The 230,686-nt window shown below is 54.2% G+C and carries 171 protein-coding genes, 6 tRNA genes and 2 pseudogenes (1 of these 179 running past the window's edge); 135 read left to right on the top strand and 44 right to left on the bottom strand.

Going from position 1 to position 230,686, the window contains the following annotated elements:
• A protein-coding gene (locus tag QN215_RS03565) for a citrate synthase (protein ID WP_369344739.1) crosses the window boundary here: on the top strand, positions 1–977 show its 3' portion. The gene continues 313 nt to the left of window position 1, outside the view; only the last 977 of its 1,290 coding nucleotides appear in the window; its start codon lies off the left edge, out of view; its stop codon occupies positions 975–977.
• Between the two features lie 24 nt (positions 978–1,001).
• Here QN215_RS03565 and dapD read toward each other — a convergent pair whose 3' ends face one another.
• Positions 1,002–1,991, bottom strand: a complete 990-nt coding sequence (gene dapD / locus QN215_RS03570) for a 2,3,4,5-tetrahydropyridine-2,6-dicarboxylate N-succinyltransferase (RefSeq protein ID WP_369344740.1) — start codon at positions 1,989–1,991, stop codon at positions 1,002–1,004.
• Positions 1,992–2,289: 298 nt separating this feature from the next.
• On the opposite strand from dapD, the gene QN215_RS03575 reads away from it, so the two are divergent.
• The 10 genes and pseudogenes from QN215_RS03575 (at position 2,290) to QN215_RS03620 (ending at position 13,156) form a co-directional block, all read left to right on the top strand.
• Entirely contained in the window at positions 2,290–4,170 is a 1,881-nt protein-coding gene (locus QN215_RS03575) for a DUF6020 family protein (RefSeq protein ID WP_369344741.1), read from the top strand.
• A 123-nt stretch (positions 4,171–4,293) separates the two neighbouring features.
• On the top strand, positions 4,294–4,425 hold the full coding sequence (locus tag QN215_RS03580) for a hypothetical protein (protein ID WP_369344742.1): 132 nt from the start codon (positions 4,294–4,296) through the stop codon (positions 4,423–4,425).
• Positions 4,426–4,524: 99 nt separating this feature from the next.
• Positions 4,525–5,667, top strand: a complete 1,143-nt coding sequence (gene prfB / locus QN215_RS03585; RefSeq protein ID WP_369344743.1) for a peptide chain release factor 2 — start codon at positions 4,525–4,527, stop codon at positions 5,665–5,667.
• Between the two features lie 5 nt (positions 5,668–5,672).
• A complete protein-coding gene (gene ftsE / locus QN215_RS03590; RefSeq protein ID WP_369344744.1) occupies positions 5,673–7,160 on the top strand; it encodes a cell division ATP-binding protein FtsE in 1,488 nt (495 codons plus the stop codon).
• Positions 7,157–8,080 carry a permease-like cell division protein FtsX gene (gene ftsX, locus QN215_RS03595; protein WP_369344745.1) on the top strand — a complete coding sequence of 308 codons (924 nt, stop codon included), beginning with the start codon at positions 7,157–7,159 and terminating at the stop codon, positions 8,078–8,080. The genes ftsE and ftsX overlap by 4 nt, the downstream gene beginning before the upstream one ends.
• A 107-nt stretch (positions 8,081–8,187) precedes the next feature.
• On the top strand, positions 8,188–9,645 hold the full coding sequence (locus tag QN215_RS03600; RefSeq protein WP_369344746.1) for a CHAP domain-containing protein: 1,458 nt from the start codon (positions 8,188–8,190) through the stop codon (positions 9,643–9,645).
• A gap of 54 nt (positions 9,646–9,699) precedes the next feature.
• Positions 9,700–10,176 (top strand): SsrA-binding protein SmpB, encoded by a 477-nt coding sequence (smpB, locus tag QN215_RS03605; protein WP_369344747.1) that lies wholly within the window; start codon positions 9,700–9,702, stop codon positions 10,174–10,176.
• 155 nt (positions 10,177–10,331) lie between these two features.
• Positions 10,332–11,292: pseudogene (locus QN215_RS03610) on the top strand (ABC transporter substrate-binding protein).
• A 116-nt stretch (positions 11,293–11,408) separates the two neighbouring features.
• A complete protein-coding gene (locus tag QN215_RS03615; RefSeq protein ID WP_369344748.1) occupies positions 11,409–12,380 on the top strand; it encodes an amino acid ABC transporter permease in 972 nt (323 codons plus the stop codon).
• Positions 12,377–13,156, top strand: coding sequence for an amino acid ABC transporter ATP-binding protein (locus QN215_RS03620; RefSeq protein WP_369344749.1), 780 nt, complete (start codon positions 12,377–12,379; stop codon positions 13,154–13,156). Before QN215_RS03615 ends, QN215_RS03620 begins: the two co-directional genes overlap by 4 nt.
• Here the strand turns inward: QN215_RS03620 and QN215_RS03625 are convergent.
• The 5 genes from QN215_RS03625 to QN215_RS03645 all read right to left on the bottom strand — a co-directional run bounded on the left by QN215_RS03625 (position 13,101) and on the right by QN215_RS03645 (position 19,028).
• Positions 13,101–13,733, bottom strand: a complete 633-nt coding sequence (locus QN215_RS03625; RefSeq protein WP_369344750.1) for a uracil-DNA glycosylase family protein — start codon at positions 13,731–13,733, stop codon at positions 13,101–13,103. The two genes, QN215_RS03620 and QN215_RS03625, sit on opposite strands and share 56 nt — an antisense overlap.
• 73 nt (positions 13,734–13,806) lie before the next feature.
• Positions 13,807–15,444 (bottom strand): ATP-binding protein, encoded by a 1,638-nt coding sequence (locus tag QN215_RS03630; protein ID WP_369345049.1) that lies wholly within the window; start codon positions 15,442–15,444, stop codon positions 13,807–13,809.
• Positions 15,445–15,581: 137 nt separating this feature from the next.
• The gene (locus QN215_RS03635; RefSeq protein ID WP_369344751.1) at positions 15,582–17,567 is read right to left on the bottom strand and encodes a hypothetical protein; all 1,986 of its coding nucleotides are present in this window, start codon (positions 17,565–17,567) and stop codon (positions 15,582–15,584) included.
• Positions 17,545–18,450 carry an ABC transporter ATP-binding protein gene (locus QN215_RS03640; RefSeq protein WP_369344752.1) on the bottom strand — a complete coding sequence of 302 codons (906 nt, stop codon included), beginning with the start codon at positions 18,448–18,450 and terminating at the stop codon, positions 17,545–17,547. The genes QN215_RS03635 and QN215_RS03640 overlap by 23 nt, the downstream gene beginning before the upstream one ends.
• Positions 18,447–19,028 (bottom strand): GntR family transcriptional regulator, encoded by a 582-nt coding sequence (locus tag QN215_RS03645; protein WP_369344753.1) that lies wholly within the window; start codon positions 19,026–19,028, stop codon positions 18,447–18,449. The genes QN215_RS03640 and QN215_RS03645 overlap by 4 nt, the downstream gene beginning before the upstream one ends.
• A gap of 379 nt (positions 19,029–19,407) precedes the next feature.
• Between QN215_RS03645 and QN215_RS03650 the strand changes: the two genes are divergently transcribed.
• From QN215_RS03650 to nagA, 8 genes are all read left to right on the top strand, one after another.
• Positions 19,408–20,721, top strand: coding sequence for an extracellular solute-binding protein (locus tag QN215_RS03650; protein ID WP_369344754.1), 1,314 nt, complete (start codon positions 19,408–19,410; stop codon positions 20,719–20,721).
• A gap of 167 nt (positions 20,722–20,888) precedes the next feature.
• Positions 20,889–21,887, top strand: coding sequence for a carbohydrate ABC transporter permease (locus QN215_RS03655; RefSeq protein ID WP_369344755.1), 999 nt, complete (start codon positions 20,889–20,891; stop codon positions 21,885–21,887).
• A gap of 47 nt (positions 21,888–21,934) precedes the next feature.
• Positions 21,935–22,801 (top strand): carbohydrate ABC transporter permease, encoded by an 867-nt coding sequence (locus QN215_RS03660; RefSeq protein ID WP_369344756.1) that lies wholly within the window; start codon positions 21,935–21,937, stop codon positions 22,799–22,801.
• 99 nt (positions 22,802–22,900) lie between these two features.
• Complete coding sequence (locus tag QN215_RS03665) at positions 22,901–24,055, top strand: ROK family protein (protein ID WP_369344757.1); 1,155 nt, start codon at positions 22,901–22,903, stop codon at positions 24,053–24,055.
• A 27-nt stretch (positions 24,056–24,082) separates the two neighbouring features.
• On the top strand, positions 24,083–26,407 hold the full coding sequence (locus QN215_RS03670) for a family 20 glycosylhydrolase (protein ID WP_369344758.1): 2,325 nt from the start codon (positions 24,083–24,085) through the stop codon (positions 26,405–26,407).
• Positions 26,404–27,486 (top strand): ROK family protein, encoded by a 1,083-nt coding sequence (locus tag QN215_RS03675; protein WP_369344759.1) that lies wholly within the window; start codon positions 26,404–26,406, stop codon positions 27,484–27,486. The genes QN215_RS03670 and QN215_RS03675 overlap by 4 nt, the downstream gene beginning before the upstream one ends.
• 2 nt (positions 27,487–27,488) lie before the next feature.
• Positions 27,489–28,277, top strand: coding sequence for a glucosamine-6-phosphate deaminase (gene nagB / locus QN215_RS03680; RefSeq protein WP_369344760.1), 789 nt, complete (start codon positions 27,489–27,491; stop codon positions 28,275–28,277).
• A 96-nt stretch (positions 28,278–28,373) separates the two neighbouring features.
• A complete protein-coding gene (nagA, locus tag QN215_RS03685) occupies positions 28,374–29,636 on the top strand; it encodes an N-acetylglucosamine-6-phosphate deacetylase (protein WP_404978505.1) in 1,263 nt (420 codons plus the stop codon).
• A 137-nt stretch (positions 29,637–29,773) separates the two neighbouring features.
• On the opposite strand, the gene QN215_RS03690 is transcribed toward nagA, so the two are convergent.
• From QN215_RS03690 to QN215_RS03700, 3 genes are read right to left on the bottom strand one after another with little or no spacing between them, the layout of a single operon-like run.
• Positions 29,774–31,150 carry an ABC transporter permease gene (locus QN215_RS03690; RefSeq protein ID WP_369344761.1) on the bottom strand — a complete coding sequence of 459 codons (1,377 nt, stop codon included), beginning with the start codon at positions 31,148–31,150 and terminating at the stop codon, positions 29,774–29,776.
• The gene (locus tag QN215_RS03695) at positions 31,137–32,387 is read right to left on the bottom strand and encodes an ABC transporter permease (RefSeq protein WP_369344763.1); all 1,251 of its coding nucleotides are present in this window, start codon (positions 32,385–32,387) and stop codon (positions 31,137–31,139) included. Before QN215_RS03695 ends, QN215_RS03690 begins: the two co-directional genes overlap by 14 nt.
• 31 nt (positions 32,388–32,418) lie before the next feature.
• Complete coding sequence (locus QN215_RS03700; protein ID WP_369344764.1) at positions 32,419–33,396, bottom strand: ATP-binding cassette domain-containing protein; 978 nt, start codon at positions 33,394–33,396, stop codon at positions 32,419–32,421.
• Positions 33,397–33,504: 108 nt separating this feature from the next.
• Here QN215_RS03700 and QN215_RS03705 point away from each other — a divergent pair, with 108 nt between their 5' ends.
• From QN215_RS03705 to QN215_RS03720, 4 genes are all read left to right on the top strand, one after another.
• Positions 33,505–34,830 (top strand): sensor histidine kinase, encoded by a 1,326-nt coding sequence (locus QN215_RS03705; protein WP_369344765.1) that lies wholly within the window; start codon positions 33,505–33,507, stop codon positions 34,828–34,830.
• 59 nt (positions 34,831–34,889) lie between these two features.
• Positions 34,890–35,558: a response regulator gene (locus tag QN215_RS03710; RefSeq protein ID WP_369344766.1), complete on the top strand. Its 669-nt coding sequence runs from the start codon at positions 34,890–34,892 to the stop codon at positions 35,556–35,558.
• Between the two features lie 249 nt (positions 35,559–35,807).
• Positions 35,808–37,697 (top strand): glutamine--fructose-6-phosphate transaminase (isomerizing), encoded by a 1,890-nt coding sequence (gene glmS, locus QN215_RS03715; RefSeq protein WP_369345051.1) that lies wholly within the window; start codon positions 35,808–35,810, stop codon positions 37,695–37,697.
• 130 nt (positions 37,698–37,827) lie between these two features.
• Positions 37,828–38,655 carry a pseudouridine synthase gene (locus QN215_RS03720; RefSeq protein ID WP_369345052.1) on the top strand — a complete coding sequence of 276 codons (828 nt, stop codon included), beginning with the start codon at positions 37,828–37,830 and terminating at the stop codon, positions 38,653–38,655.
• Between the two features lie 112 nt (positions 38,656–38,767).
• Here the strand turns inward: QN215_RS03720 and QN215_RS03725 are convergent, their stop codons facing one another.
• Positions 38,768–39,538: a type III pantothenate kinase gene (locus tag QN215_RS03725; RefSeq protein ID WP_369344767.1), complete on the bottom strand. Its 771-nt coding sequence runs from the start codon at positions 39,536–39,538 to the stop codon at positions 38,768–38,770.
• Between the two features lie 280 nt (positions 39,539–39,818).
• On the opposite strand from QN215_RS03725, the gene QN215_RS03730 reads away from it, so the two are divergent.
• The 18 genes from QN215_RS03730 to QN215_RS03815 all read left to right on the top strand — a co-directional run bounded on the left by QN215_RS03730 (position 39,819) and on the right by QN215_RS03815 (position 59,353).
• The gene (locus tag QN215_RS03730; RefSeq protein WP_369344768.1) at positions 39,819–41,483 is read left to right on the top strand and encodes an ABC transporter substrate-binding protein; all 1,665 of its coding nucleotides are present in this window, start codon (positions 39,819–39,821) and stop codon (positions 41,481–41,483) included.
• A 15-nt stretch (positions 41,484–41,498) separates the two neighbouring features.
• Positions 41,499–42,482 (top strand): ABC transporter permease, encoded by a 984-nt coding sequence (locus QN215_RS03735; protein ID WP_369344769.1) that lies wholly within the window; start codon positions 41,499–41,501, stop codon positions 42,480–42,482.
• Between the two features lie 29 nt (positions 42,483–42,511).
• Complete coding sequence (locus tag QN215_RS03740) at positions 42,512–43,495, top strand: ABC transporter permease (protein ID WP_369344770.1); 984 nt, start codon at positions 42,512–42,514, stop codon at positions 43,493–43,495.
• The gene (locus QN215_RS03745) at positions 43,492–44,388 is read left to right on the top strand and encodes an ABC transporter ATP-binding protein (protein ID WP_369344771.1); all 897 of its coding nucleotides are present in this window, start codon (positions 43,492–43,494) and stop codon (positions 44,386–44,388) included. The genes QN215_RS03740 and QN215_RS03745 overlap by 4 nt, the downstream gene beginning before the upstream one ends.
• Positions 44,385–45,284: an ABC transporter ATP-binding protein gene (locus QN215_RS03750; protein WP_369344772.1), complete on the top strand. Its 900-nt coding sequence runs from the start codon at positions 44,385–44,387 to the stop codon at positions 45,282–45,284. The genes QN215_RS03745 and QN215_RS03750 overlap by 4 nt, the downstream gene beginning before the upstream one ends.
• A gap of 486 nt (positions 45,285–45,770) precedes the next feature.
• Positions 45,771–46,775 carry a pyridoxal-phosphate dependent enzyme gene (locus QN215_RS03755; RefSeq protein ID WP_369344773.1) on the top strand — a complete coding sequence of 335 codons (1,005 nt, stop codon included), beginning with the start codon at positions 45,771–45,773 and terminating at the stop codon, positions 46,773–46,775.
• Positions 46,776–46,907: 132 nt separating this feature from the next.
• Positions 46,908–48,080, top strand: coding sequence for a cystathionine gamma-synthase (locus tag QN215_RS03760; RefSeq protein ID WP_369344774.1), 1,173 nt, complete (start codon positions 46,908–46,910; stop codon positions 48,078–48,080).
• A gap of 60 nt (positions 48,081–48,140) precedes the next feature.
• Positions 48,141–50,048: a DNA helicase RecQ gene (gene recQ / locus QN215_RS03765; protein WP_369344775.1), complete on the top strand. Its 1,908-nt coding sequence runs from the start codon at positions 48,141–48,143 to the stop codon at positions 50,046–50,048.
• A gap of 141 nt (positions 50,049–50,189) precedes the next feature.
• Positions 50,190–50,672, top strand: a complete 483-nt coding sequence (locus QN215_RS03770; RefSeq protein WP_369344776.1) for an S-ribosylhomocysteine lyase — start codon at positions 50,190–50,192, stop codon at positions 50,670–50,672.
• 51 nt (positions 50,673–50,723) lie between these two features.
• On the top strand, positions 50,724–51,260 hold the full coding sequence (locus QN215_RS03775; protein WP_369344777.1) for an N-acetyltransferase: 537 nt from the start codon (positions 50,724–50,726) through the stop codon (positions 51,258–51,260).
• Between the two features lie 39 nt (positions 51,261–51,299).
• Positions 51,300–52,658 (top strand): alanine racemase, encoded by a 1,359-nt coding sequence (gene alr / locus QN215_RS03780; RefSeq protein ID WP_369344778.1) that lies wholly within the window; start codon positions 51,300–51,302, stop codon positions 52,656–52,658.
• An 82-nt stretch (positions 52,659–52,740) separates the two neighbouring features.
• Positions 52,741–53,199: an Ohr family peroxiredoxin gene (locus tag QN215_RS03785; RefSeq protein ID WP_369344779.1), complete on the top strand. Its 459-nt coding sequence runs from the start codon at positions 52,741–52,743 to the stop codon at positions 53,197–53,199.
• 146 nt (positions 53,200–53,345) lie between these two features.
• Complete coding sequence (locus QN215_RS03790; protein WP_369344780.1) at positions 53,346–54,653, top strand: deoxyguanosinetriphosphate triphosphohydrolase; 1,308 nt, start codon at positions 53,346–53,348, stop codon at positions 54,651–54,653.
• A 124-nt stretch (positions 54,654–54,777) separates the two neighbouring features.
• A complete protein-coding gene (dnaG, locus tag QN215_RS03795) occupies positions 54,778–56,841 on the top strand; it encodes a DNA primase (RefSeq protein WP_369344781.1) in 2,064 nt (687 codons plus the stop codon).
• 130 nt (positions 56,842–56,971) lie between these two features.
• Positions 56,972–57,048, top strand: a tRNA-Arg gene (locus QN215_RS03800).
• A gap of 83 nt (positions 57,049–57,131) precedes the next feature.
• Entirely contained in the window at positions 57,132–57,665 is a 534-nt protein-coding gene (gene purE / locus QN215_RS03805) for a 5-(carboxyamino)imidazole ribonucleotide mutase (RefSeq protein WP_369344782.1), read from the top strand.
• On the top strand, positions 57,649–58,821 hold the full coding sequence (gene purK, locus QN215_RS03810) for a 5-(carboxyamino)imidazole ribonucleotide synthase (protein WP_369344783.1): 1,173 nt from the start codon (positions 57,649–57,651) through the stop codon (positions 58,819–58,821). The genes purE and purK overlap by 17 nt, the downstream gene beginning before the upstream one ends.
• A 136-nt stretch (positions 58,822–58,957) precedes the next feature.
• Positions 58,958–59,353 (top strand): Fur family transcriptional regulator, encoded by a 396-nt coding sequence (locus QN215_RS03815; RefSeq protein WP_369344784.1) that lies wholly within the window; start codon positions 58,958–58,960, stop codon positions 59,351–59,353.
• Positions 59,354–59,551: 198 nt separating this feature from the next.
• On the opposite strand, the gene QN215_RS03820 is transcribed toward QN215_RS03815, so the two are convergent.
• A complete protein-coding gene (locus tag QN215_RS03820) occupies positions 59,552–62,158 on the bottom strand; it encodes a bifunctional lysylphosphatidylglycerol flippase/synthetase MprF (RefSeq protein ID WP_369344785.1) in 2,607 nt (868 codons plus the stop codon).
• Between the two features lie 103 nt (positions 62,159–62,261).
• The gene (locus tag QN215_RS03825; protein ID WP_369344786.1) at positions 62,262–63,647 is read right to left on the bottom strand and encodes an alpha/beta hydrolase; all 1,386 of its coding nucleotides are present in this window, start codon (positions 63,645–63,647) and stop codon (positions 62,262–62,264) included.
• A gap of 275 nt (positions 63,648–63,922) precedes the next feature.
• Between QN215_RS03825 and QN215_RS03830 the strand changes: the two genes are divergently transcribed.
• Positions 63,923–66,064 carry an LTA synthase family protein gene (locus QN215_RS03830; protein WP_369345053.1) on the top strand — a complete coding sequence of 714 codons (2,142 nt, stop codon included), beginning with the start codon at positions 63,923–63,925 and terminating at the stop codon, positions 66,062–66,064.
• A 44-nt stretch (positions 66,065–66,108) separates the two neighbouring features.
• Here the strand turns inward: QN215_RS03830 and QN215_RS03835 are convergent, their stop codons facing one another.
• The 8 genes from QN215_RS03835 to purT all read right to left on the bottom strand — a co-directional run bounded on the left by QN215_RS03835 (position 66,109) and on the right by purT (position 78,619).
• Positions 66,109–66,885 carry a TIGR03943 family putative permease subunit gene (locus QN215_RS03835; protein WP_369344787.1) on the bottom strand — a complete coding sequence of 259 codons (777 nt, stop codon included), beginning with the start codon at positions 66,883–66,885 and terminating at the stop codon, positions 66,109–66,111.
• A gap of 2 nt (positions 66,886–66,887) precedes the next feature.
• Positions 66,888–68,006 carry a permease gene (locus QN215_RS03840; RefSeq protein ID WP_369344788.1) on the bottom strand — a complete coding sequence of 373 codons (1,119 nt, stop codon included), beginning with the start codon at positions 68,004–68,006 and terminating at the stop codon, positions 66,888–66,890.
• A gap of 150 nt (positions 68,007–68,156) precedes the next feature.
• Positions 68,157–69,434 carry a phosphoribosylamine--glycine ligase gene (gene purD, locus QN215_RS03845; protein WP_369344789.1) on the bottom strand — a complete coding sequence of 426 codons (1,278 nt, stop codon included), beginning with the start codon at positions 69,432–69,434 and terminating at the stop codon, positions 68,157–68,159.
• Between the two features lie 146 nt (positions 69,435–69,580).
• On the bottom strand, positions 69,581–70,621 hold the full coding sequence (gene purM, locus QN215_RS03850; RefSeq protein WP_369344790.1) for a phosphoribosylformylglycinamidine cyclo-ligase: 1,041 nt from the start codon (positions 70,619–70,621) through the stop codon (positions 69,581–69,583).
• Positions 70,622–70,763: 142 nt separating this feature from the next.
• Complete coding sequence (gene purF / locus QN215_RS03855; protein WP_369344791.1) at positions 70,764–72,272, bottom strand: amidophosphoribosyltransferase; 1,509 nt, start codon at positions 72,270–72,272, stop codon at positions 70,764–70,766.
• A gap of 215 nt (positions 72,273–72,487) precedes the next feature.
• Entirely contained in the window at positions 72,488–76,249 is a 3,762-nt protein-coding gene (locus QN215_RS03860; RefSeq protein ID WP_369344792.1) for a phosphoribosylformylglycinamidine synthase, read from the bottom strand.
• Between the two features lie 215 nt (positions 76,250–76,464).
• A complete protein-coding gene (gene purC, locus QN215_RS03865; protein WP_369344793.1) occupies positions 76,465–77,247 on the bottom strand; it encodes a phosphoribosylaminoimidazolesuccinocarboxamide synthase in 783 nt (260 codons plus the stop codon).
• A gap of 94 nt (positions 77,248–77,341) precedes the next feature.
• Complete coding sequence (gene purT / locus QN215_RS03870; protein WP_369345054.1) at positions 77,342–78,619, bottom strand: formate-dependent phosphoribosylglycinamide formyltransferase; 1,278 nt, start codon at positions 78,617–78,619, stop codon at positions 77,342–77,344.
• 122 nt (positions 78,620–78,741) lie between these two features.
• Between purT and QN215_RS03875 the strand changes: the two genes are divergently transcribed.
• The 3 genes from QN215_RS03875 to QN215_RS03885 all read left to right on the top strand — a co-directional run bounded on the left by QN215_RS03875 (position 78,742) and on the right by QN215_RS03885 (position 89,210).
• On the top strand, positions 78,742–79,704 hold the full coding sequence (locus QN215_RS03875) for an SDR family NAD(P)-dependent oxidoreductase (protein WP_369344794.1): 963 nt from the start codon (positions 78,742–78,744) through the stop codon (positions 79,702–79,704).
• A 211-nt stretch (positions 79,705–79,915) separates the two neighbouring features.
• Positions 79,916–81,202: a pyridoxal phosphate-dependent aminotransferase gene (locus tag QN215_RS03880; RefSeq protein ID WP_369344795.1), complete on the top strand. Its 1,287-nt coding sequence runs from the start codon at positions 79,916–79,918 to the stop codon at positions 81,200–81,202.
• 247 nt (positions 81,203–81,449) lie between these two features.
• Positions 81,450–89,210: a SpaA isopeptide-forming pilin-related protein gene (locus QN215_RS03885; protein WP_369344796.1), complete on the top strand. Its 7,761-nt coding sequence runs from the start codon at positions 81,450–81,452 to the stop codon at positions 89,208–89,210.
• Between the two features lie 118 nt (positions 89,211–89,328).
• Here QN215_RS03885 and QN215_RS03890 read toward each other — a convergent pair whose 3' ends face one another.
• Positions 89,329–89,985: an SOS response-associated peptidase gene (locus tag QN215_RS03890; protein ID WP_369344797.1), complete on the bottom strand. Its 657-nt coding sequence runs from the start codon at positions 89,983–89,985 to the stop codon at positions 89,329–89,331.
• A 176-nt stretch (positions 89,986–90,161) separates the two neighbouring features.
• On the opposite strand from QN215_RS03890, the gene QN215_RS03895 reads away from it, so the two are divergent.
• Genes QN215_RS03895 through QN215_RS03915 form a run of 5 tightly spaced genes read left to right on the top strand, consistent with a single transcriptional unit; the run spans position 90,162 to position 94,594 of the window.
• Positions 90,162–91,865 carry a transcription antiterminator gene (locus QN215_RS03895; RefSeq protein WP_369344798.1) on the top strand — a complete coding sequence of 568 codons (1,704 nt, stop codon included), beginning with the start codon at positions 90,162–90,164 and terminating at the stop codon, positions 91,863–91,865.
• Positions 91,858–92,301 carry a PTS sugar transporter subunit IIA gene (locus tag QN215_RS03900; RefSeq protein ID WP_369344799.1) on the top strand — a complete coding sequence of 148 codons (444 nt, stop codon included), beginning with the start codon at positions 91,858–91,860 and terminating at the stop codon, positions 92,299–92,301. The genes QN215_RS03895 and QN215_RS03900 overlap by 8 nt, the downstream gene beginning before the upstream one ends.
• Positions 92,298–92,588: a PTS sugar transporter subunit IIB gene (locus QN215_RS03905; protein WP_369344800.1), complete on the top strand. Its 291-nt coding sequence runs from the start codon at positions 92,298–92,300 to the stop codon at positions 92,586–92,588. Before QN215_RS03900 ends, QN215_RS03905 begins: the two co-directional genes overlap by 4 nt.
• Positions 92,585–93,856 carry a PTS ascorbate transporter subunit IIC gene (locus tag QN215_RS03910; RefSeq protein ID WP_369344801.1) on the top strand — a complete coding sequence of 424 codons (1,272 nt, stop codon included), beginning with the start codon at positions 92,585–92,587 and terminating at the stop codon, positions 93,854–93,856. Before QN215_RS03905 ends, QN215_RS03910 begins: the two co-directional genes overlap by 4 nt.
• Positions 93,857–94,594, top strand: a complete 738-nt coding sequence (locus tag QN215_RS03915) for an SIS domain-containing protein (protein ID WP_369344802.1) — start codon at positions 93,857–93,859, stop codon at positions 94,592–94,594.
• Positions 94,595–94,849: 255 nt separating this feature from the next.
• Here the strand turns inward: QN215_RS03915 and QN215_RS03920 are convergent.
• Positions 94,850–94,925: transfer RNA gene (locus QN215_RS03920), tRNA-His, on the bottom strand.
• A 295-nt stretch (positions 94,926–95,220) separates the two neighbouring features.
• Between QN215_RS03920 and QN215_RS03925 the strand changes: the two genes are divergently transcribed.
• The 5 genes from QN215_RS03925 (at position 95,221) to QN215_RS03945 (ending at position 100,178) form a co-directional block, all read left to right on the top strand.
• Positions 95,221–96,192, top strand: coding sequence for a ketopantoate reductase family protein (locus tag QN215_RS03925; protein ID WP_369345055.1), 972 nt, complete (start codon positions 95,221–95,223; stop codon positions 96,190–96,192).
• A 103-nt stretch (positions 96,193–96,295) separates the two neighbouring features.
• Positions 96,296–97,330, top strand: a complete 1,035-nt coding sequence (locus QN215_RS03930; RefSeq protein ID WP_369344803.1) for a lactate/malate family dehydrogenase — start codon at positions 96,296–96,298, stop codon at positions 97,328–97,330.
• 205 nt (positions 97,331–97,535) lie between these two features.
• Positions 97,536–98,348 carry a MetQ/NlpA family ABC transporter substrate-binding protein gene (locus QN215_RS03935; protein WP_369344804.1) on the top strand — a complete coding sequence of 271 codons (813 nt, stop codon included), beginning with the start codon at positions 97,536–97,538 and terminating at the stop codon, positions 98,346–98,348.
• Positions 98,349–98,472: 124 nt separating this feature from the next.
• Positions 98,473–99,483: a methionine ABC transporter ATP-binding protein gene (locus tag QN215_RS03940; protein ID WP_369344805.1), complete on the top strand. Its 1,011-nt coding sequence runs from the start codon at positions 98,473–98,475 to the stop codon at positions 99,481–99,483.
• A 17-nt stretch (positions 99,484–99,500) separates the two neighbouring features.
• On the top strand, positions 99,501–100,178 hold the full coding sequence (locus QN215_RS03945; protein ID WP_369344806.1) for a methionine ABC transporter permease: 678 nt from the start codon (positions 99,501–99,503) through the stop codon (positions 100,176–100,178).
• 163 nt (positions 100,179–100,341) lie between these two features.
• Here the strand turns inward: QN215_RS03945 and QN215_RS03950 are convergent, their stop codons facing one another.
• Positions 100,342–101,508 carry an ATP-binding protein gene (locus QN215_RS03950; protein ID WP_369344807.1) on the bottom strand — a complete coding sequence of 389 codons (1,167 nt, stop codon included), beginning with the start codon at positions 101,506–101,508 and terminating at the stop codon, positions 100,342–100,344.
• Positions 101,509–101,745: 237 nt separating this feature from the next.
• Between QN215_RS03950 and QN215_RS03955 the strand changes: the two genes are divergently transcribed.
• The 11 genes from QN215_RS03955 to gmk all read left to right on the top strand — a co-directional run bounded on the left by QN215_RS03955 (position 101,746) and on the right by gmk (position 115,480).
• Positions 101,746–102,774: a YihY/virulence factor BrkB family protein gene (locus QN215_RS03955; protein ID WP_369344808.1), complete on the top strand. Its 1,029-nt coding sequence runs from the start codon at positions 101,746–101,748 to the stop codon at positions 102,772–102,774.
• A 307-nt stretch (positions 102,775–103,081) separates the two neighbouring features.
• A complete protein-coding gene (rpsL, locus tag QN215_RS03960; protein ID WP_094694044.1) occupies positions 103,082–103,453 on the top strand; it encodes a 30S ribosomal protein S12 in 372 nt (123 codons plus the stop codon).
• Between the two features lie 4 nt (positions 103,454–103,457).
• Positions 103,458–103,928: a 30S ribosomal protein S7 gene (rpsG, locus tag QN215_RS03965; protein WP_094693548.1), complete on the top strand. Its 471-nt coding sequence runs from the start codon at positions 103,458–103,460 to the stop codon at positions 103,926–103,928.
• A gap of 27 nt (positions 103,929–103,955) precedes the next feature.
• Entirely contained in the window at positions 103,956–106,082 is a 2,127-nt protein-coding gene (gene fusA / locus QN215_RS03970) for an elongation factor G (RefSeq protein WP_369344809.1), read from the top strand.
• A gap of 192 nt (positions 106,083–106,274) precedes the next feature.
• Positions 106,275–107,474, top strand: a complete 1,200-nt coding sequence (gene tuf / locus QN215_RS03975; protein ID WP_369344810.1) for an elongation factor Tu — start codon at positions 106,275–106,277, stop codon at positions 107,472–107,474.
• A 190-nt stretch (positions 107,475–107,664) separates the two neighbouring features.
• A complete protein-coding gene (gene efp, locus QN215_RS03980; RefSeq protein ID WP_369344811.1) occupies positions 107,665–108,231 on the top strand; it encodes an elongation factor P in 567 nt (188 codons plus the stop codon).
• A gap of 14 nt (positions 108,232–108,245) precedes the next feature.
• On the top strand, positions 108,246–108,905 hold the full coding sequence (gene nusB, locus QN215_RS03985) for a transcription antitermination factor NusB (RefSeq protein WP_369344812.1): 660 nt from the start codon (positions 108,246–108,248) through the stop codon (positions 108,903–108,905).
• 201 nt (positions 108,906–109,106) lie between these two features.
• On the top strand, positions 109,107–110,369 hold the full coding sequence (gene carA / locus QN215_RS03990; RefSeq protein WP_369344813.1) for a glutamine-hydrolyzing carbamoyl-phosphate synthase small subunit: 1,263 nt from the start codon (positions 109,107–109,109) through the stop codon (positions 110,367–110,369).
• Positions 110,362–113,748, top strand: a complete 3,387-nt coding sequence (gene carB, locus QN215_RS03995) for a carbamoyl-phosphate synthase large subunit (protein ID WP_369344814.1) — start codon at positions 110,362–110,364, stop codon at positions 113,746–113,748. Before carA ends, carB begins: the two co-directional genes overlap by 8 nt.
• Before the next feature lie 9 nt (positions 113,749–113,757).
• Positions 113,758–114,798: an orotidine-5'-phosphate decarboxylase gene (pyrF, locus tag QN215_RS04000; RefSeq protein ID WP_369344815.1), complete on the top strand. Its 1,041-nt coding sequence runs from the start codon at positions 113,758–113,760 to the stop codon at positions 114,796–114,798.
• A gap of 118 nt (positions 114,799–114,916) precedes the next feature.
• A complete protein-coding gene (gene gmk / locus QN215_RS04005) occupies positions 114,917–115,480 on the top strand; it encodes a guanylate kinase (protein ID WP_369345056.1) in 564 nt (187 codons plus the stop codon).
• Between the two features lie 298 nt (positions 115,481–115,778).
• Here the strand turns inward: gmk and ilvD are convergent, their stop codons facing one another.
• Entirely contained in the window at positions 115,779–117,638 is a 1,860-nt protein-coding gene (ilvD, locus tag QN215_RS04010) for a dihydroxy-acid dehydratase (RefSeq protein ID WP_369344816.1), read from the bottom strand.
• Positions 117,639–117,806: 168 nt separating this feature from the next.
• On the opposite strand from ilvD, the gene rpoZ reads away from it, so the two are divergent.
• The 9 genes from rpoZ (at position 117,807) to glnA (ending at position 126,890) form a co-directional block, all read left to right on the top strand.
• Positions 117,807–118,091, top strand: a complete 285-nt coding sequence (gene rpoZ / locus QN215_RS04015; RefSeq protein WP_369344817.1) for a DNA-directed RNA polymerase subunit omega — start codon at positions 117,807–117,809, stop codon at positions 118,089–118,091.
• Between the two features lie 209 nt (positions 118,092–118,300).
• Positions 118,301–119,512, top strand: coding sequence for a methionine adenosyltransferase (metK, locus tag QN215_RS04020; RefSeq protein ID WP_369344818.1), 1,212 nt, complete (start codon positions 118,301–118,303; stop codon positions 119,510–119,512).
• Between the two features lie 156 nt (positions 119,513–119,668).
• Entirely contained in the window at positions 119,669–121,066 is a 1,398-nt protein-coding gene (hisD, locus tag QN215_RS04025; protein ID WP_369344819.1) for a histidinol dehydrogenase, read from the top strand.
• The gene (locus QN215_RS04030) at positions 121,063–122,223 is read left to right on the top strand and encodes a histidinol-phosphate transaminase (RefSeq protein WP_369344820.1); all 1,161 of its coding nucleotides are present in this window, start codon (positions 121,063–121,065) and stop codon (positions 122,221–122,223) included. Before hisD ends, QN215_RS04030 begins: the two co-directional genes overlap by 4 nt.
• A gap of 137 nt (positions 122,224–122,360) precedes the next feature.
• Entirely contained in the window at positions 122,361–122,960 is a 600-nt protein-coding gene (hisB, locus tag QN215_RS04035) for an imidazoleglycerol-phosphate dehydratase HisB (RefSeq protein ID WP_369344821.1), read from the top strand.
• A complete protein-coding gene (locus QN215_RS04040) occupies positions 122,957–123,946 on the top strand; it encodes a hypothetical protein (protein WP_369344822.1) in 990 nt (329 codons plus the stop codon). Before hisB ends, QN215_RS04040 begins: the two co-directional genes overlap by 4 nt.
• Positions 123,947–124,018: 72 nt before the next feature.
• Positions 124,019–124,666: an imidazole glycerol phosphate synthase subunit HisH gene (hisH, locus tag QN215_RS04045; protein ID WP_369344823.1), complete on the top strand. Its 648-nt coding sequence runs from the start codon at positions 124,019–124,021 to the stop codon at positions 124,664–124,666.
• 45 nt (positions 124,667–124,711) lie between these two features.
• Positions 124,712–125,434 (top strand): bifunctional 1-(5-phosphoribosyl)-5-((5-phosphoribosylamino)methylideneamino)imidazole-4-carboxamide isomerase/phosphoribosylanthranilate isomerase PriA, encoded by a 723-nt coding sequence (gene priA / locus QN215_RS04050; protein WP_369344824.1) that lies wholly within the window; start codon positions 124,712–124,714, stop codon positions 125,432–125,434.
• A 118-nt stretch (positions 125,435–125,552) separates the two neighbouring features.
• Entirely contained in the window at positions 125,553–126,890 is a 1,338-nt protein-coding gene (gene glnA / locus QN215_RS04055) for a type I glutamate--ammonia ligase (protein WP_369344825.1), read from the top strand.
• A 209-nt stretch (positions 126,891–127,099) separates the two neighbouring features.
• Here the strand turns inward: glnA and QN215_RS04060 are convergent, their stop codons facing one another.
• From QN215_RS04060 to QN215_RS04070, 3 genes and pseudogenes are all read right to left on the bottom strand, one after another.
• Positions 127,100–128,020 (bottom strand): hemagglutinin, encoded by a 921-nt coding sequence (locus QN215_RS04060; protein WP_369344826.1) that lies wholly within the window; start codon positions 128,018–128,020, stop codon positions 127,100–127,102.
• A gap of 48 nt (positions 128,021–128,068) precedes the next feature.
• Positions 128,069–132,178, bottom strand: a complete 4,110-nt coding sequence (hrpA, locus tag QN215_RS04065) for an ATP-dependent RNA helicase HrpA (RefSeq protein ID WP_369344827.1) — start codon at positions 132,176–132,178, stop codon at positions 128,069–128,071.
• Between the two features lie 137 nt (positions 132,179–132,315).
• Positions 132,316–132,966: pseudogene (locus QN215_RS04070) on the bottom strand (class I SAM-dependent methyltransferase); the annotation flags it as partial.
• A 279-nt stretch (positions 132,967–133,245) separates the two neighbouring features.
• Here QN215_RS04070 and hflX point away from each other — a divergent pair.
• The 3 genes from hflX to QN215_RS04085 all read left to right on the top strand — a co-directional run bounded on the left by hflX (position 133,246) and on the right by QN215_RS04085 (position 136,905).
• The gene (hflX, locus tag QN215_RS04075; protein WP_404978513.1) at positions 133,246–134,721 is read left to right on the top strand and encodes a GTPase HflX; all 1,476 of its coding nucleotides are present in this window, start codon (positions 133,246–133,248) and stop codon (positions 134,719–134,721) included.
• A gap of 81 nt (positions 134,722–134,802) precedes the next feature.
• On the top strand, positions 134,803–135,765 hold the full coding sequence (locus tag QN215_RS04080; RefSeq protein ID WP_369344829.1) for an L-lactate dehydrogenase: 963 nt from the start codon (positions 134,803–134,805) through the stop codon (positions 135,763–135,765).
• Positions 135,766–135,966: 201 nt separating this feature from the next.
• Positions 135,967–136,905, top strand: a complete 939-nt coding sequence (locus tag QN215_RS04085) for a cation diffusion facilitator family transporter (RefSeq protein ID WP_369344830.1) — start codon at positions 135,967–135,969, stop codon at positions 136,903–136,905.
• Between the two features lie 149 nt (positions 136,906–137,054).
• Here the strand turns inward: QN215_RS04085 and lexA are convergent, their stop codons facing one another.
• Positions 137,055–137,804 (bottom strand): transcriptional repressor LexA, encoded by a 750-nt coding sequence (gene lexA, locus QN215_RS04090; RefSeq protein ID WP_404978514.1) that lies wholly within the window; start codon positions 137,802–137,804, stop codon positions 137,055–137,057.
• A gap of 320 nt (positions 137,805–138,124) precedes the next feature.
• Between lexA and QN215_RS04095 the strand changes: the two genes are divergently transcribed.
• Both QN215_RS04095 and nrdR read left to right on the top strand, forming a co-directional pair.
• Positions 138,125–138,487: a LysM peptidoglycan-binding domain-containing protein gene (locus QN215_RS04095; protein ID WP_369344831.1), complete on the top strand. Its 363-nt coding sequence runs from the start codon at positions 138,125–138,127 to the stop codon at positions 138,485–138,487.
• Positions 138,488–138,570: 83 nt separating this feature from the next.
• Positions 138,571–139,032, top strand: coding sequence for a transcriptional regulator NrdR (gene nrdR / locus QN215_RS04100; protein WP_369344832.1), 462 nt, complete (start codon positions 138,571–138,573; stop codon positions 139,030–139,032).
• A 149-nt stretch (positions 139,033–139,181) separates the two neighbouring features.
• Here nrdR and serA read toward each other — a convergent pair whose 3' ends face one another.
• Positions 139,182–140,381: a phosphoglycerate dehydrogenase gene (gene serA, locus QN215_RS04105; protein ID WP_369344833.1), complete on the bottom strand. Its 1,200-nt coding sequence runs from the start codon at positions 140,379–140,381 to the stop codon at positions 139,182–139,184.
• 10 nt (positions 140,382–140,391) lie between these two features.
• Positions 140,392–142,671: an ATP-dependent DNA helicase gene (locus tag QN215_RS04110; protein WP_369344834.1), complete on the bottom strand. Its 2,280-nt coding sequence runs from the start codon at positions 142,669–142,671 to the stop codon at positions 140,392–140,394.
• 359 nt (positions 142,672–143,030) lie between these two features.
• On the opposite strand from QN215_RS04110, the gene mraZ reads away from it, so the two are divergent.
• The 12 genes from mraZ to QN215_RS04170 all read left to right on the top strand — a co-directional run bounded on the left by mraZ (position 143,031) and on the right by QN215_RS04170 (position 157,857).
• A complete protein-coding gene (mraZ, locus tag QN215_RS04115) occupies positions 143,031–143,474 on the top strand; it encodes a division/cell wall cluster transcriptional repressor MraZ (RefSeq protein ID WP_369345058.1) in 444 nt (147 codons plus the stop codon).
• Complete coding sequence (gene rsmH / locus QN215_RS04120; protein WP_369344835.1) at positions 143,474–144,481, top strand: 16S rRNA (cytosine(1402)-N(4))-methyltransferase RsmH; 1,008 nt, start codon at positions 143,474–143,476, stop codon at positions 144,479–144,481. Before mraZ ends, rsmH begins: the two co-directional genes overlap by 1 nt.
• A complete protein-coding gene (locus tag QN215_RS04125; protein WP_369344836.1) occupies positions 144,482–144,943 on the top strand; it encodes a hypothetical protein in 462 nt (153 codons plus the stop codon).
• The gene (locus tag QN215_RS04130) at positions 144,940–146,739 is read left to right on the top strand and encodes a peptidoglycan D,D-transpeptidase FtsI family protein (RefSeq protein WP_369344837.1); all 1,800 of its coding nucleotides are present in this window, start codon (positions 144,940–144,942) and stop codon (positions 146,737–146,739) included. Before QN215_RS04125 ends, QN215_RS04130 begins: the two co-directional genes overlap by 4 nt.
• 108 nt (positions 146,740–146,847) lie before the next feature.
• Positions 146,848–147,921 (top strand): hypothetical protein, encoded by a 1,074-nt coding sequence (locus QN215_RS04135; protein WP_369344838.1) that lies wholly within the window; start codon positions 146,848–146,850, stop codon positions 147,919–147,921.
• Between the two features lie 134 nt (positions 147,922–148,055).
• On the top strand, positions 148,056–149,621 hold the full coding sequence (gene murF, locus QN215_RS04140; protein WP_369345059.1) for a UDP-N-acetylmuramoyl-tripeptide--D-alanyl-D-alanine ligase: 1,566 nt from the start codon (positions 148,056–148,058) through the stop codon (positions 149,619–149,621).
• A gap of 115 nt (positions 149,622–149,736) precedes the next feature.
• The gene (mraY, locus tag QN215_RS04145) at positions 149,737–150,840 is read left to right on the top strand and encodes a phospho-N-acetylmuramoyl-pentapeptide-transferase (protein ID WP_369344839.1); all 1,104 of its coding nucleotides are present in this window, start codon (positions 149,737–149,739) and stop codon (positions 150,838–150,840) included.
• A 59-nt stretch (positions 150,841–150,899) separates the two neighbouring features.
• The gene (murD, locus tag QN215_RS04150) at positions 150,900–152,342 is read left to right on the top strand and encodes a UDP-N-acetylmuramoyl-L-alanine--D-glutamate ligase (protein WP_369344840.1); all 1,443 of its coding nucleotides are present in this window, start codon (positions 150,900–150,902) and stop codon (positions 152,340–152,342) included.
• On the top strand, positions 152,326–153,627 hold the full coding sequence (locus tag QN215_RS04155) for a putative peptidoglycan glycosyltransferase FtsW (RefSeq protein WP_369344841.1): 1,302 nt from the start codon (positions 152,326–152,328) through the stop codon (positions 153,625–153,627). Before murD ends, QN215_RS04155 begins: the two co-directional genes overlap by 17 nt.
• A 31-nt stretch (positions 153,628–153,658) precedes the next feature.
• On the top strand, positions 153,659–154,834 hold the full coding sequence (locus tag QN215_RS04160) for a glycosyltransferase (RefSeq protein ID WP_369344842.1): 1,176 nt from the start codon (positions 153,659–153,661) through the stop codon (positions 154,832–154,834).
• 169 nt (positions 154,835–155,003) lie between these two features.
• Positions 155,004–156,791, top strand: a complete 1,788-nt coding sequence (murC, locus tag QN215_RS04165; RefSeq protein WP_369344843.1) for a UDP-N-acetylmuramate--L-alanine ligase — start codon at positions 155,004–155,006, stop codon at positions 156,789–156,791.
• 19 nt (positions 156,792–156,810) lie between these two features.
• The gene (locus tag QN215_RS04170) at positions 156,811–157,857 is read left to right on the top strand and encodes a cell division protein FtsQ/DivIB (protein ID WP_369344844.1); all 1,047 of its coding nucleotides are present in this window, start codon (positions 156,811–156,813) and stop codon (positions 157,855–157,857) included.
• A 93-nt stretch (positions 157,858–157,950) separates the two neighbouring features.
• On the opposite strand, the gene QN215_RS04175 is transcribed toward QN215_RS04170, so the two are convergent.
• From QN215_RS04175 to rpsT, 3 genes are all read right to left on the bottom strand, one after another.
• The gene (locus QN215_RS04175; RefSeq protein ID WP_369344845.1) at positions 157,951–158,526 is read right to left on the bottom strand and encodes a hypothetical protein; all 576 of its coding nucleotides are present in this window, start codon (positions 158,524–158,526) and stop codon (positions 157,951–157,953) included.
• A gap of 466 nt (positions 158,527–158,992) precedes the next feature.
• Positions 158,993–159,466, bottom strand: coding sequence for a D-aminoacyl-tRNA deacylase (gene dtd, locus QN215_RS04180; protein WP_369344846.1), 474 nt, complete (start codon positions 159,464–159,466; stop codon positions 158,993–158,995).
• Positions 159,467–159,688: 222 nt separating this feature from the next.
• On the bottom strand, positions 159,689–159,949 hold the full coding sequence (gene rpsT, locus QN215_RS04185) for a 30S ribosomal protein S20 (protein WP_369344847.1): 261 nt from the start codon (positions 159,947–159,949) through the stop codon (positions 159,689–159,691).
• Between the two features lie 204 nt (positions 159,950–160,153).
• Here rpsT and lepA point away from each other — a divergent pair, with 204 nt between their 5' ends.
• The 21 genes from lepA (at position 160,154) to QN215_RS04290 (ending at position 190,607) form a co-directional block, all read left to right on the top strand.
• The gene (gene lepA / locus QN215_RS04190; protein WP_369344848.1) at positions 160,154–162,031 is read left to right on the top strand and encodes a translation elongation factor 4; all 1,878 of its coding nucleotides are present in this window, start codon (positions 160,154–160,156) and stop codon (positions 162,029–162,031) included.
• A gap of 17 nt (positions 162,032–162,048) precedes the next feature.
• The gene (gene hemW, locus QN215_RS04195; RefSeq protein ID WP_369344849.1) at positions 162,049–163,323 is read left to right on the top strand and encodes a radical SAM family heme chaperone HemW; all 1,275 of its coding nucleotides are present in this window, start codon (positions 162,049–162,051) and stop codon (positions 163,321–163,323) included.
• Between the two features lie 134 nt (positions 163,324–163,457).
• Positions 163,458–168,029, top strand: a complete 4,572-nt coding sequence (gltB, locus tag QN215_RS04200) for a glutamate synthase large subunit (RefSeq protein ID WP_369344850.1) — start codon at positions 163,458–163,460, stop codon at positions 168,027–168,029.
• 1 nt (position 168,030) lies between these two features.
• Entirely contained in the window at positions 168,031–169,563 is a 1,533-nt protein-coding gene (locus tag QN215_RS04205; RefSeq protein WP_369344851.1) for a glutamate synthase subunit beta, read from the top strand.
• A gap of 201 nt (positions 169,564–169,764) precedes the next feature.
• Positions 169,765–170,214 (top strand): tripartite tricarboxylate transporter TctB family protein, encoded by a 450-nt coding sequence (locus QN215_RS04210; protein ID WP_369344852.1) that lies wholly within the window; start codon positions 169,765–169,767, stop codon positions 170,212–170,214.
• Between the two features lie 214 nt (positions 170,215–170,428).
• The gene (glgA, locus tag QN215_RS04215; RefSeq protein ID WP_369344853.1) at positions 170,429–171,664 is read left to right on the top strand and encodes a glycogen synthase; all 1,236 of its coding nucleotides are present in this window, start codon (positions 170,429–170,431) and stop codon (positions 171,662–171,664) included.
• Position 171,665: 1 nt separating this feature from the next.
• Complete coding sequence (locus QN215_RS04220; protein ID WP_369344854.1) at positions 171,666–172,505, top strand: ABC transporter ATP-binding protein; 840 nt, start codon at positions 171,666–171,668, stop codon at positions 172,503–172,505.
• A 71-nt stretch (positions 172,506–172,576) separates the two neighbouring features.
• On the top strand, positions 172,577–173,689 hold the full coding sequence (locus QN215_RS04225) for a tRNA (adenine-N1)-methyltransferase (RefSeq protein ID WP_369344855.1): 1,113 nt from the start codon (positions 172,577–172,579) through the stop codon (positions 173,687–173,689).
• Positions 173,690–173,746: 57 nt separating this feature from the next.
• Complete coding sequence (locus QN215_RS04230; protein WP_369344856.1) at positions 173,747–174,307, top strand: histidine phosphatase family protein; 561 nt, start codon at positions 173,747–173,749, stop codon at positions 174,305–174,307.
• 138 nt (positions 174,308–174,445) lie between these two features.
• Complete coding sequence (metE, locus tag QN215_RS04235; RefSeq protein ID WP_369344857.1) at positions 174,446–176,758, top strand: 5-methyltetrahydropteroyltriglutamate--homocysteine S-methyltransferase; 2,313 nt, start codon at positions 174,446–174,448, stop codon at positions 176,756–176,758.
• A 2-nt stretch (positions 176,759–176,760) separates the two neighbouring features.
• Entirely contained in the window at positions 176,761–177,606 is an 846-nt protein-coding gene (metF, locus tag QN215_RS04240; RefSeq protein ID WP_369344858.1) for a methylenetetrahydrofolate reductase [NAD(P)H], read from the top strand.
• 132 nt (positions 177,607–177,738) lie between these two features.
• Positions 177,739–180,804, top strand: a complete 3,066-nt coding sequence (locus QN215_RS04245; protein WP_369344859.1) for a bifunctional [glutamine synthetase] adenylyltransferase/[glutamine synthetase]-adenylyl-L-tyrosine phosphorylase — start codon at positions 177,739–177,741, stop codon at positions 180,802–180,804.
• Positions 180,805–181,006: 202 nt separating this feature from the next.
• Positions 181,007–181,990, top strand: a complete 984-nt coding sequence (gene pyrB / locus QN215_RS04250) for an aspartate carbamoyltransferase (RefSeq protein WP_369345060.1) — start codon at positions 181,007–181,009, stop codon at positions 181,988–181,990.
• The gene (locus tag QN215_RS04255) at positions 181,990–182,409 is read left to right on the top strand and encodes an aspartate carbamoyltransferase regulatory subunit (protein ID WP_369344860.1); all 420 of its coding nucleotides are present in this window, start codon (positions 181,990–181,992) and stop codon (positions 182,407–182,409) included. Before pyrB ends, QN215_RS04255 begins: the two co-directional genes overlap by 1 nt.
• A gap of 14 nt (positions 182,410–182,423) precedes the next feature.
• The gene (locus tag QN215_RS04260) at positions 182,424–184,001 is read left to right on the top strand and encodes a dihydroorotase (RefSeq protein ID WP_369345061.1); all 1,578 of its coding nucleotides are present in this window, start codon (positions 182,424–182,426) and stop codon (positions 183,999–184,001) included.
• 65 nt (positions 184,002–184,066) lie between these two features.
• A complete protein-coding gene (gene pyrF, locus QN215_RS04265; protein WP_369344861.1) occupies positions 184,067–185,074 on the top strand; it encodes an orotidine-5'-phosphate decarboxylase in 1,008 nt (335 codons plus the stop codon).
• Positions 185,071–185,979 carry a dihydroorotate dehydrogenase electron transfer subunit gene (locus QN215_RS04270; protein WP_404978506.1) on the top strand — a complete coding sequence of 303 codons (909 nt, stop codon included), beginning with the start codon at positions 185,071–185,073 and terminating at the stop codon, positions 185,977–185,979. Before pyrF (QN215_RS04265) ends, QN215_RS04270 begins: the two co-directional genes overlap by 4 nt.
• 113 nt (positions 185,980–186,092) lie before the next feature.
• Positions 186,093–187,010 (top strand): dihydroorotate dehydrogenase, encoded by a 918-nt coding sequence (locus QN215_RS04275; protein WP_369345063.1) that lies wholly within the window; start codon positions 186,093–186,095, stop codon positions 187,008–187,010.
• On the top strand, positions 187,004–187,720 hold the full coding sequence (gene pyrE / locus QN215_RS04280; RefSeq protein WP_369344862.1) for an orotate phosphoribosyltransferase: 717 nt from the start codon (positions 187,004–187,006) through the stop codon (positions 187,718–187,720). Before QN215_RS04275 ends, pyrE begins: the two co-directional genes overlap by 7 nt.
• Before the next feature lie 255 nt (positions 187,721–187,975).
• Entirely contained in the window at positions 187,976–189,709 is a 1,734-nt protein-coding gene (locus tag QN215_RS04285) for a pyruvate oxidase (protein WP_369344863.1), read from the top strand.
• Between the two features lie 223 nt (positions 189,710–189,932).
• The gene (locus QN215_RS04290) at positions 189,933–190,607 is read left to right on the top strand and encodes a Fic family protein (protein ID WP_369344864.1); all 675 of its coding nucleotides are present in this window, start codon (positions 189,933–189,935) and stop codon (positions 190,605–190,607) included.
• Positions 190,608–191,092: 485 nt separating this feature from the next.
• On the opposite strand, the gene QN215_RS04295 is transcribed toward QN215_RS04290, so the two are convergent.
• From QN215_RS04295 to QN215_RS04315, 5 genes are all read right to left on the bottom strand, one after another.
• On the bottom strand, positions 191,093–192,016 hold the full coding sequence (locus QN215_RS04295; protein ID WP_369344865.1) for a LysR family transcriptional regulator: 924 nt from the start codon (positions 192,014–192,016) through the stop codon (positions 191,093–191,095).
• 132 nt (positions 192,017–192,148) lie between these two features.
• A complete protein-coding gene (locus tag QN215_RS04300) occupies positions 192,149–192,946 on the bottom strand; it encodes a 2,3-diphosphoglycerate-dependent phosphoglycerate mutase (RefSeq protein WP_369344866.1) in 798 nt (265 codons plus the stop codon).
• A 72-nt stretch (positions 192,947–193,018) separates the two neighbouring features.
• Positions 193,019–195,199 (bottom strand): bifunctional ADP-dependent NAD(P)H-hydrate dehydratase/NAD(P)H-hydrate epimerase, encoded by a 2,181-nt coding sequence (locus QN215_RS04305; protein WP_369344867.1) that lies wholly within the window; start codon positions 195,197–195,199, stop codon positions 193,019–193,021.
• Between the two features lie 70 nt (positions 195,200–195,269).
• Positions 195,270–196,871: a ribosomal protection-like ABC-F family protein gene (gene abc-f, locus QN215_RS04310; RefSeq protein WP_369344868.1), complete on the bottom strand. Its 1,602-nt coding sequence runs from the start codon at positions 196,869–196,871 to the stop codon at positions 195,270–195,272.
• A 246-nt stretch (positions 196,872–197,117) separates the two neighbouring features.
• Positions 197,118–197,954: a TspO/MBR family protein gene (locus QN215_RS04315; protein ID WP_369344869.1), complete on the bottom strand. Its 837-nt coding sequence runs from the start codon at positions 197,952–197,954 to the stop codon at positions 197,118–197,120.
• 326 nt (positions 197,955–198,280) lie between these two features.
• Between QN215_RS04315 and uvrA the strand changes: the two genes are divergently transcribed.
• From uvrA to secG, 8 genes are all read left to right on the top strand, one after another.
• Positions 198,281–201,178, top strand: coding sequence for an excinuclease ABC subunit UvrA (uvrA, locus tag QN215_RS04320; RefSeq protein WP_369345064.1), 2,898 nt, complete (start codon positions 198,281–198,283; stop codon positions 201,176–201,178).
• Positions 201,179–201,190: 12 nt separating this feature from the next.
• Positions 201,191–203,611 carry an excinuclease ABC subunit UvrC gene (uvrC, locus tag QN215_RS04325; RefSeq protein WP_369344870.1) on the top strand — a complete coding sequence of 807 codons (2,421 nt, stop codon included), beginning with the start codon at positions 201,191–201,193 and terminating at the stop codon, positions 203,609–203,611.
• Positions 203,612–203,710: 99 nt separating this feature from the next.
• Positions 203,711–204,658, top strand: coding sequence for a shikimate dehydrogenase (locus QN215_RS04330; protein ID WP_369344871.1), 948 nt, complete (start codon positions 203,711–203,713; stop codon positions 204,656–204,658).
• Entirely contained in the window at positions 204,655–205,584 is a 930-nt protein-coding gene (rapZ, locus tag QN215_RS04335) for an RNase adapter RapZ (protein WP_369344872.1), read from the top strand. Before QN215_RS04330 ends, rapZ begins: the two co-directional genes overlap by 4 nt.
• Positions 205,585–205,760: 176 nt before the next feature.
• Positions 205,761–206,720 carry a DNA-binding protein WhiA gene (whiA, locus tag QN215_RS04340; protein WP_369344873.1) on the top strand — a complete coding sequence of 320 codons (960 nt, stop codon included), beginning with the start codon at positions 205,761–205,763 and terminating at the stop codon, positions 206,718–206,720.
• A 239-nt stretch (positions 206,721–206,959) separates the two neighbouring features.
• Positions 206,960–208,156: a phosphoglycerate kinase gene (locus QN215_RS04345; RefSeq protein WP_369344874.1), complete on the top strand. Its 1,197-nt coding sequence runs from the start codon at positions 206,960–206,962 to the stop codon at positions 208,154–208,156.
• A gap of 186 nt (positions 208,157–208,342) precedes the next feature.
• A complete protein-coding gene (gene tpiA / locus QN215_RS04350; protein ID WP_369344875.1) occupies positions 208,343–209,137 on the top strand; it encodes a triose-phosphate isomerase in 795 nt (264 codons plus the stop codon).
• Positions 209,138–209,201: 64 nt separating this feature from the next.
• Entirely contained in the window at positions 209,202–209,450 is a 249-nt protein-coding gene (gene secG, locus QN215_RS04355) for a preprotein translocase subunit SecG (RefSeq protein ID WP_094694005.1), read from the top strand.
• 157 nt (positions 209,451–209,607) lie between these two features.
• Here secG and tal read toward each other — a convergent pair whose 3' ends face one another.
• The gene (gene tal / locus QN215_RS04360) at positions 209,608–210,717 is read right to left on the bottom strand and encodes a transaldolase (RefSeq protein ID WP_369344876.1); all 1,110 of its coding nucleotides are present in this window, start codon (positions 210,715–210,717) and stop codon (positions 209,608–209,610) included.
• A gap of 100 nt (positions 210,718–210,817) precedes the next feature.
• Complete coding sequence (tkt, locus tag QN215_RS04365; RefSeq protein WP_369344877.1) at positions 210,818–212,920, bottom strand: transketolase; 2,103 nt, start codon at positions 212,918–212,920, stop codon at positions 210,818–210,820.
• Between the two features lie 366 nt (positions 212,921–213,286).
• Here tkt and hrcA point away from each other — a divergent pair, with 366 nt between their 5' ends.
• Positions 213,287–214,507, top strand: a complete 1,221-nt coding sequence (gene hrcA / locus QN215_RS04370) for a heat-inducible transcriptional repressor HrcA (RefSeq protein ID WP_369344878.1) — start codon at positions 213,287–213,289, stop codon at positions 214,505–214,507.
• Positions 214,508–214,568: 61 nt separating this feature from the next.
• A complete protein-coding gene (gene dnaJ, locus QN215_RS04375; RefSeq protein WP_369344879.1) occupies positions 214,569–215,717 on the top strand; it encodes a molecular chaperone DnaJ in 1,149 nt (382 codons plus the stop codon).
• Between the two features lie 178 nt (positions 215,718–215,895).
• On the opposite strand, the gene QN215_RS04380 is transcribed toward dnaJ, so the two are convergent.
• Positions 215,896–216,687, bottom strand: coding sequence for a fructosamine kinase family protein (locus QN215_RS04380; protein ID WP_369344880.1), 792 nt, complete (start codon positions 216,685–216,687; stop codon positions 215,896–215,898).
• A gap of 139 nt (positions 216,688–216,826) precedes the next feature.
• Here QN215_RS04380 and uppP point away from each other — a divergent pair, with 139 nt between their 5' ends.
• Positions 216,827–217,699, top strand: a complete 873-nt coding sequence (gene uppP / locus QN215_RS04385; RefSeq protein WP_369344881.1) for an undecaprenyl-diphosphatase UppP — start codon at positions 216,827–216,829, stop codon at positions 217,697–217,699.
• Between the two features lie 48 nt (positions 217,700–217,747).
• On the opposite strand, the gene QN215_RS04390 is transcribed toward uppP, so the two are convergent.
• Positions 217,748–218,656, bottom strand: coding sequence for a PAC2 family protein (locus QN215_RS04390; protein ID WP_369344882.1), 909 nt, complete (start codon positions 218,654–218,656; stop codon positions 217,748–217,750).
• 224 nt (positions 218,657–218,880) lie between these two features.
• Here QN215_RS04390 and QN215_RS04395 point away from each other — a divergent pair.
• The 4 genes from QN215_RS04395 (at position 218,881) to QN215_RS04410 (ending at position 219,287) form a co-directional block, all read left to right on the top strand.
• A tRNA-Gly gene (locus tag QN215_RS04395) sits at positions 218,881–218,953 on the top strand.
• 27 nt (positions 218,954–218,980) lie between these two features.
• Positions 218,981–219,051, top strand: a tRNA-Cys gene (locus tag QN215_RS04400).
• A 19-nt stretch (positions 219,052–219,070) separates the two neighbouring features.
• Positions 219,071–219,142 (top strand) — tRNA-Val (locus QN215_RS04405).
• Positions 219,143–219,214: 72 nt separating this feature from the next.
• A tRNA-Val gene (locus QN215_RS04410) sits at positions 219,215–219,287 on the top strand.
• Positions 219,288–219,777: 490 nt separating this feature from the next.
• On the opposite strand, the gene QN215_RS04415 is transcribed toward QN215_RS04410, so the two are convergent.
• On the bottom strand, positions 219,778–220,551 hold the full coding sequence (locus QN215_RS04415; RefSeq protein ID WP_369344883.1) for a MerR family transcriptional regulator: 774 nt from the start codon (positions 220,549–220,551) through the stop codon (positions 219,778–219,780).
• A gap of 365 nt (positions 220,552–220,916) precedes the next feature.
• Here QN215_RS04415 and QN215_RS04420 point away from each other — a divergent pair, with 365 nt between their 5' ends.
• On the top strand, positions 220,917–221,789 hold the full coding sequence (locus tag QN215_RS04420) for a DUF1684 domain-containing protein (RefSeq protein WP_369344884.1): 873 nt from the start codon (positions 220,917–220,919) through the stop codon (positions 221,787–221,789).
• Between the two features lie 102 nt (positions 221,790–221,891).
• Here QN215_RS04420 and QN215_RS04425 read toward each other — a convergent pair whose 3' ends face one another.
• Positions 221,892–222,680: a M50 family metallopeptidase gene (locus tag QN215_RS04425; RefSeq protein WP_369344885.1), complete on the bottom strand. Its 789-nt coding sequence runs from the start codon at positions 222,678–222,680 to the stop codon at positions 221,892–221,894.
• Positions 222,681–223,130: 450 nt separating this feature from the next.
• Between QN215_RS04425 and QN215_RS04430 the strand changes: the two genes are divergently transcribed.
• The 6 genes from QN215_RS04430 to QN215_RS04455 all read left to right on the top strand — a co-directional run bounded on the left by QN215_RS04430 (position 223,131) and on the right by QN215_RS04455 (position 230,610).
• The gene (locus tag QN215_RS04430; protein WP_369344886.1) at positions 223,131–223,721 is read left to right on the top strand and encodes a TetR/AcrR family transcriptional regulator; all 591 of its coding nucleotides are present in this window, start codon (positions 223,131–223,133) and stop codon (positions 223,719–223,721) included.
• A 1,022-nt stretch (positions 223,722–224,743) separates the two neighbouring features.
• Complete coding sequence (locus QN215_RS04435; RefSeq protein WP_369344887.1) at positions 224,744–226,243, top strand: APC family permease; 1,500 nt, start codon at positions 224,744–224,746, stop codon at positions 226,241–226,243.
• A 182-nt stretch (positions 226,244–226,425) separates the two neighbouring features.
• The gene (locus QN215_RS04440) at positions 226,426–227,757 is read left to right on the top strand and encodes an aspartate aminotransferase family protein (protein WP_369344888.1); all 1,332 of its coding nucleotides are present in this window, start codon (positions 226,426–226,428) and stop codon (positions 227,755–227,757) included.
• 123 nt (positions 227,758–227,880) lie between these two features.
• The gene (locus QN215_RS04445; RefSeq protein ID WP_369344889.1) at positions 227,881–228,684 is read left to right on the top strand and encodes a GntR family transcriptional regulator; all 804 of its coding nucleotides are present in this window, start codon (positions 227,881–227,883) and stop codon (positions 228,682–228,684) included.
• Between the two features lie 274 nt (positions 228,685–228,958).
• A complete protein-coding gene (locus QN215_RS04450; protein WP_369344890.1) occupies positions 228,959–229,759 on the top strand; it encodes a MoaF C-terminal domain-containing protein in 801 nt (266 codons plus the stop codon).
• A 29-nt stretch (positions 229,760–229,788) separates the two neighbouring features.
• The gene (locus QN215_RS04455; protein WP_369344891.1) at positions 229,789–230,610 is read left to right on the top strand and encodes an SDR family NAD(P)-dependent oxidoreductase; all 822 of its coding nucleotides are present in this window, start codon (positions 229,789–229,791) and stop codon (positions 230,608–230,610) included.
• Positions 230,611–230,686: the final 76 nt, after the last annotated feature.

Raw genomic sequence — 230,686 nt, forward strand, 5'->3', positions numbered from 1 at the left:
TCCTGAAGCATACGATGGTTGGCGAGGATTTCCGGACCTTGCTCGGCTCCTTCCCGCGCAATGCGCATCCCATGAGTGTGCTCGCCTCGTCAGTCAACGCATTGGCGACATTCTGCCCAGACACCTGCGACATCAACGATGAGGATCAACTCGACGCTGCTGCGGCAATCATCATGGCCAAAGTGCGAACCATCGTGTCATTGATTCATCGACGCCGCCGTAACGAACCGCTGCTCTATCCAGACATCACCCGCGGATATGTCGATGATTTCCTTCGCATGAGCTTTGCCGTGCCATACCAGCCCTTCGAATCGGATCAGCTGATGGTAGAGGCTTTGGACAAACTGCTGATCATTCACGCAGACCATGAGCAGAACTGCTCCACGTCGGTTGTGCGCATCGCTGCCTCGGCTCATGCCAATCTGTATTCTGCCATTGCGGCGGGAATCAACGCTCTTTCCGGCCCCCTGCATGGCGGGGCGAACGAAGCGGTACTGAAGCAGCTCGAAGAGATTAAGAATTCAGGCATGTGCGTGCGCCAGTTCGTTGAGGATTCGAAGAAGGAAGGACGCCGGATTTCGGGGCTGGGACATCGCGTATATAAGTCCTTCGATCCGCGTGCCAAGATAGCGAAGCAGTGGCTTACCCGAATCATGAGCGAGCGATCATTCAACCCGCAGAGCGAAGACCGTGAGCTCTTCGATGTTGCGAACGAACTCGAAGACATAGCCCTTCACGACGAGTATTTCATATCGCGGCATCTTTATCCGAATGTGGACTTCTATACAGGGTTACTGTACAAGGCCATAGGATTTGATTCGGAAATGTTCACCACACTGTTTGCGCTCGGTCGCATTCCGGGCTGGATTGCCCAGTACCGAGAGCTGCTCAAAGATCCGATGACGAAGATAGGACGTCCGCGCCAGGTGTATACCGGCGAACCCCAGCGCGACTACGTTCCCATCGATAATCGTTAATCGATAATCATTACATGCGATGTCTCAGGCATTCGAGTGCAGCTGAGCGTTCAGCTCGATGCCTGTTGCTCGACTTCTCGCCTCAATCGCTCCGGTCACGGAGTTACGGATGAACAGAATGTGATCCTTGCCGCTCAACTCAGCACCCTTGACCACGTCAAGTGGCTGTCCGGCCGCAAGCTTTGCCTTGTCGTAGATCGTCACCTTGGTTCCAGCCGTCACATAGAGCCCAGCCTCCACGATGCACTCGTCGCCGAGCGAAATGCCGACGCCGGCATTGGCACCCAGCAGCGAATGCTTGCCTATCGTGACGCGATGCTTGCCGCCGCCCGAGAGCGTTCCCATGATGGAAGATCCGCCACCAATGTCGGATCCGTCTCCAACGACCACTCCCTGTGAGATGCGGCCTTCGACCATGGATGTCCCCAGCGTTCCGGCGTTGTAGTTGACAAAACCTTCATGCATGACGGTGGTGCCTTCAGACAGGTAGGCACCGAGGCGAATGCGGTCGGCGTTGCCGATGCGTACCCCCGTCGGGACTACATAATCGACCATGCGGGGGAACTTATCGATGGAAAGCACATTCACGTCAGGAACCGGTCCGAGCCCGTTCTTGGATGCGGCCTGCAAGACATCCATCTTGCGCTGCCCATAGTCCGACACGGCAAACGGCCCATAATTGGTCCATACCACATTCGTGAGCGCTCCAAAGATGTCATCAAGGTTCAAGGTGTTGGGCTTGGCCAAGCGCATGCTCAAGAGATGGAGTCGCAGATAGGCATCCGCCGCATCTTCGATCGGGTCGTCAAGTCTGCTGACGGTAAACACGGGAATTCTCCGTACGCCACGCATGTCGGCTTCATCATGAATCAGACTGCCGAAGCCGTGGTTCTCTCGTTCGGAGAGTTCGGGTGCAGCGCCGATTTCGAGTTTCGGATACCAGACGTCCAAGGTGTCGCCAGCGGCGCTGATGCTCGCCAAACCCCAACCCCATGCAGTACGACTCGATTCCATTGCTTTCTCCTTTTTGTGGCTGGTACATCGCTGTTGTCTATTGCTGTGCAGTAGAGATGCTGCACACTGGTGCTCTCTTGCCACAATAAGGTGTCGCAAGGATAATGAGAACTCAAAAGACGTTTTTTGCACATTGCCCATGCGTGTGAGATAAGGATTGTTAACACAGCTTGAAGGCGTGGCGTAGCTTTGACATTCAGATATCGTTGACCTTGAGAAGCGCTGTGTATAATTACGGCGGATCGAGGCGGCTGCTAGGCTGTTGTGCATGGTGATGAAAGAAACCGCGGGGTGACATATGAATACTGAAGATTCGGTGAGCACTGAGCTGCTCAAATCACATGCGGGAGATCGGAAGAACACATCGTTGAAACCTCAGTTGGAATCACGTTTCAGATCAATCGATGTATATGCTGCTCTGTTTTCTCTATGCATGTCAGCGTTGCTGGTTTTGGGGGTTTTCGTTCTCGACCATGTTTTTTCACCGCAGTTTCAGATCGTCGGAGCGTCAAGCTTTGCGCTGCTTGTCGTGATAGCTGTCGTCGGCTCCATTCCGCTATATTTGCTTACACATTGGTTGTTCCTCCGAATTGACGTACTTGTTGCCCGAACGCACGAGGCAAGCTCTGAGACTGATACCAGTGCTGTTCTCAATTCAACGAAGTCTGAACAGAAACATGTGGGTTTCTCCGCATTGCTTGCGCGTGCGTGGCTGAAATATTCATCGTTGATTCTCCTCGGATGGGTCCCTTATTTCTTGATACGCTTCCCAGGCAACATCGATTCAGACACGTACTGGGAATTAGAACAGGTGTATGGTCTTGTGCCACGGAATGACCAGCATCCATACTTTGATACGCTCGTCTTCGGAGCATTTTGGCGGCTTGGCGACATAATGCACAGCCATTTCATTTCCCTGCTGCTGTATGCACTGATTCAAATGATAGTGACTGCAGCGGTTCTTGGGCTGGCTCTGTGCTATATGCGTTACATCGGCGTACCGCGCTCCATGACCCGTGTCAGCCTGATATTCCTTTCGACGTTTCCCATAATCCCATTTTTTGCTGAGACCATGGCGAAGGACATGCTTTTCGGATGGGTTTGGGTGCTGTTCCTACTAGGTGTCATGGAAGCGGCGCGCAGCAGGGGGAATGCGCTACGCATTCCTTGGTTCCTGATAGGCTTCAGCGTTACGGTGCTGCTTCTGATGCTCACCAAGAAAACTGGCGTATATCTTGCTCTTGGAACGATTGTCATCATGCTCGTGTTCCTTAAAAACAGAGTCAGGCTGCTTTGCTCCTTGCTGATTCCCCTGATGCTGTTTCTTGGTGTGTGGACCTCAGCCTTGCTGCCGAGATGGAATGTGACTCCGGGACCGGAACGTGAAATGTTGGCTGTTCCCTCACAGCAGACTGCCATGTATATCAAACGCAATAGTGCGAACATGACCCGCGCGGACTGGAAGGTGCTGTCGCGGGTGTTTCACGATCCACAAAGCTTGCCGCTCACCTACACGCCAGCTCGCGGTGATAACACCAAGGGCAGGTGGATTGAAGATGCGAGCAGGGCCGACAAGGAAGCTTTCGTACTATGGTGGATGGAGCATTTCTTCAAGGATCCGGGCAGCTACATGCTGGCAACGGCTGCCAACACACTTCCTCTGTATTACCCGGATATTTCCACGGAAGGCAGCGAAAGCACGTTATTCTATGGCGATAAGATCACACCGCAAGGTCAGGATGATAACGGTCTTATCGACACGCTCATCAACTATTCAGGGGGCAAGGCGACACGCGCCGACATCCTTGAACTGATGGGCGGAACCAACAGGTACCCGGCTGTCAGCACACTTTCGACAACCTTCAACACGTGGTATTTGAATATGACTCGCGCTTTCCCAATCGTGTTCAGTAAGGTGCTCTATACAACGTGGATTCCGTTCTTCGCACTCGCATACTGCTTGAGGAGACATCAGTGGCTTGGTGTTCTTTGCATGGTTCCGGCAATGCTGACATTGTGCACGTTGTTCATCAGTCCCATTGCAATACCGAGGTATCTGGTGCCCGTGATTTATACGGCACCGCTTACGCTGGGATGTCTTTTCATCGGTGTGAACGCTCGTCGAATGTCGTTGGAAGGGTTGAACAGCAACAGGATCGACATGGACCAGGCGAAGTGAAGCGAGCTCAGCGAGGACAACTGGATGAAACAGCCGTCTGCAATGCATACGAATGTGCACTGGATGAACGGGAATTACTTCAGGTCATGTCTTCGGGGGAGTGCTTGTGTACCATGTAGTTATATGAGCAATGACCAAAAGGAACGCAGAAACGCGCAGAACAGGCGGAAGATGATAACCCGCATTGTTGTTGTCGTACTCGCTGTGGCTATGTTCGCCTCGCTTGTCATTCCAGCAGTCATTTCGGGGCTTTGACCTCACTGCCTCAACACCAAGAATAGATTCTGAGGTGCTGATGTGAAATCAGTGTGAGCAAAGGGAAGATAGCCGGTTGATGCCGGTAGGGTGGTAATGATGGCGGAATTTGATGTTAACCAAACAATAGAGCAGGCGCGCTCAACCTATGAGTCGATAGCCAAGGCAGTCGATCCTGAGATATTGAACAACAAGATCCATGAGCTTGAGCAGCAGGCGAGTGCCCCTGGACTCTGGGATGATCAGGATCATGCCCAGCAGGTGACCAGCGCACTCTCGGTGGCACAGACACAGCTGCGTCATCTTCAATCTGCAAGGCAGCGCTTGGAAGATGTCGAGACACTGTTGGAAATGGCGCAGGAGGAAGAGGACAAGGACACTCTCGATGAGGCTCAGCGCGATGCCGAACAGCTGTTGCAAGACCTTTCGGACATGGCAATTCAGACTTTGCTCGATGGTGAATACGATGCTCGTGCCGCGGTCGTGACGATTCGGTCTGGCGCTGGTGGCGTCGATGCCGCCGACTGGGCACAGATGCTGATGCGGATGTATCTACGCTGGGCTGAGCGACACGGTTTCAAGACTCAGATCATGGATACCTCGTATGCCGAGGAGGCGGGCATCAAGTCGGCCACATTCCAGGTCAACGCCGCATACGCCTATGGAAGGCTTTCGGTCGAGGGAGGAACGCATCGTCTCGTTCGTATTTCCCCCTTCGACAATCAGGGGCGTCGCCAGACAAGTTTTGCAGCGGTTGAGGTGATTCCGCTCGTTGAGGCAACCGACCATATCGACGTGCCGGATTCCGATATCCGTGTGGACACCTACTGCTCGTCAGGGCCTGGCGGTCAGGGAGTGAATACGACGTACTCTGCGGTTCGCATCACCCACTTGCCTACGAACATCGTCGTGACCATGCAGGATGAACGTAGCCAGATACAGAACCGTGCAGCCGCAATGGCTGTGCTGCAATCGCGTCTGCTTGTGCTTCGCCATGAGGAAGAGGCCAAGAAGAAGAAAGAGCTCGCCGGTGATATCAAGGCCAGCTGGGGCGATCAGATGCGCTCGTATGTGTTGCATCCCTATCAGATGGTGAAGGATCTTCGCACCGGCTATGAGACGTCTGACACACAGGGCGTTTTCGATGGTGACATTGACGCTTTCATCGATGCTGGAATCCGTTGGAGACATCAGCAGCGCCGTGAGGCCGCTGAAGAGAAAGCGGAAGAGAACAAGGAGTAGTTTCCATGGCGCTTATTTCAATGAAGCATGTGACCAAAATCTATCCGAAGGGCACCCGCCCTGCTTTGGACGACGTGAATCTTGACATTGAGCGTGGCAACTTCGTCTTCCTTGTAGGGGCTTCCGGCTCAGGAAAATCGACGCTGCTGAGTCTTCTGCTCCACGAGGAGCTGGCTACCGACGGTGAAATCAGAGTCGCGGGCAACGATCTTCGCAGACTGAACAATCGCAGAGTTCCGCAATATCGGCGCTCCTTGGGATTCGTGTTTCAGGATTACAAGCTGCTGACGAACAAGACCGTATGGCAGAATGTCGCATTTGCGCTCGAAGTGATTGGAACTCGACGTTCGACAATACGTTCCCTCGTGCCGCAGGTGTTGAAAACCGTTGGTCTGACGGGCAAGGAAAATAACTTTCCTCACGAACTTTCCGGCGGTGAGGCTCAACGCGTCGCCATCGCACGAGCATATGTGAATCATCCTCAGATATTGCTTGCTGACGAGCCGACCGGAAACCTTGATCCGACCACGTCTCTGGGCATCATGGAAGTGCTTGATGCCATCAATCGCACGGGAACGACCGTCGTCATGGCAACGCATAACGAGGAGATCGTGAACTCCATGCGCAAACGTGTAGTTGAGCTGCATTCCGGAAAAATCGTGCGTGATGAGCGTAACGGTTCGTACGATTCCGCGAAGTTCTTCCCCGATGCCGATGTCGCAGCCAAGGCGCATCAGGCGTTGAAGCGCGGGGCTGCCGCCAATGTGGCGCAGAGCGCCGAGAGCGGGGCCGTCGCCCAACCTCTGGTCGCGGCCGATTCGACACCGCAGGAATCCTCCACCATCGACACGCATGACATGGATAGATTCAAGAACAAGACCACGGAAAGCACCGCGGTGAACGGCGAGGACCATGAGCACAAGGCATCACGCGAATCTGCGGAGCATGCCACGGGGAGCAAAGATTCCTCGCAGACTCGAAGCGAAAAAGCGGCTGCAGAAAAGGGCTTGAAGCCAGGCTCCTCCGATGCAGCGCCATCGGTGTCATCCCCGGCTGCAGCTCCAGTTTCAGCTCAGGCAACGTCTCCAGCAGCGCCATCTCCAGCAGCGCCAAATCCATCAGCGCCAACTCCACCCAAGCCCCATGCCGAAAGCACAGCCAACGAAAGTACAGCCAACGAAGGCATCGCACGACTGGCCAAGTCGGTGCATTCAGGCAAGACCGGCCGTTATGGCAAGGCTTTCGCACCAGTTGAAAACACGCTGACTTGGGGCAAGGGCATCACCGTCGACGATGTCAAGGGAGAAGCCCACCAGCCTCCCATACCGCCCAAGGATCCCCACGAAGCCACCCGGGCAGCAGCACCGTCGGAACAGATCAAGGAAGACGTCAGGGAGCGGGGCAAGGCATCTGATTCCAAGAGGCATTCGTCACCTTCGACATCAACGCCAGCGTCGCCGTCTGCGGACGGTCATGAGGAGGCCAAACAATGAGGTTGCGTTTCATTCTCTCTGAAACTTGGACGAGTCTCAAGCGAAACGGTTCCATGATTCTTTCAGTCACGCTGGTGACTTTCATATCGTTCCTCTTCATCGGCGCTGCGGTGCTCATGCAGACTCAGATCACCAAGGCAAAAGGGGACTGGTACGACAAGGTTGAGGTCGTCGTGTGGCTGTGCCCTGACGGCACGAGTCAGGCTGCGTCATGTGCATCCGGCAAATCGCCGACTCAGGACGAGATCGTCAGCATCGAAGACACGATCAACAATGAGCTTTCGCATGATGTTGCGAAGATCACCTATGTGAGCAAGCAGCAGTTCTATACCAACACATTCTTGAAGCAGTATCCGAATGGCGTCTACCAAGGTCGGACCCTGACCGCAGCAGACATGCAGGATTCATTACGCCTGAAGCTTACTGATCCACAAAAATATCAGGAAGTGTCCGAAGTCCTCACCGGTAGAACGGGCGTCGAACAGGTCGAGGATCAGCGGCAGATTTTCGATCCTGTGTTCAATGCGCTGAACAAGGCGACTGAAGTTACGGTGGTGCTGGCAGGGGTCATGGTTATCGTTGCGATCATGCTCACAGGGACCACGATTCGCATGTCAGCAGCCTCTCGGCGCAGCGAAACGGAAATCATGCGCTACGTGGGAGCATCCAACTGGACCATTCGATTACCGTTCATTCTTGAGGGTTCCGTTGCTTCGATCATCGGTTCGCTGCTTGCCGTGGGCACGTTGAGTCTCGTCGTCGATACCTTCATCACGAACTGGCTTGCGAAGTCCGTAACGTGGATGCCTTTCATCAGACAGAGCAACGTACTGTTCACGGCACCGTTCCTGATAGTGGGTGCGATAATCCTCTCGGCGCTTGCGTCAGCGGTTTCGCTCCGAAGGTATCTGAAAGCGTAGCTCCTGCACAATATTGGTTGTAGCGTTCATAATTGCGAGGAAGATTCTGCAACGTTGAGCTTGAGACGCTACAATGTCACACACGAAGTAGTTGAAAGGTTGATGCAATGGGTGCAACGCGAGGACGACGCGCTTTCATGTGCGCTGCAATGAGTTTTGCCATGTTCATGACCATCGGTGTAACGAGCGGCGGTATCATGGTGTCCACGGCCGAAGCTGTTCCGAGTTATTCGCAGTATCAGCAGGCAATTGAAACCAACAACCAGCTCAAGGCTCAGCTGGTCGGAGTCAGCGCTGACTTGCAGAACAAGATTCTGCAACTCAACGACCTGACATCCAACCAGATTCCAGCAGCCCAGACAGCCGCGAACGCCGCCCAGAATGCCGCACAGCAGGCGAAGGATCAGGCCAGTGCAGCCCAGGACAGACTCAACGCCGCCAAAAACGACAAGGCGGAGCTAGAAAAGAAAATTGCGCAGACTGGCGCGAATTACGATGATGCCAAAGAGGCGGTGGCTCAGCTGGCCCGTGATAGTTTCCACGGCTCAAACACCTCCCAGGTCATGGATGTCGTGACCAATTCGAAGACCACCCAGCAGTTTGTGGATTCGATGCAGGCCAATGTAGCGGTCACCAGAACGGAAAATCAGGCTGCTGATTCGGCGGCCACTACGTTGAACACCTCGATGAATCGCAAGCAGCGGCTTGAATCGATCGAACAGGAAATAGCGACGTTGAAATCGCAGGCCGATCAGCAGTCAGCCACAGCGCAGCAGGCCGCTTCCGACGCGCAGGCAAAGCAGGCTTCACTACAGAAGCTGCGTGACGAAGGTACGGCTCAGCGCGCAAGTCTGGAAGCGCAGCAAGGTCAGCTGACTTCAGCGTCTGCCAAACAGGCTGCAGACATCGTCACGATCAAGTCACAGATCGATTCCTATAATCAGCAGGTTGCGGCTGCGGCTGCACAGGCATCGGCAAGCGCCGGGGGCGCTCAGCAGGTTGCCGGAGGCGGAGCTTCCTCGGGTTCGGGTTCATCGGCTCCCTCAGGCTCATCAGGTGCCAGCTCAGGTTCATCATCAAACTCTGGTTCATCGTCAAATAGCGGTTCAGCAGCATCTTCCGGTGCAAGCGGCATGAACTATGCCGTTCCGGGCAGTTGCGGTTCGACGGCATCGTTCTGCTATGGACATAGCACAGGAAGATCGGCTGTCGGAGCAGGGGCATATCCGTCCAGACAGTGCACGCTATGGGCATATCTTCGTCGGACCGAACTAGGATTGCCTGTCGGATCTTATATGGGCAATGGCGGGTACTGGGCTGCAACTGCACGAGGTCTGGGCTATCTGGTCAATAACACGCCCCATGTCGGAGCTGTTATGGTGGTGGCACCCGGACAGCGCGTCACCTCCTGGACTGCCGATGCCACCTATGGGCATGTGGCCATTGTGGAACGAGTCAATTCCGATGGTACGATTCTGATTTCAGAAGGTGGAACCGGCTTTTCGACATTCCCTGCCTCCGAGATTGTTTCCAGCCCAAGCAGGTTCCAATACATTCACTACTGAGTTCGTTTCAGACATGTGCTGAGGCGTATCGGTACGCTACTAAAGAAGGGCACTATGTCTAAGGAAGAGGGGACTTCGACAGTCGCCACCAACCGTCGTGCACGGCACGACTATGAGATAGAGGATCATCTCGAAGCGGGTATCGCGCTGACAGGTACCGAGGTTAAATCCTTGCGTGAGGGGCGTGCATCGCTGGTGGAATCGTTCGTCAGCATCGACCGGCGTGGAGAGATGTGGCTCGAAAATGCCAACATTCCAGAATATCTCAACGGCACCTGGAACAATCATGCCCCCAAGCGCAAGCGTAAGCTGCTGCTCCATGCTCGTGAGATTGCCAAGATGTCTCGCCAGATCGAGGCAAAAGGGTACACGATCATTCCTCTGAGCATCTATTTCAAGGATGGCAGAGTCAAGGTCGAGGTAGCCCTTGCCCGAGGCAAGCGCGAATTCGACAAGCGCCAAAGCCTTCGTGAGGCACAGGACAAGCGCGAGGCGCAGCGGGCGATGCGGTACAAAAACATGAAAGGCTGAGTGTCTCGCAGATTTTCACGCGCTTGAGTACCGTTTCAATGCAATGTTCGTCACATTGCCAGGCATGTAACCAAATTGTGACATAAGGCACTGCATTGACGCGGTATGGTTATGCGTACCATACTTTTGGTCTCATCTAGAGAGAGAAGAGAGCATTGAAAATTTCAACGAGCATCAAGGCTGCAATTTCGGCAACCATGAGCGTTGTCCTGCTGGCTGCACTTGCCGCTTGCGGCACTACGGATTCGAGTGAGAGTGCAAGTTCTGGAACTGCTTCGTCGTCAGCGGCGGGTATCCGTCCCTATGATGTGAGCTCAGTGCACAAGGATGAAGCCATTGCGTCGCTGCTTCCCTCGAGCGTCGCGAAGAGCGGAACCTTGAATGTCGGCATGGATACGTCATATGCACCTGCAATATGCACCTGCAGAATTCCTTGACTCGGATGGCAAGACGCCTATCGGGTACGATGTCGATCTGCTGAATGCTCTCTCTCGGGTACTGGGACTCAAGTCCAACCCTGAAACTGCAACCTTCGATTCGATCATTCCCAGCATAGGCAGCAAGTACGATATCGGCTTGTCAAGCTTCACCATCACCAACGAACGCATGAAGGCCGTTGACTTCGTCTCATACTTCAAGGCTGGCATGTCATATGTGGTCAAGAAGGGCAATCCCCAGAAGATCAATGCCAATGATCTCTGTGGCGTGAATGTTGCGGTACAGACTTCCACCACCGAAGAGGATGACATCAATGCAACGAGCAAGAAGTGCGTTGCTGATGGCAAGAAGGCAATCAACGTCCTCTCATACAAGCAGCAGACCGATGTCACCACGGCATTGGTGACCGGCAAGGTTGATGTGTTTTACGCCGACAGTCCTGTAGCCGGATATGCAATCCGTCAGACCGGCGACCAGCTGCAGGCTCTTGGCGACGATGTCGGCATCGCTCCACAGGGTGTTGCAATCAAGAAGGGCGACACGGCAATGGCTGATGCTGTCCAACAAGCGATGCAAAAGCTGATCGATGACGGCATGTATACTAAGATACTTTCACATTGGGGAGCGCAAAACGGAGCCATATCCAAGGCAGAAATCAATCCTGCCACTTCCGATTGATGCTTGGTGCATGCTTCCAAGTCTGATGTGAACACTGGTTCGTGAGATGCGTTTCCCCTACCATGGCTTAGCATGGCTGACCATGGGGAAACACAATCTCGTTAGAGGAGAAGTGAATGAAGCGTCGAGAAGATTCTGAACTGGGCATACCTGGCGAGATCAAGGCCCGTCCGGTGCGAAAGCCTGGACCGATCGTAGCCGCAATCGTTGTTCTGATCTTTGCGCTGATGCTTGTACATGGCATCGTGACCAATCCAAACTTTGACTGGCCGACGGTGTGGATGTATCTCTTCAACGAAAACGTGCTGAGCGGCATTGGCTGGACCTTGAAGCTCACGCTCTATTCAATGGTCATCGCCACGGTTCTGGCAATCATCCTCGCCGTCATGCGCAAATCATCAAATCCTGTGCTGCGCTGGGTGAGCTGGTTCTTCATTTGGTTCTTCCGTGGAACGCCTGTCTATACTCAGCTGATCTTCTGGGGACTGTTCGCCGTGCTGATTCCCCGTCTTGCCGTCGGTGTGCCGTTTGGTCCGGAATTCTGGAGCATTGACACCAAAAGTCTCGTCACTGCCAGTGTCGCGGCCATACTGGGTCTCGGACTCAACGAGGCTGCCTACCTGTCCGAAATCGTGCGTGCAGGCATTGAGGCCGTAGATGACGGTCAGACCGAAGCTGCAGAAGCACTCGGCATGAGACGTCCCCTTATCATGCGAAGAATCATCCTGCCTCAGGCAATGCGCATCATCGTGCCACCCACCGGTAACGAAACCATTGGCATGCTCAAGACCACATCGTTGGTCTCAGCCGTTCCTTTCAATCTCGAACTTCAGTTTGCGACCAATGCGGTTGCCAGCCGCATCTATAAGCCAATCCCACTTCTTTTGGTTGCCAGCATCTGGTATTTGGTCATCACGACCATTCTGATGATCCTGCAGGCCCAGTTGGAGAAGCATTTTGGCAAAGGCTTCGATAAGAGCTCTCCTTCACGCAAAGGCAAAGCCGCGGCAATCGACGCACCCATCGCTGAAAGCGCCACGGATCCAGCAGGAATTAACAAGGTGACCATGGGAGGTCTCAACGCATGAGCGGCGAAACGGCTGAAATCGAGATCAAGGGTGTGCACAAGGCTTTTGGATCGCTGCATGTGCTCAAGGGAATCGACATAAACATTCCTCAGGGTAGCGTGACTGCAATTCTCGGACCCTCCGGCTCAGGAAAGTCAACCCTGCTGCGCATGATCAATCAGCTGGAAACGAGGACAGCCGGAGACATTGTGGTGCATGGCGATTTGATTGGATACCGGCGTATAGGCACCGGAGCGAACGCCACCTTGCAGGAGCTCGATGACAAGGCCATTGCTGAGCAACGCGCCAAGATCGGCATGGTTTTCCAACGCTTTAACCTATTTCCCCACAAAACCGCCATCGAAAACGTGATGGAGGCTCCTGTTCATGTTGCCCATCGTTCCAAGTCCGATGCGCGTGGCGAAGCAGTCAGACAATTGACTCGTGTCGGTCTCGCTGATCGTCTGGACTATTATCCTTCGCAGCTTTCTGGCGGTCAGCAGCAGCGTGTCGCCATCGCACGAGCGCTGGCCATGCATCCCACCATCATGCTGTTCGACGAACCTACCTCTGCACTTGATCCTGAACTCGTCGGAGAGGTTCTGAGCGTGATGCGGCAGGTTGCAGAGGAAGGCATGACGATGGTGGTGGTCACCCACGAAATGGGATTCGCGCGTGAAGTTGCCGATCAGATCATCTTCCTGGACGAGGGTCTTGTGGTCGAACAGGGCGGGCCAGACATCATCGACAATCCACAGACAACGCGTTTCCAGGCGTTTCTAAAGTCGGTTCTGTGACTGCAACGATGCATCGGTAGGCTTCGATGAGTCTGTCCAAGGACATGGCAGCATTGGCTGGACTCGTTGAAGGCAAGGCTGTGATCGGCATCTGGATTCCCGCCACTTCGAGAGCAGGGGAGCAAAACCGGTCGAAGAGTTTTGCAGCTCTTGTACCCGTCGCATAGATCGCGTGGATGCGTGATTGTTGGATGATGCCTGCCAGATCGTTCACAACGGGATTGCGGATGCTGGCATCGCTCGCCCCTCTGATGTCGCAGGATTCGAGAACGTCCCATAGCGCGATGTGATGGTGGTGCAAGAAAGCTTGTCTGACTGCTATCGATTCGCTATGCAGCTGTCCGTCGTTGTGCGCCACAGCTTGTTGGTTCGAAGCGATATCGGTCGTTCTGGCAGCATCGCCGTCGCATGCAGGATAGAGAGCCTCAAGCACTTTCCAGAAACGATTTCGTGGGTGCATGTAATAGAATCCGGCTGCGCGAGATTTGGGGCTTGGCATGGACCCCAGCATCAGAATCTGCGATGCTTCATCCCACACCGGGCCGAAACCATGCTCAACATGTTCGTATGGCTTCATAGGGCGGTGCCATCCGTTCCCTTGGATACAGGGGGCAAGGCATCATCCGCATTGCAAGACTGCAGGGTGGATATCATCGTACCGACTCCCGAAGCAGCCGATATTGTTTCTGCGGATGCGGCTGCGTGGTGATGGATTCGACAAGACCCTTGTTCAACAGTGCGCGCAGTCCTGATGCCACGGAAATCGGAGAAAGATGCAGATCGAACATGATGTCACGAACGCTGGCAGAGGGCCGCTCCTCAAGCAGCTGGACGATGCGCTGGGCAATGTTGCGTTCGGCACTGCTTTCATATGCCCCGCGACGGGTGATCGTGACTTTGAAGCTATCGATGGTGTGATCGATCTCGGCAGGTTCCATGCCCTCGCTGCGCAGCGTCGCTGCAATCTGCTGATAGCCTGAGCCACCATTTTCGATGACATAGCCGCCATCGGGGTATGGAGTCGATTCAAGGATGGCAACAAGGAACTGATTCCTGGTCGAGGGCATGATCGGGTTTTTGAGCGTGCTATGGGTGACGGAACCAAACAATCCTCCAGGATTGGTGATTTCAATGCGGTTGGTAAACACGTCAACGCGAACTTGCGTGCCTTGCGACACAGGGGCATAGTCGCGGTGCATGATCGCATTCGCAATCGCTTCGCGCAGCACTGGTCGCGGATAATCGGGTGTCTGCTCGATGCCGTTGCTTTCGCGTTGCGGCCCGCTCGTCCATGACATCAAGGATTCGACGGCATCGTCGATGATGATGGGAATTGGTCCAGTGATGCTCTCAGCGGTAACGAGGTGTCCACCGCCAGAGAAGACTTCTGCTCTGCTCGTGCCAGGAAACACTGCGATGGTCACGTTCAGACGAGGAAAGTACTGCTGTGGATATCGTCCGAGAGCAAGCAGACCGGCCAAGGTCGGATGGAGCATCGCATAGCCGGCATCGATGGAATGCAAGGCCTGTTGCAGATTCTCGCTCTGATGCTGGGTCAGTTCGCTCACGCGCGTTCCGCCATGATCAGAATCCAGGTCAGCACCGGATACTCCCTGACCGGGGGATGGCGGCTCCGCTTCATCCTGTTTGGGTTCTGACGCAACATCCAGTATGCGCAGCGCTCGCAGTATGTCGATGTCAGTGCTGCCTTGAAAGACCTTCGGGTGAAGCTCGCGCTGTCGCTCGATGCAGCCATGTACCAGTGCAGGATTGAGATCGTCGATGCTCGCTTCGGCAACGATTCGCGCATCATATGTCGGCTGCGCCTGCTCTTCCATCAACCGCTCGACCTCATAGCCGGTCATGCGGCGATCGCCGTCGCCGGTGCGGATGAACGAGCCATTGTATGCACCCAGTGATGTGGTGTAGCAGGGTTTGTCTCGTGGCAGCATCTCGTCAATTCGTGCGAACACGAGATTGCTGCCCTCAAATGGGCACGTCATGATGATCGGGCGCACCACGGGCGTCATCTTTTCACATGCCTGACTCAGGGCCTCCTGCATGGAGCGAGCGTTGAAACCTTCGACAGGCGTAAAGCCAGCCTTCTCTGAAAGTCCAAGAATGATGTAGCCGCCCGAACCGTTGGAAAATGCAGAGAGCGTGTCGGTTATCGATGAGGAGAGCTTTCGTCTGCTCTCCTTCACCTCGCATTGCTGGGTATCATTGCCGATGATGCGCATGAGTTCGATGAGCTCGCTCATCGTTGTGGCGTAATCATCGTCTCGCATGTTCATCACCCGCCTGAATGAAGTCCCGTGTAATCTTTGTCCTTCATTCCAGCGTAGCTCACATGAGTGGGATTGATGGGGGAATAATCGCTGAGTGAGTGACTGCTGAGGGGATAATCACTCAGCGAGTGACCGCCTTATTCGTACAATCCCTTGGCCTTGAGCCATTGTATGGTTCGCGTGTAATGCCCGGTGATGCCGTAATAGAAGCTCGAAGGCTGGTAGCTGTCGTTGTTGTCGGTATGCAGATTGAAGTTTATGCCGAGAAGTAGCTGCTTGTTCTCCACTACGCCATCCGGGGAATGCTGCACGACGAGCGAAGCCGGGTTCATCGTAGGCAACGCTTGGTAGTCTTCGTCCATCAGTTTTGCCAGCGTCCGGGCTTCGGCAGCATTCAGATCGATGTGCCTTTGCCCTTTCGTGTCGCCTGTACCTTCAACATCGCTCGATGATGCCGATTCGATGTTGTCATAGCCGATTTGTGCGATGCTGGTTGCCTTGCGGTACCCGGGGTCATTGATAAGACGCGTGTAGGCGGGACTGTTCAACAGATAGCGTCCATAGAGTGAAAAGCTTCTCGATAGGTGAGTCCCATGGCGCAGACTGTAGTCGAAGTTGGCACTCTCGACTGAGTCGGCATCGCAGTTGATGCAATCCAGCGGTGCATTGCCAGTTACTGATAGACCGTTCCCTGGGGAGTCTGATGGCTTGAACAGTGCCGCATACCGGGGATCTGTCGCGCGCTCAACGATTTCTTGATGCAGGGCGAGAACATCCCGGACCGACTGCTTGTCTCGTACGGTGATTGAACCCCAGTAATAACTGCTGGCGTAGGGCAACAGGTCGATATTGTCATGGGGCACGCTTACCGAGAACACGTCGTGGCTGTTCGGAATGCGGTGCGTATATCCGGTTATGTCCCATGTCGTGAATGAACAATAGAGTGCGATGATGATGACGAACGCTCCGAAAGGCTGAAGACTTTTCCAGGAAAAGATCTTCACGGTTCCGTTCACAATCATGGATGTGATGATGAAGATGACCGGTGAGGCCAGCGCCACGCCAAGGAAAAAGATCGTATGATTGGCCAGCGCATTGATACTGGTGGCTTGCATGGTCTGAAGGAGTGCGCCTGTCAGACACGATCCGACGAAGGTCACCATCACGATGGTGATCGTCCGAGCACCCCTGAACAGTACATTGTCACCTGCACGCTCCGACTTCAAGCGCACATACAGCAGCATGGCGAAAGCGAGCAATGCAGCGCTTGCCGCGAGGAACGCCATGATGTGCGGGAGTGAAATGCGGTCGCCATTCATGGCCAAATCGAGCAAGGGATGCATCCAGGAGAGGCCAGTGAGCGATGCGAAGGTAAAACCATACAGGAACAGGTTCAGCATCAGCAGCGTCAGTGCATAGAGAACGGGGACTATCACATTGATGAACCCGATCATGAGTATGCCAATGCCAAGATTGCCTGTCAGCAGCGAGCCGAGAACCGAGGTGGCAAAGACAAACAGCATGATAATCGAGGAGACAATGAACCATCTGAGCAAGTCTGCATAGTTCGGCTGGAGCAGCATGCCAGCAGCGTTGACACCCTGACCATCAAGATTCAACTGGCCGGAATTCATGAATCCCTTGAAGGAGAAACGCATGAATGGCAGCAATGAGAGGGTGACGACGATATGCGGAATATACAGAAGAATCACACCCGCCATGACGTTCGTTCGGAAGATGGTGCCGCGTGTCAGAGGCAAGGCATGCATGATCGACATCCTCCCAGGCGAATTCAGATAGGCGAATAGCGCCAGGGAGTACACCATGGGAGCGAGAATCTGATATGCGAGGAATCCTGGATTTCCATTCTGTATCGTTATGCGAAGCAGGCTTGGTTGAGCATGGCCCGCAGCAGGCGTGAGCAGTATGGCAACTGGTGCTGCAATGAGCAACACCGCTATGCCGAGCAATGAAAGTGCCCACAGTCGTTTGAGTTCATGCCATAGCAGAGGCGCTGATACGAACTGTCGCGATGCGGTGACAGTGCCTCTTGCTCGTGCGATGCGATGACCGGCTTCCTGCTCGGCTGCAATGGAGACTTCAGTGCGTGCTGGTGTGTTCATTGCTGTCTTCTCCCAATTCATAGATGAAAATCTCTTCCAAGGTGAGTGGAATCTCATCGAAGATGACAGGATGAGCGCGGTTCACGAAGCTACGAAGCTCCTCAGGGGTATTGCGAACGATCAGATAGCTGATCGAACCACGATCATGCTCATGCAGTATGTGCAGGGGTGCGAGCATGGCATCTGACGGCTGGCGTTGCGAGCCGAAACTCAGCTGCAACTTGTGTATGTCGGATTTCAGCTCTTCGATGTCCTGCGCAATGGCGACCTTGCCTGCCTTGATTGCACAGACATGGTCGCAGTAACCTTCGAGCTCGCGCAGATTATGCGACGATATCACTGCGGTCATCGATCTATCGGCTGTGGCATCGACGATAAGCTCCCAAATGCTCTTGCGGACGATGGGATCGAGACCGTCAAGGGGTTCGTCAAGGAGCATGTACTGCGGCTGGCGCGCGAAGACAAGACAGCAGACGCCCTGCTTCCTCATGCCTTTTGACATCTTGGAGAATTGCATATGTGGGTCGAGATTGAATTGATGCACCGCAGTCATGAAAAGTTCCTGGTTCCATGTCTGTGCATAGATGCCAGCGGTCAAGGAACCGGCATCCTGCAACGTGAATCTGTTGAAATATGTCAGATCGTCGGGAACGAAGGCAATCTGGCGCTTGATATCCACATTCTCATATACTGGCTGTCCGTCGTAGGCGATGGTGCCGCTATCCTGCGTCAAGACGCCTGCAAGCATCTTCAACAATGTTGTTTTGCCAGAACCGTTGGTTCCCACAAGACCGTATATGGAACCCGTTGGAATGGAGAGGCTGATATCCGAGAGAGCTGCATGAGCGTCAAAGGTCTTGGTAATCGATCGAAGCTCAATCATTGAGAGTCCTTACTGGTATTGGTGTGGGTCTGAACTGCATGGCGGCTTTCGATGGCCGATGATTCGTCGCTGTGAGATTCGCGCACCTCGGACAGCAGTGAGGTGATGATGCTCTCAAAGCGATGTCTATCGGGGATAATCATGCGCAATTCTCGGATGTCATCGCGAATCTGCGCCGTGACCTGAGCTATCATGCCCTCGTCTGGCTGAATGTCGAGCGGAGAGTGAGCAAAGCTTCCCACCCCAGAAACGCTGTAGATGTAGCCCTGTGATTCGAGATGTCTGAATGCCTTCTGCACGGTATTGGGATTGACCGTCAGTTCCTTCGACAATTCACGAACCGAAGGGAGCCTGCTCTCGGGTGCGATGATTCCTGAGAGAATCTGTTCTTTGATGCCACGAACAACCTGTTCATAAATCGACTTGCGGCTTTTACCATCGATTTCAATCATGTGACGCTCCGATGATGTGACACGATGCCTCCTGGTGGTGAATGTGATGAGGTGCTTCTCAGACTCGGGTGGCACCGGTGAAGTTGCATGAATCACAGTTGCATGAATCATAGTTGCCTGAATCATCGGTGAGCCAGCGGTGAGTCATTGACGCATGCTCACTAACTGTACTAGTACATATAGTACAGCATGATTAGCCATCAAGTCACACCGGAGCAAACTTCGATAAGTAAGTTTTCTGAACATGAAAGGGCTTGCCACTTTACGAACAGGTAAACATTGACGCAAACACGACTTATGTACGAAACCAAATTGACACACAGACTCGGTAAATGTAATAATTAAGGAAAGCAAACTAATCAAGTATCCAGGGTTAGAGACCGTTGCTTTCCGGCAAGTTGTTCAAGGGAGATGTTGCTGGGAGTTGAACAGGGATCTGACTCGGGTTTGCCAATGTCACTATCTGTCGCTTATCGCATCATTGAACGCATACGGAGGGGTCACCATGAAACATAAGAACGCAATGTTTATTGCGGCGGCAACCGCAATCACACTGGCATTAAGTGGATGTTCGATGGGTGGATCGTCGGCATCCTCGAATTCAGGCTCGACTGATGGGAAGGGAAAGACGATAACCATCTGGGCGATGCAGGGCGATTATTCACCAAAGACCTTGGCTGCAATCAACCAGGCATTCACCAAGAAAACGCAGGCGAAAGTCAAGGTTGAAACACAGCAGTGGACTGACATCACCACAAAAATCACCACCGCATTGACTACATCGACACCTCCTGACGTATTGGATATCGGCAATACCCAGGTGGCAGGATTCGCATCCAGCGGTGGTCTTCTCGACATCACCTCGCACAAGAAGGATCTATCCCAAGGCAATACCTGGCTCAGCGGATTGGCTGACCCGGCGACCGTCAATGGCAAGCTCTACGCCGTACCTGCATTCGGAGCCGCGCGAGCTGTCGTATACAACAAGAAGATATGGAGTGAGGCGGGCATCACCTCAGCTCCCAAGACATGGTCGGAATTCACTGCCGATCTTGACAAGGTAGCTGCCAAGAACGCTTCCAACACCAATTTCACGCCATTCTATCTTCCCGGACAATACTGGTATTCCATGCTGCAGTTCGTCTGGGACGCAGGTGGCAATGTCGCACAGGAAAAGGATGGCAAGTGGACTGGCACCATCGCTGGTGCGAAGGCCGTGAAGGGTCTGGAGCAGTGGAAGTCCTTCCAAGACACCTATTCAAGCAAGGCGTCCAAGAGTCTTGACACCACCGAGCCTGATCAGAATCAGCTTCTTGCCGATGGCACTACTTCAGCTATTCTGGCAAACAGCGCCGCAATTACTGCCGTTCAGACATTGAATTCCTCGGTGAAGTCAACCGATCTTGCGACATTCGCGATGCCGGGACAGAGCGGAAAGAACCAGCCGGCAATGACTGCAGGTTCTGATTTCGCCGTTGCCGCCAAGAGCAAGAACTCGGCTCTGGCGCTCGAGTGGATCAAGATAGCGGCCAGCTCAAGCATTCAGCAACAGTGGGTGTTCGGCAACGATGGATGGTTGCCCAATACTGTCCAAGGTCTCGACAAGGCAATGAATTCCAAGGACTTCCCCGCAGTGCAAAGTGGCTTCTTCGAAGCGGCCAAGAACTCCAGGGCAACACCGGGTTCACCTAACTGGGCGACCATCGAGGGTGACAAGTCGGTCAATGCGTTCACACAGTCCATTGCAACCGGATCGGCAACGCCAGAGCAAGCGGCGAAGTCATTCGACGAACATATGGATCAGGTTTTCGCAAAGTAACAGAGGTGTGCAATTCGCCTTGTCCGCCATGATTGCCGACGTCGGCTCAGCCAACGTCACCTATGGCGATCATTGACAGTCATTGACAGTCATTGACGGTCATTGACGGCAAGACGAATTGCACTGCTGCCATGCAGCTCTCCTGCGGACATGAGGAAAGAAGGATCATGACCTCTTCGATGAATGGAACTCCATCGGTCGAGACGATTGAAGGCGATCTGCCTACTCAATCAGATCCACCAATGCGGCGTAGAAGAAAGCAGAAGGCCTTGCACAGCGCCGATGGTCGGACTGCGGCGATACTGTTCGGACCGACCGGACTCATTCTTTTGGCACTGGTTGCGGTTCCCATCGCATTCCTTCTGTTCGCATCGTTTACCGATTTCAACCAGCGTTCCCTGTTTACCGGTGAATTCAACATTGTGGGCATCGAACAATACATGACGGTCCTTGCCGATAGAGACTTCTGGTTCTCCATGCTTCGCACGGGTCTGTTCACCGCAGGTCTGGTTCTTGGCAGCGTGTTCATCGGGATGTATGTGTCGCAGATGATGACGCGTCTGAACAATGGCATGAGATATCTGGTGACCTTCGTAATGATCTTTGCGTGGGCAATGCCTAATGTCGCATCATCCATCGTCTGGAAATGGCTGTTTCAGCCAGGATACGGGGTGTTGAACTGGCTGCTCACCAAGCTTGTCGTCTTTGGCGACATGACCAACACCTCATGGGCCAACAATACTGCCCTCGCCCTGTTCTGCATCTGGCTGTTGGTGGTCTGGCAGGCTGTGCCATATATCGCCATCACCCTCTATGCGGCGACACTGTCAGTCGATCATTCGTGTCTCGAAGCGGCTCAGCTGGATGGAGCTGGGGCATGGCGCACATACTGGCAGATTCTTGTACCCATGATCCGTCCCAATCTGCTGGTGGTCACCTTGCTTTCGGTCATCTGGGATTTCAACGTGTTCAACCAGATATGGCTGGTGTCACAGGGCGGGCCATCCGGTTCGACATCGACGATAGGCGTCTTCACCTATACGAAGGCTTTCGTCAGCTTCGACATCGGTCAGGGTTCAGCGATCTCAGTCATCACGGTGCTTGTCCTGCTGCTGTTGACCGGCGTCTACATTCGCAATCTCTTGAAGTCAGGTGAGGATCTATGAGCGATGCCATGCAGCCCATGCAGCCAAGACACACTACCCGCACAAGCATGCAGAGAGACATGAATGACACGGAGACGGTCAAGGCACAGCGTCATATTCATTGGGATCGAATACGGAGCGCTGCCGCTGCGGTGGTGTTCTGCATCATCTGGTTCTTCCCCGTCTACTGGATGGTGATAACCGCTTTCAAACCGCGTAACGAGGTCATGACCGCAACCCCGGTATTCATTCCGACGCACTGGTCATTGCAGAATTTTAGAACGGCCATATTCCAGACGCAGTTTTTGATCAATCTGATGAATTCGGTGATCGTCACCTTCGTGTCGATTATCGTCTCGGTATTGCTGGCCTTTCTCGCGTGTGCGGCGCTTACGCTCTATCGTTTCAAGGGCAGGCGCTCCATCATGGTCACCATCCTGGCAATCCAGATGCTTCCTGGAACCGCATTGCTGATTCCACAGTTCATCGTCTTCAACCAGTTCGGTCTGCTCAACAACTATGCTGGCCTGATTCTGGCCTACATTGCTGCCGTATTGCCCTTCTCGATCTGGAACATGCGAGGATTCTTCCTTGCGATACCTGTTGAGATCTTCGAATCCGCCCGCGTCGAAGGGGCGAGTGAATGGCAGATTCTGCGCATGATTACCTTCCCGCTCATCGCACCGGGCATCATCTCGACCTCGGTGTTCGCATTCATCGCAGCGTGGAATGACTATCTGACCGCCTTCACCTTCATGAAGGATCAGTCGAAATACACGCTTCCCGTGTGGTTGGCGAGTTTCTCGACTCCTACGGGAACCGACTTCGGTGGGCAGATGGCCGCATCGGTGCTCTTCTCGCTGCCCGTCGTTATCTTCTTCATGATTATTCAGGGCAATATGGTAAAAGGAATCACGGAGGGAGCGATTAAGTGAGTATTATTAACTATATCGCTGGTTGCCCGGAAACATAGCGGGGATTGCTCATGCCGAGAGCATCGATTCACACACCTAACACCATGATGGAGGCGCAACATGACACAGAGGTTTCCCGTACTGATTGATACCAGGGACTCTCATCATGCAGGCAGATCCCGCCGACTCGCGAGTGCGTCTCCATCAGACATCAGACTGCGCAACCGAACGGCAATCATGAGAGCTCTGTACCCGTCTGATTCCTATTCCCGTGCAGAATTGGCCAAGCTGACTGGAATGTCAAAGGTTTCGACCTCGGATGTGGTTGCCGATCTGCTCGAGGATGGCTTGCTGATCGAGGGGGCGTACAAGACTCCCCATGGACCGGGCAAGCCGTCACAGCTGCTCAAGTTCAACGCTTCCTCGGGAAGCATCGTGTCAATCGATCTTTCAGATGCGACTCGTCTGCGGGGCATCGTCCTCGATCTGGCTGGCAAGGTTGTTCACCGTGTCGAGATTGAACTGCCTCACGCCGACGTGCTTGAGGTGAGCGAGGTGACCAAGCTCTGCAAGCGACTGCTGGAAATGTGTGACGCGACAGTGATCGGCATTGCCATAGCAACGCCTGGAACGGTCAATGACGACGGCCTGATTCTCGAAGCGCCCAACCTCGGTTGGATTGACATGAACCTGGCCGAGAAGTTCCGGCAATTCGCGGACTGTCCGATCATCGTGACCAATGATGCCGATGCTGCCGTATTCGCGGAAGGCTATTTCGGCGGCGGCTTCTCTGACATGATTCTCGTACAGATTGCCGATGGGGTGGGTGCGGGTCTGCTCATCGACAACGACATCGTACGAGGCAAGGGGTTTACGGCAGGAGAGATAGGGCACGTGGTGATGTCCGATGGAGTTCGTCCTTGCGTATGCGGCAAAATCGGTTGCTTGGAAACCATGGTCTCGGCACCGGTTCTTGACAAGGCCATAGCGGACAATCCAGACGATGGCGATCAGATTCTGGCTCGAGCAGGACAGGAGTTGGGCAAGGCTCTGGCCATGCCGGTCGCGCTGACGAATATCACGCATGTCGTCGTTTCCGGAGTGCCTCGACTGGTCAATCAGACGATGGTCGAAGCTGCACAATCGACCATCGATCTGCTCACGCGCTCGCGCTTTCTTGAAGCGGTGCATGTGCAGGTTTCGACCGTTGGAGAGGATGCGGCAATGTTGGGAGCCGCTGGATTGGTGCTTCGTACGGTTCTTGCAGTGCTGTAAACGAGTGAACGATAAGGGAATTGAACTATGAGAGACAACGCTATGAGAGACAGCGCTTTGAGAGACAACACAGGTGCCGAACAGCGTGCGGAACCAGAACTTCTGCCACAGCCGCAGTCGTTGAAGCTGACTGGAGGAATGGTTCAACTTCCGATTGCAGGCACCATCTCGCAATGCTCGGCGGCGGCTACTTCGTCTAGACACGACGATAGCTTGCATAGCAGCGGCGAATGCGACCGAAAGAAGGGTGGAGCATCCTGCTTTCTTGCCGAGCAGCTCGCGCAATCTCTCTTCGATGCAACCGGTCTTCAATGGAACGTTGCCCGCGACTACGATGCCGTAACGGGCACCGACGCTGCCAGCGGAAGCGCCACGGTTGCTGACATTCGGCTTGAGATAGCTTCAGAGCTTGATGCAGAGCTTGATGCGCACAGTTACGAGCTTCTGATTTCCGCTGAGCATGTCCGTGATGGCACGGAATCTGTGACGGAATCTGTGACGGAATCTGTGGAAGTATCGAAATCAGCAGAATTGCCCATGACCGCATCTCGACGGACCGTTCCTATTGTTATCCGTGCAAGCGATGGAGCCGCCTTGCGAGACGGAGTCCAGACGCTTCGCCAACTCATTGCGCAATACGGCATTGCCATTCCCTGCATGACCATTCACGACAAGCCCGCGTATGCAGTTCGCAGCTACAGTCTGGATGTGACCCGTGGCCGTGTACCCACGATGGCATGGCTCAAGACATGGATTGACAAGCTGTGCCTCTATAAGTACAACCAGTTGCAGCTGTACATCGAACATTCCGGAAAAGTTGACGGGCTGAGCGAGAGCTGGCGTGGCACGAGTGCGCTGACGACGCGAGACTGCATTGAGCTTGATGGGTATTGCAAGGAGCGGGGCATCGAGCTTGTCGCATCGATTTCCACCTTTGGACACCATTACATGACGCTTCGTACGCGCACCTTCCGCGAGATTGGAGAATTCCCGGAACAGGCGAATAGAGCCTACAGCTTCATCGAGCGTCAGGAGCACCACACGATGAACATCAATCATCCCGGTGCTTTTCCACTATCGACGCATCTGATCGACGCGTATCTTCACCAGTTTTCTTCCCCATACTTCAACATTGGCGGCGACGAGACCTTCGATCTGGGCAAGGGGAGGTCGCGCAGCGGTGCCAACCATCAGGATGTGGCGCATATGTATGCGAGCTACGTTCAGCGCCTGTGCCGGTATGTCGAGGAGCATGGGCATCAGGCGATGCTGTGGGGTGACATCGCGGTCGAGATGCCCGAGATTCTCGATCTGCTGCCCAAGAACGTCATCATATTGAACTGGCTCTATGCTCCTGACATCACCGAGGACAAGGTTGCACTCGTTGCAAGGTCCGGTGCCCGGCAATATGTCTGTGCGGCAGTGCACTGCTGGAACAGCCTCCTGCCCGGCATGGACGATGCATGGAACAATATCAGTCGTCTGGCACGCTACGGCATCACCTACCATGCAGAGGGCTTCATGGTTACCGACTGGGGCGACTACGGACATGTCAATGATTCACGGATGAGCATTCCTGCAATGATCTATGGAGCTCAGGAAGCATGGAATCCGGGGAGTCTTGACGTTGATGCACTGGATGGAATGATTTCAAGGATCGAATACGGTGACCGAAGCGGCTCCTGCGTGGCGGACATGAAAACTGCGTGCAATGGCAGAGCCTTCACCTGGGGCGACATCGTTCATTATCTGGAGCTGGATGACGGCCATGGAGCGGTCAATGCTGACGTATACCAGCAGCTGCGCGAAAGCGGGGTTCCATGGCAAGGCAACTCGCCTGGAGACCTCGCCAGCGTGCGAGTGGAATATCTGCATGCGCTGACATCCTCAGGGGAGAGCTTCACGCAAGGCGATGCTCAACTGGTGCAGGCTCAACGTCGTGTGATGCAGCACCTTTCATCACCTTCGTCATCGCTTTCTCCATCGCCTTCGCATGGCAGAGGCAGCATTGTGCAGCCTTGGCTCATAGCAATCCAGGGTCAACGACTGTTCAACAGATTGGGCGATGCGCTGCTCAATCCTGAATCTCGAGCGTCCCAATACGCTTTGGCCGAGAAGATCGAAATCTGGTTCGAACAGTACGCCGAGGCGTGGCGTTCAATCAGCAGGGAGTCTGAGCTGAGAAGAATAGCCGACGATGTGTGGAAATGCGCCGACATGTTGCGTGCGTCTGCCGACTCCGACTCATGCAGTCTGCATGATGATGCTCATGAGGATGCTCACCATGGTGCTCACAGTGGTGCTCAAGCCGGTATTGCGAAAGGGTCTTCGGAATCCAGGGCTGAGCAATGAGCGAGGACTTTGCAGCTCCCGTCTTGGGAGAAGATGGCACCTCTGTCATCGGTGAGTTCGGTCAGCATGCGCATGACGCGGGCGGGCGGATTCCGTCAGACTCGCAATCTCGCCCGGCATTCATCGGCATAGATATCGGCGGCACGAAAATCGAGGGAGTGGTGATCGATGAGTCCGGCAGACTCATCACATCCATGAGGCATGAAAGCGATCATGGCGATACTGCCGTCACTGAACAGATTGTCACGATGATCGCAACCCTTCATGCTCATATTGCAGCGCTTGGACTGACATTGGCCGGCATTGGCATTGGAATTCCGGGAACCATCGATTCTGAAACTGGCGAGGTATCCAACGCTGTCAATCTGGGGATTGCAGGTTTCAATCTGCAATCGCGAATTGCGCAATCCATCCCCGGTGTGCCGATTCGCATTGAAAATGATGTGAATGCCGCAGCCCTTGGTGCGTGGACCGTCGTGCATATGCATGATGGGGGCAAGGGGTTGCAGATGGCCTTTCTCAATTTTGGAACTGGTCTGGCCTGCGGCATCGTCGATGACGGTCATGTCTATCATGGCGCAACCGGAGTTGCAGGAGAAATCGGCCATATCCCCATTGAAGCTCATGGATACCTCTGCAAATGTGGACAGCGCGGATGTTTGGAAACCGTTGCTTCAGGATCGGGTGTGGCAAGGCTGTGGCCGACGAACGGCGGCTACGCGTTGCCGGAACTGATGGATGCGGCACGACGTGGTGATATGACGGCTCAGGAGAAGCTTTCCACGGTTATTCAGGGTATGACGACGGCAATCATGATCATCGCGTTAAGCATCGATCCACAGAAGATCGTGATTGGGGGAGGCCTTGCAAAGACTGGGCAGCCATTGATCGATGCGATCAAAGCCGACCTGCGCGAGCGTGCACGGGCGAGCTCGTTCATTGAGAGTCTCAAGCTTCCTCAACGTCTGATGCGCGCGCCTATGAACACGCCGATTGGTGCCATCGGCGCGGCAGCGGTTGCAATCAAGCGTGACAAGATTTCGAACATGTCAGTGAATTCATCAACACAGAAGGGGTAATCATGACTGAAGTCATTATCGTCAAGAATCAGGATGATGCGGGGAGCATCTATGCGCAGAGGGTTGCGCAGCTGATTGGCAGCAAGCCGGACTGTGTGCTGGGACTGGCGACAGGGTCAAGTCCGTTGGCTGCCTATCGTCAGCTGGCTGCGCTTGTTGCAAGCGATTCGATTGACGTTTCGAAGGTGCGTGGCTTCGCGCTCGATGAGTATGCCGGACTTGATCCGAACCATCCACAATCGTATAAGAGCACGATCAACCGTACCGTGGTTGAGCCCTTGGGCTTGGATCCTGAGAAGATTCACGTGCCCAATGGCAATCTTTCCACAATCGCAGAAGCTGGGCACGCCTATGACAAGGCCATCGAAGAAGCTCGCGGGGTGGATATTCAGATTCTTGGCATAGGCACTGATGGACATATCGGCTTCAATGAGCCAGGTTCGTCACTTGCATCAGGCACGCGCATCAAGACTCTGACGGAACAGACACGCATCGATAATGCACGATTCTTCGACGATGACATCAATCAGGTTCCCACACACTGCATCACCCAGGGAATCGGTACGATTCTGAAGGCACGGCATCTGATTCTTCTGGCATTCGGCTCTGGAAAGGCAGAGGCCATTGCCGAGACGGTGGAAGGTGGCATCTCGTCGTTCTGCCCTGCATCCGCACTCCAGCTGCATCCACATGCAACGGTGATCGTTGACGAGGCGGCAGCTTCTCGCCTACGCAACAAGGACTATTACAAGTATTCGTTCGAACATAAGCCCGCATGGCAGGGCATCTGATGGGCATACGATGCGAGCTACGGTCTACCTCATCAACAGGAGAGCAGAATGTGAACGCCAGCAGCGGTATCTGGCAGAGGAGAGGATGAACGGTCGATGAGCGGCAAGGAATCGAGAACGGAACAAAGCGCGGAGCTTCGCGAGGCCGTGATGGCTGCGCCACAGACCTTTGCCATCACCAATGCCACGAAAATAGACGCGCGCGGCATTGAACACCATTTCTGGCTGGTTTCAGCAGATGGAAAGATCGTTGCAACCGGTAGCAACGATGATGACTTTGACCGAGCGTGGGCTGCTGTGTCCGCACAGTCTGATGCGGCGCAAGTCGTTGTGGATGCCCACGGTGCCATCCTCACGCCGGGATACATCGACATTCATTCCCATGGTGCCTGGGAGCGTTCCTTCGATGATGGTTTGGAAGGCATCGCGATCGCGCGCGCAGGGCATGCCATACATGGCACCACGCGGCAGGTGCTCAGTCTGATCACGAATCCCTTGGACGTGATGTGCAACAATCTCAATGCCGTTGCCAAGGTCTGCGAAGAGCGCCCTGACTGCATTGGCGCGCATCTTGAGGGGCCGTTCCTTGCGCTGTCGCGCAAAGGTGCGCATGACCCGGCATGTCTGCGAGATCCAGAACCGCAGTACGTCGATCGTTTGCTGGAGGCCAGCAATGGCTGCATACGCCAGATCACGATTGCGCCTGAGCTGCCACATGGCATCGAAGCGATACGTCGATTCAGCCAGGCGGGCGTAATTCCTGCCATCGGTCACTGCGATGCCGACTATGAGACCACGCGGCGAGGAGTCGATGCAGGAGCCAGAATTCTCACCCATGTATTCAACGCCATGAACGGAATCCATCACCGCAAGCCGGGTCCGATTCCTGCCATTCTGGAAGATCCTCGCGTGCAGGTCGAACTGATCAACGACGGATTCCATGTGCAGAACCCTGTGGTGAAGCTTGCATTCGCGCTGTTCGGCAGACGCATAGCGCTTATCACCGATTCCATGGCGGCGACGGGATGCCCCGATGGTGCGTACACGTTGGGCAAGCTTGACGTCACCGTCGAGGGTGGTCATGCTCGACTTGTTTCGAACGGTGCCATAGCAGGTTCCACCCTGACGCTGGAGGAATCCGTGCGCAGAGGAGTGGAAGAGCTGGGCTTGTCTGCGGTGGATGTCGTCGCAGCTGCAACCGAAGGCCCGGCGCATGCGCTGGGAATCGACCGTCCCAATGCGATCACGCAGTATCCACTCGGCTTTCTTGCGCCAGGGTATGCGGCGGACTGCATCATTCACGCTGAACAGTCCTGGAAAGCGCAGTCAGTGTGGTGCGAAGGCCGACAATTGGCCTGAAATCGGAGCCGAATGCGTTCATTGTGAACTTAGCGAAGTATAAACGCTGAAAAAGGGCTATTTTGTCACGTCAGATTGCCAAATATTCGCGTTTATACTTCGCGAAGTTCACAATGAACACTTGCGACGGACGTTCGTTAGTGCTCGGTGAGTTCGGTGACGCGATTGGCCATGCCGAATTCCGCATGAGCGCTGCGATATCTGCCCCCTGCAAGCCCTACACACACGAAGACGCAACCAAACAGCGCAACCAAGCCCATGCTTTGCAACCATCCGAACATGCTTGGATGGGGAGTCTGGAACGTTGCCAGGCCGAGAGCATCGTTAATGGAAGTAGTGAACCACCACCCAGGCAGAAGCTTTCCCAAGGTGACCATGGCCTGGGGCATTACCGCCGGATCAAAGGCGGCACCCGAAGTGAACATCAGAATCAAACCAAAGGATACGGCGATTGCACTGGCAACGGTGGGGGAAGCTCTGAATTGTCCGATCATGAAGCCAAACGCCATCGAAGTCAGTGTGCAGACTAGTTGAGAGATACCTACTTTGGTTATTGCGAGCACACTGATTGCAGAAAAACCGTGGTTAAAAGGCATGATTGCCAACAACGCTATCGAATAATACAGCGCCCAGCAAAGCAGCCCGAAGCTCATGCCGCCAAGCAACTGTTGTGCACTCAGCTCATATGATCGAACGGATGATGCATTGAGGCGACGTCTTGTCTCAGGTGCATTGAACACCCCGATTAAGAGGGAAATGCATGTGGTCATTGCCATGAAAACGGGGTAGATCGATAGCTTGATGGTCAGACCGAAGCTGTTGGCCATTGATTTGCCCGTGTCTGCGGCTTCTTTCACTACCTTGACAGTGGGTGAAAGGCTGGAGACTTTCGACTGCCTGACGACATAGCGTACTGCGCTCGACAGGTCAGGCTGCACCCCTGAAGCCAGAACGGATCTGAGCTCTGAGAAAAAACCATTCACATCGGTTTTTGCCAACACTCCCTCGCTCGAAAGGTAGCTCACCGTGGTGTCAGCAAGCGGCATGGCAGATGGTGAACTCTGCGATGAACCGTTGCTTGCTGAGAGATTGTTTGATTGTCCATTATGCGATGAGATTGCGGCCTTATCGAAACGTTCAGAAAAGCCCTTCGGAATAATCACGATCAGGTCAACATCATTGCGCGCTATGGCATCCTGCAAGCGTTGCGGTGTATCCTGAAGCGTCACCATGGTGGCGCCTGAGCCAAGATACTCGTGCAATCCCTGAGCCAGATTGCCAGAATCACGATTGATGATCGCAATATTGGCTTTGGGCAGTTTGGAAGCGGCATTCTGAGCAGATGGTGCGGTGGTGCCAGAAGACCCAGTCGATGAAGCATTCGCATCATTGCCCGCCGCGATGATGCTGGAAATTCCGAGAGCCAACATCAGCGCGCCGAAAGTCAGCACATAAAGGAGCATATACAGCTTGTGTGCCCAGATGATGCGTAACGCTGTTTTAAAGGTTTGCATAGCTGCGCCTCCTCATGAGACTGATTGCCAACGTCATGCATATGGCTGCGGTTATCAGCAGAATTCCTATAGTGGTCATGAATGGTTGCAGACTGTCGTAATAGAGCAGGTCATAGAACAGGTTCGAAACCTGCTTTACCGGGTTGAACAGATCAAGTTTGGGAAGATTGCGGCTTATGTAATCGCTTAAGTTCATCGCCAAGGATCCATACAATCCTGCAAACAGGGCTCCAAAACATGCAATGGCAGTGCTGATGCCACTTTTCGCACCCCGTGAGAGTCGAGGAATTGTACCGATCAGCAGTCCGAATGTGGTTGCGGTGAAGCTTGCTATCAGCAAGGCGACGATGGCGAGCGGTTCTCGACCTCCTACCGCAATATTGCACACGAATCGGATATAGCAGAATGACAGCACGAGACTTAAGAAAGAAGTCAGCCAACTGGCGAGCAGAATGGCAATGAACTGTCGCCATTTGGGCAGCGGCGCAATCGAGCGGCGTGCCCCCACATATGACAGATTTGCTTGCGCGGTGGTTATGGAGACGATGGCAAAGCTCATCGACATCATGGAAACCATGCCCAGTAACGCGTAATAGTATCGTGCAAACTGATCAGGGGCGAAGTGAGTGAGCGAATGGTTGCGCGTATATTTCAGGGTTGCGCTCGCGGCGCTCGCTGTAACATAGCGTTCAATCTGTGCGCGTGCTTGGTTCTGCGATTCCATGCGTTCCTGCATGCTCGCTGCAGGGTGAGTCGCTGCCAGAGCTTTGAGAGTTGCCTGACTGTGATTGAACTGGGTGATGATGCTCCTCAATGAGCTGATGGTTATGCCTGCCGTTGATGATGACAAGGGGTCCGTGACTTCGGTGTATAAGTCGTCGGAGATGGCGAGGCTGAAGCTTCCTTGGTCATTGACGAATAGATAGCCGTTGTCATGCTTGGTCTGCACGCGTTTTTTCGCGACAGAAACTGATGAAACGGTTGTTGGGTGTATCAGCTTCGTGCCGTTGGTGTTCTTGCCAGCGAGCGCAGTGACCAGCGAATCTGCACCTGCAACGCTTTCCCAGTTCGAGTCATGCACGACGGCGAAATTCTGGGCTTGGATATGGCTGTTCGTCAGTCCGCTGAACATGCCCCAGAACAGGCTTGCCAGGAGAATGGGGAATATGAACAGCCAGAGTAGGTTGCTTTTTTCGCGAAGATTCACCTTGATCGTGGTCAGGAATGTGGTCCACATGATGCTTTTCTCCCTCCTTGTCTCTTCAGGCTCAGTCTCGTAACGCCTTGCCGGTCAATTCCAGGAACACGTCGTTCAACGTCGGCGGCTGCGAACTCAGATGGCCGAAGTTGGTGCCGGACGTGTGGAGGATATCGAGGATGTCGGCAAGATTGCGATTGCCGTGTCTGCAAGCGATCTTGAGTTCCTTGCCGTCGAAGTCGGCCTGTGTCACGAAGGGCAGCGCTTGCATGGTGTTCAGAGTCTGCGCGTCAAGATCGAGTGTTTCAACCGTGATGCGTTCACCCATGTCAATCATGTCTTTGAGCTGGTTTGCTGTTCCCTGGGCAATCTGTCGGCCATGATCCATGATCATGATTCGCGTGCAGATCTGTTCAATCTCTTCCATGTAATGGCTGGTATAGAGAATCGTCGCACCTTCATCGCGCAAGTGCTGAATGCCTTCGAGTATGGCGTTGCGGCTCTGCGGGTCAACGGCAACGGTGGGTTCGTCGAACAGAATCAGTTCTGGCTTATGCACGATGCCGCAGGCGATGTTGAGTCTTCTGAGCAGACCCCCAGATAGTTTGCCTGGGCGATAACTGCTGAATTCCTGCAACCCGACGAATGCGATGGCATCGTCGACGAGTTGCTTCCGATCCTTGTTCTTCGGAATGAAGAGTGAGCAGAAAAAGTTGATGTTCTCTCGTACGGTAAGCTCGTTAAACACGGCGACATTTTGAGGAATCATGCCGATTTTTCGTTTCAAATCGTACGATGTTGGGGTCATTGGTCTGCCAAGCACGCTTACGGTTCCCGATTCATGGCTGAGCAGTGCAAGAATGCAGTTTATTGCCGTGGTTTTCCCGGAACCATTCGGTCCGAGCAGTCCGAATATTTCGCCTTGGTGAACATGAAGGTTGAAATCGTCAAGCGCGAGCATCGTGCCATAGTGCTTGACAAGATTCTCTACGCATATCGCCTCGCTGGTGGCGTGTGCTTGCTCGGTTACGTTCGTATGTATGTCCATGCTCGAATCCTCGCACAGGCTAAGCCGCAGGAACAGTGATAGCTGTCATCACGTGACATGACATTTGTCATTTCTGGCATGAGCGCGGCGTAATCTTGAAGGTACATCATGAATGGAGGGGCCATGGTACGTGGAGCTTTCAAGCTTGTGCTGTGGCTGCTATGCGCGTCGTTTGGATTGCTGTTGCATGGCAGTACTCTCTCGGCTGCCTCAATCTTTGCTCTGGGTGCTTCCCTCGCTTCTGCAGCGCTCTATGAAGGGCTCACTCCAAGCAGATTTGCTGCGGCAGCGTCGGCACTGCTCGCGATGACGGCCTTAGTATTGCCTCAGCTGTATGCATTTGTACCATTATTCGCCTTCGACGTTGCCTCTGCCGTGATGATGCGCATAGGCATCGAGGGATGGGAGGGATGGGTTTCGACGAAGTGGAAGGAACGCGCCTTCACGCTGCAAACGCTATGGTTCGAATGCCTGTTGATTGTCTGCATCATCATACCTAGCTTCATGCTGCTTGGTTTTCATCGTGTGGGCGGCTATGATTCGCTTGCCCTTAGGCTTGGAAGTACTTGTTTGATCGTGTTGAGTGTGGGTTCGGGCATGGCATCAAGCTGTTATGTGAGCCTGAAAAATCGCATCCTCCTTACCGACGATGAACGAAGATATTTGCGAAGGCGTATGCATCATGATGCTCTTCTTGCGGAGGATGAACGCAGAAGTGCAATTCATGAGGCCACGCTTGCCGAGCGGACCAGAATTGCCCGTGAGATTCATGACGGAGTCGGGCACATGCTGACCAGAGGCATCATGCAGGCACACACGTCCAGAGTGGTATCGATGCTCGCAGCAGACACGCAGAACGCCAAAAGCTTCGGAGATGTCGAAAAGACGTTCACCGAAGCCATGAATGCGGTGAGAAGTACCGTGCATGATTTGGACGATGAAGGCAATGATGTGGCATTGCAGATCGAATCTGCATCCAAAGCCTTGCAAGGACTGGCACAAAGTCCCAAGGTCACCTTGGAAAACGAAGTCAAGAAGGCACCAGCCCCCATCACACGCTGTCTGGCGATGACCATCCGCGAATCATTGAACAATGTGGTTCGTCATAGTTCGGCAACTCAGGTTGGCATTGTTCTTCGAGATATGCCGGCGCTGTGGCAGCTTGTGATACAGGATAATGGGGCGCAACACGCAAATAATGCCAGGTATTCGGCTGTGCATACTCCAACACAGTGTGATGATATGCGCGGAATGGGGATTGCCGATATTGAAGCGCGCGCTCAGGAATTTGGCGGCAGTGCGCTATGCGGTCCCAATGCGCAAGGTTGGAGAGTGTTCGTATCGTTGCCGAAAGAAGCTTGGAAGCCGCACGACGCTGATGACAATGCCGAAGGTGTAGAAGAAGCTTATGCAGGGCAAGTTCACGCAGCATAAGAGGCTGCCTAGCAGCAAAGAGACACGGAGTTCGCGGAAAGGCACAGGAGGGTAACGCAATGAAGGTAGCCATAGCCGACGATGATCCAATCGTCTGCTCGTCCATATCAACTATTCTGGTGCAGCTTGCTCATGCTGCAATACTATGGACCGCGAACGATGGCGTTGGAGCAGTCACATGCTATGCGAAGCAGCGTCCCGATGTGCTCCTGATGGATGTCCAGATGCCGCATATGAGCGGCTTGGAAGCCGCAACATCCATACTCAGCAATGATGCGCACGCGAAAATCCTGTTCCTGACTACCTTTGCAGACAAGCAATACATCGAGCAAGCGCTCGCAATCGGTGGACGAGGATACCTGATCAAGCAGGATGTTGCCGCGATCGTCCCCGCTGTGCAAACGGTGCTTTCCAGCGGAATAGTGCTCGGTTCCGAAGCTCTCTCGCATCTCTCGATAGGCACAGACGATGCCACGCAGAACGTTGGGAACCATGTTGCGAGCAGACAAGCCGACCAATCGCGAAGCAATCCATTTGCGAATCTCACCAACCGAGAGCAACGCATCAGTGCCCTTATCGCAGAAGGTCTTGATAACCGCGACATCGCTCAACAGCTCTACTTGAGCGAAGGCACCGTCCGTAACCGAATCAGTGACATCCTCGCCAAGCTCAACCTGAACAACCGCACCCAGCTAGCCATCCGCTGGCTCCACAGCCAGCCACGCTAGAGCCTTTTCGCAAGTAAGTCTGCCAGCTGTAGGAGTCGAATGTGTTCATTGTGAACTTCGCGAAGTATAAACGCTGAAAAAGGGCTATTTTGTCACGTCAGATTGCCAAAAAATCGCGTTTATACTTCGCGAAGTTCACAATGAACACTTGCGAGCTGTGGCGACGGGAATAATGCTGTCTGTAGAGGTTCAGAAGAGGTGTTCGTGGTGGATGAATGTGTGCACCGACGTGGCATAGACTTGTGTGACATGTGTGGAATCGTTGGATTTGCGGGAAATAGGACGGCATGTGGCAAACCCCTTGAGGTTTGCATGCAAGGGTTGAAACGACTCGAATATCGAGGATACGACTCTGCCGGCGTTGCTTTGGCGGCTCCTGGCATGGATAAGGTTGCGTGGCGCAAAAAGGCGGGTCGTTTGGGTCGGCTTGTTGAGGACTTGGAAAAGAAGCCGATGCCCGATGCCACGGTTGCCATCGGCCACACGCGCTGGGCGACCAACGGTGTTCCCAGCGATGTGAACGCGCACCCCCATATGAGCCAGGATGGCAAGATCGCCGTGATTCACAATGGCATCATCGAGAACGCTTCCGAGCTCAAGTTCAATCTTGAAGCAGAAGGCTACACATTCGCCTCAAGCACTGACACTGAAGTGGCGGCCAAGCTGCTAGGCAAAATCGCCAACGACATCGTTGAACATGAGGGCAAGCCGGATCTGTTCAAGGCTCTGCGACGCGTGGCCCGCATGCTGACCGGTGCGTTCACCTTGCTCGCCGTTGACAGCCGTCAGCCAGACATCGTCGTGGGTGCGCGCCATGATTCTCCGCTTGTCGTCGGTCTCGGCGATGGCGAGAATTATCTGGGCTCAGATGTCGCAGCATTCGTCGCTTACACCAAGCATGCGATGGAACTCGGCCAGGATGAGGCTGTCTGCATCAGTGGTGACAAGGTCATCGTGACCGACTTTGAGGGCAACGTCGTTGCGCACCCGAAGCAGTTCACGGTTGACTGGGATGCGTCCGCTGCAGAAAAGGGCGGCTGGGACTCCTACATGGATAAGGAAATCCATGAGGATCCTTCAGCCGTTTCCGAAACCCTGCTGGGTCGTTTCGACGCCAAGGGAACATTGAATCTTGATGAGGTGCATATCGATGAGGATGTCTTCCGTCAGGTTGACAAAATCATCGTCGTGGCCTGTGGCACGGCTTCCTATGCGGGTCTTGTCGCCAAATATGCCATCGAGCATTGGGTCAGGATTCCAGTCGAAGTCGAACTCGCGCATGAATTCCGTTACCGAGACCCAATTCTGACGCCGAGAACCTTAGTTGTCGCGATTTCCCAGTCGGGTGAAACCATGGACACGCTTATGGCTTTGCGCCACGCACGAGAGCAGGGTTCGCGCGTGCTTGCAATCTGCAATACGCAAGGGTCAACGATTCCGCGCGAATCCGACGCGGTGCTGTATACCCATGCGGGTCCTGAGATAGCTGTTGCCTCCACCAAGGCCTTCGTGGCTCAGATTGTCGCCGCCTATCTGCTGGGGCTGTATCTTGCACAGGTGAAGGGCACGATGTTCCGCGATGAAATCAGCCACATCGTCACCGATCTGAAGGCCATGCCAGAGAAAATTCAATGGGTGCTGGACACGCAGTCTGACACCATCAGCAAGACGGCCAAGCAGATGCTGCATGCACATTCCTTCATATTCCTTGGCCGACACGTCGGCTATCCGGTTGCGCTCGAAGGTGCGCTCAAGCTCAAGGAAATTGCCTATACCTTCAGCGAAGGCTTTGCGGCTGGGGAATTGAAGCACGGCCCCATCGCCCTGGTCGATGCCGGAGAGCCGGTGGTATGCATCATTCCGAGTCCTCGCGGTCGTGCCGTGCTCCACAGCAAGATGCTTTCTTCGATTGAAGAGGTCAAGGCACGAGGGGCGTTCACCATTGCAGTTGCAGAGGAGGGCGACGAATCGGTTGCCAACTATGCCGACGTGACTTTCTGGCGTCCACAGTGCCCGACCTTGCTCAGTCCTCTTGTTGACGTTGTTCCCTTGCAGCTCTTTGCCATGGATATGTCGGTGTTGAAGAACAATGACGTGGACAAGCCGCGCAACCTTGCAAAATCCGTGACAGTGGAGTGATGACTGCAAGTGATGGCTGCGAGTGATGACAGTGCAGTAATGGATGACAGTGCAGTGACCATGGGCGCAGACAGCAATGACAATACAGAAATGCAAGCATATGCAGACTCATGAACCGCGACATCGATGGATCGTCAATGAACCCGCGATACCGTTTTCCATGAGGATTCTCTACGCCGACAATGCGATCATCGTCGTGGACAAGCCACATTTTCTACCTACGACGCCACGGGGCATGTGGTACCGTTCCACAGCCTTGATGCGTCTGCGCGAACAGTTCTGCGATGATCGGATCGTTCCTGCGCACCGACTTGACAGGGCAACGGCTGGCGTCGTGCTGTTCGTTCGCGATCCGAGCCTTCGCGGTGCATACCAGATGCTGTTTCAGAACCGTCAGGTCCACAAAAGATATGAATGCATCGCACCAGCCGCCATCGTCAGGCGCCCACAGTACGGGGTGACGAGGTCATTGAATCCTCCTGCCGTTTTCCCCATCCTGCGTGAATCGAGGATAACCAAGCGTCGCGGCAAACTGCAGGCCTTCGAATCGATTGGTGCGGCCAACAGTTCAACGCTTATCTCGGTATCGCACGATCAGGGTCCGGTGCTCGAAACGCATGAATCTGGATGTATCTCTCGGAGGCAGCATCATCCGGGATTGCCAAGATTGCTCTGGCGCGTGTATTCACTTCAGCCTCGCTCAGGCAAGACGCACCAGCTTCGCGTGCATATGAATTCGATAGGATTGCCGATCCTTGGCGACGACTTGTACCCTGAGATTCGCATGAAAGCAACCCCACCAACCGAAGGTGAGAGCGCAGGTGCTAGCCCCGAAGACTTTGCGCACCCTTTGCAGCTTGTGGCTCGAGATCTCGAATTCATGGATCCCGTCACTGCAAGGCCGCGACGATTCGTGTCGCAGATTCCTCTTGAGCTGCCTCGAACTGGACATATGTGATGCAGCTCTGCGCACCATGAATCAAAGATTCTTGGAACATAGTTTGCATACGGTGCCAAGAGCACCAAAAGCACCAAGAGTGCACGTCATGACCTGCACATACCGCAAGCTGTCAATGATTGATGTTTCTGTCGTAGATCATGCGCATGCCTTTGAAAATGAGGTTTGGGTCGTAGATGTCGATGGAGTCAGTTTCCCCCTCGAAGATGCGTCCCAAGCCTCCAGTGGCGATGACGGTGAAGCGTTTGCCGACTTCCGATCGAAATTGCGCTATCGTACGTTCGACTCCGCCGAGGAAGTTATAGAACAACCCAGCCTGCATGGCTGATTTCGTGTCCGTTGCGAACACTGACGTAGGTCTTGTGATTTCGACTTCGGGCAGCTGTGCGGTCTTGTTGGACAGTGCGGCTGCACCGCTTCGAATGCCGACGGTTATCAAGCCTGCCGTAATCGTGCCTGTGGCATCCACATAGTTATATGTCGTCGCAGTGCCGAAATCCAGTACCAGCAGAGGCCCTCCGTGCAGGCCGAAGGCTCCGACGCAGTCACAGAGGCAGTCAGCGCCCAGAGAGCGAGGATCGTCAATCCGAATGTTGATTCCGGTCTTGATGCCAGGGCCGACAACGATGGGATCCACGCCGAAGAACTTGATGATGGCCGCACGGAATGAGTGCATGACGTTCGGAACGACCGAAGAGATGATGACGTCCTCCACGTCTGAATCTGAATAATCGCTCATGTGAAGGAATTCGTTGAGCATGAGGCCATATTCGTCGGATGTGTGGCTTGACGTTGTGGTCATGCGATACGTGGCAATGATCTTGGTGCCTTCAAGAAAGCCAAGCACGATGTTGGTATTTCCTATGTCAACGGCAATGAGCATAACGGTTCCTTCAATGGTACGAAGCGCATGGCCATGTCGCTGGACTGCAACCTGGGAGAGCGCCGAAACTTACCGAGCAGTGTAAATCTTCTGCAATGTATATATAGAGACCAGTGTATATCCCCTGCGGGTATCATGGGATGGTGATGGTCGACCTTATGAGGCGGCCAATCATCGTCACATCGCTGATGTTGACGGCTGCGAGAAACGGCCTTGAGATGAAGTGGTGCGATGTAGAACGAACAGTTCACTATAAGAACAACACAACAGAGAGAACATCATGGCTGAAAACTTACGCAGCGGGGATGCCCAGGGCACCTCGACTGAAACCACAGGAAGTATTCACGACGAACGGCAGACATCCGAACAATCCGCAGACCTTCCCGGATCGACCGATGACTCGTTGAATTCGTACCAGAAGCGTCACCGAAGCACGCCACCATGGGTGTGGATTGTGGCGGTGATTGCCGCAGTGGCGATTGCAGCCGGAGGCGTTTTTGCGTATCGGCACGCGAATTCCTCAAGCAGCGTGGCAGAGACATCTCAATCGATTTCGATTGGTCTCAAGCTCGCTCCCACGAACCTTGACATCAGGAATGAGGCAGGTGCCGCACTCGACCAGGTATTGATCGGAAACGTCTATGAGGGTCTGGTGGCGCGAAATTCCGAGAACGCCGTCGTCCCCGCGCTTGCAAAGTCATGGACGATTTCCAAGGATGCCAAAACCTATACCTTCACGCTTCACGCAGGTGAGCGATTCTCGAATGGCGATGCCCTCGATTCCAAGGATGTCGTATGGTCGTTGAATTCCCTGATCGACAATGACTATGTTAATGCTCAGGCGCTGGCCAACGTGGAGAGCGTGAGCGCTGACGGGACGACCACGGTCGTCTTGAAGCTCAAGGCTCCCGATGCGGCGCTGCTGTGGAACCTTACGGGGCGTGCGGGGCTTGTCCTCGATGAAGAGGCGCATTACGATGCCAAGACACAGGCGATTGGTTCGGGACCGTATCTGGTAGATAGCTTCAAGCAGAACGAATCCCTCACCTTGAAGGCCAATCCTCGCTATTGGGGAAGTCACCAGGCAAAGACGCACACGGTTGTACTGAGATACATCACCGATGACAATGCTGCGATCAACGCCTTGAAGAGCAACAACGTGCAGGTGCTTGCGCCGATCACGGCAAATCTTTCATCATCGGTTTCCAACGATGGCGATGTTGTCGTCAAGGCCGGCAACGATACGGACAAGTTCGTGCTCGCATTCAACAGCACAGGTCCGAAAACTGCGGACAAACGCGTTCGACAGGCGATTCGCTATGCCATCGACAACAAGGCACTGATCTCTTCCAGAGGTGGCGCTGACGAACTGCTCGGAGGGCCTATTCCCAGCCTTGACCCCGGATACGAGGATCTGACGAAGCTCTATCCCTTTAACCAGAACAAGGCCAAGGAGCTGCTCTCTGAGGCTGGTTACAGCACATCGAAGCCGCTGAAGCTCGACTTTGAATATGCGAATATCTACGGCACCGAGATAGGAGACCAGCTCCGCTCGCAGCTCAAGGCGGTTGGCATTGATCTCAACGTCAAGGTCGTAGAATTCTCGGCATGGCTGAACGACGTATACACCAACAAGAACTATGACCTCTCCTTGGTGGATCACAATGAAAGCCATGATTTCAACGCCTGGGCGAATCCTGAATATTACTTCAACTACGACAACAAGCAGGTTCAGGAGCTCTATGCGAAGGCTGTGTCGTCCACAAGCGATGCCGCATACGAGTCCTATCTGAAGCAGGCTGCACGGCTGGTGTCTGAAGATGCTCCCGCTGACTGGCTTTTCAACTATCGGGTAACGACCGCATATCGCAAAAGCGTCACAGGTTTCCCTCTGAATCTGAACCAGTCCCTGCTGCCATTGTGGAACGTTCAGAACAAGGCATAGGGAACGCTTGAGACTATGAGATTTCTGCTTCGGCGTTCGGCTCTGCTGCTGGCAGCCCTGTTTGGCATGTCGGTGCTGATCTTCATTGCCTTGCGGGTTCTGCCGGGCGATGTGGCATCGGTTATGGCAGGGCTGAACGCCACGCCCGCCCGCGTTGCCGCATTGCGACAGGAGCTGGGGCTGAACCGGTCATATCTGCAGCAATATGTCGATTGGTCCGGCAATGTCATCCACGGAAACCTCGGGGTTTCCGTGCTGACCGGGCGTGACGTCGGCGCGCAGATACTGTCGCGCGTGCAGATAACCTTTCCCTTGATTCTGCTTGGGCTGTTTCTGGCATGTCTGTTTGGCATACCGCTTGGCTGCGCTTCCATACTTGCGCCTCACGCAGGAGTTCGGCAGGGCTTGCACATGCTTGCGCTGGTCGGCGGTGCACTGCCGGCCCTGTGGGGTGCGATGCTGTTCATCATGCTGTTTGCGAAGGGTTCGGGACTGATCAAGATCTTTCCCTCCCAGGGTTTCCCAGACGAAGGTTGGAAACAGCCCGTGTCTGCCTGTGCCTCGTTGGTGCTTCCCGCTCTGACGGTCGGCATCATTGTGGGTGCCAGCATCATGCGCTACACGCGTTCCGCGCTGCAGGAGATGCTGGCATCCGAATTCGTCGATATGGGCATGGCCTGTGGCATGACACGCGTTCAGGCGGTGCTGCGAATCGGTCTGCGCATAGTGTCTCCCCAGCTGGTTTCCGTCATTGGCATGACCTTCGCAGAGATGATAACGGGAGTCATGGTGATTGAGAACCTCTTCGCCTTGCCCGGCATCGGTTCGATGCTGGTCACTGACGTTGGCAATCGTGACCTGCTGACGGTGCAGAGTGAACTCTTTGTATTGGCCGCGTTCTTCCTGTGCATAGGTTTCGCCGTCGATGTAGTGCATCGAATTCTGGATCCTCGGCTGAAGGGTGCAGCGCTGTTAGCATCGGCTGAAGGCATGCAATGAAGGCGACGAATCCACGCAGCGCTGAAACGATGACATCAGTCAGATACGCATTCACGGTCATGCGCGTCGTGCTGCGATCCATGTGGCGTCGAGCTGAAGGCAGATTTTCCCTGCTTGTTCTCGGACTGTGGCTTCTCGTATCGCTTGTTTCGATGTTCTGGACGCCGTGGTCGCTCTGGTGGACCGATGGGTATCATGTCTGGCAGAAACCATCGATGCTTCATATACTGGGAACCGATGGCAGCGGTGCCGATATGGTCAGCTGGCTGATGGCAGGTTCTCGGACCAATTTGCTGATCTGCGTGCTTACCATAGTCGTTACGGCAATTTTCGGTCTGCTGCTTCTGGCTGCAATGCTTGTACGGGCTACGATGCTTGCGCAGATGTCGGTGGTGGTCATCGATGCGCTGATTTCCCTGCCGACGGTCTTGCTGGCCTTGATACTTGCCGTGCCGTTCGGCCCGAGCGTCGCGGTGATTGTGGCCGCTTGCGGATTCGGCTACGGCCTCAATCTGGCGCGCATAGCACGGCCTCAAGCGTTGCTTGTTGCACGATCCGGCTATGTTGAAGCTGCCATGTCGAACGGTGCCCGTGCGTCGAGAGTCTTTCTCGGGCATGTTGTGCCCAACATCAGGCCGGTATTGGTCGTGCAGCTTTCCATGTCGGCTGGAACGGTGATACTGGCGGAATCGGGATTGACCTATCTGGGTATCGGCGTACAGAGTGGCGTTCCGTCATGGGGTCATAGTCTGGCGACTTCCGTGTCCTTCATCAACGTGTATCCGCTCACCGTACTGTGGTCTGGGCTGATCATCACCTGCGTAGTGCTCGCATTGAACCTGTTCGGAGATGCCTTGCGCGATTGCGCTGACCCACTGAGCAACGCCGAACTGCGCAGTATACGACAGGACGGCGGTGCGGGGCAGAGCAGTGGTGAACAACAGAGTAGCAGTGAACAACAGAGCAGCAGTGCCGTCCTGGGCCAAGGAGTGACGAGGGGGAGCGGACAATGAGCACTTCGATGAATGCGCGGACTGGTTCACTCGCACAGTCACAAGAACAGTCACAGCCACAGTCACCAACACAGGCATTGGCAATCGGCAATCTTGATGTCACGATTGGCGACCATCCCATACTTACTCAAGTGTCGCTGGACATTGGGGTAGGCGCTCGCGTCGGGCTGATAGGCGCTTCAGGTTCGGGAAAATCGATGCTGTCCCGTTCGATTCTGGGCCTGCTGCCTTCCCACGCTCATGCGTCGGGTTCTATCAGACTCTTCGGCCATGAACTCATAGGTGCTTCTGACCGAGAGCTGGCTGACATGCGTGGACGCACCGTCAGCATGATCTTCCAAAATCCTGCTTCCGCATTGAACCCGGTGATGAAGATAGGCAGACAGATTGCCCTGCCTTTGCAGCTTCATTACCATCTTCCGGCAGACGAACGCCTCCGACGGGTCAAGGCCATGCTCAGCAAGGTAGGAGTGCCTCAGAGCATGCTCAATGCGTATCCTCACCAGCTCTCTGGAGGGCAACAACAGCGTGTGGCGATAGCCTCAGCGCTTATCACCGCTCCGCGTCTGATCATCGCGGATGAGCCGACCACGGCGTTGGACTCCATCACCCAGCTGCACATTCTCGATCTGCTTGTCGATCTGGTTGACCAAGCTGGCGCCTCCCTCCTCTTCATAACCCATGATTTCGGTGTTCTGACACATGTGACGAGTCGTTGCTATGTCATGGATCATGGACACATCATCGAGCATGGTGCGACTTCCCAGATGCTCGAAAACCCTGTCAGTCCGGTTACCAGACAATTGGCACAGTCGGCTGAGGAGCTCAAATTCGCAACGCTTCATGACCGTCCCACCAACGAAGGAGACGACGATGGAAGGGGACGAGAATGACTGAAAGACAGCATAAGGCTGTGCATGAAACTGAGCACGAAATTCACTCACGCGGCGACCTTGCCTCGCGTCAACCCGTTCTCGAAATGAATCATGTCAGTAAAAGCTATCGTGCTCGTGGCATGTCGCTCAGGCTGCTGAACGACGTGTTCCACGCATCCAGCACAGGCCGTCGGACCGATTCGCTCGCTCTTCACGACGTGTCACTGTCGCTGAAAGCCGGCGAATGCCTGGCAATCATTGGTGAGTCCGGCTCAGGGAAAACCACCGCCACACGCATCATGCTCGGGTTGCTCGCCCCGACTGCCGGTTCTGTGCTGTACCAGGGAAAGCCTGCACCGATGCATTCCCCAGCGTGGAACAGACTTCGTCACGAGTCTTCAATGATTTTCCAGAATCCGTATTCTTCACTGGATCCACGTTGGACGGTACGTCAGTCATTGAACGAGGCTGTATCGTTGCGATTCGGTCGGAGTCTGGACCCGGACTCAGTGGAAGCCCGCTCTATCCAGACCCTCGACACGGTTGGCTTGGATGGCCGCATCATGCTTGATCGTTACCCTATCGATCTTTCTGGCGGTCAGGCGCAGCGCGTGGCGATAGCCCGGGCCATCATCGATGAACCGGAGATACTGCTTGCCGATGAGCCCATGAGTGCGGTCGATATGACCGCACGCGTGCAGATCCTTCATACCTTGCAGAAGATACGGGCACTTCAAGGCTCGTCGCTGAGCATGATGTTCGTCTCGCATGACATTGGCATGGTGCAGCATATCGCTGATCGCATAGTGGTACTCAAGCATGGTCGTGTTGTTGAGCAGGCTCCCTGCGACGAATTGCTGAACCATCCGCAGCAGCCATACACGATGGAACTCTTGAAGGCCGCGTCCCTCTGACTCGTATGGTGAGACACGCTGGGCAGAATGTTGTGGTACATTGATGGGCATGATGTTTCTTTCATGTTGTTGTCGCTAACCGACGCCCAGGGCGAACGGTTGACGACGCATAACTTGAGATTGAACACATTCTTGCATGTGAGTGAATTCCTAAAAATTGCATAGCAACGCTTGATTACGAAGTCTGCATTGCAATATTCGAAGTGCCAATAAGGCGTACAGGGTTTCACGAATAACATGAATGAGCACAGATTGATACGGGTGGTTACGGTCTCAGTGCTCAGTGATTGTTTTCCGGTTCGGTGTGAACGAGCTTGCATGATGCATGTATTTCCTTTCAAGAATATGGTGAAACTCGTTATTGTTGATGATTGCTCGCAGGGTGACTGCCGGGGCATTGATGCTCGGCGGATGATGAATGCAATGTAATGACCATTGAACGCAATAAATACAGGTAGTATAAATTTCTGAAGATAACGAGGAATCATGAATATTGCAAACAGTATTACAGAACTTATTGGTGGCACCCCATTGGTGAGACTTCATCGGGTGACCGATGACATTCGTGCCCAGATTGTGGTTAAGGTCGAATATTTCAACCCTGGGGGATCGTCGAAAGACCGCATCGCTGAGCGCATCATCCAGAAGGCTGAGGAGGAGGGCAAGCTCTTGCCGGGAGGCACGATAGTTGAGCCTACCAGCGGCAACACTGGCGTTGGCTTGGCCTTGGTCGCGCAACAGCATGGATATCACATGATTTTTGTGGTGCCAGACAAGGTATCGGAAGACAAGCGGGCCGTGCTTGAGGCATATGGGGCGCAGGTCGTGGTGACTCCCACCGAGGTCGAGCCGAGTGATCCGCGCTCATATTATTCTGTTTCTGACAGGCTGACGGCTGAGATTCCCGGCGCATACAAGCCAAACCAGTATCAGAACATGAACGGTCCTGAGAGCCATTACCTTACGACTGGTCCAGAGATCTGGAAGGACACCGATCGGAAGGTCACACATTTCGTTGCAGGCATAGGCACGGGCGGCACGATATCCGGCACCGGGAAATTCCTCAAGGATGCCTCTCAAGGTTCAGTGCAGGTCATTGGCGCAGATCCTGAAGGTTCGATTTATTCCAATCCTTCGGATGTCCACCAGTATTTCATCGAGGGCGTGGGCGAGGACTTCTATCCGAAAACCTATGATCCATCGGTTGTCGATGAAGTCGTGCAGGTGAGCGACGCCGAGGCCTTCGAAATGACGCGCAGACTGGCGCGCGAAGAGGGACTTCTTGTCGGAGGATCGTCAGGCATGGCGGTTGCGGCAGCCCTGAAGTCCGCAAGGATGCATGATCTTGGTGACGATGCGTTGATTGTCGTGCTTCTGCCCGACTCGGGACGTGGATATCTGTCGAAGATCTTCTCTGACTCATGGATGCAGGAGCATGGATTTGGGGCAGTGGTTGAGAGAACATCCGAGGCTCACATGATTCCGCAGTAGGCAACGGCGGTAAGCGTCGGCAGCAAGCGTCGGCGGTAGCGCGTCGGCAGCAAGCGTCGAAACTCACAGAGAACCGATAGATACACACAGAGAACCATAGACACGTATATATAAGCACTTTCACCATAAGGAATGAATATGACAGAGAATTTTGCAGCAACACGTCTGGCAACACGAGCAATACACGCAGGACAGGAAGCTGATGCGACCACAGGGGCAGTGGTGCCACCAATATACATGACATCCACATTCAAGCAGGACGGCGTTGGGGCACTGCGTGGAGGCTACGATTACAGCCGTTCGGTGAATCCTACACGAGACGTTTTCGACACGCAGCTGGCCGCAGTTGAAGGAGCGCGTTACGCAGTCGCGCTGTCTTCAGGGCTGGCGGCGATCGATGTTCTGCTCCGGTCAACCTTGAAGCCTGGAGACTCGATTCTGCTCGGTGACGACGTCTATGGTGGAACATACCGCCTGCTGAGCAAGGTGTTCGTGCCGTGGGGTGTTCATGTGGACGTCGTCGATGTCACCGATCTTCAGGCCGTGCGCAGCAAACTCTCGCAGCATCATATTGACGTGGTGTGGGTGGAAACCCCTTCGAATCCCTTGCTTCGCATCACTGACATCTGGGCGACCTCCGCGCTTGCCCACGAGTTCGGTGCGACTCTCGTAGTCGATAATACTTTCGCATCGCCGGTGTTGCAGCATCCTCTTCAGGATGGTGCCGACGCCGTGGTGTATTCGACGACCAAATACATCGGCGGTCATTCCGACGTGGTTGGGGGAGCGATAGTGCTGAACGATCCGGAGGTCTACGAGAAGGTGACCTTCCTGCAGAATGCTGCTGGTGCCGTTCCTTCCCCCTTCGATTCGTGGCTGACTACCCGTGGGCTCAAAACCCTCGATATGCGTGTCAGGCGGCACAGTGCGAACGCCTTGTCTCTTGCGCGGCATGTGGAAGGTAATGCCAAGATCGAACGCGTGCTGTACCCCGGTCTCGAATCTCACCCTGGCCATGATGTTGCTGCCCGTCAGATGCAGGGTGGTTTTGGTGGCATGATCTCGATTCAGCTCAAGGATGGGATGGAGGCAGCCAAGACCTTCGTTGGACGCACTGAGATTTTCACGCTTGCCGAATCGCTTGGCGGTGTCGAATCGCTTATCGAGCATCCTGCTGCCATGACCCATGCTTCCGTGTCCGGCACTGCCTTGCAGGTCCCTGACAATCTCGTGCGGCTTTCCGTGGGCATCGAATCGATCGAAGATCTGACCGAGGACATCGATCAGGCTCTCGCCTCGCTATAATTCAGCCTTGTTGGTTCAGCACAGAGAACGATGACTCGGTGTTGCCTTACAGTGGTTGGCATGGTTACTGACGAGGCACAGGCACAGTCAGCCCTCCATCGCTATTTCGGATACGACTCGTTCAGACAAGGCCAGGCGGGAGTGGTTTCTGCCATCATGAATGGCAGGGATTCATTGTCGGTGATGCCGACTGGTGCTGGCAAGTCCGTGTGCTATCAGATTCCATCGGTGCTGCTGCCGGGCTTGACCGTGGTTATTTCGCCGTTGCTTTCACTGATGCGCGATCAGGTCGATGCGTTGGACGATGTTGGGATTTCAGCGGCATTCTTGAATTCAACGCAGACGGTTGACGAGCAGCGTGAAGTCCTGGCCAAAGCGTGCAACCATGCCTATCATCTGCTCTATGTTGCTCCGGAACGTCTCGCGGAGCCGTTCTTCGTCGCAACATTGAGACGTCTGCAAATCTCTGTGGTTGCCGTGGACGAGGCGCATTGCATCTCGCAGTGGGGTCAGGATTTTCGACCGGCATATCTTGATATTGGCACCTTCATCGCTGCTTTGCCGCATCGTCCTACCGTTGCCGCGTTTACTGCAACGGCCACGGCAAAGGTTCAGGAAGACATCGTTCGGATTCTGCATCTGCACGACCCGCAGCTCACCGTCACCGATTGCGATAGGCCAAATCTCTTTCTTGATGTTCGACGCATGGCGAAGTCCGAGAAGGAAGCCTGGATTCTGCGCTATGTTTCCGAACATGCTGATGAGTCAGGCATCATCTACTGCGCCACGCGCAAGGAGACCGATGCGGTTGCCGACGCATTGCAGGCTCATGGGGTGAATGCCGCATGCTATCACGCAGGCCTGAGCCATGAGGAACGGCGAGAATCTCAACGCGCCTTTGTCAACGACGATGTTCAGGTGGTGGTCGCTACCAACGCATTCGGCATGGGAATCGATAAGTCGAACGTTCGATACGTGATCCATCACAATATGCCGGAGAGCATCGAAGCATACTATCAGGAGGCCGGTCGAGCCGGTCGCGATGGCGAGGATTCGAGATGCACGCTGCTCTGGAATGAATCTGACATAGTGCTGCGCAGACGATTTCTTGAATCTGGAGGACTTAACGATCACATGACGCCTGAGGAGGGACAGCAGGTTCAGCAGACCAGGAATCGGCTGCTTCAGTCGATGATCGGATACTGCCGGACCGTGAACTGTCTGCATCGCTACATTCTGCACTATTTCGGGCAGAGCATCGACAAATTCAATGAGCAATCGGTTCAGGCTCAGTCCGCCCACTCCTGCGGGCACTGCTCGAACTGCATGAGCACGATCACTTCTGATGACGTCACCACGATGGCGCTCGCCATTGGCAGATGCGTCAGCGCCATCAACCAGCGATACGGCATGAGCATGGTCGTGCGCATCTTGAGGGGATCGCAATCACGGCAGATTCTTCAGTCCGGCTTGAATGCCGTCCCCCAATTCGGGGCATTGCGCGAATGTTCGGAAGCTGCCGTGCGCGACGTACTGAATCAGATGACGGTCGATGATCTGCTGGCAGTCACACCAGGTCGCATGCCAATCGTCATCTTTGGAAGCAAGGCAGCAAGCTTGGCATCGTCTGATTTTCATTATGAGATCAAGCATCGCGAACGCAGGAAGGCAGCAGGAAACTCGCACAGTCCTCGTGCCGCAAGCCTGCGAGACGAACAGGACGAGATAGACGATAATCCTATGGACGAAGAGCTGTTCCAATGCCTTCGAGGAGTCCGCAAGCGAATCGCAAGCGAGATGGGCAAACCACCATACATCGTGTTCTCTGACAGAAGTCTGCGAGACATGGTCCGTCTTCGTCCCATGGACAAGGAATCCATGATGCAAGTCAACGGCGTTGGCGAGCATAAGTGGCAGAGCTATGGTCAGCAGTTCATCGATGCGATTGCCGAATATGCCAAGCGGTAGATCGAGCCATGATCGGTCTGGACAATAATCAAGCATGCGCGGCATGTTCACGCATAGCGTTCCAGCCCACTTGTTCCGAATCGCTGTCTGCGTCCGCGTTAAGATTTCAAAGAGTATGCCATATTGTAGAAAGGGAGCATCATGAGTGACAAGCCTGTTGTAGAAAGTTTTCAACTCGACCATACCAAGGTCAAGGCACCATATGTTCGTCTTATTGACGAAGAGCAGGGGCCGAATGGCGATGTGATTTCCAATTATGATCTGCGTCTCGTGCAGCCGAATGAAAATGCGATTCCAACCGCAGGCCTGCACACCATCGAACACACGATTGCCGTGCTGCTTCGTGAACGCATTCCTGGATACATCGACTGCTCGCCCTTCGGATGCCGCACCGGTTTCCACCTGCTGACCTGGGGCAGGCACAGCACGGAAGACGTTGCGAAGGCGCTCAAGGAATCCTTGAACTTCATTGCTGACGAGGCCACTTGGGACGATGTTCCCGGAACCGAGATCACGAGCTGTGGCAACTATCGCGATCATAGCCTGTTCTCGGCAAAGCAGTGGTCGAGGGATATCGTGGACGCCGGAATCAGTTCCGATCCATATGTGCGCAAACTCGTCTGATGTGACACGCGAACAGTCGTGATACGACAACAGTTGTAGGAGTCTTGTATCGTGCAGCAGGAATTAGAGCAACACCGTCATGTTCGTCATGCTTCGAAGGCAGATTACCAGGCCATTCTGAGCATATACGCCCATGCAAGAGACGTGATGAAGCGCAATGGCAACCCCACGCAATGGGGAGACATCTATCCGCTCGACACCGAAGTGCTGCACGATATCGAGCTTCATCGGTCGATGCTGCTCGTCGATCAGGATCCGCATGATCGTTCAGAACGAATTCTTGGAGTCTTCGCCGTCTGCCAGGGGCCAGATTCGACCTATGCGCACATAGACGGCTCATGGCTCAACGATGACGACTATGTGGCGATGCATCGGGTGGCATCCTCCGGTCTGGCGAAGCATACCGGCAGAGCCATGCTTCAATGGGTGGTTCGCGAATATCACAATGTCCGCGCTGATACGCATCAGAAGAATGTGGCAATGCAGCATATTCTCACATCGGCAGGATTCACTCGCTGCGGCATCATCACCTTGCCTCCGCGCGAAGTGGGCGGCCGTGAGAGAATCGCCTATCAGCGGCATAGTTAAGATACACGTTCGTCTCAATATGGGGTCACAATGGGGGCCATGACATTGAGTGCTTCCCCACAATGGGATTTTTCTTCCACATCAGGTACAACCAATTATGACAATGCGCGCCGCAACTATCCGGCGCAGGCAATCGTGGATCTGGCCGCATTGCAGAGCAACATGCAGCACATTGTCAGCATATGCGGTGGGGCACATTCGGGAACAGCCGTCATGGGAGTGGTGAAGGCAGATGCCTATGGGCATGGCCTGATTCCAACTGCGCTCGCAGCGCTTGCCGGTGGTGCCACATGGCTTGGAGCAGCCCAGCCAAGAGAAGCGCTCCTGCTGAGAAAAGCTGGCATCGGCCCAGATCGATGCCATGTGCTGACATGGATGTATAGCGGCCTGGAAGCTCCATTCGAAGAGCTGATTGACAACGACATCGATATTTCCGTAGGTTCATTGGCTGGGATTGACGCTTTGGCGAAGGCGGCCAGAGCAGTCGGGCGGCCGGCGCGCGTCCATGTCAAGGTTGACACGGGTTTTGGGCGCAACGGCTTTACCCCACAGATTTTCGATCAGGCCTTGGCGAAGCTCAAGCGGTATGCCAGTGAGGGTGCATTGCAGATCGTTGCCCAATGGAGCCATCTTGCCGTTGCAGACATGCCCAAGGTGCCCGCCTTTGTTCAATCGACAGAACAGCAGATCGCGAGTTTCAATGAATTCACCATGCGCATGAAACGGGCTGGACTTGAACCGCAGATACGTCATCTTGCCAATACTGCAGCAACGTTGAGCCGACCTGACATTCACTTCGAACTGGTTCGTCCAGGCATCGCGCTTTACGGCTATGAGCCTGACCCCTCCATGGGCACTCCGCAGGATTACGGGCTTACCCCCGCAATGACGCTGCAAGCACAGCTTTCAACCGTCAAGGATCTTGAGCAGGGCCATAGCATCTCCTATGGCAAAACCTATGCAACGCAATCCGAAACGAGTTCGGCAATACTGCCTATCGGATATGCAGATGGGATACATCGTTCAGCATCCGGATTCGACAAGGAGGGGGCTCTGCACACGACCCATCTTGGAGGACCCATCCGCATCATGACCGATGATGGTCCACGCGTCGTCCGCATCTCTGGACGCGTGTGCATGGATCAGTGCGTGCTGGACCTTCATGGCAAGGCGGATGCGTTGAATGTTCACGAAGGAGACACGGTTACCGTATTCGGTCCAGGCAGGGGAGTGGCCTTCAATGAACCCACAGCCGAGGACTGGGCGCATGCGGCGGACACGATCAGCTACGAAATCTTCACGTGCCTGAGAAGCAGAATTCCAAGATTGTACCTGCATGCGAATGAAACGCTGTCTGAGGACGACATCGGCAAGCTTGACCCGAACACCCTACTGTAGTCGCAGTTTGATTCATGACGCATGGTGAACTCTCGTAGCTGAATCGCAAGACATTGTGCCTTGGTTGTGATGTGATAGAGCCATGACACAATACAAAGGAACAGAACCAGAGAATATTGCATACACCGCCGTTGCAACCCTCGAAGGTGGGCGTAACGGCCATGGGTCGAGTTCAGAACCAGATATGGATCTGACATTCGATACCCCGGTTGCCCAAGGTGGCAAGGGCAGGGGAACCAATCCTGAGCAGCTGTTCGCCCTTGGTTGGGGAGCCTGCTTCCAGAGTGCGCTGGGACTTGCAGCCAAGGAGCTTCGCGTTGCGGCTACGAAGCTGGCCACGGGCAAGCTTCGCTCAAGCATCTCGGTTGGCGATCAGGGAGAATCGTTCGGTCTCAAGGCAAAGATGGAGGTTCTCTTGCCTGATGTCGATAAGGAGACCGCCGAAAAGCTCGTACAGCGCACCCAAGAACTGTGCCCATATTCAAAGGCTACTGCGGGCAATGTGCCAACGGAAATCCTGGTCGTAGACTCACTCGACTGATCGTCTATGCCAGTTGCTGTGGTTCGTAGCGAGGATCATACAACCCCCATGAACTCTGTCGTGCACGAGTTCATGGGGGTTTCTGTACAATGTGCAGCAAAGCGGCGTGCAAGCATCGACGGTTCATGCAGAGTTCGGGAGAAGCGATGAATGATAAGGTGAGTGTTCAGTCACAACCTTCCAGAGCGGATGCGCTGACTGCCGAAGGGTATACGGCCCATGACGAGGAACGATGGGCACCTGAACCACCGAAATCCCGCAGTCGAACGGCATTCGAACGTGATCGTGCGCGACTCGTGCATTCCTCGGCCTTGCGAAGATTGGGTGCGAAGACGCAGATTCTCGTAGCCGGAACCGACGATTTCGCTCGAACCCGTCTCACGCACACCTTGGAGGTTGCCCAGATAGGGCGGCAGATAGGCGGACTGCTCGGATGCGATCCCGATGTCGTGGACTGCGCATGTCTTGCACATGATCTGGGCCATCCGCCCTTTGGACATAACGGCGAGCATGCTTTGGCGGAGATTGCCGACTCCATAGGCGGGTTTGAAGGCAATGCCCAGACGCTCAGACTGCTGACACGGCTCGAACCGAAGATATTCCATCCCGATGGTCGCAGCGCGGGGGTGAATCTGACCAGGGCCGCACTTGACGCCACCGTCAAATATCCGTGGACGCTGGCGCAGGCGGCCCAGCATCCGAAGGGGGAGCGAAGCAAGAAATTCTGCGTATACCCTGACGATGTCGATGTGTTTCAATGGCTGAAACAGGGAGCACCCAAGGAATCTCGCCCGATGGAATGTCAGGTCATGGATCTGGCCGACGACATCGCATACAGCGTACATGACGTTGAGGATGCGATAGTTTCCGCATACTTCAACCCTGTCAGTCTGGCGGATTCGCGCATCGTCGATGAGATTGTGGCGATGACGCGAGACTGGTATGGGCAGCAGTGGAATCCCGATGAACTCCTCAACGCGCTGCAACGCTTGCGTATGGAACGACTCTTCCCCGCTCATTACAACGGTTCGAGGCAGTCGCTCGCCCAGCTGAAGAACATCACCAGCGCTCTTATCGGGCGTTTCGCCGGATCGGTGGAAAACGCGACTCGAGAACGCTATGGTGACGCGAATCTGACCAGATATTCGGCATCCGTGGTCGTTCCCGAAGACACGGCATACGAAATCGTGGCGTTGAAGGGCATATCGGTCTATTTTGTGATGGCCCCGCGTGAACACGAGCCATTTCATGCAGAACAGCTGCGTATCGTGACCGACCTGGTCGACGTGATGATGCGCGACTCGCCCAAGCCATCGGAAGCACTCGAAGCGGTGTTTCTTGAGGACTGGAACGAGGCGACCAATGATGACGAGCGGCTGAGGGTCGCCATCGATCAGGTGGCAAGCCTCACCGACGGTTCCGCCTTGGCACTCCATTCGATTCTGTGCGACTGAAGCTTCTGCCCGCTCACCGCTGAAGATCGGGCACTGGCAGGAGCACTGGCAAGAGCACAGTCGTGGTCAGGAGCGGGCGGACTCAAGCGAACGCTATCCGAATCATCGGCTAAGGTGAGGTGCTATGGCAGGGATGATTGTTAACGAGGATATCGAAAAGGTGCGCGCCAGCGCAGATCTCTATGACATCGTGTCTGCGGATGTGACGTTGAAAGCGTCCGGTGCAGGCACCTTCATGGGACTGTGCCCCTTCCATGATGAGAAGACACCAAGTTTTTCAGTACGGCCCTCGATGGGCGTATGGCATTGCTTTGGCTGCGGGCGCGGCGGCGATGTCTTTGGATACGTCGAAGAGCATGAAAGCGTCGGCTTTGGCGAGGCAGTTGGCATTCTGGCCGATAAATACCATATTGAACTGCATTACGATTCAGAAGGACCGCAGAAACCGCAAGGTTCTACACGGTCAAGACTTCTGGAAGCGAACGAGGAGGCGCAGCGCTTTTTCGTTTCGAACATCATGAGCGACGATGCGCTTGCAGCGAGAAAGCTGTTGGGAGGTCGCAACTTTTCGCAGGCAGACTCCGAGCGATTCGGATGCGGTTTCGCACCTCGCGGCTGGGATAACCTCGTGCGACATCTGGCTTCCAAGGGGTTCACGCAGAAAGAGATGCTCGATGCGGGGTTGGCACGGCAAGGTCAGCGCGGCATCTATGACTATTTTCGCGGTCGTGCAACCTGGCCGATTCGTGACTCAACGGGGAGAACGTTGGGTTTCGGCGCTCGCATGCTGTTCGACGATGATACGATTCAGGCGAAATACATCAATACGCCCGATACGCAGCTCTACCGAAAGAATCAAGTGCTGTACGGCATCGACCTGGCGAAATCCGCCATCGTCAAGAAACGGCAGGTCGTTATCGTCGAAGGATACACCGATGTGATGGCGTGCCATCTCGCCGGCATCGACACGGCGGTCGCCACCTGCGGCACGGCATTCGGGCTGGAGCATGCAAAGATCGTTCGGCGTCTGATCGCCGATGACTCTCTCGGAGGCATTCAGCTCATCGGTCCTGTGAAGGGGTCGCGGGTTATCTTCACCTTTGACGGCGATGCAGCGGGGCAGAAGGCGGCCCTGCATGCCTTTGGACTGGACGGCTCGTTCCTGACGCAGACCTTCGTGGCAGTGGCCGACGATAATCTGGATCCATGTGACTTGCGCATTCAGCGCGGCGATGCTGCGGTACGAGCTTTGGTGGCAAAGCCTCAACCGCTGTATGACTTCGTCATCGATACGGCCATTGACGCTTTCGACACGGAATATACGACCGGTCAGATGGGAGCGCTGAAGGCTGTAGCACCGATAATCGCGCAGATCCGTGACCGTTCGCTGGTAGACATGTATGCGCGCAAGGCGGCGCGAAGAATCGGAGTGGAAAGCGAGCTGATGTCTCGCGAAACCATGGCGGCGCGCCGAAGGGCCCACGTGCATGACGAAGACGCGTATGCAGTGCGCGAACCTCGCTATCGCCATGAGGCAGACAGGGGGTCGCAGGCTTCTGCCAATGCCGAATTGTCAGAGCGCATGGCGGTGCAGCGTCAGGATGCCGTCAGCCAGGGATACTTCAAAATTGACGACGCCGTGTTCATGTGCGAACAGCAGTTCATGGGCGTGCTGATTCAGATACCTCGTGCCGTACATGCCGACATGGCGGGGCAACTGTCGGAGGCAAGCTTTGTCACACCCGTGTTCCGCTCGCTGTTTCAGGTTTTCGAAGCCGTTGGCGGACTTCCTGCAGACGATATGCCACAAGGGCTATGGATGCATAACCTGATCAAGGCTGCAGGGCCTGCACTCGAGCCGGTTATCAACGAGCTTGCCGTGATGCCTCTGCCCTTGCCACAGCCTGACAATGCGAATGCTTCCAGCCGCAGCGACGATACCCAGCCGGAACACAATGCTGCCGCGGTACAGTTGCGGCCAGCGACCGATACGGAAACCCAATACGCTTCGGAACTTCTGGTGAGGCTCCTCGACCTGGGATTCATGCGACGCATCGCATACGCCAAGGCACGCATGAACCGCTTGCCCGACGGCGAAGAAAAATTCAAGCTGCTGGGAAGCATCACCACGATGGAAACCGCCAGAAAGGATCTGCAAGCCCAGATTTTCGGCAATACTGTCGGCTAGGCAAGCTCAGCCTCTCCTTACGCCGTGGAGTCGGTTTTCCACAAATGCGGCCTTTCGGCGCCTTTCACGACGCGACCTCCTGCCTGAGCGCAGCGAGTATCCGTGGGTGTGGCTACAATAGTTCTGGTTTGGCCCCGTAGCTCAGTTGGATAGAGCGTGTGACTTCTAATCTCAAGGTCGTCGGTTCGAACCCGACCGGGGTCACCATTTCTTGCAGAACGTAGTTCACATGCTTTTCTTTACTCATGCGTAGAGTAGTCATGGTTACATCGTTCGGATTGCGAGGTCAAATGTCGTTATTACACCGGGATGAACATGAAGCACATCCTTCAACTGATCAGCCTGTAGTTGCCGTTGTCATGGGGTCATCAAGCGACTGGGAAACCATGAAGCACTCATGCCAGATCCTTGATGATTTTCATATTCCATACATGAAACAAGTCATTTCAGCTCACCGCACGCCGGATCTGATGGCTGATTTCGCGCACAATGCCCGCGACAACGGACTCAAGGTCATTATCGCCGGTGCAGGCGGTGCCGCCCACTTGCCAGGCATGATCGCAGCGCAGACCACCTTGCCAGTTATCGGGGTTCCTGTGCAGTCACACGCACTAAGCGGTTGGGATTCCTTGCTTTCCATAGTGCAGATGCCGGGTGGCATTCCCGTGGCAACCACAGCCATCGGCAAATCTGGAGCGACGAATGCAGGAATTCTTGCAGTGAGCATCTTATCTACCAGCGATTCGACCTTGGCAGACGCGCTCGCGGCATTCCGTAAAGAGCTCAGGGAGAAGGTAGAGGAGTCAAATGCCGAGCTTAAGTGAAGAAACCAAGGGCAGTGTCACGATGTTGCAGCCAGGTGCCACGATCGGCATTGTCGGAGGAGGGCAGCTGGGCCGCATGATGGCTCTTGCCGCCAAATATCACGGCTTCCGCATTGGCGTTCTCGACCCCACTCCAGACTGCCCGACAGCGCAGGTTGGCGATTTCCAGATCGTCGCCGAATACGACGACAAGCACGCGATTCATGAACTTGCCGAACGCAGCGATGTGCTCACCTACGAGTTTGAGAACGTCGATGCGGATGCCCTCGATGAGGTTCGTGGGAAAACAGCCGTTCCGCAAGGGACAGACTTGCTGCGCGTGACGCAGGACAGAGTCTTCGAGAAGCAGTTCATCAACGATCATGGCACGCAGACCGCACCATGGAAACAGGTCGATGATTTCGATCAATTGGTAGCGGCCATCAAGGATCTTGGCTATCCCGCAGTGCTCAAGACCCGTCGAGGCGGATATGACGGCCATGGTCAACTGGTGCTGCACAGCGACGACGATCTTGATATCGTTCGCAAGCGCGAGCAGGATACGGGCATCTTCCCTCCTTCGATTCTTGAAGGATTCGTAGACTTCGCGTTCGAAGCATCGATCCTGATTTCCGGCAATGGCAAGGATTTCGTTACCTTCCCCATCGTCCGCAACGAGCATCGCCACAATATCCTGCATCTGACCATCGCTCCGGCAGTCGTCGCCGATGAAGTCGCGCAGGAGGCCGAAGCTTTGGCCTTGCGACTCGCCAAGGGATTCGAGCTGGCGGGCACCCTCGCCATCGAGCTGTTCATCACGAAAGACAACAAGGTGATCGTGAACGAGCTTGCCCCACGTCCGCACAATTCCGGTCATTACACGATTGAGGCATGCTCGATCAGCCAGTTCGATGCTCATATTCGCGGAATCGCGGGCTGGCCGCTGCCCAAGCCAGAGCTGCTCAGTCCAGCAGTCATGGCGAATGTCCTTGGTCAGCACGTCGCTCCCACGCGCGCTCTGATAGGTGCCCATCCCGAATGGAATGTGCATGATTACGGCAAGGCCGAAGTCAAGCACAATCGAAAGATGGGGCATATCACCGTGCTCACCTCAGACACGGATGCTGCGGTAGCTGAACTCGAAGCCACAGGCTGCTGGTCGGATCTGCAGGATTGACACTGTCTGAAACCTTCAGAAGTTACGATATTGCAGACGGCGAAGGTGCTGTCTGCAATACGCTTCAGGCATTGTCCGTTGCTTCCTTCCTTGCAAGTGCGCTACATTGGAGCGGAAAGCTTATTAAAGGAGTGTCATGACTGGGCATGTAATTCGACAAACGAGGCAAAAGGATGCAGTGCGCAAGGCTTTGCACGCTTCAGGGGATTTCGTTACGGCTCAGGAATTGCATCGTCAGCTTGAGGATGAGGGTTCCACGATAGGACTGGCTACGGTCTATCGTCAGCTCAACATGCTCGCTGAGGCAGGACACGCAGACACGATACAGCTCAATGGTTCTCAACTGTTCAGAATGTGCGACGATCCGACCCATCATCACCACCTGGTCTGCACCAAGTGTGGCAAGACGGTTGAAATCGAGCCGCCAGACGAAACATGGCTACGCAAGACCGCAGCCGCCCACGGTTTCACCGTCAGCTCTCACACCTTAGAGATGTTTGGCCTCTGCGAAGACTGTCAACAGGACAGATAGGCATAGGTGAATCGGTCGTTGTGCGTCGATTTCACGAGTTTTGCGGCAATTGCGCAGTATATGCTCGTGAAATCGGCTTTTTACCGACGATATTTCAACGATTCAGCACATGTATACTGCGTAATTGCCGCAAAACTCGCAGTCTCAATCTCAAAGGACCAGGAATAGCGGTGAGGTTTGCGATATTTCTGCAATATTTCAGCGATTGAGCATCTTGCTGATCTGGCTAGGCTTCAAATCTGGCAAATATGCTTCCAAAACTGCCAATCCCATAGGCAGAAGTCGTGAAACGTCTGGATAGCAGATGTATACCGGTTCCTCGGTCGGTTGGAACCGCTTCTTGAACTGGAACAATGAGTTGAATCCGTACGAAGGCTCCATGATGTCCGCAACGATCTGCAGCGCATGGTGCAGTGCGGCTGAATCAGCACCATCTTCAACGGGAGAACCAGCCAAGGGAGCGGCAGACAAGCTCATGAATCCTGCAACGCCTTCCTCCTGCAGCCGTTCAGCCATGCGTGCAATCAGAAATTCCATGATCCCATTGGGACTATCAATCCGATGGCGCATGAAGTCAAGCGTCCATCCGACAATCTGGCCATTGCGCCACGTGGGCAACCAGCTCGTCACGCCCTGAATCACATTGTTCGCATCGATGGCATAGAGCAGCATGACGCGGCGATCTCTGAGCTCATCGACACCACCCAAGGTGAACTTCATCTCAGGCAGCGACTTCAGATTTGCCCATTGGTCTGAAATGTCAATGATCTGGGACTGAATGTCGCGCGGACTGTCATTGAAGCTTGCATAGACGTCGCGGATTCCTTCGCGGTTCGCCTTGTTGATGGCCGTTCGTATGGCCTGCCATTTCTTTCCCTTGGTCTGCCAGATGCGGGGATCGACGACCATTTCGCTGCCAACCTGAATCGACGACCATCCTTGGCTCAGCAGCGCCTGACGAGTCGCATCATGAACGCTGTAGAACACGGGAGACAGCGAACGTTCGTAGCAGAAATGCGTGAAGCCTTGCAGGTCGTCAAGATATTCGCTGGCATCTCCAAAAGGTCCTGTCGTGGTCAGCGCAATGCCATGAGCGACACGATACGCAACCGCAGAACGGCCAGTCGGAGAGAACCAATAGTTATTGCCCTCCCAGGTGGTCATGAACGACATCGATTCTCCGCCCAGCTCGACAAGTGCGCTGGCTGCCTTCCGAGCTTCTGAATTCTCGGTAATCGAAGTGCGCATCCAACGTGACATCACGATGATGAGCACGAGCCAGAAAATGATGCCGATGCTCTGACGTACGATCTCAGCCGCGAAGGTTTCCGTGTGCAACACGGCCTGCGAGGTATTCAAGAATCCCATCGGAATAAATGTCTGAGGCAGCTGTGAAAGCAATGACGGCAAGTCGGCAACAGGCTTGAACGCGTATGGATTCAGCAGGCCAAAGCTGATATAGAACACGCTCAGAACAAGCGCAGTCATCACGATTGAAGTGATGCCTCTTCTGCTTGCGCCATGCTCGGTAGGGACGTTGAATAGTCGAATGCTGTAGAGAATCACTATTGCGAAAATCAGTGGCGGAAGCACGCTCGTCAACATCGAAGGCAACAGACCGTGCCGATAAGGTTGCAGCGCGGCAGAGCTGCCATGCATCGCGGAGAGCAAATAATACAGTAGCGTGAACAGAACGATGCCAACGTTGACGACAACCGCCGACCATGCGGCAATGCGACGGCCACGATACAGACCCCAACTGATGATAAGCAGCACTATGGTCGGCAGAATCGCTCGGATGATACTTCCCGAAGTCGAGATGTGATACAGGTTGAACTCCTGATAGCAGCTACTCTGCGAGGATGTTCTCAGGCAATCCACCAGACGAGCGTCATTGATGGTTCCGGGCCCGGTGAGCAGTCCTAGAGCGCTGAGAGCACCGTGATGGGCATGTGAGATCGTCGCCACAATCGGTCCCAGAGCGAGCACGACCGAGATCGACGTCAGCAGACTCCGTCGTTCATGCGCGCTGCTTGAAGCCCAATGTTCACGGCTGTCCTGCGGCCCATGCCACACGTACCCCATGAATTGACCGACAAGTGCCGCTGCCAGCAAGCAGTAGTCGCCAGGATCTCCCGTGTAGAGCAGTGCGATCAGAATGGCCGAATAGCCGACCAGCCGGATTCTGCGCCTCCAGATGAAGCTGCTGAATGCGCTCGCTGCCATCAGCGCCCCAATGCTCATGACCAAAGGGCTCAGCGTCATGCGCGCCTGAGCGGCGCTTTGCCACATGCCTCCAAGCCAATTGATGAAAATACACAGGAACAGACCGATAATCGCGCCTGAAAGACCCGAAAGCAGACAGGTGAGCAGCGTGCGTGCGCGCCCCAGTCGAGGTTCCGCTATCGAGAAGATGCAGAAGATGATGATGATATCAAGTATCATCCGAAACATGCTTGTCGAAAGGAACAGTGTGGCTATCAGACCGATCATCTGCGCCGCAAGGCTCGGAGGATTCTGAGCCACCGCACTATTGGCGATTCGACCACCATGCATCATGAGCTGGTCATAGGTCGTGGACAGATACAGACTGCTCTGCGGGATGCGGAAGAGAATCCTCCACAGCCAGAACAGTATGTTGACCAACGCAACGCAGCTCGTGACCCATACGGCAAGCTGATGGTTGAGCAGCCATTGGCGTGCATCGTTCAGCAGTCCCTGCCATCCCTCAGGCGGTTGTGCTGCAGGCTCTGATCCCGTGCTCCCGGACGTGGTTTGCGGCATGTGTCTTTCCGTTTCTGACATGTGTTATTGCTTCCCCTATATATTCGAATGTGCATGCTGGAGTGAGCCGAAGCTGATGCACATCATCATTCCCTACCCTCTACCATAACCTCAGAGGCGTTCATCAGAGCTGGACGTCGATAAGATTCGAGTATTCTCCGATCGGCTTGCTGTCTGAGTCAAGACCCATCTGCGCACATATCCAGTAGATGCCCGGTACCAAAGTATTCTTGACCGTATGCCAATCGTGGCCTGACCCTTTGGCGATCACCGCCTGCACATCCATTCCCGCATCCTGGGCTGCAGCACCAATGACCTTCATGTTATGCACCGATTCTGGATCCTGCTCTCCAGCCACGGTAAACATCGTCTGCGTCGAAGGAGCATGCTTGGCGATGGCGTTGACGGGGATCTGAGCTTCGTACGCTGCTCTGCTCCCCCCGAAGAACCGTTGAATCATGCTTGACTCGCTGCCATTCGACGGCCGCATCTCACCGTCGACAGGGAACATATGCCCATACACCTTGGGGTTTCGTGGCCCGAGTTGCGTCGTGCAGGTTCCCCCTTGTGAAAATCCGCCAATCGTCCAATACTCTGCGGCCGTTTCGACCGGCAGGTTTTTCTTGATCCACGAGGTGACGTCCTTGGTCACGAATGTTGCCGCGTTCCCATACACTGGCGAATCCACGCAGAGCGTGTTGTGCTCCGCAGAGCCGTTCTGGTCGGGAGAGACGACGATGGGTGCCAAGCCGTCATGTGCGCTCGCATACTCGTTCATGACGCGCGATATGCCGCTGGCGGTGAACATGCGGTCAGGGCTCCCAGGCTGCCCGCCGAGCATGATCATGACCGGCAACCGTGGGGGAGTGTTCGCAAGGGCGGCGGGTGGAAGATAGATGTCAGCATCGCGGGCATGGAAGTGAGAGACGGTTGCGGGAATCGCAAACGAACTGTCACTTCCGGTTTTAGGATGCGTCGGCGTCTTGCCCGCTTCAGCAAGCGCTTGCCACTGCGCCATGCTCATGGTTGCCTTATGCACCTGCGAAAGCTGCAATTGCGGGTACGTCGGCAAACCCAGCACACTGCCGACGATGGTGTACTCTCCATACGCCGCATTGATTCGTATGGCTGTATTCAGCACAGCAATGGGAATCAGCAAGCATGCGAGCGTGCGTCGCCAGTTTCGTGAAAGAACGCAGGTTGCAATGGCAAAGGCAAGAGTCGCGAATCCAACGGCCACATTTCGTATCACATCCCAGCCCAGCCCAACGCCGAATGCAACGAATACATCAGAGATCAGCCATGTGGCGGTCCAGCCAATGCCTGCGCTCACTGCTGAAACTGCGATTTCTATGAGCAGACGCTGCAAACCGGTGAATCTGCCAGGGTTCCGCCGGGAGGAGAGAAGCTGGCTGATGCACAGGATTGCGAATCCGACAATGGTTATCCAGAGTATGGAGCTGGGCAACCAGCCACTCAATAACCGTATCTTCGCTATATCGTGAAGCATTGCATTCCTTCCCTCATCGCGGACCTCGTGGCCCCATTAGCAGAGAGTAGCGGGTTTCGAATGGAAAAGTTCACCCTGGTGAGCGCAACGATGAAACTTCCACCACATCCACCATATTGACTGGACTCTGCACGTATCGTTGTCTTGGACGCTTGAGACAATAATCGATTATGCCTAAGTTTTTTGGATGGGGACATGCTCAGTCAACCGCTCAGTTATCCGCTCAGTCAAGCGGTGAATCAGATGAATCAGAAAAAAGCGATAGCCCAAAGCCAATGATTTCACTGGGAGCATCCCGGTTTTCTCACTGGACGTACGCGACGCTCTTCCTCATCTTCGATATCGTCGGTGTCTCCATCCTGCAGTGGGCAGTCACCATATCGAGCTCACGAGTTGCCCTTTCGAGTCCACTGATCGGATTATGGGGCTTCATCTCAACGATGTGGACTGATTTGCGATTTGTCTTCATACTGAATCTGATTGTTCTTGGACTGATATACGGCATATTGCTGTTTCTGACCAATAGATTCTGGATAGCTTCGCCAATCTTCATCATCATCTGTGTAGTTCTTGGCATCATCGAACATATGAAAGTCATCTCCCGCTACGAGACCGTGCTTCCATCCGACATGGACTTTCTTCATTCAGATGCAGGAACCGTTGCGACCTTCATTCCTGCCGGATCACAATGGATCATTCTCTGGGCGATCATCGCACTGCTCGCGCTCGTCGGTCTGTGCATCTTCGTCAATCATATGGATCTGCGTCGTGGAAGGATCTTCGACGGACAGAACAGGGCGTTGACTGCCACCTTCCGAGTGTGCGGCATTCTGGTGACCGGATTGATCTTTGCGCTGTTCTCCGGCAGCGTCGGAACCGTAGGCACATGGGCGAATACCACGTCGAAGTTCATGGGCGATATTCCCTCGATGTGGGATTCGGTCTATGATGCTCAACGCAATGGAACGCTGATCGCCTTCCTGCGTCAGCTGAACCCCAAAGTCATGGAGGAACCAGACGGCTACAGTCAGGCGACCATGAAGCGCATTGCGAAACGTTATGAGGCAGAGGCGGACAGCATCAATGAAACGCGCAAGAATTATCAGAACGACAGTTCCGTCGTCTACATTCTTTCCGAATCATTCTCCGATCCGACTCGTGTTCCAGGACTGAGCATCGATCAGGATCCCATGCCGAAGATTCGCGCCATCAAGCAGAAAACCACCAGTGGTCTGATGCTGTCCAGCGGATACGGTGGCGGTACTGCAAATCTTGAGTTCCAAGCGTTGACTGGCATGAGCATGGCGAATTTCGACTCATCGCTGACCAGCCCATACCAGCAGCTCATACCATCGCTGTCATGGACGCCTTCAGTCAACCAGAGTTGGAGTTCCAAGAATTCAGTGGCCTTCCACCCGTATGAGTCCTCGATGTATTCTCGTTCGACGGTGTACAAGAAGTTTGGATTCTCGAATTTCTACACCCTTGAAAAGCCTGACATCATCAAATATCAGGACAAGCTGGACAGCAGCCCCTATGTGAGTGACGAATCCGCCTACAAGAGCGCTTTGGAAGAAATGCAGGCAACCACAAGCAACCAGTTCGTGCAGATTGTCACGATGCAGAACCACATGCCGTATAACAATTGGTATGCGAATAATCAGTTCCATGTTGCTGCGACCTCGGGTTCAGAAAGCCTGGGAAGCGATGAAAGCTTGGCGATAGACACTTATGCGAAGGGCATGAGCTATACCGATTCATCGACGCAGGAGCTGCTGGACTCGCTCAACAAGTTGAGCAAGCCGGTAACCGTCGTCTTCTACGGCGACCACCTTCCCGGCATCTACACGACTGCAGGCGCCGATTCCAGCAATGCGATAGCCCTGCATGAGACCGACTATTTCATCTGGTCGAACAAGGCTTCGCAGAGCTACGACAATAAGATTGCCAACAGCACATACACCTCTCCGAATTTCTTCAGTGCCCAGTCCGCCGAACACATGAATGCCAAGGTCTCTCCCTATACCGCATTCCTCACGGACATGCACTCCAAGATCTCTGCGATGGAGCCTCCCGTCGTGAACAAAATTCAGGGATGGGATCGCATTCCTGAGGGTCAGACCATATATCTCGACAGCGCAGGCAATCCTATGGATGCTCGTAGCTTTGATGCCAAGACGAAGCAGCTCGTACGCGATTATCAGCTGATTCAATATGACATCACCGCAGGCAAGCATTATCTCGAGGATACCGACTTCATGACGACGCCAACCGCAAAGTCCGATGCCGCAAAGGCAGCGGCCAAGCAGCTCGCCGAAGAGAAGGCTGCTGCCAAGAAACAGTCCGCTGCTGCTGTCTCGCCTTCTGCATCGCCGTCCGAATCCAAGGCGACGGCCAATACCTCTTCAGGACAGTAGTGGCCCAGGCGGGCTTTGAGATGTGGCCCGCTCAAGGTCAAGCTCTACTGATGATAGAAATATCCAGTTCCTGATTCGCTCGTGCTGACAATCGTCGCATGGTTCAGCAGCAAACCCTGATAGCTATGTGTTGCGGTGCCGATTGATCCCTCCGCCAGGGTGCCGGTGACTTTCACCCATGCGCCTTCTTTCGGCATGGTTGATGATGGGGCATTGACGACAAAACCGAAGGGCGTCATGTCAAGTACGCAGCAGGTCATGAGCATGCGAGAGGCGGTGAACTGGCGCTCTCCAACGGAGGAGTCCTTCGAGACCGAGGCATTGAGGATGATGGTGTATCCGAGATAATCATGGGCATGTCTATCGATGCGGTCATACCATGCGCCAAATTCGTCATCATTGATGGTTATGGTCTTCTGTGCCGTGTTCAGCCCGCTGAGCTGCGCGGACGCACTGTCATCGATGGCGATGGCACGGTTGAGTCCGGCGCTGCTGGCCGAGCTGGATTGAACGGGCAATACCAGCAGCAGTGTCGGGATCACCAGAACAACCACGACTTTTGCCAGAGCCTTCATCGTCGAATGAAAGATGCCCAGGCAGGAAGCGACTCCGAAGGCAGCCAGCACGACGGCAGCGACGACGACATAGGGCACCGTTCTCGGCGTGACATAGTTGATGTAGCGTCCCGTTGCGATGAAGGCGACCATGGCAGTGGCAAGCAGCAGGAAGAGCACCCCCTGGATGATGTCGATGCTGTTGGGCTTATTGGGCTTATTGGGCTTATTGGGCTTGTTGGGCTTGTCAGATTGCTGGGTTTGCATGGCTACAGCCTCATGATTCCTGCAAGAACGACCATGGCGATGAAGCATACGACAATCGTGGTGAGTGCCAGCCGCAGCACGAATCGTTTGCTAAACATTGCTCTGAGCATCAAGATGTTCTTCACATCAAGAATGGGGCCGAATACGAGAAAACCCAGCACGGCAGGAACCGGGAACATCGTGCCGAATCCACGGGCGATCACGGCATCGGATGATGAGCATAATGAACTCACAAACGCGAGTGCCATCATGAAGGCGATGGCGATGATCGACCCACGGTCCTGCAGCCAGCCGGGCACGTTTGAGCCGCCAAGAACCCGTATGCATGAGGCCAGCATGATGCCCATCAGCATGTAGGGGACGATCTGGAACATGTCGTGGTAGGCATGCTGCATGAAGCTTCTCAGACCTTCCCATCCTCGAGTGCGAGTGTGTGTTCGTGTGCGCGTGTCTGATAGGGAATCCTTGTCGAGCTCATGCGATGGCGAAGGCGTATCCATACCTTCCATACCTTCCATGCCATGCATGTCGTGCATCCGAACAGCCGAAGCGTCGGTCAATGGTCGCAGGACGGCTTGCGTATGGGGCAAGACCACGAAGCTCAGTCCGATGATTGTGGAAACGATGATGCCGAAGACGAAGCGCAGGATGGTCATCGAAGGCTTGTCTGGAAATGCGAACCAGGTTGACCAGATGACCACGGGATTGATGATGGGTGCCGCACAGAGAAACACCACTGCCGATGGTAGAGGAATGCCTTTGTGAATCATGCGTGCGAACACTGGAACCGTCGCGCAGTCGCATACCGGCGTGCACAGGCCGGCGAACAGGGCGATGACCATGCCCCCGACCGTTGAGCGTGGGAAATGCCGTTCGATGAAGTCCTTGGTGATGAAGGTTTCTATGCCAGACGACACGAGAATGCCGATAAGCAGAAAAGGGAAAGCCTGCAGCAGCAGACCGATGGCTCCCGAGAGAATTGAAGAAACGGGGATACCAGTAGCGTCCAGCAAAGGGGCGGCAAGAATAAGCATGGCGATGACAAGAACAGTCACCAAAAAGCGCTGAAAATCGAACCCGCGCCTGGTTCGTCGCATGCCTTCCTGAATCACATCGGACATTGTACTACCCCTTGGTGGCAGTACTCATGGGTTTCACTATCCATGGAACGGGCAATGGAACAGCCCGTTGAAAGGCCATTGAATGAACTATTGAATGAACTATGGATAGTGCTGACAGATGTCTCCCAAGCGATTTCGGAAGAGACGTGCCTAGGCGTCAAGCGCCTTGCTGCCGATGTCATGACGATAGAACAGACCGGTTGTATCGATGGCATCAAGCACGGCATAGACCTTTTTCTGCGCATCTGCGATATCTGTGCCCTTCGTTTCGACCAGAAGCACGCGACCGGAAGATGCGATAAGCTCGCCCTTGCCATCTGCGTCACCCGAAACTCCGGCGTAGTATACGTGGCCATTCTCGTCCAGTTCGATATCCGGCACATGCGCGCCGGCAATCACATGCTCTGGGTAGCCTTCTGAAGCCAGTACTACTCCGATGGTCGTGGAGTCATCATCCCAGGTGAAGCTGGGATCGTCGCCATTGAGAATCGCAGACATGCCAGCGCCCAGATCCGAGGTAAGTCTTGGCAGGACGACTTCCGTCTCGGGATCGCCGAAGCGGGCGTTGAATTCAATGACCTTGGGACCCTGCGCCGTATCGATCAATCCAGCGTAGAGAATGCCTTGGAATGGCACGCCTTCATCGACCATGGCCTCGACGGTCGGCCTGATGATCGTGTCGATGGCGGCCTTGACGCTGGCCTCGCTGATTTGAGGTACCGGGCTATAGGCACCCATGCCTCCGGTGTTAGGACCTTCGTCACCATCGTAGGCGCGCTTGTGATCCTGGGAGATGGGCATCGGCCAGAACTCATTGCCACGCACAAAGCTCATCAGTGAGAATTCCTGCCCTTCGAGGAAATCCTCGACAACGACCTTGGCACCTGCGATGCCGAAGCGATGATCCAGGAAGATTTCCTTCAGCGCTTCCTGCGCCTCGGCATCGGTCATGGCAACGGTCACGCCTTTACCGGCGGCCAGGCCATCAGCCTTGATGACGATTGGAGTGCCGTGCTCGGTGACATACATGCTGGCGCGTTCGAAATCTTCGAAGGTTTCATATCGTGCCGTGGGAATGCCGTGGCGTTCCATCAGCTGCTTGGCATAGTCCTTCGAGCCCTCTATCTGTGCAGCTGCCTTGTTCGGTCCGAATGCCTTGATTCCGGCTGATTCGAAATCGTCGACGATGCCTTCGATCAGAGGAACTTCCGGCCCGACGAACACCCAATCGATGTCATTGTCATTGGCGAATTCTATGAGTGCTGCATGGTTGCTGGGGGAGAGCTGTGTGGTGCGAATGCCGTCGCGTTCCATTCCGGGGTTGCCTGGAGCGCACACCACGTCATCCACGCTTTCGCCTCTGAGCAGGGTCTGAGCGACGACGTGCTCGCGTGCGCCCGAACCGATAATCAACACTTTCTGTCCCATGATGTTCCTTCCCGCGGCATCGCCGCGAAGTTATGGCATCGAAACGGCCTGTTCTTCATCGGCCAACGTGCGCTGCATCCGCTGTGTGCTGTTGTGAGAGGCCCGTCCAATCAGATCCATGCACCACTCGTTGCAGCCTGATTCGATCAGATGCCGTGACGCAATTCGACCCGTGCTCCATTGTCCTTGACGATTCGCCCGACGATATAGTGCGGTTCGTTCTCAGCATCAAGCAATCTGACGACTTCAGCCACAGATTCCGGTGCAACCATGAGCACCATGCCGATGCCCATGTTGAAGATGTTATACATCTCAAGAGGGTCGACATGTCCGTATTGCTGAAGAATCTTGAAGATGGGAGGAACATCCCAGCTGTCGATGTCGAACGCCGCCGCAAGACCTTCGGGAATGATGCGCGGCACTTTCTCAACGAACGAACCGCCTGTGATGTGTGCGACCCCGTGCAGCACATCGGTGGCGAACAATGGCTTCAAGGCCTTCGCATAGATCTTTGTGGGTTTGAGCAGTTCCTCGCCCAGCGTCTCGTCGCCCAGCGCTTCAAGCCTTGAATCGACATTGAGGCCACCGTCCTTGAACAGGGCCTTGCGAACCAGCGAGAAACCGTTGGAATGAACGCCCGATGATGGCAGACCGATGATGATGTCGCCCTGCTCGATGGCGCTTCCATCGATGAGCTTGTCCTTTTCGACAACGCCTACCGTGAAGCCTGCGAGATCATACTCGTCTGACTCATACATGTCTGGCATTTCGGCGGTTTCGCCACCGACAAGCGCTGCACCCGCCTGCATGCATCCGTCTGCTACGCCCTTGACCACCTGCTCCAGGAGTTCGGGATCATTCTTGCCGCATGCGATGTAGTCGAGGAAGAACAGCGGTTCGGCTCCCTGCGCGACGATGTCGTTGACACACATGGCCACGCAGTCGATGCCGATGCTGTCATGCTTGTGCGCTGCCTTGGCAACCATGAGTTTGGTGCCGACCCCATCGGTGCCCGAGACGAGCACTGGTTGGCTGTAGCCCAGAGCTGAAAGGTCGAATGTTCCGCCAAAGCCACCGATGCCGCCTGCGCCCTTGCGTGCTGTACGGGCAACATGCTGCTGGATTCGTTCAACGACTTCGTATCCAGCTTCGACGCTGACCCCTGCATTCTCATATGCTGTGGGCATGACGTGTGTCTCCTATCGGTTCTGTGATGATTGTTGGTTGCTGATTGAGTTTGGACGCTTATCGCTTGAGCGGTCGTATCATAACTGCTCCGTCTACTGCCGTTGCCGTGAATGAGTCACGTGGCAACGGCAGTAGCGGTTGCTAGGCAGTGGCATATGACCGTGCGAATTCGTTGTCGGTGTAATGGCTGTTGCTTTTGGCGAAATGCGTGATGCGACGACGATCTTCCGGTGTGAGGGCGGCAAGAAAATCGTCCTCGTAGTCATCGAGTCTGGTTGGATAGTCGCCGTTGAAATAAGCCACGCATAGGCCGCCGTATGGTGCCGGATCATGCATGCCGATGCAGTCGACAAGACCCTTGACGCTGAGGAACTTGAGTGAGTCCGCACCGATGTATTCGCGGATTTCCTCAACCGACTTCTTGGCTGCAATCAGTTCAGAACTGCGCTGGATGTCAATGCCGTAATAGCAGGGGTATTTGAGTGGCGGCGAGGCGATGCGCATATGAACCTCGGTGGCACCTGCTTCCCTGAGCAACCGCACGATTCTGCGTGATGTTGTGCCGCGAACGATGCTGTCATCAATCACGATGACGCGCTTGCCTGCCACGACACCGCGCACGGCGGCGAGCTTCATGCGTACGCCCTGTTCGCGCAGTTCCTGAGTGGGCTGAATGAAGGTGCGGGCAACATACTGATTCTTGATCAGACCCATTTCGTTGGGGATGCCGCTTTTTTCAGCATAGCCGGATGCTGCTGAAAGCGAAGAGTTGGGAACGCCTATGACCATGTCGGCGTCGACAGGATCTTCCTCTGCCAGACGAGCCCCCATGCGCTTGCGTGCCGAATGCACATTGATGCCATAGATGTTGGAATCGGGACGTGCAAAATAGATGAATTCCATCGAACAGATGGCAAGCTGGGTGTTTTCCGTGTATTTCTCGATGCGATAGCCTGAATCGTCAACGATGACGATTTCACCAGGTCGAATGTCACGGACGAGTTCTGCGCCGACGATGTCGAGCGCGCAGGTTTCCGATGCCAGAATGTAGGCACCGTTCTTCATGCGGCCGAGCGAGAGTGGACGGAATCCGTTGGGATCCAGGGCACCAATCATGCTGTCTTCGGTCATGAGCAGGTAGGCGAAACCGCCATGTACCTGATTCAATGCCACCTTCAGCTTCTCGATGAAATTCTTGCCTGGTGCGCGACGGATGAGGTGCATCAGAATTTCAGTGTCGGAGTTGGAGTGGAAGATCGCGCCTTCGCTTTCCAAGCTTTGCTTCAAGGTTGTGCAGTTGGTGAGATTGCCGTTATGACACAGCGCAACGTCGCCATCGTGGAAGCGGAAGATGAATGGCTGAATGTTGTCTATCGAACCAGAACCTGCTGTTGCATAGCGCACGTGACCAATGGTTTTGGAACCGGTAAGCCTTGATATTTCGGCTTCGTCGGAGAAAACCTGGGTGAGCAGTCCAAGACCGCGATGACCGATCAGCTTGCCATCGTCATTCGATACGATGCCGGCACCTTCCTGACCACGGTGTTGCAGAGCGTGTAGACCAAAATATGTAAGTCGAGCAGCATCTGGATGACCCCAGACACCAAATACACCACATTCTTCATGTAGGCCTTCAAGCTCAGCGGACATGACACCAGCTCCTTCCAAAAAATGAGGGAATAGAAGGAATTTGCTTCCTTACCAAGGATACCAACAGCGTGTTACAAGCCGTTGAGCTTTGAGATGCTGACTTTTGTTGCCTTTTTTGGGAAGAACCGCAGTTTAAGGCCGTCTTCCCAACGACATGAAGCCACTTTTGGAGCCGTATTCTGGAAAAAGGCAACAAAACTCGCACTCTCAACCGATCAGGCCCTGAAATAGTCGACGCCACTCTCGATAAGAGGTTCGCGAACGCTTGCGTCGGGAACATTCTGGTACAAACCGTTGCCCGAACGCTCGGTATGAGCCATCTTGCCGAGAATGCGACCGTCGGGACTGGTGATGCCCTCGATGGCCATGACGGATCCGTTCGGATTCACGTCCAGATCCATGGAAGGAACGCCGTTAGCGTCAACGTACTGTGTCGCGATCTGCCCGTTGCCCGCCAGAAGATTCAGCATGTCAGTTCCTGCAACGAAGCGTCCATCGCCATGGGAAATGGCAATGGTATGGGTATCTCCGACCTCGGAGCGACTCAGCCAGGGGGACATCGTTGAGCCGATGCGCGTGCGAACGAGTTTGCTCTGGTGACGGCCGATGGTGTTGTACGTCAGCGTGGGACTTGCCTTCGTCATGGGCACAATGTCACCATATGGCACCAGCCCAAGCTTGACCAACGCCTGGAAACCGTTGCAAATGCCAAGCATCAGGCCATCGCGGTTGTTGAGCAGATCACGAACCGCTTCGGTGATAGCAGGGGAGCGGAAGAAGTCCGCGATGAACTTGGCCGATCCATCAGGTTCGTCGCCGCCTGAGAATCCTCCAGGCAGCATCACGATCTGACTGTTGCGTATGGCTTCCTCAAGTGCCTGAGCGCTCTGCGTGACATCGCTTGGCGTGAGATTGCGAATGACCAGCGTGGACGTTTCTGCTCCGGCTCGTTCGAATGCTCGAATGGTGTCAAACTCGCAGTTGGTTCCGGGGAACACCGGAATGATGACACGGGGATGGGCAGTGTGCTGAACTGTGGAACTTGATGTTTCAGCATGTGCATCATGGCGAGCTTCGGGCTTGGTGAAGCTGATCGTCTTGACCTTCAACTCTTCGGCTGATTCGCTGCTGCGATAGGGGAAGACATCTTCGAGCTGATGTTCCCAGTCTTCCTGAAGCTTGGAAAGGTCAACGCGTTCATCACTCGTCGCGAACTGATATTCCTCGGTGGTGACGCCAATCTCCTGGACGACAGCCATGCCTGTGGATTCAGGAATGTCAGCATCATCGGGAAACTCGACGATGAAGCTGCCGTACGCGGGCAGAAACAGAGAATCCGATTGGATGCCGTCATTCAAGCGCAGGCCTATGTGGTTGCCGAGCGTCATGTCGAAGAGCGCTGCCGCCGTGCAGCCGTAGCCTGGAGTTGACACTGCAAGGGTGTTGCCTTCATCGATCAGTTTCTCGACGATGGCGATGGAATCGGTCAGACCCTTGACCTCCGGAGTCATGTTGTCTGGCAGATAGCGTGGCGTCACCCGAATCAGTCGGCTTCCGGCCTTCTTGAGTTCGGGGGATATGACATGGGAGAGCGTACCCACTGCAACGGCGAAGCTTATCAGCGTTGGAGGAACGTCAAGCTTTTCAAAGCTGCCGCTCATGGAATCCTTGCCGCCGATGGCACCGACACCCAGATCAAGCTGAGCGCTCAACGCTCCCAGCACGCTTGCGAAAGGTTTGCCCCATCGTTCGGGAGAACTCCCGAGTTTTTCGAAATATTCCTGAAGAGAAAGATACATGTCCCGCTTGTGGAAACCTGCCGCAACCAGCTTGGCAACGCTTTCGATCACGGCCAGATATGCACCGGTGTATTGATTTTTCTCGGTGATATAGGGGTTAAAGCCCCACGCCATGCCGCTGACGGTCGTCGTTTCGCCAGGGACCGGGAACTTGGCAACCATGGCCATGCTGGTGGTGAGCTGCCTGCGACCGCCGAATGGCATCAGCACGGTCGATGCGCCGATGGTGCTGTCGAAGCGTTCGGAAAGACCCTTGTTCGAGCACACGTTCAGATCGGTGACGAGAGCATGCAGACGTTCTTCGAGATTTCTGCCATGCCAGGCCGTCTGGTAGTCCAGCGGATGTTCGACATGTACGTCTGCGCGTTTGGGTGCACCATTCGAGGCGAGGAATTCGCGGCTGATATCAACGATGGTATCGCCTCTCCATTCCATGCGCAGGCGCTTTTCTTCGCTCACCTTCCCGACGACGGTTGCCTCAAGATTCTCTTCCTTGGCGTATCGCATGAATTCATCGACATCGTCGGAATCAAGGGCCACGGCCATGCGTTCCTGGCTTTCGGAAATGGCGAGCTCGGTTCCGTTCAACCCTGCATACTTCTTCTTGACCGCATCGAGGTTAATCAACAATCCGTCGGCCAGCTCTCCAGTGGCGACGGAAACGCCACCAGCGCCGAAATCGTTGCAGCGCTTGATCAGCTTCGCTGCATCGCCTCGGCGGAACAGTCGCTGCAGTTTGCGCTCGACTATGGGGTTGCCCTTCTGCACTTCCGCTCCACAGTCCTCAAGGCTTTCCGCATTCTGAGATTTCGAAGCACCCGTAGCCCCGCCAATGCCGTCACGCCCTGTTCGACCGCCGAGCAGAATGATGCTGTCTCCCGGAGCTGGTGTCTCGCGGCGCACATGGTTCGCAGGAGTGGCACCCACCACGGCACCGACTTCCATGCGCTTGGCCACATAGCCTGGATGGTAGATTTCATGAACCTGACCGGTGGCAAGCCCAATCTGGTTGCCATAGGAGGAGTATCCGTCAGCTGCAGTCGTGACGATCTTGCGTTGGGGAAGCTTGCCCTGCAGGGTTTCACTCACCGGCGTTCGCGGATCGGCGGCTCCGGTCACCCGCATCGCCTGATACACGTAGCTTCTTCCGGACAACGGATCACGGATCGCTCCGCCGATGCAGGTTGCCGCACCGCCAAAGGGTTCGATTTCCGTTGGATGATTGTGGGTTTCGTTCTTGAAGAGGAATAGCCAATCCTGCTGTTCACCGTCAACATCGACCTTGGTCTTTACCGTGCAGGCATTGATTTCTTCGGATTCGTCAAGATTCTTCAGTATCCCCTTGGACTTGAGATACTTCGCGCCAATCGTCGCCATGTCCATCAGGCAGCGTGGCTTCTCGTCGCGGCCAAGTTCGTGTCTTATGGACAGGTAGCGTTTGAACGCCGCCTGTACGGTCGCATCGTCGATGGTGATGGACTTGAGCTCAGTGCCAAATGTCGTATGCCTGCAATGGTCGGACCAGTAGGTGTCGATGACCTTGATCTCGGTGATGCTGGGATCGCGCTGTTCACTGCGGAAATAGTCTTGGCAGAATGCAAGATCGTCCACATCCATGGCCAGATCACGCTTCGCGATCATGTCGAGCAGTCCAGCTTCGTCAAGCTCTCTGAAGCCGTCGAGAATCTCCACCTGCGATGGTTGAGCAAGATGCAGGTCGAGAGAGTCGCGTTGCGCCAGCGACGCTTCGCGAGCTTCGACGGGGTTGATGACGTAAGATTTCACCGCTTCCATGTCTGATGCGGTCAGATCGCCGTCAAGAGCATAGATGGTTGCCGAACGAACTGTGGGGCGCTCGCCTTGGCTGATCAGCTGGATGCATTCACTGGCAGACTCTTCGCGCTGATCGAACTGACCGGGAAGGTATTCCACGGCGAAGGTTGTGGAGATCGGCAGCACAGGCAGTTCATAGGTGACGGTGTCACTCTGAGGTTCACTGAATACTGTCGGGATGCAGGCGTCGAAGAGTTCCTTGGAAATTCCCTCAACATCGTAGCGGTTGATGACGCGCAGGCTGCGCAATCCTGAAATTCCAACGATGGATGTCAGCTCATGTGCAAGATGCCGAGCCTGAACATCGAAGCCCGAACTTTTTTCGACATACACGCGAAAGACCAAAGTACTTTCCTCTCATGACCATTCCGGGCAAAGCCACGGAAGTTGTTCCTACGGCTATTGTTCACTAGTTATTGACGAATACTGTAGTTAATGACGAATACTGTGTGATGAAGATGAATACTGTGTGATGAAGAATTGCTTCCAAAACGTAGGAACGGTGAAGCACCGCAACGCAGTTTCACCGCTCCTACAAACACTCAACGCATGATGGTAATTCAGTTCTGTGTAATCTCAGATTGACTGTGCGAATCATCGAGTGACGTGAGCCTGTCAAGAATCTCTTCGTACGCAGGAATGATGCTTCCCAGGTCTCTGCGGAAGATGTCCTTGTCGAGATGCTCGATGGCAACGCCTTCTGACTTCTCGTTCGCAACGCCTGCATGCCGTGTATCCCACAGGCGGCAGGTGTCGGGGGTTATCTCGTCGGCAAGAAGGATCATGCCGTCGCTGGTCGTGCCCATTTCCACCTTGAAATCAACGAGCTTGACGTCAATGGCCGCGAACATCGAACGCAGCGCCTGATTGATCTCTCGCGCCTTGGCGGAGATGATTTCCAACTGCTCCCTGCTTGCAAGCTGAAGGGAGAGGATATCGTCGTTGTTGATGAAGGGATCGTTCAGCGGATCGCTTTTATAGAAGAATTCAAGCACAGGGGAGGAGAGTTCCGTGCCTTCCTTGATGCCGTAACGCTTGGCGAAGGAGCCGGCGGCGACATTGCGCATAACGATTTCAAGGGGGAACATGGTCATCTTGTGCACGAGCTGATCGTTGTTCGAAAGGCGCTTAACAAAATGGCTGGCAATGCCTTTTCGTTGCAGGAGTTTGAAAATCAGGGAGGTGATGGTGTTGTTCAGCTGGCCTTTGCCGGCGATCTGTTCCTTTTTGGCCCCGTTACCAGCCGTTGCCTGATTCATATATTCAACCCACAGAATGTCTGGGTCGTCGGTTGCATATAGTTTCTTGGCTTTACCTTCGTAAAGCAACTCCCTTTTCTCCATTGCTAGCCTTTCTGATGCTGCGTGATCGGATATTCGGAGTAGATGAATGGTGAATGAACAAGGCACAGACTATCAATGACGTGCTACAAGAATGTCACGCGATTGACGTGTTCTGATCTGCTGGGAGAACGTCGATGTGGAGCTTGTCGAGAAGGCTTCGCGTCTTCTCCCTGGCAGCGTCGGTTCCGGCCGCAGTCGAGAGCGCAACGCCCATTCTTCTATGACCATGAACTGCCGGCTTGCCAAAGAGACGAAGTTCTGAATCACTGGTCGAAAGCGCCTGTTCGACGCCGGTGAATACCACCTCTCCATCGCCTTCGACCACGATTGCACGACTTGCGGCCGTCATGCCTTGAGGAATGGAAAGCCGTGTGTCGTTTGAAGACACGGGAATTCCAAGAACCGCACGGGCATGAAGCGCAAATTCGCTCAGGCGCTGTGACATGATCGTGACCATGCCGGTATCGTGTGGACGAGGGGATACCTCGTTGAACAGCAAGGAACCATCCTTGAGCACGAAGAGTTCCACGCCGAACACCCCCCAGCCTGGTTCCTGATGCTGATGTGCGACGTCCACCAAACCATCCACTATCTGGACAGCCAATTCGTGCGCCCTGTCGAGCACCTTCTGGTCAAGGCCCACAGGCTGCCATGATTCACGGTAATCGCCATCCTCCTGACGCTGGCCTATCGCCTGGCATGTCACGACTCCAGCCGAAGAGCTGACGGTGAGTACCGTAAGTTCTGATTCCAATGGAGCGAAGGCTTCAACGATGACACGCGACACTTCGCCATCATCCGCAGCTCGGCGGCCATGCTGAGCCTCGGCCCATGAGGCTTCCAGATCATCTGCAGCCCGGGCAACCGATTGCCCATGTCCCGATGAACTCATAATCGGCTTGATGACGCAGGGGAACCCCACAGCCTTCGCGCCAGCGACAAGTTCTTGGTAGCTGCCAGCGAAACGGTAGGGAGTCGTTGGCAATCCCAACGTTTCATGAGCCAGAACGCGCAGTCGTTCGCGATCCATGCAAATTGCCGCAATCTGCGAGCTTGGCGTGACCTGAATCCCTGCGTCGACGGCCTTGTGCAATTCCTGCGTGGCGATGGCCTCCACCTCTGGAATGATGATGTCGGGTTGAATCTCGTCAATGAGTGCATCGAGCTGGTCGGGATTGGCCATGTCGAGCACGCGCGCTTCATGCGCCACCTGAGCCGCAGGTGCTCCCTCATAGCTGTCCGCGGCGCAGACCCAAGCCCCCAGACGCATGAGTTCGATGACGATCTCCTTGCCCAACTCTCCGGAACCGAGCATCAGTACTTTCGTACGCTGTGTACCTAATGGAGAACCAAGTGCATGATTGTTCACGATCTGAGCTGCTTTCAAAAGTGGAAGATGGTGAGTGATACCGCTTACGCTGCCATTATGCGCGCGAGGGTCTATTTTCTGCCATAATGCGCACGGTCATCGACTGCTTCAACTAGCATGGGGGCATGATCGAAGCACAATCCTTTGTGAACAGCATCACCAGCGCCATCAATGGGATGATTCAAGGGAATAGAGACATGCGTGAGCAACGCTCTGATCGCCGTTTTGCCGGTGCTCGCGTCGTCATCACCGGAGCTGGCTCCGGCATCGGACGGAGCATGGCCGAAGAAATCGTGGCCGAAGGCGGAAGAGTCGCACTATGGGGCTGGCACAAGACCAACATTCAAGAAGTGGCCGATGAACTCAACGAGCGCTATGGCAGCGAGGATCATCCGGTGGCTTTCCCATTCCGAGTCGATGTTTCGCAGGCTCCTGCGGTCAACCGCACAGCATTGAAAACGATCGAAGCCCTGGGGGGAGTCAACGTCGTGATCAACAACGCAGGAATCATCAGCGGCAAGCCTTTCAAGGAGCTGGACGATAGAAGCGTGAGACAGACCTTTGGAGTCAACAGCATGGCGCTGTTCTGGACGACCAAGGCATTCCTGAAGGAACTTGAGAAGCATCGCAGAGCCATCATCGTCAATGTCGCCTCGATCGCGGGCTTCGTCTCCGTGGCGGGTCAAACGGATTACTCGGCAAGTAAATATGCGGCTGTGGGCTTCACCAATGCGCTCAGGGCTGAATTGAAGCATGAGCGCGCTTCAGTCAAGACGCTGCTGGTCTGCCCCTATTACATAGACACTGGCATGTTTTCCGGCGTGGATGCTGGACTGCTTCGTCAGGCGATGCACATGCTCAGCACGGACACGGTGGCTCACACGATTGTCGATGCGATTGCGAAGGGTAAGGAGCGTTTGTTCGTTCCTACGGTTGGCGGACTCGCCACCCTGCTGTCTGCCTTACCTGTCTCGTTGGCGGATCGCATGCTCGAGATCATGCACGCCAATGATGCGATGACGCATTTTGTCGGCAGACGAGATGCGCAGCGTTCCGAAGCGTCAACCGAAGCGTCACCAGAATCATAAGATTCACTCATAGGATTCATTAAAGTCATAGGATTCACTCTTAGGATTCACTCATGGGATTCACTCATCGGACTCACCAGGGGTGCAAGAATCAGCAGATTCACCAGAGTTGCGCAGTTGAAACGTTTCGAACTATGTGTTGAGCTTAGGATGGTCGTTAATGAGTGAGGCAGCATTGAATATGGAGCACACAGAACATATGGAACAATCGATGGATGCAGAACAAACAGCGCAGCGTCAGGTATCGCACAGTCAGTCTTCGCACAGTCAGGCGTCGCACAGTCAGGCGTCGCACTACAGTCAGCCTGATGTCGATTTCAAGCTTGACAGCATGATCGCGACGAGAGCGCGGCATATCCCCGGCAATCCCTTTGCCATGGGTGATGCGCGAGTCGCACGCGCGGTTGCCAACGGCGAGGATGTCATCGATCTGAGCAAGGGCAACCCTGACGGGGAGCCGCCAGAGTTCGTGATCGATGAGGCCGTCCGTGCGACGCACGACCCCGCAGATTTTCGATACACGGCGTTCCATGGCAAGCCCGCATTCCTGCAGGCGGCTGCATCATGGTATCAACGTGAGCATGGCGTCAATCTCGATGCGACAACCCAGCTGCTTGCGGTCAGTGGAGCATCGGTCGGGATAGGGCTTGTTCTGCTCACTCTGATCAATCCCGGTGACCTCGTTGTAGTTCCAGGCCCCTACTATCCGCAATATGAGGGTTCAACAGCCGTTGCGCAAGGCCGTCTGCATGCGATACCGACCGACGAGGAGCATGGTTTTCTTCCAGATCTCGACGCTGTAGATGAAGCCGTATGGAGTCAAGCCAAGCTGCTCATACTCAATTACCCGAATAATCCCACCGGTGCCGTAGCCACCCCGGAATTCTTTGCGAAGGCGGTCGCTCTCGCGAAACGCTACCACTTCATCATCATGCATGATTTTGCGTATGCGGGCATCGGCTTCGATGAAACCGCTCCCATCAGTCTGCTGGAAACGCCGGGTGCAATGGATGTTGCTGTGGAGCTGTGCTCACTATCGAAAATGTATATGGTGGCAGGATGGCGTGGTGGCTTCATCGCTGGCAATCCTGTCCTTATGGATGCCATCAAGGGCTTGAATCTGCAGACGACGCTGCTGGTTACCTCTACGGTGCTTGATGCGGGAACCGTCGCGCTCAACAGCGATCAGGCTTCGGTTGGCGTGCTTGCAGCACGATACAAGAAACGTTTTGAAACCTTGAAAGCAGGACTCGCACAGGCTGGACTGCATCTGTGTGAAGCTCATGGGGGTCTTTTCGCGTGGATGCGCGTGCCGCAGGGTGACAATGACCGTGACTTTACGACATGGTTGCTGCATACGGCAGGAGTTGCCGTCCTTGCAGGTTCGGACTTTGGCCCGACGGGGGCCGGTTTTGTGCGCTTGAGTCTGTTGAAGCCTGAATCGGAACTCGCTGAGGCCACCAGAAGAGTGTGCGTGGCGATACGGCAACGTCGTTAAGCCAGACTTGCCGTTCTGACATATACATGGGTCATCGGCATCGTTCCAGATGACCCAAACCTTTCTGCATGTTGTCGCTTTTGACATAAGCTGACCCACGAGAGCATCCACCGTTGACGCTTTACGATTCTTTTCACGATATGTATGAAAATATACTCCTTGTATATTACTCTCTTACTTAGAGTGCCACGGCTTCTCACCATGCGAAGGCATCGCATGGTGAGCCTGGGAGTTCGAGGGAGAGATCATGCGAGATATCAGAGTTCTGACCGCCATTGCCCATAGTGTCAAGCAACCGCATCTCCATGCCTTCGGAGCTGCCTGTCTCGCTCTGGCGATTGTGGCATCGATGCTTGTATTCCCATATGAAGAATCTTCGGCAGCCGGTAAGCTGGAAAAGATTGAAACGGTGATGATGCCGTCCACCTCGATGCAGCTCTTCGACTACTGGATCGACAAGCAAAGTTCTCCAGACAACGCACCTGCCTCGACCTGTGCCGCCTGGAAAACCTTCCTTACATCGGGAATCAACGGTCCTGCCAGCCTGAACAGTGGAGGAGTGCAAGGCGAAGGGTTGAAGTTCGCCAAGGATTTGAAATGGCCTCCTTCAGGCTGCAATCTGAGCTCCTATGGTTCGAATGCAATGAATCTTTCCGCCGGAAATTCAGTCTATCAGGGCATCGTGCAACCTGCGCTTTCAGACAGTTTCCCCAAGTTGGCGAGTTACGGGCAGGCTTCGCTTGATTACCTGTTCAATCCTGCGGTCGCACATGAGGGTCGAGCGAACTATGAGGTTACCGGTGCCAATCTTTTCAAGACCGATGGCAACTATCTCACCTATAATTCAAAGGAAAACTTCGCATCCTATAATGCTGAAACCAGCCAATTCGACGTGTATAACAAACCTGCAGTGCAGACCGGAAGCAACGTCGGGCAGTTCTTCCCCTTCAACACGGCGGATCAGGTATTTACCAATGGTGAAGCCAATTCGATATCGGTTACCGACCCCTCCATCAACCATTATTTCGGACTTGGCATGCTGTCGACCTTCACGCAGCCGTTGGGCGGGGTCATAGGTTCATCCTCGGGAACAAGCGACGACATGGTGTTCGACTTCTCGGGAGACGATGACATGTGGGTGTTCATCGATGGGGCGCTCGTACTTGATCTGGGCGGTTCGCATGCTCCCGCCAGCGGCTCGGTGAACTTCAAAACGGGTGCTGTTACGGTCAAGGGCGCAACCGGACAGGTCATCACCTCGTCAACCTTGCAGAAGCAATATGCTGCTGCAGGCATTACACCCCCGTCAGGATGGCAGGGCAGCACCTTCGTGGATGGCACACGCCATCATTTCTCGCTGTTCTATCTCGAACGCGGCAACTATCAGTCCAATCTGGAGATCACGACCAACCTGAATTTCATGCCGGCCGCACATCTGCAGAAAACCGACATCGAGGGAACGCCGATTGCTACCAAGGCAGGTCAGGAAGCCAGCTTTGCGCTCTATAACACGCAAGCCGATTACAGCGTCGATGGTCTCACGCCGATTGGTACCTTCACCACAGATAAGGATGGAGCGATTACCTTCGTCGATGATGACACCGGGGCCCAGCTGAATTTCGGCAGCTATGACACCGATTATTTCGTGCTCAGAGAGACCAAGGCTCCACCCGGATACGGTCTGCTGCTCAACGACATTCATCTGCAATTCATCCCGATTAAGCAAAGCGATGGCACCGTCGTTCCAGGCATGGGCACGCTGAACGTGATGAACTATTACGAAACCGGCGTTGAGACAAGCTTCGATTCGTGGGCGAGTCCGGTGAACTCGACGATATATCGCTGGTGTCCGGGATTGAGTGGTTCGCCAGGATATAACGAAAATACTTCTGGCGTGTGCGATGACTCCTCTCAGACATCATTTTCCCTGGACGACATCAGGCACGCCATTGCAGCCGGAGGTGGTCTGAAGGCCATGGTCGTCAGAGCGCCGACCAGCCATAACGTTGATTTTCCTTCAGCGCCTAGCCAAATCACCAACCCTGATGATTCGAACTCCTGGCAGCAAACGGGCTACCATCTGATGAATGGCTCCAGTTCGACCGGATGGCGAGAAATTTCGCCCGTAACCAACGCTGCCGCCAGCCAGTATGCCGCGGTCACCACCGATGCCAACGGCGTGATACTCAATTCGGATCTCCTGAGTGCCAAGGTCTACGATTTTGAACCCTATGGTTCGAGCTATCGAGTGGGAACGACGGATTTGCCAGGACTGATCACCGATTACAACATTCCCAACCGTACCGAACTCAACTTTGACGTACTCTACTATCTTGATCTGGGATCAGGCAACGACAAGATTCTGCTGAATTACAACTCCTTCAGCCGGCAGCGAGTCTCGGACATCATCGTTCCGAATACCCCCGAAATCATCAGCGTCCGCAAGGTTGACGGGCACGGTAACCCCTTGCAGAACGTAGGTTTTACCATCTTCACCGATAAGGCGTGCGCTTCGGAGGCCCAACCGGCCAGCGCATGCGGCGCTGCACAGACACTCACCAATGAGGTCTTCACCGATGGCGATGGCAACGCAAGCTTCACCGTGAACGACGTGCTACACAATACCTATGCGTACGGGAACTATTACCTGCGTGAAACCACATCAGTCGTCGGCTATGAACCCGATCCCTATCCAGTGACGATAAGCTACTCGAAAGGCGGCTATTTCGTCGATGCCGGAACGACCGATGCGGCTGCGAACAACTCTGCCGCAGGTGATGCATATACCCGGCAGACCTATGATCCAGACGATCTGGTCTCGGTCGAGTTGGGTGTGAACAGAATCAAGGCACCAATCGTCGGCCGAGGTCAGAACGATGTGATGACCGACATCGATGGCCTTCCGAACCTGGAAGGCATCACGGGCAAGCTGTATCAGCTTGTGGATGGGCAGATAGCCCCAAACATTCCAGAATTCGAGTACGAACAATGGTCACAGCAGGCTGACGCGACGGGAAAGTCTGCTCAGGGTTTGACCTACGACTATTCAGCTGACACATGTGCCGAGATTGTCGGCGGCGTCAAACAGACCGCTCCTTGCACTGCACCCCAGCATTCTTCGACGAATTGGGTTGAGTCTGCTGCAGGGAAGTATGTGTCCGCCGATGCGAACGCTTCGACCTTCACTGTGGATTCCGGGTATGCACGATTTGGCATATTTCCTGGAGCGGACTCGAATCCGCCGCCAGGATGGAACCCGATGACAGACGGGAAATGGGTAGACAACGAAATCACCTTCGGCTATTCCATCAGGAAGACCATCGTGGTGAAGAATCTGGTACAACCCACAACCCTCACCGTGAAAAAAATGGTGAGACAATTCGACAACACGCTTACGGAGGCTGGTGGATACACCTTCCAGCTGTATCGAAGAGCAGACCTGAACGCGCCTATAGGGGATGCCCCAGATCCAGCCGATGTAGCCATAGGTGCACCATGCGTGACATCAAGCGACGCCAGCGACCTCGGCCAGTGCAGCACAATCGTTCGTGATTTGGGAACGTACTATTGGGCGGAAACCGGTGTGGCAGCGGGAACGCTGCCAGAAAATGTCACGTCTGCGCCGATTCATGTCACCACCACCAACGCGGGAACGACCATCACGCCCATGGTGTTCACGAATCCTCGCAATCCCGGTGAGGTGAACTTCATCAAATACGCCAGCAACCCTGACAATCCCAGCGATGATTCGCTAAGGCTTCAAGGCGCATCCTTCCAACTGTGGACGGACGCCGGGTCATCAACGCCAGGAAGCATACGTGGAAGCTGCACGACGAACGACAACGGCACATGCTCCATCGAAGACTTGATGCCCGGAGATTATCTGTACCGAGAATGCATCGCCCCCGCAGGCTTCCGCTACGACGTCGATGCTGATGGCTGCTCGAAGTTTGCAAAAGTGCATCTGGACGACTTGGGTGATGCAATTACCAGCAAAACTTTGTCAGTGGCGAATGCCGCGAAACCGACGCAGCTCACGATCTCCAAGATATCGCTCGATGATCTGACTAAGGTTGGCGGTGCCGTATACACGCTGTACCGTATCGTCGGAAATCTCGATGATGACATCAACGGAGAGACAAACGACATCGCTGTAGGCAGCTGCACCACAGATGACCTCATAGGGGTCTGCTCAGTGGATGCACCGACTCTTGGCTCATATTATTGGCGAGAAACTAAGGCCCCGTCAGGGTACGAACTCAACACCTGCGTATTTCCCAACGCGAGTATGATTCCCGACGGCTGTGGAGCCGTCACTCCCATCACGATTGATGTAAATTCCGTGAATCAGCCGAATCAATTCACGGTTACCGGCAGTGCGGACTTCCAGAAGTGGAGCACGCTGAGCATTCGTAAGGTATCAAACGACGCCTCTTCCCTGCCTCTGGAAGGCGCGCAGTTCGCATTGTATCGATTGGCGGATGATGATGATCCAGCTCCAGAAACCGCCAATGAGAGCGGCAACGACACACTCCTCGATAGCTGCGTGACCGATAGTTCCGGTACATGCTCCGTAGGTGAGCTGCCCTTCGGACGATACTACTGGGCAGAGCAGGTTTCTCCCGAAGGATACGAGATTCCTAAGCATACGACCTCAGACGTGATCACAATTGGTTCAGAGGAAGCTGGAACCACAACGGAACCCTATATCTTCAAGAATCCGAGAAATCCCGGAACGATCACCGTCACCAAAGTTCGTATGGAAAGCGATGGCACGCTCACCGCCGATGCGCTCGCGGGTGCGGTCTTTGCCATATATGAAGATACTGATAGTTCAAAGACGCTCAATGATGCCGACAAAATGCTCGACACATGCACGACATCCGGGGAGCATACGAACGCACCTGATTCGTACGGCACCTGCTCGTTCAAGGATTTGAACGTTTCGCAAGGTCCTAACAAGATTCGCACGTATTTCGTCGAAGAAACGCAAGCGCCTGCAGGGTATAAGCTTGCTGAACAAGTTGCAGACCGCATCAAAGGACCTATCGAGCTGAGTGATGCCACGCCATCCGTTGCGATTTCGCTTGGAAACAAGCCAAATCCCAGTACTGTCAGCGTCAAGAAAATCGATGCAGACACGGGAGAGAGCTTAGACGGGGCCACCTTCGCCCTCTATGATGCAAGCAAACCCATCAATGACGCGGCAATTCCCGTTGGCACATGCACCACGTCAACGATTGCTGTCGATGATGAACATCGTGGAAGCTGCTCGATCAATGTCACTGACTTTGGCAGCTACCGTTGGAAGGAAATCGCAGCACCGCAAGGATATCAGCTTCCTGCTCCTGAAGACCAGCTAAGCGAGACAGTGACCGTCAATGCGCCTGGTGAAATGAATCATGCCATAACCTTTGCCGATCAGCAGACGCTGACTGCGCTTTCAATACGCAAATCTGCACTCGATTCCTCGCTCAGCCTCCAAGGTGCTGCTTTCAGCCTGTATCGGCTGAATGATGTATCACAGCAGCCAGGCGATGCTCCAAACCCCGCGGACTCCAAGATTGGAGATTGCGTTACCGAGAGTTCTGGAATCTGCACGATATCCAATCTCGGATTTGGCGCGTATTACTGGGTTGAAACACAAGCACCGGACGGGTATGTCATCCCGAAGGACAGCACGTCTTCGGTCATCAGCATCAATGCTTCGAATACTGGAAAGACCTTTGCGACGTATCAATTCTCAGACCCACGGCCAACCGGACGAATCACCGTCGTAAAGCTGGCGCGCACTGTCTCCGGCGCACTCGATACAGGCAAGCCGCTCACTGGGGCGGTCGTTGAGCTATATGAGGACAGCAATGCCAACAACGCCTTTGACAGTGACACGGACAAGAAACTGACGGAATGCACCACATCAGGTTCCGAGGGATCGTGCGTGTTCAAGCAGTTGGCAGCCGGCGTGTATTTTGCCGTGGAAGTAACGGCGCCTGATGGGTACCAGCTACCGGAGAATGCGGTGAGCTCACCGATTGTTCTTGTGAATAATGGCTATGATTCGGCAGGTGTCCCCATCACTTCAGCCGTACGCTATCAACTGGGCGATCTGCCGAAACCGAGCTCCCTGGCGGTCAAGAAGATCAGTGCTGCCACCGCTCAGCCACTGTCAGGTGCCGTGTTTGAGCTGTATCGAAGCAACAGCAATGGCACCAGCTTCGATGCCAATGATGTGACGCTGGCGGGCAGTTGCACCACCTCAAGCCAGCAGCAAGGCACCTGCAGCGTCAACAATCTGCAAGTCGGGCATTACTTCTGGAAGGAGATCACCGCTCCTCTGGGTTACGATCTGCCGAATAATCCAATCAGCGATGTGGTCGTCATTGCAAGTCCAGTCTTCAACGGTCTGAACAATCCGAAAGTCTTCGCAGACACCGAGAAATCAACCACACTGCGATTGCTCAAGCTTGATGCGGTTACCGGTAACGTGCTCCAAGGCGCAGTGTTTGAACTCTATAAGGCTGCTCACCCTGAGCTTCCCGTCGGCGACCAGCATGATGAGGATGATTCCTTGGTCGGTTCCTGCACGACTGATGCCAGCGGCATCTGCGAAGTCGCCAATCTGGGTCTTGGTTCGTATTTCTGGGAAGAGACGGTCGCTCCAGCCGGTCATGATCTTGACAGTGACAGTGATAAAACATCCGCACTGGTTCATATCGTGCCTGAGACGGCTGGTACTCAGATGCAGGCGGTGAAGTTTACGAATCCGCGCAATCCCGGTCGCATCATCGTGAACAAGTTCGTTGCCCAACCGGAGCAACCGGAGCAGCCGGAGCAACCCTTGGGAGGCGCCGTTATTGAGTTGTGGATGGATGATGGCGACAATGAGTTTAACGACAAGTCCGATTCCTTCATTTCCACATGCACCACCAGTCCGGTGATCGGTCCCCAGCAGGGCAGCTGCACGTTCGAGGATTTGAAGGCAGCCTCTACGGGCACCCGATATTTCATTCGTGAACGCTCAGCGCCCATGGGATACGACCTCTCCGGTGAGGAGAAGGACCTGGTGCTGACGGAAAATCAGCCCGTAGGGGATGCAATTCAATTTTTCGATGCGCCTGTGAAATCTCAACTGTTCATACGAAAGACGGATGCGTTCAGAGGCACTGCACTTTCTGGAGCAGTCTTTGCTTTGGTTCGTGACCGAGATGCCAATCAGCTCTACGATCCGGAGGTTGACACAGAAATCGTCGGCAGTTGCACCACATTGATCACTCAGTCAAATCCCACGGGACAATGTGCCGTGACAGTAGCCGCATTCGGCACCTTCTTCTGGTTAGAGACTCAAGCGCCGCAAGGTTATGCAATACGTGACGGCGCGACGGCGACGGTGCATGTCGATGAGGCCAGCGCAGGCGGCGACGAATCCATACTGATTCCCAGTGCAGTGAACGATGTTCCGCTTACAAGCTTCGTGAAGGTGCTCAAACTGGCATCACATACCAAGCAGCCATTGAGCGGAGCAGAGTTTGATCTGATTGCGGATATCAACGCCAACGGTACGTTTGATGATGGCACCGATACGCTTATCAACTCATGCATCAGCGGATCAGATGGCTTCTGCTCCATTCAGGTGAACGATTTCGGCCACTATCTCTTCATGGAGAGGAAAGCGCCGGTCGGCTATACGTTACCTGACAATCCTGTTTCGGATGCGATTATCGTCACGCCGGACAATGCTGGAACCGAGCATATCGGCAATGTTATCTTCCTCGATGATCCAATCCCACCGAAACCTGATAAGCCTGATAAGCCTGACAAGCCTGGGAAACCGACCGAACCAGCTCAACCAGACAATCCACCCGCAGGGAATAATCCGCCATCCGATGCAGATAGTTCCACGAAAGGTGCCCTGGCAAGAACTGGTGCGTCAATCCGGCCGGTGTTGATGCTTGCAACGCTGAGTTTTGCGGCCTTTTCCGTCATACGAGTCAGAATGAAACATCAATAATCGAGTTTTGCGGCCTTTTTCAAGTAATAAGCACCATAATCGTTGATATGGTGTTGAAATAAAGACGAAAATCAGTGGTGATATTCAAGAATTGCCGCAAAACTCGCAACGTCGGCCGTTACAGCTTGCTGATCAGCGCTGAGCCATCGCCTTCGAGCGGTTGAACCTGCCAGAATTGAAGATTCATAGCCAAGATTTCACTGCTTGCTTCGGCAGCGGGAAGAATATCTTGGGCAATACTGTTAGGGTCGAGCCATTCGTCCTGCAAGTCGGGAGTGATGAACACGGGCATGCGATGATGTATCGATGCAACGTTTTCCGTGGCGGCTCTTGTCACGATGGTGCTGGTAAGAGTCCAAGGATCGCTCGGCTTGGCGCGCCACCAGCCATAGAGTCCAGCGATGGACAGGGGAGTGTTGTTATCTAGCGAGAAATAGAACGGATCCTTGTGGTTGCGCCACTCGTAGTAACCGGATGCAGGGATGATGCAGCGTTGAAATTGTGCAGCATGTTGGTATGTGGGTTTCTCCAAGACTGATTCAATACGCGCGTTGAAGGTTGGGAATTTCAGAGTCGAGGTCTTTGACCATGCGGGAATGAAACTCCAACGCGAAGGAGCGAGGTGACGAACTCCATCCTTGCCATCGAGAATCGTGGCAATGTCATTCGTTGGCTTGATGTTCCAAGACTGCTCAGGTACCCTTCCCGTCGGAATTGCACTATAGAATTCAGCAAGTTCATCAATCACATAGTCCATAGCGAATCGTCCACACATACATTAATGGTATGGCAAGAATCCCCGCCATGCCACAGCCATGCGTGCGTGTGCAGATAGTAGCGAACTGTTAAGGCACAAACTCATTAGTATATTCCAAGACCTTGTTAAATACGTGTAACGCTGTTCTCAATTTCGTATGCGATTCCTCATCGCTTTTTGTTCTTCTCAGTCGTGTGATCCTCGAATACAGTAATGGATTACACGTTGGGGGTGATAGTGTGAAAGCAGAGGAAATTCCGAATAGCAAGGATCGAAAATATTACATTCTTGCGCGGCTGGTTGACGGTGAGCACCTCAGTTATCAGCGCCTTTCCAATGATTACTTCATATCGAGGAGCAGCATTGCTCACGATGTTGAATTGATAAAGGCGTTGCTAGCCAAAGACAACGTCTCTTTGGGATTCGATAACTCTGGAACATTCATCAGCGGCGGTGAAATCGTCAAGCAGAAGGTAATCAAGCGTATCGTCACCGATCTGTTGAGAGCGGCCGATGATCGTTCATCAATCCTAAAGCTGTTCATCGATTCTTCATCTATCACACGGGTAGAGGAGATTTTTCAGAAACAAGTCCAGAGCTGGCAGTTGGAAGTACCGGAATATTACATCGATGACATTGTGATTTCTACTGCAATAGTTGTAGATAGAGGCTTGCTGGGACACCACATCGCGGATGCCAAGGGAAACCAGCTGGGCAGCCTGCTCTTCCAGTTTGATAAATATCCTTTGGTATACGAGTTGATCAAAGGCGTTGAAGAAGCTGGGGTATATTCATTCACTCCTGATGAATTGCGGTATCTTTCCTATATCGTGATTGGCAATGGATTCAAGTTCTTCATGAAGGACCTGCAAATCCCCGCTTCATTCAAAAGCAAGGTGAAGCTGCTGATTTCCACGGTCAGTGATGGATTGAACATTGATCTGACTCAAGATACGCGGCTGCACGCTGATCTGACTGTTCACCTATACCAGATGTTTCTACGGCTGCAGGCGGGCACCACGGTGATCAATCCTCTGCTGGACGAGATACAAGAAAACTATCCACAGCTATATGGAACAGTGTGGTATGCATTCAGTGATTTTGGCTCTGACAACCATATTGCCATTTCAGACGATGAGGTTGGCTTCTTGACCATTCATTTTCAGGCAGCGGTCGAGCGAACGAAGAGTGCCAAACGTGTGTTGTTCGTCTGTCCAAACGGAATTGGCACGAGTTCACTCGTTTCAGCGAAAATTCATAGGATACTTCCAGAGGTTTCACTGATCGAGGTTGTATCGCAAGTCGACTTGGTACGTCAGGATTTATCGGATGTTGCTCTCATAATTTCCACCGTGCAACTCCCTGCGCAGACAGTTCCGGTCGCGAACATCTCTCCTATGATCACGACTCACGATATGAAGACAATCATGAACAGATACATTGATGTTTCCATGGATGGTTCTGAGCAGGAAGTTGATTTTTCTCATATTCACAGCATTCCATTTCTTGCAAAAGATCATGTCTTGTTTTGCAATGCAAAAAGTAGAACGGCAATCATTGATTCTTTGATGGCCATGAACGAGTGGCCGAATGCCGAGCAGAGAAATATGTTTCGTCAGACCGTGTTCCAAAGGGACACAGTTCAGTCCACGTATCTTGACAATGGCTTTGTGATCTCTCATGGGGATCCGTCATTGGTTTCACATAGCTGCATAGGAGTTGCCATTCTTGATAAGTCGATTGATTGGATGAGCAATCGCGCCGACGTGGTTGCTCTGCTGATGATCAAAAAAGAAGATAGAAAATCTGTCGAGCCGTTCATGAATGTGATCATGAACGGAATTAATAACAAGGATTGGTTCATTTCAAGGATGATGGAGATTAGTGAACATGACTGATAGGCTTTTCGACTCTTCAAATATCACAGTCATAGACGATGCGGATACGTGGCAGTCTGCGCTGCAGCAGGCCAGCGAACCCTTACTGGCATCGAGAACAATCACGCAGCTCTATGTGAACAAGATGATTGAAAATGTGCAGAGTAACGGCCCATACATGGTTCTCTCCGACTACTTCGCACTGATGCATGCCCGACCTGGTGAGGGTGTGAACAGCATGGGGATGAGTCTTCTTGTTTCGAGAAAGCCCATTGATCTTGAAGGCAAGCAAGTGAAGATTTTCTTGATCATGGCAGCGGTTGACAATTCCAGCCATCTCAAAAGCCTTCAACAGGTGACATCCATTTTCATGGACAGGCAGGCATACGAAACGATTTTGAACGGAAACAAGAACGAAATTGTTGCATTATTCAAACAGAAAGAGGTAGTGCTATGAAATTCCTAGCAGTGTGTGGATTCGGGGTTGGAAGCTCCATGGTGTTGAAAATGACTCTGGATAAGGTCATCAAGGAACTTGGCATTGCCGCAGAGACAGAGAATACCGATATTTCTTCGGCAAAGTCAGAAGATGCGGATGCTTATTTTACGAGTGCGGAATTACAGCCGGATCTTGAATCGTCCACAACGAAACCGGTCATAGCAATCAAGAGATACATGGATGCATCAGAAGTGAAACAGGCGCTGGTGACATTGTTGAATGCACAGGAGGGTAGTGAACGATGAGCGTATTTACCAACATACTGGATTTCATCTCGAACAATATTCTTCAAGATCCTCCCATCCTTCTTGGATTGATTGCAATGGTCGGTCTTATCGTACAGAGAAAGTCAATAGCTGACATAATAAAAGGCAGCATTTCTGCTGCATTTGGAATGGTCATCCTTACTGAAGGCGTCAACATGCTGACTGGCGTGGTCGCTGCTATCAACACAGCCGTTCAGACGAAGATGGGAGTTGGAGTCTCCAAAGGTCTCTCCGACGTCACCTTCACTTCTCACTATGGTGGAACGGTCGGCATGGCAATGTTTCTTGCCTTGATTATCCACGTATTCATTGCTCGATTCACTCCTGTGAAGACGATATTCCTAACAGGACATATGTTGTGGTGGGTGCCGTTTGTAATCGTGGCAGGCGGTGTCGAGGGAGGGCTCAAAGGACCAGTCCTCATTGTGGTGAGTGGCATTCTTTCAGCTTTGTACTTTTCCATCGCACCTTGGATTATGCGCAAGTATGTTTGGGCGGCGACCGAGGACGATTCCTTCCTTATCGGGCATCCGACCACGATTCTTTCACTGATATCGGGTTCTGTCGCCAAGGTAATAGGTAACAAGAGGCATTCGACTGAAGACATCAAGGTCCCGAAGGGTTTGTCATTCTTTAGAGAAATATCGATCAGCGGCGGTATGGTGATGTTTCTTGTAGACATTATCGTAGGTCTCGTCGCTCCTGCCCTTGTGCCCAAGGGTGGCAATCTTCTCATGGTCGCTCTCAATGCCGGCCTCACCTTTGGCGGCGGCCTATTGATTCTGCTCTATGGCGTAAGAATGCTTGTTAATCAGATTGTTCCCGCGTTCCAAGGAATTTCTGAGAAGCTTGTTCCAGGTGCAAAGCCGGCGTTCGACGTGCCAGTGCTTTTCAATTACAAGCCGAATGCGGTGATCATTGGATTTATTTCCGCATTTGTGACTTCGACGATTCTTGTGCTCATTTGCAATGTGACGAATGCGTTCGGAATCATTCTTGTCCCCATGGTCATCACCAGTTTCTTCGAATGTGGCGGTGCTGCAATCGTCGGAGAAGGTCAGGGTGGTATCCGAGGTGCGGTGGTTGGAACAATGGTAGCTTCAGTGGCAATGATCGTTCTTGTTGGTTTTTCTGCACTGATGATGGGCGGAACCATACGAAACTGGATTCTCATCTTTGGTGGCAACGACCTGTCGCTCTGGGGAATGATTGGAAAATGGGTCGGCAATCTGATTGGAGTGTTCTAAATGTTCCAATATTTTGACAAGATACGTGAATTGTTGGATATGGTTGAGCACACAGAGCGGCCCAACATTCTCAAGGCCATAGATGCAATCGTGAAAGCGAACCTGGAGAAATCGTCGATATATATTTTCGGTGCCAGCCATGCAGGAATTTTGTCTGAAGAATTATATTACCGGGCAGGCGGCATGATCACGATCAACGCTATTTTTGCACGAGAACTGATGTTGGATCGTCAGCCAATAACCTTCACCAGCACCATGGAACGGCTTGAAGGATATGGGACAGCAATCGCCTCGACAATTGAATTTCATCGTGGAGACATCCTAATCCTTCATTCGGTTTCTGGGCGAAACCCAGTCATCATTGATATGGCAATGGCAGCTCAGAAGAAAGGAGTATGCATCATTGCATTAACCAATCTCACTTATTCACAATCAGTATCTAGTAGGCACTCATCGGGCAAGAGATTGTTTGAACTTGCAGATATTGTAATTGACAATCATGGAGAAATTGGTGATGCAGCTTGCAATATAGCTGGAACTGAACTCAAAGTTGGACCAACATCAACAGTTATCGGGGCTGCAATACTTGATGATGTCATTGTTGAAGCAAGTAGAGCTATCTCCAAGAAAACCGCATCACAGGTTCCTGTATTCTATTCAGCGAATTTGGAAGGCGGTGACATCGAAAACAAGAGATTGGTCAAAGAATATACCGATATGATTCACTACAATTTTTGATTATGTCTCTCTATTACTGGTATTGCACCACGATTGGGCCAATGAAAATCATTGCTTTGACCGGCACATTAATGCTTTTGCAAACCAATACGAGCATTACACCGCTTAAGCCAGCATGAAGGCTGTGGAGCATGCCTCACACGATCTTCCCTGCCAATACACCGGGTTTCCGCAATTCGGGCATATTTAGATAATGCATGAAACTTTCCCTGTGTTGAAAAGCCTCGCAATCGCTAGAATTGCGAGGCTTTCGCTTGGGGTGGATAACGCGGTTCGAACGCGCGACCTTCTGAACCACAATCAGATGCTCTACCTGCTGAGCTATATCCACCATATGTAGCGCACGGATACCGTAACGCACAACAGATGAATACTATACACTAATTTTGCGATGACCACGCCGGTGTGCCATATGTGCAAAAGTCGAGAGGTGGAAACCGTTCGCATAACTCGCAACCCAGCGGTAGTATCGCGGTATTGCAATGTTGCGCGGCATGGCATGCACAAGGAAGGCAGCTTGCTATTTTCGCAAGACATTCCATAAGACATGCATGAGGGCAGTGTTGTTGAAAGTGGATGTTGAACGTGAATCGTTGCAGTCTGATCATTCGAAAGGCGTTGGAAAGATGCGATACGGAGTTATTGGCACTGGTGGCATGGGAACGCAGTATGGCGTTCTTCTTCAGGAATTCGCAGGCAAAGAGGTCGATTTCATCGATACCTGGGATGACAATGTCGAGCAGATTCGCAAGCAGGGTGGAGTCTATGTGTCACAGGATGAAGAGAATCGTCATCTTGTACCGATTCACGTCTACTATCCGGAGGAATATGACGGGGATCCAGACGTGTGGATCGTCTTCCTCAAGCAGATGCAGCTTGACGACGTTCTCTCGCGCTGCGCCCATCTTTTCAAAGACCATCAGGTGGTATTCTCCGCTATGAATGGCTACGGCCATTTCGAAAAGTTCGCACAATACTTCGATGCCTCTCGTATCTATGGCGGCACGGCACTGATTGGCGCTGAAGTGTACGGTCCTGGCGATGTGAATTTCACCGGGGGAGCCAATGCCAAAGCCATGAACATGTGTGGCTATGAGGAGCAGGTGACCGATGTCGAGCATGAGATTTTCGATGATTTTACTCAGGCGACGCTGAACCCAACGATTGTCAGCAACTTCATGGGCATGTGCATGGCGAAGATCGTGTTCAATTCTGTGCTGAACACGCTATGCACGATGTATCAGATACGGTTCGGAGAATTCATGCGTCATCCAGGCGCGCAATGGATGACGGAGAAGCTGGTAGACGAAGCCTATACTGCTGCTGAGAAGGCGGGACTGAATCTCTTAGGCACGCGTGAATCCGAAGTGGCAATGATATGCCACACCGCTGGTGTAGCGCATCCGCTGCATTATCCTTCGATGTATCAGGATCTGACCAAGGGACGTCCAACCGAGGTTGATTTCATCAACGGATATATTGCAAAAATCGGCCGCGAACATGGCTATGAGTGCACGCTCCATGAGTTCGTCACTCAAGAACTGCATCTCGCTGAACTGGCATTTTCGATACATCACCCAGAATTCAAGCGCGGCTGAACGCTCAGTCGAGGAACTGAAGTGGCAGGCAGACGTGTCGCGTCGTTGACGCCATCAGCTGGGACACAATCACCTAGTCCACAATCACCTAGTCCACAATCACATGGAGGGAGCAGCAATGGGGTATCATCCCGTATCAATCGGCATCATCGGCATGGGGCACGTGGGTCCGCATGCTGCCAACAGTCTGATTCTGCAAGGCATAGCAGATGAAATCCTGGTCTGTGACAGCAATGAAGACAAGCTCAGGGCAGAGGTGCAGGATCTCAATGATTCCACAGTCTTTGCGCCGCATCGTGCCGTGGTCGTCAACTGCCATACCGACTACGAGAAGCTGGCGCACTGCGATGTGATCATCAACGCTTCGGGTCAGGTCACGCTTTCGGCAGTCAGTAGAACCGGTGAGCTCTTCAAGTCGGTTGACGATGCACGATTGTTCACTGGCAGGATCGCGGCTGCCGGATTTACCGGATTCTATGTGAATGTGACGAATCCATGCGACGTGGTTGCCAGAGAAATACATAGGCTCTCAGGGCTTCCATCCTCGCATGTCATTGGTACTGGTACCTGTCTGGATTCCGCACGACTTCGGACGGTTATCGCCCTCAAGACGCGGCTGGCTCCTGAATCAATTCAGGCCTACATGGTGGGAGAGCATGGAAATTCGCAGATTGCCGCATGGTCGAGCGTGAGCATTGCCGGAAAACTGCTGAGTGAGCTTGCAGACAACCCGCGCTTTGCGCTGGACGGTGCCGAAGCTGAATCTCTCGCGCGCAAGGGTGGCTACATCGCCTACCATGGCAAGCAGTGCACCGAATATGCCATTGCCAATGCGGCAACGAGAATCGTACGGGCGATTGTGCATGATGAAAAGGTCGTGCTTGCCGCTTCCGTCGAATTGAACGGTGAATACGGTCAACAAGGGCTGTTTACCTCAGTTCCTTGCATCATCGGCAAAGATGGAGTTGAAGAGGTTCTGGAAATCGACATGAACGACGCTGAACACCAAGGTTTTGCCGATTCGTGCGATGTCATTCGCACTAATTTCGAGAAACTGGCACCCTTCAGCGTGGAAAGCTCGCGGCAGGTCCCGGTTGTGCTCCCGAGACACGAGGGGGACGACCGCAATCTGGACTGATTTGTGCAGTGTGCTATTCGTCACATTTCTCACATCGTTGCGAAATAAGGGCTTGCACCCCCGCTATCAATAGAATTTAGCCTCCCTCATAACTATTTCCGTCAATGAGGGTGGTGTGTTTCCATCTCGTTTCTTTGTACGATAACGGAGTTAACCAATCGTCAAGGGGAGAGAAGGCGGCGAAAGCTGCCAGGAAGCGGGAGACATGAAGAAGAAAATCATTGCGGCCATTGTCGCAATCGCTGCAAGTATTGGACTGGCAGCGTGCGGGTCTACCTCATCATCGAGCGAACGTAAGTATGTCGTCGGCGTTACCAGTGATCAGCAAAAGGACATTTGGGAATATGTTGGCAAGCAGGTCGCCAAAGAGGGCATCACCATCGATGTGAAGCTCTTCTCGGGATACACCGAAGAGAACCCTGCACTCGTTGACGGCAGCTTGGATCTGAACAGCTTCCAGCACGTAGCATTCCTCAATAATTTCAACGCTGAGAACAAGGCAGACCTGACCTATATCGGATACACCATCATTTCCCCGTTTGGCCTGTATTCAGATAAGATCAAGAATTACAAGGATCTGAAGGACGGCGATACCATCGCCATCCCCAACGATGTCACCAATGGTGGCCGCGCCTTGCAGCTGCTCGATGCAATCGGCGTCATCAAGCTCAAAGCCGATGCTCCGGACTCTCCGACCACGAAGGACATCGAGAAATACATCAAGAAGGTCAAGATCGAACAGTTGCAGGCTGACCAGATCGCACCAGCCCTGCAGGATGTGACAGCGGCAACGATCAACACTAACTATGTGACCGATCAGCTGCATACCACTCCTAGAAAGTCCGCCATCTACATCGACACCGACCACATTGCCAAGGTGAGCAGCATCTACAAGAACGTTATTGCGGTACGCAAGGCAGACAAGAACAAGGAAGATTTCAAGAAGATCTTGAAGGCATACCAAACGAATGCCGTTGCGAAGATGATCAAGGAAACCAACGATATTCCAGCTTGGTGAACTGTTTCACGATTGTCGTACACTGCTGATTGAACGGTATTGAGTACGTCGTGCACATAACGAAATCTTTGATTCTAGCGCAGACCATATCTTATGGCCTGCGCTCTTCAACGAATGGGACTCTATGATCGAATTATCTGACATTGTGGTGAAATTTGCGCAGAAAGGGCATGTGGTCACTGCCGTAAACCATGTCTCTCTGGCCGTAGATGACGGCAGCATATATGGCATCGTAGGGTTTTCTGGGGCGGGAAAATCGACCTTGGTCCGCGTCATGAATCTGCTGCAAAGGCCGACTGAAGGATCGGTTATCGTCAATGGCACAGATTTGAAGGCCTTGTCGCAACGTGCGTTGCGCAAGGAACGCAGAAACATTGGAATGATCTTTCAGCATTTCAATCTGATGGAATCGCGAACCATCTTCGACAACGTCGATTTTCCTCTGAAAGGTTCCGGCATCGCCAAGTCGGAACGTAGGCGGCGCATCGAAAAGTTGCTTGATCTCGTTGGCATTCTGGAAAAGAAGGATGCGTACCCGTACCAGCTCTCAGGTGGTCAAAAGCAGCGTGTGGCAATTGCCAGGGCGCTTGCCACCGATCCTAAGATTCTTCTATGCGACGAGGCGACCAGTGCGTTGGACCCGAAGACAACGATTGCGGTGTTGCAGCTGCTGAAGGAAATCAATGAACGGCTGGGTATCACGATTGTGATCATCACTCATGAAATGCAGGTTGTCAAAGAAATCTGCGACCATGTGGCCGTCATGGAGGATGGCAAGATCATCGAACGCGGCGAGGTTGCCGATATCTTCAGCAATCCTGAACAAGCTCTGACTCAGGATTTCATACGCACGGCAAGTCATATCGACCAGGCTGAGACAACGATTCTGGAGCATGCAGCAGGAGAACCTGTCTATGAATTGCGTTTTTCCGGCAATCGTGCTTCGGAACCCATTCTGATCGATATCTACAAGCGATTCGGGCTCACTGCGAACATTCTCTATGCCAATATCGAATATCTACAGAACAAACCATTGGGAACCATGTTGGTGACCTTTGACAGTTCTGAACAGCTGGACGAGGTGGAACGTCACCTTCATAAGGATGGCATTTCTATGAGTAAGGTGGTGCGCTGATCATGTTCGGCTCATTCATGGAACATTATTTCCCCTATGCAAGTCAGATGGTGTCAGACTTTACGCAGGCAACGCAAGAAACCGTGCTGATGACAGTGTCGGCGATGATCATCGCCGGAGCCATAGGACTCGTCATCGGCATTCTTCTGCTGCTGACAGGCTCTCGCGGTCTAAGCCCCAATGCACCGGTCTATTGGGTGCTTGATCAGATCGTAAATATTGGTAGATCCGTACCTTTCATCATCCTGCTGGCGGTCATCATGCCGTTCACTCGTCTGATTGTGGGCACCAGCATCGGAACCACGGCTGTGACGGTTCCCATCGTTGTCGGTACCATCCCGTTCTTCGCCCGTCAGGTACAGAACGCCCTGCTCGAAGTGGATTCCGGTGTCGTCGAGGCTGCGCAGGCCATGGGGCTCGGCAATCTTGCCATCGTCGTGCGCGTGTACCTAAAAGAGGGCCTGATCTCACTCGTTCGCTCGGTTAACTTCACCATCATCAATCTGATTGGTCTGACAGCCATGGCTGGAGTCGTCGGGGGAGGCGGCCTGGGCGCGGTGGCACTTCAGGAAGGCTATCAGCGAGGCAGAACGGACGTGACGGTCATGTCGATGATTCTGATTCTGATCTTCGTGTTCATCACGCAGGTTATTGGCAACGCAGTGCTCAAGCTCATTGCGCATGGTCGTGCGTAGAGCTTCTTTCGATGCTTTCGTCCTGATGGTTGCCATCAATGGCTAATGTGCCACATAGGTAGTATTCGAGAGTTGAACCAATGAGTCGAGCAACCTCGGGGACGGGCATGCTTGCCAGTGGCTCAGGAACAGTGAAGGAGACGGTGAACAATCACAGCAATCCCTATATCACCAGTCTATTCAAGTCAGGCAATCCCAATACCTGACCCTGTTGTGTCTCGTAGGACTGGACGCCGCCATACACCACAATGCGCTGACATCTATCCAATCCCATGATGGGCGCCAGTTTGTTCAGCGTAGAAAATGCACGGGGATTGAAGGTTGCTGTGGATTTGATTTCGATGGCAAACTGAGCTTTGCCGCCCTTTTCGATGACAAGGTCAATTTCGTTCTGATTGCTATCTCGCCAAAAATAGAGTTGTGGTCGTTTGCCCAGCGAATAGTACTGTTTGATAATCTCGACGACCGCCGCGTTTTCGAAGAGATTGCCACGCTTGTGATGAGTGAGCACATCCTTTTTCTGTTCGATGCCTATCAGGTTGCATGCCAAACCTGTGTCATAGAAGTACATTTTCGGTGATTTGGTCAAACGCTTTCCATAATTGTCATGGAATGGTTGCAGAAGAAAGATTATGAAACTCGCATGAAGAATGGAAATCCAATCGCGAGCAGTTTTTACCGAGATGTCGCACTCATTGGCCAGATTCTCTAGATTGAGCACATCTCCTGTTCTTAAGGCGCATGCCGTGATGAAATGAGTGAATGAGTCAATTTTTTTCACGCCCAGCTCCTCGCGCACGTCACGTTCAAGGTATGTTCGCATATAGCTTGGAAAGAAATCAGAAGGTGCAATGTCGTTGACGACCAATCTTGGATACCCGCCCAAAAACATGAAATCGTCAAAATCGTGGGGCACAAACGCTGTATTCGACAATTCGGCATACGATAAAGGCAATAGATGCTGTATCGATACCCTTCCAGCCAAACTTTGTGAGATGCCTTTGAGCAGCAAGAAATTCTGTGAACCCGACAATATATATTGACCGGGTTCATCCTGTTCGTCAACCACGCCTTGAATATAGGAAAAAAGTTCAGGCGTTCGTTGTATTTCATCAAAAATGGCTTTTGAGTTGTATTGCTTGAGAAATGAACGTGGGTCATTTTCAGCAAGCTGCCTCATATCCGGGTCTTCTAAGGAAACGTAGCTGTATTCGGGAAAACTGTTGCGAAGCAAGGTTGATTTTCCGCTTTGCCGTGGGCCGGTGAGGGACACAATGGGGAAGACCTTGAGCATGGAAACGAGTTTATTCTTAAGTGATCTTTCCAGCACATTCCAGCCTTTCCTGATGTATTACCTGATTTGCATAAACTATATTACCTGATTTGCATAACTTCTACTACCCGATTTGCATAAACTATATTACCTGATTTGCATAACTCTCTTTGTTGCACCTCATGATTCCAACAAGCAAAGCTTGAATAACAGGCATTCCAAAATCTCACAAACTTTGCTCCCGAAGCGCGCAATACCGCGTACAAGGGGCATTGTCGGTTAAAATCGTGATTCATGGGGACATTGAAAGCATTGATAGAGAAGTTGACGGGAATCTGGCAACGATCCTTGCCTGGCAGAGTTGTGACGAGGTATGGCAGAAACAATGGTGGTTTGCTTGCTGGCGGTCTCGCATATGGTCTGCTCTTTGCGTTCTTCGCCGGCGTGTGGACCGTCTTCAGCATCGCAGGTCTTGTCTTTTCCCATGATGACGGCGTGAGAACGACGCTGTTGAATACGGTTGCGCGCGTCGTCCCCAGTCTTCAATCAGGTTCAGGCAAGGACATCATTTCAGCACAAGCGCTTTCTTCGATATCCACGACCTTCACCATCACGGGCTTGTTCACGCTGCTTGCCTTCTTCTGGCAGATTATAGGATGGCTTGGCTCCGTCAGATCTGCGGTCAGAACCATGGTCGAGGCTGGGCAGCAGCAGACCAATGCCATCAGTTCCAAACTGACCGATGCGCTGGCAGTGATGCTGATCATGGTGCTCTTCATTCTGTCAAGCGTTGCGGCAGTGGTCTCTGGGGGAACCATTCGCTATGTTCTCAATTTCTTGAAAGTGCCTCAGCATGCATGGGGATTTTCCAGCCTTATCGATGTCGTAGGATTCCTGCTGACCGTGCTGTTCAACTTCTTGCTGCTGATGGTGGTGTTCTGGCTGGTCGCAGGTCTGCATGAATCGAAGACGGTGGTCAGAACCAGCGCGTTCGGTTCTGTCATCCTCTCCATCATCCAGATGCTGGGTACCAGGCTCGTCGGGGGAGCATCATCCAATCCGCTGCTGGCACCCTTCGCCGCTATTCTGGCAGTACTTATCTGGTTTAACCTCATTGCGCAGGTGCTGATGTATTGCGCGTCGCTGCTGGCGGAAACCATGGGTTCAGGGAAGAACACTGTCAATACGCGCATAAATTCCTCGAATGGTTCGGCCAATTCGAGGTTGACGACGGATGAACACGGCGATGGACATGATTCGGCTCATACGTCGATCCAGGAAGCGGCGAAGGCCGCGGCGACGACTGTTGACGAAGCACGATGACCTTCGGCTGTAGCGTTGCTGGAGTTTCGGGAGGATTGATGCTGACGTTAATAATCGAAATGTAGGGCACATAAGTTCCGTTGTTGTGGTATAGTCGATATTTGTGTGTGCCACTGGCATGTCTTATGTAACAGACTTGCAGCAGTGGGATATCCTCGTCTTCGTGATGCGATGAACCATCGCTTATGCAAGGCCGAGGCCATCGGGCCGGTGGACAGTGGCTGACTTTCCGATAACAGGATGGTGCGGTCGCGGTGCTGCGGCTTCACGAAGATTGAATAATCACTATCGAATCGGAGAGAGTCAGTTGCCAACGATTGAACAGCTCGTCCGTAAGGGACGTAAGGCCAAGCCTCGCAAGTCGAAGACCTTGGCATTGAAGGGAAGCCCACTGCGTCGCGGTGTGTGCACCCGTGTGTACACCACAACCCCAAAGAAGCCAAACTCGGCTTTGCGTAAGGTTGCTCGTGTGCGTCTGAGCTCAGGAATTGAAGTCACCGCCTACATTCCAGGCGAAGGACATAACCTTCAGGAACACTCCATCGTGCTCGTGCGCGGTGGTCGTGTGAAGGATCTTCCTGGTGTTCGTTACCACATCGTTCGTGGTGCATTGGATACGCAGGGTGTCAAGGATCGCAAGCAGGGTCGTTCCCTGTACGGAGCAAAGAAGGCGAAGTAAGAGAATGTCACGCAAAGGACCAGCTAAGAAGCACCAGCTCCTGCCAGATCCGATTTACGGTTCTACAGTCGTAGCTCAGCTTATCAACAAGATTCTTCTCGATGGCAAGAAGTCCATCGCAGAAGACATCGTCTACACGGCACTTGAGCAAGTCAAGGAAAAGACGGATCAGGAACCAGTCGCCGTACTCAAGCGCGCTCTGGACAACATTCGTCCAAGCCTCGAGGTTCGTTCACGCCGAGTCGGTGGAGCCACCTACCAGGTTCCTGTGGAGGTCAAGCCTGCTCGCGCCAACACACTGTCACTTCGCTGGCTTACCGATTTCAGCCGTGCCCGCCGTGAGAAGACCATGTCCGAGCGTCTCGCCAACGAGATTCTCGATGCTTCCAACGGTCTTGGTGCTTCAGTCAAGCGCCGCGAAGATACCCACAAGATGGCAGAGGCAAACAAGGCCTTTGCTCACTATCGCTGGTAATAGCAGAGAATAAGAGCTGAGGATAATATGGCACAAGATGTGCTCACCGACCTGACGAAGGTCCGCAACATCGGCATCATGGCTCATATTGATGCCGGAAAGACAACAACTACAGAACGCATTCTGTACTACACCGGTGTGAACTACAAAATCGGTGAAGTTCATGATGGCGCTGCAACCATGGATTGGATGGCTCAGGAGCAGGAGCGAGGCATCACCATTACCTCTGCTGCAACGACATGCTTCTGGAATCGTCAGACCCATGACGAGAAAGACAAATTCCAGATCAACATCATCGACACTCCAGGACACGTTGACTTCACCGCCGAGGTGGAGCGTTCTCTGCGCGTGCTTGATGGTGCGGTTACCGTCTTCGATGGCAAGGAAGGCGTGGAGCCACAGTCTGAGACCGTGTGGCGTCAGGCCGATAAGTATGGCGTTCCTCGCATATGCTTCATCAACAAGATGGACAAGCTCGGAGCCAACTTCTATTACTCCGTGGATACCATCAAGGACAAGCTCGGAGCCAAGCCAATCGTGATGCAGCTCCCCATCGGTGCTGAAAACGATTTCCGCGGCGTTGTCGATCTCGTTCGCATGGTTGCCTACTACTGGGAAGATGGAGCCGATCTCGGTGCTCATTACAACACCATTGAGATTCCAGATGACTTGAAGGACAAGGCAAAGCAGTATCGCGAGCAGTTGCTCGATACCGTTGCCGAAACCGACGAGACGCTGCTCGAAAAGTATCTCGAAACGGGAGACCTGGACGAGGAAGAGATTCGCGGCGCTGTACGTAAGCTCACCGTGACCAAGGAAGCCTACCCCGTATTCTGCGGTTCCGCGTTCAAGGATAAGGGCGTTCAGCCGATGCTGGATGCAGTTATCGATTATCTTCCTTCACCGGAGGATGTTCCAGCAATCAAGGGTTATGAGCCGGGAGACGAGTCCAAGGAAATCGACCGCAAGCCTAGCGTCGATGAACCATTCTCAGCTCTGGCATTCAAGATTGCCACCCACCCCTTCTACGGCAAGCTCATTTATGTGCGCGTATACTCGGGCAAGGTTTCGCAGGGCGATAACGTTCTCGATGCCACCAAGGATCGCAAGGAGCGCATCGGCAAGCTGTTCCAGATGCATTCGAACAAGGAAAACCCTGTTGACGAGGCAATCGCCGGAAACATCTATGCGTTCGTCGGTCTGAAGAACGTCACCACCGGCGACACGCTCTGCGATGAAAAGTCGCCGATCGCCCTTGAATCCATGACCTTCCCAGATCCTGTCATCGAGGTTGCCGTCGAGCCAAAGACGAAGGCAGATCAGGAGAAGATGGGCATCGCTCTTCAGAAGCTCTCTGAAGAGGATCCGACATTCCAGGTCAAGACTGACGAAGAATCCGGACAGACACTCATTTCAGGTATGGGCGAGCTTCAGCTCGACATTCTGATCGACCGCATGCGCCGTGAATTCCATGTCGACTGCAACGTTGGCAAGCCTCAGGTAGCTTACCGCGAGACCATTCGCAAGGCAGTCATGAATCAGGAATACACCCATAAGAAGCAGACCGGTGGTTCAGGTCAGTTCGCAAAGGTTCTCATGAACTTCGAGCCGTTGGTACCAACCGAGGGTGAAACATACCAGTTCGAGAACAAGGTTACTGGCGGCCACATCACCAAGGAATTCATTCCTTCTGTCGATGCAGGTGTTCAGGAGGCCATGCAGTCCGGCATTCTCGCTGGGTTCCCGGTTGTGAATGTCAAGGCAACGTTGACCGATGGTCAGATCCATGATGTCGATTCTTCGGAAATGGCATTCAAGATCGCCGGTTCCATGTGCTTCAAGCAAGCTGCTCCCAAGGCAAAGCCAGTCATTCTTGAACCAATCATGGCCGTCGAGGTGCGTACGCCTGAAGAGTATATGGGCGAAGTCATGGGCGATCTCAACTCCCGTCGTGGAAACATCCAGTCAATGGATGATGCCACAGGTGTCAAGGTCATCGATGCCAAGGTTCCACTGTCGGAGATGTTCGGATACATTGGCGACCTGCGTTCAAAGACCCAGGGCCGTGCCATGTTCACCATGCAGATGGATTCATATGCAGAGGTGCCGCGCGCAGTATCCGAAGAAATCATCAAAGCCCAGCGTGGTGAGTGAAGCAGCTGTTTTTCACTCAACACACCTTTAATACCAAGGTTTTCTCTGTCTTCAGTCAGCGCTAAACTCATTGAGCGCTGACTGGGCGGAGGATACCAAGTGGCAAATAAACCAATTACCCAGTAATATGTAGCGAGTGTCTTGTGCGTGGTTCGCACAGGCAAACTACGAGACGTCCAGGAGGACAAACACATGGCAAAGGAAAAGTACGAACGTACTAAGCCGCACGTTAACATCGGTACCATTGGCCACGTCGATCACGGCAAGACTACCCTGACCGCCGCCATCTCCAAGGTGCTGCACGAGGAATACCCTGATCTCAATCCTGAGTATGATTTCGACCAGATCGATTCTGCTCCAGAAGAGAAGCAGCGCGGTATCACGATCAACATCGCGCATATCGAATATCAGACTGAAAAGCGCCACTACGCACACGTTGATGCTCCAGGCCACGCTGATTATGTCAAGAACATGATCACCGGTGCAGCTCAGATGGATGGTGCAATCCTCGTGGTTGCCGCCACTGATGGTCCTATGGCTCAGACTCGTGAGCACGTTCTGCTTGCCAAGCAGGTTGGCGTTCCGAAGATTCTTGTTGCGCTGAACAAGTGCGACATGGTTGACGATGACGAGCTCATCGAGCTCGTTGAAGAAGAAGTCCGCGATCTTCTTGACGAGAACGGTTTCGACCGCGATTGCCCAGTGATCCGTACTTCCGCTTACGGTGCACTGCATGACGATGCTCCTGACCACGAGAAGTGGGCACAGACCGTCAAGGATCTCATGGACGCAGTCGATGACTACATCCCAACGCCAGTTCACGATCTTGACAAGCCATTCCTGATGCCAATCGAGGATGTCTTCACCATCTCCGGTCGTGGAACCGTCGTTACCGGTCGTGTTGAGCGCGGCAAGCTTGCCGTCAACACCAACGTTGAGATTGTTGGTCTTCGTCCAACCCAGTCCACAACCTGCACGTCAATCGAGACATTCCACAAGCAGATGGACGAGGCAGAGGCTGGCGACAACACCGGTCTGCTGCTCCGTGGCATCAACCGCGATCAGGTCGAGCGTGGCCAGGTCGTTGCTGCTCCAGGAACCGTTACACCTCACCACAAGTTCGAAGGCGAAGTCTACGTTCTGACCAAGGATGAAGGTGGCCGTCATTCGCCATTCTTCTCCAACTACCGTCCTCAGTTCTACTTCCGTACCACTGATGTGACCGGCGTTATTTCCCTGCCAGAAGGCATCGAAATGGTTCAGCCTGGCGATCACGCAACCTTCTCGGTTGAGCTGATCCAGCCAATCGCCATGGAAGAGGGTCTGACCTTCGCAGTTCGTGAAGGTGGCCACACCGTCGGCTCAGGCCGTGTCACCAAGGTCATTGAGTAATACTTCATTACTCGCTAGCATAAGGCTCGGGATTTTCCCGGGCCTTTTGCGTTCTCTTGGGCGTTCTCTCAGTGAATTCGGAGACGAAACCCATGCGAGCAGGGCAGTGTTTAGACGCCGTGGCATAATGGATAAGGCATTTTTGTCGCTGGGCGTGGCGACTAGTATACATACGAATAGGTGAGTGAACGTGGCACAAACTACAAACGACATCAAGAATGGTTCGGTTCTGAATTTGGACGGCAAGCTGTGGACCGTCACGAAGTTCCAGCATGTGAAGCCAGGCAAGGGTCCTGCTTTCGTGCGAACCACGATCAAGGATGTTCTTTCAGGAAAGATTGTCGACAAGACATTCAATGCCGGTATGAAGATGGAATTTGAAACGGTCGATAACCGTACCATGCAGTATTCATATCGCGATGCGGATTCCTTCGTATTCATGGATATGACCAATTATGAGCAGATAAACATTCCTGAGTCCTTGATTGGCGATCACGAGCGTTTCCTCCTTGAAGGTACCGATTGCATCATCAGTTTCCATGATGGCAACCCACTGTCCGTTGAGCTCCCTGCATCGGTCATTCTCAAGGTCGAACATACTGAACCGGGTCTGCAGGGCAACCGCTCCAATGCAGGCACCAAGCCGGCAACGGTAGAGACTGGCGCTGAGATTCAGGTTCCACTGTTCATCAACGAAGGCGAAAAAGTCAAGGTTGATACGCGCGATGGTTCATATCTCGGTCGTGAAAATTCCTGAGGCTATAGTTCACCATGGCACGATCTACTGCCCGTAAAAGGGCTCTGAATACTCTGTATGAAGCCGATGAAAAGGGGCAGGAAATCCTGTCCCTTTTGGCTGAGCGACTACTTCGCCCCGGAGCACAAACCCCACTTCCTGACTATGCGATTGATCTGGTCAGGGGAGTGGCTGAACATCTCCATACGATTGACAATGCTCTGGACGATCATTCCACAGGATGGAAAATCAACAGGATGGCAGTCGTTGATCGCAACATTCTGAGAATCGCTGCATGGGAAATCGTCTTCAACCCCGATGTTCCCGATAGGGTTGCCATCGATGAGGCGCTTTCCCTTGCCAAGACGCTTTCGGATTCAGATGCGCCAGCTTTCATACATGGACTGCTCAGCGCAGTTTCCACCGACAAGGAACAGATCCTGATCGCTGACTCTAAACGTGCGGAATCTGAACAGACCGATTCTGAACAGACCGACTCTGATTCCGCTGAAGGCGTTGAGAGTGAGAGCAATCACACACTTGCACAGGGCCGGGAGACAGAGAAGGAGACGGACATAGATTCACTTCCTTTCCCGACATTGGCACCCGATGTTGCTGCTGACAGTGCTACAAGCGCTCCTCTTCCAAAAGCGTCAGCCGAGAGCAGCGATGATGACACGCCGTGCAATGCTTGACCGCACGACACGTGCATAGTCAGCCGAATATACGATCCGCCCATATCCATGCGATACGGGCGGATCGCGTTTTTCCCTGGTGTTACACGGATGTGAAAGACGGACTCCGATATCCAGATTCTGGGATGGGGCCAGAGGCGACCTCAATTTATCCACGGCGATGGATATTGTAGTTACGACTATCCGCTGTATAAGGGGGGTTTGGTAAACTTGTACGATTCCGACGCCACAACAGTTGAGAGCTTTTCCCCAGATGATGCAATCCTCGTGCTCGAGGATGGACAGGTGTATGTGGGCAAGCCTTTTGGCGCACTAGGGCAGACAACTGCCGAGATTGTTTTTACAACAGGCATGACAGGGTATCAGGAGACAATCACTGATCCAAGTTATGACCGTCAAATATTGATACAAACATTTCCGCATATTGGAAACACCGGTGTCAATGGGGAAGACAACGAGTCTTCCAAAATATGGGTTGCGGGATACGTCGTCCGTGAACCAAGCCCGAATGTGAGCAACTGGCGAGCAACGGGCAGCTTGCAGGATGATCTGATCAGTCAGGGCATCGTCGGAATCAGTGGAATAGACACAAGAAAACTCGTGCGTCACCTTCGCTCTGCAGGTGTGATGCGAGCAGGAATCTTCTCGGGCGATGCCCTGAAACAGGGTAACGGTGAGCTCGCAAGCATCGAGATGCTGCTTACGCTCGTCAAGGAAACGCCGCAGATGGCAGGTGCCCACCTCATGGATGAGGTCAGCACCGATCAGGAAGAGATCATTGATCCTCGTGGAGAGTTTGCGGGCAAGAAACCACTGTTCAAGGTGGCTGCCTTGGATCTCGGGATCAAGAGCATGACACCGCAACGTCTTTCTGAACGTGGATGTGAAGTGCATATCCTTCCTCAACACACCACATTCGAGGAATTGCAAGCCTTGAGTCCCGATGGTGTCTTCTTCTCGAATGGTCCTGGCGATCCTGCCACTGCCGATAAGGAGGTCGAGCTTCTGCGCAAGGTTCTTGACAGGGGTTATCCATTCTTTGGCATCTGTCTCGGCAATCAGTTGCTGGGACGTGCGCTTGGATTCGGAACGTACAAACTCAAATTCGGTCATCGAGGCATCAATCAGCCGGTCAAGGATGTCAACACTGACAAGGTATCGATAACTTCACAGAATCACGGTTTTGCCGTTGACGCTCCACTGGACACCGATATTTCATCACCATTCGACAACGGTCATTTCGGCAAGGTGAGGGTATCTCATGTCGGCCTTAATGATGATGTGGTCGAAGGATTGCAATGCCTGGATATTCCGGCATTCTCAGTGCAGTATCATCCGGAGGCTTCAGCCGGTCCGCACGATGCAACGTACCTGTTCGATAATTTCATCAATCTGATGGCATCGTCTCAGGGTGCTCACCATGCTCAGGAACAGGAAGAGACAGAAGGGAAGATCAATGCCTAAGCGTTCCGATATTCAGTCGGTTATGGTCATTGGCTCAGGACCAATCGTCATTGGTCAGGCAGCGGAGTTTGACTATTCAGGAACGCAGGCATGCCGTGTGTTGCGCGAAGAGGGAATCCGCGTGATTCTGGTTAACTCGAATCCTGCAACGATTATGACTGATCCTGAAATGGCCGATGCCACGTACATCGAACCTATCGATACAACCATTCTCGAGAAAATCATAGCCAAGGAACGACCTGATGCGCTCTTGCCGACGCTGGGTGGACAGACCGCGTTGAACGCCGCGATGACACTCGGAGAGGCTGGAATCCTCAAGAAATACGATGTCGAGCTTATCGGAGCCTCGCTCGATGCAATCGACCGTGGAGAAGACCGCGATCTGTTCAAAAAGGTTGTCGAAAAGGCAGGTGCCGAGTCTGCCAGATCACTGATTGCACACAGCATGGAAGATGCCGAGGCCGCTGCGGACGATCTTGGCTATCCATTGGTGGTGCGCCCAAGCTTCACCATGGGTGGTTTGGGTTCGGGCATCGCGCACAACGTCGAGGAACTCCATCGCATTGCTGGAGCGGGCATGCATTACTCTCCAACGCATGAAATCCTTCTTGAGGAAGGCATCGAAGGTTGGAAGGAATATGAGCTAGAGCTGATGCGCGACAAGAATGACAATGTCGTCGTCATCTGCCCCATTGAAAACGTCGATCCTGTTGGTGTGCACACCGGCGATTCAACGACTGTGGCTCCCATATTGACACTCACGGATCGCGAATATCAGAAGATGCGCGATGTCGGTATCAAAATCATCCGAGGCGTTGGCGTAGACACTGGCGGTTGCAATATCCAGTTCGCCGTTGAACCCAAGACCGGACGCCTGATCGTCATTGAAATGAACCCACGAGTCTCGCGTTCATCCGCTCTGGCATCCAAGGCCACCGGCTTCCCCATCGCCAAGATAGCAACCAAGCTGGCCCTAGGATATACGCTTGATGAAATCCAGAACGACATCACGCAATCGACCCCGGCAAGCTTTGAGCCGACCATCGACTATGTCGTCACGAAGATTCCTCGCTTCACCTTCGAGAAGTTCCCGAATGCCGATACGACGCTCACCACTTCGATGAAGTCGGTGGGCGAGGCGATGGCTCTGGCCGGAAACTTCCGCGAATCCCTGGGCAAGGCTCTTCGATCCATCGACAAGCGTCACATGAATTTCTCATGGGACGGCGAGAAGCCCTCTCAGGCTGAGATTCAGCAGCTGCTGCATGATATGGGCACACCTACCGAACACCGCTACTTGCAATTGCAGCGCGCCATGTGGGGCGGGGCAAGTGTGGAACAGATATATGCAGCCACTAAGATTGACCGTTGGTTCCTGGAACAGATCAAGGAAATGAATGATGTGGCCATGGAGGTCCAGGCAGCTGAACGACTTGGAGCTCAACTGCTCAGGAAAGCCAAGCAGTCTGGCCTGAGCGACCTGCAGATCGCGCATCTGAGAAATCTCGGAGATGAGGGCGAGAATGCCGTCCGCGAACTTCGCTGGAATTATGGGCTGAGGCCGGTATACAAGACGGTTGATACCTGTGCTGCAGAATTCGACGCGGTCACTCCGTATTACTACTCATGCTATGCGGATGAGACCGAAATCAGGCCACGAGACCGTGAAGCGGTAATCATTCTGGGCTCTGGTCCCAATAGAATCGGCCAGGGCATCGAATTCGACTACACCTGCGTGCATGCCGTTCAGGAGCTTGGCAAGAAGTACGACACGATCATGATCAACTGCAATCCCGAGACGGTCTCGACGGATTACGACATGTCGGATCGTCTCTATTTCGAACCCCTGACCTTCGAAGATGTTCTGGAAGTCTATGCGGCCGAGAAGAAGATGGGCCCCATCAAGGGCGTTATCGTGCAACTGGGTGGTCAGACACCTCTGTCGCTTGCAGCAAGGCTCAAGGCTGCCGGAGTGCCGATTCTCGGTACTTCGCCGGAAGCAATCGACTTGGCTGAAAACCGTCAGCTCTTTGGCGAGGTTCTTAAGCGTGAAGGGCTGAACGCCCCACGCTACGGGACGGCATTGTCGTATGAAGAAGCCGAGGAAGCGGCGCATAGCATTGGATATCCGGTGCTGGTGCGCCCATCCTACGTGCTCGGTGGCCGCGGAATGGAAATCGTCTATGACGATGCTCAGCTCAAGACTTACGTCAACAAGGCGCTTGACGAGGCCAAAGCCGATACGGTCGTGTCGGGAAGGCTTCCTTCTCCCTTGCTCATAGACAAGTTCCTGCAGGACGCCATCGAGATTGACGTCGATGCCATCTATGATGGTTCGGATCTCTACATTGGCGGCATCATGGAACATGTCGAAGAGGCGGGCGTCCATTCTGGTGATGCCGCCTGCACGCTGCCACCAAGCACGCTTTCGGACGATCAGATGGAGCGTCTTCGCAAGGCTACGCTTGCCATTGCCCAGGGGTGCGGCGTGCGCGGGCTTATCAACGTTCAGTACGCATACATGGCCAATACCCTGTATGTCATCGAAGCCAACCCTCGCGCTTCCAGAACCGTTCCATTCGCTTCCAAGGCAACGGGAACGGCTCTTGCCAAGGCTGCGGCACGCATCATGACAGGAGAAAGCATCGAAGACCAGCGCAAGAATGGTCTGCTGCTTCCCGTTGGCGACGGAGGCATGATCCGTCGTGGGCAACCGGTTGCAGTCAAGGAATCGGTTCTTCCGTTCAAGCGGTTCAGAACCAAGGTCGGTCGTACGGTTGACATCATTCTTGGACCAGAGATGCGTTCGACCGGCGAGGTCATGGGCTTCGACAGAGACTTCCCGCACGCATTTGCCAAGAGCCAGCTGGCAGCATACGCCGGAGGGCTGGCCACGAGCGGCAACGTGTTCCTTTCCGTAAACGACAGCGACAAGCGGCAGCTGCCATTGATGGCGCAGCGTCTGCGTGAATTTGGCTTCGACCTGTATGCCACTGAGGGAACGGCTTCCGTCTTGCGCAGATACGGTCTGCAGTCCCATGTCGTTGCCAAGCTTGGGACGCGCGTCGATACACCCCAGCCTGCAGTTCCAGACTCTCCACACTCACCGGACACCGCCAGTGAGTCCCATGAGAAGAATGTCGTCGATCTGATAGAAGACGGCACCATCAACATGATTCTCAATACCCCGAATTCCAAGGGCTCACGATCTGATGGCTACTCGATTCGAGCTGCGGCAATAGCCGCTGATCTGCCCCACTTCACGACTATGACGGAGTTTTCTGCTGCACTGATGGCTATCGAGGCCGTACGGAAGAATGATTATCAGATTGAAAGCATTCAGGAACGTGCTGAGCAGATACACGAACTCGAACGATAAGGATATCTGATGGCAGAGGCGACCCGCGAAGAAGAGATTCAGGCACGCAGATCAGATTTTGGTCTGCGATTAAGCACCTCGATGTCAAAGTTCGGGCCGCTGTGCGTCGGCATAGATCCCCACCGAAAGGTTCTGAGTGAGTGGGGATATCAAGTCGATGCCGAAGGTGCCGAAATGTTTTCCATGCGCATGCTCCAGGCTGCCCACGGTCGAGCTACGGCAGTGAAATTCCAGACGCCAATGTTCGAACGATATGGCTCAAAAGGCTATGCTGCGCTTGAGCGAGCGCTCTATGCTGCCCGCCAGATGGGAATCATCACCATCGTCGACTGTCTGCGCGGTGGGCTCTCGACCACGATTTCAGCGATTGCCGATGCATACTTCAAGCCCGGGGCACCGCTGAAGGCCGATGCCATAACCCTGCTGCCGTATTATGGTGCTCGTTCGCTCAACAACCTTACCGAAGAAGCTCTGAGCTACGGCCGAGGCGTGTTCGTAGCATCGCTCACGTCAAACACCGAAGGGACGAGTCTGCAATCTGCCATCCGACAGAGTGGTTCGTACAAGGGCAAGACAGTGGCCTACGGCATAGCTGGAACGGCACAGAAATTCAACCAGGACATTGATGGCATGGGCTCTGTTGGACTGATTATCGGAGCAACTATCGGTCAGTGGATCACAACCGGTGGAATAGATCTGTCACAATTCACCGGACCGATCCTTTCACCGGGATATGGATGGCAGGGAGCCGAAGCCCAGGATCTGAAGACGGTATTCGCCGGTACGCGAGGCAACGTTCTGGTCACGGTGTCCCGTTCGATTGCCACCCAAGGACCTCAGATCGATAAGCTGGCACAGGCGACGGAAAGCATTGCGCTAGATGTGCGCCAGGCATTGTCTGAGGCAACGAAGGAAACTGCAAGCAAGAACTCCGCAGGGGATGGCAGGAAACGCGACATCACTGCGAGGAAGATTCAGACGAATGTGCATGCGCCTTCGTCAGCGTCATCGCATTCAACGAATGGGGGAAGTGGTCGTGACGGTAAGTGAATCCCAGATAGGGCACTGCAAGGATTCTTCTGTGCAAGCTTCTGCAAGTCCTGCTGCATCTGCATCCGCAGACGATGCAGCGACGAAGCGTGAAGAGTCGAAGGAAGGCCGTCAACGACTGATCGTGCTTACCGGCCCGACCGCTGTAGGCAAGGGAACCGTTGAAGCGAAGCTTCGATCAAAGCATCCGGAGGTATGGGTTTCGGTCTCTGCGACCACGCGTGATTCTCGTCCTGGCGAACGCAATGGCATCAACTACTGGTTTGTTTCTGAAGCATCATTTGCTGCCATGGAGCAACGGGGTGAATTCCTTGAAACGGCACTCGTGCATAACATGGCACATTATGGGACTCCGTTGCAACCCGTTCTTGACCATCTCAAGCAGGGAATTCCGACCATACTCGAGATCGACTTGCAGGGTGCGCACCGCGTTCGCGAACGAGCGAAAGAGCTTAACCTCGATGTTGTCTACGTGTTCTTGGCTCCTCCCAGCTTTGACGACCTGATTCGTCGGCTTGCTTCTCGCGGCACTGAAAACGAAGAGCAGCGCAAGAAGCGTCTTGCCACCGCAAGAGTCGAGCTCGCCAGTGAGGGAGAATTCGATGTCGTCATCGTGAACGACACCGTTGAGCACGCCGCCGACGTCATGTGGAACGTGATTGCAAAGGAATATAATCTCTAAAGTTCCGTAACAGGCCCATCTTCGAATGATTTTCAGCGAGAATCATCCAAACATTCGAGTTTTGCGGCAATGCTGAAGTATCAGGGTGAAAAATCGTTACAATCATTACGGGAAAATGCCAATAATCAGGCGTTGTAGTTCAGCATTGCCGCAAAACTCGAAAGGTAGATGTTTTGCGGGCAGAAATCGCACCTTGTTGTGCCCTTATGCTGATGGGGCTTCCGCGAATCTTGCGATTCGCGGAAGCCCCATCAGCATACGAAGCGGTATTGATGACTCGAACGGAGTCAGATCATTCTTATGCCAGTCCTGAGAGCTTGTTGATAAGGTCAGGGTCGCGGGTGGCACCCTTGTCTGCCGAACGTGCAAATGCGGCATACGCCTTGAGCGCCTGAGAAACGTGACGCTTACGATGTGCCACGTAGCCATCTCCAGCCTCAAGCTCTGCCTTGCGCTGTGCCAGTTCCTCGTCATTCAGCTCAACGTTCACCGTTCGATTGGGAATGTCGATGACGATCATGTCGCCATTCTTGATGAGGGCGATTGGTCCTTTGCTTGCAGCTTCAGGTGCGATATGGCCGATTGACAGACCTGAGGAACCACCGGAGTAGCGGCCATCGGTAAGCAGGGCCACTTCCTTGCCGATACCCTTGCCTTTCACGAAGGATGTCGGATAGAGCATTTCCTGCATGCCAGGGCCGCCCTTTGGTCCTTCGTAGCGAATGATCAATGCCTGGCCGGGTTTCAGGGTTCCGTCGAGAATGACCTTGACGGCCTCCTCCTGAGATTCGACGACCAGAGCCGGTCCGCGGAAGTGCCATATTTCCTTAGGAACACCGGCAGTCTTGACGACGCATCCGTCAGGAGCAAGGTTACCGTGGAGAATAGCCAGACCGCCCTCATTCACGGCTGGATGCTGAATGTCATGAATGGCTCCATTGATGCGGTCGGTGTCAAGGTCAGGGAATTCCTCTGACTGGTTCCAAGGCTTTGGCGAACGGATGTGGCCGGGAGCGGCATGGTAGAGTTTCTTCGCCTCGTTCAGGCAGCTAGGCCTCATGATGTCCCAGTCATCGAGCTTCGCTTCGAGACTTGGATAGTCGATGGAATGGGTGTCCTTGTGGAGCACGCCTCCGCGGTCGAGCTCGCCAAGGATGCCGCAGATGCCGCCTGCGCGGTGCACGTCGGAAATCTCCCAGTCGCCGGAAGGTGAAGCCTTGCAGATGCAGGGCACGGTGTGCGATATGCGCTCGATGTCGTCCAGCGTGAAGTCAACGTCAGCGGACTGCGCGGCGGCGAGAATGTGCAGAACGGTGTTGGAAGAGCCTCCCATGGCCACATCCATCGTCATGGCATTTTCAAAGGCATGCTTCGTTGCGATTGCTCGTGGAAGCACCGATTCGTCGTCACCATCGTAGTAGCGCTTGGCGATGTCGATGATGGCCTTGCCTGCCTTGGTGAAGAGCGAACGACGTGCCGTGTGCGAGGCGAGTGTGGTTCCATTGCCGGGAAGGGCAAGACCCAGAGCCTCGGTCAGGCAGTTCATTGAATTCGCCGTAAACATGCCGGCACAGGAGCCGCATGTGGGGCATACGGACTTTTCCAGTGCAAGCACATCGTCGTCGTTCATGCTGTCATCGGCCGAAGCGTACATCACGTCGATAAGGTCGGTGTTCTCCTTGACCTCGCCATCGGGCATGACGGTGGTGCCAGCCTCCATCGGACCTCCAGAGACAAACACTGTCGGAATGTTCAGCCGCAGGGCAGCAAGGAGCATGCCTGGCGTGATCTTGTCGCAGTTCGAAATGCAAATCAGCGCATCGGCGCAATGGGCATTCACTGAATATTCAACGGCGTCGGCAATCAGATCTCGGCTTGGCAGCGAATACAGCATGCCGGTGTGACCCATGGCAATGCCATCGTCGACGGCTATGGTGTTGAACTCTCGAGGAATGCCACCCGCTTCCTTCACTGCCTGAGAAACCAGACGACCGACCTGGTTCAGATGAACATGCCCCGGAACGAATTCGGAGAATGAATTGGCTATCGCGACGATGGGTTTGCCAAAATCGTTGCCTGACACTCCTGCGGCACGATATAGGGCGCGAGCCCCGGCGAACATTCGTCCGTTCATTAATTTTGCTGACCTCATATGCATAGTGACCATTCAAGCGAGATGGCTGGAGCAATGGACGGGTAGGGTCAAATAGTGGGATTATTCAAGTCAGGAATCGGAGCAGTCCATTCACAAAATCGCATCGATGCGATATAATCGCGAAGATTGCAAGGCTGATGCATCATCAGCATTATTCGCATTGGAGACTATATGGCACTCGGTACCGAACCAACACCAACAGGATTTGCAAACCCAACCATCGACGAACTCATGCAGCACGCCGATTCCAAGTACGCACTTTCCATTTTCGCTGCGAAACGCGCACGCCAGATCAACTCGTATTTTACACAGCTCAATGAAGGCCTGCTGCAGAACGTTGGACCACTGGTTGAGTATCAGAATCAGGAAAAGCCATTGTCCATCGCTTTCCGCGAAATCAACGAAGGACTTCTTGAAGAGAAGCTCGGCGATGACGAGGCGAGCGAAGGCAACTGATGCTGCAGGCGCAATCCCAAGCCCGGCCGTTTCAACGGTGCGAGACCCATGTCTCGTAATTGACCTACCTAGGGCATAGGGTTGTGCTCGTATTGTTTGCACGAATGTAGGCAGCAGGTCAGCGAACCCGCTGCCTGCCAAGGGGAGAGGACTCCGAAAGGGGTCCTTTCCTCATAATTATGGTTTGTTATAGGGGGGTATCGCGAATAATGGCAGAGCGAAAACTAATTTCGGCGGAATCGGTTACCGAAGGTCATCCTGACAAGGTGTGTGACCAGATATCGGACGAGATTTTGGACGACCTGCTGGCGCAGGATCCTTATTCGCACGTTGCGGTGGAAACATCCGCAACGACCGGTCAGTTCTTCGTCTTCGGCGAGGTGACCTCAAAGGGCTACACCGATATTCAGCAGGAAGTTCGTTCCGTTCTGCGAAGAATCGGATACACAAGCTCCGATATCGGCTTGGATGCCGATTCCTGTGGCGTGCTGGTTGCTCTGGGAGAGCAGAGTTCAGAAATCAATCAGGGCGTTGACCGTCTCAGCCGCGAGCAGGAGAATGCCGCTACGCGAGAAGAGCGCTACGAGGCGCAGGGTGCCGGCGATCAGGGAGTCATGTTCGGCTACGCAACCGACGAAACCGATGTGCTGATGCCGTTGCCTATCTATCTTGCTCACCGTCTTGCATATCGCTTGGCTGAGGTTCGCAAGCAGGAAATCATTCCACATCTTCGTCCCGATGGCAAGACGCAGGTCACCATCGAATACGATGAAAACGACCAGCCATTGCGGGTGAACACCGTGTTGATTTCCACGCAGCACGATCCAGATGTGAACCGTGACTGGCTGACCGATCAACTCGCAGAACATGTTATCGCACCAGTGCTCGCAGAGGTGTGCGGCGACAAGGTCGAGCATGAAGGGTTCAGACTGCTCGTGAATCCAACAGGCTCCTTCATCCTTGGCGGACCTGCTGCCGATGCCGGTCTGACAGGACGAAAGATCATCGTCGATACCTATGGTGGCGCTGCCCACCACGGCGGCGGTGCCTTCTCAGGCAAGGACCCGAGCAAGGTTGACCGCTCTGCCGCGTATGCAGCTCGCTGGGTTGCAAAGAACATCGTGGCTGCAGGACTGGCCCACCGTGTCGAAGTCCAGATAGCCTATGCGATCGGTGTTGCCGATCCTGTCAGCATCAACGTGGAGACCTATGGCACTGAGATCGGCGTATCGAGAGATCAGATCCAGGACGCTGTGCGCAAGGTATTCGATCTTCGTCCGGCTGCGATCATTGACGAGCTTGACCTGCTTCGCCCGATTTATGCGAAAACCGCTTCATACGGTCACTTTGGCCGCAAGGACCCAGACTTTACATGGGAAAACACCGACAAGGTCGATGCACTCAAGGAAGCGGTCGTCTGAGTTCTGCCCGCATCAAGCTTCTGCGTTGCCTCTGCGTCGCTCTTGTATCGCCTCTGCATTTTCGCAGACTCGTCGTGAAGCACTGAGATTTTCAGCATATGAGACTGTGCATCTCATATGCTGTTCTCGTCATCGGTGGAATCTACCATCGAAGTCATGACAGACAACATAATGCATGTAATCGATCTGCGCGGCAGGAATCTGAGCCGCGCCGACCTTCTCAAAGCCATGCCGCGAGCCTCCATGGGCACCCATGAGGCCACCGAACTCGTTCGTCCGATTCTCGAAGACGTACGCAAGCGTGGTGCTGCCTCATTACGAGATTACGAAGAACGTTTCGACCATGTGCGTCCGGTTCATCTCAGAGTTCCCAAGGAGCGTCTCCACGAGGCCTTGGATGCGCTTGATCCCAAGGTTCGCGAGGCCATCGAGGAGTCCGTGCATCGTTGCCGTGCAGTCAGCACGTCGCAGATTCCCAGTGGTTTCCACACCGATCTGGCAGTAGGTGCACGCGTTTCAGAGCGTTGGATTCCCATCGAGCGCGTTGGCCTCTACGTTCCCGGCGGCAAGGCAGTCTACCCGAGTTCGGTCATCATGAACGTCGTACCCGCACAGGCTGCAGGAGTGGAATCGCTCGCCATCGCTACACCGCCATCCAAATCGTCCGCAGAGGGTTTGCCTGATCCGACAATCATGGCGACCTGCGCCATTCTTGGCGTTGACGAAGTCTATGCCGTTGGAGGTGCGCAGGCCATCGCCATGTTTGCCTATGGCGCTGTGGGCAGCGAGGAGCAGGATGGTGACATCCTCTGCGACCCTGTTGACAAGATCACCGGTCCTGGCAATATCTTCGTCGCAACCGCAAAGAGTCTCGTTTCGGGCATCGTGGGCATCGATGCGGTTGCCGGGCCTACGGAAATCGCGATTCTTGCCGATGCAACCGCCAATCCTGAATATCTTGCAGCCGACCTCATCGGACAGGCCGAGCATGATGAACTGGCAGGATCCGTACTCATCATCGACGATGAGTCTCAGATTCAGAAGGTGCAGGACAGCCTGAACAGAAGAGTTCCACGAACCGAGCATAGCGAAAGAGTCCATACCTCTCTGAGCGGCTCCCAGTCGGGAATCATTCTGACCGACAATCTCGAACAGTCCATTGCCGCCGCCAACGCTTACGCGGCCGAGCATCTTGAAATTCAGACCTCCGACCCGGATACGACGATTTCCCATATCCGCAATGCTGGCGCCATCTTCCGTGGACCATTCTCACCGGTTCCGCTCGGTGACTATATGTCAGGCTCCAACCATGTGCTTCCGACTGGAGGAACCGCTCGTTTCGCAAGCGGCCTCGGCGTGCACACCTTCATGAAACCGGTTGAGGTCATTGAATATGACGAGGATGGTCTGAAGGCTCTTGCCGACAAGATCAACACCTTTGCCGTAAGCGAGGATCTGCCAGGCCATGGCGAATGCGTGCTCACACGCTTCGTCAGCGACCCCTACGACAAGCAGAGTCTAAAGGAACAGGAACGAGAGGCTGGCCTACTATGACAACAATTCCATCATCGCTGCCTCTGCGCAACGACCTCGTTGGTGAAGAACCGTATGGTGCTCCCCAGCTGGATGTGCCTGTATGCCTCAACGTCAACGAGAACCCTTACCCGCTCGATGACGAGGTTGCCGATACCATCGCAAGCCGTGTGAGAGAGGTGGCGCAGACTCTGAACCGCTATCCAGACCGCGAACACGTCAGGCTGCGTCAGGCATTCTGCGACTACCTTGCCTATGAATCCGGCACTCGCCTCACGGTCGAACAGCTGTGGGGTGCGAATGGGTCAAACGAAATCATGCTGCAGCTCTTCCAAGCCTTTGGTGGACCAGGACGAACCGCTCTCGGCTGCGACCCGACATACTCCATGTACCCGGAATATGCGCGCGACACCTTCACCTCGTGGAAGGTGATTCACCGCAAGGATGACTTCACCATCGACCTCGACAAGACCATCGAAGGCATCACGAGCATCAGACCGTCTATGGTACTGCTGACGAGTCCGAACAACCCGACAGGAACCAACCTGCCATTGGACGATGTCAAGACATTGCTCGCCGTATGCGAGCGCACACAGGTTGCAGGCGCTCAGGAAGGCACGCATCCTGTGGTCATCATCGATGAGGCATACGTGGAGTTCCGCAATCCGGGAACGCCCTCTGCCGTATCCCTGATTCCCGAACATCGCAATCTTGCCGTTTCCAGAACCATGTCAAAGGCCTTCGCCTTTGCAGGAGCGCGAGTCGGCTATCTGGCAGCGGATGCAGGCATCATCGATTGCTTGAGAATCGTGCGCATGCCCTACCATTTGAGCGCAATCACCCAGGCGGCGGCTCTGGCTGCATTCGAACATACCGACCTTCAGCTCAAGCGCGTTGCCAAGCTGCGTCGCACCAGAGAAGAGACTGCAGCGTGGCTTAGAAGCCAGCACTATCATGGCAGCAATCTCGAAGTTGCAGATTCCGAATCGAACTTCCTGCTGTTTGGCACATTTGATGACCGCACACTCATCTTCGACAAGCTGCTCGAACGTGGCATACTGATTCGCGTGGTCGGACCTGATGGCTGGCTTCGAGTCTGCATGGGAACAGACGAGGAAATGTCCACCTTCAGAACGGCATTCACCGAAGTGCTGTCAGAGATAGACAATCAACAATAATCAAGCATGTACTATAGCGTGGAAGACCCGCATGGCTGATTTCGGCATCGAAAAAGTCAACCGGCTGAGTCGGAAGCGCTGTTGATAACCATGGACTGCCTACAATTCCATAGGGCATGTCATAAAGGAGCAACGGTATGAATCGCACAGCATCAATAACCCGCAACACCAGCGAGTCCCATGTTTCGCTCAGTGTGAATCTTGACGGTACAGGCGAGACTCATATTGACACGAGTGTGCCGTTCTACAACCATATGATGACTGCGCTTGGCAAGCATTCGCTGATTGATCTGGATATCAAGGCCAGCGGCGATACCGATATTGACGTGCATCACACGGTCGAGGACATCGCCATCGTCTTTGGCGAAGCCCTGAAGAAGGCTCTTGGTGACAAACGAGGCATTCGACGCTTTGCCGACGTGACCGTTCCTCTTGACGAGGCGCTGGCACGAGCGGTCATCGATATTTCCGGCAGACCGTATGTCGTGTGCACAGGCGAGCCCGAGGGCTTCGAATTCGCTCTGATCGGGGGACATTTCACCGGATCTCTGGTGCGTCATGTGATGGAATCCATCGCCTTGCATGCGGGCATCTGTCTGCACATGACATTGCTTGCAGGGCGCGACCCGCACCACATAGCAGAGGCAGAGTTCAAGGCCTTGGCTCGTGCCCTGCGTGTGGCAGTGGAATCCGATCCTCGTGTCACCGGCATTCCAAGCACGAAGGGAGCACTGTGAACGATTCTTCATCTGATGGAAACAGACACGATGGAAACCGGCCCGATGCGAACGGCCCTGTTGGAAACGGCCCTGATGCGAATAACTCGGGTTCCGAAGATCACGATGCTCATGAGAAAGACTCCAACAACCGCAACGCGCAAGAGATGAATGCGGCCAATGAGAAGAAGTCTCACGGCGACGGCGAGCAAGCAGATTCGCACAAGGCTTCTGCAGATTCACTGAGTGATGAAGAAATTGATGCCGCATTTGCCAGTTTCGAGGAGGATTTCAACAAACAGGTAGATGGTGATTTCAATTTCGGAGATGACGATACGATTCATCCGGCTGGAACCCATCGCAACGGTGCTGAGGATGATGCCGATTCCTCTGATCAAAGCGGCTCTGATTCCGAAGCGAATGCCTCTAACGACGTTCACGGGAGTGGAGCTGACGATTCCGGCAACCTCGGCGAAGACGGGACTGACGGGCTTGATATTGACCCTGACTTCACCAACGAACTTGAAGGTCTGATTGGTGACAAGGTCAAGGTTGCGGTGATCATTACACGCATCGCATCCGCCGAATTGTTGGCAGCGTTCTGTCGCATCTCCGATATTTCAGCGCGCTGCATCGAGTCGTCCGAAGGTGCCGTTGCCGTGCTCGATACGCATGAGGCGGACGGTCCTGAACATGCAGCTCAGGATTTGACCGATGTCGTCTCAGGTCTTTCCGTCGTTCTTGCGGTGAATAGAGCCAATAAACTCAACGCGACATTGTGGATGCGTGGCCAGTCAGGTGAGGAATTCGCTCCTCCCATCCTCTTCGCATCGAGTGCGCCGTTCGTTGAAGACATTATGATTGGCACGGTGAGCGTCGATTCCTTGAAGCAGAACGGCATCACTGTGGTCAATACCGATGACGTGGACCACGATCAGGCCATGGGCATCATCGCCCGGCATATGCGTCTTGGTCCTGATTCATCTGCGGGCGAGACAGGCGAATGAGCATGTTTCCAGAACGCGTACAGTATTGCAGTACCGTAGAGATCTTTCATTCCACTGCTGTGAGGAGCACCAATGACTTCCATCGTTGTTTTTGATTATGGCTTCGGCAATGTTCGCTCAATGGTTCGTGCACTCGTCAATGTCGGTGCAGATGTGACTCTGACATCAAATCACCGTGCCGCGATGGAAGCGGATGGTGTCGTCGTTCCTGGTGTCGGAGCGTTGGCGGCCTGTCTGGAAGGCCTGCGTGATGTAGGTGGCGAACAGGTCATCAAAGAGCGCTTGGCAGATGGCAGACCAGTCCTGGGCGTCTGCGTCGGCGAGCAGGTCATGTTCGAGTCTGGAGTCGAAAGGGGAATCCATGCCCAGGGTCTTGGGCTGATCGGCGGCAAGGTTGCACGGCTCGATGCTGACGTGGTTCCTCATACTGGGTGGAATACGGTTCAGGCAGCGGAAGGTACGACGCTGCTTCACGGCGTGGAACATGAACGTTTCTACTTCGTCCACTCATACGCGGCATTGGATGCACACGATGTTGACGTGGATGGCTTGGGCTCTGATCCCGGCATGGTGACACGCTGCAGCTATGGTCGGAGCAGTTTCGTCGCTGCCTATGAGCGTGGCCCACTGTCGGCGACCCAATTTCATCCCGAAAAATCCGCGCAGGCAGGCGCGCGACTGCTGAAGAATTGGATAGCCACTTTTCGCAATTTCTCGTGAGACGCTACCATAGCTATGTATGTGATGCGTTGAAAGGATATATTCATGCTGACTCTTCTTCCAGCAGTCGATGTGAGAAATGGCAAGGCCGTAAGACTTAGACAGGGCGCTTCGGGTTCAGAGACGGATTATGGCAGCCCCTTGGACGCTGCGAGAACATGGGTAGATGCCGGCGCTGAGTGGATTCATCTTGTGGACTTGGACGCCGCGTTTGGAACGGGCAACAACCGGAGCCAGCTGAAGGCCATCGCCAAGGAACTCGGTTCGAAGGTGCATATCGAAATGAGTGGCGGCATTCGAGACGATGAAAGTCTCGACGAGGCGCTCGATGCCGGAGCATCGCGAGTCAACATCGGTACGGCAGCATTGGAAAATCCAGACTGGACAGCGGAAGCGATCAAACGCTATGGCGACTGCGTTGCCGTCGGTCTGGACGTTCGCGGCCACACTCTGGCTGCTCGCGGCTGGACGCGCGAAGGTGGCGATTTGTTCGAGACCATCACCTTCCTTGATTCGGTTGGCTGTGAACGATATGTGGTGACCGATGTATCGCGAGATGGCATGATGAGCGGTCCCAACGTCGAGCTGCTTCGTGAAGTCGCAGAGTGCACGTCCGCGAACGTCACGGCATCAGGCGGCATCTCGTCGCTGAAGGACATCGAACACATAGCTGATCTGGAGGCTTTGGGAGTCGATTCTGCCATTCTTGGAAAATCTTTATATTCCGGCGCGTTCCGTCTTGAGGACGCGCTGAATCTCGCCCGCTAGATCTGTCCGGGGACAGCGTTGTCGGCAGATGTGCAGTGGCACTTAAGAAGCACCGGGTTCTCAGACACGCCGAAGCGTAGTATTAATTAGGAAATAAATGCATGGGAGCATAGCAGACATGGATAAACAGCAGGAGTTTGCGTTACGCACCGTTGAGGAACGCGATGTACGTTTCATTCGTTTGTGGTTCACCGATGTATTGGGAACGCTGAAATCCGTGGCGATAGCGCCGGCGGAGCTCGAAGCGGCATTTGAAGAGGGTCTGGGATTCGATGGATCTGCCATTGAGGGCATGACCAGAGTCTCGGAAGACGATATGATCGTCAAGCCTGATCCCTCGACTTTCCAGATTCTGCCTTGGCGAGGAGGCCCGCAGGGCACGGCGCGCATGTTCTGTGACATTCTGACGCCGGATGGTGAGCCAAGTCTCGGCGATCCGCGTCATGTGTTGAAGAGAGCGCTTTCGAAGGCCAAGGACAAGGGTTTCACTTTCTATGTGCATCCTGAGATTGAGTTCTATCTCTTTGAGCAGCAGGAAGATTGGTCGCAGGTACCCACGCCTATCGATCATGGCGGTTATTTCGATCATGTGCCACGCAGCCCAGGGATGGATTTCCGCCGTGCAACGGTGAACATGCTTGAACAGATGGGCATTTCAGTTGAATATTCCCACCATGAGGCAGGACCGGGGCAGAACGAGATCGATCTGCGATACGCCGATGCCCTCACCACAGCCGACAACATCATGACCTTCAGAACGGTGGTAAAAGAGGTATCGCTTGAACGTGGCATCCATGCCAGCTTCATGCCCAAGCCATTGTCTGATCAGCCGGGTTCGGGCATGCATACGCACCTGAGTCTTTTTGAAGGTGACGGTAATGCCTTCTACGAGGCTGGGCAGGAATTCAACATGTCGTTGACGGCGCGACAGTTCGCAGCTGGCATCCTTTACCATGCTGCAGAAATCACGGCGGTCACCGATCAGTATGTGAACTCGTACAAGCGGCTGTGGGGCGGTAACGAAGCTCCAAGCTATGTGTGCTGGGGTCATAACAACCGTTCCGCACTGTTGAGAATCCCTCAGTACAAGCCGGGCAAGGGCAATTCCGCTCGCATGGAATTCCGTGCGCTCGATCCTGTTACCAATCCGTATCTGGCATACTCCGTGTTGCTTGCTGCCGGGTTGGATGGCATCGAACAGCAGATGACGCTGACTGAGCCGACCAGCGACGATGTGTGGGAACTCACGGATGTGGAACGCCAGTCCATGGGCATCGAGCCACTGCCCGATTCTCTGGATGCGGCCTTGAAGATCATGGAGAAGTCCGAATTCGTTGCCGATGTGCTTGGCGAACACGCTTTTGAGTATTTCCTGCGCAACAAGCGCAAGGAATGGGATGAATACCGCTTGCAAGTCACCCCATACGAGCTTCAAAAATACTTACCGACGCTCTAAAAAATCCGCTTAGCGAGTTTTGTTGCCTTTTCACAGTAGACATGTCGATTTTTGGCCTGTCTCAGCTCAGATTTCAACGAATATGAGCCTGCATACTGTGGAAAGGCAACAAAACTCAATGGCTCGGGGAATTTTCCGTCGAATATGTTGAGATTTCGACTTATCAGTGTTCAATTTCGGCGTTGCTGGGGCTGTTTAATCCGCATCTTCTAGTGTTGCTCGTCAGTGACGGGGAACCAGTGCTTATATATGTACGAAAAGTTACGATTGCCGTAGCTCGAGCATGAGTCGCCTTTGCCGACCACGGCGGCCAGGGCTGCAGCATTGGGCTGATACGGGGTATAGATATAGAGCAGCGCCGTGGCACGGTTCTCAATGAACACCTTTGTGCCGCCACACGATGCTGTGGGACTGAAGGCTATGTAATTCAGTTGGCCTGCATGATAGGAATATTCGGAATCATGGGCGAGATAATATTTGAAGCGTTTGGCTGAGCCATAGACCTGGTTGAAGAATCCCGCATATTTCGGATCGCAACTGGCATCGTCAGGGCAGGAGAGTCCCATGGCGGATTTGTACTGCCACGCGCTGGGGTTGGTCGAGCTGACAAGCTGCTGTTCCTTCTGTAGCAAGGTGAGAAGAACTTTCTGATTGATGCCGCACGAGCGTGCCACGCCATCGATGATGGTTGCGGCAGACTGTGCCTTGCCACCCTTGTATGCCTTGCACAGTGAATCAGCGGCGATATCGGTGGTGTCCTGCTTGTAATTCTTGAGGCAGGAGCTGCCCTGGCAAGCATCGTTCCTTGCATTGAGAAAGCTCTGTACCGATGAGGCGTTCATGGTGGCACTATCGAAAAACTCGTCATCGCTGACGATCTTCCCCGGATTGAAATCATAGCGCGTGCTGAACAGTTCCTGACGTTGCTGCGCCTGCTGCACCGCAGCACGATACTGTTCCGAGCGAATGCCAAGCATGATTAAGGTCATGGCAAGAATGACTGCAATCGTCGAGCCTGAACACCATGCGATTCGCTTGCCGAACGACATCTTGCGCCATGTTCGGACTATGAAGCTGCTGCGCTTCCTGCGACTCGAGGAACGCTTGCGTCGGGATTGGTGTCTAGTCATCTTCATCATGCACCATAGTAGTGGAACACGTCAGGTTGGCAGGAACGATCATCTCTGCACCAATTTTCGTATGCGCTGCATGCTCACCGGCTGCGAGGTGCCGAGTTCCTGAGCCCAGAGCGAGACATAGAATTCCTCAAGCATCCACCGAGCCTGTTCAGCTTGGGCCACGAGCTGATCTCTGCGCTCGCCTGCCGGTTCGGACTGGGCCTTGCGTTGAGCGTCATTCACCATTCGTTGTGCCTGATCGGCCTCCCATGCCCAACGAACGTCGCGGGACTTGTCCTTCTTCGCCTTTTCCAGACGAATCAGGTCAGCATGGAGGAAGCGCTCAACATGGGGCAACTCGCATCCTGGGGTGTCTCTCACAAACCCTTGATGCACCAACGATGCCATATGCTCACGAATCGATTGCAGCACCGCCAGCAGGGGCAGATCGGCAGGACCTGAAATCGCTCTATCGATCTGGGCATAACGCTTCATGATGTGAATCACATCATGTGCCACGGCATAGACCGTATCCTCATAGACTTCATGCACGTCTTCGACTGCCTGCGCCAGTGCCTGATCGGATGTGATCCCATCAACATCGGGCAGCAGCCGCTTCACGGTTGCCCATTGCAAGTCCTGTATCAGTGCCTTCGTGCTCGGATATGGCGTTGCGGCAAGCATCAGCGCCTCTTCTCCCAGCCATCGAGACGAAATGCGATCGGCCGGAAGCTGCAGTGTCTTGACGGCGGCCTTCCACAACATTTGCGAATGCGATGTCGTGGTGGCCCCAGCCTGATGCAGCAGTCTGCTCTGTTCCACGGGTTTGCCCTCGCTCGCGGCTTCCGCAGCTTTCCTTCCCACCTGCTGCTTTGCTGCGGCTTCGGATTGTTCGGCAAAACGATGCTGCAGCTGTGTCAGGGATTTTCCAGATCCAAGAACCTTCACCTGCTGATGCCGCCGATGGCGTCCATGGTGAGGACTGTGCGCTGTCGAATCTTCAATCACGAATGTCATTCTGGTGTAGTCAGGCATGCGCTTGCGCTGTTCTGCATCGAATACGCTCGGATGAATCTGCGCATCCGATATTGCGATGGCAGCTTCGGTAAAGACCTGCGAGAATTCCGGCCATCGTGTGAGTGAATCCTCCGATGATTTTGAATCCGCATTATCCGTGTGATCGTTGCGCGATGTGCCCAGACCTGGAAGATGAGGATAGCGTTCGTCGATCCAGGTGCGAATCGCACGCGAAGTATCCGGCGCCGGAACGAATTGGACGCGCAACGCCTTGGGCAGGGATTTGATGGTCGAAAGAATGACATCATCAAGAAGGCCAGGAACATTCCACGTAAATGCTTCAGGTCTGAGTCTGGCAAGCAGCTTTACGGGAATGTGGACGCTCACACCGTCGTCAGGTGCCTGCGGATTGTATACATAGCTCAATCGCAGGCTGTATGTCGAGCCGTCGCTGGCTGTGCCCTTCCAATGATCTGGATAGTCGTCAAGATTGTGCGAAGTCGACGTTTGCAGACGATCGATCTTCGTTGGATCGAAATCGAGCAGATGGGGATTCTGGTCATGCTCGTGTTTCCACCAATGGGCGAGCGCAGCCACTGAGGTGATGCCATCTGGCAGCACCTGATCGTAGAAGTCGTAGAGATCCTCATCGTTCACTGTTTCGCCGACATTGCGCGTACGACTGCTTTCCTCGTCGGCATCATCAAGAACAGCGCGGTTGGCCTGTACGAATGTGTCATACGAGAATCGCTGCTGAACGTCGCCTTCGACCAAGCCTTGCCGAATCAAAAAATCTCGTGCCTCCACGGGATTGATGGAGCCCCACTGCACCGTTCTGCCCTGCACGATGGGCAAACCATAGAGCAGAACCTTGGAGCTGGCTATGGCAGAGCCATGGGAGGCAGCCCAGTGCGGTTCGGCATAGGTAACGCGCGTCAAAGAACCTGCGAGGGATTCCGCCCATTCGGGATCGATTTTCGCGGCATTGCGAGCCCACAGACGAGAGGTTTCAACCAGATCGGTCACCATCACCCACTCTGGAGTGGTTTTGGCAACTCCAGAGGCGGGGAACAGTGCGAAATGGGTGCCACGAGCACCCTGATACTCATTATGGGATGTTTTCTGCGCTCGTTTCATGGCCCGCGCCCGAGCAGCGCCATGCAAGCCTGCGAAATCCGAGGCCTTGGGCTCTCGAATCACCTGCATGCCCATATTTGAGAGGAGACCGGCCAGCATGGCACGATGAATGCCTTCGCCATCCCACGAGCATGCCAGACTGAACGCCGCCTGCTGATTCATGGGAAGCTGACGTATGGCCAAGTCAGGTCGCGAGCTTGGCAACGGTTCTCCCACCTTGAACTTGAGTTCATGACACATCTGAGCCAGCTGACGATAGAGATCACGCCACTGACGCATGCGCATATAGCTCATCATCTCGGATCTGCTCAAACGTCGCAGCGCTCCGTTGCCTGGATCCCCGTCAGCTTGGAAGAAGCGATCCCACATGTTCAGGGCCGTGAGAAAGTCGCTCGTCTGATCGACATATCTGTTATGAATCCGATCCGCTTCCTCACGCTTTTCCTGAGGGCGCTCGCGTGGATCCTGAAGGCTGAGAAAGGCGACGACAACCAAAACCGCTGCCAGGGTGTTCGGCGTGTTCTTGGCGGCTTCAATAACCATTCTGCCGAGTCGGATGTCAATCGGTATGCGAGCGAGTTGGCGACCTATCGAGGTAAGCCGAACATCGCTGTGCGAGCTCCTGTTCGCCGCTATTGCCTTCAACTCGGTCAGTTCGGTGAATCCGTCGGAGACGGCACGGATGTCAGGTGGGTCGATGAAGCCGAATTCGGTGACATCTCTGGCTGTTTTTGCCACGCCGACCGAAAGCATGTGAAGCACCACAGCGCCGAGGGAAGTTCTGAGAATCTCTGGTTCGGTGAATTTCGGCCTTGTCTCGAAATCCTGTGAGGAATACAGGCGTATGGCGATACCATCGGCGATTCGGCCACACCGTCCGGCGCGCTGGTTGGCACTCGCCTGCGAAATGTCTTCAATGGGCAGCCGCTGAACCTTTGCTGATTTCGAGTATCGGCTGATTCTAGCGGTTCCCGGGTCTACGACATAGCGGATTCCCGGCACGGTCAGCGAGGTTTCTGCAACATTGGTGGCGATCACGATGCGCTGATGAGCATGGTGATCGAATACCCTGTGCTGGTCCTTGGAAGAGAGCCTTGCAAACAGGGGGATGATCTCGATGGCATCGGGGCGGCGCATGTCGGCGGTTCGAGGTCCAAAATGCTTGTTCAGCGCGCTTTCGAACTCATGGATGTCGCGTTCGCCGGATGCAAAGACGAGAATGTCTCGCGCGCCCTGATCGTGGGCCGAAAGCGTCACCAATTCGGTGCACGCCCTGGCGACACCTTCAGAGATGTCCAAAGCGTCATCGTTGTCGTAGCTGTCACCGTTGGAGTGGCTGCCGTGGTGATCTGTGGAAAAGCGTTGATTGCCAGCGAATCCATCGACATGATTCATCAGGGCAGGGGGCTCATCCAAAGGTTCGTAGACGATTTGAACGGGGTAGGTTCGTCCGGACACTTCGATGATGGGCACCTTCGTGTGCAGAGCCCTTGCAAAATGTTTCTGAAACTTTTCAGAGTCGATGGTGGCTGACGTGACGATCAGCTTCAGGTCGCGACGCTGGGGGAGCAGAGCAGTCAGATATCCGAGCAGGAAGTCGATGTTCAGGCTGCGTTCATGCGCCTCATCGATGATGATGGTGTCATATGCGCTGAGTTTCGGATCCCGCTGTATCTGCGCGAGCAGAATGCCATCGGTGACCACTCGCAGGCGTGTCTTTGGCGAGCTTTCATCGGTGAATCGAACCTGGAAACCAACCTCGTCGCCGAGATGTACGCCGAGTTCGAGCGCGATGCGTTCGGCAACCGTTCTGGCTGCTATTCTACGAGGCTGGGTGTGAACGATTTGGTGGCCGTGAGTTCCCCTGCCCATCTGCAATACAATCTTGGGAATCTGGGTGGTCTTTCCTGAACCGGTCTGACCGGAAACGATAACGACCTGAGACTTGCGAACAGCCTGCTCGATTTCAGTTCGGGCGGCGCTGACCGGCAATTCCTGTGGATAATCAAACCTCATATGGCGAGATACTCCGTCTTGTCTTCTGGAAGCTGGCGTTCTGAGCCGGATGGACTGCTACCCGTATCGGATTGACTGATGTCTGCGACAGGGCTGCCATCGTGTGCGGTATCTCCATCTGGGCGCTGCACGCCTACATTGCGGTGAAGATGCAGGATTCTAAAACCCTTCGACGAAGCTGTCTTTTCAACGGTCCACGACTTGGTGCCTTCATCCGGGCCAGAGGACGCATTCAGCGTCGAATCGAGCCAGACCTTCAACGAGTCAGCTCCCAGATTCTTCTGCACGACCAGATACGCATCGCCACCTGCATTCACACGTGCGAGATAGCGCAAGAGCAGCGCGTGCAGATCGGCTTTTCCTATGCGGATTGGAGGATTCGACCATATCAGGTCGAAGCTCATGTCAGCGGGGAGCTGCTCAGGGGTGAATGCCGTCACATTCGAGAGTCCATTCACGCGTGCATTGTGAGCAGTGAGCTCAACGGCCCGTTCATTGACATCTACCGCAACGATCTGTGCATCTGGAGAGCCTTTCGCAAGGGAGAGCGCAATGGGACCCCAGCCGCATCCAAGATCGAGGAATCGGCCGTGCTCTGGAGCTTCCGGCGCATGCTTAAGCAACACCGACGTGCCCAGATCGACTCGATTCATGGAAAACACGCCGTGCGAGGTCTCAACGTTCATGGCGTGTCCGCGCAAGCTCACCGTGAGCGCTCGCCGGACGTCGGGTGTTTCAGGGTGTGCGGCGAAGTATTGCCCGGTAGCTGTGTTCTCTGGTGAAGCCATGACCTATCCCTGCCCTCTGCTTGCTGCATCATGCACTATGCGCCTTGCATCTTCTCCAACAAACATTCCATTGCCAGTGAACATGTCGCAACTCGTGATGATAATACAAGGAATATGGTAGGCGATGCGCGGATTTCCAAGTTCATAATCCTACCCGCATAGCGTAACCAGACCATAATTTCATCGTGAACCAGCAATGAATGCGCAGCAGAGGTGCAATTGAAGCAATTTTCTCAACAGGATGCAACACAGCGCAAGGCTGTGAACGTAACCGTATCGATCGACCCAGACGAGCTTGATTCCCAAGCGAAGGAACACGCTGACGATGTCTTGGCCAGCCATTCAGAGGTGCTTCATGACAGCCAAGGAACCGAGTACCTTCCCGAAGCATGGCAGGAGCGAGAGCAGCGCAATGAATTCCGGCATGTGACGGGCATTGGCGAGCTTGAAGACGTTACGGAAGTCGAATACCGCAAGGTTCGTCTCGAGCGCGTCGTGCTGGCTGGCGTATGGTCCAGCGCAGAAACGAGCTTTGCCAAGGCCGAGGAGTCCATGCGGGAGCTTGCTGCACTGGCACAGACCGCCGGCGCGCAGGTGCTCGACGGAGTGTTGCAGCAACGCGCCAAACTGGATTCGGCAACCTATGTCGGCTCAGGCAAGGCGTATGAATTGGCTGGACTCGTGGCACGGCTCGAAGCCGATACGATTATCGTTGACGATGATCTTCACCCTTCGCAGCGTCGTGCGCTTGAGGATGTGACCAAGGTCAAGGTCGTTGACAGAACGGCAGTCATCCTCGACATCTTCGCACAGCATGCAACCAGTCGAGAGGGCAAGGCTCAGATTGAACTCGCCCAGCTTGAATACATGCTTCCGCGACTTCGCGGCTGGGGAGGTTCTCTCTCCAGACAGGCTGGCGGTCAGGCGGCCGGTCAGGCCGGTGGTATCGGTTCGCGTGGCCCTGGTGAAACCAAGATTGAAATGGATCGGCGTGTGATTCGAACGCGAATCGCAAAATTGCGTCGTCAGATAGCGCGTATGGAACCGGCACGCAATATCAAGCGTGGCTCGCGCAAACGCTCTGACATGCCCACGGTTGCGGTCGTTGGATATACGAACGCCGGAAAGTCGTCACTCACGAATCGTCTTACCGGTTCAGGCGAGTTGGTGGAGAACGCTCTGTTCGCAACTTTGGACACCGCCGTACGCCGGGCCGAGACGCAGGATGGCCGCGTCTATGCGTACGTGGATACCGTCGGTTTTGTCAGACGTCTGCCGACCCAGTTGGTCGAGGCCTTCAAATCGACCTTGGAGGAGGCTGGTGTCGCAGACATCATCATCCATATCGTCGACGGTTCTCACCCCGATCCATTTTCGCAGATCGATGCCGTGAATGCGGTTCTGGAAGATATTCCGGGAGTGGCATCGATACCCCGCATCGTCGTATTCAACAAGATCGATGCGGTGAGCGATGTTGTCGCAGAACGTCTTCACCAACTCATGCCCTCTGCATATCTGGTGTCGGCGAGAACCGGCGAAGGCCTTACGGAGCTGAGAGAGGCCATTGAAAGTCTGCTGCCGGTTCCAGATGTCCATATAGATGCCGTTCTGCCGTATACCAGTGGTTCACTGGTGTCTGAAATACGTGAACGCGGCAGAGTGATGGATGTTGATTATCTTGATCGCGGCATTCATATTCAGGCCGACGTGGACAATAGACTTGCCGCCAGAGTGGTGGATCAGGCAGTCGAATAAACGTCAACTCGTCTCGTTAGAGTGGGACTGAATAACACAGAGAGCCCGGCCAATCTTCGGGTCATTTTAGAGAGGTTCAATATGGCGGATTCACGTTTTAGGACAACCAAATTAGCTATTGTTGGTGCGGGAGCGGTTGGTTCGACCTTGGCGTTTGCTGCCGCGCAGAGGGGCGTTGCGCGACAAATCGTTTTGGAGGATATCAACGCAAAGCGCGTTGAAGCAGAAGTTCTTGATATGCAGCATGGTTCAAGCTTCTATCCAACGGTGTCGATCGATGGTGCCGACGACCCTGAAATCTGCCGTGATGCCGATGTCATCGTCATCACTGCCGGTGCTCGCCAGAAGCCAGGCCAGTCCAGACTTGACTTGGCCGGTGCCACGATCAACATCATGAAGGCGATCATTCCGAACCTGGTCAAGGTCGCTCCCAACGCCATCTTCATGCTCATCACCAACCCCGTTGACATTGTCACTCATGTCTCCATGAAGCTCTCCGGCCTTCCTGCAGGTCAGATGTTCGGTTCGGGCACGAACCTGGATTCAGCCCGTCTTCGTTTCCTCATCGCTCAGCAGACCGGTGTGAACGTTAAGAACGTTCACGCATACATTGCCGGCGAACACGGTGACTCCGAAGTTCCTCTGTGGTCTTCGGCAACCATCGGTGGCGTTCCCATGTGCGAATGGAAGGCCCTTGACGGTCACGCCCAACTTGATGCGCAGACTCGTGAAAACATTCATCAAGAGGTCAAGAATGCCGCATACAAGATCATCGAAGGCAAGGGCGCAACGAACTATGCCATCGCCATGTCAGGTGTGGACATCATCGAATCCATCATGCATGACACCAACCGCGTTCTTCCGGTGAGTTCCTGGTTGAAGGACTTCCACGGCATTTCCGATGTATGCATGTCTGTTCCCAGCATTCTCAACCGTTCTGGCGTTAACACCCAGATCAATACGCCATTGAGTGATGACGAGCTTGCAGCCTTGACTCGGTCAGCTGAAACCTTGAAGGAAACGGCAAGCAAGTTCGGCTTCTGATTCCTTCAGTCTTCAACTTCAGTTGAAGGGGATGCTCTGACGGGCATCCCCTTTTTCATGCCTGCAGGAAAGCATGTCATCGAGTATATGGTCATCCCGTTATATGACCGGCGTTCGTCCTTTGCAATGCTCTCTTCGTGGACAGGGGTGGTGGTTGAGGCACATTGCTTGTATGGTTAACAGTCCAGGGAACGGAGGGGCATGGATTCGGCACGAGAACAGGAAATCGAGCAACAGACCAGAGCGCATCAGAGGACGCTGACACTAACGTTGGGCTTGACCCTCACGGTCTTCATCGCTGAACTCGTCGGAGTCATCCTTACTGGTAGTCTTGCACTGCTGGTTGATGTCGGTCATATGCTCACCGATGTCACGGTGCTCGTAGCCTCTACCATCACGGCAGTCCTGATGAGACGACGTCCAACTGCGAGCAAGACGTGGGGATGGGCGCGTCTGGAAGTGATTACCGCAGCAGCAGGTTCCACCATTCTTCTCTTGGTCGGCGGCTATGCGTGCATTGAATCGGCATTGCGATTGTTCGGTGTCGAAGAGGAGCACGTTCACGATATCGGGCTGATGCTGGTCTTTGGCTTGATTGGTCTTTCAGCCAACCTTGTCTCCCTTGTCATTCTTCGATCCTCGCATAAAGACAATCTGAACATGCATGCAGCCTTCCTGGAAGTCATGAATGATGCGCTTGGTTCGGTGGGTGTCATCGTTGCGGCTCTTATGGTCATGTACTTGGGCTGGACGGATGCCGATGCCCTGATCGGCGGAGCGATAGCGCTGCTGATGATTCCTCGAGCGATTCGATTGATCACCAAAAGTCTGAAGGTGCTGCTTGAGGAGACTCCCCATGGGCTTGATCTGAAGGCTGTGCGCAAGCATCTTGCCCGAGTCCCTGGAGTCGTGGCAGTCCATGATCTCCATGCCAGCACCGTGGCGACAGGCATGACCCAGCTCAGCGCGCACATTGTGGTGAACGGCAATCTTTCTGACGGTCAGCGCGCTGAAATTCTTCGCAGCATGCAGATGTGCCTTCGCACGCATTTTCCAGTCAGCATCGATCACACCACCTTCCAGATTGAGCCTGAAGGTTATGAGCAACGCTATGAAAGCACGATGCATATTCATGCATAGGCGGTTCGTGGCCGCTACTTCATCTATAAACGCCTCTTCATAGCTATCTCGTCATAGGTATTCGGTTATCGGTATTTTGTCTTGGGCATCTTATCTGACCGGCACGGTGTGGAAGTGCTTAGGTGGGGAAGTCACAGGTGTGGAAGTGCTTAGATCTTTCGCAGCACGGTAACGACGATGCCCATGATGGTGGCGTGGGTACCATCGATCGGTGAGTATGCAGGATTGTGGGGCATCAGCCATACGTGGCCGTGGTCCTGACGGAAGGTCTTCACGGTGGCTTCGTCATCCAGAAGCGCTGCCACGATTTCTCCGGTCTGAGCGGTGTTCTGCTCGCGAACTACTACAAAATCACCGTCACATATGGCGGCGTCGATCATCGAATCACCATGCACTTCAAGCATGAAGAGATTGCCAGATCCTGTGAGTCGCTGGGGCAGTCGCATCACATCATCAACGTGCTGTTCGGCTGTGATGGGAGCACCTGCGGCAATGCGGCCCACCAAAGGTACATCCCGCGATTCGGCAATCGATGGATTTTCAGATTCCATCGAAGGGAAGGGCAGAATTGTCGCAATGTGCGGCTGATCGTTCGGGGTTGAAGCTGAGGTGCTGGACTGCTTGGCTTGAAGCCGTTGCTCGAACTCGCTGGCCGCATCTTCTGCCTTGTGCTGCGCCGCTGAAGGGGAATCGTCAATCTCTGTGGCATGCAGATCTTCCACGAGTTCAATGGCACGACCCTTATTGGCGCTGATTCGGATATAACCCTTTTCTTCGAGCGTGCCCAGCTGGTGCTTGACCGATGAAGTGCTTTTGAGACCGGCTGCGTTGCCTATTTCACGAAACGATGGAGCATAGCCGTGTTCGCTGACATGTTTGCGAATGGCCTGAAGCACCAATTGCTGACGTTGAGAAAGAGCGTTCGAGCCCTTGCCGAGCGTGGCTGCATCGTCGCCATGCGCAGACGCATCATCGTTGTGGCCGGGCACAGGCTTGTGGTCGGCGGCAGTGTGATGGATGGACGCCGCTTCGTTGCTCTGGGGGCGGAACGGGATGGTGCTCACGAGTGGGTTCCTTTCAATCGACACTCATGATTCTACCGTGACAATTCTGTGAAATCAAACATATGTTCGAAATTAGGCTTGGAAATATCGTGAGACTATGCCACAATGAGAACATACGTTCGATAGAACAAATGTTCGAAGGAGTCAATATGTCGATGACGATGCAAATTGGAGAATTTCTGCCATCATCTGACGGCGTGCATACCTGTAAGGCTGTCCGTGGCAGTCGCACGCGGATGAGGCTTACTCGTCGTGGAAAGATTGTTACTGGGCTGCTTGCCGCCACACTGTGCTTTGCCGGTTTGACCGTCGGCGTCAAGCAGGCTGAGTCTTCCATACCGCCTCAGCAGGTGACGAGCTACACGGTTCGTCCCGGCGAGACCATGTGGCAGTACGCCTCGGATATCACGCCATCCGGCGGTGACGTCAACGAGACCATCGATAAGCTGATGAAGCTGAACAATCTGCATTCCACCTCATTGCAGGCCGGGGAGCGTCTCATCGTTCCTCAGCAGTAGGATTTCGTCGGTTTCACGGGATTTTCACCATTCCATTCATTCACAGCGATGAAGAGTGAGGGCAGTAGACTACTGTGGTATCTATGCATTGTCCTTTTTGCCAGAATTCAGAAACGAAAGTCGTGGATACCCGTATCAGCGACGATGGCTTCGCCATCCGTAGACGTCGCGAATGCCCGAAATGTGGCAGACGTTTCACCACGGTAGAGACATCGAGTCTCATGGTACTGAAGCGTTCGGGGAATGCAGAGGCATTCAATAGGGACAAAGTCATTTCCGGCGTGCGAAAAGCATGTCAGGGCAGACCCATCAACGAGGATGATCTCCGGGCTCTCGGACAAAAGGTCGAGGAAGATTTGCGTTCGCTTGGTGCCGCGCAGGTTGATTCCGATGAAGTCGGCAGGGCCATACTCAAGCCCTTGCGAAAGCTTGATGAAGTCGCATACCTGCGCTTCGCCAGCGTCTATCAGAATTTCAATGGTCTGACAGATTTTGAGCACGCCATCGAAGATCTCAGAAGCGAAGACAACGCCGACCGGCACTGATCATTGCGGGTGACACCATTACTTGGTGACCACACCGCTCACCATGTGGCTCTAGATAGAAGCCGGATATAAGGCTGGCCGCATTCCTAAGAAAGCGGCCAGCCATTCGTTACGCCTGCGTCGTCATGGTGGACGCGCAACGCACAGAGCTATTGCAGTGTTCTCATGCGAATTCTGCCGTACAGGTCCTGCAATGCCTTGAAGGCGTCTGCGCTGGGCATGCTGGAAACATCAGTGACCACATATCCCAATTCGCCTTCCGTCGCCAGAGATTGTGCGTTCACATTGATGTTCTCTTCACCAAGAATCCGGTTCACCTGAGCGAGTACTCCAGGCAGATTCTTATGAAGATGTGCGATGCGTGTAATGCCAGAAACTGTACCCAAGGTGAGTTCCGGCACATTCACCGAAAGTGTCGTGGATCCCTTTTCCCAGTAGTCCAGCAGTCGTTGAGACACGAAATGCCCTATCGATTCCTGCGCTTCGAGGGTGGAACCGCCAATATGCGGTGTCAGGATGACATTGTCTTCCTTGTTCAACGAGGTGTCGAAGGCATCCCCACTTTTGCGAGGTTCCTTGGGGAACACGTCGATGGCAGCTCCTGCAAGATGACCGGATTCGAGATGGCGTTTCAGCGCATCGAGATCTGCGACGAATCCTCGTGAAATGTTGATGAATATGGAACCCTGCTTCATATGCGAGAACTGATCTTCACCAAAGAAACCTGTATTGGACTTGCGTCCGTCAACGTGCAATGTCACCGCATCGGACTGGAGCAGCAGCTCTTCCAGGCTCCCCGCCCGATGTGCGTTGCCCAGGGCGAGCTTCTCGTCGATGTCGTAGAAGACCACGCGCATGCCCAAGGCTTCCGCCAGAACGGAAAGCTGTGCACCGATATTGCCGTAACCGATGATTCCTAAAGTCTTGCCACGTACTTCATGCGAACCCGAGGCAGACTTATCCCATACACCATCGCGCATGCGATTCGAATGTGCGGGGATTCTCCTCATCAGACTGATGATGTCGCTGATGACCAGTTCCACCACGGATCGCGTGTTCGAATATGGCGCATTGAAGACTGCGATGCCTTGCGTTCCGGCGTAGTTTACATCGACCTGGTTTGTTCCGATGCAGAAGCAACCGATGGCGGTCAGACCGGGACGCGCATCAAGAACGCGTTTCGTGACATTGGTTTTGGAACGAATTCCAAGAATGTCCACGTCGTCAAGAGCCTCGATCAGATCATCCTCGTCGAGTGCCCCTGGCTGCGTATCGACTTCAAACCCATGGTTGCGCAACGATTCGGCCGCAAAAGGATGGATGTTTTCAAGTAGCAGAGCTTTAGGCATATTCCATACCTTATAATGGGAGGTCGTCAGTATCGTGCTGTGTTCGAATGATGACGAGCTTTTGTGTCGGCCGCGTCATCGAAACATAGAGATCGGAAGCCGCGACGATACGAGACGGAGCATTGTTCTCCATGAGTCCTGGTTCGACAAGAATCACCGCATCGAATTCCAGCCCTTTGACTTCCTCCGTGCTGTAGACGCCGATCTGTCTGTCCCACGAATGCTGGGATTGAAGGCGGGAGCGGTCTTCAGCAGGCACATGCGTGTCGATGTAGACATCAAGGTCATGAGAGATGCCGGGTATCATGCTTGGGTCAGCGATGATCGCTATGCGCCCACTGCCATCAGACAAAACAAACTGTGGTCGCAGCGCATCCAGCTCCTTGAATATGCTCGAAGGCAAGTCTGAGGGCTTTTCGACGGTGACGCGCTGCACGGAATCGGGAATGGCTCGAACCGCATTCACGGTTGAAATATAAAGCCCTTCCTGCTTGGCAAAGCGTGAAGACAGGGAGGAAACCTCTTGTGGGTTGCGGTAGTTGATGCTGAGCTCGTTCAGCGTCCAATTGTGTTCCCCGAAGAGGGGGGTCATGGTCTTCTGCCATGATCTGGAACCTCCCAGAGCCGATGTCTGCGCAACGTCACCAACAATCGTGAACGAACGTGTCGGGCATCTGCGAATGAGCATGCGCCAGTCCATGGGGCTCAGCTCCTGAGCCTCGTCAACCACGATATGGCCATAGGTCCACTCTCGATCCGATGCTGCACGTTGGGCCATGGTTTCGTCATCGTCGGTCGTCATCTGGTCGACCAGCATCTGTGAAGTGACAATGCCATTGCCAATGCCAGCCTGCCCGAGTGTTTCTGAGGCAATCTGCTCATTGAGAGCGCGTGTTGATGCCTGAGCGGAGGAATTCACCACGCTCTTGGGATCGGGACCGAGCACATCCATCGCCTCGTCCAGCAGGGGGATGTCGGAAGCCGTGAACGGCGAACCATGCGGACGGCTGAGCATATGGATCTCTTCGTTGCTGAGCCAAGGCGCATAACGTCTCAAATGTTCAGGTTTTGCCCACATGTCTGACAGGAGCCAGGCCGCGTTCATGGGAAGCCATGCAAGGTTCAGCGTCCTGCGTACGTCATCGTTGAGACGGAACACGGATTGAGCGTGCGAGAGTTCAGACTGCTCTGGAGTGTAATCGAGCTGCTCGGCATATCTGCTGGTCAGCGCATGCATCATCGAGCGCACGAATGTCTTTCGCGCCTTGTTATGCGGTTGATGCGTCCGAAGTGCGTCGCCCTGAGCCTGTTCGATGTCTGATTGCACGATGGGTACGAGCAAGCCATTCACATGAATGCTTGGCAACACCGGGGGAATTCTGACACGTGCGGCCACCGCATTGGCGATGGCTTGCCTCATGCGAATATCGCCTTTCAAAGCGGCAGCCCGTGGCAATTCCTTCGCGGTGGCTACGACTCCTGGAATCAGATCGCCGATGGTTCGGCTGATGACGCCCGTTTCTCCCAGAGAGGGCAGCACTTGGTCGATATAGTGCAGAAATGCAGAGCTGGGTCCGATGATCAGCACGCCCGAACGTTGCAGTGTGCGGCGATGGGTATAGAGCAGATATGCAGCACGATGCAGGGCGACTGCGGTCTTGCCGGTGCCAGGGCCACCTTGCACCACCACTGCGTGTGCCATGTCTGATCGGATGATTCGATCCTGTTCAGCCTGGATGGTGGCCACGATGTCGGTCATCTTGCCGGTGCGTCGTGAACTCAGAGAAGCCAGCAATGCGCCCTCGCCGGTGAGGGTGCCCGATTGCGACGCCTGATTGACGGTGGGGGCGTTCATGTCGAGAATTTCATCTTCGATGGCTACGACATCACGAAAGCTCAGCGTGATATGCCGACGCATCACGATATCTCCATGATGTGAAGGAGTGGCCTCGTAGAAGGGGCGAGCGGCATCGGCTCGCCAATCGGTAAGAATGGGCTCGTGATCCTCGCTTGACAATCCAATTCGCCCTACATAGCGATGTTCGCCCTGAGTATTGTCCAATCTGCCGAACACGAGTCGATCCTCTACCGCTCGCAGCTGGGCCAGACGATCCTCGTACAGGGTCGCGAAGGAATCGCGCTCGGTGCGCTGGGTCGGTGAGCCATGCGATCCCGCAGCGCGGACGGTATCGAGTCGTGAACGAATCTGGGTGCGTAATGAATCCAGGCGTGCGTACGCGCGATCGGTTGCGAGTTGTTCATCCTGCAATTGGGAAGAGTATTGCGACATTCGTATCCATTCCTCTTACAAAACTGGACAATCCAATATATCGCACAGCCTCGTCATTGATCTGACATGCATCAGGGCTAGGAAATTGTGAGCTTTCCAACAGAATGGGCAAGTGAGTGCATATTTTGTTAATAAGTGGGGGAAAGTGGAGTGTTATGGGGTAAAGTGGGGAAACAGTGACGACTGGTGAGCGATCCGATGGATGGGGGTGCGACATGACGGACGACTTCGTTCGCAATGAGCAGCCCGATTCCACTCAGGAAAGTCGGACACGCCAGCAAGAACAGGGCTCGAATCTTCACGATGCCCAGTCTTCCTCTCAATCGCCAAGATCCGCCGATCAGGGCAATGGCTTCGACATGCCGGCACTGTTGCTGGGAACATATACGCCAAAAATCGATGACAAGGGCCGCATGGCCCTTCCCGCAAAGCTGCGCTCGCAATTCGGCGATGGACTGGTCATGGCTCGTGGTCAGGAGCGATGCGTCTATCTGCTGCCGCAAAGCGAGTTCCGACGCGTTGCCGTGCAGATTCAACGTACGTCAATGGGCAACAAGGCTGCTCGCGACTATCTTCGCGTATTCCTTTCAGGCGCCGTTGACGAAGTGCCCGACAAGCAGGGCCGAGTGCTGGTTCCACAGATGCTTCGCTCATATGCGCACTTGAACACCGACGTGGTCGTCATCGGAGTCGGCACTCGCGCCGAGCTCTGGGATAGTGCCTCATGGCAGAGCTATCTCGACAGCAAGGAACAGGGATATTCCGACATAGCCGACGACGTGCTTCCGGAGGTGGGATTCTGATGACGGATTTGAATGCCATACATCAGCCGGTGCTGCTGAACGAGTGCGTAGACCTCGTTACTCCCGCGCTCGCCCATAGTGATGCCATCGTAGTGGACTGCACGCTTGGACTGGCTGGGCATGCGATAGCATTCCTGAAATCCTCTCCCGACGCGCAACTCATCGGCATTGACCGCGACGAGGAAGCGCTGCATCTGGCCACCGAACGCATGGAGCAGGAAGGTCTTTCAAACAGATTCATTCCCGTTCATGCCGCCTTCGATGATTTCGACAAGGTGCTCGAAAGCAAGGGCATACGGCAGGTCGACGCGGCCTTCATGGATCTGGGGCTGTCAAGTCTGCAGATTGACGAGACCTCCCGCGGCTTTTCCTATGCGCATGACGCTCCACTCGATATGCGCATGGATACGACGCAGACTCTTACGGCGGCAGAGGTCCTTGCACGCTACTCCGTGCAACAGCTGACTACGATTTTTCGAGAATACGGTGAAGAGCGCTTCAGCAGGCCGATTGCGAGAGCGATTGTTGAACGGCGCGAATCACAGCCGTTGCTGACCTCGAAGGATTTGAACGAGCTTGTGGACAGCACAGTGCCCCATGCACATCGGCCCGCAGGAAACCCGGCGAAACGGGTCTTTCAGGCATTGCGCATCGAGGTCAACGGAGAACTGGAGAAACTGTCGCGAACCCTGCCTCAGATTGCAATGCGACTGAAGATGCACGGTCGGATCGTCGTCGAATCCTATCACTCCCTCGAAGATCGAACCGTCAAGCGTTTCATGACGGCCGGTACGCGAGTGAACGTGCCCCCGGGCTTGCCGGTCATTCCGATGGAGGCACAGCCATATTTCAAGGATCTGACGCACGGTGCAATCAAGGCAGACGAAACGCAGATTGAAGAGAACCCACGGTCGGCATCGGTGAGACTGAGAGCAGTCGAGCTGATACGCCACATTCCCGAGCACGCATTGAAGCACTACGAGGAGCACGGAAAGGAAAGGGAATAAATGCCTGCAGCAGCAAGACGCATACAGTCCGGTGCGAGACGCGAGAAGCGTCGTCCGGATTCACAGCAGCACGAGACGAGACCTGAACTGCAGCTGTTGACGAATCGTCGCGCCAATCAGCACAACCTTTCCGAACGAGCACAGCAACTCATTCATTGGACACGAACCCGTAGAACCCCGATGTTCCACTTCATGATTGCGTTCATAGTGCTGGGTGCGAGCCTTATCGGTTCATTGATGTTGAGAACGCAGATGATGGAGGACTCATTCCAGGCGACACGAGAGCAGCAGTCGATCAGCCGTCTGACCCAAGACATCGAGGATGATCGCAGCACACTCGACGGGCTGCAGGCATCCTTGCCCGACAAGGCGCAGAACATGGGCATGGTACCGCAGCAGAGTTCGATTTCGATTGATTTGCAAGGCTATAAGGCTACTCAGAGTTCGGGAGACAAACAATGAACGTACCCCTTATCGTCTGGTGGAAGAACGCCACACAGTTCATGAAACGCACGGTATGCGTGGCGGCCATCATCGCTCTGGTTGCGTCCGGGGCGGTCATCAAGCTGACGTATATTCAGCTCATTGCCGGAAAGACCACCGCTGAGGCGGCCACGGCAAGCCGGACGCTGAGCACCACGATCAGCGCTCAGCGTGGCAGCATCACCGATACGAACGGCATTGTCCTTGCACAAAGCGTCGAACGATACACGATCATCGGCGATCCGAAGATGGCATCCACCTTCGAGCCGACAACGTGCACCAAGGCAACCAAAGACAACTGCCAAAGCATTGATGGCAAGCCGGTTGGAACGACAGGACCGGCGGCAGTCGCAAAGCTGCTTGCTCCCGTGCTCGGCATGAACGCGATGGAGCTCGGCGCAATGCTGACCGGTGACAACCAGTATGTGGTCATCAAGAAGGATGTCGTTCCGACGGTGAAGCGCGCCATCGATGCGTTGAATCTCAGCGGTATCATCACGGCTCAGCTCACCACCGACCGCGTCTATCCGAACGGCACGCTCATGGGTTCGCTGCTCGGCGGCGTCGATGATGCAGGAACCGGTGTGGCTGGCATAGAGCAGATGGAGAACAAGCTGCTCACCGGAACTGATGGATACACGAAATATCAGCGAGGCAACGATGGACAGCAGATTCCAGGCACCCAGACGGAATCCGTCCCGGCAGTCAATGGCGATAACGTTCAGCTCACCATTGACAGGGACGTGCAATGGTATGTCGAACAGACCTTGGAGCAGGCCGAGGAGAAATACAAGGCAGAATGGGCGGTCGCTACGGTTCAGGAAGTCTCAACCGGAAAGATTCTCGCACTTGCCGATACCGCCACCGAGGAGGCGGGAAGCTCTGCCGCCAAGCTCAATCCATCGCACGCGGTGACCGAAACCTTTGAGCCTGGATCGGTGGGCAAGCTGATTACGCTCTCCGGGTTGCTGCAGGAAAAGCAGCAGACCATGGACAGCAATTTCAGCGTTCCATACAGCATCGATGTGAATGGGCAGACATATCATGATGCCGAGTCTCACCCTACCGAACATTGGACTCTCGCCGGAATTCTGCAGCAGTCTTCCAATGTTGGCGTGATTATGGCTTCCTCCAAATATTCGCCGGCTCAGCGATACTCCTACCTCACCAAATTTGGCATCGGCCAGTCTTCCGGAATGGGACTGCCCGGTGAATCCGATGGATTGCTTTCGAAAGATTCCAGCTGGGATAAGCGCACGCAGAACACGGTGCTCTTCGGTCAGGGATATGCGACGAACGTGCTGCAGCTCAGCAACGTGGCAGCAACGATTGCCAATAAAGGCGTCAAGAATCAGCAGTCGATCATCGCCAATGTCAAGGACGAGAATGGAAAGGCGCTTTCTGTACAGACGCCACAGTCAACACGCGTGATCGACCCTTCCGTCGCTTCACAGATGATGAACGCCATGGAGTCCGTTGGCGAGAACTACAACAGAATAGCAGGGGTATCGGGTTATCGCGTTGCTGCGAAGACCGGCACTGCGGAGGTAGCTGGAGCCAACGGCGCATTGACGGGTATCGTCGCCGATTGGGTCGGTGCGCTGCCCGCCGACAATCCCAGGTTCGTTGTCTCGGTGGTCTTGAAGAATCCGGAAGGCATGTACGGTGGCTTGACTGCAGGTCCGGTTTTTGCCCAAATTGGTGAATTCCTTATGCAGAAATATGAAGTTCCTACATCGTCACCGCGCACAGGTGCTATTCCAGTAACTTGGTGAGCATGTGCGTGGCCGATTCGATGATGAGGAAATCACCACCGAGTTCGACAGTATGGGCTCGTTATCTGTGAGAAGAGAGGCTGGACAGTGAGTTCATTAGGCGAAACCATGTCACAGAGAATGACTTTGGGCTACCTCGGCAATCATTACGGCCTTGCAGTACAGCCCAGATTCTGTGAACCAGTGACGATAACCTCCTTGTCAGACGATGCCCATTCTGTGCGACCAGGGGCACTGTTCGTACCATCTCAGACTCGAGTCTCTGCCGCTGACATTGCCATGGCACAGTCTCGTGGAGCCTATGCCATGGTTCTGCCCCAGGCTCAGGGAACGGCTGCCAGCAACATCCAGATTCCGTTATTGCTAGGCAGTCTGGATGCAAAGCAGATTGGACAGCTCGCTTCGGATGTTGCAGGCAAACCATCCGAATCATTGGCAATCTTTGCGATAGCCGATTCCGAGGGCGGCAAGTATGTCGACAAGCTGGCGGAATTTCTTCATGTTCTCGGCAATCCTGTGGGCGTGGTGAGCTCAGAGGGTTCATACTCCCTAGACCGTCCACTGGAATTGAACTATCCCATCAGCATGTTCGACATGGAACGGCTGATGTCGGTATGCCTTGAAGACGGTGCGGCTGCACTGGTGATAGCAGTCAATCCACAGACTTTGAAGCCTCATGCATTGCAGGCGGTGCAGGTTGATGTCGTGAGCATGGTCTCTCCACATTCCGCTTCGACGAGCGTCTCTGCTGCCCGGGCAAGAGAGGCAGCCGACAGGGCTGTGAAGAAGGGCGATAAACAGGCCGATGCCACGCAGACGGTCGTCATTGCATCTGACGATATGAAGTCTGAAGCCATGAAGTCTGAAGCCATGAAGGGCGACAAAGACAGTCAGCATGACAAGAGGCACGACTCGGCACCTGGCACCAACAGAAGCAAGATACGCCAGGCTGAGCAGCGCAGGCTGGAGCAAATCTGCACCACCTATGGGCTGAGCATCACCAAGAATACCAAGGTCGCTGCAAGAACCGACGAGTCCGACTCACTGTCACTGCAGGCGGGCATCAGCGAAGATAGTGAATCACAGCGTCAGCTGTCACTGAGCATTTCGATGACCATGGCAGCAGGTGTTCGAAGAAATAACATTAAGAGCGCAATACGCGTCGCCAAAGAGCTATCTTGAGGAGAACATTGAACAAGCGGGGTTACGACATGGCAGATGATGCCAAGGATTCTCAGCAACAGTCAGCATCAGACACGAGTCTGCTTCCCCGACAGGGAGCGTCTGACAAATCTGGCATGAACCGAGAGCCTGAGATGATGCCTATGAGCATTGACGAAATAGCACGCTCGGTCTCAGGCATCGCTGACTTCAAGGGTGACCAGATTATCACCAGTGTGACAACCGATTCACGAACTGCGAGCACAGGCTCGTTGTTCGTTGCCATTCCAGGCGCACGAGTCGATGGGCACGACTTCGTGTCCGTGGCCGCTCGCCAAGGCGCGGTCGCAGCTTTGGTCGAACATAAGGTTGACAACACTGACATGGCGCAGATTGTCGTTGACGATACGGTCAAGGCACTCGGATTGCTGGCTCGCCATAATATCGACCGGCGGCGAGAGTTGCCTGATCCCTTTACCATTATCGGCATAACCGGCTCTGTAGGGAAGACCACCACGAAGGATCTGCTCTTTTCGCTGCTCTCTCGTCTTGGAAACACCGTGTCGCCGGTTGGGTCGTTCAACAATGAGATTGGATTGCCCCTGACCGCCCTCAAGGTTCATGCATCCACCCGATTCTTCACTGCTGAAATGGGCGCCTCTCATATCGGCGACATCAATTACCTCACCAGCATCGCTCCTCCTGACATATCGATCGCGCTGATCGTCGGAGTGGCGCATCTTGGCGAATTCGGTTCGGTAGACAACATCGCGACAGCCAAGAGTGAAATCATCCAAAACCTGCTGCCGGGAGGCATCTCGGTGCTCAACGCCGACGATCCGCGAGTCAGCGCCATGAGACGATACTCTCCTGGAAAGATTCTGTGGTTCGGTGAAGAGGGGAGTCACCTTCCTGAAGATTCGCATATGAACATGTATGCCACCGACATTCACACCGATGATCTGGACCGTCCGACATTCCTCATGCATGCGCAGGATGAAGCTGTCACAGCGCAGCCTGCCAACTCGGTGAAGGAAGAGACGCATCAGGTTACCTTGGGCATTCGTGGAACGCATAATGTGATGAATGCCCTCGCCGCTTCTGCGGTCGCCCATGAACTGGGATTGTCGTTGCCTGACATTGCGCAGGTGCTCGGCACGCAGGAACGAATCAGTCCTCATCGCATGGCGGTATCGAAGGTTGAGTCCCAAGGATCGTCCTTCACGCTCATCGATGATTCGTTCAATGCCAATCCCACTTCAGTCACTGCAGGAGTGCTGGGATTGGCCGATTGGGGAGCGAGTCAGCGGATTCGCCCATATCGTGTGGCCGTCCTCGGAGCGATGCTCGAGCTTGGCGCTGACGAAAAGCGGCTGCATGCCGACATGGGTGCACTCTGCGTGAAGCAGCACATCGACCGGCTGATTGCCATTGGTGGCAATGACGAGCTCAATGCCCTTGCGCGCGACATCGTCGATGGTGCCGAGACGGCTGTTGCGGCAGAGCGTGACGCTGCTATGGACGTTCCAGCAGATGGTGCGGATGGCAATGCGGTTACGACCAGTTCGTTCGCGGGGAGCATTGACGAGGCCGAGACAATGGTTGCCCAGGCATCCGCCGAACATCCCCATACCGTCGTTCTGCTCAAAGGTTCGCATGCTTCGGGGCTCAGCGTTCTTGCCGATCGCTGGACTGCACCGGCCAAGGTGTTGCAATCATGAACAATCCTTGCACCATCACGCATGGTCTGCACACAAGAGTTGCCCGTCTGAATCCACGAAGGTATCAGGGGTCATCGTACGATGGAGAACAGGAAGCAATGAACGGGGGACACAAGTGATCTCAATCATTATCGGAATTGTGGTTTCTCTGGCAGTGACGGTGATCGGCACGCCTCTCCTCATCAAGCTTGTGCACCGCCTGCATTATGGTCAGTACATTCGCCAGGATGGTCCCAAATCGCATCTGGTCAAGCGTGGAACACCAACCATGGGCGGCGTGATCATCAACCTCGCGATCATTCTTGGTTGGGTCGCATCCGCCCTGTATCGGTTCTTCTTCTACCACACGGCACCCTCATGGTCGGCAATTCTTGTGCTCTTTGCCATGGTTTCCATGGGATTGCTCGGCTTCATCGATGATTTTGCCAAGGTGAGGAAGAAGCAGAATCTCGGGCTTTCCGTGTCCGCCAAATTCCTGGGGCAGGTTGTCTTCGCAACCATCTATGCCGTGCTTGCCCTCATCATCCCCACCAAGTCAGGCTTCCCCAGCGCTCAGGCAGGAATGGCCTTCATCGAGAAGCCGTTCTTCAATTTTGATTTCGCTGGCCGATTCCTCGCCATTGTCATCTTCGTGATATGGGTCAATTTCCTGATGGCCGCGTGGACCAATGCCGTCAATCTCAACGATGGCTTGGATGGACTCGCATCCGGCAGCTCGATGATTGCCTTCGTCGGCTATGCCATCATCGCCTTCTGGGAAAGCTACCACATCAAAGGTGGCGTGCATCTGGGATTCTCATACGCCGTTTCTGACCCTCTGGATCTCTCGATCATCGCTGTCTGCGCCGCAACGGCCTGCTTCGGGTTTCTCTGGTTTAACACCAAGCCAGCAACGATTTTCATGGGAGACACCGGTTCGCTTGCCTTGGGCGGACTGTTTGCAGCCATCTCCATCGCCACCCATACCGAATTCCTTGCGATTATCATGGGTGGGCTGTTCGTCGTCGAAGCCATGTCTGACGTGATTCAAGTCGGCTATTTCAAGATGACGCACAAGCGCGTGTTCAAGATGGCTCCAATCCACCATCATTTCGAATTGATGGGCTGGCCGGAGTCAAAGGTGGTCGTGAGATTCTGGATGGTCGAATTCATGTTCGTGCTTATCGGCATGGTGATCTTCTATGGCGATTGGGTCACTCGATCCGGCCTGTTGGGTTGATGGCACACGCATACTATAGATCCTCAGCAAATTGAGCAATGAAGGGTGGAGCAGACATCATGGATGTTGGCAATGCAACGGTTCTGGTCGCAGGTCTTGGTATTTCAGGCAGAAGTTCCTGCGCTGCACTCAATAATCGCGCGCGGCGAGTGATAACCGTTGACGAGCACAAGGCCGAAGCGGATGTGCACAGTTTTGCAGACATACCCTGGGCATCGATTGACATGGTCGTGACCTCACCGGTGTTCAATCCCCGTACTCCCTTTATCATTGAGGCGCAGCGCCGCTCCATTCCGGTCATGAGCGAAGTCGAACTCGCATGGCAGCTCAGAGTGAACAGCACGGGGAGCGATGCTCCGGCGCCATGGATTGGGATAACGGGTACCAATGGCAAGACGTCAACGACCGAAATGACATCGGCTATGCTGACTGACTCAGGTCTTACAGCTCCAGCGGTAGGCAATATCGGCAAGGCTGTTTCCCATGCAGCGCTCGATGCATCCAATCAGGCGCTGTGCGTGGAGCTGAGTTCCTTCCAGCTTCATTTCACCGACTCCTTGAGACTCGCATGTGCAGCAATCACCAATCTTGCCGACGATCATCTGGACTGGCATGGTGGTTTTGCGAACTATGCGGCAGACAAGGCGAAGGTGTATCGTGGCGTCACCAAAACACTGGTGTACAACGCGGATGACGAGCGAGTCACGGCCTTGGCGATGAAAGCCCAGCCAGCAGCCGGTTGCAAGAAGGTAGGATTCACCCTCAGCGTGCCGCATGAAGGTCAGATTGGTGTTGAAGATGGGTGGATCGTTGACGCGAGCGGTTTGGCGAGCGGTTCGGCAAAGGATTCCAGCAATCGCGTCACACTGGCGAAAGTCACAGAATTCAAGCATATGAGTGAACCAGACGGGACGATATATCCTCATCTGGTCGCTGATTCGCTGTGCGCCCTGGCACTTGCGCTTGGATTCGGCATTCGCGTTGATGATGCAATCAAGGCGCTGAAGCACTTTGCACCCGGTGGACATCGCATTCAAACCGTAGCGACCGCGTCATTTGCTGACGGAAGCATCCGATTCGTCGATGATTCCAAGGCAACGAATGCCCATGCTGCGGCGGCATCGCTGTCGAGCTTCGCCGATCACAGTGTGGTCTGGATTGCTGGTGGATTGGCGAAAGGCAGCCAATTCGAGCAACTCGTGGCAGACGAGCGCAAGAAAATCAAGGCTGCCGTTATCATCGGCAAGGAGCAGGAGCCGATGCGCAAGGCCTTCGCTGCTTCCGCACCGGACATTGCGACAACGGTGATCGATCCGGCCGACAACGACACCGTCATGCAACGTGCAGTCGATGCTTGCGGTTCATATGCTCGGGCAGGTGATGTTGTGTTGATGGCTCCTGCCTGTGCGTCAATGGACCAATTTGTATCGTATGCCGACCGAGGCGACCAATTTGTGAAGCAGGCATCGAGATGGGTTCAAGATCATGCCCAGAACGACTAGATCCGGTTCCCGGCCGCAGTCAGCATCCGGTGCATCCTCGAAGCGCCTGCAACAGACCCATCTGAATGCAAGTGAGCGATATCGGAAGGCTTCCTCTTCCCGGGATGCTGCAGATATCGCCCAGAAGGTCAACTATGCCGGTTGGCGCAACATCTTCAACCCAGTCTGGTGCTACAACGGTTTCATAACCTGCGTGGTGGCACTCACCGTTTTTGGCTTCATCATGGTGTTCTCCAGCTCCTCCGTGAACATGGTCGCTGCAGGAAAGTCACCGTGGGCGCAGGCGGCAAACCAGACTTTATATGGTATTTTCGGATTGATCGTCGCCGCGGTCACCGCCCATATCGATGCACGATGGTATCGACGCTTTTCGTTCTTCCTCCTCGTTGGAGCAATGTTTCTTCAGCTGCTGACATTGAGCCCGCTCGGTCGCAACATCAATGGCAATACGGGTTGGATTGGTATCGGTCCGCTGACGCTACAGCCAGCCGAAGCATTGAAGCTCGCATTGTGCATCTGGCTACCGCTGGCTTTAAGCGTTGCGAAGGCGCGAAAGGCGAAGGTTAACGTCTGGCAGGCGTACTGGATTCCCATAGCCATGTTTGCAGCGTCGGTGGGTCTTGTTCTGTTAGGCAAGGATTTGGGAACCGCCATGATTCTCATCATCATAGGATTCGTGGCTTTTCTTGTTGGCGGGTTTTCGATGGTATTGCTCTTGCTGTTCAGCGCTGTCGCAGCAGTTGGCATCGTGGTGGTCTTCGTCTTTGGCTCCTCGAATCGCATGGATCGCGTTCTGGCAGCATATCTTCCGTGCAGTGCAGAAAGCGTGCAGGGAGTCTGCTACCAGTCCATCCACAGCATGTATGCCATGGCTTCGGGAGGCTTGACCGGTGTCGGTCTGGGAAATTCGCGTGAAAAATGGAATTATCTGCCCGAGGCTCACAACGATTTCATCTTTGCAGTCATAGGCGAGGAACTTGGATTCATTGGCACATCCTTGGTTATCATGACCTTCATCATTATGGGCTGGTGTCTGATACGAGTCGCACTGCAATCGCATAATGCATTTACGCGCCTCGTGCTGGTATGCATCGCCGCATGGATCGTCAGCCAGGCCTTGATTAACATTTCCGTTGTTCTTGGATTGCTTCCGGTCATGGGTCTGCCACTGCCCTTCGTCTCTGCTGGTGGAACGGCATTAATCATGTGTCTTTGCGCTTCTGGGGTGGCTGTGAGTATGATGAAGACTCTGCCAGAGATTCGCTCCTCGCAGGCAAAGCCATGATATGGATTGAATAAGGGATATGCTCAGGGATATGGGAACACAAGAAGAGAAGATCCGGGTCGTTTTGGCAGGAGGCGGCACGGCGGGGCATGTGAATCCCCTGCTCAGTGTGGCCAGAGCACTCAAGGCACGGAATCCGCACAGCCAAATCACAGTGATCGGGACGAAGGTTGGGCTCGAACGCGATCTGGTTCCGCAGGCCGGCTTTGCATTGGACACCATAGAGAAAGTGCCTTTCCCTCGCGCGTTCAACCTTGCGCTCTTCACATTTCCCTTCCGCTGGATACATGAGGTGCATAAGGTCAAGCGAATCTTGCGCGAGCGCGGGGCTCAGGCGGTGGTGGGCTTCGGCGGATATGCTTCGGCACCGGTGTATAGAGCGGCCCATCTGCTGCACATTCCGATTCTGATTCATGAGCAGAATGCCAAGGCAGGCATGGCGAACAAACTGGGCGCTCGATGGGCTGATTTCATCGGTACGGTGTATGACAACACCGGTCTGGAAGCGCGAAAGGGTGCCAGCATCGAACGGATCGGACTTCCCCTTCGACCGACCATCTCAGAATTGGCGAAGCGCATCGCCGATAATGCGAAGCTGGCTCGTATCGAGGCATCCTCGGCTCTTGGCATCGACACGTCCCGCCCATTGGTGCTGGTCACTGGTGGTTCGCTGGGTGCGGTGAGCTTGAATCAGTCCGTTGCCCGCAGCGCGAGTGAACTTCTCAGCTATGCACAGGTCATTCATCTGACCGGCAAAGGCAAGGGTGATGAGGTCCGCTCGATTGTGGAACAGCAGGTTGGTGCCAATGCGGTCAACAGTCTGGGAATTGGAAAAACCGGTCAGGGCGACTATCACGTCGTTGAATATCTTGAACGCATTGATCTGGCCTTTGCCTGTGCGGATCTGGTAATCTGCCGTTCCGGTGCGGGCACGGTCAGCGAGCTGACCGCCCTCGGCATTCCTGCCGTGTATGTGCCACTTCCGATTGGCAATGGCGAGCAGCGATATAACGCACAGCCAGTCGTGGATGCTCATGGCGGACTATTGGTTGACGATGCAGACTTCACTCCTGCATGGATCAGTGATCATGTCATCTCGTTGTTGCACAATCGCGTGAATCTTCTTGCGATGGGGAAGTCGGCATGGAATTATGGAACTCGTGATGCGGCAGAGACCATGGCTGCCCGCATTGAATCGTGCGCATGATGGCTTAATCCATATGGAGCCAAGTCATGCATGATTCCAGGTTGCTGATCGTCGGTTCATGCGTGTGACGGGTGACTGATGGATGTTGTTATGCCCCAAGGCAATAATGGTTGAAAAGGCAGTTTCGGGGGAGTCGATATTCGTGAAAGATGAATCGATGCATGGAGCAATGAGTAGAGGGATGGATGAATCCACGACCATGAACAGTAGCGAGCAGCGAATGCAACAGTCCTCAATGCGATTGGATCCGACAGAGGATGCCTTCAACATGACATCGAGTGACGCGCCATCGAGTGACGTGCCATCCAGCGGTCTGCAACCAAGACAGGAATTGGATTCCACAAAGCTTGCAGATGCAGCCTTTCACCATCTGGGTTCTACATACTTCATTGGCATCGGTGGCGCTGGTATGAGTGTGCTCGCTGAGATGCTTCACCAGGAGGGCGTTCAAGTCAGCGGTTCGGATTCAAGCGAGAGCAGCAAGACACAACGATTGGAAGCATTGGGGATACCGGTGCACATCGGCCAGTCGGCACAGAATCTGCAGGGAGTCGATACGGTGGTATGGTCGAGCGCCATCAAATCGGACAATCCCGAGATCATGGAGGCGAGACGCCAACATCGTCATCTGGTGCATCGCAGCGATATCCTTGGTCTGCTGATGTCGCGCAAGAGAGCTGTCAGCGTTGCCGGAGCACATGGAAAGACCACAACAAGCGCTTTGCTTTCGCATGTCCTGACTCACGCAGCCGGATCCGTAGACAAGCTCGGCAATCCCAGCTATGCGATTGGCGGTTCGGTGCAAGGCGTTGACGGGCCCATCGACGGCGGTCATGCAGACACTGGATCGGTGTTCGTTGCAGAGGCTGATGAATCCGATGGAAGCTTTCTGAAATATCGCCCAGAGATTGCCATAGTCACGAATGCAGAAGCGGATCATCTCGATCACTACGGCACTGTGGAAGCATACCGTCAAGCGTTCGTAGCTCATGCGAGCCATGCCAAGGCACATGTGGTGATAACCGGTGATGATGCAGGCGCTCGAGACATCATTGCACGACTCGATGCTCACACTGCTCAGCACACCGTCGTCTACACCACAGGGGATGGCTCACGGTTTGCAGCCTTCCCCGGTTGCGTGGTGCGCATCGTTTCCGAGTCGGAACGTCAGGGCAGTGGTGAGGAACGCTTCAGCATCATAATCCCTCCGGCACTCGCGGACGGCGAGGAACGATCAGTTGCCGTAGCCCTGAAGATTCCAGGCATCCATAACGCCCGCAATGCAACCGCTGCCATCATCGCCGCAATGCTGCTCGGCATGGATGTTGATGCGGCAGCAGCTGCCGCCGCATCATTCCTCGGAGCCGTGAGACGGTTCCAGGTGTGGGGGAGCGTCAATCAGGTCACCGTCGTTGATGATTACGCGCACCATCCCACTGAAATCGCGGCACTGCTGGATGCCGCACGCAGAAGATATCCAAGCTCGCGGATTCATATCATCTTCCAGCCACATCTGTTCTCCAGAACCCAGTTCTTCGCCCCAGCATTTGCCGAAGCGTTGCACAAGGCGGATGATGTCATGGTGACGGGTATCTTCCCAGCGAGAGAAAAGCAGTCCGATTTTCCCGATGTTGGTCCCCAAAGCATCGTGAAGGCAGCTCAGACAGTGAGTGATAGCCCTGCACATGCATGGATCAGCGCCGTGGATAACATGAATCAGGCAGCCCAGATGATTGCCATGCGGGCTCAGCCAGGAGATGTCGTGATTACCGCAGGTGCTGGCGACATCAATGCCGTAGTGCCTGTTATTCTGCATGTCCTTGAGGCACGAGAAAGCCCTCTGCATGATGAGAACTCACGATCTGCTGAATCAGGTTCCCATGGGTCTCCTGCTAACCCCCTGGTGTCTCGCTCCCACACCAGGATGTCTCTTTCACCAGAGTCGATGACTCGCTGACTGTCGGAAAGGCTGAACAATGGCTCGAAAAGCAGTCAGTTCCGGACATTCCCCACATCGAGATGACAAGGGAAGATCGGTACGTTCCGCCAAGTCTGGACGCAGGCAGCAGTCGGTGCCCGGTGGTGAGAGTCCTCGAAGCGTGCGCTCCGCCAAGTCCAAGTCCACGAGTTCGTCCGATGGCGATTTCGTCGATGCCAGAGTGCTGGATTCGTTGGAATCGGTGGATGAACGAATTGCCCGCTCACTGCACGGGCAGGGTGCCGATGGCGAAGATTCCGCCCAGAGTCCGGGTATGTTTACCAGACCAAAGATCGTTGACTTCACTGCAAGACTGAAAGAACGTCGTACTGCCGGATTGTACAAATCTTTGACAAGGATTTCCATCATAGTGTCGGCGGCTGCCCTGGCGATACTGCTGGTCTGGATGCTGTTTTTCTCTTCAGTGTTTCGGTTTGAGATTTCAGGCATTCAGGTCACTGGAGCCAACGAATGGGTGTCTTCCAACGAGGTCAGTGCCATAGCTGCAAAGCAGGCGGGAAAGTCACTGCTTCTCGTCTCAACAGAAACGGTCGAAAATCAAGTCGGCGCACTCCCTGGTGTCACCTCAGCGAAAGCCGAGAAGCTCTATCCTCATGGAATCCGCATCAGTTTGAAGTCGGAGAAGCCTGCCGCAGTGTTGAAATCGGCTGATGGCACCCTGACCGCTGTAGACAGTGAAGCGCGCATCCTGAACACTGTTACTGCGGCAACCGTTACGGGCATTCCCGAAATCCAGGTCTCGACGCTCAAGGGTGGGCTTACGGACAATGCCGTAAAGCAGGCGTTGAAGATTCTTGCCTCTCTGCCTGAAAGTCTGCGTCAGAACATCACCAAGGTCACTGCGAATACGCAGGATTCCATCACCACAGAAATCAGTTCTGGGAAATATGTCATCGTGTGGGGCGATGCTTCGCAGCTTGAGATGAAGAAGGCTGTCGTGGATAAGATCATCAATGACCCCAGCAAGATCGGTTCGAAGCACAATGTCGACGTTTCTGCGCCTCTTCGACCAATAATTCAGTGACCGTCCCCACCGATTGTGTTCATTGTGAACTTGACGAAGTATAAACTCTGATTTTTCGCTGTTTTTCGGGCTGATTGCTCTCTTTTTCGACAGTTATACTTCGTCGAGTTCACAATGAACAGAGTATCGGGCTGATTGTGCCACCATAACGCTTTCGAGTGTGTCAATAAATCGATTCCAGCATGTTGGATCGAGAATATCCTCTGCTGTCACTGGAATCACATTCCATTTCATTCCTTGAAGAGCGGAACTCTTGCGGCTATCTCGTTTCAGGCTTTCTTTGGATGTATGAAACTTGACGCCTTGATATTCAATTGCGATCTTGAGCTCCGGGTATGCAAGATCTGCGAACCATATCTCACCTGTGTGTGGATGTTGAATCATGTAGTTCGCCTGTGGGCAGGGAAAATGATGTTGAATGAGCTGTATTCTGAGCCGGGATTCCATGGGAGAGTCAGTTCCTTCCCTGCAATGCTCCAAAGCCCACCGTGCACTTGCCTTTCCTACAAATCGTTGGTTTGTGTTTACGAGGCACTCAAGATCTTGCTTGGTGGCATCCTTGTGTTTCGCTTCTCTTGCGAGAAGCGAATCGAACAAGACAACCCCCTCTTCCTTGCTGATATCGCGCAGACTTTGGAGGCATGCGGTAACCGGATCGACAATATTCATTGATACGTCATCGTGTGTAATTGTTGATGTGTGAAAGGGCAGACTCCAATAGATGGCTCGAACGCCTTGCTGCTTCGATCGTTGCTGTTGCGAGGATGCGCAGACTGTCACGCGCTGCGGGTCCCGGTTCTGATTCCATGGCGGTGGCAGGCCTATAAGCGATATGGCAGTTAAACCGGCAAGTACCAAAGGAGTCCGCGCCTTCCTCGCCACATGAAGGCATCGTTCAAATTCTTGGTTCGTTGAATTCAGCCAAGCTGCATCGTGTGTGATATCCATGGGAACATGCTAATGAGTGCCCACTCTGGGGCAAAGATGACCCATCCATGTGGTCGAATGTGGAGGATATAGCATCTGCTCTGCTCATTGTGAACTTCGTCAAGTACAGTAAGGTCTTTTTGGGCGAAAATCACGGTATATGCTCGAAAAATACCCTGTTGTACTTGATGAAGTTCACAACGAACGCTCAACGCTCCAGAATCAGCGTCACTGGGCCATCATTGACGAGCTTTACGGACATATGGGTGGCGAAGGTGCCTGTTCGCACGATGATGCCCTGGCTGCGCAGCGCTTCGTTGAACTGATTCCATATATGTTCCGCGTGCTCGGGCTTGCCTGCCGCCATGAAGCTGGGTCGATTCCCCTTTCGAGCGTCTCCATAGAGCGTAAACTGCGAAATCGAGAGAATCTCGCCTTGCACTTCCCGAATCGAGCGGTTCATCGCGCCAGCGTCATCTTCGAAGATTCTCAGGTGAGCGATTTTTCGCGACATCCAAGATACCGTGTCGTCATCATCGGCATCGCTTACGGCCACGAGCACGAGCAAGCCCAGCCCGATGCCCTGAGGTTCAGGGAGCGGCAGGGCATCAGGACATGATGCTGTTCGCTGAGATAGCACACGTACCGAAGCGGAGGAGACCCGCTGCAAGACTATTCGCATGACTACAACAGTAGCGCGTGAAGTGCGAGACAGTGACAGGCATGGGCAGATGGTACAGACTGCTTCAAGGTTGCATCAAGTCGGCATGCCATTCGATGCACAAGGGGAACGCAGCACAGCGCAGATGGGAAGAGCGTCCCGAATCGACCATAGAGTTCGTGAGCGCATACAAAAAACCCGCACATTCGTGAGAATGGCGGGTTTCGAAGTGTGAAGGAAAGCTCAGAGAGCGTTCACGGCGGTAGCAAGACCGGACTTGCGGTTCGCAGCCTGGTTCTTGTGAATCACGCCCTTGCCTGCAGCTCTGTCGAGACTGCGGGCGGCGACCTGGTATGCGCTCTGTGCGCTTTCCTTGTCTCCGGCGCTGATTGCCTCGCGTGCCGCACGCACGGCAGTCTTTACTTCACTTTTCACCGATACGTTACGAAGATGAGCGTTCTCATTGGTGATGACGCGCTTCTTCTGCGACTTGATGTTTGCCACTGTTACTCCAAACGACGTTATGCTATATCCTTATAGACAAACATATAGGCTACCATGCCTCATGCCCATTTTCCAAGAATCCCGCCATGAGCGGTATAAATGGCGCATGCAAGGGTTCGCTGCACTGTCAATGTGCCTGAGTTCCGGTCTGGCTGCACTTACGGGTAGAATTCCGTAAGTTCACACTTTATCGGAGGGAGCACGGTGGCGGTTCAGCATAATCAGCCCGGATTCACCGATCAATCGTTGATGCGCAACTTTTGCATCATCGCGCATATTGATCATGGCAAATCAACGGTTGCTGATCGCATTCTGCAACTGAGTGGCATCGTGTCGGATCGTGAAATGCACGACCAGTTCCTCGATCGCATGGATATCGAGCAGGAACGTGGCATCACGATCAAGTCGCAGGCTGTGCGCGTGCCTTGGACCGCTGATGGCAAGGAATACACGCTCGGCATGATCGACACCCCTGGCCATGTCGATTTCACCTATGAAGTTTCCCGAGCGCTCGCCGCATGCGAAGGCGCGGTGCTCCTCGTCGATGCGACGCAGGGGATTGAAGCGCAGACGCTTTCAAATCTGTATATGGCGATTGAGCACGACCTGACCATCATTCCAGTGCTCAACAAGATTGATCTTCCCAGTGCCGAACCAGACAAGCATGCCAAGGAGCTGGCTGGGCTTCTGGGCTGCCCAGAAAGCGACGTATTGCGTGTGTCTGGCAAGACGGGAGAGGGTGTCAGCGAGCTGCTTGACCGCATCGTGCTGGAGGTGCCACCGCCACATGGCAATGCGCAGGCCCCGGCGCGGGCAATGATCTTCGATTCGGTCTACGACTCATACCGTGGCATCGTCACCTATATTCGTATGGTTGACGGTGAAATCAAATCCCGTCAGAAAATCCGCATGATGGGTCTGGGCACTGTTCACGACCCGATTGAGCTTGGCGTGATAAGCCCTGACATGACCCCAACGAAGGCGCTTGGTGCGGGAGAAGTCGGGTATGTGATCACGGGCGTCAAGGACGTTGGCCAATCCAAGGTTGGCGACACGATCACGACTGAGAAAGACCCTGCAAGCACGGCGCTGCCCGGCTATCGCGACCCTCATCCGATGGTCTATGCCGGACTCTTCCCAGTTGATAACGCTGATTTCCCAGACTTGCGAGAGGCGCTCGACAAGCTCAAGCTCAACGATGCAGCCCTGGTCTATGAACCGGAAACCTCAGTTGCCTTGGGCTTCGGATTCCGCTGTGGCTTCCTTGGACTGCTGCATATGGAAATCGTCGCGGAGCGTCTGAGTCGAGAATTCGATCTCGATCTGATTTCGACCGCTCCGAACGTGACCTATGACGTGACGATGGAAGACGGCAAGGTGCATCGCGTCACCAACCCCAGCGAATTCCCGGACGGCAAGGTGAAGAAGATCGTCGAACCTGTGGTTTCAGCCGATATCATCACACCCAAGGAATTCATCGGCTCCGTCATGGAACTATGCCAGGATCATCGCGGTCAGATGGGCACGATGGAATACATCAGCGAGGATCGTGTCGAGATGCATTACACGATGCCGCTTGCCGAGATTGTGTTCGACTTCTTCGACCAGTTGAAAAGCCGCACCAAAGGCTATGCAAGCCTTGACTATCATGAGTCGGGCGAACAGTCGGCAGACTTGGTGAAGGTTGATATTCTGATTCAGGGTGAGAAGGTCGATGCGTTCAGCGCAGTCGTGCATCGTGACAAGGCGTATGCATACGGCGTGATGATGACGAAGAAGCTCAGGGAGCTCATACCGCGTCAGCAGTTCGAGATTCCCATTCAGGCGGCCATCGGCTCGCGCATCATCGCGCGCGAAACGATTCGCGCATTGCGCAAGGACGTGCTCGCCAAATGCTATGGCGGCGACATCACACGAAAGCGCAAGCTGCTTGAAAAGCAGAAGGCAGGCAAGAAGCGCATGAAGATGCTCGGGCGCGTCGAAGTGCCGCAGGAAGCGTTCATCGCGGCGTTGAGCACCGACGATTCTACGGATAGGGATACGCGAGACAAGATTCGCGCGGCTGCCAAGAAGGATAGTTAGACGTTAGCTCAGTTGCAATGGGGGACACCATGACCTTTGGTCTGTACATTCATGTGCCATTTTGCTTGAAGCGCTGCGGTTACTGCGATTTCAACACCTACACGTCGATGGACATGGGCGAAGGCGCAAGCGTTGACCACTATGCGACGATGATCATCGAAGAGATGGCGCTGCTCAAGCGTTGGCAGGAAGAGAACGGCATCGCGCCCGAAGCTCTGTCCACCATATTCTTCGGAGGAGGAACGCCCACCGTGCTCAAGGCGCTCGACCTGGTGCGCATGGTGCAGACCGCCGAGCATGAATGGGGTGTCGTCGACAATCCTGAAATCACCACAGAAGCGAACCCTGACACTGTCGATGCGGCGTATCTGCAGACCTTGAAGGCGGGTGGCTTCACCAGAATCTCGTTCGGTATGCAGTCAGCGGTCCCGCATGTGCTGAAAACGCTCGAACGCACGCATACGCCAGAAAACGTCGTGACCAACGTGAAGGCAGCCCAGGCCTTGGGTCTTGAATGCAGCGTCGACCTTATCTATGGCACTCCGGGAGAGAGCATCGACGACTGGAAGACCAGCGTCCGCAGTGCCTTGGCCATGCAGCCGACGCACATTTCCGCGTATGCGCTCACCTTGGAACCCACGACCCCGATGGGCAGAAAAGTCGATTATGGCATACTTCCCAAACCCAACGACGATGATGAAGCTGAAAAGTATGAAATCGCTGATTCGCTGTTCTCCGAGCAAGGACTCGCATGGTATGAGATTTCGAATTGGGCGGTGCCCGGCCATGAATGCCGGCACAATCTTGGCTATTGGCGAAACATCGATTGGGTGGGGCTGGGGCCTGGAGCACACTCGCATTTCGGACATCTGAGCGCATCGACAACCTTGCCGCAAGGGACGTATGCGGTTGACAGTCATGAGGGCTTCACACGGCAGCATCGCAGCCTTCCATCCGGCTGCTCTTCGATAAGGGCTTGGGACATTCGCCACCCGCGGCGCTGGGCGCATGCGATTCATCAGGGCGATGTTCCCTGGCAGGGAGCGGAAAGCTTGAATCATCAGGCGACGCTCGAGGAAGCCATCATGCTCGGGGTCCGTCTGCATGAGGGCTTGGATGTCGAGAGCATCAATGCCCTCGCGGGAAAGCAGTTGCAGCCCGGCATAGTGCAGGCGTTGCACGAAGAAGGCTTGATCGAAGAGTCGTCATCGACCATAGTGCCTACGCTTCACGGGCGGCTGCTGAACGACCTCATCGTCGAAAGGCTGCTTGATGCCTACACGCTTGATTAACGGGAGTGCGTGTCAATAATGTCAAATACGACACACATTATGGAATCAGACCTTACAATGACACATCCACACGGTATTCTGTTCTATCAAAGCGTTTCATTCGGACTTCTGCCCACCCTAGAGAGGTGATATCAGTGACTTTCAAAGCACCACTTGATCTTACTGTTCATAATGCACAGGGACTATACGATCCTGCCAACGAGCATGACGCATGTGGTGTCGGTATGGTCACTACCTTGAATGGGATTCCTGAACGTTCCATCGTGGATCATGCGATTGAGGTTCTCGTGAACCTGGATCACCGAGGTGCCGTCGGCGCTGAAAAGAACACGGGTGACGGTGCTGGAATGCTCATCACCATGCCCGATGAATTCATGCGGGCAACGATTGACGCAGAACTACCCGAGCAGGGAAGCTATGCGGCGGGCATCGTCTTCCTTGATCGTGACATTGCTCTCGGTGCGCAGCAAGAGCAGGCCATCGCCTCCATCGTCGAAGAGGAGGGGCTTTCGGTTCTTGCATGGCGGGACGTGCCGACCAACCCCAACGGACTGGGCTTGCAGGCCTTGAGCACGATGCCATCGTTCAAAACCCTGGTGATTGCGGATCCGAATGGCGAATTGAAAGGCATGGATCTGGAACGTCGGGCCTTCCGCGTCAGGAAGCGCGTCGAACATGCGGTTGGCGTGTATTTCGTTTCGCTGTCAACCAAGACCATCACCTATAAGGGCATGCTCACGACGATGCAGCTTCAGCCTTTCTTCCCCGATCTGTCAAACCCGCTGATGAAGGCACGCATCGCCATCGTCCATTCACGCTTCTCCACCAACACTTTCCCCAGCTGGCCACTGGCGCAGCCCTTCAGACTGCTTGCCCATAATGGCGAGATCAACACGATTCAGGGCAACCGCAATTGGGTGTCCGCCCGCGAAGGTCGTCTGAGCTCTGAACTTTTGGGCGACGTTTCCCAACTGCTGCCCATCAATACGCCAGGCTATTCGGATTCCGGCACCTTCGACGAAACGTTGGAACTGCTCTATCTTGCAGGACGTTCGCTGCCTCACGCCGTTTCGATGATGCTGCCACCCGCCTGGGAGAAGAATGACACGCTCGACCCCGATGTTCGAGCATTCTATGAATACAACAACACGCTGATCGAGCCTTGGGACGGTCCTGCGAACATCATCTTCACCGATGGCGACCTCGTGGGCGCGCAGCTTGATCGCAATGGTCTGCGCCCTGGACGCTGGCAGCTGATGGATGATGGACATCTTGTGCTGGCTTCGGAAACAGGCGTGCTCGACAAGATCCCTCAGAGCCATATAGCGCGCAAGGGTCGTTTGGAACCAGGAAAGATGTTCCTGGTCGACGTCAACGAGGGGCGCATCGTCCCCGACGATGAAATTCGCAAGAATCTCGCTTCGCAGCATCCATATCGTTCATGGGTCGAGGGCAACTCGGTAGAAATGAGCGAGCTGCCTGCGCGCGAGCATGTCAGCCATTCCGGCATGTCGGTAAGACGACGTCAGAGAGCTTTCGGCTACACCGAAGAAGATCTCAAGATGCTGCTCACACCGATGGCCGAAGGTGGCAAGGAACCTTTGGGAGCCATGGGCAATGACACGCCTATGGCAGTGCTGTCATCACGTTCGAGAATGCTGTTTGACTACTTCACGCAGAAGTTCGCACAGGTCACCAATCCGCCGCTCGACTGGGAACGTGAAGAGATCGTCACCTGCCTTGAGTCTGCCATCGGACCAGAGCCCAATCTGCTCGAAGACACCGAGTTGCATGCGAAGAAGATTCTGATCCCGAACCCCGTTGTCGACTCGGATGAAATGGCGCAGTTGAAGCGTCTGGACAAGGCGCAGATTCTCAACAACTATTACAAGCCCTTCGTGGTCAAAGGACTGTATCAGGTCGCCGGAGGAGGCAAGGCGCTGAAGGCGCGCCTTGACGAGATATTCAAGCAGATTGACGATGCCATCGAAGAGGGCAAGAATTTCATCGTACTTTCCGACCGCGATTCGAACCACACATGGGGTCCCATTCCTTCGCTGCTGATGACAAGCGCAGTCCAGCACCATTTGCTGCGCCGTCATACGAGAACGCAGGTTTCGCTTGCCGTCGAAGCCGGAGACGTGCGCGAAGTGCACCATGTCGCATTGCTGATCGCCTACGGTGCCGCTTGCGTGAACCCTTATCTGGCGTTGGAATCCGTCGAGAATCTTTCCGAGCGAGGATACCTCAAGGTCACCGGGGCGCAGGCCGCCAAGAATCTCACCAAGGCTTTGAGTACCGGCGTTCTGAAAATCATGAGCAAGATGGGCGTGAGTACCATCATGTCGTACCGTGGTTCTCAGCTCTTCGAAGCCGTAGGATTGAGCCAAAAGATCGTTGACGAGTACTTTACCGGCACCACGTCTCGTGTCGGAGGCACCAGTCTGGACGACATTGCCGAAGAGGTCGCCATACGACACCGGGTCGCATATCCAACGCAATGGACTGCCCGTCCGCACAGGAATCTGCGTTCAGGTGGCGACTATAAGTGGCGCAGGACGGGCGAGGAGCATCTGAACGATCCCGAGTCCATATTCCTGCTGCAGCAGTCGACGCAGCGAGCCGACTACCAGATGTTCAAGCAGTATTCACATCACATCAACGACACGTCAAACCGCCTGATGACCTTGCGTGGACTGATGAAGTTCAAGCATAGCCGCAAGCCCATCGACATCAGTGAGGTCGAGCCGGCTTCCGAGATCGTCAAGCGCTTCTCGACCGGTGCCATGAGCTACGGATCAATCTCCCAGGAGGCTCACGAGACGCTGGCCAAGGCGATGAACAAGCTTGGTGCTCGCTCCAACTCGGGAGAGGGCGGCGAATCACAGGACCGCATCGAAGATCCAGCCCGCACGAGCCGCATCAAGCAGATTGCGTCGGCACGATTCGGCGTGACCAGCGATTATCTGGTGTCCGCAACCGATCTGCAGATTAAGCTTGCCCAGGGAGCAAAGCCTGGCGAAGGCGGTCATCTGCCAGGCGCCAAGGTTCCGCCGTGGATTGCGGAGGTGCGCCGCGCAACCCCAGGCGTGGAACTCATATCTCCTCCTCCGCACCATGACATCTATTCGATCGAGGATTTGAAGCAGCTTATCAACGATGCCAAAATGGCCAATCCCAAGGCGCGCATCCATGTCAAGCTGGTGTCTGAGTTCGGTGTCGGCACCATTGCGGCAGGTGTGGCGAAGTGCTTCGCGGATGTCGTGCTGATATCAGGATATGACGGCGGCACCGGGGCGGCACCGCTTAACGCCATCAAGCATGCAGGAACCCCATGGGAGATCGGACTTTCCGAAACCCAGCAGACCTTGATTCTCAACGGCTTGCGCAGCAGAATCGTCGTGCAGTGCGATGGTGAGCTCAAGACCGGTCGAGACGTCGTCATCGCCGCACTGCTGGGAGCTGAGGAGTTTGGCTTTGCAACGGCTGCACTTATCGTAGAGGGCTGCGTCATGATGCGCGCGTGCCAGCTCAATACCTGTCCGCAGGGCATCGCAACGCAGGACCCTGAATTGCGCGCGCGTTTCCGTGGCAAGCCGGAGCATGTCATCAACTTTTTCATGTTCATCGCTGAGGAGGTTCGAGAACTGCTGGCTCAACTGGGCTTCCGCACCTTGGAAGATGCAGTCGGCCATGTCGAGATGCTTGACCAGAACGAGGCCATCAGCCGGTGGAAGTCCGGCGGCATCGATCTTTCCAACGTACTCATGCAGGCCGGTCCTACGCCTGGCACCATTCTTCATCACACGATCAACCAGAACCACGAGCTCGAAAAGGCGCTTGACAACAGGCTTATCAAGCTTGCCGAACCCGCCTTGGAACGCAAGGAACCAGTGCTGATTGACGTACCGATCCGCAACGTGAATCGAACGGTCGGCACGATGCTCGGCTATGAAATTACCAAGCGCTACAAGGCGCAGGGTCTGCCTGATGACACGATTGACATCACGCTGCACGGATCGGGCGGTCAGTCCATCGGTGCTTTCATTCCTCGCGGCGAAACCCTGCGCATCTATGGCGAAGTCAACGATTACGCCGGCAAGGGGCTTTCGGGTGGATGCATCATCGTGCGTCCGGCTGAAGACGTTCATTTCGATCCGCATGAGAACGTCATCTGCGGCAATGTCACGGGCTTTGGCGCAACTTCGGGCCAGATGCTGATTGCAGGCAAGGCAGGGGAGCGTTTCGCCGTGCGAAACGGAGGTGCAAGCTTCGTTGTCGAAGGCGTTGGCGACCACGGTTGCGAATACATGACCGGCGGAACGGTAGCCATATTGGGGCCGACCGGAAGAAACTTCGGAGCAGGATTCTCTGGCGGCAATGCCTATGTTCTCGATCTGGACATGAATCAGGTGAATCCTTCGGCAAGGGTGAACGGTTCCTTGCAGTTCCTGGCCGTCGAGGCAGAATATGCAGAGGAGCTTCATGCGCTTGTCAAGCGTCATGCAGAGGAAACCGGTTCCGAAACAGCCAAAAATCTGCTGAAGGACTGGACGACGAGCCTGGAACGATTCACGCACGTCGTTCCCACCCAATATCTGGCGATGAAGACCGCCATGGACCAGGCTCACAAGGACAAGGTCGATTTCAACCAGCCTGGGGCGTGGGAATCATTGTATGAACGTGTTGTGGAAGGAGTGCACTGAGATGACTGATCCAAGAGGATTTCTGAAGGTTCGTACGCGTCGAGAGCTCAAGGAACGACCAGTTTCAGAGCGCACCAAGGACTGGCAGGACGTCCATGCTGAATTCGGTTTGCAGGATTTCACTAAGAGTCAGGCAGCGCGATGCATGGATTGTGGCACACCTTTCTGCATGACGGGCTGTCCTTTGGGCAATCTGATTCCAGAATTCAACGATCTGGTTCGTCAGGGCAAATGGGAGGATGGATACAACCGCCTTTCCGTCACCAACAACTTCCCTGAAGTCACAGGGCGTGTATGCCCGGCACCATGCGAACAGGCATGCGTTCTCGCGATTCATCAGCCTGCGACGATGATCAAGCTCGACGAGCAGACGATCATCGATCAGGCTTGGAAGCTCGGTTATGTCAAGCCGCAACCTCCGCAGCGTCTGACCGACATGACGGTGGCTGTCGTGGGTTCCGGTCCCGCAGGTCTCGCATGCGCCCAGCAGCTTACGCGAGCTGGACATACGGTTGTCGTCTACGAACGCGATGACGCCATCGGTGGCCTGATGCGCTATGGCATTCCCAACTTCAAGCTTGACAAGACACTGATCGACAAGCGTCAGGAGCAGATGGAGGCAGAAGGCACGCGCTTCCGCACGAATGTCGAAATCGGCAAGGACATCAGCTGGGATGAACTGCGCAGCCGCTACGATGCGGTGGTCGTCGCCATCGGTTCGACGGTGCCGAGAAACATTTCCATTCCTGGACGAGAGCTGAAGGGCATTCATTTCGCCATGGACTTCCTGCCCGATGCAACACGTGCGGTCTGGGGCAAGAAGCCGATCAATGGCATCACTGCCAAAGACAAGCATGTGGTGATCATTGGCGGTGGCGATACCGGTTCTGACTGCCTAGGCACGTCGATTCGTCAGGGTGCACGGTCCGTCACGGTGCTCCAGATCAATCCGAAGGAACCGGCAACGCGTCCCGACAAGGATCCATGGCCCACATATGCGCGCACCTATCAGAAGACCTCCTCGATGGAGGAGGGCGGCGAGTACCTCTACAGCACGGATTCCGTTGAATTCGAAGCAGGCGAGGCGGGCGACACGGCCGTTGACGTCAAGGAAGGTACCACGGCTGAAAGCTTCATCGCCGACGAGCACGGCTCCATCACAGGGCTGAAGATCGTCGATGTCGCTCCCGGAGACAATGGCCCGTTTACGCGTCAGCACGGAACCGAACGCATCATACCCGCAGATCTGGTACTCATTTCCATCGGATTCCTGCACCCTGATACGCAGACTCTGGTCGATCAGCTTCCTGTGGAACTCGACAAGCGCGGCAATGTCGCGCGCAACAACGATTTCGCGACCTCGCAGGATGGCATGTTCGTCTGCGGCGACGCAGGACGTGGCCAGTCCCTTGTGGTGTGGGCAATTTCAGAAGGTCGAAGCTGCGCAGCCGCCGTCGACAAGTTCCTTACCGGAAACACCGAGCTGCCTGCGCCGATCACCGCAACGCAACGCCCGATGATGCTGCCGCGGTAAGCCGTTACACTTAGGAGCTAGTACATAGGAGCTAAGACTAGAAGCTAGAACTTAGGGGCCAGAACTGAGAAACCAGGAGTGATCTGGTCCCTTCATGCAGTGTTTAAGCCGTCAGCAATGTGGCCAGCGCAGTCAAGCGGCTGACTGAAGCCGCATCGACGCGGAACAGGCCACGGCGCTGCAGAGTGCGAGAGGAGCAACATGCCCAACCGTTCCCAACGGAGAGCCAATGCGCGCAATGAGCGTAAAGGCATACCAGCTCAATATGATCAGACGCGCGGACGCGGACGTGGCGGCATGGTCGATGAGCAGTCGCTGCAGGAGAAATCCCGCAGAATGCAAACCCATGAGACTGGTGTCTGGAAGCCCACAGGTCATGCCGACGTTGACATCCAGAGAACCGCTACGAACAAGACCATGCCTGCAATCGCAACGCCCAGCACCTTCAGACAATGGTTGCGGATGCTCAGCTGGATTCTCATTGTCGTCTCTGCCTGCGCCTTCGTCGTTATCATGTGGATTTCGACAACTCCGCTGTGGCTGGTCATCACCGTTTCAGCCTTCTTTGCGATTGGCGTGCTGAGCCTGTTCATCGTTGCCGGATCGCCTCACGAGAACCCGAATCTGGACGACCACGGAACCGCAGTGTGAACGAGCGAGCGCATTGGTGGCATGCTCGCCAAGACTTGAGAGGCACATATGGATGTTCATCGTCGTCGTTGAATCATAACTGGACGCTGCATCGCTCCTGGCCCGGCAGACAATGAGGCTTGCCGAGACTCACTGTGAGGGCAGCAATGGCACGAATCAGGCAACGTTGTGAATCAGAACGCTGTGAATCAGAACGACAAGAAAGAAGAGTGACATGAAGGTTGACATACTCACCCGTGAATACCCTCCCCATATCTATGGTGGTGCCGGTGTGCACGTCGAGGAACTCTCAAAGGTGTTGGCTGAACGCATCGATGTCACGGTTCGCGCATTTGACGGTCCCCGGGCAACTACCGACATCCCGACGATTCAAGGCGAGCATCCCTTGGGCAGTCTGCATCTTGTGGGCTACGATACGCCGCACTATCTTGAACAGAGCAATCAGGCGTTGAAGACATTCGGTGTCGATCTTGACATTGCAGCCGATGTCAAGGCTGACCTTGTCCATGCGCATACGTGGTACACGTGCCTTGCTGGACGCCTTGCCTCGCAGTTGAACGACATACCGCTGGTCATCACCGCGCATAGCCTTGAGCCTTTCCGCCCTTGGAAAGCTGAGCAGCTCGGGGGAGGATATCGTCTGAGCTCGTGGGCAGAACGAGACGCATACGAGTCTGCAGACCGCATCATCGCTGTTTCGGCCGGCATGCGCAAGGATATTCTGAACGCCTATCCCAAGGTCGATCCGGACAGGGTGTGCGTGGTGCATAACGGCATCACTCTGGACGATTTCACCCGTCCTGCCGAAGATGACGATGCATGGCAGGTGTTCGACCGCTATCACATCGACACAGATAAGCCGACACTGCTCTTTGTCGGCAGGATAACACGTCAGAAGGGTCTTCCCTATCTGCTTCAGGCATTGCATCTGATAGACAAGGGCATTCAGGTCGTTCTGTGCGCGGGAGCCCCGGATACGCCTGAAATAGCCGATGAGGTGCGTGCAGCCTTCAAGACGCTCGATGATGAGCGTGGCAATATCATCTGGATAGAGGAGATGCTTCCCCGTCCTGAACTGTGTGCCTTGGAACATGGCTGCGATGCCTTCGTATGCCCCAGCATCTACGAGCCGTTGGGCATCGTGAATCTTGAGGCCATGGCATGCGGGCTTCCTGTTGTGGCAAGTGCGACCGGCGGCATTCCAGAGGTCGTTGTCGATGGTGAAACCGGCTATCTGGTGCCCATCGAGCAGCTGCAGGATGGCACGGGAACGCCGATTCATCCACAGACCTACGTGCATGATCTCGCTGACGCCATCGACAGGATGTTCGCAGACCTGGAAAAAGCTCAAAGAATGGGCGAGTGCGGCTATGAGCGCGCCCGCGCCCGATTCTCGTGGGAGAGCATAGCCGATCAGACCATCGACGTGTACAGACAGGCCTTGAGCTGACATGGATATTCTAGCTCTGAACGATGTTGAATTTCGCCGCCAGCGCCGCGTCATTCTTCGCGATGTCAATCTGACCGTGAAGCAGGGTGAGAAATGGATTCTCTTCGGTCCCAACGGCATCGGCAAGTCAAGTCTCGTCGCGATGATGAGCACGCGCGGCTTTCCGAGCGCTGGTACCGTTGACATTCTGGGCAATAGGCTGGGCAAGGTTGATGTGTTCTCCTACCGACATCGCATCGGACTGTCTTCGGCTGAACTGTCGAGAGCTTTTCCGCCACAGGAGGATCCTCTCGACGTCGTCGTCACCGCACTTACCGCAACCACGGGAAAATGGCGCGATTCCTATGCGCAGACCGCGTATGACCATGCTCGATCATTGATGCGTGAGTTTGGCATCGAATACCTTGAGGGCAAGCAGATGTTCAAGCTTTCCGAAGGCGAACGCACCCGGGTGCTGATCTGCCGTGCACTGATGGCCGATCCTGACCTGCTGATTCTTGACGAGCCAACAACGGGACTGGATCTTGGAGGCCGCGAGCTCGTGCTCGAAGCCCTGGGTCGCTTGGGTGCCGATTCGCGCAGAACGGTGCTGCTGGTGACCCACCGGCTGGAAGAAATTCCAGAGGGATTCGATCACGTTGCCATCATGGGGCGGCAGGGCGGCAGCGAAGCCGACGCGCACAAGGATGCGGTTACGGGACGCGATCCACAGCCTGGAACCATAATCTACCGCGGTGATTTGCTACATGGCTTCACCTCGCAACGGCTGAGTAACATATTTGGCATCCCCTTGACGGTTTCCTCCACAGGAGGACGCTGGGCGGCATACGCTCGCCGGTAGGTGGAGCGAAGCCGCAGGCACTGTCACCATCGCCTGTATAATTCTCGACCGAGTGGAGAATTGGAGGGATTATGCCGAAACGAGGTCCTCTGTGTGTGGGGGAGAAGGTTCAGCTGACTGACCGCAAGGGTGCAATGATCACGGCGCTCCTTGAGCACGGAGGAATGGTGCAGACGCAGCGCGGCGTTATTCCGCATGACAGTCTGATAGGCATGTCAGAAGGCTCGGTAGTCGTCACGCAGACATCGGCGCAGTCGTCCGAAGCTGACCATGCTGGAGTCGTGCCTGAGAATGCGAATGCTTCCAATGCTGCGGTTCAGGGCTCAAGCAAGCCGTGGAAGCATGCCCGCCATATCGGTGGCTGGTCATACACAGTGATGCGACCGCGTCTTGCGGATTTCGTGCTTTCCATGCCGCGCGGCGCTCAGATCATGTATCCGAAAGACATTGCCCATGTGCTGACGATGGGTGATATCCGTTCCGGTATGCGCGTGCTTGAATCTGGAGCCGGTTCGGGCGCGATGAGCCTTCATCTGCTGGATGCGGTGGGGGAGCAGGGCCATCTGACGACCATCGAGAGACGTTCAGAGTTCGCTCGGATCGCAAGCCTGAACGCAGCCGTGTATTTTGGCGGCATGCCAGCATGGTGGAATCTTCTCACCGGTGATTTCGATGAGGTGGCGAAGGGCTGCAAGCCACATTTCTATGACCGCGTAGTGCTCGACATGCTCGATCCGTGGAATCGGCTGGAGTACGTCGAAAAGCTTATCGTTCCAGGAGGCGTGCTGAGCGCCTATGTCACCACGACCACACAGATGAGCCGTCTGGTCGAGAAGATGCGCGAACGTGGTTCATGGACCGAGCCGGAGGTCAGCGAAACCATTCAGCGAGACTGGAAGGTGCAAGGATTGGCCGTCCGCCCGAATCATCAGATGATCGGTCATACCGGATTCATCGTCATCTCGCGTGCGATGCAGGTCGGCGTCGAAGCCCTGCACCGACGTGAGCGTGCCACGAAGAACACCTACACCGACATTGACGACGCAACGCCTTCTGAGAGCTTGGAAGAACTCGAATTGCGCGACCTTTCAGACCGCAAGCTTCGCAAGGTGCTGCGTGACCTTGAGCATCAGGCAACTGTAGTACAGTCGGATATGGAGCAAGGGGCTCCTGATGAATCATGACCGCCACGCAATGGAGTGTGAGATGACGCTACGAACTGAGTTGCTGAGGAGTCGCTGATGAACGTCAACCTGCACAAGCTGAGGAAGAACCTTCGTTCACGCGCATATATCCTCATCGTCATGAGGCATGCGAAAGCCGAAGCGCTGGGTGAAGGTGACGATCGTGCAAGAAAGATAACCGACAAGGGAAAAAAGCAGGCGAAGGCTGTCGCCAAGGCATTGGAAGCGCTGGATCTGGTTCCTGACCGCATCGCCACATCCAGCGCGGAGCGCACCGTAGAGACCATGAACCGCATGCTGAAATACTTCGGCGATGGCCCCAAGGTCGATGTCAGACTGAGCCTGTACCAGGGCGGCATCCAGTCGATTCTCGATGAAATTCACGTCACCAAGCCCAAAAGACACATTGTGATGATACTGGGGCATGAGCCGACGGTTTCCGTGAGCTGCGAATGGCTGGCAACATCCGATTCGGATCCCGCCCAGCTAGACATGCTGCACCTAGGGCTGTCTCCGGCAAGTCTGGCGATTTTCGCATGTGACAAGCCCTTCAGCGAGTGGACGATGCATGGCGCTGAACTGGTTGCAGTCCTGACCCCTCATGACTGTGAATCATGACGGGAAATCACACGGACCAGCGGGCTCGCAGACACGTTATAAATTTCAGTTATAACGACACACCACACAATGCAATTACCTATACAAGCCCTCAGTTGGTAGTCTTCAGACGTTGAAACATCATACATTGGAGGAAGCATGTCCGCACTCACTTCGGTAATCGGTTTCCCGCGCATCGGTTCGAACAGGGAACTGAAACGGTCGATTGAAAGTTATTGGAAAGGCACATCGACCCTGGAGGATATGCAGACCACGGCCCGCGAGCTGCGCAAGAAGCACTGGCTGCTTCAGCAGGGAGCCGGAGTCGATCTGATTCCAAGCAACGATTTCAGCTATTACGATCAGCTGCTCGACACTTCCATCCTGCTTGGCGCGATTCCGCAACGTTACCGCAGACTCTCGCTCGATGCCGAGGACACGCTATTCGCCATGGGACGCGGATACCAAGGTGAACGCGGCGACGTGACAGCGCTTCCGATGAAGAAATGGTTCACCACCAACTATCACTATCTCGTTCCGGAAATCGATGATTCCGAGGAAATCAAGCTGAACAGCACCAAACCCTTCGATGAATTCAACGAGGCGAAGAAGCTCGGCATCATCACCAAGCCTGTGCTGATAGGACCATATACCTTCCTGAAGCTGGCACGTCGTCCAGAAGGCGCACCACTGACCTTTGACAAGGGTCTGGTCAATGCGGTTGCACGCGTCTATGCCCAGGTGCTCACGAAATTCGCGGAGCTGGGGGCCACGTGGGTGCAATTCGACGAGCCATATCTGGTGCTTGACAAGCAGGATGGCGACCTTGAGCTGTTCAAGAGTCTCTATGCCAAGATTCTTCCTGCACGAGACAGCGATAACGGCTCGGTCAAGGTGCTGCTGCAGACCTACTTCGGGCATATCGCCGACATCTATGAGACAGTGAATCTGTTCGAATTCGATGGTGTCGGACTCGATTTCATCGAAGGACGCAACGACAACCTCGCTGCACTCAAGAAGTTCGGCGTAGCGCAACGCACCACGATCTTCGCCGGCATCGTCAACGGACGCAACATTTGGCGCAACGACTATGCCGACAGCCTCGGAGTGCTGGATGCCGTCAAGCAGATAACCGATCGTGTCGCAGTATCGACTGGCTGTTCGCTGCTCCATGTGCCATTCAGCGTCGAAGGCGAGCAGGGATTGCAGCCAGAGGTGCGCAGACATTTCGCATTCGCCGTCGAAAAACTGCATGAAATCGAGGAGATTGCAGCGTTGTCCGATCTGGATGAGGCAGCGTTGAAGGATTCCCACGAACTCGCCGACAACCAGGCCTTGTTCGACGGTCACCGCGTAGAGGCCGACAGCAACGTTGCGAAGCGAATCGAAGCATTGCATTCCAGTGATTTCACTCGCCTGCCAGAGCGCAAGGAGCGCCAGTCGGAACAGCGCGAAGAGCTGGGACTGCCGCTGCTGCCAACGACGACCATTGGATCCTTCCCACAGACGCGTGAGATTCGTGCCGAGCGTGCACAATTCCGCAAGCACGAGATTTCAGAAGAACAGTACGACAGCTTCATCAAGCAGCATATCGACGAAGTTCTGGAAAAGCAGGAACGCATCGGACTGGACGTGTTGGTTCACGGCGAATTCGAACGCAACGACATGGTTGAATACTTCGGCCAGCACTTGAACGGCTTCCTCTTCACCAAGAACGCCTGGGTGCAGTCATATGGCACGCGCTGCGTCAAGCCTCCTATCGTATGGTCGGACGTGTCGCGCGCCCAGCCGATAACCGTGGCTTGGAGCGCCTACGCGCAGTCCCGCACCACACGTCTGGTCAAGGGCATGCTGACCGGTCCCGTCACCATTCTCAACTGGTCTTGGCCTCGCGAGGACGTGAGTCATCAGCTGCAGACCACCCAGCTGGCGCTCGCCATCCGCGACGAAGTGCTCGATCTTGAGGATGCCGGCATCAAGGTCATCCAGATCGATGAGGCTGCACTTCGTGAAAAGCTTCCACTGCGCCGCAGCGACTGGCATAAGCTCTACCTCGACTGGGCCATTCCAGCATTCAGACTCGTGCATTCGGGCGTGAAGCCAACGACGCAGATCCATACGCATATGTGCTATTCCGAGTTCAACGACATTATCAGGGACATTGATGCGATGGATGCCGATGTGATTTCCTTTGAAGCGTCACGCTCCGATCTGACGGTGCTTGATGCCATTCACGACGCGCATTTCGAAACGGAAGCAGGGCCTGGAGTTTACGACATCCATTCGCCACGCATCCCCTCCCAAGAGGAGATCGAGGCACGCATCGACGAGATTCTTGACAAGATGGAAGCCCCTTCCGTGTGGATAAACCCTGATTGCGGACTGAAGACACGTGGCGATGCCGAAACATGGCCAAGCCTCGAACACATGGTGGCTGCCGCTCACGCAGTTCGTGCGAGGTTGGAGCGGTAGTCTTGCATTCCCCAATGTTTTCACTCGAGGTGTTTCCACCTCGCAGAACCGCACCAGTCGGCACCATCTATGACACCTTGGATGGATTGCACGGCATGCATCCTGACTTCATCTCAGTCACCTATGGCACCGGCAAGCAGTCGGATCGCACAGCCACGGCCAGAATCGCCCATACGATTCGCACCGAATACGGCATACCTGCGGTCGCACATCTGACCGCGCGCAACTCCGACAAGGCGACAATCGATCATGAACTCGATTTGTTCGAGGAAGCTGGTGTCAGGGCTACGCTTGCCCTGCGCGGCGACGCACAGTTGGGAACCGACCCATGTGGCGAGTTCGCGTATGCGAGTGACCTGGTGCGCTACATCCGTGAGCGCAAGCCGAATATGGCAGTGTATGCGGCATGCTATCCCGAATGTCATCCGGAAGCGCCAAACCTCGATGCTGACATTGCCAACCTGAAAATCAAGGTTGATGCAGGTGCGAATCATCTGATTTCGCAACTGTTCTTCGACAATGAGGATTATCTGAAATTCCTGGACAAGGTGCGCGACGCAGGAATCACCGTTCCCATCGAGGCTGGCATCATGCCCGTCACGAACGCGTCTCGAGTCAAGCATATGGTCAGCATGTGCGGTTCACGCATTCCCTCGACCGTCGAACACATGATCGAACGTTGGGGCGATGACCCTTCGGCGATGCAGGAGGCCGGCATCATCTATGCCTCCGCGCAGATTTCAGATCTGGTCGCACGCGGAGTCGATGGCATACACCTCTATACGATGAACAAGGCAGTCACTACCAGAAGAATCTGGGACAACGTGCAGGCGCTCTTCAACGCCTAGCTGCAACTTCGGTGCATGCGGACATGCCACAGGATCGATCACAAGTTCGATCATGAACGCGAATGACCGTGCACTGATTGACGACAGCAGCGAACGAGTGAAAACCCAATTGTCATAGGGTAAGTTGGCTGTATGCAAGAAAATGATGATGTGCTGAGTGCTCAGGCTCTTATTCGTGCAGGACTGCGCAATCTTGCCGCTGCACGAACGGTTCTGCATAAACTCGGAGACGAGGGTGTGGGGCTTCAGTGCCTATCGCATCTGCTCAGCAGCCTCGCACGAGCGTGCGACCCCGACACCGCCTTGAAGAACCTCTACAGCATCATCGAATCGATGCACGCTCGTGGAGAACGACTGCGTGACAAGCTTCCGGAAGATGACCAGATTGCGAATCTGGTCATGGTTCTTGGCGTGTCCAAGGCTATGGGCTTCATGATGATGAACAGGCCAGAACTCGTCATCGCTGCCGCCAAGGATGCACGGCATTCGTTGCAATTCGACCTTGCACAGCGTACGAGCGCAATGATCGAGGATGCCGACATGCCCCTGGCAGAAGCGGTCAACGCCATGCGACGCGAATACTATCTGCAGCTTGCGGCGATCATGCAATTCGATGCCCAGTCGCGTGAACCCATCGACATCCAGCCTCGCGTCAGCACCATGCTGTCTGCGCTTGCCGATGCCGCGTTGGAAACCGCACTCACCATTGCCAAGCACAACGTCGAACACAGTGAACTCTGCCGATTCGCCATCATCGGCATGGGCAAGCTAGGCTCACAGGAGTTGAACTATGTGTCCGACGTCGATCTGATCTATGTGGTCGAGCCCGCATCAGAGAACGTTGACAATGCGCAGTTGATTCGCATCGGCAGCAAGATTGCGTCGCTCATGCAGCGAATATGCCAGTCGGTTATTCCTGGGGTCACCGAGCCGACCCTGTGGCAGATCGATGGGGGATTGCGACCGGAAGGCAAGGATGGCCCGTTGGTGCGTCGGCTGCAATCGCATATTAGCTATTACGAGCAATGGGCGGAAAGCTGGGAATTCCAGGCATTGCTCAAAGCCAGACCCGTTGCCGGAGACTCCGAACTCGGCAAAGCATATTATGACGCGACAAGACCTTTCGTGTGGAGCGCATCGCAGCGCAGCAATTTCGTGTACGACTGTCAGAGCATGCGCAAGCGCGTCGAATCGCTGATCCCCGACCCATTGAAGGATCGCGAAATCAAGCTTGGCCGTGGAGGTTTGCGCGACGTTGAATTCACCGTGCAGATGCTGCAGCTCGTCCATGGCAGAACCGATACCAACCTGCGCACAGCATCGACCTTGGAATCCTTGCAGGCTTTGACGGACGGCGGCTACATCTCTCGCAAGCAGGCCGCCCAACTCTCACAGGACTATCGTTTCGAACGCGTGCTTGAACATCGGCAGCAAATGTGGGATCTCCAGCGAACCCATCTCTTCCCGGACTTGGGCAAGGGCAGCTACGGAGGCATGGAGCGTGTGCGTGACATCACTCGTGAAGAGCTGGATGCTCATGTAGACCTGCGCAGACTGGCCAGGGCATTCGCCATGCACTCCGACGAACTGGTGGAACGATTCGATGCGACAAGGCGCGAAATTCGCAGGCTCCATCAGGATATCTACTATCGACCCATGCTGCCCATCAGCGCGCAGACGCAGACAGACGACATTCGCCTGAGCAGGGAAGCAGCAGAGGACCGCTTCGCATCCATCGGCTTTGCCGACACACAGGCAGCGATGCGCCACGTTGAGGCTTTGACGACAGGCCTGTCGCGTGCGGCTAAGATCAACAGAATTCTTCTGCCAGCGGTTTTGGAATGGCTCGGTCAGGGGCAGAATCCAGATATGGGACTGCTGGGCTGGCGCAGCCTGCAGGAGCGTTTCGGTACGGGCAGCCAGTATCTCGGGTTCCTCAGAGATTCACCTTCCGCGGCGCAGCGCCTCTGCCATATTCTTTCCAATTCGAGATTTCTCGGAGAGGCATTGCGCAAGTCGGCGGAATCCATCACCTGGCTTGGTGCCGACGAGCAACTTCAGTTGCGCTCACGAGCAAGCCTTCACACGCAGACTCGTTCGACAATCGAGCGTTTCGCCGATAGGCCTGCTGAATGTGCCACGTCGATCAGAGCCATGCGCCGCCATGAGATCGAACGAATCGGGCTTGGATGGATGAGCCATGTCCTCTCCGACGACGAATGTCTGCAAGGCATGACGGATGTGTACGATGCCATGATTGCCGCAGCGCTGACATGGGCGATTGCCAGGCAGATCGAGCAGTCGAAGATGACACTCGCTCCTGCAAGCATTGCCATCATCGCGATGGGAAGATACGGCGGTTGCGAAGTGAATTTCAGCTCGGATGCCGATATCATCGCGGTGTATGAACCCAAGCAGGGTGCTGATTCACGCACAGCCAACCTGTTCGCTCTCCATGTGATCGATGACATGCGTCTGGTGCTGTCGGGTTCGGTGAGTGTGGAAGAGCCATTCGATCTCGACATGGACCTTCGTCCAGAAGGCAAGAACGGACCGTTGGTGCGTTCCTATGATTCATGCCGCGAATACTACCGTTCATGGGCGAGCACATGGGAATCGCAAGCCTTGCTCAGAGCGCGTCTCGCTGCTGGAAACGTCGATTTGGGCCGACGACTGAGGGATGACATCGTCAACCCGCTGCGATATCCGGTGAAGCCTCTGAACGAGGAGCAGATTGGTGAAATTCGCACCTTGAAGGCACGGATGGAATCTGAGCGTCTGCCGCGTGGAGTCAGGCGTGATCGTCATATCAAACTCGGCAAGGGCGGCCTGTCCGACATCGAATGGACAGTCCAGATGTGGCAGTTGCAGCATGCTCATGACATTCCTGCGCTGCAGACGACCTCAACCTTGTCAGCGCTGGAGTCACTGCGCAAGGAAGGACTGATCGCAGCGGAGGACGCAGACAACCTGCGAGAGGCGTGGATCATGTGTACCGCCGCACGCAATGGGAACTATCTGTGGTCCGGCAGAGCCTCACGAGCGGACATTCTGCCCGATGATTTCTACTCGTTGGGAGGCATAGCCATATATCTCGGCTATGCCGCGCATCAGGGTCAGCGATTCGAGAACGACATGCTGGCAAAGATGCGTCGCTGCCGAGAGATCACCAACCGCCTGTTCTATGGCATCAGGTAGCGCATTCCCTAGGAATGAGTGGGGAACATTCGGATTGGTTGCGTTGTTAACAAAACTTATCTATTGTTGACTAGGTCACGTCAGTGTGGCCACCTTAGCGTAGAAAGGTGAGCCGTTGCCCGACAATCACATATCGGATTCATCAGAAGAAACGTCTTCTGTCCGTGTCGAATCCGTTTCATCATCCGTTCCCAGTGCTGGTATTTCGGGGAATACCTCCACATTGCAAGGTCACAGTGTCGTCACACTCGATGACCTTTCAACACAGCAGATCAGCGAGTTGCTTCACAAGGCTGAATATATCGATTCGCATCGCACACAGGTGATGCATACATGCGATAGCAGGATTCTCGCCACGCTGTTCTATGAGCCAAGCACACGAACCCGTCTCAGCTTTGAGACAGCCATGCTCCGTCTGGGCGGCAACGTCATCGGCTTTGCAGGTGCACAGCTATCCAGCGTCTCCAAGGGTGAATCCATATCTGACACCTTGAAAACGGTCAGCAACTATGCCGATGTCGTCGCCATACGTCATCCGAAGGAGGGTGCGGCGCTCGTAGCTTCGAAAGCTGCCTCGGTGCCGGTGATCAATGCCGGAGATGGCGGTCACATGCATCCGACCCAGACCCTTGCCGATCTGGCAACGCTGACTTCACGCTTCGGCCGAGTCAACAACCTGACGGTCGGGCTGTGCGGCGACCTGACCTTTGGTCGCACGGTGCACTCGCTTATCTCAACGCTCTGTCGTTTCGGCAATGTCCGTTTTGTGCTCATCAGCCCCGATGAGCTGAAAACGCCGCAGTATGTGCTCGACAGAATCAACGACACCCCATCGTGCTCATTCGTGCAGACGCGTGACCTTGTCAGTGTCATCGGAGATCTTGATGTGCTGTACATGACACGAGTGCAGAAGGAACGCTTCTTCAACGAAGACGATTATCTTCGACTGCGCGACACCTACATTCTCGACGAGGACAAGCTCAGTCACGCGAAGCCGAATATGGCCGTGCTGCATCCATTGCCTCGTGTGAATGAGATTGCCGTCGAAGTGGATAACGACCCGAGAGCAGCATATTTCGAACAGGTGAAGAACGGCATGCTCATGCGCATGGCATTGGAAAGTTCGGTGCTCGGGGATGAACTGCCCGGCTATGAAGCCTGGTCAGGAAAGGAGGTGCATGCCTGATGGAGGTTACCAGCGTCACCAACGGCATCATCATCGACCATGTACCTGCGGGAACGGCACTGAAGGTACTGCAGTTCCTGCATATCGATCCAGCCAAGACAAAGCTCGCACTGATCATGAACGCAAGCAGCCAGCGGTATGGCTCCAAGGACATCATCAAGATCGAGGATGAAACAAGCGTCGATCTGAACGTGCTCAGCCTCATCGCCCGCCAGGCAACCGTGGATGTCGTCAAGGGTGGCAAGATCATCGACAAGCAGCAGCCAAGTCTGCCAGAGCATGTGGTGAACGTCATCAGCTGCACCAACCCGCGTTGCGTCACGACAACCGAGCATGGCATTGACCAACTGTTCCACCTGATGCACACCAAACGTCAGGAATATCGCTGCGACTATTGCGACGAGGAGGCCAAATTCTGATGACTGCCGCATCGATGCAATCACCGCAAGACCATCAACACCCTGCCCATCGTGAGTTTCGCGTGGTATTTCATGGACTGCGCGTATGGGATAGCGGTGAGATCATCGATGTGGCATTGCCTCCCGCACCATTGGATCACATTCTGGACGATACCGGCCTGTTTGCTGACCATCGCTCGTCTGGACCATCCGATGCTGCAACGATTGACATCGACGCATCTGGGCTGACGATTGCACCGGGCTTATGTGACCCCCATGTGCATTTCCGTGATCCGGGGCAACGCGACAAGGAAGACATGCTGTCGGGCTGCCGCTCCGCAGCTGCCGGGGGCTTCACGAGCGTGCTGCTGATGCCAAACACGTCACCAGCCATGGATGGCAAGCGCATCCGCACCGGTCAAGATCATGAAAGCGTTTCGGCTTCAGACGCTCACGGCAGACAAGAAGTGACACAGGCGGGTTTCGATTCGGTTATCGACTATGTCCAGCACTATGCGCAATCCCATCAGGTCACGCTGCCGGCTAAATACCTGCTGAGCGTCTGCGCAAGTGTTAACAGAGCGGGCGTCGAGGCCAGTGACCCCGGCGATTGGAAGGGGTATCTGCGTGACTCGGTTCGCCAGCTCACGCCCGGACACGCGATGCGCGAGCATCCAGTGGTGGCCATCAGCGATGACGGTTCGGCGGTCACGTCCCAGACCCTGGCGGACGTTGGCAGACATGCCAGACGATACTCGCTTCCCATTCTTGACCACTGTGAACATCATGACAGTGGAGTCATGAATGAAGGGCAGACATCGCGCAGCATGGGACTGCCAGGCATCCCCGCTTCCACGGAGTTGAAGATCGTTGCCCGAGACATCGAATTCGCTCGCAGCACCGGCATCCATATGCATCTGCAGCATGTCAGCACCGCGCTTGCATTCGACGCGATCCGCAAAGCCAAGGCTGAAGGGTTACCAATTAGCTGCGAGACTGCACCGCACTATCTTGCTCTCTGCGATGAGGATGTGAAACGCTTTGGCACGATGGCGAAGATGAATCCGCCTCTGCGAAGCGCGGCGGACCGTGACGCAACCCTGGCCGCCATAGCCGATGGCACGGTGGATATGCTCGCAACCGATCATGCGCCCCATACGATTCTCGAGAAGGAGCGGAGCATGATGGAATCGCCCAACGGCATCATTGGATTGGAAACCGCCTATGGCGTGTGCCACAGGGTTTTGGTCGATGGTGGGGTGATAGATGACGCTCGACTGATCGAACTGATGTCGCTTGCGCCGGCGAAGCTCATGGGCGTTGAGGCGCCCGATGTTTCGGCGCTGCTAAACGCATGCGACGATGGACGCAATTCTCGCAGCGGCAGGCGCATGCTTGATCTGAGCAAGGTGAACGATGCTCATGCTCAGGATTTCACCATGCTGGACACGACTGAAGCATGGGTTGTCGAATCTCAGGACTTCCACTCGAAGGCGCGCAATACGCCTTTCCAAGGGATGTCAGTGTCTGGCAGAGCCCAGATGACCGTAGTCGATGCTGCCATCGCCTTCAACCGTCTGCCCGTGACGCGGCTCATGCAGGCAGACAGATAGCCATAAGACACAAAGCAATCATCACGGAACTGCACATCTGCAAGAGAGTAAAAGGCTGAACACATATGGACAGACTCGTCGAAGCCATACGAAGATTCGACAATCCGAGCGTCGTGGGCTTGGATCCCACTACGGCGCTGCTGCCTGCACCATTGCTGGCACAGGCGCGCGACACCGCGGGAGCAACCAACACCATCAAGGGGCGCGCACTGTGGGCAGCGTCGGTAGCTGCGCAATTCGTGGACTTTAACCAAAGCGTCATCAACGCGGTGAAGGATATCGTTCCTGCCGTAAAGGTGCAGATTGCCATGTACGAGGCTCTCGGACCAGTCGGTGTGTCTGCATACGTTGAGACCTGCCGCGCGGCGAATCAGGCAGGGCTGTACGTGATCGGTGACATCAAGCGAGGTGACATCGGTTCGACAGCCGCAGCGTATGCGTCTCACCTTTCGGGCATACCATGCCCGGATAGCGAGATATCTACCTCTGCAACCGAGAAGGAACTTCGCTCCTTCCCTTGGTATGAGGATTCGGTAACCGTCAACCCCTATCTTGGTTCGGACGGCATCATGCCCTTCGTGGACGCTGCCCAGCAGAGCGACAAGGACATATTCGTCCTCGTGCGGACTTCAAACCCCTCAAGCGATGAATTCCAGGAACTGATAACCGACGACAATCGACGCGTATACGAGCAGGTTGCCGACAAGGTTGTGCAATGGGGCTCCGACACGGTCGGCGAGCAGGGCTTTTCCAGGGTGGGAGCCGTGGTGGGAGCTACGCATCCGAGCGTGGGCGCATCGCTCAGGGCACGAATGCCGCAGGCCATGTTCCTGATACCCGGATACGGCGCACAGGGTGGCACAGCGTCTGACGTGGCAGCTATGTTTGATGTTCATGGTGAAGGCGCGATCGTGAACTCCTCACGTGGCATTATCGGTGCTTGGCGCACAGATCCGGCATGCAATTCGCAGCTTTCCGTCGAAGATGCTCTGCAGCTCGTAGGCAAGCACGCCCGTCGAGCCGCGCTCGATATGAGAGATTCGTTGAACACAGCACTGAAGGAAAGGTCTTGACGTTGACCCAATTCATTCCCACACACACCGAGCCGCGTCAGGGGATTCCCACCGATGAATCGCATGGCGTTTCAGATGCCTGTCAGTGCAGCGAGCATGGCGACGGCATGCTCATCGACGGCAAGCGCTATCTTCCGTCAAGGCGAACGGTTCCCGTCGTCAGCGTCAGGCAGCTCGATCAAGGTGTGGTCGAGCTTGTCATCCGTGACCGGTACATGGCCGAACATGGCAAGCCCGCTCAGTTCGCCAACCTCTTTACCCATGATGGGCTGCGTCAGATGCCTCGTCCCTTTGGCATCTGTGAGATTCACGGTGACGAGGTCAGCTTCATATTCGCAATCGTGGGTGCTGGAACGGCGCAATTCGCACAGATGAAGGCGGGGGATACCATCGACGTGCTGGGCCCCTTGGGCAAGACATTCGACCTGTCCGACCCTGGCGCACGCTACATTCTCGTTGGTGGAGGGCTGGGAGTGCCGCCGCTGATTCAGGCTGCCCAGTATCTGCACGATTCCGGACGAGGTGAAAGCACCACTGCCATCTTCGGATATCGCAAGCATCATTTTGCCGATGCGATTGTCAGTCAGTATTGCGATGATGTGCGCAGCATCGACGAGGAACAGGGTAATGTCATCACCGTTCTCGACCGGATGGATGCAGAACTCACGCAGTCTTCAGCCCCTGTCGTCATGCTCTCGTGCGGTCCCACGCCGATGATGAAGGCTGTGGCATTCTGGGCTTCAAGCCGGGGCATTGCCACGCAGTTCAATCTGGAGGAGCGCATGGGCTGCGGCTATGGCACCTGCGTCGTATGCGTGGTTGATACGATTCATGGCCGAAAGAAAATATGCATGGACGGCCCTGTATTCAGCGCTCAGGAATTGGGATGGGAGCAGACACGATGACCTACGAGCTAACTGCATCGTTGCAACACGATCAGGTGCAGCACGACCAGACGATGCGCGAGCAAGTTTCGCATGACCAAGTTTCGCACGAATCGCAGGCATCGCTTCGAGACATGATGACCAGACCGTGGAAGCATCCAACGATTGTTGCAGGCGTCCCATGGAAAAACCCCGTTGGAACGGCTTCCGGAACCTTCAACGTCGAAGCGTGCAGCAGATTCTACGATGTGACGCAGATGGGAGCCGTGAGCACCAAGGGCGTTTCCATCATTCCCTGGGAAGGCAATCCCACGCCACGAACCGCTGAAACCCCAGCGGGAACGGTGAATTCCGTCGGGTTGCAGAATCCAGGTCTCGACCATTATCTTGCCAACGATCTTCCTGTGTTGAAGCGCATGGGTGCGAATGTCATCACCAATGTGGCAGGTCACAGCGATGAAGACTACAAGCAGGTGGTCGAACGTCTCGCCGACCAGCCGTGTGACATGCTCGAAATCAATGTCAGCTGCCCCAACGTCTCTCATGGCGGCATGTCGGTGGGCACCGACGCCAAGGCCTTGCACCGTCTTATCGGCGAGTTGCGCGAGCTCACTGACAAGCCGATGATCGTCAAGCTCTCTCCGAACGTCACCGATATCGTGAGCATCGCCAAGGCTGCCGTCGATGCAGGCGCTGATGCCCTGAGCCTCATCAACACCTTGGTTGGCATGAGAATCAACACCGCAACGGGTAAGCCAATTCTTGCCAATATCACGGGCGGGGTGTCAGGGCCGTGCATTTTGCCCATCGCCTTAAGTTTCGTGTGGCGCGTGCGCCAAGCCCTGCCAGACATTCCCATCATTGGAATAGGTGGCATTTCGAATGGTGACAATGCGTTGGAGTACCTTTATGCGGGAGCGAATGCGGTTGAGGTTGGAGCCGCCGCCCTGCTCGATCCAATATCGCCATTGCGCGTTGCTCGAGAACTTGACGATCTTTTGGATACGCGGCCGGAACTGGCCGAAAAACTTGCGGAAGGACGCACATGGTAGCTTTTGAAGCGCTGCACGGGGAAACGATCAGTCAGAGATTCACTTCATTCCTGCTTGAAGTAGGAGCGCTCAGATTTGGTGACTTTACACTGAAATCAGGCAGAAAATCTCCATACTTCATCAATGCGGGCGCATTCGACGATGGTCGGAAAATAGCCTTGCTTGGCGAATTCTACGCACAGACCATCGCACAGGCGGTTAACGGTGGCGATTTGCCGGTAGATATCGATACGATCTTCGGACCGGCTTACAAGGGCATTCCACTCGCAGTGTCGACCGCCATTGCACTCGCATCCGCACATGACATGCCGGTCGGCTACACCTTCGACCGCAAGGAAGCCAAGGATCATGGCGACGGTGGAATCATGGTCGGCACGCAGCTTCACGATGGCATGAAGGTGCTGCTGGTCGACGATGTGATGACCGCAGGAACGGCCATTCATGAGGTGATTCCCAAGCTTAAGAGCCAGGCGGATGTTGACATCATCGGTCTTGTTCTGAGTGTGGATCGCATGGAGCACATTGCGAATTCGGATATGTCGGCTGTGAAGGCCATTGAGCAGGAATTTGGTTTCCCTGTGTTCAGCATTGCCAACGTTCAGGAGATTTTCGACACGGCAGCCCAGATGACCGAGGCCGATGGTACGCCAATCATTTCAGAGCAGCTTCAGGAGCAGGCTCACAACTACTTCATCGAATACGGCTGCTGATCCGACAGAAGTTCATGCAATTCCTTTGCCACATGTTCTGAGATGTCCGCTTAGACCATGTGGCATTCATCACATTGCATATGAAGGGTCTTGCTGACTATCGGCTTAAAAGCTTGCAAACGAGCAGTCAGGCCAGCTCAATGTAATGAAGTAGACATTGAAAAAGCCTCTTGACCCATATTCCTCTCACTAACATACGTGTATGTGGAACCGTTATCACGGGGGAAACACAACGTTAGATAAAGGGGAATGTACATGTCGACAAAAGCTGCTGATCAACTGGTCAGTGTGTTGATGAATTGGAACGTAAAGCATGTCTTCGGTCTGCCAGGCGACTCTATTGACACCACAGTCGATGCTCTGCGACGCAATCAGGACAAGATCGAGTTCGTTCAGGTGCGACACGAGGAGGTCGCAGCGCTCTCTGCAGCCGCCAACGCCAAACTCACCGGCGGCGTGGGCGTATGCCTTGCCATCGGCGGACCAGGTGCGATTCATATGCTCAACGGTCTCTATGATGCCAAGATGGATCATGTGCCCGTGCTTGCCCTGCTCGGTCAGGTCACCACGAAGGATATCAACGAGGGCTACTTCCAAGAGGTTAATACCCCTAAGCTCTTCGATGACGTTGCAGTCTTCAACAAGACCATTTCCGCTTCGGATAACCTTGGCAAGATCGTTGACTCCGCAATCCGCGCTGCCATGACGAAAAAAGGCGTTGCAGTCCTGACCATTCCCGACGACCTTCCAGACCAGAAAGTCTCGAACGAATATGTTGATAGCGCTGCTGCATTCAAGCTGAGCACTCCGCAGGTCGATGACGGGCAGCTTGCCGAGGTCATCTCGATGCTGAAGCAGGCGCAGAAGCCACTGGCCCTGATTGGCAAGGGCGGCGAACATGCTGGCCCTGTGCTGCAGCAGTTCATTGAGACGAACAACATTCCATTCATTCTTACGATGCCAGCCAAAGGCACGATTGCCGATGACCATGCAAACAGCCTTGGCAACGTTGGCAAGCTCGGCACAAAGCCAGCGTATGAGGCGATGAAGTCGACCGACCTGCTGTTGATGATTGGGACGAACTATCCATACACACCGTATCTGCCGGATGCGGGACAGGCAAAGTGCGTTCAGATCGATACCTGCCCGGAGAATCTCGGCAGTCGCTATGCAGTGGACGTTGCCATTGACGGCGATGCGGGTGCCGTGGTCTCGCAGCTGAATGCCAAGGGTGCTCTGCGCAGCGATGACCGATTCCTCAAGGCTTGCCAGAAGGATATGGATAGCTGGAACAAGTGGATGTCTGAAAAGCGCAATCTCAATACTTCTCCAGCTTCACCTGAGGCAGTGTTCGCACGCATCGATGAAACCGCTCCGAAGGATGCCGTCTATTCCATCGATGTCGGAACATCGACTTCGTGGGGAGCGCGCTTCCTGCACGTCCAGCCAACGCAGAAATATTCGATTTCGGCATGGCTGGGTACCATGGGCTGTGGTCTTCCCAGCGCCATAGCAGGTGCTGAATCGTATCCAGAGCGAAAGAACATCAGCGTTTCCGGGGATGGCGCGTTCGCGATGGTGATGCAGGACTTCGTCACTGCCGTCAAATACAAGTTGCCGATCATTCAGGTAGTCATCAACAATCAGAAGCTTGCTTTCATTGAATACGAACAGCAGAGCGCCGGCCAGCTTAACTATGAGATTGACTTGGAAGACATGGATTATGCCAAGTTCGCTGAGGCGGCTGGCGGCGTTGGCTACACGGCTCGCAGCAATGCCGAGTTCAACGAAGCGCTGGCACAGGCGTACAAGGAAACGGACAAGCCGGTACTGATCAACGTCTATGTCAAGGACAATGCGCCGCTGCCAGGCAAGATCGTTGGTGAAGAAGCCATGGGATATACGAAGTATGGCACCCATTATCTTGAAAACTACTGGAAGATCCCTTCCATGCCGCCACTGAAGGACATCATGCGCCAGTTCTTCTAAACACCCCGACCTCACGCGCCGAACCGTGATGAGTGGGGATAAGCCGTTCATTGTGAACTCATGAAAGTATCAACGGCCATTTTTACCCAAATTAACCCTCAAAAACACTGTTTTTGAGGGTTTGTACTTTGATCAGTTCACAATAAGCACGGATGTGAGTCGGGGACACTGCGGAGCTTACGCTAGTATGAGTGCAAAGTGCTGATATTGGGGGTGGAAGCTCATGAATGCTCGTCGTGATGATGCGGTGCGTCTGGCGAAACGCCTGCTGATTGATGTGCTATGGAAAACGGCGAACATCGAAGTCGATGGGATTACGTTTCCAGACACGGAGGAAATCTTTGAAGGGCGTGCCCCCGATGGGATGCGTGTCAGTGACATTGTTGCCGTGAACAATCTCAAGCGAGCATGGGAATTCCTTTTTGACCATGTCGATGAAGCAGTTGATTGGCCGTTCGTCTCGCATTACAACCGAATCATTGGTGAGAGTCTTATTGCTGATTCTGGAAAGCTTCGTACAGTGCCAGTAAGGATAGGTGGAACGGACTGGGTCCCACCAGTTGCGACGATTGATGCTGTGCGAAACAGTGTCGAGAAGGCATCGCTTCACCATGATCCAGAACAGCGAGCGATTGACCTGTTTCTTGCCGTGTCACGCGGACAGTGGTTTCAGGATGGCAACAAGCGAACGGCGTTGCTGGTGGCAAACCACTGCCTTATCAATGCCGGGATTGGCATATTCTCAGTCACCCCAAGTCTGAAGCATGATTTCATTCACGAGCTGGTTTCGTATTATGAATCAGACAATGCGGCAGACCTTTCAAGTTGGCTACGACATCATGCCATCGGTTTGCTCCCAGGCGGTCTCACTCGTGCAGAACTGCAAGCAATGAAGTAACCATACGTGAGCAGAGGCAGCCTGATCTTATGCTGCTTCCCAAATCAGACTCGTTCGCAGTCGATGGCTCGCTCCTAAGGCATTTGTCTGTGTCACAGCAGCAAGCGTAAGCCAGTGATGCATTAAAACCGATACCAGAGTAAACAACACTACGCTCGAATAGCATGGTAAACAGTGGAGCAACACGAGGGGCTGTTCGTCATGAAGTGCTGAAATTCATGCAAGGGCTTTCGTTTGCCTATAGCAGTTGACTATGTATGTGTCAGGCTTTGTCGCATCTTCGTGAACTTGTCGTTTCCCATGTACAGAGCGCCTTCCGGTTTACGCTGCATAAGTGCCCAGAATAGGGATAAGCCGTTCATTGTGAACTCATGAAAGTATCAACGGCCATTTTTACCCAAATTAACCCTCAAAAACACTGTTTTTGAGGGTTAATACTTTGATGAGTTCACAATGAGCACTGATGTGACTCGGGGACGGGGGTTTCAGTCGATTATGGTGTAGCCGTGGGAGTCGAGGACGCTGCGAAGCTTGTCGAGATACATGCTTGCTGCGTTTGAGAGCTTGGCGCGCTCATTGCTGATCCAGCCAACCAGCATGGATTCATCAGATTCCAGAGGCACGGTAACGATTTTCTCGTTGTTCAAGTCCTCGTTGTCAATTCCTGTGCAGACTGTGTATCCGTTCAATCCGACGATGAAGTTCAGAATTGTGGCACGGTCAGTCACATTGATCTGTTTGGGGGAGTACTCAGGCCAGACGGCCTCCTCCGCAAAGTAGAAGCTGCCTTCTTCGCCTTGCTCATACTGCAGGAATGGGTAGGGTTCCAAATCCTTCATCGTGATTTTCGACTTGGACGCGAGCGGATTGTTGCGAGAAAGGAAGACATGCAATCCTGCACGAAACAGGGGATGGAATTCAAGATGCTTGCCTCGCAGCAGCTTGCCCAATACATCCTTGTTGAAGTCGGAAAGGTAGATGATGCCTATCTCGGACTGCATGTTGGCCACCTGATTGATGATGTCGCGCGTGCGGGTCTCTCGGATCGTGAATTCATATTCATCCGAATTCGTTGAACTGATCATCTCGACGAAAGCCTCGACCGCAAACATATAGTGCTGGGTGGAAACACGGCATAGCTGTTTGCGGGGTTTCGCGTTCTTGTACCGCTCTTCAAGCAGGGATGTTTGGTCGAGCACCTGACGTGCATATGTCAGGAATTCTGCACCATCGACAGTCAGTGCGATCCCTTGCGAAGAGCGGGTGAATATATCGATGCCCAGCTCATTTTCCAGTTCCTTGACTGACGAGCTGAGAGCGGGCTGCGAAACGTAGAGTTCGTGAGATGCCTCGTTCATGGAGCCGCATTCAACGATCTTGACGATATATTTCAACTGCAGGAGAGTCATATGCATAACTTATAGCAAAAGGCAATTTTGCTCAAATCGCTTATAACCTAGAGTTGCGTGAACCCTGAGTCTTCGCACGTGACAATGATGCATGCAGCCATGCATATCCGCGCTGTCGTATTGCTTTGATTGTCATTGCTTGGATTGCCCTCGTTCCGATTGCCCCAGCGCAGAGACCTCAGCGATGCCCTGCTCTGCAGCCTTTGGATCGAGATAGCGTCCCGGTCCAAGCGCTGCAAGCGTTCCATCGGAAGAAACCCCACAGTCATAGATCATGGGAACGCCAGTCGGCACGTTGATCGAGCGAATGTCCTCATCGCTGACATGCTCGAGCATCTTGACAATGGCTCGCACAACAGATCCATGCGTGACCACGAGCACCGTTTTCCCTGCAACGAGCAGCGGGGCTACGCGTTTGTCCCAGTATGGTTGGAGGCGTTGCGAAAGATCCTTGAGACATTCAGAACGAATCTCAGAGGGTTTCTTGTCATCGAGGCCATCCTGAAGCAGTGGGCCATATTTCGGATCCTTGCCCTGAAAGAATGGTGAATCGACATCTATGGCCGGTGGTCGAACATCATATGAGCGACGATAGGTCGCAAAGAGTTCATCACCATACTGATCGTGCATGGCAGGACGTGTTTCGCCCTGGAAAGCGCCATAGTGACGCTCATTGAGCCTCCATGAGCGCTGCACAGGAATCCAGGAGCGGTCGATGCCGTCGAGCACGATGTCGGCCGTCACTATTGAACGGCGCAACAGCGAGGTGAATACTACATCAGGTTTCAGATTCGATTGCTGCAGCAATCCGCCCGCTCGCTTGGCTTGCTCGATGCCGATGTGAGTCAGTGGAATGTCGACCCAACCGGCGAAGCGGTTCACGGACTTGTCCGTCCATGTGCTTTGGCCATGTCGCATAATGATTAGCATGGAACTCCTCACCCTTATGAGTTGATGAATCTGCGTGACTGGTATTACCTTCGGCTTGTTCGCCGTATTGAATCAGATGCCATCGTTTTCTGAGATATCGTCGGTGTCGTCTGGATCGTCTGGAACATCTGTGTCGTCTGGAACATCGGTGTCATCTGCATCTTCTGGCCCAAAATCGGAATCGATGTCTGTTTCGTCAGATGTCTCGTCGGATTCATCGTCGGATTCATCGTCGGATTCATCGTCGAGTTCGTCATCGATTTCGGCAATATAGCTTACGCGATTCTCGACCAGGAGAGTCAACGCTGCAGGGATATGGGCAACGATGTCAGAGGCGACAATCGGATGACCGAGCATGGGCTTGGTGGCGTAGGCATCTCCATCAAGCAATGCGCCCAGCCGTTGGACAAAGCTGCGGGCATGATGTGGATCACACAGCAGGGGCAGCGTCCATCCGCGCTGATACGAACCGGACGCGATTCTCGCCGCAATGCCATGAAGATACGCTCCTGCTGCAACGCATTCGCCGATTCGATATGGATGCTCACGCAATGCGTCGGTATTCTGCGCAACAACCGCTCCAACGATGCCAGCCAAAACGTCACCCGAGCCGGCCGTGCCGGTCCACGCTGGAGCAAAGCCTGAAGTGAGAATCGTTGGATTGCCCAAGCCATCATCGAAGATTATCAAGGTGATCGCGCCTTTGAGCAGTATCGTCGCGCCTGTCAGTTCCCAGGCGCGGACACCCCACTTCAGTGGTTCGGCCAGGATATCCTCGGTGGAAACCTCTTCTCCTCGAGCAGCAAGGAGTGCAGCCAGCTCACCGGCATGCGGAGTGAGGATGACATTGGCGGTCACATGCCCGGGCAGCAATGACAGAGCGCCTGCATCGACCACCGCAACAGGCTGGTCAAGCTTGCCGGAAGCGGCATTCGTGGCTTCCGACGCATTTACCGAGAGCCTGATCGAAGTGGAATCATCAGGAAGCTCGCCTTTGCCCACTGTTTCATCCGCATCGTTGACGTCTACATCGTCGGTATCTACATCGTCAATGTCTGCATCATCGACATCGCTACCATCAACCATCGCAGTGTCATAAGCATCGAGAATTCCCTGAATCTGCCGTCGCTGAGCGTCATCATCCTTTACGGATACTCCCGATCCCAGAACCCATGACTGTACATGGCCGGTTCCCGTCACGGCCTCTGGAAGATGTGAGAGCACCATGTCTTCGGCACGTCGCGGTCCGCAGTAGCGAATCATGCCCACGTTCGTTGCGCTCGCGGCAGTGCTTGACATGACCGCAGCGCCCGGATATTGCTCTGAACCGGTGACGAGCCCCACGACTCCGCGTGAATACTTGGAATCGCCCAGACGCGGCAGACGAATCCATTGAGCCGCCGCATCCATGGTCGTCGCTCGCACTGTCGGTTCGACATGTTCCGTGTCGAAGCCAAAATCGACAATGACCATCTGGCCGCAGACATAGGCCGCCGGTGGAAGCATCGCACAAGGCTTAACCGCTCCGAAGGTGACAGTCACATCCGCAGGGATGTAAGCACCGGGAAGGGTCCCATCGTCGATGCCAATGCCAGAAGGGGTATCCACAGCCAAGATTAACGGCAGACCATGAGTGCCGATGGTGTTGGGGAGCGCCGGATCATCGGGAAGCTCACCGCTTTCGCCCAAGGCATCGGCTATGGCCGCAGGAATGCCTTGCAAGCTTCCATGAAGACCTATCCCCGTCATCGCATCAATCACAAGATGCGATGACGCGATGTACGAGAGCGCATCATCAAGACGTTCCGAACTCTCTTCGGAATCACCCGGCGTCACGCAACCCGGGATGATTGCATGCGGATCCATGGCATCAACTTCGACGCCGCTACGCAGACATGCCTCCAAACCTTCTGGGTGAAGACTGCGCCCCACCGCAATCACGCTGACTGAAGCACCAGCCTGGCTGAGTTCGGCGGCTGCAAACAGGCCGTCGCCACCGTTATCGCCTACGCCTGCAAGCACCACAACATCAGCCTGGTCAAGTTCAACATCGATGTGGGAAAGCATCACACGGGCGGTCGCTGCAACGGCGGAAGCTGCGGTCTGCATCAGAGGAACACCCATGTCAAGCAGGGGCTTTTCCAAGGACCGAACCGTACGAGAATCAAACGCCTCGCAGAGGAAGTCACCACCCGCTGCCACGTTCACCTGGGAATTCGAACCCACTGAAGCGCTGAGAAAAGATGACGACATTGCAATCTACCCCCTCAAATCGAAGTCAATGTGATGAACTGACACTCTCACATCAACTCTACCCGGGGAGCTACTCTTCGGCTACGAGATCAAGATATTCGTCGTTCCACAAATCCTCGTCACCATCGGGCATCAGCAGCACGCGTTCAGGATTCAGCGCCTGGACAGCGCCTTCATCGTGGGTTACCAGCACAATGGAACCCTCGTATTTGGATATGGCCTTCAGAATCTCATCGCGGCTGGCAGGGTCGAGATTGTTGGTCGGTTCATCGAGCAGCAGAACATTGGCACGACTGGTCACCAATGTCGCCAATGCCAGACGTGTCTTTTCGCCACCTGAAAGCACGGAGGTGGGTTTCATCGCATCCTCGCCGGAAAACAGGAACGAACCGAGAATCGTGCGAGCCTGCGTGTTGTCCAATTCAGGGGCAACATGCTGAAGATTCTCCAACACGGTGACATCGTTATCCAAGGTGTCATGTTCCTGAGCGAAATAGCCGATCTTTGCACCATGACCAAAATCGACCTCACCGGTGTCGGGCTTTTCAATGCCTGCCAGCAGACGCAAGGTCGTGGTCTTTCCAGCTCCGTTATATCCGAGAATCACCACGCGCGAGCCCTTGTCAATGGCAAGGTTGATGCCAGCGAACACGATGTTGGAGCCGTATGCCTTCGAGATGTCCTTCGCCATGATGGGCGTGCGACCGCACGGCGCAGGTTCTGGGAATCTCAGATCCGCAACCTTCTCGTCGCGCTGCGCCTCCTGAGTGCCTTCAAGCAGACGCTCAGCCCTGCGCATCATGTTCTGTGCCGCGACTGCCTTGGTGGCCTTGGCATGCAGACGGATACCCTGCTTCATGAGACGGTCGGCCTTCTTCTCGGCAACCTCGCGCTCGCGGCGTCGGCGTTCCTCATCGACCACACGTTGCTTGAGATACGCCTTCCAGCCAAGCGCGTAGGCGTCAATCTGCCCGAGCTGCGCATCGAGATGCCACACCTTGTTGACGGTTTCGTCCAGCAATTCCGTCGAATGGGAGATTACGAGGAATCCTCCCTCGAAATGGCGCAGATAGTTCTTGAGCCATTCGATTGAGTCGGCATCCAAATGGTTCGTCGGCTCGTCCAGAATCAAGGTATCGGCATCGGAATAGAGAATTCTTGCAAGCTCGATACGACGGCGCTGACCGCCTGACAGGGTTCCCAGAGTCCGCTTGAGAATTTCCTGATCGAGTCCGAGGCTTTCACCCATGGCGATGGCTTCGGACTGTGCGGCATAGCCACCGGCCTGTTCAAAATCCTGCAGCGCCTTGTCATAGCGGTTCATGGCCTTTTCCATGATGTCAGGGTCAGGATTGGTCATGTCAATCTCGGACTTGCGCAGACGCGTGATGATCGAAGCGATGTCGCGTGCACTCATGACGCGGTCAAGGGCACTCTGGTTCGGGTCGGCTGCATGAGTGGACTGAGGAAGATACCCCAGCTTGCCGGATACGCGAACCTTGCCGGCCGAGGGCAGCATGTCACCCGTAATCACTCGTGTCAGCGTGGTTTTTCCCGCACCGTTGCGGCCGACCAGACCGATACGGTCGCCTTTGCCGACATGGAAGTTCGTTGGCGAAAGCAACAATCGGGCGCCTATCCGAATTTCTAGCCCCTGTGCCTCGATTGCCATACCTCATCCGCCTTCATATTGGAGAAAATTTGATTGGTCGCCCTGTTCGGCGCCCCAGTGCACAGGCGTTCATGTGGGAAGCCTGCAAACCCAATCGACCATCATAACATTGGTCGTGATATGGATTATGCGCACATCGTTCCTTGCAGGTCGCCTGTTGCACGATTCGCCAGACAATTGCTGCGCCAGCACGGCCTGACCCTCATGCCAGCCGATGTCCCACATGTGGTAGACACGTCTGATGTTTCAGCTCAAGGATGGTTGCGAAGGCTTGTTGGGCACGATTGAATAGTGCTGCCATGGGAAGTAAATCAGCAGTGCACCTATGGCAGTCATGGCAATAATGATGACCCCTATGGGCGCAGATGCGGTGAACAGGCGAACGCCGATGCCGATGGCAGCCCAGATGACGACCAGTGGACTTACCCAGTCATTCAGGCGTGTGCGGATTGCAAAAGCTCCTCCCAGCAGCAGAATGAGCAGGAAGAAGGTCGTCGTGGCCTGCACGGTCGTTTCGATGTGCGGATACTGATGGACGGCAAGATACGAAGCATTGGCGCAGGTGGCTATGGTCAGCCAGCTCGCGTAGATCGACATGGGCGCCCATGCAAGAATGCCCGCCTGTGCTTGCCTCAGCAAGGCATACATCGCCCAGACGGATATGGCTGTGGCGACGATGATGACCATGCTGGCGCTAAATTGTCCATAATGCCATACGATGAGCCAACTGATATTGAGAATGCAGCTGATGACGAACAGCATGCCCACTGCGCTGAAACCGGTGTGCCACAGGGATGGCATCTGTTCACGGGGGAGCACGGCAAGGAAGACGGCCAGGGCGACGTATATGACTCCCCAGATGGCGAACACATATCCCGCAGGAGTGAACCATGCAAATTCCCTGTTGGAAATCTCTCCGGTCGTCGTCCCTCCAAGTCGGGCGAGCTCTGCGTAGGCGTTGAAGGCGACCATGATTGCCCAGCTGATCCACAGCACGGTTGTCTGGGAGATTCGTTGCGTGGCATGTTCCTTCGTCTCTGTCGTTGTGTCCCTGTCTTCCAGACCCGTGTGATTCATGCTCATGCATCCCCCTCATCTGATGATCGTTCAGCAATGTACACATTCATCAATACGCCGCTTATCAATGTGCCGTTCATCAATGTGCGCTAAGGCTAGTTTTGCACACAATCAGGCACAACGCTTGATATGACGCGCACCGCACAGAAAACGCCTAGTGAGAAAATCGAACAGATGTTCGAAGTATGTGCTTCAATGGATGTACGATATTCTCAGTTCATCGACAGTCCACGAATAGAAGCGAATCCATAGTGCAGACATTGCAACAACATGCATCGCAAGAGAAGGCGGCACAGCTTGACCGCGTGCACGACCTCATTCATAACCCACCCATGAAAGCGACGAAAGATACGCTTATCGCGGATATCTCGACCCTTCCCAACGACAGGAAGATCGTCATTCAGGGTGCCCGTGAGCATAATCTGAAGAATGTAAGTCTTGAATTTCCCAGGAACCGCATGGTCGTCTTCACCGGGCTTTCGGGTTCAGGAAAATCCTCCTTGGCGTTCGACACGCTGTTCGCAGAAGGTCAGCGCCGCTATGTCGAGTCCCTCTCCGCGTATGCGCGTCAATTCCTTGGTCAGATGGATAAGCCCGATGTCGATTTCATCGAGGGCTTAAGCCCTGCCGTTTCCATCGATCAGAAGACCACGAATCGCAACCCGCGTTCGACGGTTGGCACGATTACGGAAATCTACGACTATCTGCGTCTGCTGTTTGCTCGTACAGGCATTCCCCATTGCCCTGTGTGTGGAGCGTTGGTCACCGCGCAGACACCTCAGCAGATTGTGGACTCCTTGCTCAGCCGCAGCGATGGCACCCGTTTTCAGGTGCTGGCCCCGGTGGTCAGTGGCAGAAAAGGCGAGTTCGTGGAGTTGATGGAGACGCTTCGCTCTGACGGATATGCGCGTGCACTGATCGATGGCTCCATGCATCAGCTCAATGACGATATCAAGCTGACGAAGCAGAAAAAGCACACGATTGAGGTAGTCATCGACCGGCTGGTGCTCAAATCAGGCATTCGCCAGCGTCTGACGGACTCCATAGAAACGGCTCTCAGACTTGCGCATGGCTCAGTGATAGCCGATTTCGTCGATGTCGATGAGAAGAGTCCTGAACGACGTCAGCCGTTTTCGGAGCATCGAAGCTGCCCGAATGGACATGCTCTCGAACTGGATGAAATAGAACCACGCACTTTCTCGTTCAACGCTCCATATGGCGCATGCCCAACGTGCTCTGGTCTGGGTTTCAGCCTGGAAATCGACCCTGAGCTTGTCGTTCCCGATCCTGATAAATCGCTTGCCGAGGGTGCGATTGAACCGTGGGGCGGGACCAAATCCACGTCGGATTACTATCAGCATCTTCTTGAGGCGCTTTCCAAAGAGATGGGCTTCTCGATGAAGACACCTTGGAAAGAACTGCCGAATGAGGTTCGTCATGCCGTCCTCTACGGTCACGAATTCAAGGTGGACGTCTCGTACCGCAATCGTTGGGGAAGGCTGCGCGAATACTCGACGGGCTTTGAAGGCGTTATCCGCTCGCTGATGCGTCGTCATGATGAAACCGACTCCGACCAGATGCGCCAATACTACGAATCGTACATGCGCGAAATACCTTGCCAGACATGCCAGGGGAAGCGACTCAAGCCCGAGGTTCTTGCCGTGACGGTGAAGGACGAATCCATCGCAGATGTGTGCGACATGCCAGTGGTACGAGGTCTGCAATGGGTTTCTGAACTGCATCTGGAAGGCTCGGCAGCAAAGATTGCTGGGGAAGTGTTGAAGGAAATCCGGGCCCGGCTCGGTTTCCTTAATGATGTCGGCTTGGACTATCTCACGCTTTCTCGTGCAGCGGCAACGCTATCCGGTGGCGAGGCTCAGCGCATTCGTCTGGCAACGCAGATCGGCTCCGGTCTGGTCGGCGTCATGTACGTTCTGGACGAGCCGTCCATAGGCCTGCACCAACGTGACAATGAGCGACTGATCGAAACCCTGCATCATCTCCGCGATCTGGGCAACACCCTCATCGTCGTAGAACACGATCAGGAGACAATCGAAGAAGCCGACTGGGTGGTCGATATCGGTCCCGGTGCCGGCGAGCATGGCGGCAAGGTCATGTTTTCTGGACCGGCGCGTCAGATTGCCGATGCTGCGGGTTCGATAACCGGCGATTACATTGCAGGCAGACGCTCGATTGAGATGCCGAAGAAACGCAGAAAGATTCACAAGAGCAAGCAGATCACGATTGTCGGCGCGCGTGAGAACAATCTGAAGAACGTCACGGCAAAGATTCCTTTGGGCGTGATGACGGTCATTTCAGGCGTTTCTGGATCAGGAAAGTCCACGCTCATCAATTCGATTCTCTATCCTGCCCTTGCAGACCGTCTCAACGGTGCTCGCATCGTTCCAGGCAAGCACACCAGAATCGAAGGCATTGATCAGCTCAAGAAGGTTATCCACGTCGATCAGAACCCCATCGGGCGCACGCCACGTTCCAACCCAGCCACGTACACGGGCGTATGGGACAAGATTCGCCAGCTCTTTGCCAAGACCCCGGAGGCGCAGGTTCGAGGCTACGGTCCAGGTCGTTTCTCGTTCAACGTGAAGGGTGGCCGCTGCGAGGCATGTCATGGTGATGGCACGCTGAAAATCGAGATGAACTTCCTGCCAGATGTCTATGTGCAGTGCGAGGTGTGTCACGGCCAGCGGTACAACCGTGAGACGCTGGAAATCACGTACAACGGCAAGAATGTGGCCGAAGTGCTGAATATGCCCATCGAAGAGGCTAGCGTGTTCTTCAAGTCTTACCCTTCGATTCATCGCTATCTGAAGACTCTGGTCGATGTGGGCTTGGGTTACATCCGTCTAGGGCAGCCAGCGCCCACACTCTCCGGAGGCGAATCGCAGCGAGTGAAGCTGGCGACCGAACTGCAGAAGCGTTCGGATGGGACGACCGTCTACATTCTTGACGAACCGACCACCGGTCTTCATTTCGAGGATGTTCGCAAGCTGCTTCGCGTGCTGCAAGGTCTGGTGGACAAGGGCAACACGGTTATCGTCATCGAACACAATCTCGATGTCATCAAAAGTGCTGACTGGCTCATCGATCTCGGCCCTGAAGGCGGTGACGGTGGCGGTACGATTGTCGATGAGGGCACCCCTGAGCATATTGCTGACAATCCACACAGCTGGACAGGCAAGTTCCTGAAACCGATGCTGAAACGACAATAAGGTTATTCACGGATGACTATTGGTTTTATTGAACGTCATTCCCCACAGGTGTGGCAGATGAGAGCACGTTCGCTGATTCAATCGGCACAGATCCCTTTGACCGGTTCCGACGGGGATGGCGACGGGGGGCGCAAGGTCAACAAGAATGGTGCGCCGCTGCTGGGTGATACGCGTGACCTTTTCAGACCCAAGACCTGTGACATTCCCAATCAGCCTGGAGTGTACAAGTGGCGTGATGACGAAGGGCGCGTCATCTATGTCGGCAAGGCTAAGAACCTGCGCAACAGGCTCACCAATTACTTTCAGCCCTTGTACCAGATGCATCCCAGGACTCAGACGATGGTGCTCACGGCGCGAAGTCTGGAATGGACCGTTGTCGGCACTGAGCTAGAATCGCTCACGCTCGAATACACGTGGATCAAGGAGTTCGATCCGCGCTTCAACGTGGTCTTTCGTGACGACAAGACCTATCCCTACTTGGCGATGTCATTGGGAAACCAACTGCCGAGAATCTGGATAACGCGCAGTAGAAACCGTCGAAACACCAGATATTTCGGCCCCTATGCGAAAGTGCGCGACCTGCGCAGAACGCTGGACAAGCTGCTGATTGCGTTTCCGATTTCCGACGTGACTCCTGGAGTCTACGACCGCTCGAATGTGACCATTCACACCATCGACCGCGAACTGCTCAGGGAATATCGACGCAACCAGGAAAAAATCATCGGCATCATGACAGGTCGGCTAGGTGCGCGCTATCTGGAAGCGCTCAAGGATCATATGAAGGCTGAAAGTGAAAGCCTGCATTTTGAAAAGGCCGCGCGCCTGCGAGATCAGATAACGATGCTGAAAACGGTGATGGAACAGAATGCCGTCGTGTTTGACAGCGATGTAGACGCTGATGTATTTGGTCTCGCCTCTGATGAATTGGAAGCATCCGTGCATGCATTCTTCGTCAGATCGGGTGCAATCCGAGGTGAGCGCAGCTGGAGCGTCGAACGCGTCGAGGATGTGAGCGACGAGGAGCTCGTCAGCGATCTAATCACTCAGGTGTATTCGGTGCTGATTGAAGAAAACGAATCCCAAACGAGGAACATCACACAAAAAGCCATCCACGCCGAGTCAGAGATCGCGGAGCAGGATGGAGATACCGAAGCAGCGTCGGCATTGGAAGAAGCTGACGACGATGCGCTCAACGCCTTGAGCGGCGAGTTCCCTGCTGGCTATCAGGCTCATCATACGGGCATAGCCGTATCCAGGGCTCGCGATGCCCTCGGTTCGACGCAGCACATTACGGCAACCGATGCCATCACCCGTTCCAAGGCAACGCGTGAACGGCATGAACGTCAGGAAATGACCGGGCGAGCCGATCTTCTCGCACCTATTTCACCAATCCCGAGGGAAGTGATTCTGCCTCTGGTCCCCAAGCGAATGGAAGCGTTGCAAACATGGCTTTCGGATCGTCGTGGCTCCGCTGTGAGACTGCACGTGCCTGAACGTGGCGAGAAGAAGGCTCTGCTGGACCGTGCGCGTGCGAATGCAGGTCAATCGTTGTTGCGTAGCAAAATGAGCAGAATCAGCGATATCGGAGCTCGCACCGAAGCCATGAATGACGTCGCCAGGGCATTGGGACTGCAGCAGGCCCCCCTGCGCATCGAATGCTACGATATTTCGAACACTGTCGGCGGTGCATTCCAGGTCGCTTCGATGGTCGTCTTCGAGGATGCCGTCGCCAAGAAATCCGAATATCGAAGGTTTGCCATACGCGGCAAAGACGGCAACGGTGCCATCGACGATACCTCGGCAATTTACGAGACCCTGATGCGTCGATTCAAGCATGGCAATGTCGCTGGTGACTCCGGCGAGGATATGAGCAATGAACGCGAGATTGAACGTGCACAGGGATCGGGGGAGCAGCTTGCCGAGAGTTCGGAAGGCATCGTGCAGCAGCGTGTCGCCCCTCATCGCTTTGCATACAAGCCGAATCTGATCGTCGTCGATGGTGGAAAGCCGCAGGTCGCTGCAGCACAGCGCGCGTTGGATGACTCTGGCATCAGCGATGTGGCATTGTGTGGCCTTGCCAAGAAGCTTGAAGAGGTCTGGGTCAGTGACGATGACTATCCGATCATTTTGAAAAGGCAGTCAGAGGGGCTCTATCTGTTGCAGCGGGTTCGAGACGAGTCTCACCGATTTGCGATAACCTACCACCGGCAGAAGCGTCGGAAAGGTGCATTGCGTTCTGAGCTGGATGACATCCCCGGCATTGGCGCTGCATATCAGAAACGTCTTCTGCGTCATTTTGGTTCGGTGCGTGCGATGAAGGCGGCAAGTCAAGAAGAGCTGTGCACGGTGAATGGAGTCGGAGCATCCAAGGCTGCTGCCATCTTCGATGCGCTTCATAAGGATGATGCATCGTCTTCCTCAACTGCTCAATAGCCGAATATGGCACAAATGTTATATGAGCATGGCACAATCAGGACAGATGCCCGTAAGAATCTGATTGGGCTATGACCGACAAGTATAGGAGCAGCGGATATGAATAGCCCAGGCGATGCGTCCGTTCAGCTGGACCGGCATGAGGGGATAACTTCCGTGCATCATTGTGCGGTTCTAGGAAGCCCGATCGCGCATTCGCTTTCTCCACTGCTGCACTCGGTCGCCTATCGACGCCTGAATCTGTCTGACTGGGATTATCGTCGCCACAATGTTCACGCAGACGAACTGGCCTCGTTCATCGCTTCACTCGATAGCACATGGGCTGGCTTGAGTCTCACAATGCCGCTGAAAAAGATGGTGATGCCTTTGGGAAAAGCGTGCGACCGCTGGTCCCGCACCTTGAATGTTGCCAATACGGCAGTGCTGGATTGGATGGCTTCTCCTGGAACAGCCCCGACAATCTCCCTGTACAACACCGACGTTGAAGGCATCATCAAGGCTCTCGAACATGCTGAGCTGAGTAGCGATGTCACCGAGCGAAGCAGCAACGACGACCTCCATGACGCTGTGGTGATAGGCAGCGGCAACACTGCAGCCTCCGCCATAGCAGCGTTTTCCGCTCTCGGTGTGAGGCATGTAGACATCATTGCAAGAAACGAAGCCGCCAAGCACAGACTTCGACAGCTCTGTTCGGAGCTTTCCATGACCTCTACATCATGGTCGCTCGACCAGATACCGCGCAATATCAGCGATAGACGATACATCGTTTCTACGCTTCCTGCGCATGCTGCCGATTCTGTGGCACGGCTATGGATCAGCGAGAGCATTCGCCTGAATGCAGTCGTGCTTGACGTGGTGTATAAACCTCGCCCTAGTATGTTGGTGAATACATGTGCGCAGCTGGGAGCTGTCGCGATAACGGGAGAGGAAATGCTGATATACCAGGCCATACCTCAGGTAGCTCTGATGACGCGAACGGAACAGGCGCATATGCCTGCAGATCTCGACATGACGATGCGCATGGCGGTTCAGGAGGCAATCAAATGACCGATCGGATCAGTTCGAAGTCTGAGCAGGAGAACATGGATTCCTCACCGGAACCCGCTGACGATTTCGAGGTGCTGCTTATCACCGGAATGTCCGGTGCAGGGCGATCTCGGGCTGCAGACAGCGTCGAGGACATGGGATGGTACGTCGTCGATAATCTGCCGCCCAAGCTCCTTGTCCCTCTTGTCGATATGATGACATCCTCCGGTTCCAAGGTTCATAAGCTGGCAGCCGTCATCGATGTGCGTTCGCGCTCCTATTTTGATGATCTGGCAGCTGTTCTCAGCCATCTGGACGATCTCGGAGTGAAATATCGAATCCTGTTCCTGGACTCAGACAATGACGTGCTCATCAAGCGCTATGAATCCGTGCGCAGACCGCATCCTCTTCAGCATGGACGCAGACTCATCGATGGCATCAACGAAGAGCGCGACTTGCTTTCGAACCTGAAGGATCGTGCGGATGTGGTGATTGACACATCGCATTTGAGCGTCCACCAGCTATCGACAAAACTCTACGATGCATTGCTTGGCAAGGGTCCGCAAACCGTAACCGTGCATATCTTCAGCTTTGGCTTCAAATATGGTCTTCCACTGGATGCCGATTTCGTGGCCGATGTGCGCTTTCTGCCGAATCCCTTCTGGGTTCCGCAACTGCGTGAACTCAATGGTTTGAACAAACCAGTCAGCGATTACGTTCTTTCCAGTCCACAGGCAACCGAATTTCTGCAGTATTACTCCCAAGCCATCCTGACGGCCATTCGCGGCTATGCCCGCGAAGACAAGCACTTTGTGACCATTGCCATAGGCTGTACCGGAGGTCAGCACAGATCTGTTGCCATGAGCGAGGCTTTGGCAAAGATCCTCAGAAATCAGGGGTTGTCCGTCACCGTCTCAGCACGTGAACTTCAGCGAAAGCGGGAGTAGATGGAACAACGTCAGGAGTGTTGGGTGAGGCCGAAGGATACCGGCATACCGAGTTCATTATGGTGAATATCCTCATGAAATGTCCAAGATATTCGGTATCACAGATAGCCGGTAGGTTTCGGGAAGAAACCAAATGTTTTAACCAAGTCACGCATGTAACTGTAGGAGGTTAGCTGTTGGCTCTACTGGATGATGTCAAAAGCGAACTCGCCGCAATCGACAACGAACTACCTGCAGCGAAGAAGGCCCAGGCCGCAACGATGATACGTTTCGGTGGCGGGCTTCATCTTGTGCAACGACACATCGTTGTAGAAGCTCAGTTTGATTCTCGCGATGCCGCGCAGTGGTTGCAGACCACGATTCAAGAGGTATACGGCCACGAGTCGGATGTCATTGAGGTTTCTCGCCAGATGCCGACAGGCATGGTGGTGAGATATTCGGTCAGAGTGCTGCGCGCGGGAGGGGCACTGGCCTTGCAGACTGGATTGCTTGACCGTCGCAAGCGTCCGGTTCGCGGACTGCCTTCAGAGATAGTCGGCGGCAACATAGCTCAGATCAAGGCAGCTTGGCGAGGGGCGTTCCTTGCGCATGGCGAACTGTCCGATCCTGGCAAGGCGAGCTATCTTGAGATAGTGTGCCCTGGTTCTGAAGCGGCACTCGCCCTGGTCGGGGCTGCTCGTCGCCTCGGCATCAACGCAAGGGCGCGACAGGTGCGCAGCTCGGAGCGCGTCACACTGCGTGATCCTGATGCGATTGAGCGCATGTTGAATCTCATCGGTGCGCCACATTCGGCCAGAGAGTGGACCGGTAAGCGCAGCGACGGGGAATCTCGCGGCAAGGCCAATCGTCTCGCCAACTTCGATGACGCGAATATGCGCAGAAGCGCGAAGGCTGCCGTCGAGGCCAGCGAGAAGGTTACGAAGGCATTCCAGATTCTTGGCAAGGATGTTCCCGACAACCTGCGTGCTGCCGGCCAATTGAGACTCGATCACCGCGATGCAAGCCTTGAGGAACTCGGACGTCTTGCAGATCCGCCGGTCACCAAGGACGCCATAGCTGGTCGCATTCGGCGGTTGCTCCAGTTGGCAAGCAAGGTGGAGAAGCAGCAGGCACAGAATAATCGTGCCGTTGACTGAATCCCTGAGTCGCTCCTTAGGGCTCAGTGCTGCATATGCGTCCAGCGCTGTTGCGACTGTTCACGCGGCGGGATTGTTGCAGCCGAATGAGCACCTTCGCAGCTCAGTAAATCTCAGGTACATTGTTCGTTCCCCCTTGTAGTCTGTGAACTGTTATGTGATGTAAACCACTGTTCGTGCGTGAGACAGAATCGTTGCAACATGGCGATTTCGATGAGCACGGCGAGAAAGGATAGTCTATGAAGACACTCAAGGACCTTGGAGATCTGCAAGGCAAGCGTGTTCTGGTTCGAGCTGATTTCAACGTTCCGCTGAAAGGCACGACCATCACCGATGATGGACGTATCAAGGCTGCTCTGCCAACTATCGAAGCCCTTCGCAACGATGGTGCAAAGGTTATTCTTATGGCGCATCTTGGCCGTCCCAAGGGCAAGGTTGTTCCTGATCTGAGTCTGGCACCCGTGGCCAAGCGTCTTGGCGAACTGCTGGGAATCGAAGTTCCCCTTGCCAAAGACACCTACGGCGAGGATGCTCAGAGCAAGGTTGCCAAGCTTGAAAATGGCGAAGTCCTGTTGCTTGAGAACGTTCGTTTCAATCCTGAAGAGACCAGCAAGGATGAAGCTGAGCGTGCCGCCTACGCCAAGAAGATTGCCGCTCTCGGTGAGGTCTTCGTTTCCGATGGGTTTGGTGTCGTTCATCGTGCTCAAGGTTCGAACTATGACGTTGCGGCTGATCTGCCTTCGGCAGCGGGTCTGCTGGTTGAGAAGGAAGTCAAGGCTCTCTCCCATGCAACCGTCAATCCAGAGCGTCCTCTGACGGTCGTTCTCGGTGGCTCGAAGGTGTCGGACAAGCTCGGTGTGATCAAGAATCTGCTCGGCAATGCCAACCGTCTGATCATCGGCGGTGGCATGGTCTACACATTCCTCAAAGCTCAAGGTTATGAGGTCGGCACTTCGCTGCTCGAAGAGGACCAGATCGACGTAGTCAAGGGTTACATCGAAGAGGCCAAGAAGAATGGCGTTGAGCTTGTCCTGCCAACGGATATCGTCGTTGCAGACGCCTTTGCCGCCGATTCGCCGCATACGACGGTTGCCGCCGATGGAATCCCATCGGACAAGATGGGTCTTGACATTGGTCCTGACTCACAGAAGCTCTTCCATGACAAGATCGTCGATTCCAAAACGGTCGTGTGGAATGGTCCTATGGGCGTGTTTGAATTCCCGGCTTTTGCAGCAGGCACCAAGGCCGTAGCACAGGGTCTTGTCGACGCAACGAAGGCAGGAGCGTTCACCATCGTCGGTGGTGGCGATTCGGCTTCGGCTGTAAGAAACCTCGGCTTCCCGGAGGACGGATTCTCCCACATCTCAACCGGTGGCGGCGCATCGTTGGAATTCCTCGAGGGCAAGGAACTCCCAGGACTCAAGGTTCTTGAGTAATCTAGGAATCGGGCGTTAATCGAACGTTGAATCGGACGACATCGAATTCGGTTGCGTCCGATTCATTCATATGGGACGTCCACGGGCCAGCACATTGAATGACTTGCATGGTGTGAGAAGGCACAGCAGCATAGTAAGGCACAGTGGCATAGAAGATAGAGGCATGGAAGAGGGAAGGTTGCGACGATGGCACGGAAACCACTGGTAGCGGGAAACTGGAAGATGAATTTCGATCATCTCGAAGCTACCTATTTCGTGCAGAAGCTTGCATGGACCTTGCGAGATGCGCATTTTGACTATCGAAAGTGCGAAGTCGCGCTGCTTCCTTCATTCACCTCTCTGCGCAGCGTTCAGGTGCTTGTCGAGGCGGACAATCTGCATCTCAAATATGGGGCACAGGCGGTCTCGGTTACTTCACAAGGGGCTTTTACCGGGGATGTGTCTGCAGATATGATTGCCCATCTGGGATGTTCCTATGTGATTGTGGGTCATTCCGAGCGCAGAAAGTATCATCCTGAGGATGATGCGAACATTGTCGATCAGGTCAGGGCCGTTCTTGCAGCAGGCATGCAACCGATTCTTTGCGTTGGCGAGAGTTTCGAGGAACGTCGGCAGGGCATTGAACTCGAATTTGCAGTCAGTCAGGTTCATGATGTCACGCGCGATCTGTCGGAAGACGAGACCAAGCAGTTGATTATCGGCTACGAACCGGTGTGGGCGATTGGCAGCGGTCTTGTTGCTACCCCCGAATCGGCGCAGGATGCTGCTCGCGCCATTCGCGATCACATTCGACTGACTTTTGATACCCATGTCGCTCAATCGGTGCGCATCATCTATGGGGGTTCGGTTTCTTCGAAGAATGCGGCTCAGCTGCTCTCAGAACCTGATGTAGACGGTTTTTTGGTTGGGGGAGCTTCCTTGGATGTAGACGAATTCGCCAATATCGCTCGAATAGCTGAAAAAGTCGCAACTAGGAATTGATTCAGGAGTTTTATTCCTAGCGATGCTGTATTGTGGTGATAGTTGATTAAAGGTGGAGGTTCACGTGACCATACTTAAGATTGTTCTGCAAGCCATCGTGGTTATTGCCAGCATTCTGTTGACGTTGCTCATTCTTATGCATAAGGGCAAGGGTGGCGGTCTTTCCGACATGTTCGGCGGCGGTATCAGCTCCAACGCAGGCACTTCAGGAGTCGCAGAGAAGAATCTCAACAGGCTGACGGTTATCGTCGCCATCACATGGGTGGTCATCATCATCGCTCTTGGTGTGATGAAGCGTTTTGGCCTCATCTAAACCTGACACACACTTATTATGCAGAAAGCCCCGGCATGTGCCGGGGCTTTCTGCATAGGAATTTCTGCATAGGAATATAGTAAAGCGCTTGTTCTCGACACATTCGAGAACAAGCGCTTTACTTTACTGTATCTGGTGTTCAGTACTGTCTGAGCAATCAGCCGTTGACGCGGTCAATGCCGGACTGTACATCACTGAGCACGGAGTCCCAAGACTTGATGAATGCAGCAACACCATCAGCCTCAAGCTTGTCGGTGACTTCCTTGATGCTGATACCAAGCTCCGCAAGCTTGTTCATGACTTCGTGGCTTTCCTCATAGGTGTCTACGATGGAAGGCTTGCCGTTGCCGTGAGCTGCAAGAGCATCCAGCGTCTTCTCTGGCATGGTGTTGACGATGTTCTTGGCAACGAGCTCGTCAACATACTTGCAATCAGAGTATGCAGGGTTCTTGGTACCGGTCGATGCCCACAGTGGACGCTGCTTCTTGGCACCCTTGGCCTCAAGGTCTGCCCAGCGTGGATCCTCAGCGAACTTCTTCTCGAAGAGTTCGTATGCAAGGCGAGCATTGGCAACAGCTGCCTTGCCTTCGAGTGCCTTGGCTTCGTCGGAGCCATTGGCTTCGAGGAGCTTGTCAACGGCAGTGTCAACGCGGGAGACGAAGAAGGAAGCGACTGAACCCATGCGGCTCAGATCGTGACCGTTCTCGGCTGCCTGTGCAATGCCTTCGATGAAGGCATCGATGACCTGCTCGTAGCGTTCGAGGGAGAAGATCAGTGTAACGTTCACTGAAATGCCCTTGGACAGTGTTGCGGTGATTGCTGGAAGGCCCTCAAGCGTTGCAGGAATCTTGATCATGGCGTTTGGACGGTTGACTTTCTTCCACAGTTCCACGGCCTGCTTTTCAGTGTTGGCGGTGTCATGTGCGAGGCGTGGGTCAACTTCGATGGAAACGCGTCCATCGACAAAGTCGGTGTTCTTGGCAACATCAGCGAAGATGTCGGTGGCGTTGCGAACATCGGTTGTGGTCAGTTCACGAACGGCGGTCTCAACGTCAACCTTGCCGAGTTCCTTGAGCTGAGCATCGTAAGGACCGACCTGGCTCAATGCCTTCTGGAAGATGGATGGGTTGGTGGTAACGCCCACGACGTTCTTCTCGGCGATGAGCTTCTGCAAGCTGCCCGACTCAATGCGGGTGCGGCTCAGATCATCGAGCCAGATTGAAACGCCAGAGTCACTCGTACGCTGTGTGTTTTCATTTTCTGCCATTACTACTCCTTAAATTCCTTCACAAAACTGTATTCATGCGGGGGAGTGAGCGGTTGCAACCATACAAGCCACTCACTCCCGAACACATCACAAACCTGACTTACTCAGCTGCCTCAACAGCGGCTATGGAAGCCTTTGCAGCATCTTCAACATGCTCGGCTGTGATACCAAGATCGCGCATGTTCTCGTCGCCGCTACCCTGAAGGCCGAAGCTCTCGATGGATACTGGCTTGCCGAAACTTCCCAGGTACTTGTACCAAGGCATTGCAATGCCAGCTTCAACGGAGACACGTGCCTTGACGGCCGCAGGAAGTATCTCTTCGCGGTAGTCTGCATCCTGCTCTTCGAACCATTCCATGGATGGAACTGAAATCACGCGTGCCTTGATGCCTTCATCTGCAAGAGACTTGGCAGCAGCGACTGCGTGCTGAACTTCAGAACCAGTGCCCATGATCAGGACATCAGGCTGACCTTCAGTGTCGACCAGAACATAGGCACCACGGCGAACGCCGTCACGAGCCTTTGCCTTGGTCTCCTCAAGGGTGGGGACACCCTGACGAGTCAGAACCAGAGCCGTTGGCAGCGTGTTGTCCTTCTCGAAGAAGTAACGATATGCTTCTGCGGTTTCGTATTCATCGGCAGGACGGACAACCTCGAGCTGAGGAATGCCGCGAACGGCGGCAAGATGCTCGATTGGCTGGTGTGTAGGACCATCTTCACCGAGTGCCACAGAATCGTGGGTCCAGATGTAGAGATTTGGAATCTCCATCAGGGCTGCGAGACGAACGGATGGGCGCTCGTAGTCGGAGAACTGGAAGAAGGTGCCGTTGAATGGACGGGTGTCGGAGCCGAGCAGAATGCCGTTGGTGATAGCACCCATCGCGAACTCACGGACGCCGAAGTGCAGCTGGCGGCCATACACGTTGGCATCTGGCCACTGAACCGTTGCATCCTTGACGGGGATGAATGAGGCAGCACCCTTGATATTGGTGTTGTTGGAACCACCAAGATCGGCGGAACCGCCCCAAAGTTCAGGCATGACGGCGGCGATTGCGTTGATGACGGCGCCGGAAGCCTTGCGAGTTGCAACCTTGGATCCTGTTTCGAACTTGTCAACGAGATCGTCGATTGCCTTGTCGAACTCCTCGGGAAGCTTGCCCTGGCTGATGCGGTCGTACAGAGCGGCCTTGTCCGGGTTTGCCTTTCTCCAGGTGTCCATCTTCTTGTCCCACTCGGCATGTGCTTCAAGTCCACGCTGTGCAACCTCACGAGCGTGAGCAAGTGCCTCGTCGTCAATTTCAAAGCTCTTGTCAGGATCGTAGCCAAGAACCTTCTTGAGGCCAGCTACGGCATCGCTGCCAAGCTTTGAACCGTGTGAAGATGGATCGTTGGTCTTGCCTGGCGTTGGCCATGCAATGAGCGAATCAACCTTGATGAACTTTGGACGATCGGTAACAGCTTCAGCCTTTTCAAGAACCTTGGCAAGACCTTCAGTGTCTTCCTTGTAGGTTCCGTCTGGCTGAATGAAGCTGAACTCGTCGGTGTACCAGCCGTAGGCTTCGTAACGCTTGAGAATGTCTTCACCGAAGGCGAGCTTGGTGTCGCCCTCAATCTGGATGTGATTGGCATCGAAGATGACGGTGAGGTTGCCGAGTTCCTGATTGCCTGCGAGTGAGCTTGCCTCTGACGAGACACCTTCCTCGACATCACCTTCACCACAGATGACCCAGACCTTGTGGTCGAATGGTGAAGTGCCTGCCTTCGCGTCAGGATCGAGCAGTCCACGCTGGTAGCGCTGACCGTATGCGAACCCGACGGCAGAGGCGAGACCCTGGCCCAACGGACCGGTTGTCATTTCAATGCCTGGAGTCAAGCCATACTCAGGGTGGCCTGGAGTGCGCGTTCCGGCGGTGCGGAACTTCTTCAGATCATCGAGGGTCAGGCCATAGCCTGAGAAGAACAACTGAACGTATTCAGTCAGGGAAGCATGTCCACCTGAGAGAATGAAACGATCGCGTCCCGCCCACTTGGGGTCGTTTGGATCGTGCTTGATGAAATGCTGGTAGAGCGTATAGGCGATTGGAGCCAGAGAGATTGGGGAGCCGGGATGGCCGCTTCCTGCCTTCTCAACCGCATCTGCAGAGAGGACCTTCGCCATCTTGACTGCGCGGTCGTCCAGCTCAGACCACTTAAAATCGGTCATATGTGATCAACTTTCCTTCCAATTAGTGGGCCTCGCATCTGGCAGGTGCCGAATGCGAATGCGACCCTCACATTGCTCTACTATGCTAGCTTTCGCAGACGACACACAGCGCTGGAATTCGTGTGTCCAACAGCAGAATTGCTATCGGGTTCGCAAGGCTTAGCTGATAACGAAGTCGTTAGCAGTCTTCCATAGTGAGTGCTAATACTTCTTATACTGTTAGAGGATTGATAATGACTCCGTATCATGAGTGACATCGGCGCAACGCGAGTGTCACGGCGCTTTCGGACGAGCTCTGAAAGACACGCCGAAGATACAGGAGTTCGAGCCAACACGCTTGACAGACTGCAGATTAAGGAGGCGAGCATGACAAATACGCGAAGAATGCTTGTTTTGCGAGCTGTGGTCGAAGACTATATCCGTTCTCAGGAGCCTGTTGGCTCAGCTTCACTGACGAAATCCCACGATCTTGGCGTGAGCTCGGCAACGGTGAGAAATGACATGTCTGCTCTGGAGGATGATGGCTTTCTGGTGCAGCCGCATACCTCTGCGGGAAGAATCCCTACAGAAAAGGGATATCGGTATTTCGTTGACCGACTCGCAAAGATAGTGCCGCTGTCTCGGGCGCAGCGCAGGGGCATTGACGGATTCCTTTCAGGATCGGTCAGCCTTGAAGATACCCTCCACCGAGCCGCGCAGTTACTGGCACAGGTCACCGGCCAAGTCGCGATTGTAGCGTCGCCATCACTGGCCAAATCACTGCTGCGTCGCATCGAAATCGTTCCATTGACACCGACGGTGCTTCTGGCGGTTGTCATCACCGATACCGGCAGTGTGGTGCAGAGGACCATTCGCTGCTCTGCAGCACCCTCCACTGAACTCGTCAACCATCTCGGTGATGTCGTGAATCAGCAATGCCAAGGATTCTCGCTCTCGCAGACCGGCGCATTCCTGAGAAGCTTGTCAATGAGCGGAGCATTTGCACGAATTCGCATGCTTGTGGCAAGACTCTCCGAGATATTCGACGACATGGCAGGGGAAGAGCAGTCCAGCAAACTCTATATGGCCGGGACCTCGCAACTCACCCATCAGCAGGCGATAGGCATGGCCGATCTGGCCCCTATCTTCGACGCACTCGAAGAGCAGGTTGTGCTGATGAAGTTGATGAGCGCGCTCAGCGAAGTCCGACAGTCACATGGAGTAAGCGTTGCCATCGGTTCGGAAACCCACACCCCCGGACTGATTCACGCTGCCGTCGTCACCAGCGGCTACGGGCATACGTCTCGTTCCGTTTCAGCGGACGGAGCTTCCGGCCTGCTTCATCGGCAGGGGAAGGGCACTGACGATGCCAGCAGTCGCATGACCACAAGCGCTATGGAAACGAGCCAAGGCACCGGCAGCGACGATGAATCCTCGACTTCAGAGACTTCAGAGACTTCAGATACTTCAGAGCCCGTGGCCTTCATCAGTTCCATCGGGCCGACGCATATGGACTATGCGGCTACCATCGCCGCTGTTCAGGCAGTCGCGCGATATCTGACTTCATGCATCGCACAGGACAACGGAAACGAAACGTCCTCATCATAATGCTTCGGCCATTCTGGCCATATGAGACAATTGCACGGCAAGCACACAGAAAGAATTACCAGTGGCAGATTATTACGAGGTCTTGGGGGTTACCCGCGAGGCAAGCGAAGACGAGATCAAGCGAGCCTATCGAAAGATGAGCCGCAAATATCATCCAGACATTGCTGGTCCGCAGTTCGAAGACAAGTTCAAGGAAGTCAACAACGCCTACGACGTGCTGTCTGACCCACAGAAGAAGCAGATGTACGATCAGGGCGTGGACCCCAACAATCCCCAGGCTTCTGCCGGATTTGGACAAGGTGCGCAAGGCTTCGACGGCTTCGGCGACATCTTCGGACAGTTCTTTGGCGGAGGCTTCGGCGCTTCAGGGCAGGGTCCGGTTCCTCGCACGCAGGCTGGCCGCGATGCCCTGTCTCATGTGAACATCGATTTGAAGACTGCCATCTTCGGAGGAGTGGCACACACCACGATTCACACCTATGGTCTATGCCCGGACTGTGGAGGTGCAGGCACTCGCAATGGCGAGAAACCAGTGACCTGCCCAGATTGCAAAGGTCAGGGATTCAGACAGAAGGTGGTGCGCACCATGCTGGGGCAGATGATGACCTCAGCGCCATGCGAACGCTGCGAAGGCCACGGCACCATCATCGAACATCCATGCCAGACATGCATGGGGCACGGTCGCGTGCAGACGAAACGTTCGGTAGGAGTGACCATTCCTGCGGGCATCACCGATGATTCCCGTCTTCGTCTTGCCTCTCAAGGCGAGGTCGGTGAAGGTGGCGGTGCAGCGGGAGACCTTTATATAGACATATCCATCAATCCCGACCCCCAATACACGCGAGATGGGGACAATCTGCACTGCTGGATTCAGATTCCCATGAGCTGGGCCGTTCTTGGACATGACATCGACATCGACACCTTTGATGGCAAGAAGACCTTGAGCATTCCTGCTGGATGCCAGTCCGAAGATGCAATTCCGTTGAAGGGTCTTGGCGTTACGAAGCTTCGCTCGCAGAGCGAACGTGGCGATTTGGTTGCGCATATGGTCGTCGATACGCCAACCAAGCTCAGCGACAAGGAAGAGAAGCTGATGATCCAATTCGCCAAGCTTCATGATGCCGACGCGCATCACACCACAGGCAGGTCACGCCCCAAGCCAAAGAGCCGCAAAGGATTCTTCGGCAGAATCAAGGACGCGCTCGCCTGAGTGGTGTGGCTGGTGAACTGAATGAGTGATTTGACTGAGTGGTTTGAATGAGTGGCTTGACCGAGTAGTGTGATTGCGCAAATCAGTCGGTCAAGTCACTCAGTCAAAGCGGTGTCTCGCTAAGGCAGTGGCACACGTCAAAATATTGAGTTCAAGGTATTGGATTATCTGAATCGGATTATCTAAGCAGCGAGCGGCACATCGAACGGAATTCGCTCACATATCCGCCGCCAAAGAATACGCAGTGCCCGGCGATTGCATAGAGCTGCCACAGGGTGTAGCGCTGCTGGAATCCTGGTGCAAGACGGTGAACGGACTGATATCCGTCAACGATCTGTTCCAGATATGAAGCTCCGAACAGCTGCAGCATGGCCAAATCCTCTTCGCGGTGGCCACCATGCGCGGCGGGATCGATCAGCACCGCCTGAGTTTCGCCCTTGTCGGCCGTCCACATCAGGTTGCCGCTCCACAAATCTCCATGGATGCGGGCAGGCTTGTCATGAGCAGCTTCGCCGAGCAAATCCGGCAATGCGTCAATGATGTCCTCAGTCATGCGCATATCGTTCTGATTGAGCGCCCTGCGATCAAGGCCTATCTGCACCATGGGGCGCAGACGCGCCTCGGCGAAATACGTTGCCGGATTGTCCCATGTGCCCGTATCCATCGGCACGGGATCCTGCAAAGGCCCGAAATAGCACGTCCCTGTATAGTCTCGAGGTGCGGAGCCGAAGTAATCGGCACCCACATCATGCATGCGAGCCAACGCTGCGCCGAAATCGTATGCGGCCTTTGGCGTCGGTGAACTCGCATCGACGCGTTCGATATCGAGATAGTCCTTGCCCCAGTCGAAGACATGAACAACGCGGGGTCCGCCTTGAGACTGCGCCTCACCGAGCCATTGCAAGCCCCTGCCCTCGCATTCGAAGAATCCTGCAGGAGCATGTGCACGACTTTTGCGATATGTTGCCATAGTGAATCTCCTTGGAATTATCTATACCTTCATTGTGGGCATTCTGCGCGACAATACCTCCAGTTGAGCTTCACGCGCATACCTTGAGTATCCTGTGATGTGGAATGTACATATTCGTTAATCAGTAATACGAGGCTTTATGAATTTCTTCGAGGCGATTTTCTTCGGCATTATTCAGGGGTTGACTGAATTTCTGCCGGTTTCTTCAAGTGCGCATATTCGCATCATCGGCGCTGTGCTGGGAGATGATCCAGGGGCGGCTTTCACGGCCATCATTCAGATCGGCACGGAGGCTGCCGTTCTGCTGTATTTCAGGCATGACATCGCGAGAATTCTCTCGCATTGGTATCGCTGCCTGATAGGAACCAACGGCACGGACATGCACAGCCGCTTCGGTGCAGGGGACAAGGATGCATCGATGGGCTGGTACATCATCGTCGGTACGATGCCAATCGTGATTGCCGGTGTGCTATTCCAGAAGCGCATCGAAACAAGTCTTCGCAATCTGTGGGTTACGGTTTCCGTATTGATCATCTTTGGCCTGCTGCTGTGGTATTTCGATGCTAAGAGCAAGCAGATCAAGAAGCTTGACGATATGAACATGAAGGAAGCGGCACTCTTTGGCGTAGGCCAGATGCTTGCCCTCATTCCGGGTGTCTCGCGTTCCGGCGGAACCATCACCTTTGGTCGCGCCATGGGTTACACGCGTGAAGCTGCGGCGCGCGTCAGCTTCCTGATGGCAATACCAGCCGTTTTCGGAGCGGCCGTCCTCGAAACGATCAAAGCGATTGGCGATGCAAGCTCAGAGCCTGGATTCCCCGGTTGGGGCGCTACTATCTGCGCCACCATCGTCAGCTTCATTGTCGGCTACATGGTGATCATCGCGTTCCTGAAGATCATCTCAACCTTCTCATACAAGGGCTTTGCAATCTATAGAATCGTAGTGGCAGTCATTGTCGCCATTCTGTTGATTGCCGGTGTCATTCTTCCGCTCGCGGGCCCACAAAGCTGAAAGCAGGGCACGATCCGTCAAGAGCTGCTGTTCGACGGTCGCTGCCCGCTATTCAGAAAGAGCGTTTCCGGTAGCAGAATCAGGATAATCAGGGCCTTGATGACCTTTATGATTATCCTTTTTCTGTTCTCGCTGCAGATATGCCTCGGCTTCGGCTATGAGCTCACGAGCCTCATCCGCAGTCATCGCGTCACTTTCGTCAGCGAGAGTCTTCGTATCTACCTGCCGTTCCAAGCGCTTGACATAATCCGCCAGGTCATCGTTGCAGCTGAGCAACATGGATGCCTGAGCCTTCCATCGCTTGCCCTTGGATGGCAAATCTCCCTCGTTCAGGGAGACTCCGAGCAACTGCGAAAGCTTGTGCAGCAACTGCAACGTCCCCTGCGCGCATTCATCGCTGCCAAGATACTGCGGAACCGAAACCCATACTGAATCCGTTTCGAAACCATGATCCTCAGCGATGGAGTCAAGGACTGTCGTGATGCCTACAGGACCGCAGTGATCGTCCGCTCCCGAACAGTTGCAGTCACAGTCGCCGGAATATACATCGATGGGCAACGCACGGGTATGGGGGCAGTCTGCGAACATCGAACCCACAGTGATGATGCGATCAATGTCGTATTCCTCAGCAATATGAAGATTCTGGTGGCAGTATTCCATCCAGCGATAATTTGGTTCTGGACCGACCTCGGCCAAGATGCTGTGGCTGTCGTCAATGTGAATCTCATAGAAGGTCGTTTCCGGCCAGACTATTCTGCCCCGTCCCTGTACAAAGCACATCATGGGGCGTGTGCTCTGGTAGTCATAGAAGCCATCGCAGCTGATGCGGGCAACCTCGTGTGAGTCGTACATGTCAATGAGGTGACGCACGACGTTGGAAGCAGCCTGGCATGCGTCATTCCAGCCTTCGAAGGCTGATACGAGTACGCGTCTGGTTTGGAAAGTTTCTTCACTCACATCATCTACAGTAACGTGAAAATGATTCGTCTCGCATTTTTGCCGAAAGCAAGATGTGGATAACCATCGTGGTTGGCAGTCTGCAACACTCCCGCGCTGCCTCATGTTCGTTGTAAATGATGGGTTTCCTGGCAGCTACGACACGCAATTTGCGCAAAGCCGAATAGTTGGATATAGTGGTCAATCGTGCTTGGAGCTGTTCAATTCGGCGGTTTCTTGAGTATGCGGGCATAGCTTAGTTGGTAAAGCGCGACCTTGCCAAGGTCGAGAGCGCGGGTTCGAGTCCCGTTGCCCGCTCGAGGTCCGAGTAGTAAGACCTGTCACGGTGGGTTAGCCAAGCGGTTAGGTAGCGGCCTGCAAAGCCGTTTAGACGAGTTCGACTCTCGTACCCACCTCTCATTCGAGAGAATGACCGGGCGGTTGGCGCAGAGGTAGCGCACTTCCCTGACACGGAAGGGGTCACTGGTTCGATCCCAGTATCGCCCACGGTTGAGTTTCACTGCTCGTGAACCTCACTGCTGTTGTGCAGACTTTCATATGAAAGTCTTTCTAGAGTTCGGGCGATTGGCGCAGCGGCTAGCGCACTTCGTTCACACCGAAGGGGTCGCAGGTTCGATTCCTGCATCGCCCACCCGAAGCTGCATCCCAGCTTGGTTCCATCTCTTAACCGTCCCATGTATTTCGTACCATCACCGATGACACGAATGCGCGGATTCACCCCCGACTCACGACAGGTGCGGGGACACACAATCAATTGTGAAGAAATCCCTGCAGGTATTTCCGCCACCGGCACTGTTTCTGGTGATGAATTCGTCTTGACGCGTTCATTTTTCGTGACGTTTCGAGTTTTGTTGCCTTTTTTGAGTATTCCTTGAATCTCGCGGTGTTGCCATGCTGTTTTTAAGCCATTCAGGACGGTTCAGATGGCTTACTTTTCTCAATTTTTCGAAGTTTTTTCAAAAAAGGCAACAAAACTCGCATCCGGCGATAAGAGATAAGAATAAGATCGGTTGTGTATCGGACTGTTTCAATATCGGAGTAGAGAACCGATGTGGCACCACATCGCGCCGAGGTAAGGCATAGCAGCGTTGTTCAATGAACTTTTTGAGCTCAAGGGGTGCTCACTGCTGATGTTGCTTGACCCAGATAAGCAAGGTGTCTCGAACAAAGGTAGCGCCTGCCAAGCCACCATAATTGTGTGCAAAACGTTTGTCGGCAACATACATGGCCGCAAGTCCCTTAACATACCCATACACATCGCCATCTGGATCATTGGCAGGGGTTCCCGGAATTCCTCGCAGCCAGTCAACATGGCGTTCCGCAAGGAGCTGCGCCGTGTCTGACTGTGGCGTGACGGTCGAATCGTGTGCGGCGTGCTCCCAATCCGCGTTCAACTGTGCGAGCTTGCTCTTCCACTGGGATTTATCTGTGTCGTTCATGGTGTTCCACCAGGAATCGGAACGCTCATAGGCTTCCTTTCCCCAGCGTCGTTCCACCTCTTCCTGGTATTGCGCATGGTTGTCAAAACCATCGAACATAGTGTCTGTCATGATGTGTTCTCCTTTTTCTAATGAGAGCAGTGTCCGTTCAACCGCGGCAATCTGTCTGGTCAAACGTTCCTTCTCTTGATGGAGCATGTTTACATGGGAGCGCAAGGCTTTCCTCTCGTCTGTCTGACGATCCAACACCTGTTGAATCGTTGACAAATCCAGACCAAGATCACGAAAGAGCAAAATCTGCTGCAGCCTGATCAGAGCCGGTTCATCATACTGTCGAGAGCCGTGATAACTTTTGCTGCTCGGTTTGAGCACACCAATGGCATCGTAATAGCGAAGCATTCGTGTGGTAATGCCTGTCAGCTCAGCGACCTCATGTATTGAAAACTCCATATTCATCAGCGTATGCGTTGACGTAGCGTCAATGTCAAGTTGATAGCTGACACGGCTTGTTTGGGAAGTTTTTCATGGTGGGGGAGTCACAAAGGCTCTGCGCGGCCAGCTCACTCAAGGAGTTCGGACTTCGTAGTTAGGGAAACCGGCTTTTCATTCCATAACTGCTGTAGCTATATGCAATGTATATAACATTGGTCATGATATCAATAAACGTGATGATATCCGATAGAAACTACGTATATGCACACCAGCATGTGAGCCGCTCAACGATGCCTATAATCAGCCCATTCGAAGATAACAGCATCTACGAATGCTTTTTTCCCCGAAGATTGTGTCTGTGTGGGGTAACTATGACTATGGAGGACTCTATGACATACGACCATACTGAGCAAAGTTTCCAGAAGTGGCATGCTCAACGGGTCACAGATCTCAATGCGCCATACGGTTGGCTGTCCTTGGTGAGCCAGGATTGGATCCGTCCGAACGAAGCGTTACGCATTGACCGTGTTCCCGGCACATGGCAGGTGGTGAATGATGATGTCGTGTACACGCCTGATCCAACAGCCACCATCCCTGTATATATTGACGGCAAGGCAGCGAGCGGACCCACTGTGGTCAAGCAGGGGTACAATGAGCGCGCCTCATCGATCGGTTCCGCGGTGGATACAGTGTATGGCGATCTGATCGTTGAAAACATCACCCGCAGCAATGAGCAGGGCGAGCGTATCTGGGCGATTCGTGTGCGTGACCCCAAGGAGTCGGCCGCGAAACAATTCGACCATCTTGACACCTATCCCTGGGATGCTGATTGGATTATTCCAGCCACATTCGAACGTACGGCAGAAAACCCGTATGGTGCTGCAACCGTTGAGCATGGTGTGTTGGAAGACAGCCTGCATATCGGAACTGTGCATGTGACGGTTGATGGACAGGACTATGCCTTGTCGGTCTCCGGGCATCGTCACGGCGATGGCAGCGTCAGCGGTATCGTACACTTCCGAGACACCACCAACGGTACGGAAACATACGGAGCCGGACGTCACATACCGCTGTCGCCTGAAGAACTGGAATCTCTGACATCTCTTGACTTCAACGCGGCGATTTCCTTCCCCTGCGCCTTCACCAACTGGGTGACGTGCCCCCTGCCGCCCCTCGGCAACACCATCGCAAGTGCAATAACAGCAGGGGAAAAGAAAGCTCCGATTATCGTCGAGCGCGTCCAGACTTACATCAAGGAGTAACCTCCACATGCTGCGTGTCAGTGGAGGAAAACACGTTGCAGCTTGTGATTGACTTGATGGTCTCCGACAGGGACATGCCAACGCGCGAGCCTTTCATCCCCATCAGTGCTGCAGCAGGACCCCTAATCGTGACAAGGTAAGTACCGAGTGGGCGAATGGTGTGATACCGCCGACGGAGCGCGTCATCCATGCCGCCGCAATCCACAGGGCAAACAAGGACCAGAGCATCCATAAGATAATCCAGACGAGGCCCGGTATCCGAGTTGCCGCGTCGAGACTGTCGGCATCGGAACCATGCGATTGTCCGCGCGCCCGCTGGGATTGCAGTTCCAACAGGGGACGTATGGAACCGAGTATCAGAAACCACGCCAGACTGTGCGCCGCAATTGTTTGGACACGGATGTCTGCCCACCATGAAATGCCGACGACCAGTGATGCGGTCACCATGATGACGATGATCCCATACATGTTGCGTACCCGTATCAGCAGCGCGAACATCAACGCCACAAGAATCCACAGCGTTGCGGACACATATCCCCGTGCGGCAAGCAGCGATGCGGCAATGCCGAGAACTGCCGGTGCCGGATATCCAGCCATTGCAGTCACCACATACGCAATGCCGTGCGATTTGCCAAAACTGACGGTCTCTCCCGAAGTGTCCGCGTGCAGTCGAACGCTTCCGAGCCGTCTTCCAGAGCATAGGGCAATCAGCGCATGACCGCCCTCATGAATGATGGTTATCAGGTTGCGTGCTATATGCCACACAGGGCGGATACTTACGCAGCATATGGCTATGAGCAGGCTCAACGCCAGCGTTCCCACTCCAGCGGCAGGAGCTTGCGTCAGGGAACTCTCCACAATGGTATGAAGAGTGGTATGAACAATGTTCATGACAGTATTTCACGATCCAATCATTTGATGAGCAACATTCATGATTCTGCATTGTGCCATGCTCTTCTGTGAACTTACTTACAGTGACATCACACCTGGTCGTGCTGGATACTTCTTACTGTCGCGAAATACACGGTCCAAGCCTGCATCTGTAATGCGGGCCCACGATAGCAACGATTCAGAGAGTGAAGGTTAACCCGATAGGGCTCACGTAGTCCGGAATCTTCTGTCGCCTGAAGTTTCAGAGTTACATGCAAGCAATGAACCATAACCAATGAGCCATAATGCTGAAGCAGCATAATCCTCATGGTCTCATCCGTTTCTCATCTCGATTTGTTGTATTGTCATTCTTGGAATGCTAGAACCCGTGAACGGATTTTGGAATGTCTATGGAATGCATGTGAGTGTGCAGCCTGTAACAAGCCATGTCAAGGAGTAGTGAAACAGCAGATGCCCAAAGTTGTGGATCATGACAAGCGTCGCATGAGCATTGTCAGAGCCTATCTTGAGCTGGTTGGCGAAAGGGGCATGCCTGAAGCCAATTCACGGGCTTTGGCCCAGAAAATGGGCATTTCGAACAGCCTGTTGTGGCGATATTTTGACGATATGAACCAGCTCATCGAACAGGCATATCGTACCATCACCGAGGACACCAATGCACGGATTCAACGCTCGGTTCACGGCAGGTGCGGAGTGGAAGCATTCAATCGAGCACTTGACGAGATTTTTCCAATTTCATATGAGTCCCGAATCGAGGCCAAGATCGCAGTGAGCTTCTGGGGACTGACCGTAGCGACCAGAAGTCAGGCGCCTGTGACACTTCATGAGATAGGTGAGTGGTCGCAACTGCTGTCGTCCTTCTTGGAGCAGGCTATTGAGCGCGGGGAAATCGCTGCAACTACGCCAGTGCTTGCCATAGTCCGCATGGCTTTGGCGACGGGCATTCAGGCTCAGGTCGAGTTTGCGCTCACGCTGTCTGAATCGATTGCCAAGGATTTGCGCAACTCGGTGCATGACATGCTCTCCATTGTCGCCGTATAACTGTGCAACGCTTTCTCGGGCACTGTCGCCGGTTTTATCGCGTATTGCCTTAAGCGGTTTTCCATGTTGCGACGTGCATAGGTTGAAAAATGATGAACGTAGAGAGATTGATGCCGTCTTTTTTCGTGCTGCTTCGAGTTTTGTTGCCTTTTTTGAGTATTCCTCGAATCGTGTGGTGTCGCTGTGCTGTTATCAGGCCATTCCGGACGTGTTTGATGGCTTGTTTTTGGCCTTTTTTCGAAGCTTGTCGAAAAAAGGCAACAAAACTCGTATCCCGCAGTGAGAACGGCAGTATCCTTCTTCGCAATCATGATAAATATCTTTCACCTGCAATGCCCGCACGAGATAATGGTAGGAATTTCCATCTCACGATAAGAGGACTCTGGCTTCTTAGCTTGAAGATGAGTCGTAATGATTGCGCTGCCTACTGTTTACAGTGAAGCGTTCGTGCTAGGCGCTGAATGTCAAAGTCTTGAAGGAGCTTTTGAACGAGTCATGCATATTGAAAACATAGAGCATCGTCAGCAGCTGCGCAGTGATTGCATCAGGAAGGACTGCATAAGAAACAAGTGAACTGCTTTTAGTGCTGTTCTTGGTTCCTTCACTCAGGTGAGTGCGCATATATGGGTATGGGTATAGGAGCGTATGCGTTCAGTGCATCCGTCAGGGAGGGCAGTGGCTTGCTTGCTCTCAAAGACCCATAACAAGCGTTGCGCTCCGAACTGGTTGACGCCTCCTCCTGTCGATTTGATTTCGGCTGTGTTTCGTCTCGAAACATGCACGACAACTGCACGACATTAAAAAGAGCACTTGCTCATTTATAAATGTCCTAGCGGCTGATGAACGCCATAAACTAAGCCGCTTAGGCTACCAGCCTAAACATATTCCATCTCATGCTGTTGCACACATGCCATCGGCCACACACGGTTTCGAGCCTCACAAGGGTACTGGCTGCATATGGTTTTTCGATAGCATGCGCTTTTCCGACAGCAGAGATGAGATAGATCAGAAAGGCGTAGACAATGAGCATTAGCAATACTTCAGATGAAGGTCTGTCAGCAGCGTCCCCATCTTCTCAACCGGCAGCCCTTTCAGGATCACTCGGCGTGGGATCCATAGTATTCATGGTGGTGGCCGCAGCGGCACCGCTTACGGTTATCGGCGGAGGTACCCCGGTAGGTATTCTCTTGGGCAATGGGTCGGGATTCCCCACAACATATATCGTTGCAGGCATAGCTCTGGCCCTGTTTTCAGTCGGATTAAGTGCCATGGCACGTTTTGTGCCTAAAGCAGGCGCATTCTTTGCGTATATCGGAAAGGGACTGAATCCAACGTGGGGATTGGGAGCCGCCATGCTGGCACTGATCTCATACACGGCCATACAGATTTCCGTATATTGCCTTATCGGCTTGCAAATTGCTGTAGCACTGCAATCATTCTCGATTTCAATTCCATGGTGGGTGTGCTCACTGGGCGTGCTGACTGTGACAGCTCTTCTCGGGTATCGGCATATTGACATGAGTTCAAAGGTGCTGGGCGTGCTGCTGGTCGGTGAGATTGCGGTGATTGTGGTGCTGTCCGTAGTTATCTTCGCAACCGGAGGTGCAAGCGGCATACATGTTGGACCGTCATTCTCTCCATCGGCATTCGTATCCGGTTCACCGGGTGTTGCCTTCATGTTTGGCATTGCCAGCTTCATTGGGTTTGAATCAACGGCAATTTATCGCAGTGAAGCCAAGAATCCCGATACTACGATTCCTCGTGCCACCTATATTGCCTGTGCCTTCGCCAGCATCCTGTATGTCTTCGCATCTTGGGCACTCGTAACCGCCTGGGGTTACGACTCGGTGGTAGAAGTGGCAGGATCGACGCTCGAAGCCGGCAACATGCTGCAGATGACCGGCGAGCGATATGTTGGCGGATGGTATGCAGCCGTGATCAGCGTATTGCTCATCACGAGCCTGTTCGCCTGCGTGCTGAGTTTTCATAACGTTCTGGCACGGTATATGCATGCGATGGGCAACGCAGGTGCCTTGCCGCGCGCCCTTGCCCAAACGCATCGGAAGCACCATTCACCTGCCGTGGCATCGCTCGTGCAAACGGCCACAGCACTGCTGGCGCTGGGCATCATTGCAGCCAGCAACATGGATCCATATGCACAGGGGTTCACCTGGTTCTCAGGCGTGGCCACGGCAGGATTCGTGACGCTCATGCTGCTCACATGCGCCAGCGTGATCGTATTTTTTGCAAGGCAGAAGCAATTGAAGGCAAATCTGTGGCAGCGAAACATTGCACCGGCTTTGGGCGGAACCATTCTCACTGTTTTTCTGGTGATGATCGTGATGAATTTTCCGCTGCTTGTCGGTGACAGTGATGCTGCGGGTAATCCCCAGGCGGGTGTGCTGACATATGGCCTGCTTGGTCTGTTGCTTGCATTCTTTGCTGCTGGCGTTGTTCAAGCGCTCATTCTCAAGGCACAGAGTCCAGAACGGTACAACACGATGCTCGAATTCATCTCGTGAGCTTCGTACCATCTCAGAATTTCCATACGTGCGGCCGCATAGAGCATGACTTGGTGCGGTCGCGCCCACGCCCACCATCACCGTCACCTACAGCACATATTCCACACGACTCAGCTGTGTGGATGCGTACAAACCCTGCAAATCATACAGACCATATAATCCCGATCAACAAGGAGTATCTCATGAATGATGTGAAAACCGTGTACCCCGATTTCATCACCCTTGATGAATCGCTTGCACTGAATTCTAAGCGTGTAGAAGAGTTGCAACTCGCTCATATGAACCAATATCGAACGCAGATTGGCCTTTCTGCAGGACTGACCTTTGACATCGTCAAGGCAGAAGGCTGCCATATGTGGGATTCGGATGGCAACAAGCGTCTCGATTTCATTGGTTGCGTGGGCGTTTACGTTCTAGGTCATAACAATCCACGAATACGCGATGCCGTACTGCGATACCTTGAAACGAATCCGCTCACCATGGATCCCATGGCACTCAAGCCCGTGACAGCCGCATTCGCACACAATATGGCACTGGTCACTCCCGAACTGACGCGAACCGTCATCAATGGCGGAGGGGGAGCCGAAGCGAACGAAGTGATACTCAAGATGTGCCGTATCGCTTCTGCGCGCACCAAAACAGGCAAGACAAGAATCGTATCCACACTCAACTCCTTCCATGGCAAGACCACAGGTGCCGTCAATGCCGGTGGCAAGGATGTGTGGCGACGCTGGCAGACCCCGGTTCCGGGACATGTCTATGTGCCGTATGGCGATGTCGAGGCCGTTGAAGAGGAGTTCAAGAAGAACGATGTCATCATGTTCATCGCTGAACCCATTCAAGGTGAGGGGGGCATTGTCGTGCCACCAGACGACTACTTCTACAAGATTCGCGAGCTCTGCGACAAATATGACGTGTATATGGTGCTTGATGAAGTGCAGGCGGGGTCTTGCCGCACCGGTTACATTTGGGCCCACCAGTATTATCAGGGTCTCGTGCCAGATGCCTTCACCTTTGCGAAAGGCATCTCCGATGGCGTGCTGCCGGTTTCGGGCGTGCAAGTCAAGGAAGAGCTGTATATGGCTGCATATGGTTCCTTCGACAGCGCCATGATGCATACGGCAACATATCAGGACAACAATATATCTGCTGCCGTTGCATTGAGTTCGCTGCAATTCATGATTGAAAACGACGTAGCCGGCCAGATACGTGAACGCAGCGCTTATGTATGGAATGAATTGGAGCTCATCCGTCAGTCGTATCCGACGGCATTGGAAGAAGTGCGCGGACGCGGTTTCATGATCGGTCTGAAATTCGGTAAGGACGAAGACGGCGTCGGCTATGCGAATGCCATTGGCACAATACTTGCGCAAAAACATCGCGTCCACACCATGACATCGATCAATGACGACACCATTCTGCGCGTATACCCCAACATCGCCACCACGCAGGAAGATTTCGATTGGTTCTTGCAGGCTCTCAAATCATCGATTGCCGAGGTTGTGCAAGCCTGATGCATGGACAGGTTAACAATCCATCCAGATGAACAGTGTTGCAATAGAAGACGATAATGCGCCGATCAGCAATTGAGCTCGGCGCATTATTGGTTATTCGCTGCGTGTTATTCCATATGCAATATGGATGAAAAACTTACTGCGCATAATCGGCATCAATGCGACGGAGGAGGTGAAGCAATGGGAAAGAGTTGTTTGCTGGTTCAACGCATCAGCGCGTACATTATCGACGAACAGTTCAGACCTGATGAACGGTTGGGGACGGAACGTGAACTTGCAGAGCGGTTCGGTGTCACTCGCAGCGAATTGCGTTGTGCACTTGAGACTATGGAAACACAGCATCAGGTCAAACGTATTATCGGACGCAAAGGGGGAGTGGTCGTTGCAGACAACCGTCTGGAACGTAACCTGAACTCCATAGATTCGATGCGTGAGATAGCGCGAAAGCAGTCGTTCAACCTTACGACTCAAGTGATCAATAAGCGAATGCGCAATGCAGAGCCTTACGAACGCAGAACGTTTGGTATGCAGCAAGGCCAGGATGATCGCGTATATTGCATTACTCGATTGCGACGAATCGACACCCAGCCGGTATGCGCTGAAACTTCAGTGGTGCCAGTTGCCTTATTTCCCAACATCATTCACATGAACCTCGATTCGATGGCAGCACTGTTCAGTGACGTGTTTCATATGCCACCCCACTCCAGCCAGGAATCTCTGGAAACAGTCACTGCAAATAGTGCCATTGCATCATTGTTGGCTCTTCATGCGAACGATATGATTATGCGCGTGACCCGACTGTCGTTGAACACTCATTCACGCGTTTTCGAAATTGGCAGTGAATGCTACCGCCCCGAAAGAGTACGCTTCCATCTCAATAAATTAGGCTACGTTCGTCACTCAGGGGTTGGCGCATATTCCGCCTAACGATATTGATATCCGCAGCGTCAAGACAATATCGAACTGCAACGTTCATGCTGTTATAAACCGTCACTATATACCGCCGCTATACACCGCCACATCCGTATGTTGTGATTGCACATCGACGATGTAAATGGCTAGTTACTTCTCTGTAAAACCACTCTTTTGAGGCCGCATGCCAGCACTATTGCAAGTGTTCCTGGCATACCGTTGTATTAATGAGCACGTGGTCACTATTACGAGTGCTCTCGTCCGAACACTGGAAACGAAGGAGCATCGCATGACGGTCAACACACAGGACAGTGCCACATGGCTACCGTTAAGTGGACTTGAGCCAGGCTTCAACGAAAATAAGGCGACAAGCGTTCCGACTGACCATGTGGATGGCACCACACTCACCACCCGGAATGATGCGGGGACTACCATACGGCATGTATTTCGCAATGGGCTTTTGGAATGGGACATCCAAGATGGCCAGCAGTCAGGAGTGGACGCATATGAGGCGTTTATGGTCGATGATGGACTGCTCTATGTACAAGTACATCACCGTGACATTCCAGACGAAGCCGTTGCAATCATCTTTGATCTTCGTGCAGGCACATGTCTGTCGGTTTTGAACTGTGCAGGTAGAACGCCACAAGGGTCCGAACCAGGACACACCGGAGTGTCCCAGAGCTTCATACCCTCCATCATTGTGGAGCATGAAGGCGAGCGTGGACCCCTACCGCATCCAACCAATGCTCTGATTGGACGTCGCGTGCGTTGGGAATACAGCGAAAGCCACACTTACGAACATGTGTACATTAATTCCGAATGGTACACATGGCACTGCATCTCCGGTCCTGAACGAGGACAGGCAGATACGGATCTGTGCACGTATTACGAGATTCGCAAAGGCATCTACGTATTTGCTTGGCGGGAGAAGGTAATCCCATGTGCAAGCGTCACCGTTGCGGATCACAGGGATGTAAGCAATATCAGATCTTGGGGGATGCTGTTCGGTCCAGACGACCGCAAGGAAGGATACATCCATTTCACCTTCGGCGCGAAGGGCCATCTCACTTCAATCAATTCGTACTAGTGCCAGATTCAAGTCGAAAGGATCATGTCATGCATGACGCAGCCGCTGATTCACCAGATCATTATGAGCACAATGTTCGTCCTGTCGTCATAATCACCGGCGGGGGGAGCGGTATCGGACAGGAGTGCGCACGTCACCTTGCAGCACACCAATGGGAAGTTGTCATCGCTGGACGGAGGGCGCAGGCTCTTGAACATGTATCAAACGAAATCGGTGCCACCGCTGTCACATGCGACATTGAGAGTCCCCAGCAGTGTGAGGAGCTCATCAACACAGTTGCCGCACGATTTGGCAGGCTTGACGGTTTAGTACTATCCGCCAGCGCGTCATTCGCCGGTCCTTTCAATTCGCTGTCTCACGAACGGTGGAGCACAACGGTGCAGACAAATATTGTCGGTAATGCCGATCTATGCCGTCAGGCATTACCTCTACTTGCCAAGTCTCAGGGATCCATTGTCGCGGTCTCATCTCTTGCAGCTCTGCGAGCATCGTCGTACATGAGTGCCTATGCAGCTTCAAAAGCTGGTTTGAGCATGTTGATTCAATCGCTCGCGGTTGAATTCGGCAGTAAAGGTGTCAGGGCCAATGCCGTATGCCCCTGCTGGGTGCGAACAGACATGGCAGACCGTTCCATGGAACTGCTCATGCAGCGTCATGGGATTGATCTTGACGAAGCATATCGGATTGCATGTGCTTACGTTCCTTTGCAAAGGCCTGCACGGGCGGATGAAATATCTCCTCTTGTGTCATTTCTCCTGTCGTCTCAGGCATCATTCATAAACGGTGCCATCATTCCGGTCGATGGTGGAGCCAGCGCGGTCGATGTCGGAGCATTGGGATTTCGCTCATGAACCAGCATTCACATAACTGCCGTTCCTCACATCATCCCAGAGTCGGCTGCTTGGCCGTAATCCCATCCAGTACCTG

Source organism: Bifidobacterium sp. WK041_4_12 (assembly GCF_041080795.1).
In the GTDB taxonomy this organism is placed as follows: domain Bacteria; phylum Actinomycetota; class Actinomycetes; order Actinomycetales; family Bifidobacteriaceae; genus Bombiscardovia; species Bombiscardovia aquikefiricola.

Coding starts and splice junctions, on each gene's coding strand:
- QN215_RS03600 (WP_369344746.1), top strand. CDS start 8,188: ATGGGTGCAACGCGAGGACGACGCGCTTTCATGTGCGCTGCAATGAGT.
- QN215_RS04220 (WP_369344854.1), top strand. CDS start 171,666: ATGGATATTCTAGCTCTGAACGATGTTGAATTTCGCCGCCAGCGCCGC.
- QN215_RS03750 (WP_369344772.1), top strand. CDS start 44,385: ATGACTGAAAGACAGCATAAGGCTGTGCATGAAACTGAGCACGAAATT.
- QN215_RS04380 (WP_369344880.1), bottom strand. CDS start 216,687: ATGGCAACATATCGCAAAAGTCGTGCACATGCTCCTGCAGGATTCTTC.
- QN215_RS03625 (WP_369344750.1), bottom strand. CDS start 13,733: ATGAAGCCATACGAACATGTTGAGCATGGTTTCGGCCCGGTGTGGGAT.
- recQ (WP_369344775.1), top strand. CDS start 48,141: ATGGTTACTGACGAGGCACAGGCACAGTCAGCCCTCCATCGCTATTTC.
- QN215_RS03945 (WP_369344806.1), top strand. CDS start 99,501: ATGGAACATTATTTCCCCTATGCAAGTCAGATGGTGTCAGACTTTACG.
- QN215_RS03725 (WP_369344767.1), bottom strand. CDS start 39,538: ATGCTCATTGCCGTTGACATAGGAAATACCAACATCGTGCTTGGCTTT.
- QN215_RS03700 (WP_369344764.1), bottom strand. CDS start 33,396: ATGGACATACATACGAACGTAACCGAGCAAGCACACGCCACCAGCGAG.
- QN215_RS03645 (WP_369344753.1), bottom strand. CDS start 19,028: ATGATTCAGGCAACTATGATTCATGCAACTGTGATTCATGCAACTTCA.
- QN215_RS03915 (WP_369344802.1), top strand. CDS start 93,857: ATGTTCCAATATTTTGACAAGATACGTGAATTGTTGGATATGGTTGAG.
- QN215_RS03770 (WP_369344776.1), top strand. CDS start 50,190: ATGAGTGACAAGCCTGTTGTAGAAAGTTTTCAACTCGACCATACCAAG.
- QN215_RS03695 (WP_369344763.1), bottom strand. CDS start 32,387: ATGTGGACCACATTCCTGACCACGATCAAGGTGAATCTTCGCGAAAAA.
- QN215_RS03875 (WP_369344794.1), top strand. CDS start 78,742: ATGATCGAAGCACAATCCTTTGTGAACAGCATCACCAGCGCCATCAAT.
- dtd (WP_369344846.1), bottom strand. CDS start 159,466: ATGCGAATAGTCTTGCAGCGGGTCTCCTCCGCTTCGGTACGTGTGCTA.
- QN215_RS03760 (WP_369344774.1), top strand. CDS start 46,908: ATGAATATGACAGAGAATTTTGCAGCAACACGTCTGGCAACACGAGCA.
- QN215_RS04095 (WP_369344831.1), top strand. CDS start 138,125: ATGACGATGCAAATTGGAGAATTTCTGCCATCATCTGACGGCGTGCAT.
- QN215_RS04205 (WP_369344851.1), top strand. CDS start 168,031: ATGACTGATCCAAGAGGATTTCTGAAGGTTCGTACGCGTCGAGAGCTC.
- purC (WP_369344793.1), bottom strand. CDS start 77,247: ATGGAGAAAAGGGAGTTGCTTTACGAAGGTAAAGCCAAGAAACTATAT.
- QN215_RS03880 (WP_369344795.1), top strand. CDS start 79,916: ATGGATGCAGAACAAACAGCGCAGCGTCAGGTATCGCACAGTCAGTCT.
- QN215_RS03790 (WP_369344780.1), top strand. CDS start 53,346: ATGAATGATAAGGTGAGTGTTCAGTCACAACCTTCCAGAGCGGATGCG.
- serA (WP_369344833.1), bottom strand. CDS start 140,381: ATGCCTAAAGCTCTGCTACTTGAAAACATCCATCCTTTTGCGGCCGAA.
- QN215_RS03640 (WP_369344752.1), bottom strand. CDS start 18,450: ATGATTGAGCTTCGATCGATTACCAAGACCTTTGACGCTCATGCAGCT.
- fusA (WP_369344809.1), top strand. CDS start 103,956: ATGGCACAAGATGTGCTCACCGACCTGACGAAGGTCCGCAACATCGGC.
- uvrC (WP_369344870.1), top strand. CDS start 201,191: ATGACTATTGGTTTTATTGAACGTCATTCCCCACAGGTGTGGCAGATG.
- glmS (WP_369345051.1), top strand. CDS start 35,808: ATGTGTGGAATCGTTGGATTTGCGGGAAATAGGACGGCATGTGGCAAA.
- uppP (WP_369344881.1), top strand. CDS start 216,827: ATGAATTTCTTCGAGGCGATTTTCTTCGGCATTATTCAGGGGTTGACT.
- QN215_RS04125 (WP_369344836.1), top strand. CDS start 144,482: ATGCCTGCAGCAGCAAGACGCATACAGTCCGGTGCGAGACGCGAGAAG.
- QN215_RS04435 (WP_369344887.1), top strand. CDS start 224,744: ATGAGCATTAGCAATACTTCAGATGAAGGTCTGTCAGCAGCGTCCCCA.
- tuf (WP_369344810.1), top strand. CDS start 106,275: ATGGCAAAGGAAAAGTACGAACGTACTAAGCCGCACGTTAACATCGGT.
- QN215_RS04170 (WP_369344844.1), top strand. CDS start 156,811: ATGGCTCGAAAAGCAGTCAGTTCCGGACATTCCCCACATCGAGATGAC.
- hrpA (WP_369344827.1), bottom strand. CDS start 132,178: ATGAGGTTTGATTATCCACAGGAATTGCCGGTCAGCGCCGCCCGAACT.
- rapZ (WP_369344872.1), top strand. CDS start 204,655: ATGACCGATCGGATCAGTTCGAAGTCTGAGCAGGAGAACATGGATTCC.
- metK (WP_369344818.1), top strand. CDS start 118,301: ATGGCAGAGCGAAAACTAATTTCGGCGGAATCGGTTACCGAAGGTCAT.
- QN215_RS03910 (WP_369344801.1), top strand. CDS start 92,585: ATGAGCGTATTTACCAACATACTGGATTTCATCTCGAACAATATTCTT.
- QN215_RS03745 (WP_369344771.1), top strand. CDS start 43,492: ATGAGCACTTCGATGAATGCGCGGACTGGTTCACTCGCACAGTCACAA.
- nagA (WP_404978505.1), top strand. CDS start 28,374: ATGAGCGGCAAGGAATCGAGAACGGAACAAAGCGCGGAGCTTCGCGAG.
- QN215_RS04415 (WP_369344883.1), bottom strand. CDS start 220,551: ATGAATATGGAGTTTTCAATACATGAGGTCGCTGAGCTGACAGGCATT.
- QN215_RS04420 (WP_369344884.1), top strand. CDS start 220,917: ATGACATACGACCATACTGAGCAAAGTTTCCAGAAGTGGCATGCTCAA.
- purM (WP_369344790.1), bottom strand. CDS start 70,621: ATGCCCACAGCATATGAGAATGCAGGGGTCAGCGTCGAAGCTGGATAC.
- purE (WP_369344782.1), top strand. CDS start 57,132: ATGTCGTTATTACACCGGGATGAACATGAAGCACATCCTTCAACTGAT.
- QN215_RS04315 (WP_369344869.1), bottom strand. CDS start 197,954: ATGAGCATGAATCACACGGGTCTGGAAGACAGGGACACAACGACAGAG.
- metE (WP_369344857.1), top strand. CDS start 174,446: ATGTCCGCACTCACTTCGGTAATCGGTTTCCCGCGCATCGGTTCGAAC.
- hisH (WP_369344823.1), top strand. CDS start 124,019: ATGACTTCCATCGTTGTTTTTGATTATGGCTTCGGCAATGTTCGCTCA.
- QN215_RS04060 (WP_369344826.1), bottom strand. CDS start 128,020: ATGACTAGACACCAATCCCGACGCAAGCGTTCCTCGAGTCGCAGGAAG.
- QN215_RS04295 (WP_369344865.1), bottom strand. CDS start 192,016: ATGACTCTCCTGCAGTTGAAATATATCGTCAAGATCGTTGAATGCGGC.
- QN215_RS04135 (WP_369344838.1), top strand. CDS start 146,848: ATGTCACAGAGAATGACTTTGGGCTACCTCGGCAATCATTACGGCCTT.
- pyrF (WP_369344815.1), top strand. CDS start 113,758: ATGGCAGAGGCGACCCGCGAAGAAGAGATTCAGGCACGCAGATCAGAT.
- QN215_RS03890 (WP_369344797.1), bottom strand. CDS start 89,985: ATGTGTGGACGATTCGCTATGGACTATGTGATTGATGAACTTGCTGAA.
- QN215_RS04210 (WP_369344852.1), top strand. CDS start 169,765: ATGCCCAACCGTTCCCAACGGAGAGCCAATGCGCGCAATGAGCGTAAA.
- uvrA (WP_369345064.1), top strand. CDS start 198,281: ATGAAAGCGACGAAAGATACGCTTATCGCGGATATCTCGACCCTTCCC.
- glnA (WP_369344825.1), top strand. CDS start 125,553: ATGGATAAACAGCAGGAGTTTGCGTTACGCACCGTTGAGGAACGCGAT.
- QN215_RS03830 (WP_369345053.1), top strand. CDS start 63,923: ATGATTTCACTGGGAGCATCCCGGTTTTCTCACTGGACGTACGCGACG.
- QN215_RS03755 (WP_369344773.1), top strand. CDS start 45,771: ATGAATATTGCAAACAGTATTACAGAACTTATTGGTGGCACCCCATTG.
- tpiA (WP_369344875.1), top strand. CDS start 208,343: ATGGCACGGAAACCACTGGTAGCGGGAAACTGGAAGATGAATTTCGAT.
- rpsG (WP_094693548.1), top strand. CDS start 103,458: ATGTCACGCAAAGGACCAGCTAAGAAGCACCAGCTCCTGCCAGATCCG.
- QN215_RS04330 (WP_369344871.1), top strand. CDS start 203,711: ATGAATAGCCCAGGCGATGCGTCCGTTCAGCTGGACCGGCATGAGGGG.
- QN215_RS03615 (WP_369344748.1), top strand. CDS start 11,409: ATGAAGCGTCGAGAAGATTCTGAACTGGGCATACCTGGCGAGATCAAG.
- QN215_RS03620 (WP_369344749.1), top strand. CDS start 12,377: ATGAGCGGCGAAACGGCTGAAATCGAGATCAAGGGTGTGCACAAGGCT.
- abc-f (WP_369344868.1), bottom strand. CDS start 196,871: ATGGCAATCGAGGCACAGGGGCTAGAAATTCGGATAGGCGCCCGATTG.
- QN215_RS04255 (WP_369344860.1), top strand. CDS start 181,990: ATGGAGGTTACCAGCGTCACCAACGGCATCATCATCGACCATGTACCT.
- QN215_RS03785 (WP_369344779.1), top strand. CDS start 52,741: ATGACACAATACAAAGGAACAGAACCAGAGAATATTGCATACACCGCC.
- QN215_RS04030 (WP_369344820.1), top strand. CDS start 121,063: ATGACAACAATTCCATCATCGCTGCCTCTGCGCAACGACCTCGTTGGT.
- hisD (WP_369344819.1), top strand. CDS start 119,669: ATGACAGACAACATAATGCATGTAATCGATCTGCGCGGCAGGAATCTG.
- QN215_RS04080 (WP_369344829.1), top strand. CDS start 134,803: ATGGCGGATTCACGTTTTAGGACAACCAAATTAGCTATTGTTGGTGCG.
- QN215_RS03840 (WP_369344788.1), bottom strand. CDS start 68,006: ATGTCCGATGTGATTCAGGAAGGCATGCGACGAACCAGGCGCGGGTTC.
- QN215_RS03940 (WP_369344805.1), top strand. CDS start 98,473: ATGATCGAATTATCTGACATTGTGGTGAAATTTGCGCAGAAAGGGCAT.
- mraZ (WP_369345058.1), top strand. CDS start 143,031: ATGCCGGCACTGTTGCTGGGAACATATACGCCAAAAATCGATGACAAG.
- murD (WP_369344840.1), top strand. CDS start 150,900: ATGGATGTTGGCAATGCAACGGTTCTGGTCGCAGGTCTTGGTATTTCA.
- QN215_RS04440 (WP_369344888.1), top strand. CDS start 226,426: ATGAATGATGTGAAAACCGTGTACCCCGATTTCATCACCCTTGATGAA.
- QN215_RS04160 (WP_369344842.1), top strand. CDS start 153,659: ATGGGAACACAAGAAGAGAAGATCCGGGTCGTTTTGGCAGGAGGCGGC.
- QN215_RS03630 (WP_369345049.1), bottom strand. CDS start 15,444: ATGCGAGACGATGATTACGCCACAACGATGAGCGAGCTCATCGAACTC.
- QN215_RS03905 (WP_369344800.1), top strand. CDS start 92,298: ATGAAATTCCTAGCAGTGTGTGGATTCGGGGTTGGAAGCTCCATGGTG.
- QN215_RS03675 (WP_369344759.1), top strand. CDS start 26,404: ATGAGCGAGGACTTTGCAGCTCCCGTCTTGGGAGAAGATGGCACCTCT.
- QN215_RS04260 (WP_369345061.1), top strand. CDS start 182,424: ATGCAATCACCGCAAGACCATCAACACCCTGCCCATCGTGAGTTTCGC.
- QN215_RS04245 (WP_369344859.1), top strand. CDS start 177,739: ATGCAAGAAAATGATGATGTGCTGAGTGCTCAGGCTCTTATTCGTGCA.
- hemW (WP_369344849.1), top strand. CDS start 162,049: ATGGGGGACACCATGACCTTTGGTCTGTACATTCATGTGCCATTTTGC.
- glgA (WP_369344853.1), top strand. CDS start 170,429: ATGAAGGTTGACATACTCACCCGTGAATACCCTCCCCATATCTATGGT.
- QN215_RS04285 (WP_369344863.1), top strand. CDS start 187,976: ATGTCGACAAAAGCTGCTGATCAACTGGTCAGTGTGTTGATGAATTGG.
- QN215_RS03660 (WP_369344756.1), top strand. CDS start 21,935: ATGCAGAGAGACATGAATGACACGGAGACGGTCAAGGCACAGCGTCAT.
- QN215_RS03815 (WP_369344784.1), top strand. CDS start 58,958: ATGACTGGGCATGTAATTCGACAAACGAGGCAAAAGGATGCAGTGCGC.
- QN215_RS03690 (WP_369344761.1), bottom strand. CDS start 31,150: ATGCAAACCTTTAAAACAGCGTTACGCATCATCTGGGCACACAAGCTG.
- QN215_RS03835 (WP_369344787.1), bottom strand. CDS start 66,885: ATGCAAACCCAGCAATCTGACAAGCCCAACAAGCCCAATAAGCCCAAT.
- QN215_RS04430 (WP_369344886.1), top strand. CDS start 223,131: ATGCCCAAAGTTGTGGATCATGACAAGCGTCGCATGAGCATTGTCAGA.
- ilvD (WP_369344816.1), bottom strand. CDS start 117,638: ATGCATATGAGGTCAGCAAAATTAATGAACGGACGAATGTTCGCCGGG.
- QN215_RS03930 (WP_369344803.1), top strand. CDS start 96,296: ATGGAGGGAGCAGCAATGGGGTATCATCCCGTATCAATCGGCATCATC.
- QN215_RS03575 (WP_369344741.1), top strand. CDS start 2,290: ATGAATACTGAAGATTCGGTGAGCACTGAGCTGCTCAAATCACATGCG.
- QN215_RS03740 (WP_369344770.1), top strand. CDS start 42,512: ATGACATCAGTCAGATACGCATTCACGGTCATGCGCGTCGTGCTGCGA.
- murC (WP_369344843.1), top strand. CDS start 155,004: ATGAGTAGAGGGATGGATGAATCCACGACCATGAACAGTAGCGAGCAG.
- ftsX (WP_369344745.1), top strand. CDS start 7,157: ATGAGGTTGCGTTTCATTCTCTCTGAAACTTGGACGAGTCTCAAGCGA.
- purD (WP_369344789.1), bottom strand. CDS start 69,434: ATGGGACAGAAAGTGTTGATTATCGGTTCGGGCGCACGCGAGCACGTC.
- QN215_RS04300 (WP_369344866.1), bottom strand. CDS start 192,946: ATGCTAATCATTATGCGACATGGCCAAAGCACATGGACGGACAAGTCC.
- QN215_RS04455 (WP_369344891.1), top strand. CDS start 229,789: ATGCATGACGCAGCCGCTGATTCACCAGATCATTATGAGCACAATGTT.
- QN215_RS03735 (WP_369344769.1), top strand. CDS start 41,499: ATGAGATTTCTGCTTCGGCGTTCGGCTCTGCTGCTGGCAGCCCTGTTT.
- QN215_RS03635 (WP_369344751.1), bottom strand. CDS start 17,567: ATGAACACACCAGCACGCACTGAAGTCTCCATTGCAGCCGAGCAGGAA.
- QN215_RS04110 (WP_369344834.1), bottom strand. CDS start 142,671: ATGTCGCAATACTCTTCCCAATTGCAGGATGAACAACTCGCAACCGAT.
- QN215_RS03925 (WP_369345055.1), top strand. CDS start 95,221: ATGCGATACGGAGTTATTGGCACTGGTGGCATGGGAACGCAGTATGGC.
- carB (WP_369344814.1), top strand. CDS start 110,362: ATGCCTAAGCGTTCCGATATTCAGTCGGTTATGGTCATTGGCTCAGGA.
- QN215_RS04290 (WP_369344864.1), top strand. CDS start 189,933: ATGAATGCTCGTCGTGATGATGCGGTGCGTCTGGCGAAACGCCTGCTG.
- ftsE (WP_369344744.1), top strand. CDS start 5,673: ATGGCGCTTATTTCAATGAAGCATGTGACCAAAATCTATCCGAAGGGC.
- purK (WP_369344783.1), top strand. CDS start 57,649: ATGCCGAGCTTAAGTGAAGAAACCAAGGGCAGTGTCACGATGTTGCAG.
- QN215_RS03730 (WP_369344768.1), top strand. CDS start 39,819: ATGGCTGAAAACTTACGCAGCGGGGATGCCCAGGGCACCTCGACTGAA.
- tal (WP_369344876.1), bottom strand. CDS start 210,717: ATGGCAGAAAATGAAAACACACAGCGTACGAGTGACTCTGGCGTTTCA.
- QN215_RS04305 (WP_369344867.1), bottom strand. CDS start 195,199: ATGTCGTCATCTTTTCTCAGCGCTTCAGTGGGTTCGAATTCCCAGGTG.
- QN215_RS04345 (WP_369344874.1), top strand. CDS start 206,960: ATGAAGACACTCAAGGACCTTGGAGATCTGCAAGGCAAGCGTGTTCTG.
- smpB (WP_369344747.1), top strand. CDS start 9,700: ATGTCTAAGGAAGAGGGGACTTCGACAGTCGCCACCAACCGTCGTGCA.
- prfB (WP_369344743.1), top strand. CDS start 4,525: ATGGCGGAATTTGATGTTAACCAAACAATAGAGCAGGCGCGCTCAACC.
- QN215_RS04175 (WP_369344845.1), bottom strand. CDS start 158,526: ATGAATATTGTCGATCCGGTTACCGCATGCCTCCAAAGTCTGCGCGAT.
- QN215_RS03900 (WP_369344799.1), top strand. CDS start 91,858: ATGACTGATAGGCTTTTCGACTCTTCAAATATCACAGTCATAGACGAT.
- QN215_RS04130 (WP_369344837.1), top strand. CDS start 144,940: ATGAACGTACCCCTTATCGTCTGGTGGAAGAACGCCACACAGTTCATG.
- QN215_RS03670 (WP_369344758.1), top strand. CDS start 24,083: ATGAGAGACAACGCTATGAGAGACAGCGCTTTGAGAGACAACACAGGT.
- QN215_RS03885 (WP_369344796.1), top strand. CDS start 81,450: ATGCGAGATATCAGAGTTCTGACCGCCATTGCCCATAGTGTCAAGCAA.
- alr (WP_369344778.1), top strand. CDS start 51,300: ATGACATTGAGTGCTTCCCCACAATGGGATTTTTCTTCCACATCAGGT.
- rsmH (WP_369344835.1), top strand. CDS start 143,474: ATGACGGATTTGAATGCCATACATCAGCCGGTGCTGCTGAACGAGTGC.
- nrdR (WP_369344832.1), top strand. CDS start 138,571: ATGCATTGTCCTTTTTGCCAGAATTCAGAAACGAAAGTCGTGGATACC.
- nagB (WP_369344760.1), top strand. CDS start 27,489: ATGACTGAAGTCATTATCGTCAAGAATCAGGATGATGCGGGGAGCATC.
- nusB (WP_369344812.1), top strand. CDS start 108,246: ATGGCACGATCTACTGCCCGTAAAAGGGCTCTGAATACTCTGTATGAA.
- QN215_RS04450 (WP_369344890.1), top strand. CDS start 228,959: ATGACGGTCAACACACAGGACAGTGCCACATGGCTACCGTTAAGTGGA.
- hrcA (WP_369344878.1), top strand. CDS start 213,287: ATGACAAATACGCGAAGAATGCTTGTTTTGCGAGCTGTGGTCGAAGAC.
- purF (WP_369344791.1), bottom strand. CDS start 72,272: ATGTCCGCTGAGCTTGAAGGCCTACATGAAGAATGTGGTGTATTTGGT.
- QN215_RS03955 (WP_369344808.1), top strand. CDS start 101,746: ATGGGGACATTGAAAGCATTGATAGAGAAGTTGACGGGAATCTGGCAA.
- dnaG (WP_369344781.1), top strand. CDS start 54,778: ATGGCAGGGATGATTGTTAACGAGGATATCGAAAAGGTGCGCGCCAGC.
- rpoZ (WP_369344817.1), top strand. CDS start 117,807: ATGGCACTCGGTACCGAACCAACACCAACAGGATTTGCAAACCCAACC.
- QN215_RS03705 (WP_369344765.1), top strand. CDS start 33,505: ATGAATGGAGGGGCCATGGTACGTGGAGCTTTCAAGCTTGTGCTGTGG.
- QN215_RS03820 (WP_369344785.1), bottom strand. CDS start 62,158: ATGTCAGAAACGGAAAGACACATGCCGCAAACCACGTCCGGGAGCACG.
- QN215_RS04425 (WP_369344885.1), bottom strand. CDS start 222,680: ATGAACATTGTTCATACCACTCTTCATACCATTGTGGAGAGTTCCCTG.
- QN215_RS04155 (WP_369344841.1), top strand. CDS start 152,326: ATGCCCAGAACGACTAGATCCGGTTCCCGGCCGCAGTCAGCATCCGGT.
- pyrE (WP_369344862.1), top strand. CDS start 187,004: ATGGTAGCTTTTGAAGCGCTGCACGGGGAAACGATCAGTCAGAGATTC.
- QN215_RS03655 (WP_369344755.1), top strand. CDS start 20,889: ATGACCTCTTCGATGAATGGAACTCCATCGGTCGAGACGATTGAAGGC.
- tkt (WP_369344877.1), bottom strand. CDS start 212,920: ATGACCGATTTTAAGTGGTCTGAGCTGGACGACCGCGCAGTCAAGATG.
- QN215_RS03825 (WP_369344786.1), bottom strand. CDS start 63,647: ATGCTTCACGATATAGCGAAGATACGGTTATTGAGTGGCTGGTTGCCC.
- QN215_RS03650 (WP_369344754.1), top strand. CDS start 19,408: ATGAAACATAAGAACGCAATGTTTATTGCGGCGGCAACCGCAATCACA.
- QN215_RS04085 (WP_369344830.1), top strand. CDS start 135,967: ATGGATTCGGCACGAGAACAGGAAATCGAGCAACAGACCAGAGCGCAT.
- QN215_RS04275 (WP_369345063.1), top strand. CDS start 186,093: ATGATGACCAGACCGTGGAAGCATCCAACGATTGTTGCAGGCGTCCCA.
- QN215_RS04225 (WP_369344855.1), top strand. CDS start 172,577: ATGCCGAAACGAGGTCCTCTGTGTGTGGGGGAGAAGGTTCAGCTGACT.
- QN215_RS03665 (WP_369344757.1), top strand. CDS start 22,901: ATGACACAGAGGTTTCCCGTACTGATTGATACCAGGGACTCTCATCAT.
- QN215_RS03710 (WP_369344766.1), top strand. CDS start 34,890: ATGAAGGTAGCCATAGCCGACGATGATCCAATCGTCTGCTCGTCCATA.
- murF (WP_369345059.1), top strand. CDS start 148,056: ATGATGCCTATGAGCATTGACGAAATAGCACGCTCGGTCTCAGGCATC.
- dapD (WP_369344740.1), bottom strand. CDS start 1,991: ATGGAATCGAGTCGTACTGCATGGGGTTGGGGTTTGGCGAGCATCAGC.
- QN215_RS04445 (WP_369344889.1), top strand. CDS start 227,881: ATGGATGAAAAACTTACTGCGCATAATCGGCATCAATGCGACGGAGGA.
- pyrF (WP_369344861.1), top strand. CDS start 184,067: ATGGACAGACTCGTCGAAGCCATACGAAGATTCGACAATCCGAGCGTC.
- QN215_RS04230 (WP_369344856.1), top strand. CDS start 173,747: ATGAACGTCAACCTGCACAAGCTGAGGAAGAACCTTCGTTCACGCGCA.
- hisB (WP_369344821.1), top strand. CDS start 122,361: ATGAATCGCACAGCATCAATAACCCGCAACACCAGCGAGTCCCATGTT.
- QN215_RS03935 (WP_369344804.1), top strand. CDS start 97,536: ATGAAGAAGAAAATCATTGCGGCCATTGTCGCAATCGCTGCAAGTATT.
- QN215_RS03580 (WP_369344742.1), top strand. CDS start 4,294: ATGAGCAATGACCAAAAGGAACGCAGAAACGCGCAGAACAGGCGGAAG.
- priA (WP_369344824.1), top strand. CDS start 124,712: ATGCTGACTCTTCTTCCAGCAGTCGATGTGAGAAATGGCAAGGCCGTA.